This is a genomic window from Dyella sp. OK004, assembly GCF_900114495.1.
Taxonomy (GTDB): Bacteria; Pseudomonadota; Gammaproteobacteria; order Xanthomonadales; family Rhodanobacteraceae; genus Dyella_D.
Genome location: NZ_FOZI01000002.1, coordinates 795,039 through 1,025,724, shown reverse-complemented (window position 1 = coordinate 1,025,724; position 230,686 = coordinate 795,039). Strand labels below are relative to the sequence as shown.

Sequence of the window (230,686 nt, the reverse complement as noted above, 5' to 3'; positions counted from 1 at the left end):
GCCCAGGTTGTGTTCCATGCCGATCTCGGCGGCATTCTCCACCTGCAGCACATTGCCGCCGAGCGCGGCGGTGAGGCCGCCGGCAGCCATCGAACAGGCCACGCCTACTTCGCCCTGGCAGCCCACTTCGGCACCGGAGATCGAGGCGTTCTCCTTGTAGAGGATGCCGATGGCGGCGGCGGTGAGCAGGAATTCGATCACGCCGTCGTCGTTCGATTTGGGGCAGAAGCGGTGGTAGTAGTGCAGCACCGCCGGCACGATGCCTGCCGCGCCATTGGTCGGTGCGGTGACCACACGGCCGCCCGCGGCGTTTTCTTCATTCACCGCCAGCGCGTAGAGATTCACCCAGTCGAGGATGGTGAGCGGATCCTTCAACGCCGCCTCGGGTTGATCGCGCAGCTCGGCGGCCATCGCCGGCGCGCGACGCGTCACCTTGAGGCCGCCCGGCAGCACGCCGGGCGAACGCAGGCCGCGATTGACGCAATCTTGCATGGCCTTCCAGATGGTCAGCAGGCCGGCGCGGGTTTCCGCCTCGCTGCGCCAGACTTTCTCGTTCTCCATCATCAGCTGCGCGATGGTGAGCTTGTGCTGCGCGCAGAGCGCGAGCATTTCGTCGCCGGTGGAGAACGCATAGGGCTGCGCGGTGGTGTCGGCCACGATGCGGTCTTCCGCCGCCTCGTCCTGGTTCACTACAAAGCCGCCGCCCACCGAGTAGTAGTCGCGCGTGCCCAGCTCATTGCCGTCGGCGTCGTAGGCGGTGAAGCGCATGCCGTTGGTGTGGAACGGCAGCTTCTGGCGCTTGTTGAACACCAGGTCGCGTTTCTCGTCGAACTCGATGTCATGCTTGCCCAGCACGCGCAGGCGATGCGTACCGCGGATGCGCTCCAGCACTTCCGGAATGCGGTCGGGGTCGACCGTATCGGGATGCTCGCCTTCGAAGCCGAGCAGCACCGCCTTGTCGGTACCGTGGCCGCGACCGGTCATCGCCAGCGAGCCGTACAGTTCGGCGCGCAGGCGCGCCACGCGGTCAAGCACGCCTTTCTCTTCCAGCCAGCGCTCGGCGAAACGCGCGGCAGCGCGCATCGGGCCCACCGTATGCGAAGAGGAGGGACCAATACCGATCTTGAACAGGTCGAATACGCTGACGGCCATGGCGATGCTGCGGGCTAGGGAGGGAGCCCGCTATTCTACGCGTCCCTCTGGCGCCCCGCAGTCCGTACGCTTCCGTTTGTTATGGCCGACCTGATCCTCTACCAGCGCGACTACTGCCACCTGTGCGATCAGGCGCTTGCCGTGATGGCCGAGGCGCGTGCGCCGGATTTCGATAGCGTTTGGGTGGATGACGACGCGGGGCTGGAAGAACGCTACGGCACGCGGGTGCCCGTGTTGCGCGATGTGCGCGATGGACGGGAGCTGGATTGGCCGTTCGATGCGTCGGCGCTGCGTCAGTTTCTGACTGCAGACCTGTAGGAGCGCACCCTGTGCGCGACACCTACGAAGCGTTATCCCGGTCGCGCACAGGGTGCGCTCCTACAAAAGAGCGGCTTCAGCGCTTCAGCCGCTTGAGGATTTCCTCGCGCGCTTCACGCAGGATCGAATCGCGATCCAGGCTGGCGACAATCTCCGCCACCGCACGCTTGGCACCCAGCTCGCCCCAGGATTTGCCAGCCACCAGGTAACGCTCCGCCGCGCGGCCGATCAGCACGGTGGCGTACCACGCCAGCGCACCTTGTGCCGCCGCGGTGATGACGACCGAAAGACCAGCGCTGACACCCTTGAGCGTGGACGCCACCAGATGCACGCCCCAGATCGCACTCATCAACGCGATCAGTTGCGCGGAAATCACCGCCACCAGGCGCCCGGATTCCGCGCGCGTCAGTGGCAGTCCATACACGCGCGACAACTGCAACACCATCGCCGCATCGAGGCCGGCCGCCGCCAGCAGATCAGCCACGGGAATCGGATTGAGCGCTACCGCCACGCCTTTGGCGAGGCAGTACTGCCGGATCACCTTGGTGGCGAGCTGGCGCCGGCTTTCGGCAATACGCGTGCTGACCTGATCGGTCAGCCGGCTGGCATAAAGGCCGGCATTGAGCGCGGCGATGGTCTTGCCTTCGCGTTGTGCAATGCCGATCAGTCGCTCACGCAGTGCGGCCACTTCAGGCGGTGCTGATGTTTCGCGTGCATGGTCGCGGCCGTCGGCGCCGACCTCAATCACGCGCTGCGGCGAAGGGCGCGCGGCGACCGCCACCACATCCTCGGCGCGTACCAGGCCGTGTGTGCGTTCGCGCAGATGCGCGATCAATGAAGCGCGTTCGTCGGGGCTGTAGCGATCCGACTTGTTCAGTGCCAGCAGCACCGGGCGCTGCGTAGCGGCGAGCAGCTTCAGCGCATCCAGTTCGTCGCGCGTAAGGTCGCCATCCGCGACGAACACCACCAGGTCGCTGACTTCCGCTACTTCGAATGCGAGCCGTTCGCGTGCGTCGCCATCCAGTTCGTTGATGCCGGGCGTATCGATCAGCACCAGCCCATCCTGGATAGCTTCATCCAGCGTGGCCTGCTCGGCTTGCGTGGTGGTGCCGTGCAGAACGCCCACGGTAAACGCTTCGCGTCCCAGCAGTGCGTTGCCCAGCGCGGACTTGCCAGCGGACACACGACCGAACACCGCCACATGCAGCTCGCCGCGCTGCAGACGGTCGAGCATGGTCTCCACACGGCCGAAATCTTCGGCGAGTTCGCTGCGAATGCTTGCCGGAATGCCCGGGTCGTCGAGCAGATGGCGCAGGCTGTCCGCCATGCGCGTTCCGTCCGGCGCCGCCGCGGCAGTGCTTGTCTGCTCCGGCGTCAGCCAGCCGCGCAGACGCTGCCACAGCGTGCCTTCACTCATGCGGGTTTATTCCGACTCGTTTACTTCGCTGCGAGCACGACGTGCGCCGTTACCTTCACGTCGCCACCGATCACCGAGGTGTCGGCGTAGTCACCGCCGCCCACGCCAAAGTCGAGACGCTTGACCGTGCCGGCCACATCCAGCGTGGCACCCGTGCCCTGCGGCTTGAAGGTGACGTTGAGGCTCACCGGCTTGGTCACGCCGCGCAGGGTGAGGTTGCCGTCGGCAATCACCTGCGCGCCATTCTGGCGGAAGCCGGTGGTGACGAAATGTGCTTTGGGAAACTTGGCGACGTTGAAGAAATCCGAACCCGGCAGCGCGCCGTCGCGGTCCTTGTCACCGGTTTTCACGCTGGCGAGATCCACTTCTACATCGAACTTCGAACTGGCCAGCTTGGCCGCGTCGTAGCTGATCACCGCGGTCCACTTGCCAAAGCTGCCGTCGAAGCCGGCGCCCTGGAACGTACCGGAGAAACCGAGCTTGCTGCCCGTCTGCACGGTGTAGTCGGCGGCGCTTGCCAGACCGGGCAGAGCCAGTGCGAGCAGCAGGGGAGCCAAACGGGTGAGGGTTTTCATGAGCGATCTCCTTGGGAGCGGATGCCGTCGCGCAGGCGGCGGAAGGGGAGCATGCGGAGCAGGGTATTGTCGCGATCAACGAGGTGATGTTTCAGCGCGCCACCGATATGCGCTGCCAGCACCAGCAGCAGAAACCAGAACAGGTATTCGTGCACTTCGTGGGCCAGGTCGCTGATGTCGGGATTGGCGCCGGCGATCGCGGGCAGGTTGAGCTGCTTGAAGAACTGCAGCGGCTTGCCGGCGACCGAATTGAACCACCAGCCGCTGAGCGGCAAGGCCACGATCAACAGATACAGCGCGGCATGCGTGACGTGGGCGGCCACTTGCTGCCAGCGCGGCGCGGGTTCTTCGCGCGGACGCTTGTCGCCAAAGCGCCACAACAGACGCAGCAAGAACAGCGCCAGCACGGTGAGTCCGATCGACTTGTGCAAGGCCAGCCAGTTGATCTTCTGCATCGGATTGCTGGCCAGATCCATCAGCAGCCCGAAGATACCGTTGCCCAGGATGAGCAGTGCCATGGTCCAGTGAAAGAATTTGGCGACCGAACCCCACTGGCGGTCGTTGCTGCGCAGGCTCATGAAGACTCCTTGTTGGTCTGAGCGGTGTCGTCGAGGATAGCTTCCAATTCCAGCCACACCATGACCGAGCGGCCAATGGCTCCCGGGTTGGCGGTGATGCCGAAGTCGGTGCGGTCCAGCATGGCGGTGGCGGAGAAGCCGGCGACCGTATGCAGTCCGTAGATGGTCTTGGCGACCCGGTTCACGGTGAACGGCAGCTCGACCGGACGGGTGATGCCGCGCAGGCTGAGCTGCCCATGCAGCACGCCGTGCGTATCGTCCTTGCGTTCCACCGAGGTGCTGACGAAATGCGCGTAGCGCGCCTTGCCGCTATCGAGGAACGAAGGCTTGAGCACGGCCGCATTCCATTCCTTGTCGCCCATGTCGAGGCTGTCCAGGTCGATGTCCAGTTCGGTGGCCGAGCGGCTCCAGTCGTCGGGATCGAAACGCAGCCAGCCGCGTGCGATGTGCAGCCGTCCAAATGGCCGCGAGTAGCCGTTGTGGTCGATGCTGAAAAGGATCTGGCTGTGGGTGGTGTCGTAACGGTAGGTGCTTGATGCGGCGTGGGCGGTTGCGCAGGCCAGCAGGGCGCTCAGGGCGAGTGCGATGAGGTGGCTGGTGCGTGGTTTGGACATGCGGGGGAGTCTGGCGGATCGGGGGTGGGGGCGCCAGCGGGTTTGGGGGAACGGATTGTTTCCGTGAGCGCGTCCTTTGCTTTGCTCCCTCTCCCTCCGGGAGAGGGTTCGGCCCTTGCGACACTCACTCCTACTTCGTCCCTACTTCGTCATTCCGGCGCACGCCGGAATCCAGTGCCTTATCGCTCGGTTTTAGCGTCTGCGTGCCCGGGTTCGCCTGCCGCGGGCTTCCGAACCGCTGCCGCCGTCCGGGTCACTTTCTCTTTGCTGGCCCAAAGAGAAAGTAACCAAAGAGAAATGGCCTGAAGAGCTTGCGGCGGGCTCTGTAGCTCCGCCTTTTCCAGTGTCAGGCATCGGGATAGTTTTTTCCTTGGCCTGATCGTCCGTCCTTTATCGAAGCGCAACATCTCCCTCTCCCCTTCGGGGAGAGGGTTGGGGTGAGGGGTGGGTGCTCGAGACAGTGTTGCTATTGATGGATTGCAGTGCGCGCGATTTACGAACCACCCCTCACTCACTCTTCTCCCTCTCCCTTTCCCTCCACGCCTCCATCGTCAACGTCGCCAGCTCTTTCACTCGCGCACCGCCGCTATCAGCAAGCAAGGTCTTGAGTCGCGCCCCGGCATCTTGCTGGTCGAGGGTGTTTCGTTCGGCGAGGGAGGCGGCGAGGGCGCGGCCTAGGCTGTCGAAGATGAGGGCGTAGGCGAAGGCGTGGAGGACGCCGCCGCCGAGTGTGCCCAATCCGGGAAAGGCTTTGAGGGCGTTGCCGGCGATGGCGAGGACGATGGAGCTGCCGGTGCGCAGGGTGAGTTTGGCTTGTTGGATGAAGTCGTCGATCTGCACGTCGGTGACGCGTATGCCGTAGAGCTCGGCGAGTTCGCGGGTGAGGGCGGCGGCGAGGGCGCCCTGGATGATCAGGTCGCTACCGGGCGCTACCGCCGCGAGGGCGCCGACGATGGCGCGGCGCGCGTATTTGCGCACGATGCGTTCGGCTTCGGCGGCGCGGGTTTGTGTTTCCAGTGTGCCGATGCGTTCGTGCAGACCGGCGAGTACGGCTTGTTCGCGTTGCGGTTCCAGGCCTTCGGTGCCGGGCGCGATCACGCGCATCAGGGCCTTGAGCAGCGGCTCGACGGCGGGTTTGCGCTGGCGTTCGATCTGTTCGATGCCGCCATCGGCGAGGGTGCGCTGGTAACGTTCGCTGCCACCGGCGCTGATGGCGACTACCGTGGCGGCAATGTCGTGGCTTTGCTGGCGCAGGCGATGCAGCAGCAGATCGCGTTCGGCGTCGCTCCACTGGTCGGCTTTGTTGAGCACCAGCAGCAGCGGTTTGCCGAAGTCGCCGAGCCAGCGCACTTCCTGCGCCTGGCTGCGGGTGAGGTCACCGGCGCAGACATAGATCACCGCATGCGCGCGCAGGGCTTCCTGGCGGGCCAGGGTTTCGTGGGCTTCGCCGTTGGTCTCGCGGCTGCCCGGCACGTCGGCGAGTACCAGGGTACGGCCATCGGGCAGTTGTCCATCGACGTGGCTGACCTGCTGGGTGGTGCCGCCGCGCACATCGCTGATCGCGGCCGCATGCGGCGCGAGAGCGCGGATCAATGTGGACTTGCCGGTGGAGATCTCGCCGAACAGCGCCACGTAGACGCGCGCCGTCGCGCGGCGGCGGTCCAGCTCGCCTAATTCGGCGCCGAGCGCGCCGGTGTTGGCGCCGCGGTTTTGCAGTTGATCGATGCGTTGTTCCAGGCTGCCGCGGTCCGGCGCCGGTACGGGCCGCCGCTTGCGGCGCGGCCGGAACAGCCACCACAGCACGCCAAGGCCGAGCAGGGCGAACAGCGCCAGGGCCGAGCCCAGCGTCCATTGCAGCCAGGCCGGCAATTGCAGAAAGCGCTGGGCCAGGGCCAGCGCACGTTCGGCCGCAGCGAACAGCAGCCACACCAGGGCGGCGATGGCGAGTGCGGCCAGTAGCAGTCTTGGGCGTCGGGACATGACGGGCATTCTAGTCATGTCGCAGCACTGGACACTCGTTAAGCCCTGGGGGATTTGGCATGATCGTGTGCTTCGGAGGGGGAAGGCATGCTGTCTTCGTTGCTATTGAGCCTGGCGTTGCTGGCGTCGTCGCCGACGGTGGCCGAGACAGTGGCGCCACTATCGGCGCCATCGGGCGGCATGCTGCCCACGCCCCAGTTTCGCCGCTATGGCACCGTCAATGGTCTGCCAAGCAGCAGCGTGTACACAGTGGTGCAAGGGCCGGACGGCGCCATGTGGTTTGCCACCAAGGGCGGCATCGCGCGCTATGACGGCGTAGGCTTCAAAGTATTCCGCCATGTGGCGGACGATCCCGGCTCGCTGCGCGACAACGGTATTTCCACCCTGGCCTTCGACCGCTCGGGACATCTATGGGCTGGCGGCCTGGAAGCGGCACTGAACCGCTATGACCCGCAGACTGACAAGTTTCAGCATTGGGCGCACGATCCGGCTGATCCGCACAGCCTGAGTAGCGACAAGGTGTGGGTGATCAAGCTCGACTCGGACGGCGCGTTGCTGGTGGGCACGGCGCTGGGGTTGGATCGTATGCGCCCTGATGGCACGGGTTTCGAGCACATCCCGGCACCTAACCGCGACGTCGGCGGTTTTGGCGCAGTGGGCGCGCTCTATGTGGACGCAAAGCAACGTCTGTGGATCGGTGGCACCAACGGTGTCTTCCTTCGCGATACCAACGGCGTCATCCGCCCGGTGCCGTATGAGCATCCTTCTGAAATCGTGGACGCCTGGCGTATCGAAGGCGACGGCGACGAGGTGCGCATCGCCTCTGCGCGCGGTCTGCTGGTAGTGGACAAAGATGGCGTGATGCGCATGTTCTGCAAGGACATCGCCGACTTCAACGTGCTGAGCAGCACGCGCGATCGCGCCGGACGTCTGTGGATCGGCACGCAGCGCGGCATGTATCTGCAGACGGTGCCGGGCGGTCCGGTGCAGCCGCTGGTCAATCAGCCGCTGCTTTACGGCAACCTGCCGGGCACCTGGGTGTGGAAGATCCTACCGGATCGCGAAGGCGGTTTATGGATTGCCCTGTTCGACGGCGGCGTGGCCTATCTCGCGCCCAGCTGGAATAACGTAAGCCGCTTCACGCACATGCCCGAGGACAACGAGAGCCTGCGCGATTCCGTCGCCAACTCGGTGGCACGCGGCCGTGACGGGCGCATTTGGGTCGGCGCGCGCAACGGTCGCGTGGACAAACTCGATCCCACCACTGGCAAGGCCGAGCATGTGCTTTCCGATATGCGCGGCGATGTGGTGGGCATGACCCAGGACGCACAGGATCGCTTGTGGATCACGGTGCAGGGCGGCCTGTTTCGCTACGCCAATGGCAAGCTCGACCGCGTACCCAGTGCCGGACATGGCATGGCGCATCCGCTGGAAGTGGAACTGGGGCCGGATGGCAAGTTATACGCGCGCAGCTTCAGCGAAGGCCTGTTCCGCGTCGACCAGGAAACGCTGGCGGTCACACCGGTGGCGATCCTGCCGGCCGATGAAAAGGCGCGCTGGGGCAGCCAGCTGACTTTGAAGAACGGCGTGTTCTGGTACGCCAGCGACGGAGGCCTGCTGCGGCTCGATGCCACCCGCGATCATTTCGAACCGGTGCCGGGTGTGCGCAACGACCGCGCGGTGGATGCCTTCGACTTCACCCCTGATGGCATGTGGCTGGCCCGTCCCGATGGTCTGGAGTTTTATCACTACGAAGGCGATGGATTGGCGCTGGATCGCAAGATCGATGCGCACCACGGCTGGCCCTCGGTCAATGTCGTCGACGTCGCGGTGGACAAGCGCGGACGCGTATGGCTACTCGGCCGCGATGGCATGTGGCGCTTTGATCCCGACAGCGGCACGTTCCGCGCGTTTGGCTTGCAGGACGGCCTGAGCAACGGCGAATTTTTCCGCGGCTTCGCGCGCATGCCCGACGGCAACATTTACGCGCCGACCATGGGCGGCGTGATCGGTTTCAATCCCGACCAGAGCGATGGCGGCAGCGCGGTGCCGCCGCTGGCCATCACTGGCATCGGCGTGCGCACGCAAAGCGGGGTGCTTGCCCAGCCATTGCGTCAGGATGGGCTGGAGCTCGGCTGGCGCGATCGCGGTCTCAATGTCGATGCACGCGTGTTCTCCTACATCAACCCTGCGAACAATCGTTATCGCTTCCGTCTCGATGGCCTCGACAATGATTGGGTCGACACCGGTGCGCGCGGCGAGCGCGAATTCGCGGGCCTGGCCGCGGGCGATTACACCTTGAATGTGATGGGCGCGGGTGCGGATGGCGAATGGGGTTCGCTGTCCCAGCCGTTGCGTATCCATGTGCAGGCGCCACCGTGGGTGCGTTGGTGGGCGTGGTGCGCCTATATCCTGTTCGCCGCGCTGGTGGGCTTGATGGTACTGCTGGTATGGCGCCGCCGCCTGGCGCAGCGCCATCAGATTCAGCTGGCCGAACAGCGCAGCCGTCTTGCCGAGCAGGCGAGCGCCGCCAAGACGCAGTTCCTCGCCACCCTGAGCCACGAGATACGCACGCCGATGACCGGCGTGATGGGCATGGCGGAATTGTTGCTGAGCACGCCGCTCGGCCCGCAGCAGCATGACTACGCCGAAGCCATCCAGCGCTCCGGCAAGATGCTGCTCAAGCTGCTCAACGACGCGCTGGATCTGGCCCGCATCGAAGCCGGCCGCCTGTCACTCGATCTCGCGCCGTTCGATCCGCGCGCGCTGGTGCAGGAAGTGGCGCAGCTCGAACAGGGCCAGGCGCGCGCCAAGGGCCTGCATTTCCAGCTGGCGATGGCCGACGACCTGCCTGCGCGTGTCATGGGTGATGCGCTGCGCGTGCAGCAGATCCTGCTCAACCTTGCCAACAACGCGTTGAAGTTCACCGAGCACGGCAGCGTGACCCTGCGCGCCTTGCGTGATGCAAACGGTCTGCACTTCAGCGTGATCGACACTGGCCCCGGCATTCCCGAGGCGAGCCAGGCGCGCCTGTTTCAGCGTTTCGAACAGGCGACCGGTCCGCAGCGCAAAGTCGGCAGTGGACTCGGCCTTGCGATCTGCCGCGAACTGGTGGCGATGATGGGCGGCAGCATCGAACTCGAATCGAAGGTGGCACACGGCAGCAGCTTCCACGTGCACCTGCCACTGGAGATCGTGGAAGGCGAAATCATTACTGCTGCAGCGCCCGTCCGCGCCAGCGAAGCCGAAGGCCTGCGCATCCTGCTAGTGGAAGACGACGCGATCGTGGCAGCGGTGGTGCGTGGTCTGCTGGAACGGCAAGGCCATCGGGTGCGTTACGTCGGTCACGGTCTCGCAGCGATGACCGAGCTGAGCCAGAACACTTACGACGTCGTGTTGCTGGATCTGGACCTGCCCGGTGTAGACGGTTTCCAGATCGCTCGCCTGATCCGTATGCGTGAAGGCGATGGCGAACACCTGCCACTTATCGCCATTACCGCGCGTTCCGGCAGTGACGAGGAGGCCCGCTCGCGCGAAGCGGGCATGGATGGATTCCTGCGCAAGCCGGTGACGGGTGAGCAACTGGCGGAGGCGCTGGCAAACGCCGTGGCTGCAGAGCAGGCGCCTATCTAAGGCTGCCTGGTATAGATCCTTCTCCCTTCGGGAGAAGGTGCCGGTCCCACGGGGACTCTCTTTGGTCGCAACGGATGAGGGTTCGACAGAGGGGCTGCGATGAATGCTCGCACAAGCCCGGAACCCTCACCCCGACCCCTCTCCCGCAGGGAGAGGGGCTAAAGGTGGCGTCACATATCGTGCTTTGCGACTTCCACACCCAGCCGCCTGTACTCACCCCAGCGTGTACGCGAACCCTCGCGCTCGGCCGGGTCGGCGGCCACCACTTCCAGCACGCGTTCGTAGTGGCCGGTGGGGCAGGTCTCGCGCAGGTTGATCACCATCGGGCGATCCGTTGCGTCGATACCTGGTGGCACGATTAGCACCGCGGTATTCGCGTCGTCATCGTCGCCCGCCAGCTGATGCGGAATGAACGCATCGTCGTCGAATGCCCACAATAACTCGTCGATGGCCTCGGCCTGCTCGAAATCGCGGGTGAGGATCATGGTCGGCTGCTGTGCGGCATACGCGCGCTTCGCCAGCTCGCACACCAGCAGCAGCGGCTGTTCGCGGAAGCGCGGCTTGTCGATCAGGTAGAAGTCGGCGCGGGGCATGGCTATTGAGTCGATAGGGATAGGTGTTTTTTGCTCGTCATTCCGGCGAAGGCCGGAATCCAGTTAAGTAACCAGTGCGAAGCACTCAAATTCCGCTCTTCGCATCGGGCATTAACGCCACTGGATTATGGCCTGCGCCGGAATGACGATAGGTGGGGTTTCCTCAACCTGCAACGCGATCAATCAACCACTGCGCCAGCAACGGCACCGGCCTGCCGGTGGCGAGACCCTTGCGGCCCTCGTCCCACGCCGTGCCGGCGATATCCAGATGCGCCCAGCGCTGGCCTTCGGTGAAGCGCGCGAGGAAGCAGCCGGCAGTGATCGCGCCAGCATTCTTGCCGCCGATATTGGCGACGTCGGCGAAGCCGGAATCGAGCTGCGCCTGATAGTCGTCCCACAATGGCAAACGCCAGGCGCGGTCGAGTGTGGTTTCACCGGCGGCGAGCAACTCGGCGGCCAGGTCGTCGTGTTTGCTCATCAGGCCGCTGGCATGTTTGCCCAGCGCGATCACGCAGGCGCCGGTGAGCGTGGCGGCGTCGATCAGCACCTGCGGCTGGAATGTCTGCGCGGTGTAGGTCAGCGCGTCGCACAGAATCAGGCGGCCTTCCGCATCGGTGTTGAGTACTTCGATGGTGAGGCCGGACAGGCTGGTGAGCACGTCGCTCGGACGGTAGCTGTCGCCGTCCGGCATGTTCTCCACCGCGGGCACTACGCATACCAGATTGAGTGCGAGGCCCATCTTCACCGTGGCGACGAATGCGCCGAGCACGCCGGCCGCGCCGCCCATGTCGAACTTCATTTCCTCCATGCCCGGGCCGGGCTTGAGGCTGATGCCGCCGGTGTCGAAGGTGATGCCCTTGCCGACGAAGGCATACGGCTTGTCGCCTTCGTTGCCGCCTTTGTATTCCAGCACCACCAGCTTCGGCTTGTTGACCGAGCCGCGGCCCACGGCCAGCAGCGAGCCGAAGCCGAGCTTTTCCATCTCGACGTGGTCGAGCACGTTGCAGCTGACCTTGTCGTTGGCGTCGGCGAAAGCCTTGGCCTGGTCGGCGATGTAAGCGGGGTTGCAGATGTTCGGCGGCAGGTTGGCCAGCTCGCGCGCGAAACGCACGCCTTCAGCGATGGCCGCGGCCTGTTCCAGGCCGGCCTTGGCATCGTCGCCGCCGGCAAAGGCGAGCGCGCTCAGTTCGGGCTGCGTGCTCTTTTCGCGCGGCTTGAAGGTAGCGGTATAGCGATAGGCAGCGTAGTCGGCGGCAAGCGCCGCGGTGCGCACGCGCCAGGCAGCATCGCGGCCTGGCACCTCGACTTCGGTGAGGCAGCACACGGCGCCGTCGATCGGCAGGCGGCCGAGCGCACGTGCGGCTTCAATGCACACCTTCTGGTAGCGCGCGCCGTCGAACGATTTCTGCCCGCCCAGGCCCACCACCAGCACGCGCTTGGCCGTCACGCCCTCTGGCCCGAACAGCACGGTGGCGCTGCCAGCCTTGCCGCTGATGTCGCCGCTTTCCACCTGGCGCTTGATCGCGCCATTAGCGGCGGTATCCACGCGGGCGGCGGCACTGGTGAACACGCCGTTCTCGTAAACGCCGACCACCACGCACGGGGTTTCGACGGTTTCGGGGGCGACGGGGCCGAGACTGAACTGGAGCGTCATCGATAAGATCCTGCGAAGGTCCGGCCGAGCGGCGGACAGGCTAGACTTGCGGTTTGCCGGCCCGCTCGGGGCAAGGCACGGAGCCCTTCACTTTACCTCATGCTGAGCATCCTCGACCGATACTTCCTGCGCGAGCTGGCCCAGACCGTGGCCGCGGTGGCCGTGGTGCTGCTGGTGATCATGGCCGGTTCGGCGTTCGCGCGCGTGCTTCAGCAAGTGGCCAACGGCAGCTTTCCGGCCAGCGTGATGTTCCAGGTACTTGGCCTGAACATGCTCGACGGTCTGTCGAATCTGCTGCCGCTGGCGGGCTTCCTCGGTGTGTTCTGGTCGCTGGGCCGCATGTACCGCGAAAGCGAGATGCATGTGCTGGCTTCGTCGGGCATGGGACCGCTCGGTCTGCTGCGGCCGGTGGCGATGCTCGCTGTCTGCCTGGTGGCGCTGGTGGCCATCGTATCGCTGTGGCTGGGGCCATGGGCCACGCGCACGGCCGATGCGCTGGTGGCAGCGGCGAACCGTTCCGTGATCGCCGCCGGCCTCGATGCTGGCCGCTTCACCGAGCTGCCGGGCAAGGGCGGCATCATCTTTGTCGACTCGCTCAGCCGCGATGGCAGCGTGTTGGGTAACACCCTGATCGTTACCGAGCGCCCCGGCAAGAACAACGGCCCCGCTGTGGTGAAGCTGGTGACCGGCAAGAGCGGGCAGCTCTATCAGGACAGCAACGGCGATGGCCGCTATCTGTCGCTGCACAACGGCTGGCAGTACGAAATTCCGCTGGGCGCCGACAACTGGCGCAAGATGCAGTACGAGCGCAACGATGCATCGCTGTCCAATGTGCAGAACGACGATAGCGAGGAAGATCCCGCGCACACGCTGGACACCATTACGCTGTCGCGCGTTACCACGCCTGACGGACGCGCCGAATTCGCCTGGCGCATCACCGTGCCGATCATGGCGGTGGTGTTGATGATGCTGTCCCTGCCGTTGTCGCGGCAGACCCCGCGCGAACCGCGCTACGGGCGCATGCTGCTGGCGGTGCTGGCGTTCTTCCTTTACTTCAACCTACTCGCGCTATGCCGCAGCCAGATCGTCAAGGGCCATTGGCACAACGCCGGTCCGATGTGGCTGGTCAGCCTGTTGGTGTTCGCCGGCGCCGCGTGGATGTTCCGCAACCAGTACACGGCTACCCGGCCGCGCAAGGGCAACGCCTGATGGCCGCTCTCCGGGTCAAACGTGTCGATTGGCTGATCGGCACTAGCGTGCTCGGCTCGCTGCTGATGGTGTGGCTGCTGCTCACCGGTTTTGATGCAGTGATCCAGTTCCTGCGCCAGCTCGGCGCGGTGGGACGCAACGGCTACACGCTCAGCAATGCTGTGGTGTACATCCTGGTGACGTTCCCGCGCCGCATGTACGAGATGTTTGGCAATGCGGCGCTGATCGGCGGCCTGCTCGGTCTGGGTGGCCTCGCCGCCAGCGGCGAGCTGACCGCGTTGCGCGCTGCCGGTATGTCCAAGCTGCGCATCGGCGTGTCGGCAGTGGGCGTGGTGGCGGCACTGATTGTGGGCGTGGTGATCCTGGGCGAAACGGCGGCGCCATGGGGCGATCGCCAGGCGCAGGCGATGCAGTTGCGCATGAAGTCGCGCAACGTGGGCATGGCGACCAACACCGGTCTGTGGGCGCGCGATGGCGAGCGCATCATCAATGCGAAAGCCGCCATGGCCAAGCAAACCGGTACGCACAGCACGGTGCAACTGGCCGACGTGCGCGTCTTCACGCTGACCAAGGACGGCCAGGTATCGAGCTTCGACTGGGCCAAGACCGCCGAGCATGACGGCCGCCAGTGGGTGATGAGCGATGTGCGCAGTACCACCCTGGATGACCAGGGCACGCACAGCACCACGGCGACGACGCAACGCTGGGATTCCAGCCTGAACCCCCAGGTACTGGAGCAGTCGGTGATCCAGCCGCAATACCTGCCGATGCGCGACCTGCGCCGCAACATCAAATACCTCGAAGCCAATAACCAGAACCCGGGCGTCTATGCGGTGGCGTTCTGGACGCGCGCCTTGTATCCGCTCAACGTGCTGGTACTGGTGCTGTGCGCGATGCCGTTTGCGTTCGGCGCGTTGCGCTCGGGCGGCCTGGGCAAGCGCATGTTTATCGGCATGCTGCTGGCGATCGGCTGGTACTTCCTGCAGAAGGCCATGGTGAACTTCGGCACCGTGTACGGCGTGCCGCCGCTGATGGCCAACCTGTTGCCGGCGGTGATCCTGGCGCTGGCGGCGTGGCTGTACTTCCGCAAGCACGGCTAACCCGGTTCTATTTGCGGACACGCCCGCGCGAAGATCTTGTAGGAGCGCACTCTGTGCGCGACTACAGTGATGCGGTGGCGGGCTCTTCGCTGGCTTGCGCATCTGGGGCGAACTTGCCGTCTTCCGCCAGCCGCGCGAACAAACCGCCCTGGCGGATCAGCTCGTCGAATCGCCCTCGTTCCACCAGTCGCCCCTGATCCAGCACCAGGATCAGATCGGCATTGCGCACGGTCGACAAGCGGTGCGCGATCACGAAGGTGGTGCGGCCCTTGGTCAATGCATCCAGCGCGCGCTGGATGCGCGCCTCGGTAGCGTTGTCGAGCGCGCTGGTGGCTTCGTCGAGTACCAGGATCGGCGCGTTCTTCAGCATCGCGCGGGCAATCGCCAGACGCTGGCGTTCGCCGCCGGACAGCGAGCGGCCGCGCTCGGCCACCATGGTCTCGAAGCCTTCTGGTTTGCGCGCGATAAAGGCCGCCGCTTCGGCCGCGCCGACGGCGTTTTCGATCTGGGTGAGATCGGCATCCGGCTTGCCAACGCGAAGGTTTTCCAGGATGGAGCGATAGAACATGCCCGGGTCCTGGAACACCACGCCGACGTTCTGGCGCAACGAATCCAGCGTGACATGGCGGATGTCGTGGCCGTCGATGGTGATACGCCCACCGCTCGGATCATAGGCGCGATAGAGCAGGCTGAGCGCGGTGGTCTTGCCCGCGCCGGTCGGGCCGACCAAGGCAATGGTGCTGCCGGCCGCCGCATGGAAACTTAGACCGTGCAGCGCTGGTTGCACCGGGTCGTAGCCGAAGCTCACCTGCTCGAACACCACTTCGCCGCGCACCGCTGGCAACACTTCGGCATCCGGCGCATCGACGATGGCAGTGTGCTCATCCAGCACGCCGAAGAAATCGCGCAGCGATTGGGTCTGGAAGAACAGGCTGGAGATAAAGCCGGCGAACTGCTCCAGCCGTCCGATCAGCATCATCGAGAAGCCGACAAAGCTGACGATGCCACCCACTGTCACTTCACCCTTCGCGTGCAGTGCGCTACCTAGCGCGAAGATCGCCACAATGGTCAGCGTACTTGCCGCGCGGTTAAGCACGGACAAGATCGCCCAGCCCTTGAGCACGGGATACTGCGCGGCGAGTACGCGCGTCATCATGTCCTTCAGCGCCGCGGATTCGGCCGCCAGTCGCGTAAAGCTCTGCACCACCGTGACGTTGCCGAACACGTCGCCGGCACGCGTGGCGATCTCGTGATGCAGCTCCTCCACCTCGCCCTGCGCCTCATGCGTGCGGCGTACCGCGATGGCGTTGAAGGTGGCGAAGCTGAGCATCAGCGCGATCATCAGCAGGGCTAGCTTCCAATTCATCCACAAGGACAGCGGGATCATCACGAAGATCGACAGCAGGGTGGCGAGATGCTCGCGGAAGAAGCTCAGCCACAGACCGAACAGATTACCGACGCCGTTGTTCATGATGCGGGCGAGGCGGCCGGTGTGGTGGTCGCTGTGGAAAGCCATCGGCAGCGCCGCGGCGTGCTCGAAGAACAGCGCGATGGCGGCCAGCCGGCGCCGGTGCGCAAGGCGGTCCGCATGCAGCGACACCCACACGCTCGCCAGCACGCCGCCGAAACCGACCAGCGCCCATAGCGCGATCAGGCGCGGTGCTCCACTGGTATCGGGCGCAGCCAGTGCATCGACTACGCGGCCAAACAGCATCGGCTCCAGAAAGAACACGCCGGCCAGGGCGAGGTTGGCGAGCGCCAGGGTGATGGCCAGATTCCGCTCGGGCGCCAGCAGGCCGAGCACGCGCAGATAGAGACGCAGGAACGACAAGGCGACAGCTCCCCGTAAGTGTTGACGGTGAATAGCATCGCACGACCTTGTAGGAGTGCACCCTGTGCGCGAACGCTCACCGCGGCCCGATTCGTTCGGATTACAGCAATGATTTTCTCCTCCCCCTGCATGCAGAGGGAGGTTGGGAGGGGTGAGCTCTTGCAAGAGCCTCTCACCGAAACGCTTTCTCAAGTACTCACCCCTCCCCAACCCTCCCCTGCGAGCAGGGGAGGGAGTCATGACGATAAATCAGGCCATGGTGAGCGTTCGCGCGCAGGGTGTGCTCCTACCCGTTTGTTCATATCGGGATGGTCATCACGGACACGTCACACAGGCTATCTAATCTGCGGCCTTTCGCTGTCCTCTTTGGGCGGCATCTCTGGGGACGGACCCACGTCCGTCGCACTACAAGGAAAGGGGTAGACATGAAGGTCGGTCTTCGCGGGCGCTTGTTGCCGCTCGCCATCGCATCGCTATTGATCAGCAGTACCGTATTCGCACAGAACACCTCGTCATCGCTCAGCGGCCGCGTGCTCGACACCGCCGGCAAGCCGGTGGCCGGCGCCAAAGTGCAGATCGTGCACGTGCCCTCCGGCACCACCCAGGCGGTGACCACCGACGCGGATGGCCGCTACAAGGCGCAGGGTCTGCGCGTAGGCGGGCCGTTCGACATCACGGTGAGCAAGGACGGGCAGGCTTCCGGTGAGAAGGATGGTGTATACCTGCAGCTGGCGCAGGAGAGCAGCATCGATCTGAACCTCGGTGCCACCGCGTCGAACGCCACCAACCTGCAGGGCGTGCAGGTCAGCGCCAACAGCTCGGCCGTGGCGATGGCACAGATCTTCCAGCCGGATGCCAAGGGCATCAGCACCAACGTGTCGCAGCGCGAGCTGAAGGTGCTGCCGATTCCGAACCGCTCGATCCAGGACATTGCGCGCCTGGACCCGATGATCACGGTGACCAATAAGAGCAAGGGCGAGATCTCCGCGCTGGGCCAGAACAGCCGCTACAACAACATCAGCATCGACGCGGTGCCGACCAACGATTCCTTTGGCCTGGAAGACAACGGCCTGCCGGCGCTCAACCAGCCGGTCGCGCTGGACGCCATCGAGGAATACAACATCTCCACCGCCAACTACGACGTCGCCAACAAGCGTGCGGTGGGTGCGGCGATCAACATCGTCACCAAGAGCGGCACCAACGATTTTCACGGTTCGGCCTATTACGCCTACCGCAATGCCGACGGCATGGTGGGTGAGGACCGGGCCGGCAACCAGTTCACCGGCTTCAAGCGCCAGTGGACCGGTGGCGCCACCTTCGGTGGACCGATCATCAAGGACAAGCTGTTTTTCTTCGCCAACGTCGAAGAGTCCAAGACGATTGCGGCGGCGCCGAACTTTGGTCCGCAGGGTTCCGGCAAAGGCAACATCGTGCCGATCGCGCAGTCGGACATTGACCGCATTGCGCAGATCGCCGCCCAGCACGGTATGAAGCCGGGTGTGGTGAATGCCGCCGGTGCCAACCAGGACGAGAAGCGCGGCCTGTTCAAGCTGGACTGGAACATCGCCGACGGTCATCGCGTGAGCTTCCGCTTCGATCGTGTGAAGAGCACGCAGCCGAACCTCAATGGCTATAGCACCTCGTCGACCACACCGAGCTTGAGCCTTTCCAGCTACTGGTTCACCAAGAACCGAGAGAGCAAGCAGTACGTGCTCAATGCATATGACGCATGGACTGATAGCTTCTCCACCGAGGCGGCGGTGTCGTATTCCAGCTATGACGCCACGCCGATTCCGTATGCGCAGCAGCCGCAGGTGCGCGTGTTCACCAACGGCAACATCAGCGGCAGCACCATCACCGGGCCGAGTGTGTATCTTGGCGAAGAAGAGTTCCGCCACTACAACATCCTGAACATCAAGAGCCTCAATACCTTCTTCGCCGGCACCTGGGCTTTGGGCGATCACAGCATCAAGGTCGGTTTCGATTTCCAGCGCGACAAGTTCTACAACCTGTTCGGCCGTACCGAGTTCGGCGCGTATACCTTCCCGAGCATCGATGCCTTCGCCAATAACAACTGGTTCCAGTACACCGTGTTCCGCCCGACCAACGGTGACCTGCAGAGCATCGCGGCGCGCTGGACGCTCAACCAGTGGGGCCTGTTCGCGCAAGACACCTGGCAGGTCGGCAACCTGTCGCTGCAGTACGGCTTCCGTTATGACCTGCCCAAGGTGAGCCAGTCGCCGCTGGCCAATCCGGTGTTCAACACGGCCTTCCCGGGTGTGCCGAACAACGCCACCTTCGACGGCAACGGCCTGTTCGAGCCGCGTGTGTCGTTCAACTACAGCTTTGACGGCGAGCGTGCGATGCAGCTGCGAGGCGGCGTGGGCCTGTCGGAAGGTGCGCCTCCCGGCGTGTGGCTATCCAACCCGTACACCAACAACGGTGTGTCGCTCACCAGCTACTCGGCGTCGAACGGTTTTGGTTTCTCGGCCGATCCGAACAATCCGCTGATCCCGGCCGGCGCGCGCAAGGGCGGTTCGCCGGAAGTGGATGTGACCGACGCACGCTTCCGCATGCCTTCGGTGTGGAAGATGAGCCTGGGCTTCGACCGCCAGCTGCCGTGGTGGAACACGGTGTTCACCGCCGAGGTGGAGCATCTGTCCACGCGTGACGGCGTCTACTTCCAGGATCTCAACCTGGGCAAAGCCAATGGCGCCTTGCCGGATGGACGTCTGAGCTACTGGAACACCACCGACCCGAACGCGTTCCTGGTCACCGGCAAAAGCCCGAGTGGCCAGACCCTGTGCGCCACGCCCGACCGCAGCTGCGCATCGGCCCGCGCGAATCGCAACCCGCAGTTCGGCAACGTGATCTACCTGAGCAATACCAGGAACGGTTCCGCCGACTACGTCACGCTGAAGCTCAGCCGCCCGTTCACCGCCGACTCCGACTGGTCCGGCTCGCTGGGCGTGGTCTTTGGCCGCTCCACCGACGTCAGTTCCGGCAATGAGAAAGTGGCCGCCAGCACCTGGGCCAACGACGCGGTGTACAACCCCAACGCGGACAAGGCCAGCCACAGCAACTTCGAGATCGCGCGCCGCGTGATCGCGTCGCTGACCTGGCAGCACCACTTCTTCGGCGACTACGCCACCAGCATCAGTGCGTTCTACGACGGCCACACCGGCCAGCCGTACAGCTGGGTGTTTGGCAACGACGTCAGCGGTATCAAGCCCGGCGGCCTGTCTGCACCGCCGGGGCTGATGTACATCCCGCGCCCGGGCGACGTGCAGTTCCAGAAGGGCACGCCGCAGCAGGCCATCGACCAGTTCTACGCCTTCATCCAGCGCGAGAATTATTTGAAGGACCACCAGGGCCAGGTCGCCGGCCGCAACAGCGCACGCTCGCCGTGGGTGAACGAGCTGGATCTGGCCTTCCGCCAGGAAATCCCCGGCCTGTTCAAGGGCAACAAAGGCGAGCTACGCCTGGACGTATTCAACGTGCTGAACATGTTCAACAAGAAGTGGGGCCAGGTGCGCGATGTGGGCTACCCCTACATGCGCAGCCTCGCCAACTTCGCTGGTGTCGATCCGGCCACCGGCAAATACGTCCTCGCGCTGCCGACCGACAAGGCCGGCAACTTCAACAGCGGCGGCTATGTGCTGGAAGACGACCGCGCACAATCGCGCTGGTCGTTGCAGGCGACGGTGCGCTACACGTTCTGAACTCGGCCTTCGGGTCAAAAAGGGCGCCAGCTGACAACTGGTGCCCTTTTTTTGTGCCTGCTCCAGGACTTGTGTGACTTGCCTTGTGCCGGGTCAAGGTCCTAGCTTGACCCCTTCAGTCTGGCAAATAGGACGTAGTCGTGACCTGGGTAGATCTCCGCAGCGACACAGTAACCAAACCGACATCGGCCATGCGCGCCGCCATGGTGGCGGCAGATGTGGGCGATGACGTGTATGGAGAAGACCCGACGGTCAACGCGCTGCAGGCGCGGTTAGCAGCGGATCTCGGGTTCGAGGCGGGGCTGTTTGTGCCGACTGGCACGCAGTCGAACCTGCTGGCGCTGATGTCGCACTGCGAGCGCGGCGATGAGTATCTCGTTGGCGCGGATGCGCATACCTATAAGTTTGAAGGTGGCGGCGCGGCGGTATTGGGTTCGATCCAGCCGCAGCCGATTGCGCATGATGTCGATGGTACGTTGCCGTTGGAGAAGCTTACGGCGGCGATCAAGCCGATAGATCCTCACTTTGCGCGCACGCGATTACTAGCGCTGGAAAATACTTGGCATGGACGGGTGTTGCCGTTGAGCTATTTGCAAGCCGCGCGTGACTTTGCACGTGAGCGGGGTCTTGGTTTTCATCTGGATGGTGCGCGGCTGTTCAACGCCGCGGTCGCTAGCGGCGTGCCAGCGCGCAATATCGCGGGACTGTTCGACAGCGTGTCGATCTGCCTGTCCAAGGGGCTGGGCGCGCCGGTGGGTTCGGTGCTGGTGGGTTCTGCGGTGCTGATTGAGAAGGCGCGGCGCTGGCGCAAGGTGGCTGGCGGTGGCTGGCGACAGGCGGGCATGCTGGCGGCGGCGGGGCTATATGCGCTGGATCATCATGTGGCGCGGCTGGCGGAGGATCATGCGCGAGCTGCGTTGCTGGGCGCGCAGCTCGGTGAGATCCATGGGGTCAAGCTGCTGAGCCATCACACCAATATGGTGTTTGTGGATGTGCCGGCTGAGCGGCTTAGGGATTTGGACGTCCATCTGCGTGCGGCTGAGGTGCGCATCAGCATTGGCTATTTGCCGACGCTGCGGTTGGTGACGCATTTGGATGTGGATGATGCGGGCGTTGCGCGTACGGCGGAGGCGTTTCGTACGTTCTTTGCGCGCAGTTGAGGGCTTTCACTCTACGCCTTTGGCGTCATCCCGGCGCAGGCCGGGATCCAGTAGTGAAGCGTTGGATTATCGCGATGCCGCAAATAGCTCGCCCGTTAGCGACATCGCGACAACCCTACGATAACTCCACTGGATCCCGGCCTGCGCCGGGATGACGAGAGTGAAAGGGTGTCGCGAGTGCCGCTTGAGTATCAGCTCACGGCCTGATCAAACTTTCGGATGAAGTCGCGCACCTGCGGGTACACCACCTCGCGCCAGCGTCGGCCGCTGAAGATGCCGTAGTGGCCGGCGCCTTCGATCACTTTGTGTGCGCGACGGTCCGCAGGAATGCCGCTGCACAGGTCGTGTGCGGCTTCGGTCTGGCCGAGGCCCGAGATGTCGTCGAGCTCGCCTTCCACGGTGAGCAGGGCGCTGTGTTTGATCGCGCTAGGCTTCACGCGCTCACCTGCGACATCCCATAGGCCGCGCGGCAGCAGGAATTGCTGGAACACGGTGCTGATGGTGTCGAGGTAGTACTCGGCGGGCATGTCGAGCACGGCGTTGTATTCGTCGTAGAACTTGCGGTGTGCCTGCGCGTCGTCGAGGTCGCCGCGCAGCAGGTCGAGATAGAAATCCCAGTGCGAGTTGAGGTGGCGGTTGGGGTTCATCGCCACGAAGCCGGCGTGCTGCAGGAAGCCCGGATACACCTCGCGTCCGCGGCCGGGATAGTTCGACGGCACGGTGTGGATCAGGTTGCCGGTGAACCAGCTCAGCGGCTGCGTGGTGGCAAGGTTGTTGACGCCGGTGGGGTTGCTGCGTGGCTCGATCGGGCCACCCATCATGGTCATGCTGAGCGGGGTGTCTTCGCCGCGCGCGGCCATGAGCGACACGGCGGCGAGCACCGGCACGGTCGGCTGGCATACCGAAATCACATGCAGGTTGCGTGCACCGATGTGGCGGATGAATTCTTCGATGTAAGCCACGTAGTCATCGAGATGGAACGCGCCTTCGCTGGTCGGCACCATGCGCGCGTCGACCCAGTCGGTGATGTAGACCTTGTGGTCGCGCAGCAGGGTACGCACGGTGTCGCGCAGCAGGGTGGAGTGGTGACCGGAGAGCGGAGCCACTACGAGCACGACCGGATCGGTCTTGAGCTTTTCGATGGTGTCCTGGTCGTCGCTGAAGCGCTTGAAGCGCTTGAGCTGGCAGAACGGTTTTTCCAGCGCCACGCGTTCGACGATGGCGATTTCCTGGCCGTGTGCTACGACCTGGTGGATGTCGAAAGCGGGCTTCTCGTATTCCTTGCCCAGGCGGTGCAGCAGTTCATAGCCCGCCGCCAGGCGCTGTGCGCCGGGGACATAGTTGAAGGGGCTGGCCTGGTCGGTGAGCATCCGTGCGCTGGCGTCCGCGAAGTAGCTGAGCGGGCCGAGGATCGAGCGTTGCCATTCGTGGATCTGATAAAGCATGGCGGGGAACCACCGGGGGACGGAAAGGGCGCATCTTACCCCTTATGGCCATGCTCTGCTGCGATGCCGCAAGATCGTTGTATTAAATGAATCAGTCGCTTAGCGCTTGCGACAGACCAGCAGTACCTCGTCGACGCCCGCGGTATCGCCCATCCCCGCGCGCCATTGCAGCGGCTTCTGCAGGCGCAAACCCAGCGGCATGAACACGCGGTTGTACCACCACATAGCGCGCTCGCGCTGGTGGGTGAGGTAGTGCTGGCCCAGCTCCAGCAGGCGCGAGGATTTGGGCTGCATGCCGTAGATCGCGCTGCGTTCGATGTGGAAGCCGCAGCGATCGAGCAGGGCTACGATCTGCGCCGGTTCGTAGCGGCGGCAGTGGCCAACGAAATCGTCGAAGGCGGTCCATGCTTCTGGATGCAGTGGCACTGACATCAGCAAGGTGGCGCCGGGTGCGGCCACGCGAGCGAGTTCAGACAGCGCGGTTTCGTCGTCGGCCACGTGCTCGAGGATGTCGAAGGCACAGACCAGGTCGAACTGGGCGTCGGCGCAGGGCAGGGTGCCGATCATGCCGTGCACCGCTTCGGCGCCGCGCTCGCTCAGCTTGCGCAGCGCAGCGTGGCTGAGGTCAACGAAGCAGGTGCCTTCGAGCGGCAGGCGCGGACGCAGGCCGGGGGCCACTTCCAGTCGGCGCGGTGCGGCGGCGGCAAGTTCGCGTACCAGCGGCCAGGTATTGAAGCGCTCGGGCGAAACCAGGCGGGCGTCGGACCACAGCGATTCGTAGAAACCGCGGTTGGTGCGGATCAGGTCGGCGTCGCTGCGCGGCGACTGGGTCGGAGCGAGTGAGCTAGGCATGTCGATTAGTGTCGCTCGCCGGACGCTGAGGCAGGTGTGAATCGCGGGGGATTTTCTGTAGGAGCCCGCCCTGTGGGCGACGCTCTTGCCACATTCTTGCAAAGGCATCGCGCACAGGGTGCGCTCCTACGGGATATCAGGCGATGCGGCGGAGTTCAGTGCCGGCGGCGATGTCGTGAAGGGTGCGCTTGCGCGGATCGATCAGCGCGATGGCGAACCATACCGCCCACGCGATCACTACCGCCCACAGCGCGGTGCGCATGCCGAGCCATGGCGCTACTTCCAGCAACAGCAAAGGCGCGCCCGCCACGAGTACGCGGATCAGCGCCTGCGGCAGGCCGACTTTGCTGCCATCCGCGCGGGTCAGGCGCAGCCGCCACGGCCGCATGCCCAGTGTTTGTCCGCCGCGCAGCCACGACACGATGAAGTAGGCGGATACCACCAGGCCTTGCAGCGGCTGGTACCACCAGGCGATCTGCGCATGGCCGCCGGTGTGGATCAATTCGCCGCCGGTGATGCGCTGGCAGACGTAGCCCACCACCATCACGATGGCCAGCACCGCGAGCAGGTCGTAGACCAGCGCGATCAGGCGTCGCCACAACGGGCAGGGCAGGGCTTGGAGGCTTGTGCTCATCAGTTCGCTTGCGTCGGGCGCGCGCAATGGCCAGCATCTCGCGCATGTCAGAGAAGACCGCAAGTATCGCCGAAGCCGACCAGCGCAGCATCGCCGCCTTTATCGAGAGGGTGTGGTCGGAGGATGGTTTGTCCGACCGCACCCTGGAGGCGTATCGCCGCGATCTGGAGGGGTTGGCGCGCTGGCTGGCCGGGCGCGGGCTGGGTTTGCTTACGGCGCGGCGGCAGCACCTTTCCGAATACCACGGTGCGCAACCGGTGGCGGTGCGCTCGCTGGCGCGGCGGCAGTCGTCATTCCGCCGCTACTACGGCTTTGTGGCGCGCAACGAACCGGGTTTCGAGGATCCGACCTTGCTGATCGAGCGGCCCAAGATGCCGCGCAGCCTGCCCAAGGCGCTGGCGGAGCGTGAGATCGAAGGCTTGCTCAACGCGCCGGACGTGGAGACCACGCTGGGCCTGCGCGACCGCGCAATGCTGGAGCTGATGTACGCCTCCGGCCTACGCGTTTCCGAGCTGGTGGAGTTGCCGTTGGCGGCGTTGAATCCGCGCCAGGGCGTGCTGCGCGTGACCGGCAAGGGCGGCAAGGATCGCCTGGTGCCGGTGGGCGAGGTGGCGCTGGAGCGTATCGAGGCTTATCTCGCTGCCGCGCGCCCGGTGCTGGCCAAGGGCAGGCAGCCGCAGGCACTGTTCCTCAGCAAGCGCGGCGAGGGCATGACGCGGCAGATGTTCTGGACCCTGGTGAAGCGCTATGCGGTGCAGGTCGGCATAGTGCCCAAGCGCATTTCGCCGCATGTGCTGCGGCATTCCTTCGCGACCCATTTGCTGAATCACGGCGCCGATCTGCGTGCGTTGCAGATGTTGCTGGGGCATAGCGCGTTAAGCACCACGCAAATTTATACGCTGGTGGCGAAAGAAGGCCTCAAGCGGCTGCATGCGCAGCACCATCCGCGCGGCTGACTCCATCAATCTTTGAGAATCCCCTGGCAGAGTCATTCATGCTGCTGTGCGAGAATCAAGCACTTCCGCCGCCATTCCCGAGCGCGGAAATGGAAGCGAGTGAGGTTTGACATGTTGAAGAAGTGGTTGCTGGCCCTATGCGCCAGCGCGTTGGCCTTCCAGGCTTTTGCGGCCGATGTGGCGGCGCCGTCCAGCGCCGAGAACACCGTGCGCCAGGCCGTGCTGGGTCTCGCCAAGGTGAAGATCGAGTCGATCAAGCCCGCACCGCTGCCGGGTTTCTATCAGGTGATTGCTTCCGGCCAGCTGGTTTATGTCAGCGCGGATGGCAAATACATGATGACCGGCAACCTGATCGATCTCGCCAGCAAGAAAGACATCAGCGACTCCGGCTGGGCCGAGTTCCGCAAGGCCGAGCTGGCCAAGGTGCCGCAAGCCGACCGCATTGTGTTCGCGCCGGCCAAGCCGCTGCACACCGTTACCGTGTTCACCGACGTCAACTGCGGCTATTGCCGCGCGCTGCATGAGCACGTAGCCGACTTCAACAAGGCTGGCATCGCGCTGGAGTACATCGCCTGGCCGCGCGAGGGCGTGAACACCACGGCCGGCAATCCCACGCCGACCTACAGCGAGATGGTATCGGTCTGGTGCGCCGCTGACCGCAAGGCGGCGTTCACTGCGGCCAAGTCGGGCAAGAAGCCCAAGGAAACTACCTGCACCAACCCGGTGAAGGACGAGTTCGACCTGGGCGTGCGCCTGGGTGTCACCGGCACACCGACCATCGTGGCCGATGACGGCAGCGTGCTGGGTGGTTATATGACCCCGGAGCAGCTGCTGAAGGCGCTGGATAAGCGCAATAAGGTCGCCGGGCCCGATAAGGCGCCGTAATTGAACCCTTCTCCCTCCGGGAGAAGGTGCCGGTCCCACGGGGACTCCCTTCGGTCGCAACGGATGGGGGTTCGGCAGAGTGACTGCGATGAGGCTTGACACAAGCCCCGTACCCTCACCCCTCCCCCTCTCCCAGAGGGGGAGGGGCTCCAGAAGCGGCGCTGCTATGCGCTTCCGGAGCCCTCGCCGATGTTGTCCTGCAGCATAGGGTAGAATGCGCGTTTCCTCCGCATAGCTCCCGTTCCCCGCATGATCGCACTCGACGGGCAGAGCGCCCTTTCGCCGTTCCGCCTCGAACGCCTCAATGCCCGCCTGGATGCCCTGCATCGCGGCGCTCGTGTACAGGCTTCGTGGTTCGTTTACTTCATCGATGCCGATGTCGCCCCGGAGGGCGAGCAGCGCCAGCGCCTGCTGGAAGTGCTGGAGGCGAAGGACACCGCAACCGATAACGCCTCACTATGGGTGGTGCCGCGTCTGGGCACGATTTCGCCATGGTCGAGCAAGGCCACTGACATCCTGCATGGCGCCGGTTTCGCAGTGCGCCGAGTGGAGCGTGGTGTCGCTTACCAAGCGATTGGACTGCCGGAAGCGGGTGCCCCGGACCACGAGGCCGTGATGGCCGTGCTGTGCGATGCGATGACGCAGTCGGTGCTTCAACGCATCGACGACGCCAAGGGCCTGTTCCTGGCCGGCAAGCCGGGCGATCTGGTGCATATCGCGCCGGGCAGCGATGCCCGCGGTGCGCTGGCTAAGGCCAATGCCGAACTGGGCCTGGCCCTGGCCGAGGACGAGATCGATTACCTCGCCGAGCGTTACGCCGAGCTGGGTCGCGATCCGACCGACGCCGAACTCTTCATGTTCGCCCAGGCCAACTCCGAGCATTGCCGTCACAAGGTGTTCAACGCGAGTTGGACGCTGGATGGCGAGGCTCAGGAAAAGAGCCTGTTCGGCATGATCAAGAACACGCACCAGCATTCGCCGAACTACACGTTGTCCGCCTATAAGGACAACGCCGCGGTGGTTGAAGGTAACGAAGGCAAGCGCTTCTACACAGATGATGCAGGTGTGTGGCGCAAGCACGACGAGCGCATCGAATACGCGATCAAGGTGGAGACGCACAACCATCCCACCGCGATTGCCCCGTGGCCCGGCGCGGCGACCGGCGCGGGTGGCGAGATCCGCGATGAAGGCGCGACCGGTCGTGGCGCCAAGCCAAAGGCTGGCCTCACTGGTTTCTCCGTGTCCGACCTGCGCATTCCCGGCCATCCGCAGCCGTGGGAGATTGATCGCCCGCTGCCGCCGCGCATGGCGACCGCGTTCGAGATCATGCGCGATGGGCCGCTTGGCGCCGCTGCGTTCAACAACGAATTCGGCCGTCCGTGTTTGGGCGGCTACTTCCGCACTTACGAGCACGAGACGGGTGAAGCCGGCGTGCGCCGCGGTTACGACAAGCCGATCATGATCGCCGGCGGTCTGGCCAATATGCGCGCGGACCACGTGCAGAAGCGTGATGTGCAGCCGGGCAACAAGGTGATCGTGCTGGGCGGCCCGGCGATGCTGATCGGCCTGGGCGGTGGCGCTGCTTCGTCGGTGGCTTCCGGCACGTCGAGCGCGGAACTGGATTTCGCTTCCGTGCAGCGCGACAACGCCGAGATGGAACGCCGTTGCCAGCAGGTGATCGACAGCTGCTGGTCGCGTGGCGACAAGAACCCCATCGTCAGCGTTCACGATGTCGGTGCGGGCGGTCTTTCCAACGCCATCCCCGAATTGCTCAACGACGCCGGTGTCGGCGGCGTGATCGATCTCTCCAAGGTGCCGTGTGACGACCCGTCGCTGTCGCCGATGCAGGTGTGGAGCAACGAATCGCAGGAGCGTTATGTGCTGGCGATCGAGCCGGCCGACCTGGCCGAGTTCGAAGCCTATTGCGCACGCGAGCGTTGCCCGTATGCAGTGGTGGGTGACGCGACCGCCGAGCGTCGCCTGACGGTGCTTGATCCGCGCCGCGATCTCACCGTGATCGACCTGCCGATGGATGTGCTGTTCGGCAAGCCGCCGCGCATGCATCGCGATGCCAAGCGCATCAAGCCGCGCATCGATCTGGTGCCGGATCTCACCGGCATCGGTATGGACGAGGCGCTGCTGCGCGTGTTGCGCCTGCCTACCGTGGGCAGCAAGAGCTTCCTGATCACCATCGGCGACCGTACCGTTGGCGGCCTCAACCATCGCGATCCGATGGTGGGTCCGTGGCAGGTGCCGGTGGCCGATTGCGCGGTGACCATTGCCGACTTCGACGGTTATGCCGGTGAAGCGATGGCGATGGCCGAGCGCGCACCAGTGGCGCTACTCAGCAGTGCCGATGCCGCGCGCCTTGCCGTGGGCGAAGCGATCACCAATCTCGCCGCCGCACCCATCGCCTCGCTGAGCGAAGTGCGTTTGTCGGCGAACTGGATGGCCGCGGTGAATCACCCGGGCGAGGACGCCGCCTTGTTCGACGCCGTCAAGGCCGTCGGCATGGAGTTGTGCCCGGAGCTGGATATTTCGATTCCGGTGGGCAAGGACTCGCTGTCCATGCAGACCGTGTGGACGGACGGCGATCAGCCGCAGCGCACGGTGTCGCCGGTGTCGCTGGTGATCACTGGTTTCGCGCGCGTCACTGACGTGCGCCGTACGCTGACGCCACAGCTTCGCCTCGATCGCGGCGATTCCGATCTGTGGCTGATCGATCTTGGCGACGGCCGCGACCGCCTTGGCGGTTCGGCGCTGACGCAGGTATTCAACCGTGGTGGCGGTGTGCCGCCGGATCTCGATGATGCCAAGCGCCTGAAGGCGCTGTTCGAACTGGTGCAGGAAGCGAATGCCAGCGGCTTGCTGCTGGCGTACCACGACCGCTCCGACGGTGGCGCCATCGTCACCTTGCTGGAGATGGCTTTCGCCGGTCGCTGTGGTCTGGAGATCCAGCTGGAAGGCTGGGGCGAAGCGACGCTGCGCGCCCTGTTCAACGAAGAGCTCGGCGCGGTGATGCAGGTGGCTCAGGCCAACCGCGAAGCCTTCGAAGCGCTGCTGATCAAGCACGAACTGGCCGGCATGAGCTATCGCATCGGTCATCCCAAGGAAAAGCTTGGCATCAAGCTGTTCAACGGTGGCGAGAAGCAACACGCCTGGAAGTGGACCGAGTTGTTCGCCGCGTGGAATGAAACCAGCCAGGCGATGCAGCGCCTGCGCGACAACCCGCTCACCGCCGAGGCGGAATTGGAGTGGCGCCTGGACGACGCCGATCCGGGCATCAGTCCCAAGCTCACCTTCGATCCGGCCCAGGACATCGCCGCACCGTTCATTGCCAAGGGCGCGCGTCCGCGCGTGGCGATTCTGCGCGAGCAGGGTGTGAACGGTCAGGTGGAGATGGCGGCGGCGTTCGATCGCGCCGGCTTCGATGCGGTGGACGTGCATATGTCCGATCTCGCCAGCGGCCGCATCAAGCTTGCGGACTTCCGCGGTTTCGCGGCCTGCGGTGGCTTCTCGTATGGTGATGTGCTCGGTGCCGGTCGCGGCTGGGCCACATCGATCATGTACAACGAGATGCTGCGTGCGGAGTTCACCGCGTTCTTCGCCGACAGCAGCAAGTTCGCGCTGGGTGTGTGCAACGGCTGCCAGATGTTGTCGCAGTTGAAGGACATCATCCCCGGTGCGGCGCACTGGCCGAAGTTCTTGCGCAATACGTCCGAGCAGTACGAAGGCCGCTTCGCTACGCTGGAAGTGCTCGACTCGCCGAGCATCTTCTTCAAGGGCATGGCCGGTTCGCGCATTCCGGTGGCGGTGGCGCACGGCGAAGGCCGCGTGAGCTTCCCGCAGGTATGCAGCCCGTCCAAGTCCGCCGCCGCGGTGCGCTTTGTCGACAATCGCGGCAGGCCGACCGAGCACTATCCGCTGAACCCGAATGGTTCGCCGGGCGGTCTGGCTGGCTTCACCGCTGCAGACGGTCGCGTGACGATCATGATGCCGCACCCTGAGCGCGTGTTCCGCAGCGTGCAGATGAGCTGGCATCCGGAGCAGTGGGGTGAGGACTCGCCCTGGATGCGCATGTTCCGCAACGCACGGGTGTGGTGCGGCTGATCATGAAAGGGCACGCTTACGGCGTGCCCTTTTTTCTTGAGGGGCGGGCATGACCGTTTCCTTCGGCAACAAGTTGGCCCCGCTGCTGTTGCTGGCAGGCTGGATGGTTTTGCTTGCGCTGCTGCCGTGGTGGCTGGGTCTGATTCTGCTGCTGGGCACCGCCGCTGGCGCGGTCTGGTATGCGCGGCGTTCGGCCAGTCTTAGCGATGCCTGTCGGCTGGGCCTGAAGTGGGGGCTGCCTGGATGCCTGTTTGCGTTGCAGCGTGCGCTGGGCGGCGATCTGCTTGCGTGGGGCGCGGCCTTGCTCGGTGCGCTGGTCGGTTTCTCGCTGGTCGCCTTGCTGGAATCTTTGCTGTTCCATCGCGTGCGCCGTCAGGCCAAAGCGGGTGCGACGCCCGAATGGCGCGATATGGCGATGGCGCCGATCGGACCAGCGGCACACATCATCGAACTGCACGTCGTCGCATGGGACGAAGCCGGCGGTAAGTTTGCCGATCCGCGCGGCGGCGTGGTGCGTTATGAGTCGCAGGGGGCGGGCGCGGGTCGCTATGTTTTTGCGGATGGCTCGATCGTCGATCGGCTCAGTTCGCGGCATGCGTTCAGTCCTGCTGGTCGCTGGTTTGTGGCCAGCCTGCCGGAAGGGCGTGGCGATGTGTTGTGCGATCGCCATCGCGGCAAATGGCATCGTCTGCGTGGCTGGCAATTATGTGGCTGGGAAGACGGCGAGCAGCCCTGGCTGGCGCGACAGGCAGATGGTGTGCCGGTCGCGTTGCATGAGGTGTTGGGGCAGGGGGATGACACCGGTGTCTAGGTACCGTGAAGCTGAAAGGCTGCGGGCATGTTCCTTCGTTGTTCGGTTGCCTGAGTGTTTGGTATTGGGCGTCGCGTCTATCGCGCACAGGGTGCGCTCCTACATACTTGCACAGTGAATACTTCTGCTTTCCAAGCTCCCTTGCCTGTTGTCGTCAGTGTGATCGTGGTGGCCGCTGACAGCGGCCCGACCTTGCGCGATTGTGTACGGCACGTGATGGCGTGCGATGTGCCGCTGGAGTTGATCCTGGTCGACAACGGTTCCACCGACGGCGTGCCGCAGGCGATCGAGCGGGGACACCAGGACGAGTCGCGGCTGCGGCTGCTATACAACCGCGCCAATCTGGGTTTTGGTCCGGCGGTGAATCGCGGCGCGGCACGTGCGCGCGGCGAGGTGCTGCTGATCCTCAATCCGGACTGCATGCTGGACAACGACAGCCTGCACCGGCTGCTCGATCTGTTGAAAGCGCATCCGAAGGCGGGCGTGATTGGCGCCGTCGTGTGCGATGCGCAGGGTGTGCCGGATCCGGCGTCGTACCGTCGTGATCCCCTGATGCGCCGCGCGTTGCGCAGCATGTTGGGCGGCGCCGGCGAAGGCGTGAATATGGATGGCCAAATGCCGTCAGAGCCGGTGGAGGCGGAGAACGTCTCGGGCGCATTGATGCTGATGCCGCGCCGCGCCTTCGAATACCTGAAGGGTTTCGACGAAACCTATTTCCTGCATTGCGAGGATCTCGACCTGTGCCGCCGCTCACGCGACGCCGGCTATCAGGTGTGGCTGGCCGGCGATGTACGCGTGCTGCATGGCAAGGGCGGTTCCAGCCGGCACAGGCCGGTGTTTGTGAGCTGGCACAAGCATCGCGGTATGTGGCGCTGGTTCCGCAAGTTCGATCCGGCGGCACGCAAGCCGTGGTTCGCGCTGGTTGTCTGGTGTGGCATCTGGGTGCATTTCCTGCTGCAAGTGCCGGGACAATGGTGGCGCCTGCTCAAGCGTCGCGCGACTTCGGTCAACGCATGAGTGCGCAGGCATCGCGCCTGTCGACGCTCGCCACGCTGGGGCTGATTTCAGTCACCACGATCTGGGGCTCCACTTTTTTCCTGATCAAGGATCTGCTCGGCCGCATGCCGGTGGCCGATTTCCTGGCGGTGCGCTTTGCTATCGCGGCGCTGTCGATGCTGATTCTGTTCCATCGTCATCTGTGGCGACTGTCGAAGTCCGAATGGTGGCAAGGCTTATTGCTCGGCGTGGTGTATGGCGTTGGACAACTGCTGCAGACCGCAGGCCTGGAACACACCTCAGCCAGCATCAGCGGCTTCGCCACCGGCATGTACGTGGTGTTCACTCCGCTGCTCGGCACGGTGCTGTTGCGCCAGCGCCTGCCGACGGTGACGTGGGTGGCGGTACTGCTTGCAGTGGGTGGGCTCGCCTTGCTGGCGCTGCGCGGCATGAGCCTGGGCTATGGCGTGTGGATCACGCTGGTTTCGGCACTGCTCTACGGACTGCACATCGTGGGTCTTGGCTTGTGGTCGCGGCCCGGCAGCGCGTTTGCGTTATCGACCGTGCAGATGCTGGCCATCGCACTGATCTGCCTGCTCGCCACCTTGCCACGCGGTCCGACCTTGCCGCCCGATAGCGGTGCATGGCTGGCGGTGCTGTACATGGCGCTGGCGGCCGGCGCGGGCGCGATGCTGATGCAGACCTGGGCGCAGTCGCACCTCAGTGCCACCCGCGCGGCCATCGTGATGACTACCGAGCCGGTATTTGCCGCTGCGTTTGCGGTGGTGCTCGGTGGCGAGGCACTGACCTGGCGCATGCTCGCCGGTGGTGCGCTGGTGCTGGCGGCGATGTATCTGGTGGAGCTGGTGCCGCGACGGCAAGGCGATGCGTCGGCGCTGCATGCCGAGGCCGCGCATCACGACGTGTGAGTGGTCAGGTGTCTGAGGTGTGCTTGGGTGGCCGCGGTTGCATGGCGATGCGTACCAGATAGACCACGATGGCGACGTTCGCCACCAGCGCCGCCAGCTTCAGCCAGGTGAAGTGCGCCACCGACTCGTACAGTTCCAGCGGAATCAGCGAGCCCGTGGCGATCACCGTGAACCATTCCGCCCAATGCTTGCGCAGCCACAGTCCGATACCTTCGGTGGCGAAGATCGCCGCATAGCCCAGGGCCACGATGCCGACGGCGACAAACTTGCTCGGCCCCATCTGTTCCAGCAGATCCACCAGCTTCCAGCGCAGGCCATTACTGTCGGTCAACGGCAGATGCTCCAGCCAGTGCAGCAGGTGATGGAAGCGATCCGGCTGGATCAGGCGGAACGCGGCAACCGCCACCACGATCAGGCACACCGTCTTGATGGCCTTGTAAATCGCAATGATGCGCAGGCCAAGACTGTGCTGGGCCTCAATCTCGGAACTCGGCTGCGTGAGGTGGTGGTCGCTGTGGGTCATGGTCAGGGAGGCGGGATGGGAGGCAAAGTCTAGAGGCAGCAGAAACAGAAAGGCCATGTCCATATGGGGACATGGCCTCCTGTCGCCAAGCTGTAGGCGCAATCAGCAGCAGCGCCCGCCCGTCCCTTTATACCGGGCCACCTGCCGCTCGCGGAAGAATTCCGCGTAGGTCGGCACCTCCCGCTCGGGGTGGTGTTCGCGGAGGTGCTTCACGTACACGTCGTAGTCGGGCACGCCGCAGCAGAGGCGGGCAGTTTGCACCGCCCATTTCCGGATGGATTGCAGGTTCGGTTTCATGATCGCAGCCCTCATTGAGTGGGCACGCTTCCCAGTGCCACGTACGGTTCCTCGTGCGCGGTCGGGTGGTTGATGCGCCATGCCTTGAGGATCGCGTTGATGGCAAAGCCCGCCATAGTCACGATCAGCAGCATGAAGATCGCGGTGAGCGCGGCGTCGACATAGTTGTTGGTGACGATACGCTGCATTTCCGCGGCATTCTTCGCCGGCGCCAGCACCTTGCCGTCGGCGATGGCCTGGGCGTATTTCTGCGCGGCGGCGGTGAAGCTGATCGAGCCGCTGAGCTTGTACCAGCCCGCGGTGAGCGTGCACACCACCAGCCAGATCGCCGGAATGCCCGGCACCCACACGTAGCGCTCGCGCTTGAGCTTCACTGTCACCACCGTCGCCAGCATCAGCGCCACCGCGGCCAGCATCTGGTTGGCAATGCCGAACAGCGGCCACAAGGTGTTGATGCCGCCCAGCGGATCGACGGCACCCTGATAGAGGAAGTATCCCCACAGGCCCACGCAGATGGCGGTGGCGATCAGGTTGCCGGCCCACGATTCGGTGTGCTTCAGCGGCTCGTGGATGAGGCCGGCGATCTCCTGGATCATGAAGCGGCCCACACGCGTGCCGGCATCCACCGTGGTGAGGATGAACAGCGCTTCGAACAAGATGGCGTAGTGGTACCAGAACGCCATCATGCCCTCGCCAGGAATGATTCCGTGCAGCAGCTGGGCCATGCCCACCGCCAAGGTCGGTGCACCACCGGCGCGGCTGAGGATGCTGCCTTCGCCAATGTTCTTGGCAGTGTTGAGCAGCTCATCCGGCGTTACCACGAATCCCCACTGGCTGATCGCGGTAGCCGCGCTCTGCGCGGTGGTGCCGATCAGCGCCGCCGGCGAGTTCATCGCGAAGTACACGCCCGGATGCAACGAGGCAGCGGCGATCAGCGCCATGATCGCGACGAAGGCCTCCATCAGCATGCCGCCGTAGCCGACCATGCGTGCCTCGCCTTCGCTGCTGAGCAGTTTGGGCGTGGTGCCGGAGGCGATGATCGAATGCCAGCCGGAAACCGCGCCGCAGGCGATGGTGATGAACAGGAACGGGAACAGGTTGCCCTGGAACACCGGGCCGGTGCCGTCGATGAACTTGGTGACCGCAGGCATCTGCAAGGTCGGCGCGGCCAGGAAGATCGCCAGTGCCAGCAGCGCGATGGTGCCGATCTTGAGGAAGGTGCTGAGGTAATCGCGCGGCGCCAGCAGCAACCACACCGGCAGCACCGAGGCGCAGAAGCCATAGGCAATCAACAGCCAGGCCAGCGCCTTTGCATCGAAGTCGAACGCGGCAGCCCAGCTCGGCGAAGCGGCGACGTGCGCGCCGAACCAGATCGAGGCGAGCAGCAGCACCAGGCCGATGATCGACACTTCAAGAATCTTGCCCGGGCGGAACCAGCGCAGATACACACCCATCAACAGCGCGATCGGAATCGTGCAGGCCACCGTGAACGTACCCCACGGGCTATGCGTCAGTGCCTTCACCACCACCAGCGCCAGCACCGCCAGCACGATCATCATCAGCACCAGGACGCCAAACATCGCGACCACGCCGGCCACCGGGCCCAGTTCGTCGCGCAGCATGTTGCCGAGGGAGCGGCCATCGCGGCGGATCGACAGGCCGAGGATCATGAAGTCCTGCACCGCACCGGCAAACACCACACCGAACAGAATCCACAGCGTGCCGGGCAGATAACCCATCTGCGCAGCGAGCACAGGGCCTACCAGTGGGCCGGCACCGGCAATGGCGGCGAAGTGATGGCCGAACACCACCCATTTATCAGTGGGCACATAGTCCAGGCCATCGTTACGCAGTACGGCCGGCGTCGCGCGGCTGGCATCCATCTGCAGCACGTTGTTAGCGATGAACTTGCTATAGAAGCGGTAGCCGATCACGAACACGGCGATCGCCGCCGCTACCAGCCAGATGGCGTTGATCGGCTCGCCGCGGCGCAAGGCCACGACGCCTAGACACCACGCGCCCACGATGGCGATGGCGACCCACAGGATTTTGCCTGCCGGGCTGGGTTGGGTAACGGCGGTTTGCATGAACGGACTCCCTCTGAAAGTCATCCGCAAGGGTCGTCCCCGTCACTGCGGGGGTCAATGCCATTGTGCGCCCGCCGGCATTAGCCATTGGTCGAATAAAGGTGGTTCAGGCGTGTGGCAGCAGCGCCGCCAAGGCTTGCGCCAACTGTTCGCCCTGCAAAGGCTTGCGCAGGAAACCATCCATGCCCGCCTCTTTGGCCTGGGCTTCCTCGTCGCCGCCGGAGCGCGCGGTGATGGCGATCATCGGCAGACGCTGGCCGGATTCGCGCGAGCGCACCAGGCGCGCCCACTGGAAGCCGTCCAGCGCGGGCAGGTCGAGGTCGACCAGCGCGGCGTCGAAGCGCTCGCCTTCCAGCAGCTCCATCGCCTTCAGGCCGTTCAGCGCGTGCTCGACGACATGCCCCTGTACTTCCAGGAGTCCCACGATCACCGCGGCGACGGTCGGCTCGTCCTCCACCAATAGCAGGCGCCAGTAAGGGCCTTGGTCCGTACGGGATGCGCGCGTCGTTTCGCCGCCGTTGGCAACCGCCGGCAACGGCAGGACGACGCGGAATTCGCTGCCGCGCCCAGTGGCCGAATTCAGGGTGATGGTGCCGTGCATTAGCGTGGTCAGTTCGCGGCAGATGGCCAGACCGAGGCCGCTGCCCGAGCCGCGCTGCGGACTGTCGAGTTGCTGGTAGCGCTGGAACAGCTTCGCCTGATCCGCCGTGGCGATGCCCGGACCGGTGTCGCTGACGGTGAACTGCAACCCTTCCCCCTTCACCGTGAGCGCCAGGCACACTTCGCCACGCTCGGTGAACTTCAGCGCATTGCCGCTGAGGTTGAGCAGGATCTGCTTGATGCGAACGGCATCGCCCAGGACCCTGGCGGGCACGGCATCATCGATAGTGACGCGCAGTGCGAGTCCTTTGCCGACGGCCTTGCCGTGTTGCAGTTCGGCGACGTCGTGCAGCAGGGCACGCGGATCGAACGGTGCGGGCGCCAACTGCAGTCTGCCGGCTTCGATGCGCGCCAGATCGAGGGCGTCATTGACCAGGGTCAGCAAGACTTCGCCGGAGTTGCGGATGGTCTGTACATAACCGCGCTCGGTGGCCTCCAGCGGACGACTGAGCAGCAGTTCGGCCATGCCCAGCACGCCGGTCATCGGTGTGCGGATTTCATGGCCGAGCTCGGCGAGGAACTCGGTCTTGGCCAGGTTGGCGGACTGTGCCAGCTGGTGTTCCTGGGTAATCAGCTCCAGGCGATGGCGCTGCGCCTGCCGGCGGCGCATGGCGGCCAGCAGCGCGGCGAACAGCAACGCGAGCAGGGCGGCATAACCCAGCCAGGCCCACCAGCGCAGCCACGGTGGGCTATCCACATGAATACGCAGAGGCGCGGGCAGTTCGCCCCAAACACCATCGGGACCGGCAGCCTGCACATGCAGGCTGTAGTCGCCGCCAGGCAACTGGTTAAAGGTGCGATCGCCGCGAACGCCAGTATCGACCCAGCCGCTGTCCAGGCCGTCCAGGCGGAAGCGGTAGTGCGTGCGTTCCGGCGCCATGTAGGTCAGCGCACGGACCGTGATGGTGAGGTCGCGGTCGTTCCAGTCCAGCCGCCAGGGCTGCTCGGCGGAGGCGAGTCGCAGCATGGCGCCGTGGCGACGGACATTGCCGCCCTCCAGGCGGACGCGCGGTTCGCGGGCAAGCTCGCGGATGGTCTCTGGGACGAAAATCGCGATACCGCTATTGGTTGCCGCCAACACGCGACCGTCGGGTGTCTCGGTATTAGATACATTGGTGAACTGGCCTTCCGGCAGACCCTGTGCCAGTCCTTGTTCTTGCACGGTGCCGCTGGCGGGGTCGTAGCGCCACAGCCCGCTGCGCGAGAAGAACCAGACTCGGCCCAGCCCATCGGCGTGAATACTCAGAATGTCGCTGAGTGTGCGCTGCCGGTAGATCGGGAACGCGCTGGCCAGCACGGCCTGTTGGCTCTCCAGCCGGTAGTCGTAGAGGTTCTCGTCGTCGAGCAGCCATAAATGGCCGTCGCGCAGATCCAGCGCGCTATAGGCGATGGCTTTCACGCCACCGACAAAAGTCGCCCGAGCGTCGCCCGGCGCCCAGCGCATCACGCCAGCGTTGGTTGCAAACCAGAGCGCGTGACCCTGCAGGCGCATGTCGTTGATGGCGACATCCTTGGCGCGTTCATCGAAGGCGAGCGGACGAGCCTTGAAGGTGTCCGGGTCGTAGGCGAACACGCCGTCGTCGGCCTGCAGGTAAGCGGTGCCGTCGTCGCCGAACACGATGCGTTCGGCCATCGGCGCCTTGAGCTCGGTGACCTTGTCGCCGTCGAGCACGAAGCTTCCGCTCACCGAACTCAGCCACAAGCGACCGCGCGCATCCTCGGCCATGCTGTTGACGTTGCGTCCCTGCGGTATCTGGAACGGGGCATGGCGAGCCTTGCCGGTGAGCAGGTCCAGGCGATCGATAGCGCCGTTTTTGCCGGCGATCCAGACATGGTCGTCGCTGCGTGTAGCTACCGCACGATAGACACCGGGCAAGATGCTGTCCGGACTTTCCGGCGTATGGGTGATGAAGCGGAAGTCGGCCCAGCTTGGTGACAGATAGGCGAGGCCGTTCATGGTGCCGATCCACAGCCCTCCTTCGTGGTCGCTCAGCAGATTGGCGGCGTAGCCGTTCGGCAGGCCCTGGCGCAATAACGGTTGTGCCTCGAGGCGGTGATAGCGGCCGTCGGCGTCGCGCACGTACACGTCATCGTTGGTGCCGATCCACAGCCGGCCCTGGATATCGCCGGCCACCGAGAGCACGGCCTTGCGGGGCAGGATATCCGGGGCTACCAGCGTGGCTGCGGATGCTGCCGGGCTTAGTTGATACAGCCCGAAGTTGCTGCCGATGTAGAGCAGCTCGCCGATACGCGCCAGCCGATAGATGCGCAGTGGCTTGTCGTGGAAAGCGTCGTCGGGGCGGTCAAAAGCAACATGGCTGATCTTGCCGTCCGGCGTGCGCCGGTCGAGGCCATGGCCGGTACCGATCCAGAGCGTTCCATGGTCTTCGGCCAGCAGCGAATACACCGTGTCGGACGCCAGGCTCCCGGCATCGGCGGGATCGTGGCGGATATGGTCGAAGCCGCGCCCATCATCGCGAAGGCGGTCGATGCCGACATCGAAGTGCCCGACCCACAACGGCCCTTTGCCCGCACGCGCTAGCGCGGTGACGTCGTCGCTGCCCGGGGACGATGGATCGGCCGGGTGGTGGCTCCAGTGAAGGAAGTTCTCGTGGACCGAGTCGTAACGCACCAGCCCTTCGCGGCTGCCGCCCCACAGCTGTCCCTCCTGGTCCACCATCAGCGTCGCCAAGGGTTGCGCGGATAGGGAATGGGGGTCGCGCGGGTCGTGCCGCCACACTCTGAAACTGCTGCCGTCGTAGCGCGCAAGCCCGGATTCGGTAGAGATCCACAGATAGCCGTCGCGATCCTGCGCCAGCACGTCGATGCTGCTGCTGGGCAGCCCCTCGGCCATACCGTAGTTGCGGAAACTTGGATCGACCCATGCCGGTGGTGACGCACTGGCCGCGGCCAGCAGCGCTTGGAGCATCAATGCGGAAAGCAAGGTGCGGTCTCCTTGGCGGCGCGTGGCGTCTGAGCTGTCACGTGGGTTCGGGGCGGCATCGGCACTGGCTTTCGGGCGGGTGGGCCGGAAGCCGGCGGCGAGTGGCCGGCATGGACCACGGGCGATGATGCCCCATCGCACGGCGGGTTGTTGTTCTAGGAGTCACGACTCCGCATGGCCAACCTGCCTCCCGTTAAGCTGACGGCTTCGGCCGGCGGAGCACCCGGGGTACAGGGTGCGCTCCTACAAGGATCATCCGCCGTGGCTCTTGCTTTAACACGTAGCGGGCCACAATCAGTAGGGCAACGATGTCGCCAGCGAGGCTTCCATGATCCGCGAAATCCTGAAGATGGGTGACCCACGCTTGTTGCGCATTGCGCCGCCAGTGCCTGACGCCATGATCGGCACCGCCGAGCTGGATGCGCTGATTGCCGACATGTTCGACACCATGCACGACGCTGGCGGCGTGGGGCTGGCTGCGCCGCAGATCGGCGTGGACCTGCAATTGGTGATCTTCGGTTTCGACAGTTCGGAGCGTTACCCCGATGCACCGGCGGTGCCGCAGACCATTCTGCTCAATCCGGTGATCACGCCACTGTCGCAAGACATGGAGGAAGGCTGGGAGGGTTGTCTTTCTGTCCCGGGGCTGCGCGGCGCGGTCAGCCGCTACACCTTGATCCGCTATGAAGGCATTGGCCCCAAGGGCGAGCGCATCGACCGCACGGCGGAAGGTTTTCACGCGCGCGTGGTGCAGCACGAATGTGATCACCTGATCGGTCGGCTCTATCCGTCACGTATGACTGACTTCAGCAAGTTCGGTTACACCGAAGTGCTGTTTCCGGGCATGGACCCGGGCGCGGACGAGTAAGATGAAAACGTCCTGAGTGCGCGGTCTTCGAGCGCTGCACTCAGGATTTATCGACCAGCTGTTCCAGCAAGACCAGTAGCGCCTTGCGTTGATCGCGCGGCAAACGGCCGACCAGGCCGATCAAACGCGCCTGTTCACGATTTTCCACCCGATAGGGCACGGTGGCGTCCTGCACCATATGGAAACCCTTGGGGGCACCACGGCCCGTCGCCAGCCATTCGAAGCTCACGCCAAAGCGGCCAGCCATCTCTGTCATGCGTTCCATCTCCGGCATGGCGAGATCGTTGAGCCACTTGCGGGCGGTTTCGCGGGAGACGTCGAAGACAGCAGCGAGCTCGCTCGTACGGGATCGCCCTTTCTTCATGCCAGCCAAATCCATGGCGACATGTAGGCGCTGGGCAAACCCGTGCGGGGTCGATACCAAAGGAGACTCCGTCCTCGCTGCGCGGTGCGCGCCAGAGATAGGTCTGGCATCGCCCGCAGGCGCAAAAAGATGAGTCCGTATTGTTGTTTATCTATCCCTCGGTAATGCCAATCTATGGTTGCATAGGCTGGCTATTTATGATTGTATTTTTTTGCGGCAGGACGAGGCCGCGACGACGGCATCACACGCATGGATGGCAAGAAGATCGCTCCGAGGTTTCGCGGTTATGAGTTCACCGGCAGGCTCCCCGCCGCCGTCCGTGCGACGCATGCGAAATATCCGCTAAGCCCACTCGACCGCCTGTTGAACGATCTGCAGGGCAACGGACTGTTGATGATTCACGATGAGGGTCTTTCCCGTCTGTGCGGCGAACGTCTGCGTGAGATCCGCGCCAATGCGCTGGCGCAGGCCGCCGCCGCATGGGAAGCGGAGAGCGCCTTACGCTGCGTGATGAAGCTGAAGGTGGCTTCCAGCTGGCTGGAAATACCGATTGGCCGGACCGTCCGCGATCACGTGTTTCATCTGCATGAAGAATGCCTGCGCTGGCGGCATCTGGCCGAGCATGCAGCGCTTTATCTCACGCATCCGCGGCACGCGAGCATTTGCGCGCGTGGCTGGTCGGACGAGAGCCGTGCGAAAGGCGAGTTGCCGCTGTAGCTCCTCTTACCGGCGTGCGCCAGACACGCTGGCGGCGCAGGCAAAGATCAACGCCATCACGGCCACGCCATTCCAATCCGCCATGGCCCAGGCCGGCCCCGCCAAAGCAGAGCCGGCAGCGCCACCGACAAAGAACACGCCGGTATACAGGCCATTGACGCGGCCGCGCGCCTCGGGGCGCAGCAGATTGATCGCGCGCCGTCCCAACGCCTGATCGGCGATAGTGCCGGCATCGAGCAGAATCGCTGCTGCGCTCAACAGCGCCAGCGACAGCATGGGTGCGATATGCGTCATGGCCCATGGCGAACCGGCGAGCCAGGCCAGCAACAGCCCCGCGACAACGCAGATATGCGCCGCGCGAGTGGCGAGCCGCGCATGACCGCGATCACCCAGCCGGCCGGCGATAGGCGCGCTGACTGCGCCGCTGACACTCACCAGCGCGAACACCGCGATGCCAGTACTTCCAAGTGAGAACGGCGCGCGTGCCAGCAACAGCGCAACCGTGCTCCAGAACGCATTGAAGGCAGCAAAGCACAGTGCCGCGGTGATCGCGCGTCGGCGCAGTACCGGTTCTTCGCGCAGCAGATGCCACAGGGATGCGATCAGCTGAAAATAGTTGCGTCCACCAGCCGGCCGATGCACTGGCAGCGTGCGCATCAAGGCCGGCAGCAACAGCGCGACGGCGGCGGCAAGCAAGGCATACACGGCATGCCAGCCGAAGCGTCCTGCCACCAGACTGGCCAACGGACGCGACAGCATCACCCCCAGCAACAGTCCGCTCATGATGTTGCCGATCACCTGACCGCGCTGCGCTTCCAGCGTCATCGCCGCCGCCATGGGGATCAGCATCTGGATCGCGCAGGCGCTCATGCCCACGAGCAGGCTGGCAAGCAGGAAGGCGGACGGCGCAGCGATGCAGCTTGCGGCGATCAGCGCGACGACGTGCACGCTCAGCGTTGTCAGCACCAATGCGCGGTTCTCCACCACGTCGCATAACGGCACCAGCAGGAACAGGCCGAGCGCGTAGCCGCCGAGAGTCAGCGTGGCGATCAGTCCGGCGGCGGCAGGAGAAAGCCCGAGCGACGGACCGATCATCCCCACCAGCGGCTGCGCCAGATAGAGACTAAGCACGATCACCGCAGTGGCGAGTGCGAACAGGCGCACCGGCGGCACGTGCTGTCCGCGCGCTTCGCTTGCCATCACGCTCACGACAGGATGTCCCGATACGCCTCGAGCAGCGCAGGATCGTCGAACGAACCGTGGTGATGGAACTGGCGCCAGGCACCGTCGACGCGGCCATAGAAACGGGTGGTGCGGATCGCCAGTTCGAGCCGGGCGTTGCCGTGTTCCAGCATGCCGCGCTCACGGCCCACGACGAGAAAATAGTCGTCAGCCTGATGCAGCGTGTAGTCGTGGAAAACTACCTGCACGTGCGCCGTGCCGCTAAGGATGCGCTCGTACACCGCGCGGATCGCCGGCCAACCTCGGCGGATGCCGCCCAGCGGATTGCTCATCGATACGGTTTCATCGTCCGCCCAGTTGCGCGCCATCGCGTCGAGATCGCGCTGGTTGAAAGCACGATAGAAAGCGGTCAGCGCGGCGATGGGGTGATCGGGTGCGAAGCGTGTGTCGATGCCATCGATGGTCTGTGGAAGTACGAAGCTCATGCGCTGCTCCGGAATGAGATGGGAGCAGCGAGTATTGGACTGGTTGGGCGAAGAGAGAATCGACGATTCAAAGTAGGTACTATCACGTATCTAGTGAGAATGACGTATGGCCAGCATCGACGATTACCGTGTCTTCATTGCTGTGGTGGAGCAGGGCAACCTGAGCGCCGCCGCGCGGCATCTGCATTGTTCCCTGCAGACGGTGAGCCGTGTGCTCGCCGCGCTGGAGCGCGAGCTGGGCGTGGAGCTGATCCATCGCACTACACGCCGCGCGCAACCGAGCGCGGCGGGGCTGGCCTTCCATGCGCGCATCAAGACGGCCCTGGCGGATATCGACCTGGCGCGCTCCTCACTCGCCGAACACGGCGCGAGAATCGAGGGCAGCCTGCGCATCGGCGGCTCGACTCAATACGCGCCGGTGTATGTGATGCCGTTGATGGCGGCCTTCATGGAGCGCTACCCCGATGTCGACATTGAACTGGTGGTGGACGACGGTCATGCCGACCTGCTGCGCGACGGCCTGGATGCCGCCGTGCGCCTTGGCGAGTTGCCGGACAGCCGCTTGCAGGCGCGCCTGTTGGGTCGCCTGCACCAGATCGCTTTCGCTTCGCCGGGTTATCTCGCGGCACACGGGCGACCGCGCAAGCCGGCGGAACTCGCCAAACATCAATGCGTCCTGCGCCGTTCCGCCAGAGATGCGCAGACCTGGACTTTCCGTCGCCACGGCAAGCCGCTGCCGGTGGAAGTCAGCGGCCGTTTCAGCGCCAACAATGCCGCCGCGTGCAATGCCGCGGTCGCCGGTGGTCTGGGTATCGGTCTCGCACCGCTATGGCAGGTGCGCGGGCTGATCGACCAGGGCCTGGTGGAGCAGGTGCTGGCGCCCTACGGTTTGCCCAGCATGCCAGTGCATATCGTGTGGCCGGCCAGTAAACAGCTGCCCGCCCGCACGCGCGCCTTCATCGACTTTGTCGCCTCGCGCTGGGTGGCGGAAGCATAGGAAAATGCACGGCTCTGCTGCACCGCGCTTTGCTCGGAGGCAAAAGTGTGGCAAACCTAGGAAGGTTTTGAACAACAACGGTCGGGGAGATCCACCATGACGGGTAAGCATTCGTGAGCGCCAATCTCGCGACGGGCGCGGATGTGCGCAAGGAGCTGACGCTGCGCGGCGTCATTTTGGGTGTGATCATCACCCTCGTATTCACTGCGGCCAATGTGTTCTTCGGCCTCAAGGCGGGTCTCACCTTCGCCACCTCGATCCCCGCGGCGGTGATCTCGATGGCGATCCTACGCAGCTTCAAGGACTCGACCATCCAGGAAAACAACGTGGTGCAGACCATCGCTTCGGCGGCGGGCACCTTGTCGTCGATCATCTTTGTGCTGCCCGGCATGATCATGATCGGGTGGTGGACCGGCTTTCCGTTCTGGACCTCATTCGCCGTCTGCGCGCTCGGCGGCGTGCTCGGCGTGATGTATTCGATCCCGCTGCGCCGCGCGCTGGTGACCAACTCCGACCTGCCGTACCCGGAAGGCATCGCCTGCGCCGAGGTGCTGAAGGTCGGCAGCAGCGACGACGAACACGCTGGCAGTGTGGAAGAGGGCAAGGCCGGCCTGATGGCGGTGCTGTGGGGCTCGATCACCTCGGCCGTGTTCGCGGTGGTGGTGGCGACCCAGGTGTTCGCCGCCGACGTGGTCAGCTACTTCCGCGTGGGCGACAAAGGCGCGGTCAGCGGCTTCGACTTCAATCTTTCGTTTGCGCTGTTCGCGATTGGCCACCTGGTGGGCCTGTCGGTCGGCATCGCGATGCTGGTCGGCGCGCTGATCGGCTGGGGTTGGGGCGTGCCGCACTTTTCGGCGCTGGCGGGAGATGCCGCCGGTGCGGTGGCCGACCTGGCCCTGGGCACCTGGAGCCATAAGGTGCGTTTCGTCGGTGCTGGTTCCATCGGTGTCTCGGCGATCTGGACCCTGGCCAAGCTGGTGAAACCGGTGATCAGCGGCCTGACTTCGGCCATAGCCGCTTCGCGTGTGCGCAAGGCCGGCAAGGCGGACACGCTGCCGCGCACTGAGCAGGACATCCCGATTGGCATCGTCGGCCTGATCACCCTGGTCTGCTTTGTGCCGATCGCCTGGCTGCTCGGTTACTTCGCCAACACCAGCGGCCTGGGCGACCACATGGCCGTGCTGGCGGTGGGCGGTGTGGCTTACGTGGTGCTGATGGGTTTCTTTGTGTCGACCGTGTGCGGCTACATGGCCGGCCTGATCGGTTCGTCCAATAGCCCGCTGTCGGGCGTGGGCATCCTGGTGGTGATCGGCGCGGCGCTGCTGCTGGTGGCGGGCGTGAAACCTTACGTGCCGGCCGAGGCTGGCAAGGCGCTGGTGGCGTTCGCGTTGTTCACCACGGCGGTGGTCTTCACCGTGGCGGCCATCGCCAACAACAACCTGCAGGATCTGAAGACCGGCCAGCTGGTGGACGCCACGCCATGGCGGCAGCAGGTGGCCCTGGTGATCGGCGTGATCGCCGGCGCAGCGGTGATTCCGCCGGTGCTGGACCTGCTCAACCATGCCTATGGCTTCGCCGGCGTGCCCGGCGCTGGTCCCAAGGCGCTGCCTGCGCCGCAGGCTGGCCTGATCTCGGCGCTGGCACAGGGTGTGATCACCAACAATATCGACTGGGGCTTGATCATCACCGGCATCTGGATCGGTGTGGCAATCATCGTGGTGGACGAAGTGCTGGCGCGCACCACCAAGCACGTGCGCATTCCGCCGCTGGCCGTGGGTCTGGGCATCTATCTGCCCACCGCGAGCACGCTGATGGTGGTGGTCGGCTCGGTGGTCGGCTGGTTCTTCGACAAGCGCGCCGAGCGCGGTCCCAAGCCCGAGGCGACCAAGCAGTTGGGTGTGCTGCTGGCCTCCGGCCTGCTCGTGGGCGAGAGCGTGATCGGCGTAGTGATCGCCGCTGTCGTGGCTTTCTCCGGCAAGGGCGCACCGCTGGCGCTGGTGGGCGAGAGCTTCGCCGCGACCGCTGAGTGGGTCGGCGGTGCCGCCTTCGCCGCTCTGGTGGTCGTGCTGTATCGCTGGGTGGCGCGCCAGGGGCGCAGCGGCGCCTGATAACGCGTACTCCCTCTCCTGCGTGAAGCAGGGGAGGGCTGCCCCTGCCCGCTGACATTCCGGTGTCACCTCCCGTGAAAGGGCTGGCCGTACACTGCGGCGCGTCCGGCCCACGCCGGCAAGGGGGCGAACTTGCGTCGTTATGAACGGATGCGGGTTCGACAGGCTATTCTTTACCGTTGCAGCAATCCGCTGTCCGTCCGTCTTGCTTAATGCGCCCTTCGGCGCAGGGCGGGACCGGTAGGGTCACGGCTGATCGTGCCGATGGTGTCCGGCATGCGCCGCATGCCTTGAATCGTGTTGTGGAGGCCTTGGTCGAGTGGTGGAGCAGAAAGGGGCGGACGCCCCGGATCCGGGAGATGCCCTGGCACGCCCTGGCCTGAGCGCCGTATGGCTGCGCCGGCTCGCCGGCCCGCTGTTGTCGGTGGGCATGCTGTGCCTGGCGCTATGGGCGTTGCACTCGCTCGCCAGCCAGGTGAGCTATCGCGAAGTCACGCGGTACGTCCACGGACTCGAAAACCACCGCATCGTGCTCGCCGTGCTGTTCACTGCGGCCAGCTATGGCGTGATGACCCTGTACGACTGGTTCGGCCTGGCTTCCATCGGTCGCAAGTTGCCGCGCGCGCAAGTAACGCTGATCTCCTTCATCAGCTACGCCTTCAGCAATGCACTGGGCATGGCGCTGCTGATCTCCGGTTCGATCCGCTATCGCTTCTATATCCAGGCCGGCCTGTCCACGATTGAGGTGGCCAAGGTGGTGCTGTATTGCACCGCCAGTTTCTGGCTGGGCCTGCTCGCGCTGACCGGCATCACCTTGATGCTGGTGCCGGTGCCGACTTACGTGCCGATGGCTGGGCTGCGGCTGCCGGTGGCGATCGTGCTGACCTTGATCCCGTTGCTATGGCTGACCGGCAACAAGTTGTTGCGTCGTCCGCTGCATGTGTGGCGCTGGCGGCTGAGCATGCCGTCGACCGCTACCGCGGCGCGGCAGATCCTTACCGGCGCGGTGGACTGGGGCCTGGCGGCGTGGGTGCTGTACCTGCTGATGCCGAACGAGGTCGACACCGGCTTCGGCCACTTCATGGCGATCTTTGTGCTGGCGCAGATCGCCGGCCTGATCAGCCATGTGCCCGGCGGCCTGGGTGTGTTCGAGGCGGTGATGCTGGCCGGCTTCGGCGCCACCGGCAACCAGGGTCTTGAAGCGCCGATCCTTGGCGCGCTCGCCGCGTATCGCCTGATCTACTACTTCCTGCCGCTGTGCGCCGCCACCGTCGTGGTGCTGGGGCGCGAAGCGCGCGGCCTTGCCGGCAAGGTGCCGCTTGCGCCGTGGTTCACCGGTTTGCTGCCGCCGTTCTTCGCCGGGCTGACCCTGGTCTCCGGCGCGGTGCTGTTGTTCTCGGGTGCCACGTCGGCCCTGCCGGGACGCATGGAGATCCTGCGTCACGTGCTGCCGTTGCCGGTGCTGGAGTTCTCGCACTTCCTTGCCAGCATGGTCGGCATGCTGCTGTTGATCCTTGCGCGCGGTTTGCAGCGCCGGCTCGATGCGGCCTATGTGTTGACTCTCGTTTTGCTGCTGCTGGGCGCGGTGCTGTCGCTGCTCAAGGGCATCGACTACGAGGAAGCGACCCTGCTGTCGCTGCTGGCATTGGGGTTGGCGCCGGCGCACCGGTTGTTCTACCGCCGCGCTTCACTGTTCAGCGCCACTTTCTCGGTGGGCTGGATCATCGCCATCCTTGCCGTGTTGGGCTGCGCCGGCTGGCTGGTGTCTTTCAGCTACAAGCACGTCGAATACAGCACCAACTTGTGGTGGGAATTCAGTTTTTATCACGGCGGCGCGCCGCGCGCTTTGCGCGCGCTGGTGGGTGCGACGGCGGTGGGCATGCTGTTTGCGCTGGCCAATCTGATCCGCCCGGTGCGTCCCGATTTGCGTCTGCCAGATGAAGACGATCTGGCCAAGGCGTTGCCGCTGATCAAGCACTATTCCTCGGCGCAGGCGCACCTGGCTTTGATGGGCGACAAGACCTTGCTGTTCGATACCGAGGGCAAGGCTTTCATCATGTACGACGTGGAAGGCCGCAGCTGGGTCGCCATGGGCGATCCGGTGGGCGAGGACGACGAAGCGCGCCGCGAGCTGGTGTGGACCTTCCGCGAACAATGCGAGCGCGCCGGAGGCTGGCCGCTGTTCTATCAGGTGCGCCCCGAAGACCTCGATCTTTACCTCGAAGTGGGCATGAACCTGCTCAAGATCGGCGAGGAGGCGCGCGTGCGCCTGGACACCTTCAACCTCGACGGCAAGTCGAAGAAGGTCTTGCGCAACACCGTCAACAAACTCACCCGCGACGGCCTGCGCATGGAGATCGTGCCGGCCGAAGCCGTGCCGGCGCTGCTGCCACGGCTCAAGCTGATCTCTGATGCGTGGATGCGCGACAAGGGCGTGCGCGAGAAGGGCTTCTCGCTGGGCAGCTTCGATCCGTATTACCTCGCGCGCACGCCGATGGCGGTGGTGTGGCAGGGCGAGCAGATGGTGGCCTTCGCCAATCTGTTCCTCACCGATAGCAAGGAAGAGGCATCGCTCGATCTGATGCGCCACTTGCCGGACGGCCCCGCGGGCATCATGGATTTCCTGTTTATCGAACTCATGCAGTGGTCGAAGCAGCAGGGCTATCGCTGGTTCAACCTGGGCATGGCACCGTTCTCTGGTATGCAGAACCGGCGCAGCGCACCGCTATGGAGCCGGCTGGGTGCGTTGCTGTTCGGTCGCGGCGAGCGCTTCTACAACTTCCGCGGTTTGCACAAGTACAAAGACAAATTCGATCCCGAATGGGAACCACGTTATCTCGCCGTACCCGGGGGCATCGCCCTGCCGCTGGTGCTGGCCAATGTCGCCAGCCTCATCTCCGGCGGACTCTCGGGTATGGTGCGTCGATGAAGCGAATCGTAAAGATCCTTGCTGTGCTGATCCTGATTGCCGCTGTGGTAGGCCTGTTCGTATGGCGGCCGTGGCATCACGCGACGATGGAAGAATCATTGATCGTGCTGCCGGCCAAGGCGGGCGTGAAACCGCTGGCTGGTCGTGACGATGTGGTCGCGATTTTCTATTCCGGTGACGGCGGTTGGCGCGATCTCGACAAGCAGCTCGGCGCCATCCTGGCCGATCATGGCATTCCCGTGCTGGGCGTCAGCTTGCTGCAGTACTACTGGCGCGAGCGCTCACCGGAAGCTTCCGCCGCTGAACTTGACGCGATAATCACCAAGTACGGTGCGCAGCTTGGCAAGAAGCGTGTGTGGCTGATCGGCTTCTCCTTCGGCGCCGATGTAGTGCCGTCCGTCGTCGATCGGCTCTCACCGGAAAACCGTGCGCGCGTAGCGCAGGTGGTGCTGTTGTCGCCGAGCAAGGACGTCAACTTCGAGATTGAAATGGAAGGCTATATGCGGGAGGGCTGGTGGAAGACCTACACGCAGGACTTCTTCCAGTGGCTCAATCCGGTGAAGCACTACGACGCCCATCCGCCGCTACTCGCCCTGCAGGGCAAGCCGCCAGTGGTGTGCTACTACGGCAAGGATGACGAAGACGACACCATCTGCGCCGAGCAGGGTCTGCCGGCCTGGATAAAGGTGTACCAGAAGCCGGGCGATCATCACTTCGACTACAACTACGAAGGACTGGCGCGGCAGATGATCATGGATTTGCCAGCGGCCCCATGACCTCCGGCCGATAGGCGGCGCGTCGCTGAGTGCTAGGGTTCCGCTCCGGAGCCCGGCGTCGAAGCCGGACACGCAAGCCCATCCAGCGGAGGCACTAATGGATCGTCGCGATTTTCTCCGGTCATCGTTGAGTGTGGGCGCGGCTACCGCGCTGTGGTCTGGCGCGATGCCGGCGGCATTCGCGGCCGGTTCGCCCAAGAGTCCGCAAGACCCGCAGAGCATTAACCGGGCCGTGATCCTGCAGGGCGACAACGTGCCCCATTACGGGCGCGATGTGCTGGCGCGGCTGGATACGATTTTGCAGAAGCGCGACAAGGCCAGCGATTTCTATCTTCGCGGCGGGGCGGTGGAAGAGCTTGAGCAGCGTTTCGCGAAGTTGCTAGGCAAGGAGGACGCCGCCTTCCTGTCCACCGGTACCCTGGCCAACCAGGTGGCGCTGCGTTTGCTGTGTGGGGAGAAGCGGCGTGCGCTGGTGCAACAGGAAAGCCATGTGTACTGCGACGAGAGCGATGCGGTCACCACGCTGAGTGCGATCAATCTGGTGCCGCTGGCGCCGGGCCGCGCCGCGCCGACGCTGGCCGAAGTGGACGCAGCGATCACGGTTTCCGAGAAAGCGGCCTATCCACTGCCGATCGGCGCGATTTCACTGGAGAGTCCGGTGCGCCGCGCCGACGGCGCGATGGTGCCGTTCGAGACGGTGCAGGCGATCGCCGAGCGCGCGCGTGTCAAAGGCATCGGCATGCATCTGGACGGCGCGCGCCTGTTGCTCAACAGTGGCGCCGATGGCTTCAGCGCGGCGAAGTACGCGGCGCCGTTCGATACGGTCTATGTGTCGCTCTACAAGTATCTGGATGCGCCGTTCGGTGCGATCCTGGCGGGCAACAAAGCGACCATGGCCAAGGCGCGCGATACGCGGCATATCTTTGGCGGCACCATCTTCCACGGCTGGCAGTCCGCATTGCTCGCGATGGATAGTCTCGACGGTTTCGAGCAGCGCTTCGCCAAGGTGCGCGCAGCGGGCGACCGCGTGCTGGCCGGACTGGCGACTCTGGACGGCTATACAGTGCAGCGGGTGGAGCAGGGCACCAACATCCATTTCCTGCAGGTGGCCGAAGGGCGCCGGCAAGGTCTGGCGGAGCGCCTGCGCAAGGCGGACGTCATGATTGGCGATCTACACGAGGGGCGCGTGGCGCTGACCTTCAACGAAACCCTGCTGCGCAAATCGCCCGATGCCATCGTCAAAGCTTTTGCGGCCTGAACCCGCTGGGCGCAATCCCGGCATCGATCTGCTGCGCGGCATCGCCATTCTGCTGGTGGTGCTGCATCACCTCGGCCTGCGCATACCGCTGAAGAAAACGGCGTTGGCCGATGTGTTTCCGACGCGTTTGTTGAGTGCACTCAACTTCAACGGTTACGAAGCAGTGTTCGTGTTCTTCGTAATTTCAGGCTTCCTGATCGCGGGTAACGCCCTGCGACGGTGGGGCAGTCTGGATCAGATCGACATGAAAGCGTTCTATGCGCGTCGCTTCGCGCGCATCGTGCCGTGCCTGCTGGCACTGATTGGTGTGCTGAGCGTGCTTCATCTGTTGGGCGTGCAGGACTACACCATCAAAGGCGAAGGGCAGTCGCTGCCACGCGCCATCCTTGCTGCGCTGGGCTTGCACTTGAACTGGTACGAAGGGCAGACAGGTTATCTGCCAGGCAACTGGGACGTGTTGTGGTCGCTATCGATCGAAGAGATGTTCTATCTCGGTTTTCCGCTGGCATGCCTGCTGCTGCGGCGTAGCTGGCTGCTGATGCCGGTGCTGCTGCTTTTTGCCATGAGCCTGCCGTGGACACTGGCCGCGATCGAGGGCAATGAGATCTGGAAGGAGAAGGCCTATCTGCCCGGCATGGCGGCCATCGCCATGGGCGTGCTCGGCGCGGTGCTGGTCGCGCATTGGCGTGCGCCGCGCTGGGCCGTGCATGTCCTGCAATGGGTGGGAACATGTGGACTGGTGGGGATTTTTATCGGCATGCCCTGGTTCTGGCCGCTTTTACAGGACGGTGTGATGTTGCTGCTCACTTTTTCAGCCGTCTGTGTGTTGATCGCCTGCCAGTTGCGGGTGCGCGAGGGGATATCGCATCCCTTGCCGGGCTTCGGCTGGCTACGCCGCTGGGGACGGCTGAGTTACGAGATCTACCTCACCCATATGTTCGTGGTGTACGCGGTGGTGCGGTTGTTTCACGCGCTTGGCGGCGATATGCGCATGGGCTGGCTGTGGTACTTGCCGGCGGTGCCATTGTGCTGGCTGCTCGGCGTGGCGGTAGAGCGCTTTGTGTCTGTGCCGTGCGAGCGATGGCTGCGCGCGCGTTGGGCGGTGTCGGGAAGAAGTGAGGCAGCCCCCATCGGGGTATTGATGGATTGAGGTGCGATAGGGGCGTCAGATTTCCAGCAAGTCGTGGCCCACGATCAGGCGTCCCTTGAAATGCGGGGCAACGGCATCGCGCCATACCTCGTCCGTTATGGGCGGATAACCGCCCGGCACGAAATGCGAGAGCACGAGGGTTTTCACACCGGCTTCGGTCGCGATGCGGCCCACCTGTTCGGTCGTGGTGTGACTGGCCAGCAGGTGTTCGCGCAGGCGGGCGGCATTCGGCTCGGTGGCGATCAGCTTCTCCAGCGCGGGCAGATACATCACTTCATGCACCAGCACATCGGCACCATGAGCGAGCTTGATCAGGTGTTCTGAAGGGCGTGTATCGCCGGAGATCACGATAGAGCGGTCCGGGCAGTCGAAGCGATAGGCGAAGGCCGGTGTGACGGGCGGGTGTTCGACCAGCGCGGCCGTCACCTTGACCCGCTCGTCCTGCATCACCACACCGCCTTGTGTGATGTCGTGCGGCACGATCAATGGCGCGAGCGGCGGTCGACCTTCATCGGAGATGCGAGTGCGGATGTCGTAGTCGTTCATCGCCAGGAACTGACGCGTCATCTCGCTCAGCGGCGGCGGCCCCCACGTATCCACACGCGTATGCAGCTTCGCGGCCCAGGCCAGCCACAACAGATTGCCGTAGTCGGCGTTGTGGTCGGAATGCTGATGGGTGATGAAGACCTGGCGGATTGCGCCGAGGTCCAGTCCGGCCTTTACCATCTGGCGCGCGACGCCATTGCCGCAATCGATCACGTAGATCACGCCATCGATCACAATAGCCTGCGCAGGTGCGGAACGATCGGGTTTCGGTGTCGGCCCACCGGCGGTGCCGAGCAGGATCAGGCGCGAGCGGGAAGCCGGGGCGGCGCGCAGCGTTGTCGGCAGGACGCCGCAGGCAATGGCGCCCAATGAAAAGCCCGCTGTCTGCAACAGGCGCCGGCGGCGAAGATCGATGCGGCTTTCGTCGGCTTCTTGCATGAGCACACCATCCGGATGCGAGCCACGACTATGCCGCGTGTGTGGCTGCCCGGAAAGTACCGCTCAGCGATAGCGGTTGATGGTGTCGCGCAGTTCCAGCGTGGCCTTGCGCGCGGCCTGGGCGAAGTCTTCGCCGTTGCCCGCGTACAGAATGGCGCGCGAGGAGCTGATCATCAGGCCAGTGCCGCTGGCCGTGCGGCCGTTGCGTACCACGGCTCCCACGTCGCCGCCCTGGGCGCCGATGCCTGGCACCAGCAGCGGCACATCGCCAACCAGCGCGCGCACTTCGGCCAGCTGCTCCGGCCAGGTGGCGCCGGTGACCAGGGCGCAGTTGCCGTGGGTGTTCCAGTCGCGCGCGACGATCTGCGCAACGTGCTGGTAGAGCGGTTTGCCGCCGACGTCCAGATCCTGCAGGTCAGCGGCGCCGGGGTTGGAGGTATGGCAAAGCAGGATCACGCCTTTGTCGGCGCGATCAAGGAATGGCTGCACGGAGTCGCGGCCGAGGTACGGATTGAGCGTCACCGCATCGGCGCCGAAACGATCGAAGGCTTCCGTGATGTAATGCTGCGCCGTACTGCCGATATCGCCGCGTTTCGCGTCGAGGATCACCGGCACGTTCGGATGCTTGGTGTGGATATGCGTGATCAGGCGCTCGAGCGCATCTTCCGCACGCAGCGCGGCGAAGTGCGCGATCTGCGGCTTGTAGGTACAGACCAGGTCGGCAGTGGCGTCGACGATGGCGCTGCAAAATTCGAAAACAGCGTCCGGGCGCCCTTGCAGGTGCGCCGGGAATTTCGCGGGTTCTGGATCGAGACCGACGCAGACCAGTGAGTTGTTGCGGATCCATGCCTGTTGCAGTGATTGCATGAAGTGCATCGTGGTCTCCGGTGATCTTTGCGTTCGTCATTCCGGCTTGCGCCGGAATGACGTTGTCTCAATGGTGTTACGCCAGCTTCTTGTACTTCACGCGATGCGGCCTGGCGGCCTCGTCGCCCAGGCGGCGCTTCTTGTCCGCTTCGTACTCGTTGTAGTTGCCGGGGAAGAACTCGACGTGCGAGTCGCCTTCGAACGCGATGATGTGCGTGGCGATGCGGTCGAGGAACCAGCGGTCATGCGAGATCACCATCGCACAGCCGGGGAATTCCAGCATGGCGTCTTCCAGCGCGCGCAGCGTTTCGACGTCCAGATCGTTGGACGGCTCGTCAAGCAGCAGCACGTTGCCGCCCTGCATCAGGGTCTTGGCCAGATGCAGTCGACCACGCTCACCGCCCGACAGGCTGCCAACCATCTTCTGCTGGTCGGTGCCCTTGAAGTTGAAGCGGCCGATATACGCGCGCGACTGCAGCTCGTACTTGCCGATGGTGATGATGTCGGCGCCGTCCGAGATTTCCTGCCACACGTTCTTGTTCGGATCGAGGCTGTCGCGCGACTGGTCCACATAGGCCAGCTGCACGGTGTGGCCGAGCTTGACCTCGCCCGAGTCGGCCTTTTCCTGGCCGGTGATCAGCTTGAACAGGGTGGACTTGCCGGCGCCGTTCGGGCCGATCACGCCGACGATGGCGCCCGGCGGCACCTTGAACGAGACGTCGTCGATCAGCAGGCGATCACCGAACTGCTTGGACACGTTCTTGAACTCGATCACTTCCTGGCCCAGGCGCTCGCCCGGCGGAATGTAGAGTTCGTTGGTTTCGTTGCGCTTCTGGTACTCGACCGAGTTCAGTTCCTCGAAGCGGTTGATACGCGCCTTGCCCTTGGACTGACGCCCCTTGGCAGCCGAACGTACCCACTCCAGCTCGCGTGCGAGGGCTTTCTGGCGACCCTTCTCGGCGGCTTCTTCACGGGCCAGGCGCTCGCTCTTCTGCTCCAGCCAATCGGTGTAGTTGCCCTTCCACGGAATGCCGCGGCCGCGATCGAGTTCGAGGATCCACTCGGCAGCGTGCTCAAGGAAGTAGCGGTCATGGGTCACCGCCACCACGGTGCCAGGGTAGTTCTGCAGGAACTGCTCCAGCCAATCCACCGACTCCGCGTCCAAGTGGTTGGTGGGCTCGTCGAGCAGCAGCATGTCCGGCTTGGACAGCAGCAGGCGGCACAGCGCCACGCGGCGCTTCTCACCACCCGACAGCGGCCCGATCTTGGCGTCCCACGGCGGCAGGCGCAGCGCGTCGGCGGCCACTTCCAGCTGACGCTCCAGTGCATGGGCGTCGTTCACGGCGAGGATGCTTTCCAGCTGCTCCTGCTCCTTGGCCAGCTTGTCGAAGTCCGCGCCTTCTTCGGCATAGGCGGCATAGACCTCTTCCAGGCGCTTCTGCGCATCGAGAATGACGGAGACGCCTTCCTCGACTGCTTCGCGCACGGTCTTTTCCGGATCCAGCTGCGGCTCCTGCGCCAGATAGCCGACCTTGATGCCCGGCTGCGGGCGGGCCTCACCCTGAAAATCGGTATCCACGCCGGCCATGATCTTCAGCACCGTGGACTTACCCGCGCCGTTCAGGCCCAGCAGGCCGATCTTGGCGCCGGGGAAGAAGCTGAGCGAGATGTCCTTGATGATCTGGCGCTTCGGGGGAACGATCTTGCTGACCCCGTTCATGGTGTAGATGTACTGCGAGCTCATGGAGCCTCCGGAGGCGTGCGCGGCGCTGGCCCGGAAGGCGGGCAATGCGCTGGGCGTGGGTATCAAACCGCGCATTATAGCGGGTTGGCGGATCGTCTCGGTGACAGGCCGGGACTATCTTGCGGCGTCGTGCCCGGTTTTTTTCGGCTGCCGCCCTCTTGTCGCCCTATTCCGTTGCTGGTGCGCCATGCCCGCCCCCCATGCTTGCGGTTCCTGTGATGGACGGAGCGCGTGGCATGGAGCGACTGGGGACGGATGGGCCATTGATACGCGGAGTGGCGCGGCTGGACGCACGGGCGGCGGGGCTGGCGGCGCGGCGCGGCCGTTGGGCCGTGGCGCTTCACGAATTTGTCTGCTTCGGGGTGAAGCAAGCTTCCGCCTGCCTTTTCGGCGGCTGCATGGTGGCCCTGCTGGTTGTGACCTGGGCTTTCTACCCGGGGGATGCGTGGCTGGCCCGCTACGACTTTCTGACGCTGGCCGCGTTGGGGATCCAGGTGGTGCTGCTGGCGCTCCGGTTGGAGAGCTGTGAGGAGGCCTGGCTCATCCTGTTGTTCCATCTGGTTGGCACAGCGATGGAGGTGTTCAAGACAGCGGTGGGTTCATGGACGTATCCCGAGGCGTCGGTGCTGCGCGTCGGCGGCGTGCCGTTGTTCACCGGCTTTATGTACGCTTCGGTCGGTAGTTACATCGCGAGGGCTTGGCGCCTGTTCGGGTTCCGCTTCGTACGCCACCCGTCGTTCGGCGCGACGGTGTGGCTGGCGCTGGCGATCTATCTCAATTTCTTTGCACACCACTACCTGCCGGATGCCCGCTTTTTGCTGTTTGCCGCGGTGGTGGTCCTGTTCGGCCGGACCTGGATCTTCTTCCGGGTGCGCGACACGTATCGCCGGATGCCGTTGTTGCTCGGCTTCGTGCTGGTGGCGGGTTTCATCTGGCTGGCGGAGAACATCGGTACGTTCACCTCCGCCTGGCGCTATCCCGCGCAGCGGCACGGCTGGAGCATGGTGCCGGTGGGCAAGCTGGGGGCGTGGTTGCTGCTGATGATCATCAGCTATGTGATGGTGTCGGCAGTGGCGAGGCGGCGAGGCGGCACAGGTGGCTGATGCCATCTGCCTTTAGCGCTCGCTGTCCAGCGATGCCATGCCCTGTGCGCTATAGCGATCGCCGGCTGCCGCGCCGGATGGGATGGCGCGTTCAATGGTGGCGAGATCTTCCATACCGAGGGTGATGTCGAGTGCGCCCAGGGCTTCAGTCAGGCGTGAGCGTGTGCGTGCACCGACCAGGGGCACGATGTCTTCTCCACGCGCCAACACCCAGGCGATGGCCAGCTGCGCCACGCTGACACCACGCGCCTCGGCCAGTTCGCGCAGGAGATCGACCAAGGCCAGGTTGTGATTGAGGTTGTTGCCCTGGAAGCGGGGGCTGTGGGTGCGGAAATCGCGGGCATCGGTGCTGCGGTCTTTTGACCAGTGACCGCTGATGAGGCCGCGTGAGAGGACGCCGTAGGCGGTGATGCCGGTGCCGAGTTCGCGGCAGGCGGGAAGGATGGCTTGTTCGATGCTGCGCGAGATCAGCGAGTATTCGATCTGCAGGTCGACGACGGGTAGCACGCTGGAGGCGCGGCGGATGGTGTCGACGCCCATTTCAGACAGGCCGAGGTGGCGCACGTAGCCGGCTTTGACCAGGTCGGCGATGGCACCGACGGTGTCTTCGATGGGCACGTTGGGGTCGAGTCGCGCGGGGCGGTAGATGTCGACGTAGTCGGTGCGCAGGCGCTTGAGGGAGTAGGCGAGGGCGGCTTTGACGGCGGCGGGGCGGGCGTCGTAGCCGAGCCATTCGCCGCCGGGGCCGCGTTGCGCGCCGAATTTCACGCTGAGCAGATAGCTGTCGCGTGAGCGCCCAGCCAGCGCTTCACCCAACAGCATTTCGTTATGGCCCATACCGTAGAAGTCGCCGGTATCGAGCAGGTTGATGCCAGCGTCGAGTGCGGCGTGGATCGTAGCGATGCTTTCGCTGCGGTCGGTGGCGCCATACATGTCGGACATGCCCATGCAGCCAAGGCCGAGCGCGGAGACATGCAGGTTGTGCCTGCCGAGGGTGCGGAACTTCATGGGAAGCGCTCCACCGAAAGGGAATGCGCATGGTGCGCTTCCGGCATGGCGGAAGCCAACTGCCTCAGTCGCGATCGGGCTTCGGACGCGCCGCATCGAACAGAGTGCCAGCGGTGCGCGTATGCAGCGAGGCGGCGTCGTAACCGGGCGGCAACAGACCCGCGATTTCCAGCATCACGGCGCCGTGCAGGGCGGCCCAGATCTGATGGCCGAGGATGGGCGCCTCGGCCTCGACCACGCCTTCGGCAACCATCACATCGACATGCGCGGCGATGGTCTGCCACATCCGTTCGTGCGCCTCGCGATACGCGGGGTTGGCGCGGTTCTGTTCGGGGAATTCGAACATCAGCCGGTAGGTGGCGGTGTTGGCGCGGGCGAAAGCGATATAGGCATCGCGCACCGCGCGGCTACGTGCACGGCCGTCGCCCGGCGATGCGAGCGCCCGTTCCAGTGCGGCGGAAAACTCATGCAGGCCACGTGTACGCACGGCGGTGATGATGTCGTCTTTGTTACCGAAGTAGCGGTACGGCGTCATCGTGCCGCAGCCCAGTTCGCTGGCGATGCGGCGCATGGTGACCGCGGCCGGGCCTTCCTCCACGTAGAGGCGCGCGGCGGCTTCGCAGATGCGCGCGCGGAAAGCTTCGGTTTCGTCTTCGCGAAGGGCTTTGGGCACGTGGGGTTTCCTTAGTGGCCGGGCAGCTTGAGCGTCTTGCGGAAGAAGGCCAGGGCATCGGCGTTGATCTGCGCGTGAACTTTGGCGCGGTCCACGCCTGCCGGATCGGTGCAGATAGTGGGGGCTTCTTTCGCGAGTGCCGTTGAGCAAGGTGCGATGAAAACCCAGTGGTCCGCTTTCGGCACTTCTTTCACGGCCATCAGGTTCTTGAGCAAAGGCCGGATGTGTTTCGCGTTATCCGCTGGCGGCAGCACGTGATCGTTCTGGCCGTAGTACAGGAACATCGGTGCGTGTATCGGGGCGAGACCTGCTTCATCGAACACCAGGCTGAGCGGCGCCATGACGAAGGCGGCTTTCACGCGCGGATCAGCGGTGTCGCCCCAGTGGCCCATGTCGTTCTGCACGTCGGCGAGGTAATCCCTGATGGTCCGGCCTTGTTTGGCCATCTCGGCTTCCAGTTTGGCGCGCGTACCGCAGACGTCCTTGACCTCCGGATGCTGATCGCAAAAGTCGATGAAGCGTTCGAACTTCGGGCGCGCGCCGAGCAGCATCAAGCTCGTATACCCGCCCGCCGAGAAACCGGCGACGCCGATACGCTCCGGGTCGATCAGGTTCTTCCAGTGCGGATCGGCGAGCAGGGTGGTGATGGTGGATTTGACCTGCAGCGGTCGGCCGGCGAGTACTTCGGCATGCCCCACGCCGCTGGTGTCCTGGAAATCGTCCTTGGGGTGATTGAGCGTTGCCACGATGAAGCCGTGGCTGGCCAGGTAGGTTGCGAGGTCGTGATGGCCGAGGCGGCTGCCGCCGTTGCCATGGGAGATCACCACCAGCGGCCTGGTGCCGGGGAGCGCCGGAGCATCCGGTACGGCGGCGACTTCGTAGGGCCCGATCGCAGTGGCACCGTGGACCGGTTGCGAAGACGGATAGAACACATAGCCATCGGTTTGCCCGCCACTCACCGGATCGGGAATGCGGATGGACACCATGCCCACGCCGGTCGCGGATTGGGCTGAAAGCGCCAGCGGCAGCAGCCACAGCAGCGCGGCGAGCCATCGCGAGTGCGCGGCGAGGCGCTTTTCAGCGCGTGGAAAACGAATCCCCATGAGCTATGTCCCCTTCGCGGCCAGGTTGCGTGCAATGTACGGTACATTGTACGCAATGTGCGGACAAGAGCCCCGCCGGTGGCCGGCCATAGCCCATGACCGTTACACTCCGGAGTCTTTCCCCCGCTTGCCACGACGAGGCCCGAATGTTCCCGAAGAACGAGACGATCGCCGGTTACGACGCTGAACTGGCCCAGGCCATGGCCGATGAAGCGCGCCGTCAGGAAGACCACGTCGAACTCATTGCTTCGGAGAACTACGCCAGCCCGCGCGTGATGGAAGCGCAGGGCAGCGTGCTCACCAACAAGTACGCCGAGGGTTATCCGGGCAAGCGCTACTACGGCGGCTGCGAATACGTGGACGTGGCCGAGAAGCTCGCCATCGACCGCCTCAAGCAGCTGTTCGGCGCCACCTACGCCAATGTGCAGCCGCATTCCGGCTCGCAGGCCAATCAAGCGGTGTACTTCGCGCTGCTGACTCCGGGCGACACCATCCTCGGCATGAGCCTGGCGCACGGCGGCCACCTGACCCACGGCGCCAAGGTCAACATCTCCGGCAAGCTGTTCAACGCGATCCAGTACGGCGTGAACGACCAGGGCCTGGTCGACTACGACGAAGTCGAGCGCCTTGCGCTGGAGCACAAGCCGAAGATGATCGTGGCGGGTTTCAGCGCCTACTCGCAAGTGATGGACTGGGCGCGCTTCCGCGCCATCGCCGACAAGGTTGGTGCCTATCTGTTCGTGGATATGGCGCACGTCGCCGGCCTGATCGCCGCGGGTGTGTATCCGAATCCGGTGCCGCACGCACATGTCGTCACCTCGACCACGCACAAGACCCTGCGCGGCCCGCGCGGCGGGATCATCGTCGCCAAGGATGCCGGCGAAGAGATTGAGAAGAAGCTGCAGTCGATCGTGTTCCCCGGTATCCAGGGCGGCCCGCTGATGCACGTGATCGCGGCCAAGGCCGTGGCGTTCAAGGAAGCGCTGGAGCCGTCGTTCAAGGAGTACCAGACACAAGTGGTGAAGAACGCCAAGGCGATGGCCAAGACCTTCATCGAACGCGGCTACAAGATCGTCTCCGGCGGCACCGAGAATCACCTGATGCTGGTCGATATGATCGGCCGCGACGTGACCGGCAAGGACGCGGAAGAGGCGCTGGGTAAGGCGCACATCACCGTCAACAAGAACGCCGTGCCGAACGACCCGCGCAAGCCCTTCGTCACCTCCGGCCTGCGCGTCGGTACCCCGGCCATCACCACTCGCGGCTATAAAGAGGCCGACACGGTGGAACTGACCCAGTGGATCTGCGACGTACTCGATGCGCCGGCCGATGAGTCGGTACTCGCCAAGGTGCGCGAGAAGGTCACGGTGCAGTGCAAGAAATTCCCGGTCTACGGCTGACAGGCTTCTAGTCGCCCACCATGCATTGCCCCTTCTGCCAGCATGAAGACACGCGCGTGATCGATTCACGCCTTGCCGAGGACGGCGCCACCGTGCGCCGTCGTCGCGAGTGTCCGCAATGCGGCGAGCGCTTCAATACCTTCGAGACGGCAGAGTTAAAGCTGCCGGCGATCGTAAAGAGCGGTGAACGGCGCGAGAGTTTTGACGAGCGCAAGCTGCGCGTGAGTTTCGAGCGCGCCTTGCAGAAGCGGCCGGTAGCGAGCGATGCGGTGGATGTCTCCGTGCGCACCATCATCAACGACCTGCGCAAGAGCGGCGATCGCGAAGTGCCGTCGCGCCAGATCGGCGAATTGGTGATGCGCGAACTGAAGAAGCTCGACCAGGTCGCTTATGTGCGCTTCGCCTCGGTCTACCGCAAGTTCGAGGACGTGCAGGCGTTCCGCGAGGAAATCGAGAAGCTCGAGCGCGATCTGCCGGGCCTCGAGAACCTGCAGCTGTCGCTGCTCGGCGAAGGCGGCATCAAGCGCAGTAAGAAAGGCTGACGTTTTTCCGCGGGCCACGCGTTCTGCGAGAATGCCCGCATGACGATCTCCCATTTCAGCGTTCTCGATCATCAGCACATGGCGCAGGCCTTGCGCCTGGCCGAACGCGGCCTGTTCACCACCCAACCAAATCCGCGTGTCGGTTGCGTTATCGCGCATGGCGAAGAAGCGGTGGGTGAGGGCTGGCACCAGCGCGCCGGTGAGCCGCATGCGGAAGTGTTCGCATTGCGCGCGGCGGGCGAACGTGCGCGCGGTGCGACGGCCTATGTGACGCTGGAACCCTGCGCGCATCACGGACGCACGCCGCCGTGCGCGGATGCGCTGATCGCCGCGGGTGTGTCCCGTGTGGTGATCGCGACCGAAGATCCTTTTCCGCAAGTGGCGGGACGCGGTATCGGCAAACTCCGCGACGCCGGCATTACCGTTGACTCGGGCCTGATGCGCGAGGCCGGGCGCGAACTCAATATCGGTTTCTTCAGCCGCATCGAGCGCGGCCGTCCGTGGCTGCGCGTGAAGCTGGCGATGAGTCTGGATGGGCGCACCGCATTGGCGGACGGCACCTCGAAGTGGATCACCGGTGAGGCCGCGCGTGCGGACGTGCAGCGCTGGCGTGCGCGCTGTTCCGCGATCCTTACAGGCAGTGGCACGGTGTTGGCGGATAACCCGCATCTGACCGTGCGTCTACCGAACGACGAGGCATTCGCTCCGCCGCTGCGCGTGGTGCTGGATCGCCAGCTACGCACGCCTGTGGTGAGCCACGTTTTCGACGGCGACGCGCCCACCCTGGTGCTGCACGCTGAAGGCGCGAAGGCGCTGACGCAGGCCGACAACGTCCAGTACACGGCGGTGGCAGAAAAGAACGGCCAACTGGATCTAGCGGCGGTACTCCGCCTGCTTGCCGAACGCGGCTGCAACGAGGTGCACGTGGAAGCCGGCGCGACGCTTTGCGGTGCGTTGGTGGCGGCCGGTCTCGCGGACGAGCTGCTGATCTATGTGGCACCTCTGCTGCTGGGCGACCAAGGGCGTCCGTTGCTGCAGCTGCCCGCACTGAGTGACATGAGCGAACGCTGGAATCTGCAGCTGCTCGACCAGCGTATGCTGGGATCGGATATCCGGCTGCGGCTGCGTCCCGCGCCGATGGCCCGCGACAACAAAGTTTAGACAACCAGGCATAGGGGACCGACATGCTTGCCAAGACGGAGCTGGAGCAGTTCCGGACCCAGGGTTATGTGATCCGCCAGGTATTGGATGCCGGCGATATCGCGCGATATGTGGACGCCGTCGAGACGGCACGCCGCGAGCGCGGCGAACACGGCAAGATGATGAATCTGCAATTCCTGCAGCCGGGCAAAGATGTCCGCGCGGTGCAGGACATCATCTGCCAGCCGGCCATCCGGGACATGGCTGCCGATCTGCTCGGCGACGGCATCATCATCGACGGTGCCTCACTGTTCTACGCGGATGCCGGTGTCGACTATCGCCAGGGGTGGCACCGCGACCTGATGCAGGTGCCGGACGAGCAAATCGACCCGCACTGGTTCAGTGCCGACTACCACTACAACTACGTGCAGGCGAACATCTCGCTGACGCTCGATCCCTGTCTGTGGATCGTGCCGGGCAGTCATCGGCGCCCGCTCAACGAGGCCGAGCAGCACATCTTTGGCAATGATCTACGTATCGCACCGGTGGATGCGCAGCCGGAGCTGGATGAAGGTCGCCAGCTGCTGCTGCAGCCGGGACAGGCGGTGTTCTACAACAACTACGCGGTGCATCGCGGCTACGCCGGTGTCCTCGCGGAACGGCGCATCACCATCCATCTCGGTTTCCACTCCAGCCAGTACGAGCCAACCTGCCACTTTGGCGTGCTCGATCACCGTGAGTACACACCGGAATATCTCGGCGGTCTGGCGCCGGATGTGCGCGCTGCGCTAGAGGCGCATATCGCCGAGCGCGAGCGTCATCCGCAAGTCGACCAGTACCATGCCTGGCACCAGCAGTTCATCAGCAAGGAATTCGTCATCAAATGAGCAACGCGAAAACCATTCGCTGGGGCATCATCGGCTGCGGCAACGTTACCGAGCTGAAGAGCGGCCCGGGCTTCCAGAAGGCACCGCATTCCGCGCTGGTGGCGGTGATGCGCCGCGATGGCGACAAGGCGCGCGATTACGCGCAGCGCCACGGCGTACCGAAGTGGTATGACGATGCTGCCTTGCTGATCGCCGATCCGGATGTGGACGCCGTCTACGTTGCGACACCGCCTTCCACCCACAAGCAGTACGCGCTGATGAGCATCGCCGCGGGCAAGCCGGTGTATGTGGAAAAGCCGATGGCGATGGACCACGCCGAATGCGAGGCGATCATCCGCGCCGGACGCGAGGCGAAGGTGCCAGTGTTCGTAGCGTATTACCGCCGCATGCTGCCGCGCTTCCACAAGGTGCGCGAGCTGCTGTTCGAGTCGAAGGTGATCGGCACGCCACGTATCGTCAACACCGTGCTGTATGAGCCGCACCATCCGCGTTATCACGACAGGAACAATTTGCCGTGGCACGTCGTTCCCGAGATTTCCGGCGGTGGCGTGTTCATGGATATCGGCTGCCACACGCTGGATATCCTCGACTGGCTGTTCGGACCGATCGTGTCGGTGACCGGTCATGCGAGCAATCAGCTCAAGGCGTATCCGCCGGAGGATACCGTGGCTATGTCGTTTGCTTTCGGCAACGGCGTGCTCGGCACGGGTCTGTGGAATTTCGATAGCTTCAAGCATCACGACTGCATCGAAGTGGTGGGCGATCGGGGGCGGATCAGTTTCGCCACGTTCGGCGACGGTGCGATCCGCGTGGAGAACGCGGACGGCAGCAGGGAGTTCCATGTCGAGAACCCACGGCATATCCAGCAGCCGCTGATCGAGACCATCGTCGCCGAACTTACTGGCCAGGCCGGTGCCTGTCCGTCCACCGCCGAAACGGGTGCGCGTACCAGTTGGGTGATGGATCAAGTGCTGCGGGAATACCGGTCGCGAGCTACTGCTTAAAGCGCTGAGCGAGGCTCAGCGCGCCAGCGCCCAGTCGATCGCTGCATCGAACAACTTGTAGCCTTCGGGCGTGAGGTTGTCGAAGGTCTCGTTGTCGAGAAAGAACATCACCCGCCGCGCGGGCGCCAGCGTTTCGTAGTCCATCGTGGCGCCTTTCTCGTAGCCGAAGATGGCAACTTTCTCGGGTTCGCCGGCCAGCGTGGCGATGATGCTGGCGCCCAGTCCGGGCTTGCCCCAGTTCATCGGGGCATTCTTCACGTACACGTTGACGATGCCGGCCGGCAAACCGGCCGCCAGTGGGTGTGGGGCATTGACTAGCCATAGGGCGTGTTGCTTGTCGGTCTTGCCGAAGTCGGTGTCGGGATGTTTGCCGCTCATGCCCATGTCGTCGAGCAGATCGCTTTCCCAGGTCACCAACGGCACCGGCGTATCGCGGTACGCACCGAGCAGGTCGCGCGAACGCACTGTGGAGGAGAGCACCACCAGATCGAAATCCTTGGCCTTGGCGGCCGGCTGATACTGGTCATACAGCGTGACGGTGAAGCCGCGTGCCGCCAGATGCTGTTCGATCTTCTGATCGTAGGCGAGGCTCTTGCCGTCCTTGCGCACCACTAGCAACACGTTCTTGCCGTGGCTGGCGGCCACAGCTTGTGCCGATACGACACACAAGCAGAGCAGGGCGAGGGCAGCAATGCTGCGCAGGAAAGAAGCGGTCATGGTCCAAGTCCTCACAGGTCGATCTTCACAGTCAGCTTGGCCGTGCGCGGCAACCCCATGGCGAGCCGGTTATTGCCGGTAGCCGCCCAGTAGCGCTTGTCCGTAGCGTTTTCGACGTTGAGCTGCCACAGCACTCGCTTGCCGAGCATCTGCGTGGCGTAGCGCGCGCCCAGGCCAACTAGCGTGTAATTGTCGATGTAGCCCTGGTTGGCGTTGTTCAGCGGTCGGCGTCCGGTGAAGTAGAGGCCGCCGTTGAGCGCAAGGCCAGGCACAACCGGCACGGCGTATTCGGCGAACAGGCTGGCAGTGACGGCGGGCGTGTTTTCCGGTGTCTTGTCTTCCAGCGCGGTGCTGATGTCGCGGAAGCGCGCCTGCAGATACTGCGTGGAGAACTGCAGCGACCAGTCATGCGATAGCTGGCCTTGCGCATTCAGTTCGATGCCACGGTAGCGCAGGCGGCCGCTCTGCACGAACAGGCCGCTGTCATTGACGTAGCTGGCTGCGCGATCGATATCGAACACGGCACTGGAAAGCAGCAGCCGATCGCTGGGCTGCCAGCGCAGGCCGACTTCCTTCTGCTTGCTGATCGACGGGGGCAGGGCCTCGTTGACGTTGATCGCGGTATTCGGCGCGCGGTCGCCCTGTTCGATGCCAGTGGCATACGAGGCGTAAGCCATCAGGCGCGGGTTGAACTTGTAGATCAGCGCGGCGAGCGGCGTGGTCTTGCTCGCCTTGTAGTGATTGCTGCCCTGGTCGCTGGTGTAGCGGGTATAGCGCGCGCCGAGAATGGTCTGCCAATGCTCGGAGAAGCTCATGCGGTCGGTGACGTACAGACCGCGGTCCACCGCGTTCAAGGCGGGCGTGACGGTGGTCTTGGTGACCGGCAGCCACGGTACCGTGATCGGATCGTAGAGATTCTGCGCGCCGGTGAACTGGCCGGTTACGGTCTGGTCCTGGTTCGACTTGGTCTGCGCCGCGCCAATGGTCAGTTCATGCCCCACCGCGCCGGTGGCGAAGCTGCCGAACAGTTCGGCGCGCAGATTCTGGTTGTTCCAGCTGGCGGCGCTCTGGCGATTGCCGGCGAGCGTGCCCCGGCCGGTGAGCGGGTTGTAGTTCCTGATCTCCGTAAAGGCACGTCGATCGCGAGTGAGATCAGCGCGGCCGGCTTCGAGCGTTGCCAGCCATTGCGCGCTCACTGCGTAGTCGGCATGCAGCAGCACGTTGCCGCCATGCGCGACAAAGTCGGCCCAGTCGGGCGACAGGCGCTTGCTGGGATCAGGCATGCGCGGTAGCTCGATGCTGCCGTTTTTCGCGGCGGGCTGGGTGATCACGCTCTGCTCGCCGAGCTTCTTACGGAAATACTCCAGGTCAGCGCGCAGGTTCAGCCGGTCGTTGACGCGCCAGTCGAGCGCCGCGCTGGCCATGCGTTTGTCACCGTCGATGCCGTCCACCGGCGATTGCAGGCTGCCGCCGGCCAGGTTGAAACGCGCGCCGTATTGCTGGTGGTCACCGAAGCGGCGGCCGACGTCGAGCTGGCCGATGGTGCCGCCGTTGTTGTCGATACTGAGGCCGAGCGTGGTCACCGGCTGGTTGCCGGCGCGCTTAGTCACCATGTTCACCACGCCGCCGGGTGCGGTGTAGCCGTAGTAGAGCGCGGACACGCCCTTGAGCACTTCCACGCGTTCTTTGTCTTCCAGCGGCAGCTCGGTGAGGTTGAGTAAGGGCAGCGATCCGTTGAGCCGGTAGTTGCTGCGGTTGTCGAGGGTGACGCCGCGCATAGACAGGTTGTCGAACACCTCGCCGCTGAGCTGCTGCCTGGTGACGCCAGCGGTGTTGCGCAGCACGTCGTAGAGACTCACGTCGGCCTGCGCATCGAGCAGGTCGCGGGTAGCGACGTTGATGGTGGCGGGCACGTCCATGATGGATTGATCGCGGAACGCGCCGACACCGACGCGTTGACCCACCAGCCCCTTGTCCGTATGCCCCTGCACGTCGATCGACTGCAGTGTGGAAACGGTGGGCTCGACTTGGCCGGCTTGGGCGTGCGCGCACGCCGCGACCAGACCCAGGGCCGACAGGCCAACGGGGTAGCGCATGGATTTTCCTTGGTGGGGTTCCGGCGCCCTGGGTTGGCCTGGTGTGGCGTGCCTGTCGCGCGGTCGATCAAACGAGAATGATTCGCAATAGTATGCGGATCGCGTGCGAAGGACAATGCCCGGTAGGCGGGTCGCGCCACATGCATGACGCCGTTTTCGGAGGGCCGCCGGGAACGCAGCGTTCGGTGCGTGAGCCTAGTGATGCCGGCGGAAGCCGCAGGACGGAGTGCTAGAATCCGCGGGCCGGCTATGCCGGCAACTATCCATAGCGTCTTCAGGGCGGGGTGAAATTCCCCACCGGCGGTAGGTTGAAGGGCAACCCATGTTTGGGATGTGCCGGCAACGAGCCCGCGAGCGCCTTCGCCGATCTCGGTCGCGAAGGGTCAGCAGATCCGGTCGAATGCCGGAGCCGACGGTTGGAAGCTGGCAGCAGCTTCCTCACAGTCCGGATGAAAGAAGACGGCATGGCGAACGGCTTCGCGGCCGTGCGTCTGCCTCATGCCTTGGGGCGTTCTCTCTATTGGCTCCACGCGGAGAACGTTTCATGCCTGCTATCAAGAAGATCTTTTTTATCCACCTCCAGCGGGAGGTGCGCTGATGTTCACCGGCATCATCCAGACCGTGGGCCGTATCGCGCGGCTCGAACCGCGCGGCGGCGATGTGCGCCTGTATGTCGATACAGGCGATCTTGATCTCGCCGACGTGCAACTGGGCGACAGCATCGCCGTCTCCGGCGTGTGCCTTACGGCTGTGACACTGGAACCGCGCGGTTTCAGCGCCGACGTTTCCAACGAAACGCTCTCGCTTACCACACTGGGCAAGCACAAGGCGGGCGACCCGGTGAACCTTGAGAAAGCGCTGCGCCTTGCCGATCGTTTGGGCGGCCATTTGGTGTCCGGCCATGTCGATGGTGTGGGCAAGGTGGTGTCGATCACGCCGGACGGACGCTCGTTGCGCTGGGTGTTCGAAGTGCCGGCGTCGCTGGCGCGCTACATCGCCGCCAAGGGCTCCATCTGCATCGACGGCACCAGCCTTACCGTCAACGAAGTCACCGGCAGCCGCTTCGGCGTCAACCTGATTCCGCATACCGTCGAGCACACCGCATTCCATGCGCGTCGCGCGGGCGATGCGGTGAATATCGAGGTGGATGTGGTGGCGCGCTATATCGAGCGGCTGATTGGTAGCGGTGAGGCGCCGCGTATTGATGAGGCGTTTCTCAAGCAGCACGGCTTCGCCTAAGAACTCCCTCTCCTGCGTGCAGCAGGGGAGGGCTGGGGTGGGGTCAAGCCCCGCACTAAATAGTGAAGCTCGGCTCAAGGGCTTACCCCCTCACAGCCTCCCCCTGCGTGCAGGGGGAGGGGCAAAAACAGAACATCACACCGGGACACCGTTATGGCTTTCAACACCATCCCCGAAATCCTCGAAGACATCCGTGCCGGCCGCATGGTGGTGATCCTCGATGACGAAGATCGCGAGAACGAAGGCGATCTGATCATGGCTGCGCAAATGGTGCGGCCGGAGGACATCAACTTCATGGTGCGCGAAGCGCGCGGCCTGGTCTGCCTGACCTTGACCGAGCAGCGCACGCGCCAGCTCGGCCTGCGTCCGATGGTCAGCGACAACACGTCGCCGTACCACACCAACTTCACCGTTTCGATCGAAGCGGCGGAAGGTGTCACCACCGGCATCTCGGCGCACGACCGCGCGCGCACCATCCAGGTCGCGGTGAAGTCGGATGCGAAGCCGCATGATCTGTCGCAGCCTGGCCATATCTTCCCGCTGACCGCGCAACCGGGCGGTGTGCTGACGCGCGCTGGCCACACCGAAGCCGGCTGCGATCTGGCTGCGCTTGCGGGCCTGGAGCCCTCTGCCGTGCTGATCGAAATCCTGCACGAAGATGGTTCGATGGCGCGGCGCCCCGAGCTGGAAATTTTCGCGCAGAAGCACGGCCTGAAGATCGGCAGCATCGCGGATCTGATCCGTTACCGCCTGGAAACCGAGAAGACCGTGCAGCGCGTGCACGAGGAGCAGGTGGAGACCGAGTTTGGCCCGTTCCGCCTGGTGGCCTACCGCGACGCGATTCACCACGGTCTGCATTTCGCGCTGGTACGCGGCAAGGTGAATGACGGTGCGCCGGTGCTGTCGCGCGTGCATGTGCGCAACACGCTTTCCGATGTGCTTCATCTGCAGCGCGACGATCTTGGCCTCACGGTGACTTCTGCGCTTCGCCGCATTGCGGATGAAGATCGCGGCGTGCTGTTGGTGCTATCCGGCGAGGACACGCCCGATGCGCTGCTGCGCCGCCTGAGCCGTCAGCCGACCACGCAGGCGCCGGAAGAAGTGCAGCAGCAGGAGTGGCGCCAGCTTGGTCTGGGCGCGCAGATGCTGGCCGACCTCGGCGTGCATCGCCTGCGTGTTTTGGGCACGCCGCGCAAATTGGTCGGACTGGCTGGCTTCGGTCTGGAGGTAGTCGAGCACGTGTGAGGCCATGGCTTCGCCACGACCTCGCCATGTCGTAGCCGGCATACTGCCGGCTACCTTCAACGACGACACGCCATGATCGCTACCACCATCCGCCTGATCGCTCCTTCCGGTTACCCGCATGACCGTCCCGCCGTGACGCGGGGCGTGGCGCGGTTGCGTTCGGCAGGTTGTGCGGTAGATGGTCTGGAAGTGCTGGATCGCGCCGAGCTGCGCTATGCCGGCGCCGACCCGGAGCGCGTGGCCGATATCAATGCACTGGCGACGGCCGAGGTACTGCCGGATATCGCGCTGGCGATCCGTGGCGGTTATGGCGCCACCCGTTTGCTGGAACAGCTTCACTACGACGCGCTGCGCGAACGGCTCGCGGGTTCGTCCACGCTGCTGGTCGGCCATAGCGATTTCACTGCACTCCAGCTGGCGCTGTACAAGCGCGCCGGCCTCACCACCTTCGGCGGCCCGATGCTGGGGCCGGATTTTGGCGCGGCCGAACCCAGCGCCTTCACCTGGCAGCACTTCTGGCAGACGCTGACCTCGTCCCAGGCGAGCGGGAGCTGGAAAACGCCGGGCGACGCCGAGCTGGATGTGGAAGGCCCGCTGTGGGGCGGCAACCTTGCCGTGCTGTGCAGCCTGATCGGTACGCCGTATTTCCCGGCCATCGAAGGCGGCATCCTCTACGTGGAAGACATTGGCGAGCCGCCGTTCCGCATCGAACGCCTGCTGTACCAACTGCACTTGTCGGGCGTATTGGATCGCCAGCGCGCCCTCGTGCTTGGCGATTTCAGCCAGTGCCGGCCCAGCGCCTACGACAACGGTTATGACCTGGACTCGGGTTTTGCCCAGATCAGTCGGTTGACCCGGGTGCCGGTGGTGCATGGCATGCCCTTCGGGCACGAGCCGGACAAGCTGACCCTGCCATTCGGCGTGCCGGCGCGGCTACGCGTGGCGGCGGGGCAGGCGACGCTGTCGTTCAGTGGCTACCCTCACCTGTCCGGAGGCGCCCCCCGGCCCGATCCGGGCAGGATTCCCGAAATCTCGTAAAATACCCGGCCGCTACGGGCCCGCGGTCCACCCAGGAACACATTGACCATGAAGATCATCGAAGGCGATTTCGCCGCGCCCAAGGGCCGTTTTGCCATCGTCGCCGGCCGTTTCAACGGCTTTGTCGTGGAGCCGCTGGTGGCCGGTGCGCGTGACGCACTGGTGCGCCATGGCGTGAAAGACGACAACATCGAGCTGATCCGTGTGCCCGGTGCCTGGGAAATCGCCCTGGCCGCGCACAAGCTGGCCAACTCTGGCAAGTACGCCGCGGTGATCGCGCTGGGCGCGGTGATCCGCGGATCCACCCCGCACTTCGATTACGTGGCCGGCGAATGCGCCAAGGGTCTGGCCCAGGCCGCCTACGCATCCGGCGTGCCGGTGGCTTTCGGTGTGTTGACCACCGACAACATCGAGCAGGCCATCGAGCGCTCCGGTACCAAGGCCGGCAACAAGGGTGCCGATGCTGCCATCGCTGCACTCGAGATGGTCAACCTGTACGGAAAGCTGTGATGAGCCAGCGTCCCGAGGGCATCGATCTCGCCGCGCGCTCACGCGCCCGCCGCCGCGCGCTGCAGGCGCTGTATGCGTGGCAGCTCAGCGGCAGCCACATGAACGCGGTGATCGACCAGTTCCGGCATGAGCAGGACATGGAAGTGGCCGACCTCGAGTACTTCGAGGATCTGCTGCACGGTGTCGAGAAGCACATCGACGAACTCGACGACTCGCTCAAGCCGTACGTCGATCGCGAAGTCGGCCAGATCGACCCGATCGAGCGCGCCGCGCTACGCCTCGCCGCCTATGAGCTGAAGTACCGCCCGGATGTGCCGTACCGCGTGGTGATCAACGAGGCTATCGAGGTCACCAAGCGCTTCGGTGCCGACCACGGCCACAGCTACGTCAACGGCGTGCTGGACAAGCTGGCTGCGCAGCTGCGCGCGGCGGAGAAGAAAGGTTGATGTCGGCGCGGACGGTCGGCGCACTGGCTTCCGCGCCCGTGCTTGAAACCGATCGTCTGCGCATGCGCGCGCATCGGGCCGACGATTACGCCACCTGTCTGGCGATCTGGTCGGATCCGGCCGTCATTCGCTTCATTGGCGGTGTGCCGTTCAATGGCGAGCAGGTATGGGATCGCATCCTGCGCTATGCCGGCCTATGGAGTCTGCTCGGCTACGGCTACTGGGCGGTCGAGGAAAAGGACGGCGGCCGTTATATCGGCGACATCGGTTATGCCGACCTGAAGCGCGATATGGTTCCTTCACTCGAAGGCATGCTGGAATTCGGTTGGGTGCTCGCACCCCATGCGCACGGCAAGGGTTATGCGAGCGAGGCCGTTGCCGCTGTCACTGCCTGGAGCGAGGAGCATCTCAGCCATTTGCGTGCCGTATGCATCATCTCGCCCGAGAACGCGCTGTCGATCCGCGTGGCGGAGAAGGCGGGCTTTCGCGAGTGGCAGCGCACCACCTACCACGGCAGCCCGACCATCGTTTTCAGCCGCTGAGTTTTCGCGGCCCGGCGCTTATTTCGCCGGACAATCCTTGCGCTGCGTATCGGCGATGCCAGCCACCAGCCAGCGGCCGTCGCGCTTGACCAGATGCGCGATGTCGGTGCCGCAGTGGTCCACCTTGCCGTCGATAAAGAACTGATACTCCGTCCAGATCACGGCGATGTCGTCGTCGATCTTCACCAGCGGGTTGTAGATGCGCTCCTGCAACTGCTGTGTGCCGGTCACCGGGATGTGATCGATAAACGCATCGAAATGCAGCTGAGTGATCTTGTCGCCGCGCTTGAGCGTGACCATGCCACCAGGCAGCAGGTTGTCGCGCATCAGGTTGCGGTCGCGCTTGGCGATGGCGTCGAGAATGGACTGGAACGGAGCGAGTACGGCCTGTTCTTCCGGGCTGGCGGCGTGAACCGGCGCGGCTGACATCAGGGCGATCAGGGCGGCGCCGAGCGGCGCGGCGGTGTGGCGAAACATGGACGACAGGCGAACCATGGCAAAACCTCCGGACCGTTCGGGATCGAGCGATTCTATCGAGGTGGTTTAGCCGTGACTGCATGACGATGGACCTAGACGAACTTGCGCCGCGCGGCGCCAGATGGTCTGCTTGCCCCTGTTTTGCCGATGCCTGAAGCCTATGGAATTTCGTCTGATCGACCGCATCCGCGAGCGCACCGCGCAAGGCCGCGATGATGTACGGCTTGGCATTGGCGACGACGCCGCTCTGCTGGCCGTGCCTGAAGGGCAGGAATTGGCGGTGACAATCGACACTTTGGTCGAAGGCGTGCACTTCCCGCGCGACACGGCGCCCGCTGATATCGGCTGGAAGTCGCTGGCGGTGAATCTTTCCGATCTGGCAGCGATGGGCGCCACACCAGCCTGGGCGCTGCTGGCGCTGACTTTGCCCAAGGCCGATGTCCAGGCCACGCAGAGCTTTATCGACGGCTTCGCCGAAGGCTTCGCGCAGCTGGCGCAGCCGCATCGGCTTGCCCTGGTCGGCGGCGACACCACCAGCGGGCCGCTCACCATCAGTGTGGCCGTGCATGGCTTCGTGCCGCCGGGCAAAGCGTTGACTCGCGCGGGGGCCAAGGTCGGCGATGTGGTGCTGGTCACCGGCACGCTGGGTGATGCAGCGGCTGGCTTGTACTTGCTGCAACACGCATCGCGTGTCGAAGCGGGCGATGCGCGGCGTGATTACCTGGTCGAGCGTCTGAACCGTCCGATGCCGCGTCTGGCGGTGGGCGTGGCTCTGCGCGAGCGCGCGAATGCGTGTCAGGACATCTCCGATGGTTTGCTCGCCGATCTTGGCCATATCTGCGCGCAAAGCGGCGTCGGTGCGGAGATCGACAGCGCATGGTTGCCTCGCTCACCGGCCTTGCTCGGTCTGTTCGACGAAACCAGTGCGCGCGATTTCGCACTGAGCGGCGGCGACGATTACGAACTGTGTTTCACCGTGCCCGCCGCGCGCGTTGCCGACGTGCAGGCTGATCTGGCTCGTCTTGGCTGCGGCGCCGCGCGCATCGGCCGCATCGTCGAAGGCGAGGGTGTGCGTGTGCGCGAGCCGGATGGCTCATGGCTGGAACCGGCGCGGCGTGGCTGGGATCATTTCGCCGTATGAACGATAAGAAGACCCTCACCGATACCCAGCGCCGCGCGCTGACTTCATCCGCTGCAGGATGGATCGCCTGTGGCTTCGGCTCCGGCCTGGCGCCAGTGGCGCAAGGCACCTTCGGCTCGCTCGCCGCCTTGCTGCCGTGGCTGCTGCTGCGGCAACTGAGCCTACCGCTGTATGTGCTGGTGATCGTGCTTGGTTTTGCGTTGGGTGTGTGGGCGTGCAACGTCGCCGGTCGTGCGCTGGGCGTGGACGATCATCGCAGTATTGTGTGGGACGAATTTATCGGCCAGTGGATTGCGCTGATTCCCGCATTGGTGGCGCCGTGGTGGGCTGTCGTTGCCGGTTTCGCGCTGTTCCGCCTGTTCGACGTATGGAAGCCGTGGCCGATCGGCTGGCTCGACCGACGCATGAAAGGCGGGTTGGGCGTGATGGTGGATGATGTCGTGGCAGGTGTGTTCGCGGCCGTCGTGCTGGGCCTCGCGCTGGCGTGGTTATGACAGCGCGCGCTTAGTCCTTCTGCGCTAGTAAATCCGTGGCGTGTGGCATCACAGGTCTGTTGCGATGTTCGACGGCACCACGCCACCACGGCTGCACCGTTTCCACCAGCGCGGGTTCGACCGCTTCGCCCAGCCGCGGCATCAGCAAACCTTCGGGTGCATTTGCCAGCAGCACTTCCGCCGGCTCTTCCCAGGGATGCATGGCGAGATTGAAGGTGCCCCAGTGCACCGGCAGCAAGCGGCCGCTGCCCAGCTGCGACCAGGCTTGCAAGGCGTTCTCCGGTCCCAGATGCACGTTGCCCCATGAAGGATGGAAGGCGCCGACTTCGATCATCACCAGATCGAACGGCCCGAGCTTGCGGCCGATCTCCTCGAACGCGGGCGATAGCCCAGTGTCGCCACTGAAGAACACCGAGTGTTGTTCGCCGCGCAAGACGAAGGAAGACCACAACGTCGTGTTGCGATCACGCAGGCCGCGCCCGGAGAAATGATGCGACGGCGCTGCGGTGATGGTCAGCCCGCGCGGCAAGGTAACGTGCTCCCACCAGTCGAGTTCGATGATGCGATCGGCCGGCACACCCCACGCCTCCAGGTGCATGCCGACACCGAGCGAGGTGATGAACGGCACGCGCAGCGCGGCGAGCGCGCGGATGCTCGAATAGTCCAGATGGTCGTAGTGGTCGTGCGAAATCAGGATCGCGTCGAGCGGGGGCAGGGCGTTGATGTCGACTGGCACCGGCTGGAATCGCTTCGGACCCATGAACGAAAACGGCGAAGCACGCTCACCCCACACTGGGTCGGTCAGCACGCGCACGCCGTCGATTTCCAGCAGCACGGTGGAATGGCCGAGCCAGGTCGTGCGTAGGCCGGTCGTAACCGGTCGCGTCCAGACCGCGCGTGGATCGAGCGCAGGCAACGGCTGCGCCGGCTCACGACCTTCGGTGCGGAAAAAGAAATCGCGCAGCGTCGGCCGCTCCCCGGTAGCGGGTGGCGCGCTGCTGCGATAGGTGTTTACGAAATGGCCGTCGGCGTACTGCGTGGAAGCGCGCATGCGCTCGAGCCGGAGCCCCGTGGCTTCCCGGGAAAACATCGCCATGACCTGCCTCGCTGGACGTGGTGCGCTTGAGCGCATGCGGGCAGAGCTGGGGGCGAACGGTGGCGACTCAATGGCAGTAGTGGCGCGGCCGTCCGATGGCTCAGCCGGTGGTTTGCTCCGCCAGGCGCTTCAGGGCCCTCAATACATCGGGGAAGTCGGCGGTCACCATGGGCCCGAAATCCTCTGCCGCCGGCCCAGTGATTCGGGTGTTGTAGCTGACTTTGGCGCGGTCAGGCGCCAGCGGCAGGATGCGATGCGTTACCACCACGCGAGTGCCATCGATGATGGTTTCATCGGTGAATACTTCCTGCGCGACGACCTCAATCAGCGTGCTGGTGAAGGCGTCTTCGCCCGGCGGCTTCATGGTGAACGTGGTGCCCACGGCGAAAGGGCCATGCATGCGGATATCTTCGATCCCGGCATTCCAGTGCTTCCATCCGGGTACATCGGAGAACAGCGCCCAGATGCGCGCAGGCGATGCGTTGATGTCGGTGCTGTGTTCGTAAGTCCACACGATGACGTATCTCCCGGCGAGCTGGCGAGCGCGTATCGTGGGTAGCTGGCGATACGGCGGTCAAGCGAACCGATCGCACCGCTGGTTTGGATGCAGGCATGGACGCTGATGCCGCGCTCTTGGCATGCTGACCCATTCCCCGGACTGGAGCCTTCCCTATGCAATACCGTCGTCTTGGCAAGAGTGGCTTGCAGCTTTCCGCGCTGTCGTTCGGCGCCTGGGTCACCTTCGGGCAGCAGGTGGGGCGTTCGCTGGCGCGCGATCTGCTCGCGCTGGCGCATGACCGCGGCGTCAATTTCTTCGACAACGCCGAGGTCTATAACCATGGTGTCGCCGAGACGCTGATGGGCGACGTGCTGGCCGATCTGCGCTTTCCGCGCGACAGCTACTGCGTATCCAGCAAGGTGTTCTTCGGTGCGCGCAACAATCCGCTGCCCACGCAGCGCGGCCTGTCGCGCAAGCATGTGATCGAAGCCTGCCATCAGGCCCTGCAGCGTCTGCGTGTGGAGCACCTGGATCTGTACTTCTGCCATCGCCCCGATCCGGATACGCCGATCGAGGAAACCGTAGCGGCGATGGATACGCTCGTGCGCCAGGGCAAGGTGTTGTATTGGGGCACCAGCGAATGGTCGGCGGACGAGATCCGCGAAGCGCACAAGGTCGCGCGCGAGAACCATATGTACGCACCGACCATGGAGCAGCCGGAATACAACCTGCTGCATCGTCAGCGCGTGGAAGTGGAGTACGCCTCGCTCTACAGCGACTTCGGTATGGGCACCACCATTTGGTCGCCCCTCGCCTCGGGCCTGCTCACCGGTAAATACAACGATGGCGTACCGGACGACGCGCGACTGGGGCAGCCCGGTTACGAATGGCTGCGCAGGGCGTTGCTGGAGCAGGGCGGTGACCGCATCGCCAAGGTGCGCCGTCTGCAACCCATCGCTGAGGAACTCGGCGCAACGCAGGCGCAGCTGGCGATCGCCTGGTGCCTGGCGAACCCGCATGTGTCCACGGTGATGCTGGGCGCAAGCCGGCTGGAGCAACTGGAACACAACCTGGATGCGCTGGAGCTTTTGCCGAAGCTGGATAAGGCGGTGCTGGCGAAGATCGAGCAGGCTGTGGCGTAGCTCTGCTCCTCCCTCTGCTCGCAGAGGGGGAGGCCCTTGAGACAACCTCCCCCGCAGCGCCTCCTCAAGTACCCACCCCTCCCCAGCCCTCCCCAGTGAACAGGGGAGGGAGAAGTGAGGTATCGATCAGTTGACTCTCAGATGAGAATGATTATCATCAACTCCGCCCATTGACCAATCGCGGAGCCCGCTCATGCCGATGTCTACCCTTTCCCTGTCGCAGCCAGTCGACCTGCTCGCCCGGCCGCTCAGCCTTCTGCGCCTGAAACCCGTGGCACCTGCCGCTACCACCCGCCGCATCTCCAGCCAGCTCTTGCTGGAAGGCGAGCGCGAGCTGGTCATCACCCATCAGGGCAGCGAGTACCACTTGCGCCTGACCCGCAACGACAAGCTCATCCTCACCAAGTAAGTCCGGGCCGGCATGCCCCGCGGGCGATGAAGCCCGCTCTTCAATTACAAAGGCCTATCGCCAGCGTCGTTCCCATTACGCCAGCCAGGTCTCCTTAGCCCAAGGAGCGCTCATGTTCGGCTGGCTGACCCACGCCCTCGCGACCGTCTGTCCCCACTTCCACCCACCGGCCGGCCAGCCGCGCTGGCTGCGGATCGCGCCCGATGCGCTGGTCTCCCGCCTGCCTCTGCTCGGCAGCGTGCTCTACCTCCCCATGCACGCTGGCGACGCCTCGGCCGAACACGGTGCGCGCGGCTGGCTGGCCGACCGGGTGGAGCTGATGCCTCTGCTGCATACGCGCTGGCTGCTCGCGACCTGCGTGATCGGTTCCGACGGGCCGCGCGAATGGATCGAATGTATCGACGCCAATGGCTGTCTGCGTGCCCGCCTGCATCTGTTGCCGGACACCGACTATCTTGCCTGGGACGTATTGCTGTCCGCCGGCGAGCCGATGGCCGCGCCGCCGTTCGGTCGTGTGCAGCGGCCGTTCCGCGCCGCCTGCGCGCGTCTGTTCGGCTTCCGTCACAAACGCATGGGTGGCTTTGAGGTGTTGAGCTGCACGGAGGCTGTGCGCTTGTCGGCCCTGGGGCAGGGCATCGCGCGCGAAGTCGCCAGAGCGGAAGCTCTGGAACTATGAGCAGGCTTTAGGCCGGACAGACTGACCGGACACTTGTCCGCCTGTCCGTGCGGTTGTCCGCGGACAACGCATGCGGTGCGAAAATCATCGCCAAGTTGTTGAATTGAAAGCTTCGCGATGCTTGGCACGCAGCTTGCTGAAACAGGTTCGGGGCCACACGGTTTGTGGCCAGGGACCGCTCCATGATTCGCGATACCTCTGCTCAAGACCGCCTGGTCGAGGTCAAACCCAACCGCAAGCGCCGCCTGATGTTGATCGGGGCCGGCGTGGCTGCGGTGGCTGTACTGGCCTTCGTGTTGCCGCAAGCCAGCCGACTGTTCTCGGCCGATGCTTCGGTCAGCGCCTCCCGCCTCGCCTTCGCCGTGGTGGAACGCGGCCTCTTCGTGCGCGACATCGCCGCCGAAGGCAAGGTCGTCGCCGCCGTCAGCCCCACGCTCTACGCCACTTCCGGCGGCGCGGTCACCTTGAAGGTGCACGCCGGCGATGCGGTGAAGAAGGGCCAGGCGCTAGCCACCATCGTCAGCCCCGAGCTCACCAACAAGCTCGCGCAGGAACAGAGCGCCGCCGACGCGATGGAAGTGGACTACCTGCGAGCGCAGATCGACGCTCGCAAGAAGCGCGGCGAACTGCAAAAGGCCTTCGACAACGCGCAGATCGACCAGCAGGGCGCCGAGCGCGACCTGGCGCGTTACCAGAAGGCCTTCGCCCAAGGCGCCGTACCCAGCATGAATGTGGACAAGGCGAAGGATGAGTTGCAGAAGTCCAAGATCACCACGCTGCACGCGAAAGCCGACCTCGGCACTGACAGCGACAGCCTCAACTTCGACATCAAGTCGAAGAAGCTCGCGCATGATCGCCAGGTGCTGCTGGTGGAAGATCTGAAGCGCCAGGTCGACGACCTCAATGTGAAGTCGCCGGTGGATGGCCAGGTAGGCCAGCTGTTCATCGCCGAGCGCGCCACCGTGGCCAAGGACGCGCAGCTGCTCAGCGTCATCGACCTCTCCGCGCTCGAAGTGGAAATGAAGGTGCCGGAAAGCTTCGCCCGCGACCTGGGCATTGGCATGGGTGGCGAGATCACCGGCAACGGCAACACCTGGAAGGGCCTGGTCAGCGCCATCTCGCCGGAAGTGGTGAATGGCGAAGTAGCCGCACGCCTGCGCTTTGAAGGCGACACGCCCAAGCAGCTGCGCCAGAACCAGCGCCTGTCCGTGCGCATCCTGCTCGACAAGCGCGACAACGTACTCACCGTGCAGCGCGGCTCCTTCGTCGACGAATCCGGCGGCGCCTATGCCTACCTGGTGCGCGACGGCATCGCCGAGAAGCACCCGATCCGCGTCGGCGCCAGCAGCATCGACAAGGTCGAGATCCTCGACGGTCTGAAAGAAGGCGACCGCATTGTGATCTCCGGTACCGACAGTTTCAAAAATGCGGCGCGCGTCGCCATCAGTCGCTGATTCACCACCACGCTCATCACCGAAGGACGCATAACCATGCTCAAGATGACTCACCTGTCCAAGGTCTACCGCACCGAAGTGGTGGAGACCTACGCGCTGCGCGATTTCAACATTGACGTGAAAGAAGGCGAGTTCGTCGCCGTCACCGGTCCGTCTGGTTCCGGCAAAACCACCTTCCTCACCATCGCCGGCCTGCTGGAAACCTTCACTGGCGGCGAATACCACCTGGACGGCGTGGAGGTGAGCAACCTCAACGACAACGCGCGCTCCAAGATCCGCAACGAGAAAATCGGTTTCATCTTCCAGGCGTTCAACCTGATTCCCGACCTCAACGTGTTCGACAACGTCGAAGTGCCGCTGCGCTATCGCGGCATGAAGGCCGCCGAGCGCAAGCAGCGCATCATGGATGCGCTGGAGCGCGTGGGTCTGGCTTCGCGCGCCAAGCACTATCCGGCCGAACTCTCTGGCGGTCAGCAGCAGCGCGTCGCCATCGCCCGTGCATTGGCCGGCTCGCCGCGCCTGCTGCTCGCCGACGAACCGACCGGCAACCTGGACACGCAGATGGCTCGTGGCGTGATGGAGCTGCTGGAAGAGATCCATCGCGAAGGCGCCACCATCGTGATGGTGACGCATGATCCGGAACTCGCCGCACGCGCCCAGCGCAACGTGCACATCATCGACGGTCAGGTGGTCGATCTCGCTGAAGATCCGCGCTTCCACCACGCGCAGCACACCGCACACACGGGTACGCCGGCGTAACTGCAGCTAGCTCTGGATTCCTCCCGCTGTGGCGGGAGGTCCCTCCCTTCGACGGACGCCCTCGATGTTCGCCTATTACTTCCAGCTCGGCTTGCGCAGTCTCCGCAAGAATCCATTGCTCACCGCCTTGATGGTGATGGCGATCGGCTTCGGCGTGGCGGCATCGATGACCACCTATTCGGTGTTCCGCGCGACGTCCAATAACCCGATCCCGCAGAAGTCCTCACAGTTGTTTGTGCCGCAGATCGACAACTGGGGTCCGGAGGATGCCCAGCGCAACAACGGCGAGCCGCCGCAGGCGATCACCTACACCGACGCTATCGGGCTGATGCGCGACCATCGTGCCAAGCGACAGACCGCGCTGTACCCCGCCGGCCTGTCGATCGTGCCGGCCGATGCCAATCAGCTACCGTTCCACGAGAACACGTATGCCGTTTATGCCGACGCCTTCGCCATGTTCGACATCCCTTTCCGCTATGGCGGTGGCTGGACGGCAGCCGAGGATGATTCGCGCGCAGCGGTCGCGGTGATCGGCAAGACCCTCAACGACAAGCTGTTCCACGGTGAGAACAGCGTCGGCCGCGAGATCAATCTGGACGGCCGCAGCTACCGCATCACCGGTGTGATGGACCACTGGGATCCGCAGCCGCTGTTCTTCGACGCGGTCAACACCGGCGGCTTCGACGACCCGACGCAGTTGTTCGTGCCGTTTACCCGCATGATCGAGTTGAAGGTGCCCACCAATGGCAACAACAACTGCAACAAGGATCCCGGCCAGGGTTGGGACAACTGGTTGCATTCCGAATGCATCTGGCTGGGTTTCTGGGCCGAGCTGCCCAGCAAGGCTGAGGCCGATGCCTATCGCAGCTATCTCAGTGGTTACGCCGCCGAACAGCAGCGGGCCGGTCGCTTCCGCTGGGCACCGAACGTGCGCCTGCGCAACGTCGTGGAGTGGCTGGACTTCGAGAAAGTAGTGCCGGCGGAAGCCAAGATCTCGCTGCTGGTGGCGCTGGGCTTCCTGATCATCTGCCTGGTCAACACCATCGGTCTATTGCTGGCCAAATTCATGCGCCGCTCGTCGGAGATCGGTGTACGTCGTGCGCTGGGCGCGGCACGTAGTGAGATCTACATGCAGTTCCTGATCGAAGCCGCCGCGGTCGGGCTGGCAGGTGGCTTGCTCGGCCTGTTGCTGACCGGCGTGGGCGTGTACGGCATCTCGCTGATCTTCGACCCGCAGGTCGCGCGCCTGGCCACGCTGGATGTGCCGCTGGTGTTGCTGACCCTGCTGGTGGCGATCCTGGCCACGGTGATCGCGGCCTTCTATCCCACCTGGCGCGCTGCACAGGTGCAGCCGGCCTGGCAGCTGAAATCCAACTGAGGCGACGACTATGCTGCAGATCAAACCCATTCTCGCCGCTCTCAAGCGCCACAAGGCTGGCACCATCCTCATTGCACTGCAGATCGCGCTGACCTTGGCGATCGTGTGCAACGCACTGTTCATCATCCAGCAGCGCGTACAACGCCTGTCGCGCCCCAGCGGCATGAATGAAAGCAACGTACTGGCGATCACCAATCGCTGGGTGGCGGTGAACGACAAAGACACCGCCTCGCTGACCAAGACCGACGTGCAGGCGCTGCGCCAGCTGCCCGGGGTGGAGGACGCGATGAACACCAACTCCTTCCCGCTGCGCGGCGGCGGCTGGTCCACGGGCGTGAATCTTGTGCCCAAGGAGAACGGAAAGCCGGCGGGGCAGACCACGCTCTACTTTGTGGATGAGCACGCGCTCGCCGTCTACGGCGCCCAGTTGATCGCCGGCCGCAATTTCACCGCCGACGAGGTGATCGTCGCCGATCCCAAGGACATCAAGTCGACGCCGCAGGTGATTGTGACCAAAGCGCTTGCCGACAAGCTGTTCCCGAAGGGCGACGCCTTGGGCAAGCAGATGTACCTCTCAGGCAAGGACGTGCCACCCAGCACCATCATCGGCATCGTCAAGCAATTGCAGGTGCCGTGGTCGGGCATCTGGGCCAACGACTTCGTGGAGAACGCCACGCTGCTGCCAGTGCAGCTCACCGGCTCCTACGGGATCTACCTGATCCGTGCCAAGCCCGGTCAGCTCGCCGCGGTGACCAAGAGCGCACCGGAAGCGCTGCTCAAGACCAACCGCATGCGTGTGATCTCCGGCGAGCGCGCGATCCGCACCTACGAGAAGGTGCGCGAAGACGCCTACAAAAACGACCGCGGCATGGCGATCCTGATGGGCGTGATCTGCGTGATCCTGCTCGCCATCACGGCGGCCGGCATCGTGGGTCTCACCAGCTTCTGGGTCGGCCAGCGCCGCAAGCAGATCGGCGTGCGCCGTGCGCTGGGCGCCACCAAGCACGACATTCTCAGCTACTTCCTCACCGAGAACCTGATGATCGGCATCGCCGGCGTGGTGATCGGTGCGGGACTGGCGGTGGGTTTGAACCTGTGGATGGTCACGCAGTTCGAGATGGCGCGGCTGTCGGCGGTGTACGTGTTTGCCGGCGTGATCGCATTGCTGCTGCTCGGTCAGGCGGCGGTATTGGCGCCGGCCATGCGCGCGGCGAAGGTGCCGCCGGTTGAGGCAACACGGTCGGTGTAATGCCGCACGGCTGCCAGACGACATAAGGACGAAGGATCTTTTGCCGATGTTTTCTTACTACCTCCAACTTGGTTTGCGCAGTCTGCGTCGCAACCCTTTGTTGACTGCCCTGATGGTCATGGCGATCGGCTTTGGCGTGGCCGCGTCGATGATCACCTACTCGGTGTTCCGGGCGGTTTCGGGCAATCCTATTCCGGAAAAGTCGGAGCAGCTGTTCATTCCACAGGTCGACAGTTGGGGGCCGAAGTACAACCTGACGGGTAATGAGCCGCCCTACGCGCTGAACTATGTGGATGCCATGGCGCTGATGCGTGAGCACAAGGCCAAGCGGCAAACCATGCTGTATCCGATCGGGATGTCGGCATTGCCGCTGGGCGGCCAGTCCATACCATTCACCGTGCAGGGCTTTACGGCGCAAAGTGATTTCTTTGCAATGTTCGACGTGCCTTTCCTCTACGGCAGTGCCTGGGGTACCGCTGAGGATGAGCAACGCGCGGCCGTGGTGGTGATCAGCCGAAAGCTCAACGACAAGCTGTTTGGCGGCGCCAACAGCCTGGGTCGCGAGATCACGCTGAGCGGGCATAACTACCGCGTGGTGGGTGTCACCGAGAACTGGAATCCCAAGCCGCGTTTCTTCGCGGTCTGGGGCGGCTCCAGCTTCGGCGAGCCCTCGGACATCTATATTCCCATCAGCCGTGCGCTCGATCTGAAGATCGATACCGCGGGCAACAACAGTTGCCGTGGCCGTATTGATTACGGCGACTGGGATGGATGGCTGCAAAGCAACTGCGTATGGGTGACTCCCTGGGTTCAGCTGGACAGCGCGGCAGAGGTTGCGCAGTACCGCCAGTTCCTCGAAGGCTATGCCTCCGACCAGCAGCGCGCCGGGCGTTACGGCTGGGCGCCCAATGTGCGTCTGCGCAATGTCATGCAGTGGCTGGATTACATGCAGGTAGTGCCGCAGGAAAGCAGCGTTTCACTGCTGGTAGCGCTGGGCTTCTTCGCGATCTGCCTGATCAATACCATCGGCCTGTTGCTGGCCAAGTTCCTGCGTCGTGCCAGCGAGATCGGCGTGCGCCGTGCGCTAGGGGCGTCGCGTAGGGAAATCTACATGCAGTACCTGATCGAGGCCGGCTCGGTGGGCCTGGCCGGCGGCTTCCTTGGCCTGCTGCTGACGGCCCTGGGCATCTCCGGCGTCGGGTTGTTGTTCCAGCCGCAGATTGCGCGCCTGGCGCACCTCGACGTCGCGCTGGTGGGGCTGACTCTGCTGGTTTCCGTCTTTGCCACCGTCGTAGCCGCGCTGTATCCCACCTGGCGCGCAGCCCAGGTGCAGCCGGCGTGGCAGCTCAAATCCAATTGAGGTCGCAATGATGCTGCAGATCAAGCCCATCCTTTCCGCATTGCGTCGTCACAAGGCTGGCGCTGTGCTGATTGCGTTGCAGACCGCGCTGACCCTGGCGATCGTCTGCAATGCGTTATTCATCATCCAGCAGCGGGTCGCCCACCTTTCCGCACCCAGCGGCATTGATGAGGCGAACCTGCTGGTGATCGAAAACAGCTGGGCGGACAAGTTGAGCAAGGAGGACGCCGACGCTCAGCAGCGCGCGGATCTGATGGTGTTGCGTCGGCTACCCGGCGTGCAAGACGCCGTCGCCAGTAATTCCTATCCCATGCGCGGTGGCGGCTGGGACCAGTTCATCACCTTGACGCCGGATCAGACCACGGCGGTCGGTGATGCAGCGGTCTATCTCGGCGACGAGCACTTCATGGACACGCTCGGAGTAAAGCTGATCGCGGGGCGCAACTTCCGCCCGGATGAGATCCGCCCGATCGCCAATCGCGAAAATGTCATGCCGCCGGTGACCATTGTTACGAAGACGCTGGCGGACAAGTTGTTTCCCGACGGTTCGGCACTGGGCAAGCCGATCTACGCGATGAGCAACACACCCACGACCATTATCGGCATCGTGGATGTGTTGCAGACACAGAGTCTGGCCGACTGGCAGATGCGCAATGCCTACCAATCGCTGATCTGGCCGATGCGCCTGGTGGGAAATGCCTACTACATCCTGCGGGCCAAGCCCGGTCAACTCGCCATGCTTCGGAAAGAAGCGGTCAAAGCGCTCTATGCGCAGAATCGCATGCGCGTGATCAACGACGACGGAGTGATGGGCTACGCGGAAGTACGCCAGAAAGCCTACGACAGCGATTACGGCATGGCGGTGCTGATGGGCGTCATCTGCGTGGTGCTGCTGGCCATCACTGCCGCCGGCATCGTCGGTCTCACCAGTTTCTGGGTGGGCCAGCGCCGCAAACAAATTGGCGTGCGCCGCGCACTGGGCGCGACGCGGGGCGACATCCTCGGCTACTTCATGACTGAGAACTTGTTGATCAGCGTCGGTGGTGCCGTGGTCGGCGTGCTGCTGGCGATCGCCATGAACCTATGGATGGTCACCCGGTTCGAGATGCATCGGTTGTCGCTGTTTTATGTATTGGCAGGCGTGTTGCTGTTGCTGTTGCTGGGGCAGGGGGCGGTGCTGGCACCGGCCATCCGTGCCTCGAGGGTATCGCCGGTTGAGGCTACGCGCTCGGTGTGATCCGGGCACCAGAACGATAAGGGGGAGGTCGCATGTTTTCGTACTACCTGGATCTGGCACTACGCAGCCTCAAACGCAACAAGGTGCTCACCGCGCTGATGGTGATTGCCATCGCACTGGGCATTGGCGCCTGTATGACCACATTCACCGTGTTGCATGTGCTTTCCGGCGATCCGTTGCCGGGCAAGAGCGCGCGGTTGTTCTATCCGCAGATCGACCCGGAGGACATGGATGGTTACGAGCCGAACAAGGAGCCGGCGCGGCAGGTGACCTGGATCGACGGCATGAACCTGCTCAAGGCCAAGCGCGGCGAGCGCCAGGCGCTGATGACCGGCGGTGCCGTGCCGGTGCAGCCGGCGCAGTCGGGCATGGATCCCTTCTTCAGCGATGCGCGCTTCACCACCGCCGATTTCTTCCCGATGTTCGAGACGCCGTTTCTCTTCGGCCGCGGCTGGAGCGAAGCGGAAGACAACGGCAAAGCCCGGGTGGCGGTGATTACCCGCTCGCTCAACGACAAGCTGTACGGCGGCAACGACAGCACCGGCAAGATTCTGCGCATGAAAGACACGGCGTTCCGTGTGATCGGCGTGCTCGACACTTGGCGGCCGAACCCGCACTTCTACGATCTCAATATGGGTAACTACTCCGCCACGGAGGATGTCTTCGTGCCGCTGACCACGGCGCGCGACCTGCGTTTCGAACGCAACGGCAGTATGAACTGCTGGGGCAGGGGCGGTGGCGACAACGAGCATATCGAGACCGCCACCTGCGTCTGGCTGCAGTTCTGGGTGCAGCTGGAAAGCGCGGACAAGGCTGCTGACTACCGCACTTTCCTGGACAACTACTCGAAAGAGCAGAAAGCGCTGGGACGTTTCCAGCGGCCGTCCAATGTGCGTCTGTCGAACGTGATGGAGTGGATGGACGTCAACAAGGTGGTGCCCAGCGACGTGCGTCTGCAGAGCTGGCTGGCCCTGGGCTTCCTGCTGGTGTGTCTGGTCAATACGGTGGGGCTGATGCTGGCGAAGTTTCTGCGCCGCGCCGGTGAGCTCGGTGTCCGCCGGGCCCTGGGCGCTTCCAAGCGCGAGGTGTTCGTGCAGCTGCTGGTGGAGGCTGGCGTGATCGGCCTGGCGGGTGGCGTAGGTGGCTTGGTGCTGGCCTTCCTTGGTCTCTGGTTGGTGCGATTGCAACCGGCGGACTATGCCTCGCTGGCCCATCTCGATATTTCGATGTTGCTGGTGACCTTCATGCTAGCGCTTATCTCCAGTCTGCTTGCGGGTCTGTTGCCGGCCTGGCGTGCCTGCCAGATCACCCCAGCGCTGCAACTGAAGAGCCAGTGAGGAACGCCATGGACATCCTTCCGATCCTATCTACCTTACGCCGGCACAAGATCACCGCCTTGCTGGTAATTCTTGAGATCGCCCTGACCTGCGCCATTGTTTGCAACGCAGTGTTCCTGATCAGTCAGCGCATCGATCGCATCCATATGCCCAGTGGCATCGCCGAACACGAGCTGTTGCATATCGAGCTGGCCAATATCGGCGCGAAGGCGGATGAGAAAGCGCGCACCGCGGCGGACATGGCCGCCATCCGGCAGATCCCCGGAGTGACGGCGGTGGCGGCGGTAGAGCAGGTGCCGTTCGGCAACTCCTCGAATAACAGCGGCATCAAGATCGATCCGAAGCAAAACAAGTCGACCTTGAACGCCACCAATTATTTCGGCGAGAACGTCGCAGAGACCCTTGGCGTGCAGCTCGTTGCTGGCCGTTTTCTGCAGTCGGATGAGTACGTGGACCTTGAAGACGCGATCAAGGCCTTTGCCGCCGGTGAAAGCAATAGCAAGGCGCTACCCCATTCGGTGGTGATTACCCAGGCGATGGCCGAACGTCTCTGGCCGGGGCAGCAGGCCCTGGGTAAGCAGTTGTATATGGGAAGCGAACTGCCTTTGACCGTGGTCGGCCTGATGAAGACTCTGGTGCGGCCTTCCATTTGGGATGACAGCGCGGCGCAATACAGCATGGTCATTCCCATCCGCGTCAATAGCGGTCAGTACGTGATTCGCACGGCGCCGCAGGATCGCGACCGCGTGCTCAAAACGGCGCTGGAGAAACTCAAGCTGATCAATCCGAACCGCGTGGTGTTGAAGAAGCGCACGTGGGACGAAGTCCGCGAAAAATTCTTCCAGAACGATCGCGCCATGACCGGCCTGCTGGTGGGTGTATGTATTGCGCTGCTGGTGGTTACTGCACTGGGCATCGTCGGTCTCGGCAGCTTCTGGGTGGCGCAGCGTCGCCGGCAGATCGGTGTGCGGCGCGCGCTTGGCGCGACCCGTCGTCACATTCTTCATTACTTCCAGACCGAGAACTTCCTGCTCGCCACCATTGGCATTGCGATCGGCATGGTGCTCGCCTATGGCATCAATCTGTTCCTGATGACGCATTACGAGCTGCCGCGTTTGCCCGCCATCTATTTCCCGGTCGGGGCGGTGTTGCTGTGGTTGATTGGGCAGGCCGCAGTGCTTGGGCCGGCCATGCGTGCGGCCGCCGTGCCGCCGGTAGTGGCGACTCGCTCGGTGTGATATGCGTTTCGTGATTCGGTAGGAGCGCACCCTGTGCACGATGCTCTTTGTCGCACGCAGAGCGGTCGCGCACAGGGTGCGCTCCTACCGGTGAGTCATTCTGTCGATGGAGTGAGACATGTTTGGTTACTACCTCGACCTTGCCTTGCGCAGTCTCAAGCGCAACAAGGTACTCACGGCGCTGATGGTGCTGGCTATCGCCGTAGGTATCGGTGCGAGCATGACCACGCTGACGGTGATGCATTTGCTATCGGGTGATCCGCTGCCGGGGCGAAGCGGGTCGCTGTTCTATCCGCAGGTCGACTCGAATCCCACACCAGGTAACTACAAGGAGCCGCTGGACAAGCTCGACTATCCGACGGCTATGGACATATTGAACGCACATCTGGCCGATCGGCAGACGGTGGTGGTCGATAGTCCGGTGAAGTTGCGCGCGCCGGATACGCAACTGCCGCCACTGATTCCCTCGATGCTATCTACCACGTCCGATTTCTTCGCCATGTTCGATGTGCCGTTCCGGTACGGCGGCGCGTGGCATGCCGAGGATGACGATAAGCACGCGCGTGTGGCGGTGATTTCATCGGACCTCAATGCCAAGCTTTTCAATGGCGCCAATAGTGTGGGTCGTACTTTGCGCCTGCGTGATACGGACGTGCGTATCGTCGGCGTATTGGCGCCATGGCGCCCCGCGCCGCAGTTCTACACCGTTGCCGGCGGCCGCTTCGCGGCGGGCAAGACGGCCGATTTCTACAGCAAGACGCAGGATGTATTCACTCCGTTCACCAGCGGTCTCGAAATTAACGACGGCAATTTCTATCAGTACACCTGTTGGCATCCCGCGCCGACGCCGGGGCACTTGCAGAACGCGCCGTGTGCGTGGCTCGGCGTATGGGTGCAGCTCAACAATCCGACGAAAGTAGCGGCGTTCAAACGCTTTCTCGATGGCTATGCAGCGCAACAGCATGCGCTGGGGCGTGTGGTGAGGCCGCAGAACACCCGGCTGCGCAGCTTGATGGAATGGCTGGATTTCAATGGGGTAGTGCCGAGCGATGTGCGCTTGCAGACCTGGCTCGCCTTTGCCTTCCTTGCGATCTGCCTGTTCAACACCATTGGTCTTCTGCTCGCGAAATTCCTGCGGCGTTCGGGTGAGATTGGCGTGCGCCGGGCGCTGGGTGCCAGCCGCGGCGCCATCTTCGCGCAATGCCTGGTCGAGGCAGGCATAGTGGGATTGCTGGGTGGCCTCGGTGGCCTGTTGCTGACCTTGGCCGGACTATGGGTGGTGCGCAGCCAGCCAGTGGCCTTCGCCGATCTGGCCCATCTGGACGGCAGCATGTTCCTGCTCACTTTCGCGCTCGCCATTGCCACCAGTCTTGTCGCCGGCTTGCTGCCTGCGGCACGGGCAAGCCGCGTAGCACCAGGCCTGCAGTTGAAGACGCTCTGAGGATCTTATGCAGATACAACCCATACTCGCGGCCCTTCGCCGTCACCGGCTCGCCTCGCTATTGATCGGCCTGGAGATCGCGCTGGCCTGCGCGGTGTTATGCAACGCGTGTTTCCTGATCGCCAATCGCGTCCAGGACATACATGTTCAAAGCGGTATCGACGAGACCTCGCTCGCGTCATTGAAGATCAGCGGCTACGAAGACAGCCAGTCTGTAGATATCAATGCGAGGGTGACAGCAGGCCTTCGCGCTATCCCGGGCGTGCAGTCGGTCAGCGTGCTCAACTCCATTCCGTTTGGTGAGCGGCGCGGCACGTCGGGCATCACCACAGATGCCGAGGGCCAGCATTTGGGCGGAGTGATCGAGTTTTATCTCGGTGGCCCGGGCAGTGCGGAGGCATTGGGATTGCATGTGGTCGCTGGCCGCGCCTTGCAGGCGGATGACTATCAACCGTTCACCGGTGTTTTCCCGAGTTCCGCGCCTGTGCTGATGACACGCGAGCTGGCTGAGCATTTGTGGCCCGGCGCCGACCCGCTGGGTAAGCCATTTTGGCTGGACAAATGGCGTTATCAGGTAGTCGGTATCATCGATCATCTGGTAACACCTGATCCGGGCATGCGCGGCGCCGGCACCTCGGGTTGGTCCGTCTTCGTCCCCGGGCAGCCGGGGCCGATGCTTTCGGGCAACTATCTGATCAAGGCAGCACCGGCTGATATCCAGCGCGTGCTACGCGATGCTCGCGAGGCCATCGCTATAGTGGCGCCGGATGTTGTGCTCGATCAGCAGGGTACGCAGACCATCAGCGATCTACGCGAAAAATTCTTTCAGCAGGATCGTGTCATGACCGGCATGCTAGTCGGCGTAATCGTCGCGTTGCTGATGGTGACAGCGCTCGGTATCGTCGGCCTGGCCAGCTTCTGGGTGCAGCAGCGCCGCAAGCAGATCGGCATCCGCCGCGCTATTGGCGCGACGCGGCATGACATTCTCAGCTATTTCCAGACCGAGAACTTCCTGATCGTCACTGGTGGCATTGCACTGGGCATGGTGATGGCATTCGCACTCAATTTGCTGCTGATGAAGTTCTACGAACTGCCACGCCTGCCGTTGTTCTACTTGCCGGTTGGCGCAGTGGTGCTGTGGGCTTTGGGGCAGCTGGCGGTGTTGGGGCCGGCACTGAAGGCGGCGGCGGTTCCGCCGGTAGTGGCGACGCGATCGGTGTGATTTACGTGCGCTCTGGCACGTGATGGACGGCTCCGATGCGGTCACAATAGGTTTTTGCATTCCGCATTGGAGATCCGCCCATGAAGTTGGTGTCGTTGATGATCTGCGCGAGCTTGATGGGCTCGGTCACCCTGGCGTTGGCTGAGCCGGTGGCGAAGCCTGCCCAGGCTGACGTGGCAACCCGGGTGAAGGCCCTCAATGCGCTGCTCGCCGAGCAATGGCAGCACTCGCTGCAGAACGCGCCGGAGTTCGCCACCATCCTTGGCGACCTGCGCTACAACGATCGCTGGAGCGATGCGTCGCTGGCGCATGTGGCGGCGGAGCGCAAGGTCACCGAGGGTTTCCTCAAGCGTTTCGAGGCCATCGACACCACCGGCTTCCCGGAAGAGGACAAGCTCAACCAGCAACTGATGGTGCGCCAGCTCAAGGACAACCTGCGCGGCGTCGACCTCAAGCTATATGAGATGCCGCTGGAGCAGATGAGCGGCGTGCATCTGCAGTTGCCGGGTTTTGTCAGCTCGATTCCCTTCGACACCACCAAGCAGTACGAGGATTACCTGGCGCGCCTGCGCGCGATTCCGCAGGTGCTGGAGCAGGCCACCGCGGTGGCGCGGCAGGGTATGAAGGACGGCATGATGCCGCCGCGCTATCTGCTGGAAAAAGTGGTGACGCAGATCGACAGCATCGCCAAGCCGGCGGGTGAGGAGAATGCGTTCGCCGAACCGCTGAAGCATTTCCCTGACGCGGTGCCGCAGGCGGACCGCAAGCGTCTGCACGATGCGATCGTCGCCGCCATCGACAACCAGGTGCGTCCGGCGTATCGCAAGCTCGGCGAGTTCGTGGCCAAGGATTACGCGCCACATGGCCGTACCCAGCCCGGTATCTGGCAGTTGCCGAACGGCGACGCCATCTATCGCTACGACGTCGAGCAGATGACCACGACCAAGGAGAGCCCGGAGCACATCCACGAGCTCGGCCTGGCCGAGGTGACGCGCATCGAGGTGGAGATGACCGCCATCGCCAAGGCGCAGGGTTACAAGGACCTGGTCAGCTTCCGCGATGCGCTGAAGACCGACCCGAAGGTGCATCCGACGTCGCGCGAAGACATCCTCAACCGCTATCGCGGCTTTATCGCGCAGATGCAGCCGGAGCTGCCGAAGCTGTTCGGCCTGCTGCCGAAGACCAAGGTGGAAGTGTTGCCGGTCGAGGCGTACCGCGAGAAGGAAGCGCCCGGTGCCGAATACCACCAGGGCACGCCGGACGGTTCGCGGCCGGGGCAGGTGTACGTCAACACCGGCGACTTCGCCAATCGCACCACGCCGACGATTGAATCGACCGCGTATCACGAGGCGATTCCCGGCCATCACATGCAGATCTCGATCGCGCAGACCTTGCCGGCGCTACCGCCGTTCCGCCAGCAGGCAGGCTATACCGCCTACATCGAGGGCTGGGCGCTGTATGCGGAGCGCCTGGGCAAGGATATCGGCTTCTACAAGGACCCGATCTCCGACTACGGCCGCCTGTCCGACGAGCTGCTGCGTGCGAACCGCCTGGTGCTCGACACCGGTGTGCACTACAAGCACTGGACGCGCCAGCAGATGGTGGATTTCTTCCACGCACACTCCAGCCAGGACGAGCCGGATTTGCAGGCCGAGACCGATCGCTACGTCACCTGGCCGGGCCAGGCGCTGGCTTACAAGATGGGGCAGCTGAAGATTCTCGAGCTGCGTGAGCGGGCGAAGAAGACGCTGGGCGACAAGTTCGATATCCGCGCTTTCCACGACGAAATCCTCGGCGGTGGCGCACTGCCGCTGGACGTGCTGGAAGCCCGCACCGATGCCTGGATCGCCGCGGTGCAGGCTGGCAAGGCGTCGGCCCACCCAGTGGCGGCGCCATGAGCCTGACTAGGCCGATGGTCATTACAACCTTTTGCCGGCAGGATGCATCCATGTCTGCATGCGTAAGAGCCCGATGCGAACTGTCCTGATCATTGACGACAACCCGGCCGTGGGGGAGGCGCTGTCGCTGGCGCTGTCCCTGCACGAAATCCGTCCACTGACCGCGCTGACGCCGGAACAGGGCCTCGAGATGCTCGAACGCGAGCGCATCGACGTGGTGATTCAGGATATGAATTTCACCGCGGACACCACCTCGGGCGAGGAGGGCGTGGCACTGTTCCGCGCCATCCGGCAGCGCCATACCGATCTGCCGGTGATCCTGCTGACCGCCTGGACGCATCTGGAAACCGCGGTGGAACTGGTTAAGGCGGGCGCCGCCGACTATCTGGCCAAGCCCTGGGATGACGCCAAGTTGCTGGCGACGGTGGAGAACCTCTTGGAGCTGTCCGAATCGACCCGCGAAGTGGCGCGCGCACGCAACGAGCGTCGCAAGCGCCGCGAGGATCTGCAGCGCCGCTACGACCTCGATAGCCTGGTCTTCGCTTCCGAGGGGATGGCCCGCACGCTGGAGTTGGCTTGCCAGGTCGCACGCTCGGATGTGCCGGTGCTGATCACCGGCCCCAACGGCGCTGGCAAGGAACGCATCGCGGCTATCGTGCATGCCAACTCGGCGGTCAAGCGCGGTTCCTTCATCGCGGTGAACTGTGGTGCGTTGCCCGGTGAGCTGATCGAGGCCGAATTGTTTGGTGCCGAGGCCGGTGCGTATACCGGCGCCAATAAGGCGCGCGAAGGCCGCTTCGAGCTGGCCGATGGCGGCACGCTGTTCCTCGACGAGATTGGCAACCTGTCGCTGTCGGGTCAGGTGAAGTTGTTGCGCGTGCTGGAGACGGGGCAGTTCGAACGCCTGGGTTCCGGCCGCACGCGGCAAGTGAAGGTGCGTGTGCTGAGCGCAACCAATGCGGACCTGAAGGCAATGATCCGTGCGGGTACGTTCCGCGAAGACTTGTATTACCGCCTCAACGTGATCGAGGTGAATCTGCCGCCGCTGGCCGACCGCAGCGACGACATCCTGCCGCTGGCGGAACACTTCCTCGGCGGTCGCGCCGAGTTGGGTGAGGCGGCGCGCGAGTCGCTGCTGTCGTACGCCTGGCCGGGCAATGTGCGCGAGTTGAAGAATGCGATCGAACGTGCGGCCTTGCTGGCTGGCGATGGCCGCGTCACGCCGGAGCAACTCAACCTGCCGCAGTCGCCGCTGAATGCGACGCGCAATCTGGATGAGCCGAGTCGTGAGGCGGTGGAGGTTGCGTTGAACAAGGCGGATGGGGTGGTGAGTCGGGCGGCGCAGGCGTTGGGGTTGTCGAGGCAGGCGTTGTATCGGCGGATGGAGAGGTATGGGTTGGCGGCGCAGAGTTGATAGCGCGGCGCAGCTGGTCAGTGTTTTGCACTAGCTCCCCCTCCCCTTCGGGGAGTGGGTTGGGGTGAGGGGCGGGTGCTTGCGATGTTCCCTCCTACTTCGTCATTCCGGCGCAGGCCGGAGGCGCTTTTCAACAGCGAAGCTGGTCATCCAGTGCCTTATCGCTCGGTTGTCGCGTCTGCGTGCCCTGGCTCGCCTGCCGCGGGCTTCCGAACCGCTGCCGCGGTCCGGGTCACTTTCTCTTTGCTGGCCCACGCACCCGCAGGAGCGGGTGCGAACAGTGCAGCTGGCCCGAAGGGCGGAGGGCATGGATGCCCGGAGTAAAGAGAAAGTAACCAAAGAGAAATGGCCTGAAGAGCAGGCGGCGGGCTTTGTAGCGGCGCCTTTTCCAGTGTCAGGCGTCGGGATAGTTCTCTTTTGCTCTGATCGTCTATTTCCCCATCGAAGCGCCACACCTCCCTCTCCCCTCCGGGGAGAGTGTTGGGGTGAGGGGTGGGTGCTCGATACGACGTCGCTACTTCACAAGCTTCACTCACGCATGCCGAAAGATGGTTGCCGTCGTTGATGGGGCATATCAAGATGCCGGGCATTGCTGGTGGTCAGGGAATCTGTCATGCGTTCGATGGTGGTGACGGGCATGGTTTGTGCCTTGTTGTTCGCGGCGGCGGCGCAGGGGCAGTCGGCGGTGCCGGCGGGGAGTGATAGCTGGCCGGCGCCGGCGCGTGCGGGAAGTGTGAGCTATGGCAGTAGTGCCAGTGTGCCGCGCGAGCAGGCGGGGAGTTTCCGGTTCAAGGATGACGACAAGGCATACAAGTCGCGCATTCAGATGCAGTCGCCTAAGCGCACGTATGGGCGGCCGGAGCGTACCTGCGAGTTGAATCCGTCGGCGTCGTCCTGCCTGATTCCGAGTACCAAACCGGCATCGGTCCGCTAGCGTGTGGCGTCGCCTGAATACGCTGAAGGTGCGGCTGGCGCTGCTGTTATGCCTGGCTTATGCGTCGGGTGCGTTGATTTATGTAGGCGTGACGCAGTGGCCGTTACCGCAATTGCTGCAATGGATGAAGCACGATCTCGGCGTGACGGTGCGGGCACCGGCGCATATGGGGGTCTGGAGCGGACTGTTGGTCAGCGCGGTGCTGGCTTTGCCGTTGTCGATCTGGCTGGCGGGGCGGGTGATGCATCCGCTGAGCCGGTTGTTGCGCGCGCTGGAGGGTGCGGTCGCTAGTTATCGCGATGGCGATTTCAGTTTCTCGATCGCGGCGACGCGTGGGGATGAATTGGGTGAGTTGATCCGCATGCATAACGCGCTGGGGCAGACCTTGCGCGAGCAGCGGCAGCATCTGGCGCAGCGTGAGTTGCTGCTGGATACGGTGGTGCAGAACACGCCGGTGGCGCTGGTACTGACCGATGCGACCGGTCGCGTGACCTACGCCAATATCGCGGCGCGTCATCTCTTCAATGAAGGGCGCAGCCTGCATGGGCTGGATTTCATGGAGTTGATCGAGGGTTCGCCGGAGGCGCTGCGCCGTGCGGTGAAGAGCGGCGAAGATGCGTTGCTGACAGTGGAGATGGATGGCAGCGAGGAGACGTTCCATTTGTCGCAGCGCAGCTTCCGTCTGCAAGGGCGGCCGCATCGGCTGCAATTGTTCCGGCGCATGACGCGCGAGCTGTCGCGGCAGGAAGTGGCGACGTGGAAGCGGGTGATCCGCGTGATCAGCCATGAGCTCAATAACTCGCTGGCGCCGATTTCCTCGCTAGCGCATTCCGGTGCGGAGCTGGCGCGGCGTGGCGATACCGCGCGCTTGCCCGGTGTGTTCGCCACTATCGGTGAGCGTGCACGACATCTGCACGGTTTCATCGCCGGCTATGCGAGCTTCGCCAAGCTGCCGGCACCGCAGCCGGTGGCGATCGACTGGAAAAGCTTTCTGGACGGGCTGGCGTTGCATTGCGTGTTCAAGCTGGGTGGCAGCGTGCCGGAGCTGTCGGGCTGGTTCGATGCCGCGCAGGTCGAACAGGTGCTGATCAACCTGATCAAGAACGCGCATGAATCGGGCAGCGCGGACGATGAGGTGTCGCTGTCGCTGACAGTGATCGGGCGCGATCTGCGCATCGAGGTGGCCGACCGCGGTCCGGGTATGAGTGAGACCGTGCTGGCGCAGGCGCTGCTGCCGTTCTATTCCACCAAGCGCTCCGGCACCGGCCTGGGGCTGGCGCTGGCGCGCGAGATCGTGGAAGCGCATGGCGGGCGCATTACGCTGGCCAACCGGGAGCAGGGTGGCCTTCGCGTTAGCCTGCTGCTGCCGCTCAACGTTACGTAATCACGTAACCGGCGCGCGTCGCGCACTCGCCTATACTCATGGCCTGATCAAGGACAGGAGGTAGCCATGGGACAGCTGTTTGCACTCGTCGTTGTTGTCGTTGCGATCATCGTGATCGCCAAACTGGTTCGCATCGTGCCGCAGGGTTACGAATGGACAGTGGAGCGTTTCGGCAAGTACACGCGCACGCTGACGCCCGGCCTGCATTTTCTGATTCCGTTCATCTATAGCATCGGTCGCAAGATAAACATGATGGAGCAGGTGCTCGACGTACCTTCGCAAGACGTCATCACCAAGGACAACGCCGTGGTGCGTGTGGACGGTGTGGTGTTCTATCAGGTGCTGGACGCCGCCAAGGCGGCGTACGAAGTGTCCAACCTGGAACAGGCCGCGCTTGCCTTGGTGATGACCAATATCCGTACGGTGCTGGGTTCGATGGATCTGGACGAATCGCTGAGCCAGCGCGACGCGATCAATGCGAAGCTGTTGCGCGTCGTGGATGAGGCGACCCATCCCTGGGGCGTCAAGGTCAACCGCATCGAGATCAAGGACATTGCGCCGCCGCGCGACTTGATCGATTCGATGGCGCGACAGATGAAAGCGGAGCGCGAGAAGCGCGCGAACATCCTTGAGGCCGAAGGTTTCCGTCAGGCAGCCATCCTCAAGGCCGAAGGTGAGAAGCAGTCGGTAATCCTGGCCGCTGAAGGTGAGAAGGAGGCGGCGTTCCGCGCCGCGGAGGCGCGCGAGCGTTCGGCTGAAGCCGAGGCCAAGGCCACGTCCATGGTTTCCGACGCGATCGCCAACGGCAATGTCAATGCGCTCAATTATTTCGTCGCCAACAAATACGTCGAAGCACTGAAGGAAATGGCGCACTCGCCCAACCAGAAGATGCTCATGTTGCCGATGGAGGCGACCGGCATATTAGGTTCACTCGCTGGTATCGCCGAGCTGGCCAAGGAGTCGTTGGGACAGCAGCAAGAGAAGGCAGCAGCCCGCCGTACCTGACGGGCTCATTGTAGGAGCGCACCCTGTGCGCGAACGGTCCCCAAGGACCGCGCTTTGTGTAACCGCTACGCAGGGCTTTCACTCGGGCCATCCACGGCCCTCGCCCTGCGGGCGGCTTCGCCGTGCAAACCGGCTTCCTGCCGGTTTGTCGCGCACAGGGTGCGCTCCTACGGCACTATCTTTGGCGTCTCTTTTGGGGGTGTTCCATGGTCGCAAGTGTTGCAACGCATTATCTGTGGTGGATTCTCGCCCTGGTGCTGATCGCGCTGGAGGTGATGCTGCCCGGCTATTTCATGTTGTGGATCGGTATCGCCGCCGCGGTCACTGGCGTGTTGATGCTGGTGCTTCCTGACCTGTCTCTGCAGTCGCAGGCCGTCGCTTTTGTGGTGCTGGCGTTCTTGTCCTGCGCTGCCTATTGGTATCTCCTGCGGCCTCGCCTGCAGCGTGATGAGCCCGGCGATGCACGCTTGAACCGGCGTGGCGAGCAGAAGATCGGCGAGCGCTATGAGCTGGCCGAAGCCATCGTCAATGGACGCGGCAAGGCGCGCGTGGGCGATGGCCTGTGGCTGGTCAGCGGGCCGGACCTGCCGGCGGGCAGCACGGTCGAGGTGGTCGCGGTTGAAGGCAATACGCTCAAGGTCAGGCCGGTTGCGTGAGGGCTATCCGGCCGACGCTCCGAATTAGACGGCCATACGTATTCAAGTCGCTGTCTTCCGGGTAAGAATGCAGCATGACTTTGTCGCCTGCCTCCTTTCCCGCTTCGCCGCCCGTCGTGGCGGCCAGCCAGTTCGCCACCACCGCACTGAATACGCGCATCGCCTTTCTGGTGGAGCTGGCGCGCCGGCTGCATCAATACGGCACCTCGGCGCCGCGCCTGGAGATGGCGATCTCGGGTTCCGCGCAGCGGCTGGGGCTGGTGGCGGATGTGTGGTCCAGCCCCACGGCGATCATCATTTCCTTTGCCGATCTGGCCCAAGGTGAGGACGGCCTGGCGCAAGTCACCCAGGTGATGCGCCTGCCGCCCGGCGACGTGAACCTGGCGCGACTGTGCCAGGCGGATCTGATCGCGGATCAGGTGATTGCCGGCGAGCTCGACATGCGCCAGGGTTTTCGCCTGCTGCGCGAGCTGGGCAAGCCGGATACGCGGCGCGCGCAGGCCGGCCTGATCGCCAGCTACGGCCTGGCGGCGGCCAGTGTGGTGGCGCTGCTGCTGCATAGCTCGTGGGCGGATCTGCTGACGACGGCGCTGATCGGTCTGATCATCGGCAGCATCACCGTGCTGTCGGCCACCCGTCCGCGCCTGGCGGTGGCGAGCGAGGCGATCAGCGCGCTGGTGGGTGCGGTCGTGGCGATCGTGGTGAGTGCTTTTGTGGTGCCGCTGGCAATCAAGTCGGTGGTGCTGGCGGGTCTGATCATGCTGATGCCGGGCATGGCTTTGACTACGGCTGTTCGAGAGCTGTCGAGCCAGCATCTGGTGGCAGGCATGGCACGAATCGGCGGGGCGATATCCACCTTGTTGAAGCTGACTTTCGGCACCGTAGCGGGCACGCAGCTGTGCGCGGCCGTAGGTATTTACCCGCATGACTATGCGTTGCCGCCGCTACCGGGCTGGACGGATTATCTGGCGCTGCCGCTGGCGGCCTTCGCTTTCGCCATTACGTTTCGCGCGGCGCGAAAGGATTGGCTGGTGGTGATGGCCGCGGTGGTTTTGGGTTATCTCGCCACGCGCTGGGGCGGCCTGGTTTCCGGCACCTTGCCGGCGGCGCCTTTTGGCGTATTTCTTGGCGGTTTCCTGCTCAGCGCATTGGCCAATGTTTATGCGCGTTATGCGCATCGTCCGGGTGCGGTGATCCGCGAGCCGGGCATCATTCTGCTGGTGCCCGGTAGTGTGGGATTCCGCAGTGTGTCGTATCTGTTGGAGCGCGATACCACGCTTGGACTGGATACCGGTTTATTGCTGATAACTCTATTGATTTCGCTGGTGGCGGGCCTGTTGTTCGGCGACCTGTTGGTGGCGCCGCGTCGCTCGCTTTGACCAAGCGAATAAGTCCATAAAAAACGCCGGCTTGTAACCGGCGTTTTTTATGTGCGAATCGGACAGAGCGCTGAGTAAAATCAGATCGCCAAGTCCTTTTCTTTCTTACCCGCTTTCAGCGCGTCGTTGAACCAGCGCGGACGCTTGCCGCGGCCGGACCAGGTCTGCTCCGGATCGGCGGGGTTGCGGTACTTCGGCGGAACCGTGCCGCCCGACTTGCGGACCTTGCCGCGGCCGTGGCCGAAGATGTCTTCGAAGGCATAACCTTCGGCCTTGATCAGCGCGTGGATCTTTTCGCGCAGCTTGCCGACCTTTTCCTTGCGCAGTTCGTTCTGGCGAACCTGTGCCTTGCTGATCAGGTCATTAAGCTGGTTGTGATTGAGATTCTTGATATCGACGGCCATATTTGCTCCCGGGATGACAATGAGCCATTAGCAGGCATTTGTTGTTTTAGGTGAAACCAAACACGTTGGGTTGCCTGTTTGATTCTGTACGATCCTTTCACCAATTGCAAAGCGCGGGTTCATTGGGATTATCAGGCGGCTAATGTCGGCCGGCTTGCGAGGCGCTTTCGCAAGAGTTTATTGACCGGGATTATTTCGGAAAATTCAATGCCAATGCTAAAGGCGCCGAATATGAAAACGGCCGCGACATGCGGCCGTTTTCAATGGCGGTTTTCAGCCGGCTCAGCCGAGCAGGGCAAATAGCTCGTCGGTGCCGATGGCACGGCTTTCCGCTTCATGGCGCGCGCGATATTCCAGAGTGCCGGCGGCCAAGCCGCGCTCGCTCACCACCACGCGATGCGGAATGCCGATCAGCTCCATATCGGCGAACATTGCGCCCGGCCGCAGGCCGCGATCGTCCAGCACGGCCTCGATGCCGCGTTCGCTGAGCTGCTGGTACAGCGAGTCGGCCGCCTGCGTGACCTCCGGCGCGTTCTTCGGGTTGATCACGCACACGGCGATGCGCCACGGCGCCATCGGCTCCGGCCAGATCACACCGGCCTCGTCGTGCCGCTGCTCGATGGCGGCGGCAACAATGCGGCTGACGCCGATGCCGTAGCAGCCCATCTGCATCACCTGCTTCTTGCCCTGCTCGTCGAGCACGGTGGCATCGAGCGCTTCGGCATATTTGTTACCCAGCTGGAACACGTGGCCCACTTCGATGCCGCGCGCGATTTGCAGGGTGCCCTTGCCATCCGGCGAGCGATCGCCAGCGACGACCTTGCGGATGTCTTCGACGCGGGTGACGCGTGCGTCGCGCTCCCAATTGGCGCCGGCGTAGTGGGTACCGTCCTGGTTGCCGCCGCAGACAAAGTCGGACAGCACGGCCGCGTCGCGGTCCACGATCACCGGGATCTCTGCCGGCAGGCCGGCCGGGCCGATAAAACCGGGGCGGGTGCCGGTGACGGCGAGGATCTCGGCCTCGCTGGCGAGCGCGGACGCACCCGGCAGCTCGGCCAGCTTGCCGGCCTTCACCTCGTTGACCTCATGGTCGCCGCGCACGCATAGCGCCACCAGGCCCTTGCTGCCCTGGACCAGGATGGTCTTCACGCACTGCTGCGGCGACACTTTAAGGAAGGCGGCCACCTCTTCGATGGTCTTCTGCGTGGGCGTGTCGATGCGCTTGAGTTCTGCCGCGGGAGCCGGACGGCTGGCGGTCGGCGCCAGCGCCTCGGCTTTTTCGATATTGGCCGCGTAGTCGGAGCCGTCAGAAAAGATGAGAGCGTCTTCGCCCGAGTCGGCCAGTACCTGGAACTCGTGGCTGGCGTTGCCGCCGATGGCGCCGGTGTCGGCCTGCACCGCGCGGAACTTCAGGCCCAGGCGGGTGAAGATGCGCGAGTACGCCTGGTACATCGCGTCGTAGGTTTCCTGCAGCGATTCCTGGCTGAGGTGGAAGGAGTAGGCGTCCTTCATCAGGAATTCGCGCGCGCGCATCACGCCGAAACGCGGGCGGATTTCGTCGCGGAACTTGGTCTGGATCTGATAGAAGTTGACCGGCAGCTGCTTGTAGCTCTTCAGCTCATTGCGCGCGAAGTCGGTGACCACTTCCTCGGCGGTGGGCGCGTAGCAGAACTCCTGCTCCTTGCGATCCTTGATCTTCAGCAACTGCGGGCCGAACTTGGCCCAGCGGCCGCTTTCCTCCCACAGCTCCTTGGGCTGGATGGTCGGCATCAGCATTTCGACGGCGCCGGCGCGGTCCATTTCCTCGCGCACCACTTTTTCCACTTTGCGCAGTACGCGCAGGCCCAGCGGTGACCAGGTGTACAGGCCGGAGGCGAGCTTGCGGATCATGCCGGCGCGCAGCATCAGGCGATGGCTGGCGATCTCGGCGTCGGCGGGCACTTCCTTGACGGTGGCCAAGTGGAACTGGCTGAGGCGCATGCGGGGGCATTCCGGCGTGATAAAGAAGCCGATTATAGCGGGGCTTCGCGCCGTCTCTGCCCTAAAACTGCAGGAGCCCACCCTGTGGGCGACGCAGCGTGAGCCGGTCGCGCATAGGGTGCGGTCCTACAAGGGTGCTTACTGGTTCGGGCAGAACTGCTTGTACTGGCCTTCGGCGGTGGCTTGCTGCTGTTTGCGCTGGGTGTCGTCCAGCAGCTTCTGCTGGCCACCATCCTGGGTCACCACCGGCTGCTTGCTACGCAGCAGATCCAGGTTGCTCCTCAGGGTGGTGCAGAGCTTGGTGCGGTTTTCCGGGGTGTCGGCGACCGGCTTCGGGGGCGGCTCCAACGATGCATGTTCAGAGGCGGGTTTCTCCGACGGGGTGACGGGCGATTCGACCGTGCCGGTGGTGGTGACGCGCTTGAACTGGGTGCCCTTCGGCGGCGGGCTGTCGGCGTAGTGCACGGTGCCGCTCGCATCGGTCCACTTGTAGGCCTGGGCCATGGCCAAAGGGGCAAGCAGCAGCAGGGCGACGGCGGTCAGCGGACGACGCATGGGTTTCTCCGGAGGGTCGATTTACAGGTGGCGCCCTTGTTAGCACCCCGCCGGACCGGACTCAAGCGATGGTTTACACTGCGCGCATTCCGTCACGGATTGATCCATGAGCGAGAGCACACCAGCCCGTACGCCGAGGCATCGGGGCATTTACCTGCTGCCTAATCTGTTCACCACCGGCGCCATGTTCGCTGGCTTCTACGCCATTATCGCGAGCATTGGCGGCAGCTACAGCGACGCGGCCATCGCGGTGTTCGTGGCGGGCCTGCTGGACGGTATGGACGGCCGCGTGGCGCGCGCCACCGGTACGCAGAGCGAATTCGGCGTGCAGTACGACTCGTTGTCCGACCTGGTCAGTTTCGGCCTGGCGCCATCGCTTGTGATGTACACCTGGTCGCTGTCGGCGTTGAAAAACTATGGTCCGCTGTGGGGCAAGATCGGCTGGGCCGCCGCCTTTATCTATGCCGCCTGCGCTGCGCTGCGCCTGGCGCGCTTCAATACCCAGGTCGGTGTGATCGACAAGCGCTACTTCCAGGGCTTGGCCAGTCCTGCTGCGGCGGCGGTGTGCATGTCGTTCGTGTGGAGCATGGACAAGTTCGGCGTGGTCGGCGAAGAGGTGTGCTTCTTCACCCCGTTCCTGGCGGTGATCGTGGGCCTGCTGATGGTCAGCCGCTTCCGCTACTTCAGCTTCAAGTCGCTGCCGATGGGTGACCGCGACCGCGTGCCGTTTCTGTGGATCATCGTGGGTCTGCTGATCCTGATTCCGTTCTTCGTGGATCCGCCGCGCGTGTTGTTCGTGGTGTTCACGCTGTATCTGTTGTCCGGTCCCGCCATGACGCTGTGGGGCCGCGCCACCCATCGCCGCCGCCGCGGAGCGGCATGAGCGCAGTGGCTCACCTGTCTGCCAGCCCATCACATCGCACGCGGGTGCTGCGCGCCCTCGGCGTGATGCCATGGGTGCAGCGCGCCGCCGCTTCGTCGCGTACCAATGACACGCTTGCGGTGACGGCGCCGATGCCCGAGGCGCAGGTGGGCGATTGCGTCGTATTGCTGCCCGCAGGTTGCGACACCAAGGCACTCGATCTGCTGGGGCGAGCTTTGCATGCCTTCGGCCCCGCGCTGGCGCGTGCCGCGCGCATCGAAGTGCGCGACGGTCAGTTGTCCGCGGCGCCAGTGGCACGTGCTTATCTGGTCTTCGGCGAAGCACAGGCGCATGCCTTGGGCCGCGAGCTGCCGGCGGCCACGCTCAACCAGGCGCATATCGTGCTGGCCGACGAGCCGGCCGGCGTGCATGCCTCCGCCGCGGGCAAGCGGCGCCTGTGGCAAGCCTTGCGCAACCTGCGCCGCGCGCTGGCGCAATCCGGGGCCTGAGCCGATGGTCGCCGTCGCCCGGCCCCATGCGGAAGTCCGCGCGATGCGGCGGGACGATCTACCCGGAGTCGCCGCGCTGGAGGGTGCTTCTTACGACTTTCCGTGGAGCGAAGGCATCTTCAGCGATTGCCTGAAGGCGGGGCATCCGTGCTGGGTGTTATGGGTCGAGGGCGAGATGGCCGGTTACGGTGTGTTGTCCGTCGCGGCCGGTGAAGCGCATGTGCTCAACCTTTGCATCGGGCAGGCTTATCGCGGGCTGGGCCTGGGGCGGCATCTGCTGAAGCGTTTGCTGGATGTGGCGCGCTGGAATGGTGCGCAGCGGGTGTTTCTGGAGGTGCGGCCTTCTAATCCGGTGGCGCAGACGCTTTATCAGTCGGCGGGGTTTGCGGAGATTGGTCGGCGGCCTAATTACTATCCGGCGAGGCAGGGTAGGGAGGATGCGATTGTGATGGCGTTGGATTTGGTGGCGTCTTAGCGTGTTGCTCCTTTTCGCTTTGGTGATCCGAAGGTTGTCCCTGTAGGAGAGGTAGTCGGGGTGAGGGTTCGGCCCTTGCGACACCGTCTCCACTTCGTCATTCCGGCGCAGGCCGGAATCCAGTGGCGTTATCGCTCGGTTTTAGCCTCTGCGTGCGCTGGCTCGCCTGCCGCGGGCTTTCGAACCGCTGCCGCGGTCCGAGTCACTTTCTCTTTGCTGTTCCAAAGAGAAAGTAACCAAAGAGAAATGGCCTGAGAGCAGGCGGTGTGCTTTGTAGCTGCGCCTTTTCCAGTGTCAGGCTTCGGGATGGTTTTCTTCCGAACCCTTTTGTCCAGACCTCACTGCTGCAAAGAGCAGTCATGAGTTCGCCCCCGCATCGCCTGGCACAGCACTTCTCCCTCCCCTGCTTGCAGGGGAGGGTTGGGGAGGGGTGATGGGTGCTCGGGATCGTGTTGCTATTGGCGGGTTGAGCTGCTCGCGCACCTCAACCCGCCATCAACTCAGCCGAGCTTCTGCGTCTGCTCGCGCAACGCGTTGAGCTGCACGCCCCAGTCGGTGATGCGCTGACGTTCCTGTGCCACGACTTCAGCGGGTGCGTTGGCGACGAAGTTGGCGTTGCCGAGTTTGCCTTCGCATTTCTTGATCTCGCTTTCGATGCGGCCGATTTCCTTGGCGAGGCGTGTCTTTTCGGCGCTGAGGTCGATGAGGCCGGCGAGTGGAATCAGTACGCGCATGGAGCCGACGATGGCTGCGGCTGCGGCAGGTTCATCGGCGCCGGAGGTGATCCACTGCGGTACTTCCACGCGGGCGAGGAAGCTGATTTGTGCAGCGAATTTGGCGGAGCGTGAGCGATCGGTGGCGTCGCCGTCGGCGAGTAGCAGGGGGATGGTTTTGCCGGGGGGAATGTTCATTTCGGCGCGGATGCGGCGGATGCCGCTGAGCACGTTCTTGAACCATTCGATTTCGGCAGTGGCGGCTTCGTCGGTGGGGATGTCGCTCGCCTTCGGCCACGGGCGCTGCAAGACGCCTTCGGCCTTGATGCCGAGTTTGGGTGCAACCGACTGCCAGATTTCTTCGGTGATGAAGGGCACGATGGGATGCAGTGCGCGCAGCACCGTTTCGAGTACCACCAGCAAGGTGTGGCGGGTCGATGCGGCGGCCGTTGCATCGTCGCCATTCAACGCGGGCTTCGACAGTTCGAGGAACCAGTCGCAGAACTCGTTCCAGGTGAATTCGTACAGCGCCTGTGCGAGCAGGTCGAAGCGGTAAGTGACGAAGTGCTGTTCCACCTCGACCAGGGTCTGCTTGAGGTGGGTGAGGATCCAGCGTTCCGCTTCGGTCGCCGGTGCGGCGGGCGCGGGCGGCAGCTCGCCTTCGGGCAGATTCATCAGCACGAAGCGTGCGGCGTTCCATAGCTTGTTGCAGAACGCCTTGTAACCTTCGGCGCGCTTGATGTCGAAGTTGATGGTGCGGCTGTAGCTGGCCAGCGCGGCGAAGGTGAAGCGCAGCGCGTCGGTGCCGATGGCGGGAATGCCGGTCGGGTAATCCTTGCGGATGCGCTTTTCGACTTTCTCGCGCACCTGTGGAATCAGCAGCGACTTGGTGGACTTCTCCACCAGCGGCTCCAGCTCGATACCGTCGATCAGGTCCAGCGGGTCCAGGGTATTGCCCTTGGACTTGGACATTTTCTGGCCTTCAGCATCGCGCACGATGGCGTTGATGTAGACCTCGCGGAACGGCACTTTACCGGTGAAGTATTTGGTCGCCATCACCATGCGCGCGACCCAGAAGAAGATGATGTCGAAGCCAGTCACCAGCACGGCGCTGGGCAGGAAGATTTTGTCGGTCTCCCAGTTGGCGACGATCTCGCCGCGCTCGTTCTTCACTGGACCGTTGGCCGGCCAGCCGAGCGTGGAGAACGGCCACAGCGCCGAGCTGAACCAGGTGTCCAGCACGTCATCATCCTGCTTGAGCGCGCCGACCGGCATGACGGTGGCGTGCTTGCGCGCATCAGCCTCGTCTTCGCCGACGAAGATGTTGCCCGCTTCGTCGTACCACGCCGGGATGCGATGGCCCCACCACAGCTGGCGGCTGATGCACCAGTCCTGGATGTTGTCGAGCCATTGCGTGTAGGTGGTGCTCCAGTTTTCCGGCACGAACTTGACCTCACCCGAGCGCACGGCATCGAGCGCGGGTTCGGTGATCGCTTTGCGGCCACCGGGGCGGCCATCCTTCTGGACGTCCGAAGTGAGATCGACGAACCACTGATCGGTCAGCATCGGCTCGATCACCGCGTCGGAACGCTGGCTCACCGGCACCTGCAGCTTGTGCGGCTTGGTTTCGACCAGCAGGCCCTGGGCCTCAAGATCGGCAAGCACGACCTTGCGCGCTTCGTAGCGATCCATGCCCTGATACTTGGCCGGTGCGTTGCCATTGACCTTGGCTTCGAGCGTGAAAATCTCGATCGGCGTCAGGCCATGGCGCTGGCCGATGGCGTAGTCGTTGAAGTCGTGCGCGGGTGTGATCTTCACGCAGCCGGTGCCGAAGTCTTTGTCGACATAGTCGTCGGCGATCACTGGAATCTGGCGGCCGCTCAACGGCAAGGTAAGCATCTTGCCGATCAGGTGCTGGTAGCGCTCGTCATCCGGATGCACGGCGACGGCGACGTCGCCCAGCATGGTTTCCGGACGCGTGGTGGCGACCACGACACTCTCGTCACTGCCCGTCACCGGATAGCGGATCGACCACATATGGCCATCGCGCTCGACGTTGTTCACTTCGAGATCCGACACGGCCGTACCCAGCACCGGGTCCCAGTTCACCAGGCGGTTGCCGCGATAGATCAGGCCGGCGCGATACCACTCCACAAACACCTTGCGCACCGCGAGCGAGAGACCCTCGTCCATGGTGAAGCGCTCGCGCGACCAGTCGGCGGCGACGCCGAGGCGGCGCATTTGGTTGGTGATGGTGGAGCCGGATTCTTCCTTCCACTGCCACACACGCTCGACGAACGGCTCGCGGCCCAGGTCGTGGCGCGTTTTGCCTTCGGCGGCGAGCTGGTTCTCCACGATCTTCTGCGTGGCGATGCCGGCGTGATCGGTGCCCACCTGCCACAGCGTGTTCATGCCGCGCATGCGCTGGTAGCGGATCAGCATGTCCATCACCGTCTGCTGGAAGGCGTGACCCATATGCAAGGTGCCGGTGACGTTCGGCGGTGGCAGCAGGATGCAGTACGGCTCGCCATGCCCCGACGGCTGAAAGTCGCCGCTGGCCTCCCAGCGTGCGTACCACTTCGACTCGATCTGTTGGGGCTCGAAACTCTTGTCCATCGGGGGCTCGTCATTGCGCGCCAGGAAGGGGCGCGGGTGGGCATTCAAAGGAGACGATTGTACGGGGCGGGGCCGGGGCTGCCAAAACGCGGCCGGCCGCGCCCATCAGCGTAGATGGGGGTGCGGCACGCCGATTGCACCCCGGAAAGCCGGGCGGAGCCCCGCCCGGCGCGAGCGCTCAGGCCGTCGCGGCGAGGCCCGGCGCCTCGGCGGGGTCGGGCTGCGAGGCCTGCATGTCGGCGATGCGGATCAGGATGTGGGCGAACAGCAGGTTCAACGGCAGGCTGACCAGATCCGACGCGATGCTCAAGGTGTTGACGGTGAGCAGTTCGTCGACCTTCTCGGCATGCAGGCTCAGCCGCAGCATGGCGTTGCCGATGAAGCAGGTGGCGAGCCACAGGCCCCACCACAGGGGCAGTTCGCGCGGCGCCGTCGTGCGGTCCCAGTCATAGGGGTCGGCGCTGGCGCGCCAGATTTCGCTCATGGCCTGATAGGGCTTGACCAGGTTCGCGAAGGGAATGAAGTGCCAGCCCACCGCCCAGCCTGGAGTGAAGGACAGTCCGCTCGCGCCCAGCGCGCGCGTATTGGCGGCGGCGCGGTGGATCCACATGCCGGCCAGCACATAGACCACCAGAAGCAGGCCCACCGGTGGGATTGCGATCAGCCGGGTCCAGAAGTCGCTGCTGGCCGCCTGAGCCTGGATGGCCTCGGCATTGTCGGCCGTCATATAGGCCACCCGGCGCAGCACCGTGCGCTGATAGTGATTGCCGAACAGCGAGACGACGTCCATGGCGGCTAGCATGTAAAGCAGTCGGCACAGCCACGTCGTCCGCGAGTCCAGGCTGCGGTACGTGTATTCCATGATGTGACTCCCCAAGCCCCCTGTCGGGCAGGAGGATCATCCGGCACTCAGTCCGGTGTTGTCGAATCCGTGTCCTGGGCAGATGCCACCCACTCGCCGCCCCAGCTTGCTGGATCGACATCGTCGATGCTTTCGGAAAAGGTCCAGACATGCCCGCCGGGGTCGACGGCCGAATACTGGCGTTCGCCGTAGGGATGACTCACGGGTGGTCCGAGGACTTTGGCGCCCGCAGCCTGGGCTTGTGCGAAATGTGCATCAGCGTTGGTGACGCGGACCATGACCGAATACGTCGCCTGCGTGGAGCGCTCGGGGCCGGCGTCGGTGATCACGATGGCGCCGTCGCCGTAGAGCAGCTGGATACGGTGGTCGGCGATGCGTAGCCGTTCGCGGAAGCCGAAGGCTTTGCACAACCATTCGGCTGCCTGTGTAACGTCGGCATAGCCAAGTACCGGAATGATGGTGCTTGCGGGTATGGAGCGGTTGCGGCGCATGGTCATACCTCGATCGTCGTGGCTAAGGCAGTAGTTCGATATCGAGGCGCGCTACCCGCTTTCAGTTTTTGCGCAACGTGCGCCCGTAGGCGTGCACCTCGTCCACCAACACCTTCACGTGTTCCGGATCGACTTCCGGCGTGATGCCGTGGCCGAGGTTGAATACGTGGCCGGGATGGTTGCCGTAGCTGTCCAGCACGGCACGCGCTTCGCGGCGAATGGTGTCGGGATTCGAGCGCAGCACTGCGGGGTCGAGATTACCCTGCAAGGCAACGCGGCCCGCGACCGCCTGGCGGGCGTCGTCGAGGTCGATGGTCCAGTCCACACCGAGGGCAGCACAGCCGGTGTCGGCCATGGTGGCAAGGTGCCGGCCGGCACCTTTGGAGAACAGGATCACTGGCAGTTCGCGCGCCTGCGGGTCGGCCTTCAGTGCTTCGACCACCCTGGCCATATAGCGCAGCGAGAACTCGCGGAATGCGGCCAGGCCGAGCAGACCGCCCCAGGTGTCGAACACCATCAGCGCCTGCGCACCGGCGGCGGCCTGGGCGATGAGGTAAGCGGCGACGGATTGCGCCAGCGTGTCGAGCAGCTGGTGGGCGAGCTTGGGCTCGTTCCAGCACATGGCTTTCAGCGTGGCGAAGTCACGCGAGCCCTGGCCTTCCACCATGTAGCAGGCCAGCGTCCACGGACTGCCGGAGAAACCGATCAGCGGCACGCGGCCGTGCAACTCGCGACGGATCAGGCGCACGGCATCCATCACATAGCGCAGCTCGCCTTCCATATCAGGCACGCCGAGCTTGTCGATGTCGGCCTTGTTGCGCACCGGATGGGCGAACTGCGGGCCCTCGCCGTGGGCAAAGCTGAGGCCCAGACCCATGGCGTCAGGAATGGTGAGGATGTCGGAGAACAGGATCGCCGCGTCCAGCTCGAAGCGTTCCAGCGGCTGCAAGGTGACTTCGCAGGCCAGCTCGGGGTTCTGCGCCAGCGCCATGAAGCTGCCAGCGCGCGCGCGGGTGGCGCGGTATTCCGGCAGATAGCGGCCGGCCTGGCGCATGACCCAGATCGGGGTGGTGTCGGTCGGCTCCCGGCGCAGTGCGCGCAGGAAGCGGTCGTTTTTCAAAACATCGGTCATTTCAACGTCCGTACGGGCCTTCCTGGCCCTGGCTGAACATCACGCGGAAGCCGCGCTTGATCTGGGCATCGCGCGCTTTCTCGAAAGCGGCGATGGCATCGTCGCGCTCCAGGAATTGCTCGCGCTTGAGCGTGGCCTTGCCACCCTGCACGCCGGATTCGCGATATAGCGTCCAGCCGCCGAGCAGGTCCTGCTCCAGCACGATCTGGACATAACGTGGCGCTTCGCTGTTAGCGGGCGCGGTTTGCAGGTAGAGGCGCATGGAAGGCAGTGTGATGGGCGCGGCACGGCGTGCCGCAGGCCACGTATTCTAGGAGGCCGGGCTGTTTGTAGCGAGTGCGGGGGTGACGCAGGCGTATCCGGGCGTGATCAGGCCCCGGTGGCGTTCTTAAGCGTGGCCAGTACCGGTGCTTCGTTCACGCCACCAACGATTTCCGCCTTGCCGATGCCGTGCCACAGAATCAGCCGCAGCGTTCCCGCGGTGTTCTTCTTGTCCAGTCGCATCAGGGCCAGCAGCTGCTCCGGGTCCATGCCCTGCGGAATCGCCGTGGGCAGATTCAGCCTGGCAAGCAGCCGGTGCAGACGTGCCGTGTCGGCTGCCTGGCTCATGCCCAGGCGCTCGGACAATTGCGCTGCCAGTACCATGCCGACCGCCACACCTTCGCCATGCAGCAGGGTGGTGTACTTGCCGGCGGTTTCCAGCGCATGGCCGAACGTGTGGCCGAGGTTGAGCAGGGCACGCTCGCCTTGCTCGGTTTCGTCACGCGCGACTACGCCGGCTTTGTAGCGCACCTTGCGCGCGATGGCTTCGATCAACGGGCCTTTCTCGCGCGCGGCGAGGGCATCGGCGTGCTGCTCCAGCCATTCGAAGAAAGGCAGGTCGCCAATCGCCGCACCCTTCACCACCTCGGCCAGGCCAGCGCGGTATTCGCGATCAGGCAGGCTGGCAAGGGTGTCGATGTCGGCCACTACCGCGCGCGGCTGATGGAAAGCACCGACCAGGTTCTTGCCCGCCGGCAAGTTCACGCCGGTCTTGCCGCCGACGGAAGAATCGACCATCGCCAACAGCGTGGTCGGCATCTGGATGAAATCGATGCCGCGCATCCAGCACGCCGCGCTGAAGCCCGCGAGGTCGCCTACGACGCCGCCGCCCAGCGCAATCACGCAGGCATCGCGCGTGGCGCCGAGCAAGGCAAGGGCATCGAGCGCGAGGCCGACGTTGGCGAAGGTCTTGTGCGCTTCGCCGTCATCGAGCAGGAACGATGACCAGCGCAGGCCATCCAGGCCTTTCGCCACACGGTCCAGATACAGCGGTGCCACGGTGGTGTTGCTGATTACCAGCACATGCTTGCCGCGCAGGGCACTGCGCCAGCGCGCATGGTCATCGAGCAGCCCCTGGCCGATCCAGACGGGGTAGCTTCGTTCGCCGAGGGCGACGTCGATATGGCGAGGGTTCGGAGTGTCAGTCATGGTCATGCGGCATGTTGGCGCTGCCAGTGCGCATCGATCAGCGCGATGCTGTGTTCACTGGCTTCGTGGATGAGTTCGTATTCGCCGGGAATGATCAGGTCGGCGATCTCTTGGTAGATCGATGTGCGTGCGAGCGCCATGGCTTCCAGCTTGGCGCGGCGGTCCTCGCCGGCCAGCAATGGACGGCTGCGATCCCGGGCGAGGCGATCGAGCTGCTGCTCTACCGTAGCCTGCAGCCACAGCACATAGCCGCGCTCCATCAACAGGCGCCGGTTGGCCGGGTCGAGCACCGCGCCGGCGCCGGTGGCAAGGACCACACCCTGGCGCACACTGCATTCTTCCAGCAGCGTACTCTCGCGGCGGCGGAACCCGGCCTCGCCTTCCAGCTCAAACACCGTGCTCACGCTAGCCCCGCAATGCCGCTCGATTTCCTGGTCGAGATCGACAAAAGGCAGCCCATAATGCGCGGCCAGGCGTCGACCGATCGACGTCTTGCCGGCGCCGGTCGGGCCGACGATGAACAGGTTGCACGAAGGATTCATATGCCGACTTTAACAGCAGGTCCGACATGACCGAACGGGTTCTGTTGGCCGGATGCGGTGATCTGGGCCAGCGTGTGGCGCAGCGTTTGCTGGCGCGTGGCGATGAAGTATGGGCACTGCGGCGGCGCCCACCAGCGAGTGATGGCAGCGGTATCCGCTGGCTCGCCGGCGATCTGACCCGGGCAGCTTCGCTGATTGATTTGCCGCTCGGGATTACCCAGCTGGTGTATTCGCCAACACCCGATGCGCGCGACGAAGCCGCCTATCGCGCGGTGTTCGGTGATGGCTTGCAGCATCTTCTGAGTGCTGTCCACCGTGATGCATTGAAGCGAGTGCTGTTCGTCTCATCCAGCGCCGTCTACGGCGAACACGGCGATGCCTGGGTCGACGAAAACACACCCACAGATCCACCGGGTTTCAACGGTCAGGTATTGCTCGCCGCGGAACGCTGGCTCGCCGCGCAAACGCTACCCTCGACATCGCTGCGCCTGGCCGGCCTCTACGGCCCCGGCCGTCTCCAACTAATCGACCGCCTGCGCGCCAATCAGGCACACGTCCCACGCAGCACACCGCACTGGTCCAACCGCATCCACATCGACGATGCCGCGTCGGCCATCGCCCACCTGCTCATGCAGACAAACCTGCAATCGCTATACCTCGGCGTCGACGACACACCGCTGCCGATGGATGTCCTCTACGACCATCTCGCCACGCTCATCGGCGCACCACCACCCACCGAAGGCCCCGCTCCCGCAGGCATCGGCAGCAAACGCCTGAGCAACGCGCGCCTGCACGCCAGCGGTTTCCAATTCCGCTGGCCGGATGCGCGTGATGGCTACCGGGCCTTGTTGTAGGCTGCGGACCAGCTACCCACATCAGGACGATACGGCATGGATCGCACAGCAATGCGGCAACGTTTCGAGCAGATGAGCGATGAGGAGTTGTTGCGCCGCTATCACTCGGGCGATATGACCGAGGACGCCATGACCATTGCCGCCGACGAATTGCGTGCGCGACAGTTGTACGAAGCGCCAGTATCTGACGATGGTCAGGATGAAGTTTGGGAGGACGGCGAGCCCGAGTCATTCCTTGACCCAGCCGATTTGGTCAGCCTCGAATCCCTGCTCGATACCGACGACGCCCGCGCTGTGTTTTACCAGCTCGCAGCGGAAGGTATTGCAGCAACCACTTATGCCACCGTTCCCGCTCAAGCCAATCCACGCATTTCAGGTGGCTTCGGCGGCGTGCGTTTCCTGGTTGCCGAAAAGGATCTGCCGCGAGCCACCGAAGTCCTGCATGCCTATCGCCGCGGCGACTATGCCTTGAGTGAAGATGAAGACCCCAGTGAGGGCTGAACGATAAGGCTGAGAAGAGCGCGCTCCCGACGCCTGACACTGGAAAAGGCGTAGCTACAGAGCACACCGCCCGCTCTTCAGGCCATTTCTCTTTGGTTACTTTCTCTTTGGGCCAGCAAAGAGAAAGTGACCCGGACCGCGGCAGCGGTTCGGAAGCCCGCGGCAGGCGAGCCAGGGCACGCTGACCCGACAATCGAAGCGCACCACTACTGGATGATTCGCTCCGCTCACCCCTTCGGGGCCGCCCACTAGGGCGTTCTTCGCGCTGCGCGCTCGTCCTGCCTACGCAGGGATGACGAAGTAGAGACGGTAAGCCGAGCACCCACCCCTCACCCCAACCCTCTCCCCGGAAGGGAGAGGGAGCAGAGCGCGCCAGGACCAGCGATAGATGCCGCCACCTCCCCGCCATGGGACGATCCCACTACCACCCAACCCAAGGCCTCCAACCATGCCCACCCCCATCCAACCCGCCTTCGTCAGCACCACCAACGAAATCCCCGGCTACCGCATCATCCGCCCGTTGGGCATCGTGCGCGGCATCACCGTGCGTTCGCGCAGCGTGATCGGCAACCTCGGCGCGGCGCTGCAGACACTGGTAGGTGGCAACATCTCGATCTACACCGAGCTGTGCGAGAAAGCGCGCGAGGAAGCCTTCGAACTGATGCTGCAGCACGCCGCTGAGCATGGAGCCAACGCAGTGATCGCCATGCGCTATGACGCCAACGACGTGGCCGAAGGTGTGACCGAAGTGCTTGCCTATGGCACCGCGGTGCTGGTGGAGCCGGCTGGCTGAATTTCTTGACGCCGCCTTGACGTTGCCGCGCTGCGGCTTGCCGTCAGGCCCTACGCATGGACAGACTGGCCGTTCGGGGGAGCGTCGCCGCGCCGCCTGCGCGGCTTGCCGGAGGTCATGCCATGTCGGTAGCCAAGATCATCGAGATCAGTTCCTCGTCCACCAAAGGTCTGGAGGACGCCGTGAAGGAAGGATTGAAGAAGACGGCCAAGACGGTGAAGCACATCAAGGGAGCATGGGTGAACGACATCAAAGTGCTCACCGACGACAAAGGCGCCGTGACCGAATGGCGCGTCAATATGCGCGTCAATTTCGTCATCGAATAACGGCAGCGGCAAGGCGGTGTCGTGCCGGCGACCCGCCGGCCGGCACGGTGCGCGTTCGCCGATATCAGAAGTGGCTGAGCCCGGTCACATGCCGCTGCGTGTCGTATTCCACGCAACTGTCGGCGAGCGCGGGCAAGGTGGCGAGGGCGTGGCGGCTGAGGCGCTCGTAATGGGCGAGGAAACGCGCCATGGCCTCGGCATCCATCGCCAGTGGCGCGTGCCGTGCCAGCAGTTCTTCTTCCTGCTGGCTGCGCCATTCGCGGATCACATCCCAGTTGGGCGCTTGCAGCACGATCAAGGCATCGAGCTTGCGCCATAGCGGCTGGTAGGCGCGCAGTTGTTTGTTGACCCAATGGCGCCAGACGCCGTCGGGATCTTCGTTGCGCTCCAGCTCGTTGACCGGATCTTCCAGGGCGGCTTGCAGCTGCGGACGGACGCCCAGCGCCCAGCCTTCCAGGATGACCAACCTCGGCGGCCGCGCGACCTTGGGCCAGCGCGACGGCGGCACACGCGTATCGCGGCCTTTGTCGAAACGCGGATAAGGCACCGGCAGTTTTTCGGATGCCTGGGGCAGGGCGGCCAGCACCGACATCAGCAGTTCGATTTCATGGGTGCCGGGTACACCGCGGGTACGCAGCAGCGGGTGGATCTGGTGGGCCAGCACGTCGCGCTCGCTGCGGCTGTAATAGAAATCGTCCAGCGACAGCACCTCGGTCGGCCAGCCGCGCGCCTCGGCCTGGGCCTTCATTTCCCGCGCCAGCGTGCTCTTGCCGCTGCCTTGCAGGCCGGACAGGCCAAGCAGGTAGGGGCGTTTGGAGCGGGCGATGCGCCCTGCGTACTGGTCGAGCAAGTGGCCCGCCAGGGTCGAATTCTGCGTGCTAGCATCGTTAACCATCCGCGCATGATGGCGCGCGGCGGCCACGATTCAAGACCCATGCTGAAACCTGAGATCCTCGACACCTTCCTGCAACTGCTGGACGACGCCCGTGCGGGCAGCGATCCGGAACCCACCGCCATGAGCCTCTCCACCGTCGATAGCGCCGGCCGGGTGAGCTCACGCATCGTGCTATTGAAGGGGGCCGACGAGCGCGGCTTCCGCTTCTACACCAACTATCAGAGCGACAAAGCCACGCAAGTGGAGGCGCATGCCCAGGTGGCGCTGTGCTTCCACTGGAAGATCCTGCGTGAAGGCGTGCAGGTGCGTGTGGAAGGTGTAGCTCGCAAACTGCGGGACGAGGAGTCCGACGCCTACTTCGCCAGTCGCCCGCGGCTGAGCCAGATCGGCGCCTGGGCCTCACTGCAATCGCAGACCTTGCCGGACCGCGAGACCTTCGAGCAGCGCGTGGCGCGCTATGAACACGAGTTTGAAGGCCGCGACGTCACGCGCCCGCCACACTGGGGCGGTTATGTGGTGGAGCCGGACATGGTGGAGTTCTGGTACGGCGCCGAGTTCCGCCTGCACGAGCGGGTACGCTGGAGCCGCCATGGCCAGACCTGGACCAGCCGCATGCTCTATCCCTGAGGACGCTGTCATGAGCCGAGCCACGCCCGCCCAGCACGTCGCGCAAACCGGCTTCACCGTGCATACGCGCGGCCGCGGCTTCAGCGAGATCAGCGACAAGGTGGGCGAGATCGTTTCGGCCAGCAGCGTGCAGACCGGCATCGCTCATGTGTTCACCGCGCACACCAGTTGCTCGCTGCTGATCAGCGAGAACGCCGACCCCGCAGTGCGCGCGGACTTGGAGCGCTGGCTCACCCGCGCCGTGCCGGACGGCGACAGCATCTTCCAGCACGACGCCGAAGGGCCGGACGACATGCCGGCTCACGTGCGCTCCATCCTTACCGGCGTCAGCCTTACCGTGCCGGTGCACGGCGGCAAATTGCAGCTCGGCACCTGGCAGGGGCTCTATCTGTGGGAGCACCGTGTCGACCCTCACCAGCGCAAGGTCACCGTGACGGTGCTGGGGCACTGAAGGTAAGTGAGGAGAGGTAGGGCGTGAGAAAAGAGTAGTTAGTCGCCATACTCATTTCTTACTTCGTCTTCGCGTTTCTCCCCATGCCCGATCACTTTCCCAGCCGCATCGTCTGTCTTACCGAAGAACCCACCGAAGTGCTGTATGCGCTCGGGGAAGAGCACCGCATCGTCGGCATCTCCGGTTTCACCGTGCGGCCGGCACGGGCACGCAAGGAGAAGCCGAAGGTCTCGGCCTTCACCAGCGCCAAGATCGGCGATATTCTGAAACTGGAACCCGATCTGGTTATCGGCTTCTCGGACATCCAGGCCGACATTGCGCGCGAGCTGATCAAGGCCGGCGTGGAGGTGTGGATCAGCAACCATCGCAGCGTGGACGGCATCCTCGCCTATATCCGACGGCTTGGTGCCATGGTCGGTGCGACGGAGAAGGCCGAGGCGTATGCGCGCAAGGCCGAGCAGCACATCGAAGCGATCCGCGCGGCGGCGGAGGCGTTGCCGCAGCGGCCGAAGGTGTATTTCGAGGAATGGGACGATCCGCTGATCACCGGCATCCGCTGGGTGGCAGAGCTGGTACGCATCGCCGGTGGCGATGACGTGTTTCCGCATCAGGCCGGCGAGTCATTGGCCAAGCACCGCATTCTTGAAGACGTTGGGGAAGTGGTGCGGCAGGCGCCCGACATCATCTTCGGCTCCTGGTGCGGCAAGCGCTTCCGCCCGGAGCGGGTCGCGACACGGCCGGGTTGGGAAGCGATTCCCGCTGTGCGCAACGGTGACCTCTACGAGATCAAATCGCCGATCATCCTGCAGCCCGGCCCGGCCGCGCTGTTCGACGGCCTCGACGCCATCCACGGACACATCGCCGCATGGGCCGGACGGCAAGCGTAGGAGAGTCCTCAGCGGCGAGGCAGGCAGGGCGCGGTAATACGCTCGATCTGCGCGCTTTCCGAAGCGGAAGGGCTGAAGCTCGCATTCAACGGCTGGCCACCGGGTTTCGGATTGTCCTGAGTCCATTGAAGGGTCGCGCCGCTCTTGCCCAGGGCGCGCGCGGCACTTGCCGCTGTTCCGGTCTGGCGAGCAAGCCTGGAAAGACCGAATACGAAGGACATTGGGGCGTCGGCGGGTTCGCTGGTGTACCAGCCGCCGACTTTCGCGGCGGGAAGCTGTTGGTCTCCGATGCGCAAATGCGCTGAAGCGCGTTGTGCAGCTGGCGCACCGGGGCCTTCATAGGCATCGAGATCGAAGTCGGCCAAGCGCTCGCCGGGCAGCCATAGCTGCAACGTGAGTGCGCCGCCGTTGCCTTGCGTGCAGACAAGCGTGAGCCGCGCCGGACGGTCGCCTTGCGCTGTTTGGATGTGGCCCCGCACGGTGACCCGCGGCGGATCGACGGGCGCGGCGATCAGAATGACCGGGAAGGCGAGCAGGGCGAGCAGTGGTCGAATGCGCATCACCATGTCCCTTCCTTTCGACTCAGCCGCCCAAGGCCATGGTGCTGCCCAGATTGGCGAGCGGCGCCACCAGCAGGATGCGTGCAAGCACCAGCGCGATCATCACCACCCATGGCGAAAAATCCAGCATGCCCACCACCAGCTTGCCGCGCAGCGGACGCAGCAGGGGATTCACCAGGCTGCTGATCAGGCGCAGTACCGGATGCTGGCGATCGGCCTGGATCAGGCTCGTCAGCGACCAGACAAAGATCAGCACCAGATAGAAGATCAATACAAAGTCGATCAGATCGGCCAGCGAAAGCAGCAGCAAGCCACCGATGCCGGGCGCGATGCCAAGCAAGGCAAACTGCAGCGCCCGCTTGATCAGCATCAGCAGCCATGCCACCAGCAGCGCGGCCAGATTGATTCGCCGCCAGTTGGGCAACAGCTTCCGGATCGGTGCCAGCACCGGATTGGTATAGCGGTAGACGAACTGGCTGAGCGGATTGTTGAAGTCGACGCGGCAGGCTTCGGCCAGCAGGCGCAGCACGAACAGCGTCGCTACGGCGCCGAAGAGCAGGTCGATCAGAAACGAAAAAGCATTGAGCAGGTAAGTCACGAGGCGTTATCCAGAGCGGCGGCCATATCGACGCCGCGTTGAGTGGCCGCGGCAACGGCGCGGGAGACAATACGCGGCAGGCCGTCGCTGGCAAAGCTCTCCAGTGCGGCCTGCGTGGTGCCGTTGGGCGAAGTGACGCGCCGACGCAGCTCGCCGGGATCCTCGCTACTTTCCGCCAGCATGCGGCCCGCGCCGAGACAGGTTTGTGCGGCCAGCGCGCGCGCCGTCTCGCGCGGCATGCCCTGCGCCACGGCGGCATCTTCCAGCGCCTCCACCAGCGCGAAGAAATACGCTGGCCCCGAACCGGAAATGGCCGTCACCGTATCCATCAACGCTTCGTCGTGGATCCACTGCGTTAGCCCCACCGCATCCAGAATGTGCTGCGCCTGCGCCCGCTGCGGCGGACTCACCCGTGCATTGGCATACAGACCCGTCGCACCGGCGCCGATCAGGGCAGGGGTGTTGGGCATGCAGCGCACGATAGGAAGCAACGCACCGAACCAGCGCTCCAGCTGATCCACACGCACACCCGCGGCAATCGAAATCAACATCGGGCGATTGCGCTGCAAGGTATCGCGCAACTCTCCCTGCAGCGCCGGCATGATCTGGGGCTTCACCGCCAACACCAGCACCTGCGCTTCCGCTGCCGCCAGCCGGCTCTCCGCGAAACAAGCCACCCCGAAATCCCGCCCCAGCTCCTGCCGCGCATCCGCCCGCGGCTCCGCCACCGTCATGGCCGACGCCGGGATACCGGTCTTCAACAAGCCGCCGATCAAACTGCGCGCCATATTGCCGCCGCCGATAAAAGCGATACGTGTCATGCGGGTTCCTCACCAAATCAGATCCATACCTTACCGGAGAGGAGGGTGAAGGCGGAGCAGAGGGAAGGTTGTCGCAAGAGCGTTACCCCTCCCCAACCCTCCCCTGTCCCACGGGACTAGCTGCGCGTCGCAAGCAGGGGAGGGAGCTAGCTCTGCGCGGCGGTGAAGGCTAGACGATCAGGTCGAGAAGAAAACATTCCCGACGTCTGACACTGGAAAAGGCGTCGCTACAGAGCGCGCCGCAAGCCCTTCAGGCCATTTCTCTTTGGTCACTTTCTCTTTGGGCCAGCAAAGAGAAAGTGACCCGGACCGCGGCAGCGGTTCGGAAGCGCGCGGCAGGCGAGCCCGGGCACGCAAACGCGACAGCCGAGCTGCAAGGCACTGGATGACCAGCTTCGCTGTTGTGAAGCGCCTCCGGCCTTCGCCGGAATGACGAGTAGGGGCGTATCTCAAGAGCGCCCCTCACCCCAGCCCTCTCCCCAAAGGGGAGAGGGAGTAAAAAGCGCGCACCCCCACACTTCTGCAACCCCGTCATCACTTTCAGCGATACCCCAGACGAAAGACTGGTCCCGCCGCCCTTGCCACGAGTAGTATCGGCGCGCTGCAAGGGGAATCGGGGTTTTCACAGTTCGGGTTGCATCCGGGCGCTGCACAGCGCCGCCTGCGCCCACCCCCACCGAAGCGGCGACCGCACCGTGCCACCTGATGATCGGTTGAAGGGGAACCTGATGGATATCGCCGAACTGCTTGCCTTCTCGGTGAAGAACAAGGCTTCGGACTTGCATTTGTCCGCCGGCCTGCCGCCGATGATCCGCGTGGATGGCGATGTACGCCGCATCAACATTCCCGCGCTGGAGCACAAGCAGGTCCACTCGCTGATCTACGACATCATGTCGGACAAGCAGCGTCGCGACTACGAAGAATTCCTCGAGGTCGACTTCTCGTTCGAGATTCCCGGCCTGGCCCGATTCCGCGTCAACGCGTTCAACCAGAACCGCGGTGCCGGTGCGGTGTTCCGTACCATTCCGTCCGAAGTGCTGACCCTGGAAGACCTGGGCGCGCCGCGCATCTTCCGCGAGCTGATCGAGCAGCCACAAGGCTTGATCCTGGTCACCGGGCCCACCGGTTCGGGCAAGTCGACCACGCTGGCGGCGATGGTCGATCACATCAACAAGAACGAATACGGCCACCTCCTGACCATCGAGGATCCGATCGAATTCGTGCATACCTCGCAGAAGTGCCTGGTCAACCAACGCGAGGTGCATCGCGACACGCACGGCTTCAACGAGGCGCTGCGCTCCGCGCTGCGTGAAGATCCGGACTTCATCCTGGTGGGTGAGTTGCGCGACCTGGAAACCATCCGCCTGGCGTTGACCGCCGCGGAAACCGGTCACTTGGTGTTCGGCACCCTGCATACCAGTTCGGCAGCCAAGACTATCGACCGCATCATCGACGTGTTCCCCTCGGGCGAAAAACCGATGGTGCGCTCGATGCTGTCCGAGTCGCTGCGCGCGGTGATTTCGCAGTCGCTGCTGAAGAAGGTAGGCGGTGGCCGTATGGCGGCGCACGAAATCATGGTTGGCATTCCGGCGATCCGTAACCTGATCCGTGAGGACAAGGTGGCGCAGATGTATTCGTCGATCCAGACCGGTCAGCAGTACGGTATGCAAACGCTCGATCAGAACCTGCAGGATCTGGTGAAGCGTGGCCTGGTGACCCGCCAGCAGGCGGCGAGCTATGCCAAGAACAAGGATGTCTTCAAATAAGCGGTGGTTGGTCGTGTTGAATCCAGAGGGTCCGTGCCATGAGTGATTTCGATTTCACCTCGTTCCTGAAGCTGATGGTGCACAAAAAGGCATCGGACCTGTTCATCACAGCCGGTGTCGCGCCTTCGATGAAGGTGCAGGGACGCATCGTGCCGATCACGCAGAGCCCGCTCTCCGCGCAGCAGTCGCGCGACATGGTGCTCAACGTGATGACGCCCTCGCAGCGCGAGGAGTTCGAGAAAACCCACGAGTGCCAGTTCGCCATCTCGGCGCAGGGCGTGGGCCGCTTCCGTGTGTCCTGCTTCTACCAGCGCAATTGCGTGGGCATGGTGTTGCGTCGGATCGAGTCGAAGATCCCGACCATCGAAGAGTTGAGCCTGCCGCCGGTGATCAAGCAGCTGGCGATGACCAAGCGCGGCATCATCATCTTCGTGGGCGGCACCGGTACCGGTAAGTCGACCTCGCTGGCGTCGATGATCGGCTACCGCAACGCGAACTCGACTGGCCACATCATCACTATCGAAGACCCGATCGAATACGTGCACAAGCACGAGGGATGCATCATCACCCAGCGTGAGCTGGGCATCGATACCGACAGTTGGGAAAACGCGCTGAAGAACACCCTGCGTCAGGCACCCGATGTGATCATGATCGGTGAGGTGCGTACGCGCGAGACGATGGAACACGCGATCAACTTCTCCGAAACCGGTCACCTGTGCTTGTGCACGCTGCATGCGAACAACGCCAACCAGGCAATGGACCGCATCCTGCACTTCTTCCCGGAAGATCGCCGCCAACAGTTGTTCATGGACTTGTCGCTGAACCTCAAGGGCGTGGTCGCGCAGCAGCTGATTCCCACGCCGGACGGCAAGGCGCGTCGCGTGGCCGTCGAGGTGCTGCTGGGTACACCGCTGGTGCAGGACTACATCCGCCAGGGCGAGATCCACAAGCTCAAGGAAGTGATGAAGGAATCCACCAACCTTGGTATGAAGACCTTCGACCAGAGTCTGGTCGAGCTCTATCACGCCGGCGAGATCTCCTACGAAGACGCGCTTCGGCACGCCGACAGCTCCAACGAGGTGCGCCTGCGCATCAAGCTGGCGCAGGGTGGCGATGCGCATACGCTGTCGCAGGGCCTGGACGGCGTGGAGCTGGAAGAAACCCGCGACTCGCAGAACTTCGGCGGCGGCCTATTGCAGCGCTGATCGGGGTCGGAAATTTTTCACGAAAGAAAAGAAAGGAGCCCAATGGGCTCCTTTCTTTTTGGGTGAAGCGATGGGTGCGTTTACTTCACAGCATCGCTGACGGTGAGGCCGCCGGTATCGACGCTCTTCACGCCTTTCACTGCCTTGGCGACTTGCTCGATCTTGACCTTCTCCATCGCGCTGTTGGCGGTGCCGGTGATGCTCACCATGCCGTCCGTGGTGGTGACCGACAGGTCGCTGCTCTTGATGCCCTTGGTGGTGGCCAGCTCGGATTTCACTTTGGTCGTGATCCAGGCATCGGCCGCCTTGCCGGGCACGGTCTGTTGTTCCGCGGCGGATTTCTGCATGGCGCCGGCGTCCTGCGCGGTGAGCTGGGCGAACGGCATGGCGGCGAGGCACACGGCCAGGCCGGCGGCGAGGGTCTTGCGGGTGAGGGTGGTGATTCGCATGGCACTCTCCTGAAGTGTGGGGACGCTGTCCGGAGAGACAGTCGGGCGCGGCGGCCACGCCGCATCCGGGATGCATACCAACACTTCGCCGATGAATCCCGCTTGGCCGGAGGGTGATGCTGTTCAGTGCGCGATCGCGATTGCGCAGAGGGCGTCACGGCGAAGTAATCAGGATGTTTCGCAAAAGCTTACGTCAAACTTGCGCCGACCAACTAGGCCTTTTCGTACATGGGCTTAGGTGATTTTGCGCTGCACAATCAAGCCATTACCTGTGACATGGTTAGGAAATTTCGGTTACGAATTCGTTGTGCTTCGTAGTTTGTTGCGCTATACAGCCCGCTGCTCTTTGGGCTGGACGGTGACAGAAGGGGGGCTCGTTGCAGGCCCGCGTACGTGGTTTTCCGTCCAGAAGCGAAGTTGATCTTCTCTGAGCAGGGTCCCCCCAGGACTCGCAAAACCCACATCCCCGGTCCGTAAATGCTTGCGGATCATGTGTTGCAAACAAGTTGATGGGAGTACAACTCGTGAGTTATTTCGCTGCTTTTACGAAGCGGCCTAAGGGACGTTCGTCCCTGGCCCTGGCCGTTGCCCTTGCCCTGGCAAGCACCGGCGCCCTTGCTCAGTCCAACATCACCGGCTCGATCTTCGGTCAGGTTGCCGCCCAGGCTGGCAACACCGTTGAGATCAAGAACGTCGACACCGGCCTGACCCGCTCGACCGCGATCGACGACTCTGGCCGCTACCGCTTCAGCTCGCTGCCGACCGGTCGCTACCAGGTCACCCTGAAGAACAACGGCTCCAATGTCAGCACCCGCGACAACGTGGAGCTGAGCATCGCTGGCGGTACGGAGGTCTCGTTCGGTGGCGCTACCGCTGCTGCTGACGCCGCGAAGAACCTGGATGGCGTTTCGGTGGTGGCCTCGGCCCTGCCGGCGATCGACGTGTCCTCGGTCGACACCCGCACCGTGCTGACCTCCGAGCAGTTGGCCAAGTTGCCGATCGCGCGTGACATCGGCGCTGCTGCGCTGCTGGCACCGAGCGTGGTCGCCAACTCGAGCTATGGCGTGCCGAGCTTCGGTGGTGCGGCCTCGTCCGAGAACGCCTACTTCATCAACGGCTATGCCGTGACCAACCCGCTGACCTCGATCGGCTTCACCCAGCTGCCGTTCGATGCGATCGACCAGCAGCAGGTGCTGACCGGCGGCTATGGCGCCGAGTTCGGTCGCTCCACCGGCGGCGTGATCAACATCGTCACCAAGCGCGGCAGCAACCAGACCAAGGGTGGCATCTACTCCATCTGGGAACCGGAAGCGCTGCGCGCCAGCCCGCGCAACAACTACTTCCCCAAGACCGGCGCGGTAACCAACGCGGGCACCGACGGTACGCTGTACCAGTACCGCAACAAGACCCAGTACTGGAAGTCGACCGTAGGTGCCTACCTCAGCGGCGCGCTGATCAAGGATCGCCTGTTCTACTACGTCGACGCAGAAGTGAATCGTCAGGAAGGCCGCAGCGTGCTGTCTTTCTCGAACTCCGCTGCAGCTGCCTCACGCATCGGCAATAACGACTACACCTACAAGATCCCGCGCTGGACCGCGAAGATCGACTGGAACATCACCGACAACCACATCCTCGAATTCACGGGTGTGTCGGACAAGACTCAGTACACCTCGAGCCGTTCCAGCTTTGACTACAACACGTTGACCCATGGCAACACCAAGACCGGCGGCGTCTACACCAAGGAAGGCGGCGATCTGTACATCGGCAAGTACACCGGTTACATCACCGATGACCTGACGGTGTCGGCGCTGTATGGCACGCAGAAGATCAATCACGTCCAGATCAACGACGGTTACGATCCGAACTGCCCGTTTATCTCGGTACCTTCGGGTACCAGCGCTCCTGGCCAGGTCTACAACACCTGTCAGACCGCTGTGACCTCGACCATTCCGCTCGATGGCGCCAACGACAAGACCAAGGGCTGGCGCCTGGACGTCGAGTATCGCCTCGGTAGCCACGACATCCGTTTCGGTTACGACGCGCAGAACGCCAAGTCATTCACCGGCAAGAAGTACGCTGGCGACTACGCCTGGATCTACGGCAAGCAGACCAACCCGAACGCCCCGCTGGATGCCAGCCTCGGCGTGATCGGTACGCCGGCTGCGGCGGGCGGCCTGGGTAAGCAGGGCTACTACGTCAACAAGGCCTATAACACCCAGAGTGCAGGTGTCGAGACCGATCAGGCGGCTCAGTTCATCGAAGACCGCTGGCAGATCAACGACCGCTGGTTGCTGTCGGTGGGCCTGCGCAACGAGCAGTTCACCAACTACAACAAGAATGGCGAGGCTTACATCAAGCAGCGTCACCAGTTGGCTCCGCGTATCGGTGCGTCGTGGGATGTGTTCGGCGACTCCAGCCTGAAGGTGTTCGCCAACGCGGGTCGTTACCATCTGGCCATTCCGAACAATGCTGCCGTGCGCAGCGTGTCGGGCTCGTTGATCACCAACCAGTACTTCACCTACACCGGCGTCGATCCAAATACGGGTGTCCCTCAGGGGCTGAGCCCGATCACGGTCGATCCGACCAGCAAGTACATCTGCGCCAACACCGGTGGCGTTTCCTCCAACCTCGAGTGTGGCCAGGCGCCGGACCCGCGTACGGTGGCAGCGAAGAACATCCGTTCGCATTACCAGGATGAGTACATCCTCGGCATGGAGCAGCAGATCAGCCCCGCCTTCAACTGGGGCGCCAAGTTGACCTACCGCAAGCTGATGAGTGCGATCGACGACACTTGCGTTCCGGCGCTGGGCGGCCGTTGCCTCACCTTCAATCCGGGTACGGGCAACACCTTCGACTTCCTGCAGCCGGACGGCAGCATCGTCACCAAGCACTTCAGCAAGGAAGAGCTTGGCCTGCCGGATCTGAAGCGCAAGTACTACGCCGTCGATCTGTTCGTCGAGCATCCGTTCGCCGACAAGTGGTACGGCAAGCTCGAGTACACCTTCTCGCGCAACTACGGCAACACCGAAGGCCAGCTGGCTTCCGACCTGGATACCGGCGCGGGCGGCCAGACCGACGTGTCGCGTACGCAGGACTGGGATCTGGTGCAGCTGATGGTGGGCTCCAATGGCGTGCTGCCGAACCACCGTGCGCATCAGCTCAAGGCGTTCGGCTACTACCAGTTCACGTCTGAGTGGCGCGCTGGTGCCACGCTGATCGCGGCCTCGGGTCGTCCGAAGAACTGCACCAGCTACTACCCGACTGCCGACAAGGGCCTGTACAACAGTTCTACGTACTGGTTCTGCGGTCTGCCGGGCCAGGCTGGCTACGGGATCTCGCCGCGCGGCTCGCACGGCACCACTCCGTGGACCTATCAGCTGAACCTCAACGTGGCTTACACGCCGGGTTGGATGGATAACAAGCTGACCCTGCAGCTCGACGCGATCAACGTACTGAACCGCCAGACGGCGACGATGTACAACTACCGTTACGCGACGAACCGCACCACGGTGAATCCGCTGTACGGTCGTGAGCTGAACTACACGGATCCGCGTTACTTCCGTATCACCGCCCGCTACGACTTCTAAGCGGGACGAGGAGCCGGCGCCTGGCGACGGCTCCTCTCAGTGAAGTCAAGAAACCACCGGCTTTCGCCGGTGGTTTTTTTTCGGCCGCCGTCGGCCCGCGCGCCGACCTCAGAACGCCACGTTCACCGTCAGCCGCGCCGACTGGTCGCGCGCATCGCTGGCGAACTGGCCGTGGTAGCCGAAGTCCACCGTCACCCTATGGCTGAGCGGGAAGCGCAGACCGAGGTCGAATACGGCGGCGTTGTCCGCCACCGGCACGCCGTATACGGTGAAGTTGTCCGCGCCCGCGACGAAGCGTTGCTGGCGCTCCGGCACGCGATCGCCCCAGGCGTGTTGGTAGCCCACGCCGGCGTAGGCGTGCAGCCCGCCCGGTGCGAGTTCCATCGTTCCGCGCACGCCGGCGATGGCGGCGGTGAGGTTGGACGAGCTCTTGTCGACGGCGAGCGCGGCGGGTGTCCCGTGTTCGGTGAACGCGTCCGTGCGCACGTGCACCTGGCTGAGGTTGAGGTAGGGCTCGAGGGTGCCGCGGCCGAACTCGAAAACATAACTGCCATCGACATAGGCCTGTGCGGTGTTGGCGTCGTAGCTGGCCTGCGCCACGCCGGAGAACGGACCAAAAGCCATGCGGCGCGTGGTGTCGATCTTCTGCCACGCATAAGCGGCGCCGCCGCGCAGGCGTACGCTGCCCAGGTTCCAGCTCGCATACAGGCCGGCGTAGTTGGCCTTGGCATGCGCGGAGGAGCCGACCTCGTTCACGCGCAGGCTGTTCTGGCCATGGCCGACCACGCCGCCCACACGCAGCGCGTCGAATGCCGTATCTGCGCCCACCAGCAGGCCGCTGCCGTTCGCGCGCATGTCGTGCGCGTTGCCGTCGCTGTCGTGGTCGCCCCAGTGGCCCCACAGCGAGCTCCATACCATGGTGCCGCTGGCCGTCGCGCCCTCGGCGTTCTGGCCGCCATAGTTGGCACCGAGCAGGTGGTTGTTGATCGCGTCGCGCACATAATGGCTGTCGTCGAACAGCGCGGTAGTAGTGCTCGCGTGCATCTCGCCGGAGAGCTGGTCGAAAGCGTGACGCGCGGTCGGTGCATCGAGACCGAGCAGGGCGTCGTACACCGGCGAACTTGGATCGAGATGGTCGAGTGCGCCGGCTGTGTTCTTCTGGTTCTTGGTTTCCGCGACGCTTTCGAAGCTGATGTTGTTGCGCTGGAGCGATAGGTTGACTGCATTGGTTGTGTAGCTGAGCACTGGCGTCAGGAACAGCAGATTGGCGCTCACCGCGCCGAACTGGCCGGTCACGCCCTGTGCGGCGGTAAGAATGGTGTAGTCAGTACGCGGTGCGTAGTTGCCCGCCTGCGCCAGCACCAGCACGCTGCCGCCGAGAATGGACGCGTTGCCGCCGATGGCGATGCGGCTGCTCTGGCCGGCCGGCGTCGCACCTACCTGATAGCTGGAGCCGTTGCGGAACACCGCATTGCCCGTCACCGAAAGCGTGCCCGTCGTGTTGCCAGGCACGACCGCGCCAGAAAGATCGAGCGCGCCGATGGTACCGATGCCGCCCAGAATGGCGCCGCTGTTCACCGTTACCGCGCCGGCAAGCGTGGCGTTCGGATGGCTGTTATCGCCAATGATTAGCGTGCCCGCCGAGACGGTCGCCGCGCCTATAAAGGGATTGGCGCCGTTGAAGGTGAGGCTGCCTGTGCCGGACTTGAGCAGTGAGCCGTTGCCCGAGAGTGAGCCGTTGAATACGCCATTGCTGTTCTGGCTGAAAATCAGCGATGCGTTGTTGGCGATGTTGCCCTGCAGGCTGGTCGTATCGCCTTGCAGTGTGCCGGCGCTGATCGTGGTGCCACTGCTGTAACTATTCGCGCCGCTGAGCGTGAGCGTGCCAGTGCCGAGTTTGGTCAAGGAACCCGTGCCCGAGATAACGCCACCGAAGCTGCCATTCGCACTCTGGTTGAAGATCAGCGAAGCGTTATCAGTGATGTTGCCTTGCAGGCTGGTGGTATCGCCTTGCAGGGCGCCCGCGCTGACAGTAGTGCCGCCGCTGTAGCTGTTCGCGCGGCTGAGTGTGAGCGTGCCAGCGCCGAGCTTGGTGAGCGAGCCAGTCCCGGAGACGATGCCGTTGAAAGATCCGTCCGTGCCCTGATTGAAGATCAGCGAAGCGTTGTCGGTGATGTTGCCTTGCAGGCTCGTCGTATCGCCTTGCAAGGCACCGGCGCTGATCGTGGTGCCACCGCTATAGCTGTTCGCGCCGCTCAGCGTGAGCGTGCCGGCGCCGAGTTTGGTGAGTGAGCCAGTACCGGAGATGGCGCCGCCGAAGCCGCCATTCGCACCCTGGTTGAAGATCAGCGAAGCGTTGTCAGTGATGTTGCCTTGCAGACTGGTGCTGTCACCTTGCAGTGCGCCCGCGCTGATGGTGGTGCCGCCGCTGTAGCTGTTGGCGCCGCTGAGCGTGAGCGTGCCGGTGCCGAGCTTGGTCAGCGAACCGGTGCCCGAGACGGCGCCGCTGAAGGTTCCACTTGCGCCCTGGTTGAAGATCAGCGAGGCGTTGTCGGTGATGTTGCCCTGCAGGCTCGTCGTATCGCCTTGCAAGGCACCGGCGCTGATGGTGGTGCCGCCGCTGTAGCTGTTGGCGCCGCTCAGCGTGAGCGTGCCGGCGCCGAGTTTGGTGAGTGAGCCAGTACCGGAGATGGCGCCGCCGAAGCCGCCATTCGCGCCCTGGTTGAAGATCAGCGAAGCGTTGTCAGTGATGTTGCCTTGCAGGCTGGTGGTGTCGCCTTGCAGTGCACCCGCGCTGATGGTGGTGCCTCCGCTGTAGCTGTTGGTACCCGCCAGCACCAGCGTGCCGGCGCCGAGCTTGGTCAGGCCGCCGGTGCCGCCCAACGATGGGTTGACCGTGAACACGTTGGCGGCGTCCGCGATATCGAAGCCCGCGCCGGCCGCACCCATGGTGATCGCGCGACTGGTGGATTGAAACGCCGTCCCCGTTACGCGCAGCGTGCCGCCTTCGAAATCCAGGCCGGCACTCGCCGCGCCGAGATTGGCGTCGGCGCTCACGGACAGAGTGCCTGCGCTGAGCATGGTGCCTTGCGTATAGGCATTGCTGCCGTTCAACACCAGCGTGCCGGCGCCAGTCTTGTTGATGCCCAGCCCGGTCAGCGTGTTGTCGATGGTGGCAGTCCAGCCGGCGCTGGCCGCGCTGCCGTCGCCCACGCGGATCTCGCTGAGCGCGCCGGGCGATGGTGCGACCAGGGCGATCGTGCCGCCGTTCAACAGATAGCCATCGCTGGCGAATTGCATGCCCAGCGCGGTGACGGGCTGCGAGCCGCCCGGGCCATCATCGACCGTCACTGTGCCGGGCGCACCGCCGAAGATCGCGAAGGCGTCGGCGGGCTGGCGCGTGGAAGTGATCGACCCCACCGCGTCGGTCCAGTTGGTCTGCGGCACCGCCCAGGTCCCGCTGCCACCGCCCATGGTGGCATTGGTGGCCAGGCCATTGGCGTTCCAGAAATTCAGTGTCAGGCCGTTGGTGTTGATCAGGTTGATCTGCTTGCTCGCGGTGAGGTTCTGGATAGTGAAACCTGACGGCGGCGCGATGCCTCCATTGGTTTCGGTAAGCGTCCCGCCGTAAGTAAACAGGTTGTACAAGCCGGGTCCGAAACCGCCGGCATCGATCGGATTCACCGCGGCGCCGTTGATGGTGAGATTGCCGCCCACGGCGACGTTGTGGCCGACGCCTGGCGTGCTGAAGTTCGGCCCGGGTGCGCCGAATGAGAAGTCGAGCAGGCTGCCCTGGGCCAGCGTGAGACCGCCGCTCACCGTGAGCGTGCCAGTGGGATTGCCGGGTGCGAGGTGGCCGCCGGCCAACACCGAGGCGCTACCGCCGATGATGCCGAAGCCACCCAGTGACGCGCCGCTTGCCACGGTGACGTCGCCGCCTACGGTTGCGCTTGCGTGCGCTGCATCGCCGCCCACCATCAGACTGCCGGCCTGCACCTGCGTTGTGCCGGTGTAGGTATTGGTGCCGTTGAGCACGAGTGCGTTGGCGGTATTGGTCAGGCCCCCTGTGCCATCGATCGCACCGCCAAAGCTGCCGCCGCCGCTGCCGCTCACGCTCAAGGTATTGGCGCCCAGGTGGATCGCACCGCCACCGCCTGTAAGCACGCCAATGGCCTGGTTGCCAGCGGCAGTAATGTCGAAGGTGCCTGCCGGCGCGAGCGTCAGCGAACTGCCCGCGGCAAGGCTGCCGCCTGCGCCGAGCGCCAATGTGCCGGATTGGATGCTAGTGCCGCCGGCGTAGGCGTTGGCGCCGGTCAGCGTCTGCGTGCCGGTGCCGTTGATCACCACGCCGCCGCTGCCGGCGATGGCGCCACCGAAAGTGCCGCTACCGGCGGGTGCGAGCGTCAGCGTGTTCGCACCGATGTTGACCGTGCCGCCGGTACCCGCGAGCGAGCCGATGGTCTGCGCACCCGCAGCCGAGAGATCAAAGATGCCGCCCGTGGCGAGCGTGACCGGTCCACTCGCAGAGAGTGAGCCGCCAATACCGAGCGCCAGCGTGCCAGCGTTGATCGTGGTGCCGCCGGTATACGTATTGGCGCCGCTCAGCGTGAGCATGCCGCTGCTTTGCTTGACGATGCCTCCGGTGCCGCCGATGGTGCCCGCAAAGGTCGAACTGGTGATGTCGCCGAGGGTGAGCGTGTGGGTGCCCAGCGCGACCTGACTGCCGGCGACGCCCGACAGCGCGCCGATGGTCGGGTTGGCGGCGGCGCTGCTGATGTCAAAGATGCTGGCCGCGCCGTTCAGCGCGACCGTGCCCGCGGACGCGAGGCTGCCGCCCGGGCCGATCGCCAACGTGCCGGCATCAATGGCGGTACCGCCGGTATAGGTATTGGCGCCCGCCAAAGTGAATACGCCGGTGCCTTGCTTGACGATGCCGCCCGTGCCGGCGATTCCACCCAAGAAAGTCGTGTTGATGTTGTCCCCCAGCGTGAGCGTGCGCGCGCCGAGCGCGATCTGGCTGCCGGCGGCGCCGACCAGCGTGCCGATGGTCTGGTTGGCGCTGGCGCCGGAGATGTCGAATACGGCGTTAGCGCCCAGCAGATTGAGCATGCCGGTGGCCGCCAGTGAGCCGCTTGTTCCGAGCGCGACGGTGCTGTTGCTCCCGATGATGGTGCCGCCGGTGTAAGTATTGGCCGCGGCCAGGGTTAATGTGCCGGTACCGATGGCAGTGCGGTTCGTGGTCAGGGCACCGCTGCCGGACAGCACGCCAGACAGTGTGAAGTTGTTGTCGACCTGGGCGGTGAGGCCGCCGGCATTCAGCGTAATCGCCTTGCTCAGCGTCGAACCGTTTGTGCTCGCGCCGATCGCACCGCCGTTGGCGGTGATCGGGGCGCTGCCGAAATTGGCGTCGCTGTCGAAGTTGGCCAGGCCGCCGTTGAGCGTGGCGTCGCCACTGACCAGTGCGCCCTGCAGGTTCCAAGTGCCGCTGTTTACCGTCAGGTGCTGGAAGTTGATGTAAGTGCCGGCGGAGGCGCCGGTCACGGGACCGCCGGTGCCCGAACCGGGGCCGACCACGACGTTCTGCAACACCAGCGTGTTGTTGCCGCCCGCGCCACCGTCGATCTGGCCGGTCGGCGCGAACGTGAGATTGATGCCGAGCACGCCGAGCAGATTCAGCCCAAGGCTGCCGCCGCTGTTGACGTTGGAGCCCGACACTGCGGTGAAGGTGTTCGTGCTGTTGGTGCCCATCGACACGCTGCCGCTGATCGTGCCTGCGTTGATGAAACGGTTACCGGCGGCGGAAGATTCCAGCGCGGTGCGGCCGACGACCGTACCGGTATTAGTGAAGTTGACCTGGGCGCCGCCATAAGCGGCGATCACAGGTGCGTCCGCTGGAAACAGGGAGACGCCGAGCAGGGCGGACGAACCGATGGTGCCGGCGTTGCTGATCGTGGTCGTGCCGCCGCCGCCATTGCGCACCGATAGCGCCATGCCGGTGAGGTCGGAGAGATTCAGGCCCAGCAGGCCGGTGGTGCCTTTCATGGTGCCCTGGTTGTCGACGACCACCGTGCTGCCAGGGATCGCGCTGCCAAGATTCGGATTGCCAATCACCGTGCCAGAGGAGAGCAGGCTGAGCAGTCCAAGCAGGGAGGGATCGATGGTGCCGCTGTTGTTGAGCGTCGTGCCGTTGCCGGTGAGCGACATGGCGGTGCCGCCGAGGCCGAGCAGCACGCCGGCGGAGGCGCCGGGTTGCACGTTGACAGTGAGGTTGTCGGCACTCGCGGCGTAGGAAGGAGCAAGCAGGTTCGCGGCTCCCGTGCAGGTCACGGTGGCGCCGTTGGCCGGATTGGCGGGCGTGCAGCTGGCCATCGCCGACTCCATCGGGATGGCGCATACGGCCAGGCAGGCCAGCGCGAGCAGCCGGCGCGCCAACCGCGGCTGCATAGCCTTTGCCGGAGTCGAGATCCCGCCGTGCGCGCGAGTCAGTTCGGAAGCGACCTGAAGCACGCGCAGCGCGCGGTTCCAGACGAGCCGGTAAATGCGATTCATGTTGTACCCCCTGATGTGAAGACCGGTGCCGGGCGGCTTCGCTGCGTGTATCGCGGCTCTCCTATGAGCCGCGGCGGTGCAGGTTGCGTATGCGCGTGTCCAAGCCGGATTGGCCGGCGTCGACGCGGATGCGCAGAAAAGGGAGGGCGGAGTCAGCCCGCCGTATCGCTACGGCGACTCAGCTATCGAACGCCGCGGCGCGCGGCGATACGGCGCGGGCGCGATCCTTCGGGCGATGACCATCTGACACCTCCTGTGCAATGGATAAGGAAATGCGCTTGGCGTATGCGCATAGGGTCCGGACGCGGACGGTTCGCGATCGGCCGGGTGCGGCGACAGCGGAAACCTGCGGACTTGCTTGAGCTGCGAACAACGACGGACTTCGGCAGTCATCACACCCCCCGTGTGGACAGCGATGTCGAGTTCTGAACGGACGGTGGCGCTAGGCTCCCGTCGCCCTTCGGCTTGGCACGTTTGCGTTTCTGTAATTAGTAAGTCGTGAAGAAACGAGATGCGCAGCGGATTCTAGGTGGGCAAGCCGTCAATGGGCGGTGAAAAGGACACACCCAAAAAAACGGGGCGCCACTGGGCGCCCCGTCTGTTATTGCCTGCTTTCGCTGAGGATCACTTCAGCTCGGTCTGGCTGGTGAACACCATGCCGGCGTTTTCCACGTGCATTTCGCCGTCGATGGTTTTGATGCGCTCGGCCTGCTGGCGCATCGTTTCGAACTGCGCCTTGGAGCGCTCGGCGGCAGCCTTGCGCGTGGCAACGGCCTGGGCGTCGCTGTCGTCGCTGCCTTCCTCGTGACCCACTGAATTGGTGAGTTCGGCGATGCGTTCGGACTTCTGTTCCATGGCCTTAATCCAGGCCAGGTACATATCGCCGCTGAGGCGCAGGCGGGTCATGCGGCCAGCGTCGCCAGCGGGTGCTTTCAGCAGGTCGCCGAGCTTGGCGTCTTCACCCTGGCCGATGGCAAGAGCAAGTGCCTTGTCGCTCATCGCGACCGACACAGGCTGACCCAGTGTGGCGGTCATTTCCTGCGGCAGGGCCACCGGCTTGCTGTCCGGCGCCAGCTTGATCTGGGCGAGCGCGGGCGCAGCCATGCGGCCCATGGCGAGCAGGGCGGCGGGATTGCTGCTGCCGATCACCACACGGCCGGTGAACTTGGGCGTGCTGCCCTCGCTGCCGGCATCGAAGCTGTCCAGCGCCACGCGCAGGCCTAGCAGGTCGCCGAACGGCGGCATCGCTGCTTGCTGCGACACCTGGCCCAGCTTGGCGAAGGTGTCGTTGAGATCGAGCATCGCCGGGCAGCTGAAGGGCTTGGCGGCAACGGCGTCGGCCTGGGCACCCCAGAAGGTGCGCAGCTGCGCCACCGGCAACGCCAGGCTGAGATCGAACGGGGCATCGCCCGCGGCACCCAGGCCAGGCAGTTCCACCTTCACGCCAGTGAATGCCTTGGTGATGTCGTCGGCCAGCGCCACGTCCCAGCGCAGGTCCTGATGCTTGGCGTCGAGCTTGGTGTAGCCGAAGCTGACCGACGGCACGCGCGATGCGATGCGTGTGGCATCGGTTTCGCAGCTCGGCGGAATCTGCAGGCGGTTGGCCACCGGCTCGCCGGTCTTGGCGGACTCGGCTTCGGCGTGTGCCTTGAACACCGCGCTGAAGAACGGATCCTTGCCACTCGCGGCAAGCGGCAGCGCGCGAGTCAGGTCGAGCTGGCCGATGGCCCACGGCTGGTAGCCCTTGTCCTTGGCCAGTTTCTCCAGGCGATCGTCGTCCTGGATGCTCTTGGCCGGACGGTCCATGCCCAGCGCCTGGCGCAGCATCGGCTGCGGTGCGTCGGCGGGGAGTACGGCGGCCACCGCCTGTTTGCCGACCACGGCGATGACCACTTGGGTGCCGGCTTCGGTGACGACATGCTTGCGGTAATTCTGGCCGTCCACGGTGGCAGTTTCGAATTTCTTGCCGTAGGCGGTTTCGAGGCGGCCGATGAAGGCATCGAAAGCCTTCGGGTCGCTCAGCTCGAAGCGCAGCACCGGGGCCAGGCCCAGGCCGTAGAAAGCGGAGCGGCCTTTGACGTTGAGGCCGGCGTTCTGCGCGAAGGTCTCGATGCTCTTGCCGTCCAGCTCGGCGATGATCGCCTTAAGCAGGTTGGCCGTATCGGCGTCCTTCGCGCTCATTTCCTGGGCGGTCGACTTCAGCTGCGCCAGCTGCGCAGGCAGCTGTGCGTCGGCCTGTGCGAGCATGGCCTTGCGGGTGTCGTCATCCAGTACGTCCAGATTGGCTACGACGTACGGCGTGTCCGCCGGTACGAAAGCCAGGGGGGCATCCTTGTCCTTGTGGCCGCAGGCCGCCAGCAGCACGCCGGCGACGGCCAGCGCGAGGTAGCGCTTTGTCGATCGCATGTTGATTCCCTGAAGTGGTGTGGTGTTGCGGGGGGAATTATGCCTGTTTCGGTGTTGCGCTGCGGCGCGAGAGGGTGTTTCTGCGACACCGCTTCTACTTCGTCATTCCGGCGAAGGCCGGAGGAGCTTTTCAACAGCGAAGCTGGTCATCCAGTGGCGTTGTGGCTCGGTTGTCGCGTTATCGCGACCGGGCTCGCCTGTCGCGGGCTTCCGAACCGCTGCCGCGGTCCGAGTCACTTTCTCTTTGCTGGCCCACGCACCCGCAGGAGCGGGTGCGAACAGCGCAGCTGGCCCGAAGGGTGGAGGGCATGGATGCCCGGAGTAAAGAGAAAGTAACCAAAGAGAAATGGCCTGAAAGCAGGCGGTGTGCTTTGTAGCTGCGCCCTTTCCAGTGTCAGGCGTCGGGATGGTTTTCTTCGGGGGGCCTGATCGTCCGGTCATCTCCGCTCCACAGGAGACCCTTTATGGGCTCGCCTTGCGTCGCTTGGTGCAAGCACTGCTCCCTCCCCTGCAAGCAGGGGAGGGTTGGGGAGGGGTAATGGGTGCTCGGGAGGTTGCTGCTACGGAGCGTTGTTGCTTTGTGGTGGGAGCTGCGTGCCAGCCTTAGCGAGCCAGCACTTCCCCCAGAACGGCCATCCGTACAAACACCCCGTTACCCACCTGCTCAAGAATTCGCGACTGCGCGCCGTCGGCGACGTCGGAGGCGATTTCGATGCCGCGGTTGATGGGGCCGGGGTGCATGACTAGGCAGCCTTTAGCGGCAAGGGCGAGGCGGCGTTTGTCGAGGCCGAAGCGTTGGAAGTAGGCGGCTTCGTCGGGGAGGTCGGTGGCGGCCATGCGTTCTTTTTGCAGGCGAAGCATGATGATGGCGTCGGCGCCTTCGATGGCCTGGTCAAAGTCGGTGAAGCGCTGGCATTGCGGCAGTTCGGTGTCGGCGGGCATCAGTGCGGCTGGGCCGCACAGGCGGATGTTTTTGGTGCCGAGGGCGGACAGTGCATGCACGTCGGAGCGTGCGACGCGGGAGTGCTTTACGTCGCCGCAGATGGTGACGGTGAGGTTTTCGAAATCGGGGCGGTGCTGGCGGATGGTCAGCGCGTCGAGCAGGCCCTGGGTGGGGTGTGCGCGGTTGCCGTCGCCGGCGTTGATCACCGACACGCCGCTCATCGCGTGGCGCACCAGTTCGTCGGGGGTGCCGGAGGTTTTGTGGCGCACCACGATAGCGTCGAGGTGCATCGCTTCCAGCGTGTGCAGGGTGTCGTACAGCTCTTCGCCCTTGCTGGTGGAAGAGAAGCCGATGTCGAAGTTGATCACGTCGGCGCCGAGGCGGCGCGCGGCCAGTTCAAACGAGGTGCGCGTGCGCGTGGAGGGTTCGAAGAACAGATTCAGGATGGTGCGCCCGGTCAGCAGGTCCAGCTTGCGCGTGCCATGGGCGCAGGCGTCGCGCATGGATCCGGCGCGGTCGAGCAGGCGTTCGATGGTGGCGCGCGGCAGGTTTTCGAGCGTGGTCAGGTGGCGCAGGCGTGGGGTCATGGCAGCAGATGTCGGCTCAGGGTGAGGTGGCGTCGTGGGCGACGGGCGCAGTGGGTTGGGCCAGCCAGCGTTCGAGGATCACGGCGGCGGCTTCGGCATCGATGGCGGCGGCGTCACTGCGTTTCTTCAGGCCGGCGGCGCGCGCCTGGGCGAAACGCTGGGCGGCTTCCTGCGAGCTATGGCGTTCGTCGATCAGGGCGACCGGCAGGCGATAGCGTTCGTGCAGGCGTTCGGCGAGGCGGCGGGCGCCGCGGCTGGCGGCTTGTTCTTCGCCATCGAGCGTGAGTGGCAGGCCGATCACCAAGGTGTCGGGCAGCCATTCCTGGCGCAGCGCATCGAGCTTGGGCCAGTCAGGTTCGCCGTTGCGTACGGGAACGGCGGCAAGGGCGCGGGCGAGGCCAGTGAACCGGTTGCCGACCGCGACGCCGAGCAGTCGGCTGCCGTAGTCGAAACCGAGCACACAGCTCATGCGTGACCTGCGTAGCCGGGCAGTTGCAGCGGATCCACGCCAACCAGGCCGGCCGCCGCGCTCCAGCGTTCTTCCAGCGGGGTATGGAACACCACGCGCTCGTTTGCTTCAACGGTGAGCCAGGTGTTGTCTTTCAGCTCCTGCTCGAGCTGGCCGGCGCTCCAGCCGGCATAACCCAGCGCCATCATGGCCTGGCGCGGACCTTCGCCTGCAGCCATGGCGACCAGGATGTCGCGCGAGGTGGTCACCGACCAGTCGCTGTTGATGCGATAACTCGATTCCCAGTGACCCGGTTCGCGATGCAGTATAAAGCCGCGCTCCTGCTGCACCGGGCCGCCGATCAATACCGGCAGGTCAGCCACTTCGGGGTCTTCGCACTCCAGCTTCATCTGTGCCAGCACATCGCCCAGGCGATATTCGGACAGCTGATTCACCAGCAGGCCGACCGCGCCGTCTTCATCGTGCTGACAGATAAAGGCCACGCCGCGCGAAAACGGCGGCTCGGCCAAGCTGGGCATGGCGATCAGGAAATGGCCGGCGAAGGACGGGGGAGGTGTAACGGTCATGCACACATTGTATGCGCAGGGGGCGATAGATGCGTGTGAGGGCGTTCAGGCGATGTGATGCACGTAGGAGCGCACCCTGTGCGCGACAAACCGGCAGGACTGCCGGTTTGCACGCCGTAAGCCGCCCGCAGGGTGAGGGCCATGGATGGTTCGAATGAAAGCCCTGCACGACAAGAGCGAGACTCTAGAAGATCACGGCGCTTGCGAGCCGGTTCGCCCACAGGGTGGGCTCCTACCATGATGGTCCGCGCTTTAGCGCGTATGCAGCACGTTGTTCGGCTGGAACTGCCAGGTACGTGTGATGTGCAATTCATCCACGCGCTCACCGCCCGTGGGCAACGGCGGGAACGGCGCGGCCAGACGCACGATGCGTTCGGCGGCTTTGTCGAGCAGTTGGTGACCTGAGCTGTTGATCACTTCGATGCTCAGCACTTTGCCATCGCGGCCAACGGTGACAGTGAGCAGCACGTCGCCGTGCAGCTGCTGCCGGCGCGCGGCGTCGGGGTAGTTCAGGTTGCCGACGCGCTCGATCCGGTCCACCCAGCCGCGCATATAGGCGGCGTAGGCGTATTCGCGGGTGGATGAAGAGATGAACTTCTTCTTCGGGCGCTTGGCGTAAGACTCCTGCAGCTGGCGCCGCTCGGCGGCCAGCTGGGCGGCTTCCAGGCGCATGCGGTCGGCGTCGGAGGTGGGCAGGTCGCTATCGGTCTTCTGCGGATGCGCGCTGTCGGAGTTCACGCTGAAGCGGCTGTTGCCAGTGGTAGTCAGCAGCTTGGCGTTGGTGGCGTCCTGTGGCTTGGTCGTCGTCGCTTGCTGGGCCTGCTCGGCGACGCCGGGCTCGGGCTTGGGCATCGGGCCGGAAAACGGTTGCGAGGGGCGGGCGGCCTTGTCGCTTTCGCCGCCGCCACGGTTATTGGCCTGGGCCAGGAAGTCGGCCTTGTCCGGCGCCTCGCGGTTGGCCACGTCGACCAGGGTCACGTCCAGCGTGGGCAGGCTCGGCTTGGGCTTCACGTAGCCGAAGGTGATGCCCAGCACCAGCACGCCGTGCAGCAACAGCGAAAACAGCAGGGTGGCGCCGATCAGGTCGGCGCCGGTGGTGCGAGGGGCGGGGGAACTCACGCGGCGCGGTTTCCGAGGGTGATGTGCTCGATAACGTCGAACAACTGGCCGGCAATATTAAGCCCGAATTGTTTGTCCAATTCGCGCGCACACGTCGGCGATGTGACGTTGATCTCGGTGAGGTAGTCGCCGATCACGTCCAGTCCCACGAACAGCAGGCCCCGTTGCCGCAGTTCCGGCGCCACCTGGGACACGATCCAGCGGTCGCGATCCGATAGCGGCACGCCTTCGCCACGCCCGCCGGCGGCCAGGTTGCCGCGGAACTCGTCGCCCTGCGGGATGCGCGCCAATGCGTACGGCACAGGTTCGCCGTCCACGATCAGGATGCGTTTGTCGCCCGCGCTGATCTGCGGAATGAATTTTTGCGCCATCACGAACTCGGCCTGGTGGCTGTGCAGGCCTCCGCTCAGCAGGGTTTCCAGCATTGAATTCAGATTGCTGTCGCCTGCGCGCACCCGGAAGATGCCGCGTCCACCCATGCCGTCCAGTGGCTTGAGCACGGCCTCGCCGTGCTCAGCGACGAAGCGGCGCAAATCGCCCTTGTCGCGCGACAACAAGGTAGGCGCCATGCACTGGGCGAAGTCGAGGGCGTACATTTTCTCGTTGCAGTCGCGCAGCGCCTGCGGATCGTTCACGACGGTCACGCCTGCCCGCTGGGCCAGCGACAGCACCATGGTGTCGTAAATGAATTGGGAATCCACGGGCGGATCCTTGCGCATCAGCACCACGTCCATCCCGGCCAGCTCCTGCCAGCGCGCCTCGCCCAGGCTGAACCAGCCGGACGGGTCCTCCTTCACCTGCAGCGGTGCCAGCCGCGCCCAGGCTTTGCCGTCGCGCACGGCCAGGTCGCCCTGCTCCATGTAGAACAGCGCATGTCCGCGGCGCTGGGCCTCCAGCAGCATGGCAAAGGTGGTGTCCTTGGCGATCTTGATGGCGCTGATGGGGTCCATCAGCACGGCGACCGAGAGGGCCATCGTCATTCTCCGGTAGTGGGAGCCCCTTAGGTTGATGCGGCTGGAGAGCACGCAAGGGCAATGCGCGATGTTCGCCGACACGGTCGTCGGGCAGCAAGGCGGACATGCCACGTCACGTCGCAAATAGGTGACGTAGAGCGTTACTTATGCGCATTTAACTTGACGTCACGACAGTCAGGCGGTAAACAGCAACGGACAAGCGCCCGCCAAACGAGCGGTCGCTAAGGGTGGGCACTTTTTTTGCAAGAATCTTTTTCGTCCACATGAAGCCGATGGCCACCGCGCTGTCGGTTTTGTGTCTTACCTGAGCCTGGGGCGGGTCGCAGGGGGGTGTGTGAACTTGAACATAAGTGGAAATGGCCTGGCCGGTCTGAAGGTCATGGTTATCGATGACTCAAAAACCATTCGCCGTACGGCAGAAACCTTGCTTAAGAAAGAAGGTTGCGACGTGCTTACGGCCGTCGACGGTTTCGAGGCACTGGCCAAGATCTCTGACCAAAAGCCCGCCATCATCTTCGTCGACATCATGATGCCGCGCCTGGATGGTTATCAGACCTGCGCGCTCATCAAGAACAACCCTCAATTCCGAGGCACGCCGGTGATCATGCTCAGCTCGAAAGACGGGCTGTTCGACAAGGCGCGCGGCCGTATCGTGGGTGCCGAACAATATCTGACCAAGCCGTTCACCCGAGACGAGCTGCTTGGTGCCATCCATAGACATGTCAGCACGGTGTAAGACCGGCGACTACAGGGTCTGAGGGGGACCTGTGGCCAATATTCTCATTATCGACGACTCGCCGACCGACGTGCGCGTGTTCACCACGCTGCTCGAACGTGCAGGGCATACGGTCGGCTCCGTCGGCAACGCCGAGGAGGGCATCGAGCGCGTGCGCGCCGAATTGCCCGCCCTGGTCATCATGGACGTGATCATGCCCGGCATGAACGGTTTCCAGGCCACGCGCACCCTTACGCGCGACCCGGTGACCAAGGATGTGCCGATCGTGATGATCACCACCAAATCCATGGAGACCGACCGCGTATGGGGTCTCCGCCAAGGGGCACGCGCCTTCATCACCAAACCGGTGAACGAGAAGGAATTGCTGGCCTGTATCAACGACCTGCTGCCAAGCGCGGCCTGAGGCAACGAATGAGCCAAGCGCTTACCCCGTTCGAGATCCTCGCCCGCTACGAACGCCTCTCGCTGGTACACGCCTCCGATACGCCGGAAAAGCTGGAGGCCCCGGGCCTGTGGCGCGGCATCGGTTATCGCGTGGGCAGCCGCCTGTTCGTCAGCGGCATCGACGAGATCAGCGAATTGCTGGCCGTGCCGGTGCTCACGCCGGTGCCCGGCACCCAGTCGTGGCTGCTTGGCGTGGCCAACGTGCGCGGCAACCTGGTACCGGTAATCGACCTCGGCCGCTTCCTGTTCGGCGAACGCACCTTGCATTCCGAGCGCAGCCGCCTGCTGGTGGTGCGCCAGGGCACGGGCAGCGTCGCTTTGCTGGTCGACGAAGTGTTCGGCCAGCGCACGGTAGATGCAGAACAGCGCGTTGCGGCGGAGCGTGAAGACGACCCGCGCCTGACGCGGTTCGTCGACGATCGTGTGGGAGAGCCCCGGCTGGCGGTATTCAGCATGGGCAGGCTGGTGCGTGCACCGGACTTCCGTCAGGCCGCGGCCTGACGCGTTAGCCCGATTGATTCAAGTAGGACCGGTGCCGGGACGCGGCCGGGAATAGCGGTTTTCGGGGGCAAAGTCCCTGCCATCGCCGGTATCGCCGGTGAGGTCGTAGACGGGTGAGGTAACGAACATGAGCACTACAGGGGGCGTCGGCAAGGAACGGGGCTATACCGGCCTCATCGTCTTGCTGCTGGTCGCGATCGGTTTTGCGGCGCTGGATTTCTTCATGCTCAACGCGAAGAACAGCGAAGACCGCCAAGCTATCGCGCTGACCACACAGATCCAGGTGCTGTCGCAGCAGACGGCGAAATATGCCCTGGAGGCGTCCGACGGTAATGTGGATTCCTTCAAGGAGCTGGAGACCAACCGCAACGCCATCGACTCGGCGGTGCAGCGCCTGAACAAGGGCGACCCCAAGAGCGGCATGCAGGCCTATGCCGACAACAGCGCCTCCCCGGCCGGCCGCGCGGTGACCGCGCTGAGCAACGCCTGGAAGCAGCTGGATGCCGACATCGGCAAGATCCTCTCCAACAAGGCACTGGTGCTCGATTCGGCCCAGCGTGCCAGCACCCTGGCGCGCGAACTGCCCTTGCTCAACTCGAGCATGGAGCAGGTGGTGAACATCCTGCAGCAGCGCGGCGGCAGCGCCGAGCAGACTTACACCTCAGCCCGCCAGATGCTTCTGGCCGACCGCATGATCCGCCGAGTGCAGGAAGTGCTGCAGGGCGGCGATGCGTCGCAGCCCGCTGCCGACGGTCTATCCCGCGACGGCCAGCTCTACGGCAGCGTGCTCAAGGGCTTGCTCGAAGGTAACGCGGAAGTCGGCGTGCGCTCCATGGGCGACACCAACGCACGCAAGATCCTCACTGAGATGCAGTCGAAGTGGGGTGACGTGCAGGACCCGGTCGCCAAGCTGGTCAGCGCCGCAGGCAACCTCACCGACGTGAAGCGCGCCGGCAACCAGGCCTCGCTGGATTCGCAGAACGTGCTGCTGCGCGCGAATGAATTGGCCGACCAGATCGGCAAGCTACCGCTGCGTCGCCTGTTCCCGAACGTGTGGTGGGGTGTACTCGGTGCGGTGGGCGCGGTGGCCTTCTCGCTGCTGCTCGTCGTGACCCTCGTGCGCGACCAGCGCCGCCGCTTCCAGGATTCGGCCGAACTCAACCAGCGTAACCAGGAGGCCATCATGCGCCTGCTGGACGAAATGGGTTCGCTCGCCGAAGGTGACCTGACGGTCAAGACCACGGTGACCGAAGACATCACCGGCGCCATCGCCGACTCGGTGAACTACGCCATCGACGAGCTGCGCACCCTGGTGACCACCATCAACGAGACCTCCGAGCAGGTGTCGTCCTCGGCCCAGGAAACGCAGACCACCGCGCGCCATCTGGCCGACGCGGCGCAGAGCCAGGCGGCACGCATCAGCACGGCGACCTCGGCGATCAACCAGATCGCCAGCTCGATGGATAGCGTGTCGAAGGACTCCGCTGAATCGGCCGACGTGGCCGAACGCTCAGTGAAAATCGCCTCGCACGGCGCCGAAGTGGTGCGCGAGACGATCTCGGGCATGGACTCCATCCGCGACCAGATCCAGGAAACCTCAAAGCGCATCAAGCGCCTGGGTGAGTCCTCGCAAGAAATCGGCTCGATCGTGGAACTGATTAACGACATTGCCGAGCAGACCAACATCCTCGCCTTGAACGCAGCCATCCAGGCGGCCTCGGCCGGTGAGGCGGGCCGCGGTTTCGCGGTGGTGGCGGACGAAGTGCAGCGCCTCGCCGAACGCTCGGCGAGCGCGACCAAGCGAATCGAAACGCTGGTGCAGGCGATTCAGTCCGATACCAACGAAGCAGTGAACTCGATGGAGCAGACCACCGCGGAAGTGGTGGCCGGTGCCCGCAAGGCGGAAGACGCCGGTAGCGCACTGGGCGATATCGAGCGCGTGTCGCATGACTTGTCCGCGCTGATTCAAAACATCTCCACCGCTGCGCGTCAGCAGTCGGTGGCGGCGACGGACATCTCGCAATCGATGAACGCGATTCAGGAAATTACTTCGCAGACCTCGCAGGGCGCGAGCCAGACGGCCGATTCGATCGGTTACCTGGCGCAGCTGGCCAGCGATCTGCGGCGTTCGGTGGCGCACTTCAAGCTGCCTGGTTAAGGCAGCTTGTTGAGACAACGGTGTGAACCTGCCTTACACGTTGAGGCAGGTTCAATGACAGGGGGGCAACCTCGACGGTTGCGTAACGCATGTTGCGTGGCCGCTGAGAGAGGCGCATGAGACTTCAAGACCACATCGATTTCACCACCCTGCAGTGGGTCAAGCCCGAGCTCGACGAGACTCTGGCGATAGCCCGCGAGGCGTTGGAGTCCTACGTCGACAACCCGGGCAACCGCGATGTCATGCGCGCCTGCGCCGATCACCTGCACCAGGTGCAGGGCACCTTGCGCATGGTCGAGCTGTATGGGGCCGCGCTGGTTGCCGAGGAGATGGAAACGCTTGCCATCTCCCTGATGGAAGACCACGTAGCCCAGCGCGAGGAAGCCTATGCCGCGATGATGCGCGGCCTGATGCAGCTGCCCGATTATCTGGAGCGGTTGTCCGGCGGTCATCGCGACGTGCCGGTGGTGTTGCTGCCGCTGTTGAACGATCTGCGTGCCAGCCGCGGCCAGCAGGCACTGCACGAATCCGCGCTGTTCTCGCCCAATCTCGAAGCCGTGCTGCCGGACCACGCGCCGGCTGCCATGAATCAGGACGAAGCCGAGCGCGCGCACGGCCAGATCGCCGAGTTGCGTCTGCGTTTCCAGCAACAGCTGCTGGCCTGGTTCCGCGGCCAGTCGCCGGAACATCAGCTGGCGGCGATGGTGCAGACGCTCGACGGTATCGCCGCGCGTTGCTACAGCATTCCCGGTCGCCGTCTGTGGTGGATCGCCGCCGGTGTGCTGGAAGGTTTGCAGCAGGGCACGCTGAAGAGTCAGGCCGGCGAAGTGCGCCAGCTGATCGGCAAAGTCGATCGCAGCATCCGCCAGCTGATCGAGCAGGGCGAATCCAGCATGCGCGGCAGCGACGCCGACGAGCTGGCGCGCAAGCTGCTCTATGTGGTGGCACAGTCCAAGCAGCGCAGCCCGCGCATGGACCAGCTCGCCCAGGCCTACAGTCTGGATGCTTTGCTGCCCGACGCCAGCGAGCTGGAGCATGCCCGCGGCTCCATGTCCGGTCACAACCGTGCCTTGCTCGATTCCGTGGCGAAGGCGCTGAAAGACGACCTGCTGCGCGTGAAGGAAGCGCTGGATCTGTTCCTGCGCCAGACCGACGCCGATCCGGCCCAGCTGACCCAGCAAACCGAAATACTCGAGCGCGTCGGCGACACCCTGGGCATGCTCGCCCTGGGCGTGCCGCGCCGCGTGGTCAACGAACAGCGCCGCGTGCTGGAAGACATCGCCAGCCGCATGCGCGCACCTGACGAAGAACTGCTGCTCGACGTCGCCGGTGCGTTGCTCTACGTCGAAGCCTCGCTGGACGACCACATCGAAAGCCTGGGCGCCGACGAGGAAACGATCGGCGAAGCGCCGGTCAACATGCTGCCGCGCAGCGAAGCGCGCCACATCCTCGCCACGCTGATGCAGGAAGCCACCGCCAACACCGGCAAAGTGAAGGAGGCCATCGTCGCCTTCGTCGAATCCGGCTGGCATCACCAGCAACTCACCGACGTTCCCGGCCTGATGGACGAAGTGGCAGGCGCCATGCGCATGCTCACCGCGCCGCGTCCGGCCGAACTGGCCGATGGCATCGGCCGTTTCGTCGGCAATGAATTGCTCAGCGACCGCCGCGTGCCCACCAGCGCGCAGATGGATCACCTCGCCGACGCGCTCGCTGCGCTCGAGTACTACCTCGAAGCCGCGCGTGAACACCGCGGTGGTCTGGAACATATTCTCGACGTCGCCGAGCACAGCCTCAGCACGCTCGGCTACTGGCCGCCACCGCCCGCGCGCACGGTGCTGGCGGATGTCGCAGAAGTCGCATCGGCTCCGGCGCCCGCGCTCCATGTCATGCACGATTTCTCCGGCGAGCCGGCGCTTTCGGAATCCGTCAGCCTGGCCCATGGCGCCGATCTCGGCAGCCTGGTGATCGGCGAGGCGGCGACACCGACGCCGTCCGCGCACGAGCTGGCCGGTCTGAAGCTGGTCGATACGGAGCACACCATCGCGCAAACGGGTGGCAGCGACGAGAGCGACTGGATCGAGATCGAAGAAGAGATCGTCGAGCAGGTGCCGGTGGCCGGTGCCGTCGGCTCCGATGCGGGCTTCCATCTCGGTGCGGAAGGTATCGACGACGACATCCGCGAGATCTTCCTGGAGGAAATGCAGGAAGAGATCGACAACCTGCGCAGCGCCCAGCAGACCTGGCTGGCCGACCCGCAGCAGATCGAAGCGCTCATTCCGATCCGTCGCTCCTTCCACACGCTCAAGGGTTCCGGCCGCCTGGTTGGCGCCTCGGTGCTGGGCGAGTACGCATGGAAGGTCGAGAACATGCTCAACCGCGTGCTCGATCATTCCATCCAGCCGACCGAGAACGTGCAGGCGCTGGTGCGTCACGCCATCGAGGCGCTGCCGCCGCTGCGTGCCGCGTTGATGGGCGAGAACATGTCCGGCACTGTGCCGCTCGCCGCCATCATGGATACGGCCGAGCGCCTCGGCGCCGGCCAGGAAAACGCCAGCATCGCCGACCACGCACCGGCCGCCACCGAAACGGTGCGCCGCGTGGTGAAGCGCCGCGTGCCACGCGTGGGTGCCGCTGCCGATGCGATTCCCGCCGCTAGCCTGGCCTCCATCGAGACCTCGCCGGCACCGGCCATCGAGCCACGCCACGACGTTATCGCCGCACCGGTGATGCCGCCGGTGGACCCGGTGTTGCTGGAAATCCTGCGCAGCGAAGTCGCCCAGTACCTGCAGACCATCCGCCACGCGATCAACCGCGTGGACGGCGAACTGCGCGTGGACGACGGCCTGCTGCGTGCCGTGCATACCCTGCACGGCGCCATCGCAATGGTCGACATTCCGGTGCTGACCCAGCTGCTGTCGCCGCTGGAAAGCCTGCTCAAGCGCCTGCGCGCCGCAGGCCAGCCGCTGTCGACGGAAGGCGTGAACCTGCTCGGCAAGAGTGCCGACGCGGTCGACCACATCATGACCCAGTTCGATGTCGAGCATCCGCAGTTGCCGGATCTCGACGCGCTGATCCACCGCATCACCGAACTACGTGACGGCCAGCCCGAACCGCAAGTAGCGCACGTGGTGTTTGAGCCGCACCTCGACGATCTGTCCGCCGATACCGCGGAAGACGAAGGTGCCCTGGCTGCTGCGCTTGATGCCGCCATGCCGGTGCATCCGACCGCCCACGAAGCCGTCGGGCCGGCCGCTGGCGAAACACCGGCGATGCATGCCGAGCCGGCGACGGACGACTTCACCGCGGAGCTGATGGCTGCACTGGGCGAATTCGACGCCGAAGCCGGCGTGCCGGACACCAGCGCTCTCGACGAAGAAGCTCTGCACGACAGCGTGGCCGCCACGCCAGCCGCGCCGCAGGATGACGAGGACGATTTCGCCGCGCTCTACGGTGACTTGATCGACGAACCGCTGGAGCCGGTGACCGAACTTGAAGTGCCGGAAGATGAAACGCCGGCGCATCACGAAGAACCCGTGCACCACGTTGCCGCGCCTGTGGTGGAAGACGACGCTGTCGAAGCGCCGCACGCGCTGCTCGATGCCGAATCCGCGGCCGAATCCGCACACGTTGCCGAGGTTCCGGCGGAAACGCATGCGCCGGTGGAAGAACCAGCCCATCCGGTCATCGAGCCGGTGGCCGAGGTCGTTCACGAGGCACCGATCGAAGAAACCGTCGCACACGTCGCGCCGGTCGAAGCTGAAACCGAATCCGCCGTCAGCGAATACGCCGCCACCTGGACCAACAGCCAGATCGATCCCGATCTGCTGGAAATCTTCATCGAGGAAGCGCGCGAGATTCTCGATCACTCCGACAGTGCGCTGGCGCAGTGGCGTGCCGAGCCGAGCGAGATGGAGCACATGGCCAGCGTGCAGCGCGATCTGCATACGCTGAAGGGCGGTGCGCGCATCGCCGGCATGGTGCCGGTGGGCGACCTCACGCACGCGATCGAAACTCTGCTGGAAAGTCCGGTCGGCCACGACCCGTCGCGTGTCGGCGATCTGATCGGCGCGCTGGAGTCCGGCTTCGACCAGTTGCACGTGCTGGTGCAGCGCGTGTCGCAGGGCCGTGGCATTGAATACCCGCAGGCCATGATCGACCACTTCCTTGGCATGGCCGGCGAAACCGCCAGCCTCGCCGAAGAGCACGTGGTCGCCATGCCGCCGGCGCCGCAGGTCGATCTGCCGGAATTGCTGCCGGAAGAAGGCCAGCAAGACGACGGGCGCGCGCCGCAGGAACAGATCCGCGTCCGCGCCGAACTGCTCGACACCCTCGTCAATCATGCCGGCGAGGTGGCGATCTATCGCTCGCGCCTCGAACAGCAGGTGGCCGGCTACCGCTTCAACCTGGTCGAGCTCGACCAGACCGTGCAGCGTCTGCGCAGCCAGCTGCGCATGATGGAAATCGAAACGGAAGCGCAGATCATCGCGCGCTTCCAGCGCGAGCATCGCGAAGCCGGTCTGTCGGTGTTCGATCCGCTCGAGCTGGACCGTTACTCGCAGCTGCAGCAGTACTCGCGTGCACTGGCCGAATCGGTATCCGACCTTGTGCAGATTCAGAGCATGCTCGACGAGCTGACGCGTCAGGCGGAAACCCTGCTGCTGCAACAGTCGCGCGTGAGCTCCGAACTGCAGGATGGTTTGCTGCGTACCCGCATGCTGCCGTTCGACACCATGGTGCCGAATCTGCGCCGCACGCTGCGTCAGGCCGCGCAAGAGCAGGGCAAGGGTGCCCAGCTGTTCGTGGAAGGCGCCCACGGCGAAATGGATCGCAACCTGCTCGACCGCATCAAGGCGCCGTTCGAACACATGCTGCGTAACGCGGTGGCTCATGGCATCGAGTCGCCGGAAGAACGCCAGAAGGCGGGCAAGCCGACCGAGGGTTCGGTACGCATCCGCGTGGCACGCGAAGCCACCGAGGTGGTGGTGCGCGTGACCGACGACGGCCGCGGTCTCGACCGCGAGGCCGTGCGCAAGCGCGGTATCGAACGCGGCATGCTACGCGCCGATACCAAGCCCAGTGACGACCAGTTGCTCGCCCTGATCACCCAGCCTGGCTTCTCTACCGCCAGCAGCGTGACCCAGCTCGCCGGCCGCGGCGTGGGCATGGACGTGGTGGCCAACGAGATCAAGCAGCTCGGCGGTTCGCTTTCTATCGAATCGCAGCAGGGACAGGGCACCACCTTTGTGCTGCGCCTGCCGTTTACCCTCGCGGTAACCCAGGCCATCCTGGTGCGCATCGGCGAGGGCACCTTCGCCATCCCGATGACTTCGGTGCAGGGCGTGGCGCGTATCAGCCCGAGCGAACTGGCCGAGCGCCTGGCCGAGCCGGAGCCGTCGTTCCAGTACGGCGGCGAGCAGTACGGCATTCACGATCTGGCCGAACTGCTCGGCATCCAGCCGGGTCATCCGGGCGACGAACAAGTGCCGTTGCTGCTGACGCGTGCGGGTGACCTGCGCGCCGCGATTCGCATCGACGCCGTGATCGGCTCGCGCGAAATCGTGGTGAAGTCGGTCGGCCCGCAGATCAGTTCGGTGCCGGGCATTCTCGGCGCGACCATCATGGGTGATGGCTCGGTGCTGATCATTCTCGACCTCGCTCCGCTGGTGCGTCACGGTATCGTGCGCCGCCAGGAGCGCCTTGCCGAAGGTCTCAGCGCCGTGCAGGCGCCGGTGGTGGAAGAGGTGCGCGTGCGTCCGCTGGTCATGGTGGTCGACGACTCCATCACCATGCGCAAAGTCACCGGCCGCGTGCTGGAACGCCACGAGTACGAAGTCAGCACGGCGAAGGACGGCGTGGACGCCGTGGAGAAACTCCACGAGCGCGTGCCGGACCTGATGCTGCTCGATATCGAGATGCCGCGCATGGACGGCTTCGAACTCGCCACCCACATGAAGGCGGACCCGCGCCTGCGCGGCGTGCCGATCATCATGATCACTTCGCGTACCGGCGATAAGCATCGCCAGCGCGCGTTCGACATCGGCGTGGATCGTTACCTCGGCAAGCCGTACCAGGAAGCCGAACTGCTGATGCAGATCAGCGAAGTGCTGGAACAGCGCGCCTTGCAAGATCAGGCCACGGAGTCGGCTAATGGCTGAAACGGCACCAGCAGTCGCACTGCTGTTCGATGATGCGGAGCTGGGTGCCCATTTGCGCGAAGCCCTGCGCGAACGCGGAGCGCGGATCGTCCACGAAGGCACGCTTGCCACGCTGAGCCGCGACACGCTGCTCAGCGCCGGCGCGCAAGTTGTCGTGGTCAATCTGGACGATGACGCCGCCGACGCACTGGATCATCTCTACGACGTGATCGATGGCGATCACCCACGCGTGGTGTTCAACGACGCACAGGTCAGCCGCAAACTGGATGGCTGGGACCGCGCCCGCTGGGCACGCCACCTCGCCGTGAAAGTGCTTGCCGAAGGCGACATCGACCCGCCACGCCCGCTCGACGCCCCCGCCTTCGAGCCCCCCGTCCACGAGCCTGTGCCTGTGCACGAATACGCCCCTGTAGGAGCGCACCCTGTGCGCGAAACCCCTACGGAGCAGGACCCCGCAGCGCCCGATCGCCCACAAGGTGGGCTCCTACAGGAATCGCATCCTGAGGAACCACACGCCGCACTGGCCGCCATCGAACCCGAACCCACCGCCGAAGTACTCCTGTCACCCGTCCACGGCGACGCTGCCGAAGCATCGGAAACCCTCGCCGCCGAGCTGGAAGCCCTGCTCGCCGCCGACGAGAGCGTGCCGGCAGAAGACGACTTCGGCAGCGGTCTCAACTACACCATCGGCGAGCATCAAGAGCTGCACGACGGCCACTTCGGTGCGGACACCCTGATGACCCAGGGCCCGGCACCGCTGCCACCGCCACCGCAAGCCACGGTCGATTCGGCATCGCGCCCTGCTTTCCAGCTTGACCACGTGGCGCTGACGCCGGTGGATGACGACTTCCTGCCGTTGGATACACCCATCACCGTCGAAAAGGTGCCCGCCGCACAGGCACTGCATACCGGCTGGTCATTGGTTGACGACGATGCCGCGCCCGCCACTAAGGCGAGTGCGGCACCTAAAGACTTTGGCGTCGAAAAGGTGAGCGCCGCGGATTACCTGGCGCCAGAAGGTGGCAGCGAGGCCGAGTCGAACATTCATCCCGGCATGACCCTGGAGCTGGTCTCCATCGAAGAAGCCATCGCCCCGCAGAACATGGACTACAGCCATGAAATGCAGCTCGGCGAACTGGATACCGCCTTGGGTCGCCTGCTGCTGCTGGGTGCCACCATGGACAGCACCGATTCGGTGTGCGCCTTCCTCGCCGCTTTGCCCGCCAGTCTGCGCATGACCGTGTTGCACACCCAGCATCAGGGTGGCATCTCCGCCGAGGATCTGGCGGAGCGTTTGTCGAAACATTCCGTGTTGCCAGTGCGCGTCGCCAGCCATGGCATGCGCGCGCGCCATGGTGAAGTGTTGATCGTGCCGGCCAGTCGCCATGTGCGCCTGCTGCGCGACGGCCGCGTCGAATGCGAAGCGGTGGAAATCTCGTCGTTCCAGAACCCGTCCATCGATGCCAGCTTCACCACCGCAGCCAGTGTGTTTGGCCGCGACGCGATAGCCATCGTCTTCGCCGGCCACGCCACCGACGCGGTAGCGGGTGCGCAGGCCGTGCACGACCGCGGCGGCAAAGTGTGGGTGGAACAAACCATGGGCGACCACTACGGCGACATGGTGCACGGAGTCGAGGCCGAGCGCCTCGCAGGTTTTTCAGGCACGCCATTTGAACTGGCGGCACGTTTGGTCGAGGAGTTTTCGGTGGAGGCACAGCGATGAGCGAGCAACCGTTACCGCGCGAAATTCGCTGCGTACTAGTCCCAGTAGGCAACCTGCGCCTGCTGCTACCCAACGCCACCGTCGCTGAAGTCATCACTTTGCCCACACCCGAGCCAGTGGAAAGCGCGCCGGATTGGTTGCTGGGCCGCATCGCATGGCGTGGCTGGCGAGTACCGCTCGTTTCCTTCACCAAACTCGCTGGTGCGGAAGAGGGCGATGCTGGGCTCAGTGTCCGCGTTGCCGTGCTGAAAGCGTTAGGCGGTCACGCCAAGCTACCGTTCGTTGCGGTGGTCACGCAGGGCTTCCCGCGTCTAACTACTCTCAATGCCGAGTTGATCATTCCCACACATGACGGCACGCCGTTGGCACCCGGCGTCAAAGCCGAAGTGCTGGTGCGCGATGACGTGGCGGTGATTCCGGATCTGGAAGGGATTGAAGAGCAGCTTGTGGAGATGCTTGATTTGGCGAGTTGACCGATACAGCATCATTGCCGTGTTTGAAAAGGCGAGGTTCTTTGATGAGCCACGCCTTTTTTATGGGCCAAGGATGTGAGGATAAGAGGAACCCGACAAGAAATGCCATGCATGTTGTAGGTGGACGCTTATTTACGGGCTGCGGCTAGCTTGCTAGCGTTTGCGGTCGAGGCGAAAGTGGATGCCGGTCCGGGCTTTTCTAAGCTTGGAATAAAAGCTTTATTAAGCAAGGTCGGGGTGCTTAAGCCGCACCGAGCTTGATAGCTGAGTGCTCCACAGGTAGTGATGTGTAAAGTACAAGATTGACGCTGCGCTCTTGTTGTCGCTACGTCTGATGTGGAAGGGGTTTCTGTTGCCAGGGAAGGGCGTGCTCCGCTCCCTGGTTTGGTTTGCAGAGTAAAGGTCACAGGGAAAGTGCATGAGATTCCAAATTTTGTTGAATTCGCTGACGAAGAAATCACTTCTTTTTTCGCTGCTCACCTTTCTAACCATTCTTCTTTCGGGCTTAGCTCATGCTGGGCACGCTCCCATCGTTTTCTATAATGTACCCAATTGGTACAGCGGTGGATGGAATCAGATTAGATATCAAACGCCTTATGATGCGTTCGCTGTTGAGTGGAACGCGCGGGCTGATCGCTGTGCTAACGGAAATTTGGCCTATCGGCTAACTGGCGTGCAAGGAGTGCATGCGGATGGATATGAAGATGGCACTCTTTATCAGGCCAACATGGATTTTTATAACTACGATTCATGTGCTCTTTGGGGGCCTACTACATACCCGGCAGGGGCTCGGCGGTTTGCTAACTGTGGTGATCCCAATCGCAGTGCTTACTCCCCTGATGAATTCCCTAACAGCCGCTGCCCCGATCAGGCTATCGACCCGAATAAGAGTCGAGGATTCCCCAGCTGCCCCTGCCAACTGAGGGGCGACCCAGTCGATCCATCGACCGGCAATAAATTCGAGGTCACCTCTGTTTATAAGGGGCAGGGCAGCTTCCCGGTAGCCCTTGAACTCTCCTACAACAATGCATACGCCAACTCCCCGGTACTGGCACCCAATGAACTTATCTTTGGTGCTCGCCGTAATCACAATTACCAAACAAAAATCACGCTGGCGAGCAATAGCGTTCTCACCTCTGCCTATGTGCTGCGCCCGGACGGGAAGCTCTATGGCTTTGATCGACAGAGCGACGCCTGGGTGGGCGATCCGGACGTGTCAGACCGGCTCGCGGCAGCCTACGACACGACGGGCGCGATCACGAGTTGGGTCTACACCACATCGGATGGGCAAAAAGAGCACTACGACAGTGCGGGACATCTTATGTCGCTTGAGCGCCGCGATGGCCAGACACAGAGCCTCACCTACGATGTGGTCGGTCGGCTCACTTCGGTGGCCGATCCGCAAGGACGGGCCGTTCTTTTCTCCTATGACGCCAAAGGACGAGTCCAGAGTCTGCAAGATCCTAGCGGAGGGGTTTATCAGTTTGCTTATGACGCCAACAACAATCTGACGGATATCGCTTTCCCCGATACCTATGTCAGGCATTTCATTTACGGTGAGAACAACGGCACTACCAATCTCGCGGGTCCGAACGATCAAACTGGCGTAGTAGATGAAGCCGGTACACGCATTGATACGACGCGTTACACCACTTGGTGGGGTGCCGTTGCGGCCACATCCGGACCCGACGGTATCGACGCCACCGGCTTCAGTTACTCAGTTAACGGTGTGCCCGGCGACACTTACTCGATCACCGATGCGCTGGGAGCGGTCGAGACGACGTCGCTCATCTACATGTATGGCATCAGTAAGCCATCGGTGGTGTCCAGGACATGTGCCGGCTGCCAAACGCAAGCCACGTCATACACCTACGATGCCAATGGCCGGCTTTCATCCACGATTGATGCGAATGGCCACATAACGGCTACGACCTATGATGCCAATGGCTTACTGACCCATAAGGTTGAGGCGCAGGGTGCGACGGAGCAGCGCACGATTGACACCGTCTGGGATGTCACCCTGCGAGTTCCTTTGCAGCGAGACACCAAGAACGCGCAGAGTGTAGTCGTCAATCGATCTGGCTGGATTTACAACGCCAAAGGGCAGCCGCTTGCACGGTGTGATATCGACCCAGTTCAGGCAGGGAGTTACACCTGCGTCGCGGCGGGTAACCCACCTGTGGGTGTTCGCCGTAGCACCTATAGCTATTGCGACGCCGTCGATAGCACGCAGTGCCCACTGGTTGGCTTGTTGTTGAGCACCACCGGCCCGCGTACCGATCTCACCAGCACCACGCATTACAGCTACTACCTCACTACCGACGAATCCGGTTGCGGTACGGCCGGTGATGTATGCCATCGTGCTGGTGACCTCTATCAGGTCACCGATGCGCTGGGTCATGCCACCACTTATGCTGCTTACGACAAGAACGGCCGCGTGACACGCCAGAGCGATGCCAACGGCATCCTCTATGACTTCACTTATCACCCGCGCGGCTGGCTGCTTACCCGCACCGTGCGCGCCAACGCCGATGGTTCTGCCTCAGCCAGTGACGCGGTGACACAAATCGCCTACGACCCCACCGGCAACGTCAGCAAAGTCACCGACCCCGATGGTGTATTCGTCAGCTACACCTATGATGCGGCCCACCGCCTCACCGACATCACCGACGCCCTGGGCAACCGCATCCACTACACCCTCGATGCGGCCGGCAACAAAACCAAGGAAGAAACCTTCGACACCGGCGGCACGCTGCGCCGCTCGCTGGCCCGCACCTACAACACCCTGGGCCAGCTCACCGGCATCAAGGATGGTCTGAGCCGCACGGTGTTCGATGCCAGCTTCACCGACAGCTACGACGCCAACGGCAACCTGGTGCGCAGCGCCGATGCGCTGGGCATCCAGCGCAAGCAGGGCTACGACGGCCTCAACCGCCTGGTCAGCACGCTGGATAACTACAACGGCACCGATACCGCCACCCAGAACACCCAGAGCGTGTTCGCCTACGACGCGCGCGACCAGCTGCTGGGCGTGGGCGATCCGGATGGCCTCAACACTACCTACGACTACGACGGCCTGGGCAACGCCACCGCCGTGCACAGCCCGGACACCGGCACCACGCAGGTGGTCTATGACGCCGCCGGCAACCGCACCCAGACCACCGACGCCAAGGGCACCGTCAGCACCAGCACCTACGACGCCCTCAACCGCCTCACCGCGGTGAGCTACGCCGACACCACGCTCAACGTGGCCTACCACTACGACGAGTCCGACACCGTCACCGGCTGCGTCGGCTCCACGCCGGTGGGCCGCCTCACCCGCGTGATCGAGACCGCTGTCAGCACCGTCTACTGCTACGACGCGCGTGGCAATGTCACCCTGAAGCGCCAAGGGCAGTCCACGCAGATCGATGTGACTCAGTACAGCTACACCTTGGCTGATCGTCTCAGCAGCGTCATCAATCCGAGCACGACCACGACGCGGTACACGCGGGATGGCGCAGGACGGGTCACCACCGTAACAGTCACTCCGCCGGGCACTTCGGCCGGCAATGTCGTCAGCAACATCACGTATTTGCCGTTCGGTCCGATCACCAGCTACACCCTAGGTAATGGTCAGACGGTTACGCGCAGTTACGACGCCAATTACGCCCTCACCGACGTCGTAAGCCCTGCGCTCAATCTGCACTTCGCCCGCGGCGCGATGGGCAACCCCACGGCGTTGGGCAATGCATCAGGTGCCAACCCAGCGATCGAGACCTACAGCTACGACGCGCTTTATCGGCTCACCGGTGTCACCGGCCCCAACAATGAGAGCTACACCTACAGTAAGACCGGGGATCGATTGAGCAAGACGGCGAGTGGATTGGCGACGGGTAGCTACGGCTACCAGAGTGGCATGCATTGGCTGACCAGCATTGGTAGCGACGCGCGGACCTATGACGCCAATGGCAACACCACGGGTAATGCAACGGGAGGCGAAACTTTCGGCTACGGTTACAACGGTCATAACCGCATGACAGTGGTGCAGCGGAATGGTCAGACCGTCGCCATTTACAGCTACAACGCGATAGGGCAGCGCATCACCAAGAACGTGACGTTCCCGCAGGCCATCAGTCAGCGATTTGCCTATGACGAGAATAGTCAGTTGATCGGCGAATACGGCACGACCAATCGCGACTACATCTGGCTAGGAACCCTGCCCATTGCCGTGGTGGATATCAACAGCACCACGAGCACTGTGAACTACATCCATGCGGATGAGTTCGGCACACCGCGTGCGATTACGGACAGTACGGGAGCTAGCCTCTGGCAGTGGAGCTATCAGGGCAATCCGTTTGGGGAGCAGCAGCCGACGTCGAGTGGTGGCTACGTGTTCAATCTGCGGCTCCCAGGCCAGTACTACGATGCCGAGTCAAAATTGGCAAATTGGGGCTTCAGGAGCTACGACGCGGCAACCGGCCGATCACCACAGAGCGATCCAACAGGGCTCGGCGGTGGGCTAAGCACTTATGCATACGTTGCAAATACGCCCCTGACTGGCATAGATCCGCTTGGACTCGCTTGCAACGTTAGAGGATGCTGGAACACTCCACAGGAAGTAGCGTTTGCGGCGGCTGGCGACTATCGCTCCTACTACCGAGCGGCATGTGCCGGTGGTGACCCATATGCGTGTCGAGCCGGTGAAGTTGCTGCAAATGCGAATGTGCCAGGCATTAGAGGTCCGTTGACTCACATCACAAATTACAAGCTTGAGCGCTCGATTCGTTCGCATCTACCCCCTATGCCATGCAATCTTTCCCAAGCCATTGTTGACGAAGCGATGGATGGGATTCGACAGGATCTTGCAAAAGAACGTGTTGCTGGTCTTGTAGAGGCATCTGAGAACCATCCGCTGATGGTGGACAAAGGGGATATCAGCCGCTTTCACCATCGTGTTTTTGCAAGGCACGGCGCTTCAGAAGACGTCTTCGGGGGAGATACATGGGACAAATGGCGCGGGGCAGCGATCTCCGAGTTTTTCGGCGACCGGTACGAATGGTGTGACGCGCCTGCGTGCAAACAATAAGGAGCCTTAAGATGAAGAAATTATTTGTATGCTACGCCTTGCTAATAGCAACGGCTTGTTCCGCAACCGAAAACCACTATCTGGAAGGTGCATCAAGCAATTTTTGCGTGCCTGCTGGAAGTACCATTGCCGACATACCGTGGGTACCTGAGAACAAGCCAGGCACCCCAGAAGGATTCGCATTTGCGGGGTGTTGGAGAGCTTCTGGCCACGCCGAGGTTGGCTGTGAAATGCCTAAATCGGTCCTTGATGGAAGCGTCCAACCAAGATCGACGTTTAGATCAAAAAAATGGCGTGATATAGATAAGGGGACGCTCTATAAAATGGTCGCTTTGTCTCCTCATGCGGAGATCAAGGCTGCCGCCAACGGCACCGTGGTCGTTGTTCAAGATCAGAAGCTATGGCGCGACTGGTTTATTTGGGTCAAAGCAAAACCTCTGACGGACGAAAGTGCCCCACGCCTGGAAGATGACGATGTTGTCTTGGCGGCGTGTCATAGCGAGAGTGTTGCCACGACTAGCGCTGCAGATAAGCGAGAGACCGTGATGTGCGAACGATCAGTACTGGCCGCGGATTACGCGTTGGAGTACTCGTTTGAATCTGACAAGCGAATACCGTTGGACGTGAAGACCATTGATGCGGCGGTCATGTCCACGCTTGATCATTGGCGTTGCAAGAGATCTCACTAACTACATAAGCGAATCGGCCGCCGTTGTGCCGTTGCCAAAACAGGGGGAGATTGGACTTTCAATGCGAAAACACGGGTCGAAAACACGGGTCAGGTTGAACTTTCGAAGCCAATCAGCCAACACGCAAGAGAGGCTTTTGACAGAGGTGCACTCCGCCCTCAAAACAGGGGTGGTTCAAAACAGGGGTCAGGTTGGACTTTCAAGGCTGGTCTGACTTTCTGGGCCTGCCGATCTTCGCGGGTCCTGCGCGTCGCTCCAGCAGCGCTTCGATCTTCATTCGGAACCGGTCGGATCCGAGTGCGTGTTGGCGTTGAAGGTGCTGGCGAATGCCGTCGAGTTCCTCCGGGGCGATGGTCTGCATGACCAGGGCCCGATAGGCTTCACATCGCTCGTGCGGATGGGTGCCGAGCGAGAGGTAAGACGCATGTGGTCGAATTAGCCGATTGGCCGAGCCGAACGCGTTGCTGGCGTAACTCGACCACGGATAATCGCTTGCGTCTGCAACCATTCGCGCGCGGACTGGGTTCAACTCGATGTAGCGATAGCAGCGCAGAAGATGGATTTCGCTGTCCACCAAGCAGGCCTTGTAGCGCCCCTCCCACAGAGTGCCAGTCCGGCGATAGCGATCATTGACGTAGCGCACGTGGCGTCGCCCCAACGCTTGCATGACACGCGCTACCCATCCAATGGAGGACGGTGTCATCAGAAGGTGCACATGATTAGTCATCAGTACATAGGCATGCACAGAGCAGCCTTCGCGCAAACTGATCTCGCGCAGGTCGCTGAGATAGCGAAGATAGTCGGCCTCAGTGAAGAAACATGGTTGCCGATCATTGCCACGCTGAATGACGTGTTGCGGAACATTGGCAAGATCGAGACGAGGCTGGCGTGGCATGGTGCGTGGGTTCGCGAAACAGAAGGCAAGCGTGCCGCTACGATGATTGGGCGTCTGTCGGCAAGCGCCGCCACCGCATGACGGAACTGCACTCTGACCCTGGTTTTCCTGGTTTTCTTTCTTTCGTGTTGGATGCGGCGTTTGTTACCAGCCCACTCCCAAGCCCGCTGTTCAGCAGGTTTTTCCAGGACACAGCTCACCGTCACGCAGGACATGTGCATCAGGAAAGGTCTAGGTCGGTTGGGCTGAACTCTGGCCTGCTGGTGTGACCAGCATGGCTCCCGGGCATTTACGAAACCCGATTGATTCAGGGCGCTACGTGGACGTTATGCTGAACAGACATCCGCCTTTGTATGTGTTGCGAGGCGACCACGCGCCGTTCTTGAGCGCAATGTTCCGGATGCCGAAGGCGCGCATGACATTGAGCGAGTAGGACCATCCTTTGCATCCTTCCGCCTGCGACTTGTATTTGGCTTGTTGACCATGGACGGTCAGCGCTTGATCGACTTTGATTCGGTTGAAGAACAGTGTTTCGCGAACGAGCTGATTGTTCAGGTACTGAATGACACCGACCAACTGATCTGGTTTGAACTTGAGCAACTGCTCTGCGAACTCTAGCGATGGTTTTTCCGTGGCGCCGCCGTGCCAGCCCACGATGTTGCGGAGGCCGAGGATCTTGGTATTTCCCGATGGAAAGATGTAGTTGGCGCAAGACGAGAAGCAGAGGCCGAGAACCTCGACATCCAGTTTGTATTGCTGGATCCAGTCACCCAAGTCCATGCCGAGACGGACATCGCCGCCCTCACTGTCGATCTTGAGTGTAGTGATGGATGGTGTGAGCAAGGCATAGGCCTGTTCATTGGCCTCTTCGGTCAGCGCCCCGATGTACACGATGCTCACGCCATCCACATGTACGCTGGTCTGATCCTGAGCGGTACTGGTGATGGGAAGCAGGCCTGCCGCCATACCAAGGCCGACCAGCATGGTTCGGACCCATCCGGAGGTCGTGATGAGCGAAAGGAGGCAAGAAAAGATGGGGCGTGTCTTGTGGTCGGAGGCGACATATTTCATCCGTTTCATATGCATTCTCCTTGGGCTTGAGCGTTGAGGCTTGAGCGGCTGGGCTTCCAGGCTTGCGACTCGCGTGCCTCATCCGCCGGGCAAGGGCTGGCTGCCCGTGGCCAGTGTCATCAGCAATCCCGTGCTGGACATGCCTACGGAGAGGTAGGCATAGCCCTTTACCCATGGGCCGGCCGTGCTGCGTTTTCTCACCACGAGGAAAAGCCAGGTGGCGAGCAAGGCCCATAGGCCACTTAAAAGGTGAGCGAGCAGCACAGGGGGCAGCATGGGTAGTGGTGGAATTAGGCTGAAGAGATGGAGGCCGAGTCCAGACAGGCATGCCACTGCCGACAGGATGAGTGCTGTCACGTAGTGCGCGCGGGAGACGGTATGTCGATGCTCGAAGAAAAGCAGCGTCGTCCCTAGCGCGTAGACGGTCAGTCCCTCGACATAAGGCTTCGTGCCGGCCCACAACAGCTGGTTGAGCATGGCGGCCATCAGCAACGAACTGCACGCGATCATCCAGAGCAGAACAAGCAGCATGCGATTGACGTTCATAGGTGAGTGATCCTTCATCGTTGGACGCTGCGCTTTGTCACCACATGCTTTGGAGAAAGTAGCCGCGGGGGCATGCAGGCGGGCGTTCATTTGCACGCTGCGTGTGCAACCGCGAGTTTGTGGATGTGCCTACTGTGCGAGATGCGTGTTGCTGGCAGTCCCGATGCGTGCGCTTGCTTAGTCGTCGGCCGGTGTGGCTATGATCGTTGGCAGGTATTTGCGCGTGGGGGTGGCGACGCTGGAGCGAGGCTGGTCAGCCTCGGTTTGTACGGTGAAGCTTGAGCGTTGGCTGGTGCTCAGGATGGCTCTGGCCTGGGGCGGGCGCGGAACGTGATGAGCATGAGTTCTGGTTGTTGCATGCCTCATGCGTTTGTTGCTGGTGTGAATGGGGATGGCACTGTCCGAGTGTGGGTTGTCGCGAGCGCTCGCTGCTGCAAGGACCTGGACCTGAGTGCCCGTTCCGGCCAACGTGGCTAGCGGAAAGATGGCGAGGAACAAGGGATGGGCTAGATAAATCATGAGGTGTATCTCCGTCATGTTTGGCAGGAAGCTGCTAGTGATCACGTTGCGATGAATGGAAGGCATCGGCCAGAAGGCGTACGCCCGTAGCACGTGCCCACCCCTACATGGGCGCACTTGTGTAAATGCGACCCGATGCCACCTGCTGGACTGCGGCGACCCACGCGCAGCACGGTGCGGTCTTGTGGACGAAGCCAAGAACGCCGATGGAAAGCAGTGCGACGGGAAAGGCGTTGGGCAGCATGCCTGTGGCCACGACGATAGGCAGTGCCGGAAAATGACGGCGGATGCTGATGAGCATGTCTAGGCCGCCTCTGAATTTTTTGCTCGGCATTTCGTAATCGGTCAGCAGAACGTCGCACTTGTGCTCCGATAGCGTGCGCTCCAGATCGTCCGCGTTGTCGGATTGTCCGACGACGGTTATGCCTGCCCTTTCCATCACGATGCGTGCGCCGAGCAGTACGGCGCGATGATCGTCTGCAATGACAATTCGAAGATTCATGTTGCGCTTCTCCTTCATCCCGCGACGTGTCGTGGTCATCGGTGCCTGCTCTGTTTGGGCGGCGCATACCGATTCGCTGCGACACGAGCGTGATGCCGTTGTGGTTGATCGCCGGAAGCGGTGATGTCCATTGCCCGCTGATGGCAAGTGCATTGGAGCACTGGCTATCGATAGTCAGCTATCGATGACTTCTTAATTTCGATTCGCCCCATGTTGAATTGACCCAGGTCGAATCGCGCGCGGAGATAACAACGCCATCAACGAAGGCATACGTATTCCCACCCTCCCGATGATTCGATCGGGAGGGTGGGAGTGTGCGCGGGGTATTGCTCGGCTCAGTGAGTGGCTAGCAGATTCAGTAGCCCGCTATCCGCGGCATATCGGAAGAGATCGGCATCGTTGGTCAGTCCCAACTTCAGCAACGCATTGGCTTTTTGCGTGCCGATGGTAGAAAGCGACCGGCCAAGGCGTGTGGCGATATCTCCCACAGAAACACCTTGCAGGAGTAGCGAGATCACTTGCCGTTCGCGTGGGCTAAGTGCGGTGTGGGTGGATAAGGGGAGGTAAGCAGCCATGGCGGCGGCGATCGTTGGGGAGAGGTATCGCTGCGTTTCATGGGCCGCATGCACCGCCGATCGCACATGCTTGAGGTCATCAGCCTTGCTCACGATGCACTGAATGCCGAGACCGAGAATGGCACCGATGATGGGTCGCCTGTCGAGTGCGGTGAGTATGACGACGGCTGTTTCAGGATGTCGTTCCACCAACAGGCGGAGGAGAGTCACACCGTCACCATGATGTCCGCCTGGCATGGCGTAGTCGCAAACCACGACGTGACAGACTTCGTTCGAAAGGCGCCGGAGAAGATCGGATGAGTCTTTGGCCGTCCCGATCATGTCGATCGAAGTATCAGTCTGAAGGGCCAGTCTTACGCCCTCATGGACAAAGGGATGATCGTCGGCGACGAGAACGCGTATTCGATCACGGCTCATAAGCAGCTCGCCCGCATTGCTTTACGATGCTTGCATACATGGCCATGAAGGCGCCGCGTTGTGCTTCGTTCGACAGCATGGCGTATGTGGCGTGTCGACAAGGAAGGTGGCGTTTGACGATTCGGGTGGTGGTCGCGGATGACCATGTAGTGATCAGGACAGCGTTGGCCCAATATCTGGAGTCCACGCCGGACTTCGAGGTGGTTGGCACAGCGGCGAGTCCGGGTGATCTGATAGCGCTGCTTGATAGCGTGCCTTGTGATGTCGCGGTCATTGATTACTCCATGCCAGACGATCGATACAGCGATGGTCTACTCCTTCTTGGTCTTTTAGATCGACGGTATGACTCGTTGAAGACCGTGTTGCTGACGGGAGTGGAGAACGGGCACACGTTTGAGCGTATCCGAAAGGCGGGTCACGCCAACCTGGTGGCCAAATCCGACCCTCCTGACCATATCGGTTCCGCCATCCGTGAGGCGATGCAGGAAAGATCCTATTTTTCGCCGAAGGTGAGGGCGATGCTTATCGCGCGGGATCTTGAGGGAAATAGTTCGACGAGCCTTGGATGTCTTACCAAGCGCGAGGCCGAAATTGTGCGTCTGTTTGCGGAGGGTTTTTCGTCCTCCCAGATCGCGGAACGTATCGGTCGGAGTCATAAGACGACGAATGCGCAAAAGATATCGGCCATGAAGAAGCTAGGCCTGCGAGGGGATGCCGACCTCTATCGATTTGCCATGGCTCACGGTTTGATCTTGGCGTCGCAAGCCGCCAGGGAAGGCCATCTTGCCGTGCAGGAGGCCGTTATTTCAGTCAGCGACGACCCGGGCACGGATCAAGCTGACGGAGTGAATCTTTCGCGATAAGTGCGCAGCAGTTCGTCTATACCTAGTTGCAAGTCCTGCCAATCCTGGTCGAGGCCATCAAGGCCGCGACTTCCGATGCTTTCTTCCAGGCGCTGGCAAGTGGCGGCGAAGGTGGGTTCGTTGGCCATGGCAAAAACTCCCTTAAGCGTATGCAGTCGCTGTAGCGCGACGCTTTGCTGGCTGGATGCCGCGGCCTGGAGGAGCTGGGCAAAGTCTTCATCGATCGAGCTGACGAAGAGCTCCATCAGTTTCGTGGAGGCCGCATTCTCGTGCTTGAAATCCAGCAGCCTTGGCTCGGGCTCAAGGTGTGAACGGAGCAGGCGATCGAGTTGCTCCAGCGTTATGGGTTTGAGGATCAGCTCGGTGATGCCGACATCCACGCTACGCTTCCAGTCCTTGGCCTGGGCTCCCGCGGTTAGGGCGATGATGGGGATCTCGGCGCCTTCCTTCCTCACTTTCTCGGCTAGCTCGTATCCGTCCATGCCTGGCATATGGATGTCGGTCAGCAGCGCCGCGTAGGCATGCTGTTTCCACATGACGATGGCTTCCGCGCCGCCATTGGCGGTGTCCGCCATACAACCCAGCACCTCCAGCTGTTGGCGAAGCAATTCGCGGCCATAGGCGTTGTCATCCACGACAAGAATCCTTCGGTTGGACAACGGGGCGTACGGTGCGTCTGCCGTGTGCATGGCGGAGGACAACATGCCTTGCTGATGTTTTCCCTCCAGCACCTCCATCAATGCTTCACTGGCGTAATACGAGACGCACCATGCACCGTGCTCCTGCCTAGGAAGCAGCGGACCTTCCCGGGAAACCGAGATCACCTGCGCTCCTTCGGCGATCCACAGCCTGGCGCTGGCATGATCCGTGGCGTGTGGTTCTTCAAAGAAGATAAGCGCCTGTGGGCTATCCCCGCACCAGGGGGATCGATCCTGCGCGGAGAAATAGATCACTTCTGCGCCTTGAGCCGAAAGGAGTGACGAAAATTCGTCACTCCAGCGCGGCTCGGATACAGACAGGGCGATGCGTTTTCCAGCCAGTCGCGACTTTCCGCATGGATGCGATTCGCCAGCTTCAACGAGAGGAATGGTGAAGGTGAAGGTGGCCCCTTCGCCCAGAGTGCTCTTCACCGTCAAATGCCCACCCATCAATATGGTCAGCCGTTTACAGAGGGCCAGGCCCAGACCCGTGCCGCCAAACCGGCCCGATATGCTGGCATTCGCCTGATGAAATGGCTCGAATAGGCTGTTGATCTGATTCATGGCGATGCCTATCCCGGAATCGATCACCTCGAACACTACGCGTGTCGGTGCTTCTGTTACGTCACTGACTATCGCTTGGCTAGTCACTCTCAGCATGACTTCGCCATGTTCAGTGAATTTGAGGGCATTGCTGAGCAGGTTGTTCAGTACCTGTCCGATGCGCACGGCGTCGCCGACGTAATGCGAGTCGATGGTGCGATCGATCCGGTAGAAGAGCTTGATGTCCTTCTGCTTGGCCATGGGCGCATAAAGCAGGGCACACTCCTCGATCAGTGCGCGCAGCGAAAAGTGCGAAGGAAGGAGGTCAAGCTGATCGGCCTCGATTTTTGAGAAGTCAAGAACGTCTCCAATAATTTTCAGCAATATGTCCGCGGAAGCGCGGATGCGGCTGATTTGTTCATGCTGCGCCGTATCGAGCGAGGTGCCTGCAAGAAGTTCAAGATGGCCAAGGATGCCGCTCAGCGGTGTACGTATCTCGTGGCTGATCGTTGCGACGAAGGTGGATTTTGCTTTGTTGGCAGATTCGGCGTGGTATTTCGCCTGCTCCGCGGCCTGCTTGGCCTCACGCAGGGAGGCTTCGAGTTCGGCGGTTGCGGTGACGTCGCGGACAGCGCATAGCAATGCGTGCTTCCCTCGGAAGATCGTAGGTCTGGCGGCGATCAGCAGTGTCCTTGAGGTGTCCCCGTTGATATCGAGTTCCGTTCGGAATTCACAGAACACTCGCGTGCTATAGCAATCGTTGTACTCAGCGCGCAGGTATTGCGCGAGAAGCCGTGCATAGAAGTGCTTGCCATCTTTCTTGGCTTCGGCGGCGAATTCCTTGACGACATCGTTGTGAAGGATAGGTTGCGCGGACTGCCGGTCAATCAGACACAGGCCGATCGGAGACATCTCCACGATGGTGCGGCTCAGTGCCTCACTCTCATAGACCCGCATGGCATCGTGCAGCGCGGGTCTGAAAGCGCGCCGCTCGATACGTCGCAGAAGGATCCAGAGCACGTAGAGGCATAGAAGGGCGGAGAGGGCGATAAAGCCTAGCTTTGCTCCCGTCGCGGCCACGATATCGTGCACATCGAAGGTATGGACGATGGTCCAGTCGACGCCACGCAATGGCATGGCCATGAGAAATGTACCGCCGGATCGTTTGACCACCGGCGTGTCTGACCACGAGGGCTCGGGACGATCCGCTTTCAGCAAACCCAGCGCATCGTGCAGGGTCGCATCGTCGATCATGTGGCGAAGAACCAGCTCTCCGTCCTGACTGACAATCATGAAGGAGCCGCCTTGGAACTCCTTCAGGGCCTGCCCGATCCGCCACAGCGGTTCAAAAGTGACTAGGCGATAGTAGGTTTCTTCTTGATCCATCAGGTTCATGACGCCGACGATGGACGGTTCGCGGGTAAGTGGATTTTCGCCGTAGAACGAGACGATGCGCCCGGTGCGCGCGGACTCAAAGGAGTTCGGACCTGTTGCGTTGGGGTGGAGCCGCTGGGGGGAAAGCATCAGGCGCGAAAACGCCTCTTCCCGGCTGGATGTGCCCAGCGTCGAGAGCAACTGCTGCTCGTTCTTGATCCGGGTGAAAGTGAACAGCGATCCACTTGGCTCGTAACCATAAGTGGTCGTCGATCCCGGTGATTCCGTTTCGGTGACCGTGGCTCCCCCATGCGACGAGGCTTCGTAGATCAATCCGAGATAGGCGCTCAGATCGCTGCGAGGAAGATCCATCGTGGAATGTCCCAGTGCCAGGATGGGAATCGAGGAGGCATTGGCTTTGATCAGCACCTCCTCCCTGGCGGCCTCGAAGACTGGCTTGATTGGGCGTCCGAGATCGGTCAGATACTTATGGCGCTCTCGCCACAACATGTTCAGAACGTTGAGGCTCCGGGAAAGCCCCCGGTCGCGTTGAGCCAGGTAGGTATCGACAGCGATCTTTCCGTCACTGAACGTTTTCTGTTGCTGTGCGAGATAGTCCTGAAGCTGCAGATAGATACTTCCCGCCGCGGTGGCAATGATCAAAACGGAGAGAAGCAGGCCGCCACCGAGAAGAAGACGGCAATGATGTTTTCGTAATGAAGCCAACCGGCTGTGACTGGCCGATCGCAAAGAGTCCATGGATCTGTCGTCCGCAGCCGTGTCGGTCATGTCTAACGTCCTGTTGGATGGCCGCCGGTTCCGTCAACGCCGGCGTTGATCGACGCTATGGTTGCTATGGGCAGGTACTGGCCGCCGATCGGTTCCCGCTTCCGGGGCATCGTTCTATGCCGGACCGTCATGGACAATCGAAGAAATCTTAGAAATCGTGACGATGGCCGGGGGCGAGCGCCGCAGTCGCTCCGCCCATCGCGCATCCGCAGGCAAGTGGTGGCTGCGACGTTCCGGCTTCGCTGCATAGGCCTGCAAAAAAGCCGGCACTCGCGAATGCCGGCTCTTTCTTCGTCGAGGTGATGATGGTGTTACCAGCCAGTGCCGATCGCGTTATCGGCGGCCACTGTCACCGCAGATCGGATAGCGCCGCGCGGCAGCTACCTTCGGGTCCTGTGGCGAAGATGCTGCTAAAGCTTTAGGCGGAGCATCGTCCTGTCATGCGATGGCGGCACTTTCTGACAGACGTCCAATCGTTGGGGTAGCACGCTTGGCTTCCGTTCCTTTAGGGCACTTCGAAAGGCCTCTCCAGTTCGTCATTCCAGCTTTCGCCGGGATGACGAGCTTGATGGCGTCCTATCTCTCAGCGGCTATTTGCATGAGCGCTGCGTGGCGCGGTGTCATCTTGAATCTGGACAAGGAAGTGTTATGCAGCGATTCGCTCAATGGGCCCGCATCTTCTGCGCACTCTTGATACAAATCGGGCTGCTCGCCAGTCCGATCTGTAGAGCTGCCAGCAACGCGGCGCCGGTGATGCTGGCGAATGTCTATCACGCCGGCGTTGACCTCGATGCGTATTGGGTCAGCGAGAAATATGACGGTGTGCGTGGTTACTGGGACGGTGAGAGGCTTTTTGCACGCAGTGGCGCAATCATTCACGCGCCTGCGTGGTTTACCGCGCATTGGCCGAGGACGCCGATGGATGGCGAGCTATGGGCGGGGCGAGGGAAGTTCGATGTCGCATCGGCCACCATTCGCCAGGAGCCCGCGAACGACGCAGCGTGGCGGCGTATTCGCTTTATGGTCTTCGATCTGCCGGGGCACCCCGGGGTATTCGACGAGCGTATTCCAGCGCTCAATCAGCTGGTGGCTCGGTTGGAGGTTCCGTGGGTGCAGGCAGTGCGGCAATACAAGGTTGCCGACGAGGCCGCGCTCAAAGTGGCACTGCGCCGAGTGATTAAAGATGGCGGCGAAGGCTTAGTGCTGCATCGCGGGGAGTCGCTGTACCGCGCGATCCGCAGCGATGATTTGCTGAAATTAAAGCCGTATGAAGACGCCGAGGCTCGCGTTGTTGCGCAGTTACAGGGCAAAGGGAAGTACACCGGGATGATGGGTTCGCTGTTGGTGGAGATGCCTGATGGAACGCAATTTCGTCTTGGCACGGGATTTACGGATGAGCAGCGTCGGCATCCGCCATCGGTCGGCAGCCAGGTGACCTATCGATATCGTGGCATGACGCCGGTCGGCAAACCGCGCTTTGCGAGTTTCTTGCGGGTCCGGGAATAACGGTTAGACGTCGCCATGCAGCGCTTGCAGAGCGGCTAGCGCAGCAAGGCCTGCCGTTTCCGTACGCAGGATGCGCGGGCCCAGACGCAGACCTTGGAAGCCGGCGGCGTTGAGCGATGAAATGTCCCGCTCGCCCAGGCCGCCCTCGGGGCCGACCACCAGGATGCCGCCGGCAGCGTCAAAACGCAGGCTGCGTGCCTGCGTGGTGCCTTCAGGCAACAGGGCCAGTCGTAGCGCGCCGTTGTCATCCAGTGCGCGCAACCAGGATTCCAGCGGCTGCGCGGGTGTCACCTCGGGCGCGCGTGCGCGTCCGCATTGTTCACAGGCGCTGGCAGCCACAGCGCGCCAATGGGCGAGGCGTTTTTCGGCCCGGTTTGCGTCGAGCTTTACCTCGGAGCGTTCGGTGAGCAGCGGCACGATACGGGCGACGCCCAGCTCGGTGGCCTTCTGCACGATCAGGTCCATCTTTTCGCCACGGGCGACGCCTTGGGCGAGAGTGATCGGCAGCGGCGATTCGTTGTCGACTCGCTGGGCCGATTGCACGCGTACATTCACCTCGCGCTTGCCCACGGCGGCGATGGTGGCGAGGTAATCGCTGCCGTCGCCGTTGAACATAGTGAGCTCATCGCCCGCTACCATGCGCAGTACGCGCGCCACGTGTTCGCCGGCCTGGCTGGGCAGGATCAATTCCTGACCGGAGGCGAGGGGCTGGTCGACGTAGATACGGATGGTGCGCATGCGGGTTCAGGCATTCAGGAAAGGCTGGCAGGATAGCCGAGGCAGCGGCGGAAGCTGAATTCCCCTGCGCCGGCCGTTGCAGGGAAGGCCTGAGCGGGCGCAGCATGTTGAGTGCCCGCCCCCACGGCATTCCACGAGGTTCGACGTCATGTTGAAACCAGCCACTATTGCCACCTCCCTGTTGCTGGCGCTGAGTAGCGCTGCAGTCTTCGCACAGAGCACCCAGAACGCCCAGAACGCCCAGAACCCGACCACCGATGCGCGCACGCATCGCATCGAGGGTCTGGAAACCAGTCCTTACAAGGCCGATCCGGCCAAAACCGCCGCGAGCGATGCCGACAGCAAGGCTGCTGCCAAGACGGATACGCGCAACTGCCTTCGCGAGACCGGCAGTTTGATCAAGGCGAAAAAAGGCCATTGCCTGCCGATCGCGGGGCGGGTTTACACCAAGGACGATCTGGATCGCACCGGTGAGCGGGATCTAGCGCCTGCGCTGCAGAAGCTGGATCCGAGTATTACGACGCGCGGGCATTGAGAGGTCTGCGTTATCGCAAGGGCCTGATTAGCGTGGACTCTCAGCTACGCGCGCTTTTCTCCTCCCCCCTGCTCGCAGGGGGAGGTTGGGAGGGGGTGAGCTCTTGCGAAAACCTCTCCTGGAAACGCTTTCTCAAGCACTTACCCCTCCCCAGCCCTCCCCTGCGAGCAGGGGAGGGAGCCAAAATTCGCACAGCTGAGAGTCGACGCTAATCGGGCTCGCAGGGGAGGGTTGGGAAAGTGGGCTCTTGCGATCCCCCTTCCTCAGCTTCAGCTTGAACCAGCCACTGCGCGCTCGATACCTGCAATAGCTACATCCACCAGCAAGTCAATCTCCTGCTCGCTGACCACATAAGGCGGCATGAAGTAAACGACATTGCCCAGCGGCCGCAGCAGCGCGCCATGTTCAAGACCATGCAGATACACACGCAAGCCGCGACGCTCATCCGCGGCATAAGGGCGACGCGTCAGCTTGTCCTGCACCAGTTCCACCGCGGCGATCATGCCGGTCTGTCGTACATCAGCGACGTTCGGATGGTCACGCAGCGGCGCGAGGCGCGAGGCCAGGTGCGCGGCAAGTACGCGGTTGCGTTCCAGCACCGGCTCATCGCGGAAGATCGCCAGCGTGGCGAGCGCAGCGCGGCAGGCGAGGGGGTTGCCGGTGTAGCTATGCGAGTGAAGGAAGGCTTTGCCGGCGCTGTATTCAGCGTAGAAGGCTTCGTACACCGGCGTCGTGGTGAGCACAGCAGACAGCGGCAGGAAGCCGCCGGTGAGGCCCTTCGACAGGCACATGAAGTCAGGTGCAACACCGGCTTGTTCGCAGGCGAACAGCGTGCCGGTACGGCCAAAGCCCACGGCGATTTCGTCGGCGATGAAATGCACCTTGAACTCGTCGCAGAGCGCGCGCAGTCCGGTGAGATACGCCGGGTGATACATGCGCATGCCACCGGCACATTGCACCAGCGGCTCCACGATCACCGCGCAGGTTTCGTGGGCGTGGCGTTCCAGCAGGACGCGTAGCTCGCCGAGCCGGCGCTGCGCGCAGGCTTCGGGGCTTTCGCCGGGTTCGGCTTCGTAGGCGTCGGGCGAGGGTGCGAGAAAAGGTGTGAGCAGCAGTGGCGCATAGGTCTTGCGATACAGCGCTACGTCGCTCACCGAGAGCGCGCCCAGGGTTTCGCCGTGATAGCTGCCGGTGAGTGCGATGAAGCGCGTCTTCTCGCGGTGTCCCTGGTTGAGCCAGTAGTGGAAGCTCATCTTCAGCGCTACTTCGATCGCGGCCGAGCCGTTGTCGGCCAGAAATACGCGGTCCAGACCGGCCGGCGTGATCCGCACCAGTTCTTCGGCCAGTTCGATCGCGGGCTCATGCGTGAAGCCGGCGAAGATCACGTGTTCCAGCGTGTCGAGCTGCTGCTTCAATGCGGCGCCGATGCGCGGATTGGCGTGGCCAAACAAGTTGGTCCACCACGAGCTGATGCCATCCAGATAGCGCTTGCCATCCGCATCGATCAGCCAGGGGCCTTCACCGCGCACGATGGGCAGCATCGGCACCGCGCCGGCGTGGTCGTGCATCTGGGTGCAGGGGTGCCACAGGTGGCGTAGGTCGCGCGCGGCGAGGGCGCGGTTGCGGCTTTCGTTCGGATTCATCCGGTTATGATCGTTGTTCGGCGTAGGGGCGCCAAGCCCGCCGTCAGCGCTCGTCATTCCGGCGCAGGCCGGAATCCAGTCAGGTAGCCCGTGCGAAGCACTCATATGCGGTTTTGTGTGCTGCGCACGCATGTTTCACTGGATTCCGGCCTGCGCCGGAATGACGAGCGCTGGAGACATCCGTTAATTGGGAGATTCGTTTGAACCGGTCACGCACCGTATTGGCCCTGTTTGTGCTGTTGCTGCTCGCGGCGGCACTGGTCGCTTTTCTGCCGGCCAGCTGGGTGCGGCCGCAACTGGAGGCGCGCCTGCATGGCGCGCGCCTGGAGGGGCTGAGCGGCACCGTTTGGGAAGGGCATGCGGACAAGGTGCTCGCGGTGGATGGCAGTGACCTGGGCCGGCTCGACTGGCAGCTTTCCCGTCGTGCGCTGATGGGCGACACGCAGCTGGGCGTCGATCTGCATGGCCACTGGGGGCATTTCCGCGGCCAGATGCACAAGCTCGATGCGCAGCGGGAGGAATGGAGCGGGCTGCATATCGAAAGCGATCTGGTGGCATTGTCGGAGCGTTTCCTGCCGGTCGGCAGCCGTTTGCGCGGCTTGTTGGAAATCGACGCGGCGCGGCTGGTGCTGCAGGGTCGCTGGCCGCTAGACCTTGACGCCAGGGCACATTGGGACGAAGCCAGCCTACTGGGTCAGGACCATATTCTCGGCTTCGGCAACCTGCAGCTGCAGGCGCAAGGCGCGGGTGGGGTGGTTCAGGCCACGCTGCAGGATGACGGCAACGGGCCGCTGCAGCTGGCTGGCCAGTTCGACCTGAGTCCGCTTGGCTGGCGCTACGACATCAAGGCCAAACCGCGCCAGCCCGATCCAGCGTTGAGCCAATGGCTTGCCGGTTTCGGCCAGCTGGGGGCGGATGGCACCATGCATATTCAACGCAGCGGCGGTATCGCGGCTGCTTCCAAGGGGAAGAAATGAACTCGTTGAATCTGTCCACGGCCCTGCATGCGGCGCGCGAGGCGGCGGAAGCCGCCGGTGAAGTGATCCGCCATTACTGGCGCCGCGGCGTGGCAGTCGAGCTGAAAAGCGATGCCACACCGGTCACCGTCGCCGACCGTGAGGCTGAGCTGGCGATCCGCAAGGTATTGCACGAGGCGTTGCCCGAGGCGGCCATCTATGGCGAGGAGTTCGGCCACGACGGCGGCACGCAGGAGCTGCTGTGGCTGGTCGATCCGCTCGATGGCACCAAGAGCTTCGTGCGCCGCACGCCGTTCTTCTCCACCCAGATCGCGCTGATGCAGCGGGGCGAGCTGGTGCTGGGCGTATCGAGCGCGCCGATCTATGGTGAAACAATGTGGGCGAGCGTGGGCGGCGGTACCTGGTACGAAGGTGAGCGTGTCCGCGTAGCAGCGACCGAGGCGATGGCGCAGGCGTCGATCTCCACCGGCAATATCAAATCGTTGACCCGCGACGCGCGCTGGGACGAACTGGGTGCCCTGATCCGCGATAGCAATCGCATCCGTGGCTATGGCGACTTCTGCCATTACCACCTGCTGGCGCGGGGCGGGCTGGATCTGGTGATCGAGTCGGACGTCAATATTCTCGACGTGGCGGCACTGGCGGTGATCGTGCGTGAGGCCGGTGGTGTCTTTACCGATCTGGACGGACAGGCGCTGACGCTGGATTCCACCAGTGTGCTGGCCGGCACCCCCGCCATACATGCCCAGGCCTTGACCCGCTTGCGCGCTAGAATGCCGTGATGCGCAAGCCACCGATCATCCATGCCACCCGTGATGTGCACGACAGCCATTTCCTGCATGTCGAGCAGATCGATCTGGAGTTCTCCAACGGCGAACGCCGCACCTACGAGCGCCTGAAGGGCGGCGGCCTGGGCGCAGTGATCATCGTGCCGATGCTGGACGCCGAAACCGTGCTGCTGGTGCGCGAATACGGGGCCGGTGTGGGGCGCTACGAACTCAGTCTGCCCAAGGGGCGGCTGGATCAGGACGAGACCGCCGAGCAAGGCGCCGACCGTGAGTTGAAGGAAGAGATAGGCTACGGCGCGCGCCAGCTGAAGATCCTGCACAACCTGTCGCTGTCGCCCTCGTACATGACGCATATGGCGCATGTGGTGCTGGCACAGGATCTGTATCCCGAGCGGCTCGAAGGCGATGAGCCGGAAGAGCTGGACGTGGTGCCGTGGAAGCTGGTCGATCTGCATGAACTGATCGCTCGCGACGACGTGACCGAAGGACGCTCCATCGCCGCGCTGTTCATGGCCCGCGAGTATCTCGCCGGCCGGTTTAAACCAGCATGAGTAAGCCGGCATGAAACCGCCTGTTTCTCCGTTGTTGTTGCAGATTGGCGACATCGCGCGAGCCGCTGCCGCTGCCATCCTCGAGGTCTATAGCCAGGACTTCGAAGTGCAGCACAAGTCCGACCGCTCACCGGTCACCGCCGCTGATCTCGCTGCGCAGCGCGTGATTGCCGCCGGGCTGGCGCAGCTCGACGAGGTGCTGCCGGTACTTTCTGAAGAAGCACGCATCGCGTCATGGACGCAACGGCAGACATGGACGCGCTACTGGCTGGTCGACCCACTCGACGGCACGCGCGAATTCGTGAAGCGCAACGGTGAGTTCACCGTCAACATCGCCTTGATCGATCAGCACGCGCCGGTGCTCGGTGTGGTGCTGGCGCCGGTGACCGGCGACCTGTACGCCGCCGAGCGCGGCGGCCATGCATGGCGACAGGCCGATGCCTCAGCTCCGTGGGAGCGCATCACCACGCGATCGCTGACCAGTCCGCCGGTGGTTGCGGGCAGCCGCTCGCATGGCAGCCATGGCGCTGTCTTGCTGCAAGAGCTGCTGGGCGATGACTACCTCGAATCGCCGATGGGTTCTTCGCTCAAATTCTGCCTGTTGGCACGCGGCGATGCGGACGTCTATTTGCGGCGCGGCGCTACCAGCGAATGGGATACCGCCGCCGCCCAATGTGTGCTCGAAGCCGCTGGCGGCGCCGTGCTGGACCTTGCTGGGCGCCCATTGCGCTACAACCGCGGCGATTCGCTGATCAATCCCGAATTCCTCGCCGTGGGCGACACGGCCATAGACTGGGCGGCGCGCTTGCTTGCGGCCGACATGGAAGACAATGACTGACACCACCAAGCACAGCCTCGACGATCTGCTCGCCATCATGGCGCGCCTGCGCGATCCGCAGCGAGGCTGCCCTTGGGATGTGCAGCAGGATTTCGCCACCATCGCGCCCTACACCATCGAAGAAGCGTACGAGGTGGCCGACGCGATCGATCGCAAGGATTGGCACGATTTGCGCGACGAGCTGGGCGACCTGTTATTGCAGGTAGTGTTCCACGCGCAGATGGCCAAAGAGGCCGGCTTGTTCGACTTTGCCGATGTCGCCCATGCCATCAGCGACAAAATGATCCGCCGCCATCCGCACGTGTTCGGCGATGTCAGCTACGACAACGTCGAGGCGCAGAAGGAAGCCTGGGAAGCGATCAAGGCGGAAGAGCGCGCAGCCAAGGGCGAGCAGCACGACGACAGCGCGCTGGCCGGTGTTTCGCGCGGCCTTCCGGAATGGAAGCGCGCACTGAAGTTGCAACAGCGTGCGGCCACAGTGGGCTTTGATTGGCCCGATGCGCACCCGGTGTTGGACAAGTTGGTTGAGGAAGTGGAAGAAGTTCGCGCCGAGTTTGCGGCCGGTGCCGACAAGGCACGCCTGCAGGACGAGATCGGCGATGTGCTGTTTGTGGTGGTGAACCTGGCGCGACATGCCGATGTGGACTTCTCGCAGGCCTTGCGCCATGCGAATGCGAAGTTCGAGCGGCGCTTCCGTCAGATGGAAGCGATGGCTGCCGATGAAGGGAAGCCTTTGGTCGAGCGCAGCCTGGATGATCAGGAAGCGCTATGGCAGCAGGCCAAGCGCAGCGAGAAAGTCGCCGGCTGACCGTTTCGCCGCTCCTACCGTTCCACCCAAGACAAAGAAGGCGCGAGGTCTGGGGTCCTCGCGCCTTAAGTTCCATCCGACTGTGCGGGCACACAGCGATGTCTGTGTTTCCTTTCTCGTTATTTGAACTGGGGCATGGCTTATTGCGCCGGAGGCTGCGGTGTCTTGTCGGCGCGGTGCTGTTCCCACGCGGCGCGCATCTTGTCCATGTCTTCGCGGCGCTTGGCTTCGTTGGCCAGGTTTTCATCCAGGCTCTTGCGTAGCGTGGCGATGGCCTGATCCGCATTGGCCGGCACCATCTGCGTGCGGGCCAGCTGGTGGTAGACGTAGGTGCGTACACGCGGGTCCTGCGATTTGGCGAGCACGGCGTTATAGAGCGCGGGCAATTCCTTGATGCGGCCCTGGGTCATGTAGAGACGTTCCAGGGCATGCAGATCTGAGATCACCGGTGATTCGGGACCGAAACCGCGATCACCGAAGCCGGGGCCGCCGTTGTCCGGACCACGCTCGTGGCGCTCGATGCGCAACATCCTGGCGGGCTTGGCACCGGCCGGCGGCGCTGGCTTGGCGGCGGCTTGCGGGGTGGCGGGCGTCGCTGGCGCGGCATCCTGCGCGGTCACGAGGGCGGAGGTGCCGACCAGCAGCAAGGCCAGGGTGGAAGCGAGCAGGGTCTTGCGCGACATCGTGCAACTCCATGATGGACGTTCCAGGTTTGAACGCCCCTGCCGAATGGCGGTTGACCCGGCTGGCGCGGCTTGCAACCTTTTCGGCACGGCCAGCATCTCAGGCTTGACCGTTCATCCAGGAGTGCTTCCATGCGTCATCTATTGCTCGCCACCTTGCTGTTGGCCCCGCTCGTCGTGCAGGCCCGCGACGATTGCAAATTCCAGGCACCGCGCAACCTTCAGCTCGATCTGGCCGGAGTGAAGTCGCTGCAGGTCGACCTGCACAGCCACGACCTGCATCTCAACGGCGATGCCGCTGCGCGGACGGGTGAACTGACGGGTCGCGCCTGCGCCTCCGATCAACAGCTGCTGGACAACCTGGTGGTCACCCAGCGTCGCGAGGGCGACGTACTGATCGTGGAGGCCGGTGGCAAGAACCGCGTCATGTTCAACCTGATGGGGCGCTCGTATGCCGATCTCGAACTCAACCTCAAGGTGCCCGCTTCGTTGCCGGTAACGCTCAATGTCGGCTCCGGCGAGGCGTGGGTTGCCAGCCTGCAGCGGCTGGATGCACATGTCGGTTCCGGTGAGCTGCATGTCAACAAGATCACAGGGCCGCTCTCGGCGAGCGTAGGTTCCGGCGATGTCGAGGCCAGCGATATCGGCAGTCTCGATCTGGGTGCGGTCGGTTCCGGCGATTTCAAAGTCGATGGCATTAAGGGCAATGCGCGCGTCGGCAGCATCGGCTCGGGCGACGTCACGCTATCGCGCGTCAGCGGCAGCGTGCGCGCCGATACGCTGGGCTCGGGTGATCTCACTGTGCGCGAGGTCGACGGCGACCTCAGCCTGGGTGCCAAGGGCAGTGGTGATGTGAACCACTCGGGCATACGCGGCAAGGTGAACGTTCCGCGCGACAACGATTGATCGCGTCGCTCTATCCCAGCCAGCGCCACATGAGATAGACCAGCGGCGCGCACACCAGCAGGAAGGGGATCGAGACCAGGTGAAACAGCCGCAGACCCTGCGGCTGTTTTGCCAAGCGCAGGGCGATCAGGTTCGCCAGTGAGCCGATCGCCAAGCCGAAGCCACCCACGTTGACCGCCACCGCCAGGGCGATGGCATCCGGCGTGCGTTCCATCAACAGCACGGTGGCCGGTACGTTGCTGATCAGCTGTGAGGCAAGGATGCCGCTCGCGTAAAGGCGCAGTGGTTGATTGAAATCGATCGACGCCAGCCCCTGTTTCACCAGCGGCAGCTCGGCGAAGTGGCCCAGGCCCAGGAAGATCGCCGCGAAGGTGGCGAGCAGCAACCAGTCCACGCGTGCCAGCAGGCGCCAGTCGAGCAGGGCGAACGGCAGCAGCAATAAGGCAGCGCCCAGCACCGCATGGCCGTGCTCCATCATCAGCACCATCATCAGCAGGGCGACGATGGAAAGCGCTGCTTGCGACACGGAGACGGCATGCCCGTCGATCTGCTCCGCGTGCAGCGTGACACGCCCCTTAGGCAGCCAGAACCACGCCAGCAATGCGACCAGTGCGAACATGGTGGCCGCCACCGGTAACATGGCCATGACGAACTGCACGAACGGCAATCGCAGGTATTGCCACAGCAACAGGTTCTGCGGATTGCCAATGGGGCTCAGGGTGGAACCCGCGTTCACCGCCAGCGCTTCCAGAATCACCATGCGCAGCACCGGCAGATTGGAGATGGCGCCGATAGCCAGCGTGAGCGGCACGATCAGGAACAGGCTGACATCGTTGGTCAGCACCATCGACAGCAAGGCGGTGATGGTCACCAGCAGCAGACCGATCACACGCTGCGAATGCGCGCGCGCCACCAGGGCGCCGGCCAGATGCTGCACCAGTCCACTGTCGCGAATGCCCTGGATGGCGATCAGCAGGCCGAGCAAGCCGGCCAGCGTCGGCAGTTGCAACCAGCGCTGATGGTCGGCGAGCGGATGCGGATCGATCAACGCAAGCAACAGCGCCAGCAGGGCGAAGGCGAGCAGCAGCCATTCGTCCTTGAGGCGCTGCCGCCAGTGGATCGGTTTGCTCACCACTCGGTGAGGCCTTCGAGTTCGTACAGCTTCTTCCAGCTTGGGCGCGCACGGACCAGGTCGGCCAGGTTCTTCAGCGCCGGCCATTCGGTGACCGGGCGCGGCATGTTGCGCGACCAGCGCATCAGCATGGTCAGCAGCAGATCCGCGCCGGAGAACTGGGCACCCAGTAGATAAGGACCGTTGGCGGCGAGATGGGTGTCGAGGTGATCCCACACGCTTTCGATCTTGCGTTGCAGGGCCGCGCGTATGGCCGGCGGATGTTCTTCGCTGCCGAGTTCGGCGGGGTAGAACCACAGCCGGTAGGCGGACATCAGCGTGTTGCTCAGATACCCCACCCACTGCTGCCACAGCTCGCGCTCGGGCGTGCCCGTAGGAGGAATCAAGCCGGCTTCCGGGTGGCGTTCGGCCAGCATCGTCAGCAAGGCGGCGGACTCGATGCGCGGTCGGCCGTCGATCACCAGGGTTGGCACCAGGCCGTTGGGGTTGAGCTTGAGGTAGATGGGGTCGCGCTGGGCCTGCTTGTCGAAGTCCACCAACGCGAGCTGATACGGCGCGCCGATTTCTAGCAGTGCGAGGTGGACGACCATGCTGGCGGTGCCGGGGGAGTAGTAGAGGGTGTACATGGGCGTCTGCGCGGTGTCTGGGTGGTTGGTGATCTTAGTGCGTGGCGCGCTTGTACTGCCTCTCCCTTTGGGTAGAGGGTTCGGTTCTTGCGCCACTCCTTCCTACTTCGTCATCCCTGCGTAGGCAGGGATCCAGTGGCGTTGTCGCTCGGTTTTAGCGTCTGCGTGCGCTGGCTCGCCTGCCGCGGGCTTCCGAACCGCTGCCGCGGTCCGGGTCACTTTCTCTTTGCTGGCCCAAAGAGAAAGTAACCAAAGAGAAATGGCCTGAAGAGCGGGCGGTGTGCTCTGTAGCTGCGCCTTTTCCAGGGTCAGGCGTCTGGACGGCGGTTGTTTTGTCCTCAGCCTCAGCCTAAAGGGCGGCTTTTTTTATCCTTCTCTCAGTAATCGCATCGGCGATGTTCTGGTGACCTTTCGCGTGCCTGCCAGTCCCAGCAACATCACGACAACTGCAGCACCAAGCGCAGCGAGCACCAGCGGCCATAGCGGCGGCACGAAGCCTTCGATATGAAACACCGCGCGTCCCAGCCACCAGCCGGTACCCGCGGCACCGAGCGCTGCGGTCAGGCCGGCGACGAGGCCGAGCAAGGCGAACTCGCATGCGGCGGCGGCGCGTAGTTGCGCGCGGCGTGCACCCAGCGTACGCAGCAGGGCGGCCTCATGTCTTCGCTCTGCGGCGCTGGCTGCCAGCGCCGCAGCCAGTACGAGCGCACCGGCCAGCAAGCTGAAGCCCAGCACCCAGCGCACGGCGTGGCTGACCCGGTCGACGATTTCGCGCACGCGGTCGAGCAGGGCATCCACATCGATCAGGCTGAGGTTGCTGTAGTCGCGCGAGAGTTTCGCCAGCGACTCGGCATGTCCTCGTGGCACGTAGAAGCTGGCGATCCAGGTATGTGGCAGGTCGCTGGCGTGCGCTGGATCCAGCAGCAGGAAGAAGTTGACGCGGAACGAACTCCAGTCCACTTGCCGGATGCTCGTCACCTTGGCGTCGATGCTGCCTTCGCCAATGCTGAAGCTCATGATGTCGCCCACCTTCAGCGCAAACATGTCGCGCCACATGGTGTCGATGGAGATCTCGGGCTGTGCAGGTTGCGGCCCGGACCAGGCACCGGCGATCACCTGATTGGAAGGCGGCAGCTTGCCGGCCCACGACAGACGCAGCTGGCGGTCGGCCCATTCCTTGGCGCGCTCGTCCTTGAAGCTGAGCTGGTCGATGGGATGACCGTTGATGCCGGTCAGCTTGCCCACGGCCAGCGGCAACATGTTGAGCTGCTGGCCGCCGATGCCGGACAGCGCTTGCTCAAAAGCGGGTCGCTGGTCGTCCTGCAGGTTCAGCACGAACCAGTTCGGTGTGTCGGCGGGCAACTCGCGCCGCCAGCCTTCCAGCAGCGCGGGGGCCACGATGGCCAGCAGCAAGAGCGCGACCAGGCCGAGGCTGAGTGCGGTGGCCTGCAGAAGACTCATGCCGCGTCTGCGCGCCAGCGCTGCCAGGCCGAGCCGCAAGGCCGGATGTGCGCCCGGTGCCACGCGTCGTGCCACCCATAGCAGCAAGGCCGCCAGCAGCGCGGCGATGGCCGCGACGCCGAGCAGGCTGACGGCGAGGATGCCTGCCATGCGCGCCGAGCCGCTCTGACTCCAGATCAGCACCAGGGCAACCGCTACCGGGATGACATACAGCGCATCGAAACGTCGCACCTTGCGCGCCATGCTTTCGCGGAACACAGCGACGGGCGGCACCTCAGCCAGGCGTGCCAGCGGCGGCAGCGCGAAGCCGGCCAGTACAGCCACGCCCATTGCCGCGGCGGCGAACGCGGGCGCGAGCGGTAGCGCCACGGGGACACTGGTGAACAGCGTGCTGGCGAAGACCCACGCGCCTTGCGCAATACCCAGCGCAAGCACGATACCCAGCAGTGAAGCAGGTAAAGCCAGCGCACCCAGCGTGCCCAGCAGCAAGCCAAGCACGCGCCGACGCGGTGTACCGAGTGCGCGCAGCAACGCAACTTCATTGGTCTTGCGCCGTGCATAGCGCTGCGCGGCAAGTGCGATTGCCACACCAGCCAGCAGTGCGGAGAGCAGAGCGGTGAGTCGCAGGAAAGCACTGGCGCGATCGAAGGCCGTGCGCATGCGCTCCTGGGTTTGCTCGGGTGTAATCAGTTCCGCGCCTTGCGGCAGGCTTTGTGTCTGCGCCCAAGTGCGCCAGCGCGCCACCGCGGCCGGATCGCCGGCGATCAACAAACGATGACGGGCACGGCTACCGGTGCCGAGCAGGCCGACCTGTTCGGCATCGCCGAGATTCATGATCGCGCGCGGTGCGAGAGCGAACAGTTCGCCGCCATCGGGCTGGCGCACCAGCTCAGCGGCGATGCGCAGATCGCGGCCGCCGAGCTGCACGTGGTCGCCAGCTTTCAGATTGAGTGCTACCAGTGCGCGATGATCGAGATATACGTCACCCGGCGCGGGGCCGTGGCCAACGTAGTCGCCTTGCGCGGCGTTGCGTAGTTCCAGCTTGCCGCGCAACGGATAGTCATGGTCGCTGGCCTGTACATCGAGCAGCTGGCTTTGTTCGTGCGCAAACGCCACGCTGGGGAACCCTGCGCCACGTGTGGTGGCGAGACCGTACTGACGCGCCTGCGCGGCATAGTTGTCGGGCAGGTTTTGCGGCGAACTGATGCCGAGGTCGCCGCCGATCAGCTCGGCAGCATTCGCCAGCATGCCGCGCTCGATGCGCGTAGCGAGCGTGGCGACCACGCCTAATGCAACGACAGCTAGAGTCAGCGAAGCGGCCAGCGTTCGCAGCTCAGGCAGATGCCACTCGCGGCGCAAGCTGCGCAGAGCGAGCCACAGCAGCCTCATGCGGTCAGCTCCGCCGGGCCGCGGGTGATCACCCGGCCTTCGTGCAATTCCACCCGGCGCGCGCAGCGTTCGGCGAGCAGGGGATCGTGGGTGACCAGTACCAAGGTGGTGCGGTGATCATGGTTGAGTGCAAACAGCAGATCGCTCACATGGTGGCCCGTGCGCTGGTCGAGATTACCGGTGGGCTCGTCGGCGAACAGTAGGCGCGGGCTGTGCACGAACGCCCGGGCGATCGCCACGCGCTGCTGCTCGCCACCGGAAAGCTGCGCGGGGTAATGGCGGCGGCGCGGACTCAGGCCCACGGCATCCAGTGCGGCGCGCGCGCGGCTTCTGGCGTCGTCGCTGCCTTCCAGCTCCAGCGGCAGCATCACGTTTTCTTCCGCCGTCAGTGCCGGCAGCAGATGAAAGGACTGGAACACGAACCCCACCAGGCGGCGGCGCAGGTCGGCACGGGCTTCTTCATCCAGTTGCTGGAGCGCGTGACCATCCAGCGCGATATGCCCGCTGCTCGGCGTATCCAGCCCGGCCAGCAGGCCGAGCAGGGTGGTCTTGCCGGATCCGGAAGCGCCGACGATGGCGAAGCTCTCGCCCGTGTGCACCTGCAGAGTTACGCCGCGCAGGATGTCCAGCTGCCCCTCGGGCCCGCGTACCGACTTGCTAACATCGCGGGCATCGAGAAGAACCTCGCTTACCAGATCGGCGCTACCAAGCGCGGGAGAAGAACCACTCATGCGTCGTATCCTTTGGCTTCTGCTGTTGCTGTGTTGCGCTGGCGCCGTGCGGGCTGCGCCTTCGAAGGCCGTGCTGGTACTGGGCGACTCCCTTTCCGCCGCGCACAACATTGCGACCGAACAGGGCTGGGTGCATCTGCTGGAAGTACGTCTGGGACAGATGGAGCCGGGTTGGACAGCGATCAATGCCAGCATCAGCGGAGAAACCTCGCTGAGCGGCCGCAACCGGCTACCGGCGCTGCTGGCCAAGTACAAGCCGGCGGTGGTGGTGATCGAGCTGGGTGCCAACGATGGCCTGCGCGGCCTGCCGCTGGTGGCGCTGCGCGACAACCTGGCCAGCATGATCGATGCGGCCCAGCATGCCGGAACCAGGGTCTTGCTGCTGGGTATCGAGCTGCCGGTGAACTATGGACCGCAGTATCGGGACGGTCTGCGTACGGTTTACGCGGACCTCGCCGGGCAGAAGCGCACCGCTCTGGTGCCATTCCTGCTCGATGGGGTCGCCCTCGATCCCAAACTGATGCAGGACGACGGCCTGCATCCGACGGCGGCGGGTGAGCCCAGGGTGCTGGACAACGTGTGGGGTGGTTTGCGGCCGCTGCTGCGGTGAAAGGATGTGGATCGGCTGGCCCCGTAGCCGAGAACCCGTCATTCCGGCGAAGGCCGGAATCCAGTCCAGTAATTCGTGCAAAGCACTCAACACCGCTTTTGTGTGCTTCGCACGCATACCTCACTGGATGACCAGCTTCGCTGTTGTGGAGCTCCTCCGGCCTTCGCCGGAATGACGGGTTCGCCAGGCATTTCACCCGGGCCGATCTTTGTTGTGAAAGCGTCTTCACATATTGCTCACCCGGCGCGAAGGTAGCCTTCACCTATGTGAAGACCGATCGCGGAGGCAGGGATGAGTTCTCGTGACGAACAAGCCGGGCTGATCCTTCTGGTGGAGGACAACCGCCAGATTGCCGAGATGGTCGGCGAATTCCTGGAACGCCGGGGCTACTCGGTGGATTACGCCGCTGATGGTGTCAGCGGCCTGCACTTGGCTGTCTCCAACAGTTATGACGTAGTGGTGCTCGACTTGATGCTGCCGGGCATGGATGGCCTGGAGGTTTGCCGCAAGCTGCGCAAGGAGGCCAAGAAGTCCACCCCGGTGCTGATGCTCACCGCGCGCGACACGCTGGAAGACAAGCTGGTCGGCCTTGAAGCCGGAGCTGACGACTATCTGGTGAAGCCGTTCGAGGTGCGCGAACTGGAAGCGCGCCTGCGTGCGTTGATCCGCCGCGATCGCCGCCAGGTGTCGACCGAAGTGCTGACCGTGGGCGACATGACGCTCGACACCGCTACGCTGCGTCTGGTGCGTGGTGGACAGGAGCTCACCGTGTCGCCGATCGGGCTTAAGCTGTTGGCGATCCTGATGCGCGAATCGCCGCGCGTAGTGAGCCGGCGCGATATTGAGCGCGAGATCTGGGGCGATACCTTGCCCGACTCGGACACCCTGCGCTCGCATCTCTATAACCTGCGCCGCGTGATCGACAAGCCCTTCGATCGCCCGCTGCTGCATACCATCCACTCCGCGGGCTATCGCTTGGCCGATCTCGAATCGGAAGCGGCCACGGCCACGTGACCGCTTCGCGCGCCGTCATGAAGTAACGATGACTCCCCGAGCTTTTCCGACAGGGGGGAACGCGTTCCGCCGCGACGCGTTCCATCGCCGCTTGGCATGGATTTTCGGGCTGCAGATGGTGGCTGTGGTCGCGGTCTGCCTGCTCGGCATGTATGGATTGGCCCCCATTCCGCTAGCGGTTCTGCTGCTGGTGGCGATCTGTGTGCTTACGTGGCTGGTGACGCGGCGCCAGTGGAAAGAAGTGCGCTGGCTGGCGCGCGCGGTCAAGACCTGGGATGAGCACAAGCCGGACCTCGGCCAATGGCAGCCGGGGCAGCTACCGCGTCAGGCCGACGCCGACGTCGCGGTGCTCGCACAAGGCCTTTACACCTTTGCCAGCCGCATCGCCGGCTACAACCAGCGCGAACGCAACTTCACCCGCGATGCCAGCCACGAACTGCGTAGCCCGCTCACCGTGATCAAGATGTCCGCCGATATGCTTGCTGATGAGCCTGCCCTGGGCGAGTTCGGGCAGCGGTCGGTGCAGCGGATCAAGCGCGCCACGCGCGAGATGGAAGCGCTGGTCGAGGCCTTGCTGATCCTTGCGCGCGAATCCGACAACGGACTCACCGAAGAAGATTTCGTGGTCAACGATGTGCTGGAGCGCGAATTGATCGACGCGCGCGAATTGCTGGAAGGGCAGCCGGTAACCCTGCGTCTGGACGAGCCGGCGCGGTTCGCACTGCATGGGTCTCCGCGAGTCTTTGCGGTGCTGTGCTGGCAACTGATTCGCAATGCCTGTCAGCAGGCCGAGCAGGGTGTGGTGGTCATTACCGTGTTGCCTGGTGCGGTGACCGTTACCAACCGCATTGACGTGGACACCTACAAAGCGGATCGCCACGGTTTCGAGCTGGCGATTGCACAGCGCATCAGTGAACGTTTCGCCTGGCCGCTGGAGTTGCAAACGCGCGACGGCAAACACCACATCGCACGCATCCGTTTTCCCAAGCCATTACCGGCGAACGTGTAGGAGCGCACCCTGTGCGCGAAACGGCCCGAAAGGGCCGTGTTCTCGCCGTGCCAACCGGCAATCCTTGCCGGTTGGTCGCGAACAGGGTGCGCTCCCACCGTGTTTCTCAGGCAGCCTGCAGTTTCGGTGACACGGTGAAAGCGCAGCCGGTCTTCGTCTTCACTTCATCCACCGTCACGCCTTCCTGCAGTTCGATCAGAGTCAGGCCCTTACCCTTGGCCACTTCGAACACGCACAGGTCGGTGATGATCAGATCGACCACCTGTTTGCCGGTGAGCGGCAGGTCGCATTCGTCCTTGATCTTGGGCGAGCCATCCTTCGCGGTGTGCTCCATCAGCACCACCACGCGCTTCACGCCGCTGACCAGATCCATCGCACCACCCGGGCCTTTCACCATCTTGCCCGGCACCATCCAGTTGGCGAGATCGCCGTTACACGACACTTCCAGGCCGCCGAGGATCGACAGGTCGATATGGCCGCCGCGGATCATCGCGAACGATTCGGCGCTGGAGAAGAAGCTGGAGCCGGGCAGGGTGGTGATGGTCTGCTTGCCGGCGTTGATCAGATCGGGATCGACGTGTGCATCGTCCGGGAACGGGCCGATGCCGAGCAGGCCGTTCTCCGACTGCAAGGTCACGTCGATGCCTTCTGGAATGTAGTTGGCCACCAGGGTCGGAATGCCGATGCCGAGGTTGACGTAGAAGCCATCCTGCAATTCTTTCGCGGCGCGTTGTGCCATGGCCGTGCGGATCGGGCTTTCTTTACCGGTGTTGGCGCCGGCAACTGTGCGGAACTCGATGCGCTTTTCGTACGAAGGCCCCTGGATGATGCGGTCGACGTAGATGCCGGGTACGTGAACCTCGTCCGGCGCCAGTGCGCCCACTTCGACGAGCTCTTCGACCTCAGCCACGCAGACCTTGCCGCAGGTGGCGATCATCGGGTTGAAGTTGCGTGCGGTCTTGCGGAACACGAGGTTGCCGAGACGATCGCCCTTCCATGCCTTCACGATCGACACGTCGGCGTGGATGGCTTCTTCCAGCACGTATTCCTTGCCATCGAAAACCTTGGTTTCCTTGCCTTCGGCCAGCTTGGTGCCGAACGCGGTGCGCGTATAGAAACCCGGGATGCCGGCACCGCCGGCGCGCAGCTTCTCGGCCAGCGTGCCTTGCGGCACCAGATGCAGCTCCAGTTCGCCGGCCAGCACTTGGCGCTCGAATTCCTTGTTCTCGCCCACGTAAGAGGCGTAGACGCGCTTCACCTGCCGCGTCTTCAGCAGCGGACCCATGCCGAAATCGTCCACGCCGGCGTTGTTGCCGACGATGGTCAGCCCCTTGGTGCCGGCCGCCAGCAGTGCGGCGATCAGATTTTCGGGAATGCCGCAGAGGCCGAAGCCGCCCGCGGCGAGGGTCATGTCGTCGAACAGCAGACCGTCCAGAGCCTGCGCCGCGCTTGCATAAACCTTGTCCATTGCGATGCCTTCTTGCAGGGAGAGCCAGCTACCTAGGATACGACGGATCGGTGACCGCTCATGCTGTACCAAGGTCGCAGCCATCCAGACAAGAGCTTAGAACCACGATCTGCAAGCAGTATCGAGGACACTTGACGGTTTCGTTTACGCGTGTAAATGTAGATGTCACTTACACGTGTAAACGGTGCGCCATGTCGATCAGTGAAGCCGAATCCGTGGTGATGGAAGTGCTGTGGCGGCAGGCGCCGCGCAGCGCCGAGGAAATTCTCGCCGAAGTCGGGCCACAGCAAGGTTGGCAGGAGGGCACGGTGAAGTCCCTGCTCAATCGCTTGCTGAAAAAGAAAGCGGTAAAAGCGGAACGTGAAGGTCGTCGCTACCTCTACATACCGCGGCTGACCCGCGAACAGTACGTATCGCAGGAAAGCAAAGGGCTGCTTGACCGCCTGTTCGACGGCCGGATTGCGCCGTTGGTGGCGCATTTCTCCGAGCAGCACAAATTGAGCCGCAAGGATGTCGCCGATCTGAAGAAGCTGCTTGAGGAGCTGGACGATGACCAGCTCTGAATGGATGTCGCGGCTGTGGCTGCTGCAGCTCGCCTTTACGTTGGCCGTGATGGCCGTGCTGTTGTTGCGACGGCCATGCCGCCGATGGTTGGGCGCTGAACGCAGTTTCCAGCTTTGGATGTTGCCGCCGCTGGCGATGCTGATGAGCCAGCTGCCACATTCGACGGCACACGCGGCTGCATCACCGACATTCGTGCTTACCATCGCGACGGCTGGCGGTGCGTTTCCTGTGGTGCCACAAGCGACAGTGTCTTTCGATTGGCGCACTGCCGTGGTAGCCGTATGGCTGATCGGAATGTTGGCAGTAGGTGTGTTGGGATGGTTTGTTCAATCGCGCTATCGTCGTCGACTGCGGAGCGCCACCCTAGAGCCTGGGTTATCCCACTGGCCAATCTTGGTTGCCGTAGAGCCAGGGCTTGGTCCCGCGCTGGTCGGCGCCTGGCGTCCTCACATCGTCTTGCCCGCAGATTTCGCGACACGTTATGACCAACGGGAGCGAGCACTGATCCTGGCCCACGAAGAGGCGCATGCCCGTCGGCGCGATGGCTTGTGGTCGTTGTGTGCGATTGCCGTGGTCGCTGTGTGCTGGCCACATACTCTGGCATGGCTGGGGTGGCGCCTGTTTCGACAGGATCAGGAACTGGCCTGCGATGCGGCAGTCATGCGCGATCACCATGGCTATCGCCGCCAGTACGCCCAGGCAATGTTGAAAACCCTGTCCGAAGCCAGCGCGCTGCCGGTGGGCTGCGCGTGGTCTCCACGTCATCCACTCACGGAGCGTATTGCCATGCTGAAGGAAAAACCGAGTCTGACCCGTCATCGCTTGGGCGGGTTTGTTGTAGCTCTCTGCGTCAGCACGCTGGCGGGCATGGTGTATGCGGCCACGCCGGTAGCGTCGGAAGGAAACAATTCGCCATCGAGCCACTACAGCCTGAAGATGGATGTGGCCTATAACGGCGAAGCGCCGGAAACGCACTTCACTCAATGCCTCAAACCCGGGGAGTACGCCACGATCAATGGAAGCGCCACTGGCATACCGGCTTGGAGCGGACGTTTCATGGTGGTTCCCGCAGAAGGTGGGCAGCTGGAAATACAGGGCGACCTGAGCGGTGGCACTTTGAAGGAAGCGGTACACCCCAAGGTACGCAACCCGTCTGGCCAGACTGCCACCATTGAGGTGGGTGAAGTGCATCAAGGTGACGCGAAATCCGGTCGCTCAATCAGGATAGATGTCACAGCTCGCCTGGGTTGTTGAGACATTCGGCTGAGTACGGCGGCGCAGCTGGCTATACTCGCCCCGACCATCCGGGGAGAGTGATCCGTGAAGTTGCGCCGCCTGTTTATTGCCATTGCCGCCCTTGGAGTTGTCGCCATGAGCCATGCCGCTACACCGGTGCTGGTGATCCACGGTGGCGCCGGTGTGATCAAGCGCGAAATGAATCCGGTCCGCGAGAAGGCGGTGCGTGCGGCGCTGACCCAGGCGCTGCAGAACGGCTATGCCCAGCTCAAGGCCGGCAAGCCGGCGCTCGATGCGGTGGCGGCGGCGATTACCGTGCTGGAGAATGACCCCAACTTCAACGCCGGCAAGGGCGCGGTATTCACTCATGACGGCAAGAACGAGCTGGATGCGGCCATCATGGACGGCTACACGCTGAAGGCTGGTGCGATCGCCGGCGTGCATCGCGTGAAGAACCCGATCCTGCTGGCGCGCGCGGTGATGGACAAGAGCAAGCATGTAATGCTGGTTGGCGAGGGCGCCGAGGCGTTTGCGAAGGATGCGGGTGTTGAATTGGTCGATCCCTCGTACTTCCGCACCGACGAGCGTTGGCAGCAATTGCAGAAGGCGCTGAAGGAAGATGCGGCACGCAAGCCGCATGCGGACGTGGAGACGGCCAAGCATTTCGGCACAGTGGGCGCGGTAGCTCTGGATGCGCAGGGACATCTGGCGGCGGGTACGTCCACCGGTGGCATGACCGACAAGCGCTGGGGTCGCGTGGGCGATTCGCCGCTCATCGGTGCTGGCACTTATGCCAACAGTGGTTGCGCTGTGTCGGGTACGGGCTGGGGCGAGTACTACATCCGCACCGTGGCGGCGCACGAAATCTGCATGCGTGTGACGCAGATGCGCGTGCCGCTGAAGCGCGCCGCGGCGGAAGTGATCAATCAGGAAATCCCGTCGATGGGTGGCAATGGCGGAGCTATTGCGCTGGATGGCGACGGCAATTTCGCCATGCCATTCAATACCGATGGCATGTATCGCGGCTGGATCGGCGCGGATGGTGTACCGCATGTCGCGATCTTTGGCGACGAGGACGACGGCACCGGTGATCCGCTGCCCGCCACTGAGTCGAGCAGCGGATCGTAATTTCACTGTGTAGGAGCGCACCCTGTGCGCGAAACGGCCCGACAGGGCCGTGTTTTCATCCCGCTTCGGCAAAAGCGCGGCCCTGTCGGGCCGTTTCGCGCACAGGGTGCGCTCCTACGGGATCGACTTCAGCTTGGCGGGGGTGAGTTCGCCGCTAATGCCGAGCCGCGTGCCATCCGCACGGATCACCAGTGTGCGGGGCGTTTCGCCACCCCAGTTCGGATCGATCAGGTAGTTGATGCGCTCAGGCGTGGCATCCGTGTAGGCGCGTGCCGGCCATGCATCCATGGCGGCGCTGTGCAGGCGTGCCGCGATCATGTCGCTTTGATCGATGCTGTCGGTGGCGATGGTGATCAGTTCGATCGTGTCGGGTTGTGCGCGTTGCAATCGTCCCAGTGCTTGCAGGTTCGATTCGCAGTAGGCGCAGTCCAGCGCCCAGATCGCCAGCACGCGTATACCGTGCGAGGGCGGCTTGAGCAGAGTGGCGACATCCTCCGCACGCAGCGCGGTGGGCGATGCAGCTTGCGCAACTATCGGTAAAGCCAAGGCGAGCAGACATAGAAGCCGGTGGATCATAGGGCCTCCGTGGGCACCAGACGGAACTCCGCCGCAGTATTCCAGGCGACGAAAGCGCGGCCTTGCCACAACAACAGCTGCGGTGAGGCGCTCGCGCCCGGGGTATTGGCGATCTGCCGCGCTTCATCGAAATGCTCGCCGCCATCGCGTGAGGTGCGCAGCATGAGCTCGTAGCCATGCGCGTTCACCTGGTTCCACACGACCCATACCTCACGGCCGTTAACGGCGATATCTGCATGGCTCGCGCCGGCACCCGCGATGGCCAGGGCATGCTTGGGCGCATGGCCGGGATCGAGTTGGCCATACCAGACGGTGGGCTGGTTCTTTGCCTCGTACCACACCGCGTGGCGCACGCCGTCGCCGCCGATGGCGAGGCCGGGACCATGATGCGGGCAGCCGGCAATCTGCCACTCGCTGAAGGTGGCGCGCTGGGCTTCGCTGGGACGGCCATCGCCGTGCAGCACGGCATAGGCGTGGTCACGGATGTTGTCGCCATAAATGCCGCGGAAGAATGCGCCGATCTCGCCCTGCGGCGTACGTGCCATCGCGATGCGGCAACATTCGCAGCTCTGGTCGGTCAGCTTCTGCTCCGTTGCGAAGCTGAGGCCGCCGTCGCTGGAGACGCTGGTATAGATTGCCGCGCCGAGATAGGGCTTGCCCTTGGCCGTGGCCGCTTCGAGATCGCGTTTGTCGATCCACGCCATCACGATGCGGCCCTGGCCATCCACCGCCATGGCGTCGAAGCGATGCGTGATCTCGGCGCGGTCGTGATGCACGGTGATCGGCGCAGAGAAATGCGCGCCGCCATCGGTGGAGCGGGCGAAGCGTACGAAGCCGGTCCATGGCTTGGCGCGCGGTTGCGACCAGCTCACATACAACGCGTTCTGTTTGCCGAGCGCGATCTTCGGCCGGTTCTCGCCTTCGGCGTAGATCGGCTCGGCGGTGGCATTGACCAGCACCGGCGGACTCAGCGTGCGACCGAAATCGTCCGAGTGACGCAACCTGACGTGGCCATCCGCGGCGTCCACCAGCCACAAGCGGCCATTGCCGTCGATGGTGGCGCTGGCGCCCAACTCCGGCCCCTTGGGCATGGTCATGCCCTGGTGACCTTCATGCGCCATCAGCACCGGAGCGATCAGGCAGAACAGGGGGGCGATGAATTTGCGCATGGATGGCCTTTGGTTTTGCGGCTGGCGCGAATGTGTCAGTAATCCCAGCGCGCTTCCGCGAACCAGGTGCGGCCGGCATAAGGATGGTAGACCCAGTAGTGCTCATTGGTGAGGTTGTCCACACCCATGGATACCGTCCACTGCGGCGCAAAATTCCAGCGCAGCTTGGCATCGGCCACAGTGAAGCGACTGACCGCGCCGTAGGTGTTCACGAAATCGCTGTTGTCCAACGTGCCGTACTGGCGGCCCGAGTGACGGATGGCGAGCGACGCATCCCATCCTGGAGCGAAGCGGTAGTCAGCCACGATGGTGGCGCGTACTTTGGGAATGCGTGGAAACCACTTGCCGTTCGCCAGCGGGTACTGGCGGTCGTCGAGCGTCTTGGCGTTGTTGAAGGCGACGCTGGCTTGCAGGTCGAGGCCGGGTGTCCAGACATCGGTCAGGGCGATCTCGCCCTCGATACCGCGCATGCGCACCTTGTCCACGTTCTGGATGTTGGTGACTGTCGGCGTGACGGTGATGTCGGTTTGCGAGTACAGCGAGTCGGCAATGCGATCCTGGAACACCGAGACACGCCAATGACCGTGGTCGAGATGGCGCAGCAAAGTGAGGTCGGTCGACCAGTCGCGCTCGGGGCGCAGATTGGGATTGTTGTTGACGATGGCATTGGCCGAGATGCTGCCCTGGAACAGTTCGTTGACGGTGGGATAGCGCACCGCCTTGCCGCTGGCCAGGCGCAGCTGCCAGTCGTCAGCGAAATCCCAGCTCAGCGCGGCCTTGGGCGAGAAGTCGGTGCGCTGGCGATCGGCATAGCGCACGCTGGTATTGGCGTTGGCGCGCAGGCCATCGTAGGCGCGCCATTGTTCCCAGCGTCCACCGAGGGTGAGGGCCCAGGCCGGGGCGAAGCTCCATACGTCCTGCAAATACGCGGCGTAGGTGCGTGTGCGACCGCCGAAGGCGCTTTGTTGCGGTCCGTCCGCGTTGCCGCGCCAATCGTTGGCGTTGTTCACGCGCGAATCCAGTATGTAGCGATCGCCATGCAGGCCGGCGTAGAGCATGTGCTGCTCGCCGAGCGGGCCGGAGCTGCGCAGATCCCAGGTCTCCCAGCCCGAGCCGCCCATATCGGCCACGGTGCCAGGACCGCCGACAGCGCCGATAGGTGGAGTAAGACTGGCCGTGCGCTGCTGCGAACGCAGGAAGTCGTACTTGCTGCCGACCGCGGTCCAACGCCAACCGTTGTCGAAACGGCCGTTGAGTTCCACGCCGTACAACGCATGCGTCTCGTGCGTGGCGGAGGGCGCCAGGCCGCTGGCCGGCAAGGTCCACGTCTGGCCGAGGGCGCTGACCACGCCGGTATAAATCGGGCGGCCACTGGCATCGCGGATCAGGCTGCGCGTGCGGTCCTCGGCATGGTTGTGCCACCAGCCCAGGGTGAACAGCGCGGCGATATGATCGGTGATATCCACCCCTACCTTGAGCTTGGCCTGCGTCTGCTCGGTGTGCTCGATGGTGTTGGCGCCGTAGACCAGGCGCGGCGTGCCGTTGGGGTTGCGGTCCAGCGTGGCGCCTTGCACCGGCACGGCAAGCTTCGCGTTGCCGCCGGCTTTGGCGGTGGCGTACTGCATCGGCTGGCCGTTGTTGTCCAGCTTGTTCACCGCGAGCATCCAGCTCCAGCGGCCCTGTTTGTTGCCGAGCGTGGCGGCGATGCTACGGCCGTTGTAGCGGCCGCTGCTGCCGTAGCTGTCGCTGAAATCCTGGCTCATGAATTGCGCGCTGGCGCTGGCGACGAACTTTTCCGGCAGACGAGTGTGGATCAGTACCGTGGTGCCCATCGAGTTGCCGGGATACAGCGCGGAGTAGGGGCCGTACAGCACGTCGACGGCGCCGATTTCTTCCGGTGCCACCATCCCCCAGCGCGGTGCGCCGTCCCAGCCATTGGTCATCAGGTTGGAGAGCAGCAGACCGTCGGCGTAGACCAGGCTGCGCGCACTCTGCAGCGTGCCGGCGTTGCGGCCGCTGATCACCGCGTTGGGATCGCCGATGTAGCGTTTACGCACCTGGATATTGGGTGCGTATTTCAGCGCGTCCGAGCTGTCGGTGACGTTGTGCTTCAGCAGCTGGTCGCGGGTGACGTGTACCTGCACCGCCGGTGTTTCCGTCACATGCGTGTCGCTGGCATGGACGCGTACCGCTTCCAGCGTGGTCGATTGCTGGGGATCGGCGGCAAAGGCCGGGCCGGCGAAACTGCCGGCGATGGCGAGCGCCAGCGTGCACAGACGGTGCGGAGAGGTGTTCAACGGCATACCCTGGACCATGGTCAAGGGTTGGCAGCATAGCCCTACGCTGATAACGGAAAAGGTGGCGCGATGTCGCAGCGGTGCCGCGATGGCGTGGGGTAATCAGCTTTCGCCGTCGGGCCGCTCGCGCACCGGGTGCTTGCTGAGTTTGCGCTGCAGGGTACGGCGATGCATGCCGAGGCGGCGGGCGGTCTCGGAGATATTGCCGTCGCATTCGGTGAGCACGCGCTGGATGTGCTCCCATTCCAGGCGGCGCAGGGCCAGTGGGGCTTCCGGCGCGTCCAGCACTTCATCGTCTCCGGTGGCGCTGTCGCCATCGAGCAGGGCGCGCACCACGGCGTCGGCATCGACGGGCTTCGCCAGATAATCGTGTGCGCCGCGCTTGATCGCTTCGACCGCTGTGGCGATGGAGGCGTAACCAGTGAGCAGCAGCACGCGCATCTCGGGCACCAGCGACTGCAACTCGGGAATCAGCCGCAGGCCGTTCTCTTCACCCAGCTTCAGGTCGAGCACGCAATAGCGCGGATGATGGCGCCGGGTCAGCGCGCGCGCCTCGTCGGCATTGCTCGCGGTGATCACCTCGAAGCCGCGCGAACTCAGGGCCCGCGCCAGGACGCGCGCGAAGGTGGCGTCGTCGTCGACGATAAGCAGGGGCTGGGCGGGCTGATCGCTCATGGGGCCTCCGGAACAGTGCGGACTATTGTCGCGCATCGTTGACGCAGGGAGGGGGAGGCGCGACGAAGTGTCCTTCGTCCTTTGAGCGGACCGCTACTCCTCGGTGCGGGCCGCGATCACGGCCAGGGGCAGGCGCAGGTGCATCTCCGCGCCATCCAGGGTGTTGTTGGCGGTGAGTTCGCCATTCAGGCGCTCGGCGGTGGCCTCGGCCAGGGCCAGCCCGAGGCCCAGGCCGGTCTGTTTATGCGATTCGCCGATCACTGCCAGTTCGCCGGTGGCCGCAAAGCCGGGTCCGTGATCACCGACGACCAGCTCCAGCCAGCCGCCCTCGCGATGCGCACTGAGCGATACCGCCTGCGATTGGTTGAGTGCCGACGCGTCGACCGCGTTGTTCAACAGATTGAGCAGGGCATGGCGCAGACCCGGCGGTGTGCGCAGCACGGTGCGTGCGGCATCGCCATCCAGCTGCACGGTCAGCTCTGCTTCGGGCCGCAGCAGCTGGAAGCGTTCCAGGCAGCTATGGATAAAGGCGGCGAGACTGAGCTGCTCGGGTTCCTGTGATAGCTGTGCTTTGCCGAACGCCACCATCTCGCGAAGGATGGTGCGGCAGCGCTCGACCTGGTCTTCGAGCAACTGAAGGTCTTCACCCAGTGCGGTATCGCCTGCGTGTTCGCGGCGCAGTTCTGGCAGCAGGGTGCGCATGGTGGAGAGCGGTGTGTTGAGTTCGTGCGCGGCGCCGGCCGCCTGGGTGGCGATGGCGAGAATGCCTTCATCGCGCAGTGCACGCTCGCGTGCGCGCTGTACTTCGAGCTGTTGCAGGCGCACGGCGCGCGCCAAGCGGTTGATGAAGAAGCCGAGCAGCAAGGCGGTGATGACGAAATTCACGCCCATGCCAGCAACGTGCAGGGAGAACCCGGCGGTAGCGTGGTGCTGTATCGGCACCGGCAGCGGCACGTACCAAAGCAGTAGCACCACGTAGGCGACGCCGGCGAGCGCGGCCACTTCCAGGATGGCCGGCACCGATAGCGCCGCCGCACTCAAGGCGATCGGCACCAGCAGCAAAGTGACGAAGGGATTGCTGGCGCCGCCAGTGAAGTACAGCAAGTACCCCAGCACCAAGGTATCGGCGGCGACATGCAGCACGGTTTCCCATTCGCGCACCGGCCAGGGCTGGCTGAGGCGCCACGCGGCGAATACGGCAAAGACCGCGAGCATGCCGATGCCGACCAGCAAAGGCAGCAGTGGAATCGCCAGCTGCATCCACAAGGCGCAGACCAGTACCGCCACACTTTGTCCCGCGATGGCGCAAATGCGCAGCCAGGCCAGGGTGCGGGTTAGGGCGCGGGGCCCGATGCGTTGCTTCAAGCGGCGCTGGTTCATGGGGCGGGATTCTACGGTGTCCGCCAGGCCTCCATGGCAAGAGACCCGATGTCTGCGACGTCGGGTCTCCGGGGTTCACTCTTCGCTATGCACGGCAGGCAATGCCGTACGCGATTCGGCGTGACTGGCCGAGAGCTTGTTCATCAGCGGCAGCATGACCACGGCGACCACGGTGCAGGCAATGCCGACGAAGCCGAGCTTGTTGAACAGGCTGATGTAGATCGGCAGCGATTCGACCGGATTGCTGATGTGCTCCGGAATACTGGCCAGGTTGGCCACCACGCTGCCCAGATACTGCGAGATGCCGACGGCGACGTAATACGCGCCCATCATGAAACCGCCCATGCGCGCGGGCACGTAGCGGGCGATCATGGCCAGACCCAGGCCGCTCACCAGCAGTTCGCCCAGCGAGTAGAGGCCGTAGCCCCAGATCATGGTCCAGGAAGACACCTGGCCATCGACCGCGCTCATGGCGCCGAGACCGTACATGAAGAAGCCCACGGCCACAGCGGCGAAGCCGAGCGCGAACTTGAACGCCACCGAGGGATCCTTGCCCGCCCGCCCGAGGCCGTTATAGATGAAGACCAGCACGGGACTGAGGATCACGATCCAGATCGCGTTGAGGTTCTGATACTGCTCGGGAATCCAGGTGAACAGATGTGCGCCGAACATCTCGAACGACAGGTTCACGTTGTTCTGCGCAAACAGATTCAGCGAGGTTGCCATCTGCGCGTAGAAGATGAAGAAGAAGATCGTCTGCACCGTCAGCACCAGAGCGGCGATCAGGCCGGCGCGCTCGCTCTTCTGGCTGATCCAGATCAGATAGGCAAAGATGCCCAGGATCACCACGCCGGCAAGGATTACCGCGCCCTTGGCGATCGACAGGCTCTGCAGGATGGCGGCCGCGATAAACACCATCGCCACCGAAGCCACCAGCACGGCCGCCACGCGCGCCAGGCTCAAGGGCTTCTCGTCGGCCGGTGAACCGATGTGCGCCAGGGTGCGGTGCATCAGCACATAGTTGCCGAGGCCCAGTACCAGGCCGACCGCGCACGAACCGAAGGCGGTGTGCCAGCCCAGTGCGTCGCCGTAGTGTTCGCCCACGTAGTTGCGGATCCACGGGGTAGCCGTCATCGACACCATCGAACCGATGTTCACCGCCATGTAGTAGATGGTGAAAGCGCTGTCGATGCGGGTGTCGTCACCCTCGTAGATTTTGCGCACCAAGTTGCCGGCGTTGGGCTTGAAGAAGCCGTTGCCGACCACGATCACACCGAGCGCGCAGTACAGCAGGGTGGGATTGTTCGAAGGAATCCACAGCATCGCGTAGCCCAGCGCCAGCACAATGGCACCGACGATCATGGTGCGGCGCGTGCCAATCAGCTTGTCGCCGACCCAGCCGCCGATGGCGGGAGTGGCATAAATCAGCGCCGCCGCGGCGCCCCAGACGAGGTTGGCCTTGCTGTCGACGAAGCCCAGCTTCTTCATCATGTAGGTGACCATCAACACCTGCATGCCGTAGAAGCCGAAGCGCTCCCACATTTCGATGAGGAAAACGGTGCTGAAGGAGCGCGTCTGCGAGACGGGCGGATTCTGGATTGCCATACGAACGATTCCGAACGCGGTCTTGAACTACGACCGCGTTGCGGCCGACCCTGTCGTGGGCCTTACGAAAACCACAACCGGTCAAGCGTAACGCATCTGTCACGGGGTGCGGTTGCACCGCCGTACGCGAAATCCTGCGATGGAGCAAAGGCTTGCGAGTGTCTACGACCGAGATCCTTGCCCTGGCGGGCCCTGTGGCATCATTACAGGCTTATTGCCAGCACTTTTCGGACGTTTCGGAAAGCTTGGCTGGCTCGGTTTATTGCCGCAGCGCACGCGGCCTATTGATCACGGACAACCTCATGGCTGCCAGCGGTATTCGCGGACCCAAGCAAATCTGGAGCGCCTTCAAGTGGTCGATGAAGGGCCTGCGTGCCGGCTGGCAGCACGAGGCCTCGTTCCGGCTGGAAGCCTGCCTGGCGGTGGTGCTGGTTCCGCTGGGGTTGTGGCTGGGGCAGGGGCCGCTGGAAAAAATCGCGCTGGTGTTGCCTGCCGTACTGGTGCTTTCGGCCGAGCTGTTGAACTCCGCGGTCGAGGCCGTCGTGGACAAAGTGAGCCCGGAATTCCACGAACTGGCCGGTCGCGCCAAGGACATGGGTTCCGCGGCGGTGTTCCTGCTGCTGGTGATGGTGATGCTCAGCTGGGGGCTGATCCTGGGCCCGCGCTTCCTTTGAAATAGCGGTTTCCCTGTAGGAGCCCACCCTATGGGCGACCACCGCGGGAATCACGCTTCGCAGGTCTTTTACGCACAGGGTGCGTGCCAACATGTTCAGATTGCGCCCGTCGGGGAGGAATGCTGCAATGGCGCCTTCCACCGGATCGGAGCACACCCATGAAATTCCTTCGCGCAGTCGCGCTGCTGTTGGTCGTCGCCGGTCTTTCCGGTTGTGGTTACAACGCCATGCAGCGCCAGGACGAAGCCGTCAAGGCCGCCTGGTCGGAAGTGATCAACCAGTATCAGCGCCGCGCTGACCTCGTGCCCAACCTGGTCAACACGGTAAAGGGTTATGCGCAGCACGAAGAGAAGGTGCTGACGGAAGTCACCAATGCGCGCTCCAAGGTCGGCACCATGCAGATGTCGCCGGATGCGTTGAACGATCCGCAAAAACTGCAACAGTTCCAGCAGGCCCAGGGCCAACTGTCCAGCGCACTGTCGCGCCTGATGGTGGTCAGTGAGAACTACCCGCAGCTGAAGGCCGACGGCCTGTTCCAGAACCTGCAGGCACAGCTGGAAGGCACCGAGAATCGCATCACCGTGGCGCGCAACCGCTACGTGCAGTCGGTGCAGGAATACAACTCGATGATCCGTACCTTCCCGAATAACCTCACCGCCAAGATCTTCGGCTATCAGGTCAAGCCGAACTTTACGGTAGAGAACGAGAAGGCCATTTCCACTGCGCCGACGGTCGACTTCGGCGGCAATGCGAGCCCGGCGCCGGCTGCGACGCACTGAGATGACCCGGCGCCTGCTGCGGCTGCCGTACCTTCTGATAACCCTGCTGCTTCTCGCAGCAGGGTTATCCCTGGCGTATGCGGACACCGCGCCGCCCAAGCTCACCCGTCATGTCACGGATCTGACCGGTACGCTCACTGCGCAGCAGGTCGATCAGCTGGATGCGCAGCTAGTCGCGCTGGAGAAGCGCAAGGGCGCGCAGCTGGTGGTGCTGATGGTGGGCACCACACAGCCGCAGGATTTGGAGAGTTATTCGCTCGCGGTGGCCGAGTCCAACAAAGTAGGGCGCAAGGGCACGGACGACGGTCTGCTGCTGCTGATCGCCAAGGACGACCGGCGTGTGCGTATCGAGGTGGGTTACGGTCTTGAGGGTGCCATTCCTGATGCCGCTACCGCACGCATCACACGCGAATACATCGCGCCCAAGTTTCGCGCCAACGACTACTACGGCGGTATCACTGACGCCGTGGGCGCCCTGACCCAGCTGATCGATGGCGAGGCCTTGCCACCGCCGGTGGAAGGGCCGCATCGCGAACGCAGCGGGCTGGGCTTTCAGGACGTGCTGTTGATCGGTGTGTTCGTAGCGTTTTTCCTGCGAGGCATATTCGGCCGCGCCACCGTGTGGTTGCGTACGCCGCTGGGTGCGGTGATCACTGGTGGCCTGCTGTGGCTGTTGGCGGCGACTGCCGGGGCTGCGGTGCTGGGCGTGGTGATCGGCGGCGTGCTCATGCTGTTGCCGGCCGGTGCAGGGCGTTCCATCGGCGGTGGCGGCTGGGGTGGTTTCGGCGGTTGGGGCGGAGGTGGAGGCGGTTTTGGCGGGGGCGGCTTCGGCGGCGGAGGCGGTGGCTTCAGCGGAGGCGGCGGCAGTTTTGGCGGCGGCGGTTCGTCGGGGAGCTGGTGACATGGGACGTGCCCAACGCTTCTTCACCAATACGTTCAGTGGCTGGTTCCAGCTGCGCCGCTGTTTTCCGAAAACCTTGCTCGACGAGATGACGCGCGCCATCGCCGAAGGCGAGCGTCTGCATAAAGGCGAAGTGTGCTTTGCCATCGAGTCGCGGCTGGCACCGCTGGCTGTGCTGGAGGGCCTGGACGCACGCCACCGCGCTGAGCAGGTGTTCACTCAGCTCCGGGTGTGGGACACCGAGCACAACAGCGGTGTGTTGTTCTACGTGCTGCTGGCGGAGCATCGCATCGAGATAGTGGCGGATCGCGGCATTGTTCGCGAAGTCACCACGGCGGAATGGGATGCGATCTGCACGCAGATGCGCGAGCGCTTCGCGCGCAACGCATGGCGCGAAGGTTGTCTGGAGGGAATTGCCGCTGCGCATGCTTTGCTGACGCGGCATTTTCCGGGGAATGACAAGGATCAGCCTGATGAGCTGCCTGATCGGCCGGTTCTGCTGTAGGAGCGCACAGGGTGTGCTCCTACAGCGTAGTTCCAGCTTGTTGCGGGACAAAAAAACGGCGGGCCATAGGCCCGCCGTTTTCGTCTTGCCTGTAACGATCGATCAGAACTTCTGGTTGTAACGCACGTACCAGAAGCGGCCGATGTCGTACGCCGGGTTACCCACGAAGCTGCTATTGCCGCTCGTGTTGCTCGATGCGGTGTAGAAGATCGGGGATTTGCGGTCGAACACGTTGTTGGCGCCGACCGAGAACGTGCCGTTCCACGGAGCAGTCCAACGCACCGACAGGTCGTTGAAGGCAATGCCGCCGATCTGACGCTTCGGCGTGATGCCCTGGCCCGGCGAAACGTAGTTCGGCAGAGAGCACTCCGGACCGCCAGCAATATCGAACGAGCAGTCTTCCTTCAGGCCCGAGTAGTAGCGGACACCCCAGGTGGCACCGAAGTCGCCGTAACTCCAATCCAGATTGGCGTTGCTGCGGATGCGCCAGTTGGAGTACTGGCCGGCGCTATAGGAGATCACGCCGTTGCTGAGCGTCTGGTTGTACTTGCTGACGTAGTTGGTATCCACGTTGACCCGGAACTGGCCAAACGAGAACTTCGGCAGGCGGTAGGTCAGGCTCAGATCGTAGCCTTCGGTTTCCAGCTTGCCGCGGTTGCTCAGCGTGTGCACCAGGCCGACCACCTGGCCCTTGGGGTCACGCGAGAACAGGCCGCAGGCAGACTGGATGCCACGCAGGTAGCAGTCATCCAGCACGTCGTTGGAGGTGACGCTGGTGATGACGTTGGTGATGCGGATGTTGTACCAGTCCAACGACACGTTCAGGCCATCGACGTAGCTCGGGCTGTAGACAAAGCCCAGGGTCTTGCTGAGCGAGGTCTCGGGCTTGAGCTTTTCGTTGGAGCCGGAAAGGAACGGCGTGGTCGACTGCGAGTCGGCCGCGCTGACCGGCTTGCCAGCGGAGTCAGTCTGCACGAAGCCTGGCGCCAGGCCGGCTGCGCGGCAGGCCGCGATGGCGTTGGCATTGCCGCTGGCCACCGCGCCGAAGCGCGAATCGCACGGATCGGTGTAGCTATCGAACGTCTGCGACTGGCCGCCGTACAGGTCGTTGATGGTCGGCGAACGGAAACCTTCCGAGATGCTGCCACGGAACATCAGGTCGTCGATCGGCTTCCACTGGATGCCAAACTTGCTGTTGGTGGTGCTGCCGAAGGTGCTGTACTTCGAGTAACGGCTGGCTAGGTCGACCGACAGCAGCTTGGCACCCGGGAGGTCAGCCAGCACGGGGATGTTCAACTCCGCGTAGGCTTCCTTGGTGTTGTACTTGCCTGACGAGGAGTCGGACGCCAGGTCGGTGGAGTTGCCGGTCTGCGAGAACCCGTCCGGACGGTTGTAGCCGGCTTCGCGACGGTATTCCAGGCCAGCGGCGAACTGCACCATGCCGGCCGGCAGCTGCACCACGTCACCACCGATGTTGGCGGCAAGACCGGTGGTCTGGGTGCCGTAGGTGCCGTTGGTGTTGACGCCGACGTAGTTGAGCATGTCGGGGGTCATGCCGCCCCAGCCCGACAGGACGTTCACCGGCGTGCAGCCGGCGATCACCGCGCCCGGACGGCCGCACCTGACCACGCCATTGTCCATGAAGGACGGGCCGAGGCCCTGGGCGAGGTTGATCAGGTTGTAATTGCCGGTGCCGAAGACGTCGCCCTTGTTCTTGTTGAAGAACCCGCTGACGTCCCAGTTGAAGTTGCGTTCGCCGATCTGGAACACGCCGTCCAGACCCGCGCCGATGCGATAGGTCTTCAGGGTGTTCTTGGTCAGGCGCGGCGATTCAACACCACGGCGCAAGAACTCGACGTCCTGCGGGGTGGTGTAACCCTGCTGGCTGCCCAGCGGGTTGTAGTAGCTGTCCTTGTCAACCATCAAGCCGGTGGTGCCGGTGCCGAGCGGATAGCCGGCGATCTGGATGTTCGCGGTGCGCTCGGTGTAGGTCGCATCAGCGTGGGCGCTGATGTTGTCGGTGATGGCGTAGGTGGCCTTGCCGAACAGCGACTTACGCTTCGCACCATTGATCAGCATCATCTGCTGGTTGGCGTTGAAGTTGTCGATGCTGGGGTCGTAGGTGTGATAGTCGCCGAGCTTAGTCGGATCGCCACCCGGGTTGAGCTTGAGCCCATTGCCCGAAGGATCATTGAGGATCAGGCCGCCCGGACCGAAGCCGGACAGGCCGGAGTTCGAATGACGCGGACCCAGCGGGGAACGCGAGAAGTCGCGGTCCTTCGCCCAGACCGGATCGTCCTTGGCATACGAGCCGCTGAACACGTAGGACAGCTTGCCGATCTTGTTGCCATAGGTGAAGTCGTACTGCTGCTTGGCGCCGTCACCCTTGCCGAACTGGCCGTAGTAGACGTTGGCGTCGCCGCCCTTGATGTCGGTGCGGGTGATGATGTTGATCACACCGGCGATGGCGTCGGAACCGTAGATGGCCGAGGCGCCGTCCTTCAGTACATCGATGCGCTCGATGATCGAGGAGGGGATCGTGTCCAGGTCAGTGAAGCCGTCGGCATTGGTGCCCCAGCGGCGACCGTCGACCAGCACCAGGGTGCGGGCGGCGCCCAGGCCGCGCAGTTCGACGGTGGCGCTACCGGCGTAGGTGTTCGAAGTCAGCGAGGCGGAGCGGCTATAGCCGGCCGAACCGGAAGCGGTGATGTGCGACAGGATGTCGCCGACGCTCACATAGCCCTGCTTCTGGATTTCCTGACGGCTCATGGTGAAGACCGGCTGGGCGGTCTCGACGTCCACGCTACGGATGCGCGAACCGGTGACGGTCACGGTATCCAGGCTCTTGGCCTTGGATGTGTCGGCGGCGGGGGCGGGGGTAGCGTCCTGTGCAGCCACCGCGAAGGTGTGCAGCATGAGCGCTGCGGCGATGGCGGTGGCCAGCAGTGTCTTTTGCTTCATTGTTTTGAAAACTCCGAACAAAAAATAGCCAGCTGCCAGCGTTGACGCTGGTCATCTGGATATCTGGGATGGCACGCCTCGCTGGGGAAGCTCGCGTGCCCCGGCATCGCCGAAGCTTGGGGGAAACGGTCGATGTGAGCCCGAAGTTAAAACAAGGTGACAGTTTGGTGCAAGTTAAGTTTCGAAGATTCTTGTAACCGCAAGTATTTGCGCGGATTGGTTTTGATCCGCAAAAAAGGGCGCCGAGGCGCCCTTCTGATGCCATTCTCGCCGGTTTTGCGACGGCTAGTTGCTGGCCGTATTCGGGCTGTTTCCGATGTATTTGTCGAGGAAGGCCTGCAAGGTCTTGTAGAACTCGACGGTGTTCTTTTCGTCGTAGAAGCCGTGGCCTTCGCCGGGTTTGGACAGCCATTCATATGGCTTGTGGGCGGCATCCATCGCGGCGCGCATCGCCTTGGCCTGAGCGAACGGGGCACGTACGTCGGCCTCGCCGTGCACGAACAGGACGGGGACTGGGATCTTGTCGGCCAGTTTGTCGGGCGAGTTAGCGGCGAGATCGGCGTCGTCCTTGCCGATGACGGCGTGCAGATAGCTGCGGCCGGTCTTTTCTTCGCGCACGTCGCCCTTCTTGTACATCATCGCCAGGTCGTAGACGCCGGCGTAGCCGACCGCGCACTTGAACATATCCGGCGCGCGGATCGTGGTCATCATCGCCGAGTAGCCGCCGAAACTCGCGCCATACACGCAGACGCGCTTCGGATCGGCGTAGTTCTCCGCAACTGCCCACTTCACCCCGTCGATCAAATCCTGCTGGATGCGGGTGCCCCACTTGAGATAGCCGTCTTCAGTGAAGTTCCGGCCGCGCCCATCAGAGCCACGGTAATTGACCTGCAGCACCAGATAGCCGCGGCTGGCGAGGAATTGCGCGTCGCGGTCGTAAAACCAATCGTCATTGATCCCGTGCGGACCGCCGTGCGGCAGCAGCACCATCGGCAAGTTGGCTTCGCCGCGACCCGGCGGGATGGTCAGGATCGCCTCCAGTTCCATGCCGTCGCTGGCCTTGAAGCGTAATGGCCGCCGTTCGGCCATGCGCGTGGGGTCGATCCAGGGATGCCCGGTGAAAAGTTTGTTGACCTTGTTGGTCTTGGTGTCGATCAGATAGAAGGTGCCGGGGTCGCGGTCGCTGGATACGGAGAACAGCAGTTGGCCGCCGTCCTCGCTGTAATTGATGAAGCGCACGTAGCCGCGGAAAGCCTTGCTCAACGCCATGTGCAGCTTGGCTGCAGGCAGGCTGGGGTCGATGTAGTTGGCCGTGGGGATACCGGTGTCGAGAATGGTTGCGAACGGTTGGCGCGGCATCGGCGTCCATTCGACCGAACGGATATTGCTGAAGCTGTCCTTGGCCAGCACTTTGCGATTGCCGCCGTCCTCGTCCTGCTCCACCAGTGAGGTTGGGCCACCCTCCCTGGAGTAAAACGCATAGATGCGTTTTTGATCCGGTGTATTGGCGAGCGGTATGAAGCTGCGGTAATCCTTGGTGGTGTCCAGTGGCGCCCATGCGCCGTTCTGCCGGCGATAGGCCACGAAATCGAAATTGTCGTTGGAGCCGTAGGCGTAATGCACTTCGCCGTCGTTGCCGACCATGAAGCTCATGCCGCTCACGCTGATGTCGCCGATCAGACGGCGGGCATTCTTCACCGCGTCGACGTCATACAGCGCGTAGTGTCCCTTGTTGTCCCAGGACTCGGTTTCCATGTAGACGTGCCCATTGGAGGGCCGGGGCCGCCCGACGACATAGCCCCAGCCCTTGTCGCCTGCGCGGGTGGTGGCGCGGGTGCCGAGGTTGTCGTAGCCGTAGATGTAATCCACGTGCTTGCCATCGAGGTCGGTGGCAAGCACTTCGCCGTAAAAGGCGGGCTTGTCGAGCGAACCGGTTTCCTTGCCTTTCTGCACCACCAGGCGGGTAGGGCTGACCCAGATGATGTCGAGCGGAATCTCGAACTTGGGCATGCGCAGCATGCTGATCGGGTTCTTCATGTCGGTGACGTTGTAGACCATCACCGCATGATTGTGATTGTCGTAGTCGTCCATGCGCACCGCGATGTGCTGGCCATCGGGCGACAGGGTGGGATCGGAAATCTGCGGCCGGCGCGCGAAGTCCTCGACCGGAATCAGGTCGGCCGCGCAGGCGGCGGCGGGCAATAACAGAAAGGCTGCGGACAGCGCGGTCCGCATCAGACGGTGTGACATGCATTTTCCCCCTGGACACGCCCCTGTTTGCGCTACCGGCCGGTGGGGCATCGCGGCCCGGTGGACGGTTGCGTGATCAGCCGGCTCTTCGCCATGCCCCGCAAGCCGCCGTTACTCCCCAGTAACCGGTGGCTGCCATCCGGCGGCGAGTGTAGCCACGGCATGAAGGGGACGGGAAGGGGGCTGCCCGCGATGGCAGCCGGGGCGGCTACACTGTGTCTTTACCGCCACGCACGTTGCCCATGTCGCTGCCCTACACCGTAGACATCCAGCCGATCGCCTTCAGCCTCGGTCCGATTCATGTCCATTGGTATGGGCTGATGTATCTGGCCGGTTTCCTGGGAGCCTGGCTGATGGCGGAGTATCGCCGCGGCCTGGGCCGCCTGCCGGTGTCGCGGGATGCGGTGGGCGACTTGGCCTTCTACGTGATGATGGGTGTGATCATCGGTGGCCGTATCGGCTACATGCTGTTCTATACCGACATCCATTGGATCTGGACCGACCCGCTGGCGCTGTTCCGGGTGTGGGACGGCGGCATGAGTTTCCACGGCGGTCTGCTCGGCGTACTCGCCGCGGTGCTGTGGTGGTCGCGCCGGCACCAGCTGCATTTCTTCGACACGGTGGATTTCATCGCGCCGATGGTGCCGATCGGCCTGGGCCTGGGGCGGCTGGGCAATTTCATCAATGGTGAGCTGTGGGGCAAGCCGAGCGACGTGGCCTGGGCCATGATCTTCCCCAATGCACCAGACCGCCTGCCGCGTCATCCGTCGCAGTTGTACGAGATGCTGCTGGAGGGTGTGGTGATGTTTACCGTGCTGTGGGTGGTGTCGATGAAGCCGCGCCCGCGCTATCTGATCTCGGGCCTGTTCGCGCTGCTATACGGCTGCTTCCGTTTCGCCGTGGAGTTTGTGCGCCTGCCGGACCCGCAGCTGGGCTACCTGGCGTTCGGCTGGCTGACCATGGGGCAGATCTTGTCGCTGCCGCTGGTGCTGGTCGGCCTGGTGCTGCTGGCGATGTCACGCAAGGCGCCGACCCTGCGCCCGTATATCGTCGTGATGCCGGCGAAGGAGTAAGCGATGCGTGCCTATCTTGATCTGCTGCGTCATGTGCTGGAGCACGGCACCGTCAAGGCTGACCGCACCGGCACCGGCACGCGCAGCGTGTTCGGCTGGCAACTGCGCTTCGATCTGGCCCAGGGTTTTCCGCTGGTCACCACCAAGAAGGTGCATCTGAAATCGATCATCCACGAGCTGATCTGGTTCCTGCGCGGCGACACCAATATCGCCTACCTCAAGGAACATGGCGTCAGCATCTGGGATGAGTGGGCGGATGCGAATGGCGATCTTGGCCCGGTCTATGGCAAGCAATGGCGCGCGTGGCCGACGGCCGATGGCCATGTGGTCGACCAGATCCGCTGGGTAGTGGAAGAGATCCGGCGTAATCCGGATTCGCGCCGCCTGATCGTCAGCGCGTGGAACGTGGGCGAGCTGCCGAAGATGGCACTGATGCCTTGCCATACGATGTTTCAGTTCTACGTGGCCGACGGCAAGCTGAGCTGTCAGCTGTACCAGCGCTCGGGCGACATCTTTCTCGGTGTGCCCTTCAACATCGCCAGCTATGCGTTGCTGACGCATATGGTGGCCCAGGTCTGCGGCCTGGGCGTGGGCGATTTCGTGCACACGCTGGGCGATGCACACCTGTACAGCAATCACCTTGAACAGGCGCGACTGCAGCTCACCCGCGAGCCCCGGCCGCTGCCGAAGCTGCAGCTCAATCCCGACGTGCGGACGCTCGAAGATTTCCGCTACGAAGACATCGCGATCGTGGACTACGCGCCGCACCCCGCCATCAAGGCGCCGGTGGCGGTGTAACCGGCGCCGAGAGGTGTCAGTAGCAAGTTCATGCGTTGCCTGGTGGCGGTTTCAGGCGCCGACTAGAAATGGCCCATGGGCACACCACCGGGTGATGGCAAGCAGGGCCAAAGTCATCGTCAAGGCAGCGATCCTCGCTAGAATGTCCCGTTAGCGTGGCGGCCAGGGGGCTGGGTCGCCATGCGCCGATTGTCACTTTGCATGACGTTTATTTCGGAGATTCCATGGCTATTTCGCTGATTGCCGCGCTTGACGAGAACTTTGCCATTGGCCGCAAGGGCCAGCTGCCCTGGCATCTGCCAGACGACCTGCGCTGGTTCAAGCAGCTCACGCTCGGCAAGTACGTGTTGATGGGTTACAACACTGCGGTATCGGTGGGACGTGCCTTGCCGGATCGCACGAACCTGGTGCTGACCCGCAAGCACGAGGCGCCGTTTCCGGGACAGATCACCGTACGTTCGGTTGAGGATGGTCTCGCTCGTGCCGGTGGCACCGGCCTGATGGTGATCGGCGGTGGTGAGGTGTATGCCATGGCGCTGCCTAAGGCAAATCGTCTCTACCTCACCTGGGTCAACGCGGCGGTGGATGGCGCGGACACCTTCTTCCCGGGTGTGCATTTCAGTGACTGGACCGAGGTCTCCCGCGTCCATCACAAGAAGGACGGCGACCACGCCTACGACTTCGATATGGTCGAGTACATTCGCGGCTTCTGAGTTGTGCCGCAGGATTTCCCTGTGATCCATGTGGTAGCCGGCGTCATGATGGACGCCGCTGGCCGCGTGTTGCTGGCGCAGCGGCCGCCGGGCAAGCACTTGGCTGGTCTGTGGGAATTCCCTGGTGGCAAGCTGGAGCCCGGCGAGCAGCCGGGGTCGGGCTTGATCCGAGAGTTGCAGGAAGAGCTTGGGGTGACGGTCGAGGTCGCCGAGCCATTGATCCGGGTGCCGTGGCAGTACGACGGCCGGTATCTCTTGCTCGATGCCTGGATGGTTCGGCGCTGGGAAGGTGAGGTGGCGTCGCTTGAGGGGCAGGCCTTGCAGTGGCTCGCGCCTTCCGCAGTGGATCCGACGATGCTGGCTCCTGCCGATCGGCCAATCCTGCAAGCGCTGCTCCTGCCTTCCCGTTATCCCATTACGCCTGCCGATCTGGTGCCGGATGCCTTCGCGACGTGCGTGGAGATGCTGCGGGATGCGCTTGTACATGGCGAGCGGCTGATTCAATTGCGCCTGCCGTTGTGGCCGGTGCTGCTGGTTCGGAAGCTCGCCGCTGAGCTGGTGCCCTTGGCGCGGCAACTTGGCGCCACACTCGTGCTGAATTCAGATGTAGAGGGCGCATGCGAGCTTGGCCAGGGCGTTGGCGTGCAGCTCAGGGCGTCGCAGCTGATGGTCTTGAAGGCGCGCCCCTTGTCGCTGAGCCAGCTGGTGGGCGCGAGCTGTCACGATGTCGCTGAGCTGGCCTGCGCGGCTTCATTGGGCGCCGACTTCGCCACCCTGTCGCCGGTGGCGGCGACGACGTCGCATCCGGATGCCGCGCCGATGGGCTGGGAGGCATTCCAACGTCTGGTGGAGGCGGCGTCGCTGCCTGTGTATGCCCTGGGAGGCATGCAAGCTGCCGATACGGTTCAAGCCAGCGCGTTGGGAGGGCAGGGCGTTGCCGGTATTCGTGGTTTTTGGGGTGCCGGTTTTCGGCGCCGGAGCCGATTGCCGTAAGGCGGAAAGTGAGCCTCGTAAGTCAGGCGGCTGCAGCAAAGGCCAAGTAGCGCGCATGCAGCTCGGCTACCGCTGCATCGAGCGCGGCTTCGTCGCCGCCGTTTTCGATCACGTCATCGGCCAGCGCGAGGCGCTGGCTGCGGCTGGCCTGTCGCTCGATCATGCGTTGAGCCAATGCGGCGTCGATGCCATCGCGTTTCATCAACCGCTCCAGCTGGACGGCTTCCGGCGCATCCACGACCAGGATGCGTTGGACCCAGCGGTAGTGCTCGATGTTCTCGGCGAGCAGAGGAATGGCGAGCAGGCAGTAGGGACCGCGATCAGCCTCAGCATGCTCGCGTAGCCAAGTGCGTACGCGGGGGTGCGTGATGGCCTCCAGTGCGCGGCGTGCTTTCTCGTCCGCGAAGACGCGGCGGCGCATGCTGGCGCGGTCCAGCTGACCGTCGGCGTCCAACACGTCGGTGCCGAAGCTATCGACAACGGCCTGCAAGCCCTCGCTGCCGGGTTTCACCACTTCCCGGGCGGCGACATCGGCGTCATAGACAGCGATCCCCTGCGCTTCGAAACGCCGGGTCACCGCGCTTTTGCCGGCGGCGATGCCACCGGTGAGCGCGACAACATAGGGGATATGGCGCACTGTCATCGCAGCCCGGTGATCTGCATGTAGCTTTGCAGCAGCCAGTCGCCGGCAACAAACCAGACCCAGCCCGCCACGGCGATAAACGGACCGAATGGCATCGGTACCTCACGCTGGTGTTTACGCAGCAAGATCAATCCACCACCCAGTAGCGCGCCGACCAAGGACGAAAGCAGGATGACCGGCAACAGCGCGCTCGGCCCCATCCAGGCACCCAGGGCCGCCAGCAACTTGAAGTCGCCATAGCCCATGCCCTCCTTGCCCGTAAGCAGCTTGAACAGCCAGTACACGCTCCACAAGCTCAGGTAGCCCATGGCCGCGCCCAGAATCGCCGACGGGGGCAGCACGAACATGGGCAGCAGACTGAGCAGCAGGCCGATCCACAGCAACGGATAGGTGAGTTGGTCGGGCAAGTACTGCGTGCGGAAATCGATGCCGGAAAGCGCGATCAGCATCCAGGTAAACACCAGGCCCGCAAGCGCCGGCCAGGTTGGTCCGAACTTCCACACGATCACCGCGCTAAGCACCCCGCTCAGCAGTTCCACTAGCGGGTACTGGATGGAGATGGGCGCCTTGCAGTAACGGCAACGCCCGCGCAGCAGAAGCCAGCCGAACAGCGGGATATTGTCCATTGCCGACAGCGGATGTTTGCAATGCGGGCAATGCGACGGTTCGCGCACGATGCCAGGGGGTAGGGGGGCTTGCTCTGCATCAAGTTCAAGTACGTCGCGTGCTTCCTGGCGCCACATCGCCGTCATCCGCTCGGGCAAGCGCAGGATCACCACATTTAGGAAGCTGCCAACCAGCAAGCCGAGTACGGCAGCTGCGGCGATCCAGGCCCAGAGGGGAAGTTCAGCCATGCCGTGTCTCGATAGCTATAAAAAAAGCCCCCCTCCCGGCGGGAGAGGGGCCTGGGAAACCAAAGATTACACCGTGCCCGCGAGCTTGAAGATCGGCAGATACAGCGATATCACCATGCCGCCCACCAGCACACCGAGGATCACCATGATCAGCGGTTCGAGCAGGGTGGAGAGGGTGTCGACGGCATTGTTGACCTCTTCCTCGTAGAACTCGGCCACCTTGAACAGCATGTTGTCCAGGGCGCCGGATTCCTCGCCGATGGCGGTCATCTGCACCACCATGTTCGGGAATAGGCCGGTCTGGCGCATGGCGAGCTGGAGCTGGTGACCTACCGAGACGTCGTCGCGCATCTGAAGAACTGCTTCGCTATACACGATGCTGCCGGTGGCTCCGGCTACCGCTTCCAGAGCTTCTACCAGTGGAACGCCAGCTCGGAAGGTGACACCGAGGGTGCGGGCGAAACGGGCGATAGCGGATTGGCGGAGGATGTTGCCAATGATAGGTAGCCGCAGCATAAGTCGATCAAGGAAGTGCGCAACCTTGGCCGAGCGCTTTTTGGCGGCAATGAGCGCAACGATGCTGCCGACAATCACACCGATCACAAGCCACCAATAGTGCTGCATGAACTGCGAGGCGCTGATCACGATCTGAGTCGGGGCGGGCAGTTCGGCGCCCGCATCCTTGAAGGTCTGCTCGAACACCGGCACTACGAACAGCAGCAGGATCATGCTGACCAGCAACGCCACCACCAACACCATGACCGGATAGAACAGGGCCTTCTTGATCTTGCTCTTGATGCCCTCCATCCGCTCCTTATAGGTCGCCACCGTATCAAGCACGGTATCGAGCACGCCGGCCGATTCGCCCGCGTGCACCAAGTTGCGGTAGAGCTCGTCGAACTGTACTGGGTACTTGGCCAGCGCTTCGTGCAATGCAGAACCGCCCTCGATACCCTGCTTAACGTCGACGAGTATGTTCTTGAAGCGGACGTTTTTCTGTCCGTCGGCGATGATCTCGAAGGACTGCACCATCGGCACACCGGAAGCCATCATGGTGGCGATCTGGCGGCTGAAGATCGCCACGTCGCGCGGTTTGACCGTGCTTCCGCTGGCGCCGAACAGGGGCTTGGAACGTTCACGCACCGTCTGCGGATTCATGCCCTGGCGGCGCAACTCGGCCTTGACCAGAGAAGCATTCTTCGCCGGCATTTCCCCCTTCATGCGCTTGCCGCGCTTGTCCAGAGCCACCCAGTCGTACGTGGTCATCTGACTGATGGTGGCGCGCGCGGCACCTCGGGTGCGCGCGTCTTTGGCGATTGCCGTTACTGTGGCCATGCGGAATTTCCCCCTTCCAAGGCTGTCCGGCTGCGACAGGCGCCGGGCGGCTAATTTCAGCAGTTTAGGTCATCTGCTTCAGCTAAATCCGTGCGGGGGGACGCAACTCCAATGCCACCTGCATCCCGGTCCGGACAACGAGACCTCTTCTTAGTCCTTCGTCACACGGTCGATCTCGGCCAGGCTGGTCACCCCGTTCTTGACCTTCATCAGTGCGGATGCGCGCAAGTCGTTGATCCCGGCTTTGCGCGCCACTTCCGCAATCTGCAAGGCGTTGCCACCCTGCAGCACAATCTTCTGAATGTCCTCAAGCATAGGCATGACCTGATAAATGCCCAAGCGCCCCTTGTAACCCTCGTTGCAGTTATCGCACCCGACTGCTTCGTAGAGGGTCAGGCCGGCATCGATTTCTTCCTGAGTAAAGCCGGCGGCCAGAAGGGTCTGAGGCGGCAGGTCCATTGGCTTCTTGCAGTCGTGCAGGCGCCGAGCCAGGCGCTGGGCGATCACCAGGGTCACCGACGAGGTGATGTTGTAGGGCGCAATGCCCATGTTCATCAGTCGCGAGATGGTCTGTGGCGCGTCATTGGTGTGCAGTGTGGAAAGCACCATATGGCCGGTCTGCGCGGCCTTGATGGCGATCTCGGCGGTTTCCAGGTCGCGGATTTCGCCCACCATGATCACGTCCGGATCCTGGCGCAGGAACGAGCGCAGGGCTGCGGCGAAGGTCATGCCGCGCTTTACGTTCTGCTGCACCTGGTTGATGCCCTCGACGCGTATTTCCACCGGGTCTTCCACGGTGGAGATATTGCGTTCCGCGGTATTGAGGATGTTCAGCGCGGTGTACAGCGAAACCGTTTTACCCGAGCCGGTAGGGCCGGTGACCAGCACCATGCCGTAGGGTTTGTGGATAGCATCCATATAGAGCTGCTTCTGGATCTCCTCGTAACCGAGCTTGTCGATACCCAGTTTGGCCGACGAGCCATCCAGGATACGCAGCACAATCTTCTCGCCGAACAGCGTCGGCAGTGTGCTGACGCGGAAGTCCACCGCGCGGCTCTTGGACAGGTTGAGCTTGATGCGGCCGTCCTGCGGCACGCGGCGTTCGGCGATATCCAGACCCGACATCACCTTGAGGCGCGAGGAAATGCGGGCGGACAATTTCATGGGCGGACTGGCGACCGCGCGCAACATGCCGTCCATGCGCAGGCGAACTCGGTACTGGGTTTCGAACGGCTCGAAATGGATGTCCGAGGCGCCGCGGCGGATGGCATCCACCAGGATCTTGTTGACGAACTTCACCACTGGGGCATCGTCGTTCGCGTTGGCGTCGATGCCGGTGGATTCGGCCTCGTCGTCGCCAGCCTCCAGGGCCAGATCATCCAGGTCGCCGCCACCCATATCGGGCACCGCGGCGTTCATGGAAGTAAGGGTGTTCTCGATCACCCGATAGAGCTGGCCACGCTCGACCAGGATTGGCTCCACCATACAGTTCGAGTGGAACTTGATTTCGTCCAGCGCATGCGACTGCATGGGGTCGGCAATACCGACGAACAGCCGCTTGCCGCGTCTGAAGAGTGGCAGTGCGTGATGCTTGTTGATCAGCGCTTCGCTGATCAGGTTCAGTGGCATGCTGGAAGGCTGGAGCGACGACACATCCATGGCCGGCATGCCGAACTCCGCCGAGGCGACCTGGGTCAGACGGGCGCTTTCGACCAAGCTGTTGTCCAGCAGCCAAGCGGCCAGCGTGGTCTTGTGCTGGGCGGAATCCACCACCGCCTTGCGTACGTCCGCCTCGGGGAGAACCCCGTCGGATACCAGCCGGCGGGCCATGCCCGACAGGCCTGCCAATGACGGTTGCATCTGCGTCGACATGTTCAGAATTTCACCCAGCCCCCTGATTGGAAGGGAATTTACTCCAGATAAGGTGGCAGGTCACCCGCTGTTTGAGGTTCCTGCTTGCCAGTGGTGACGGTACGCACAATTCCACTGATAGAACGGAGCACGGGCCGCTGACAGGCTCATTCGTTTCGTCAAATCCACCACAACCGGGGGCAGGAGGGCCGCGCTATCATCAGCGCTCACTCTCGGGGGAGTTGCTTTGAATCGCCTCAGTATCGTTTTGCCTGCCAAGAATGAGGCAGGCGCGCTCGGCACCTTACTGCCACGCCTGCGGGCCGCCCAGCCGGACGCTGAGATCATCGTGGTTGACGATGGTTCCACCGACAACACGCCAGAAATATGCGCATCGGTAGGTGTGCAACACCTTGCTTCACCCTATTCAATGGGCAATGGTGCCGCGATCAAGCGTGGGGCTCGTGCAGCGACTGGCGACCTTCTGGTCTTCATGGATGGCGATGGGCAGCACGATCCGGCTGACGTTGCCCGCTTGCTTGAGCGACTTAATGAAGGTTATGACATGGTGGTCGGTGCACGTGACTGGAGCAGCCAGGCCGGCGTTGGTCGAGGAGTGGCCAACACTATTTACAATTGGCTCGCCACTCGGATGACTGGACATGAAGTGGCTGATCTCACGTCGGGGTTCCGCGTGGTGCGCGCGGACAAGTTCCGCGAGTTTCTTCACCTGCTGCCCAATGGCTTTTCTTATCCGACGACCAGCACTATGGCGTTCTTTCGCAGCGCCTACGCGGTGGCGTATCTGCCCATCAAGGCAGCGCAGCGAGTAGGAAAGAGTCACATCAAACCATTGAAGGATGGCATCCGCTTCCTGCTGATCATTTTCAAGATTGCGACGTTGTATTCGCCGCTGAAGTTGTTTGCGCCAGCAAGTGCGGTGTTCTTTCTATTGGGACTTGCGAACTATGCGTGGACATTTAGTCATGGTGGGCGGCTGACCAATATGAGCACTTTGATGTGGAGTGCGGGCGTGATTGTATTCCTGATTGGGTTGGTGTCTGAGCAAATTACAGCACTGACTTATCGTCGAGATGCGTGACCCAAATGCATAGGTGTCTGGTTTTTGTTATTGGCACGCGTGCTCAATTGATCAAGGTTGCACCGGTCGTTGTTGCATGCGAAAGGCTCGGGTTGTCAGTAACCCTGCTTATGACAGGTCAACATCAAGAAACGATGCAGGATCTGATCGATGAGTTTTCGATCAGGTCGCCGCAGGTGTCGGCAATGCCGGCTTCAGAGCGTTCTACAGTTAGGTCCTTGCTGTACTGGCTTCCCGTCGCCTATCGCGGAGTGGTCAAGCAACTAAAGCTGTTGGCAAAACCAGGTGTGCCGCTAGACGTGCTTGTTCATGGCGACACACTTTCTACGTTGGTTGGGGCTGTGGCTGGTAGACGTTGTGGTGCGCGGATTGTTCATTTGGAGAGTGGTCTGAGTTCCGGAAGGATCTTTGACCCCTTTCCTGAAGAACTCTGCCGCCGGCTGGTGTTTCGGATGACTGATGTCGCCATGTGCCCGAATGCGCAAGCAGCCGACTATATGCGCCTTCATCATGACGCTCTGGTCATTGACACGAAAGGCAACACCATCATTGATGCGGTCATTCTGGCCGGTGCAGTTTCTGTAGGTCGAGAGACCAATCATCCGTACCTAGTTGTATCGCTGCATCGCTTTCAGAACATATATGTTGCTCAGCGATTGTCTGACTTGGTGGCTCTGGTCGAGCGTCTTGCCGAAAGCTACCCGATTCATTTTGTCTTGCACCCGGCCACCAGGCGGCGTTTGGAAGCGGGCGGTTTCATGGCGCGACTTTCCAATATGCCCAATCTGAATCTCATACCGCGTATGGGCTATCGCGACTTTCTCAGGCTTGCCGCTGGTGCCGCTTGCGTACTCACGGATGGGGGATCCAATCAGGAGGAGCTGGCGGCTCTCGGTGTTCCTACGCTGGTAATGCGAGAGCGAACGGAGCGCCCGGATGGGCTTGGAGCCAATGCAATTATGGAGGCCGGCATTGCTGAAGGTGTCGTCCAATTCATCCACGAAGGGCGTTTTGTTCAATTGCGTCATTCGATCATGGATATTCATCGAGATGGGCCGTCGCACCGTATAGCCGAGTTTCTTGCCGACGAAGGCTCGCAATACCTTCAGGCCAATTCATGAACGTGTTGTTCGTGGGGAAGCGTTTTTATACAAATCGTGATGCTCTAAGAGAGCAGTTTGGTCGGATCTATCAGCTGCCAGTGCATTGGGCGCGCAGTGGTGTGCGCACGAAGCTGTGGCTCCTGGATTATCACACGCGCGAAATTCATAGACTGCGTGACGGCGATCTTGAGATTGTCTCCACTCCGCTACTCGGTTGGGCTGGTCTACGACAGTGGGGTATCGAAGCTCTTGCCAGTCAAAAGCCGCAAGTGGTGGTGGCCAGTGGTGACTGCTATATCGGTCTGATGGCCTACCGGTTGGCGAGACGTTTAAGAGCGCGCTTCGTATTCGACGTGTATGACAAATACGACGAGTTCGCCGGATATCAGCGCTTGCCGGGTTTTGATCTGTTCGACTATCTCTTGCGTCGTTCTGATAACCGATTGTTTGCGAGTCAGTCGTTGATGGAGCGCGTTGGGTATCAGGTAGGACGTGATCTCATCGTGCCTAATGGTGTCGACCTTAGAAGGTTTTGCCCTCTGGATATGCAAGAGAGCCGGAGGATGCACGGCTTTCCCGAAGAGGCGATCTATATCGGTTATTTCGGCAGCATGGAGCAGGATCGGGGCGTTGATGATCTGGTAGCCGCTGTACGAGGATTGCGCAGCGAGGGCGTGGATATTGAGCTGCTACTCGGCGGTAAGCCTCGACCCGACATGGATCTTCAGCAGCCGGGTATCCGTTACGTCGGTAACGTGCCATTTGAGCAGGTGCCGACGATGCTGGCTTGTTGCAACTTACTCTCGGTGCCTTATCGCCGTTCCGCCATCATGGATGCAGGGGCCTCCAACAAAATAGCCGAGGCGATCGCATGTGGTCGGCCGCTTGTGGCGACGCGTACCCCTAATTTCATGGATAACTTTCCGTTACAGGCCGCGCAGCTTGGCCCACTTCTAGCGGAGCCGGGCGACATAGTCGACTTGCAGCGAGTCATTCGCGAGCAGGTGGCGAGACGAATTACGGTGGGCCTTCCCGAAGGCATGGACTGGCCTGCTATTGCAACGACCCTGGCGGTCGATTTATCACTTGGGCAAAGCCGGCTCAGTGGTGAGGGAGTAAGGCAGTGAGTCAGCTGCGTAGCGTAGTGTGCGTCATAGGGACTCGCCCAGAGGCCATCAAGATGGCCCCGGTAGTGGCAGCATTGCGGGCAACGGATTGGGCACGATGCGTTGTGGTGGCAACTGCCCAGCATAGGAATTTGCTTGACCAGATGCTTCGGCGATTGGAGGTTCCTGTCGATCATGATTTGGATCTCATGACGGCGGGACAGGCTCCGACAGACCTGATTGCCCGCATGTTGCCCGCGCTTGACCGCGTATTAGTAAAGGAGCACGCCAGCATTGTTCTGGCGCAAGGCGATACCTCCACAGTTTTGGCCGCTGCGCTCGCTGCCTTCCATCGGCAAGTTCCGTTTGGCCATGTTGAAGCCGGCCTCCGTACTCAGGATCTTGATCAGCCTTTTCCCGAGGAAGGGTATCGACAGATGGTAGCGCGCATTGCGCGCTGGCATTTTGCTCCCACTTCGGGGGCGGCTGAACACTTGCGTGCGGAAGGCATCTCTGCTGCGGGCATCCACGTCACGGGCAACACAGGCATCGACACATTGATGCACACCGTACACAAGCTGGGGCCTGCACCGATCCGACAGGGCCGCACAATTCTGCTTACCGCTCATCGGCGCGAAAACTTCGGGTTACCGTTGCGGAACATCTTGTCGGCGGTGCGTGAGTTGGCCGATCGTTATACCGATATCGAAGTCCTCTACCCGGTGCACCCCAATCCTAATGTGCAGGAGTCCGCTCGGAGTGTTTTGGCGAACCATCCCCGAATCAAGCTCTTGCCGCCGCAGGACTACTTCGATTTCGTCGATCTAATGCGCCAGTCCACACTGATCCTCACCGATAGTGGCGGTGTACAGGAGGAAGCGCCTGCACTTGCCAAGCCGGTGCTGGTACTAAGAGAGCAAACGGAGCGGCCAGAGGCAGTGCAGGCGGGTGTGGCGAAATTGGTCGGCACAGATACGAAGCGAATCGTGATGGCTGCTGTGCATCTGCTTGATGATGCATCTGCTCATGCGCGTATGGCTAAAGGGGGATCGCCATATGGTGACGGGAGGGCAGCGGCGAGAATTATTAGCGAACTGGCCTGACGGTATGGGTGCCCGGTGTTGATGCAGAGAAGTATTCAGCTACGGGATTCATCTTGAAGATATAGCGCGTATCTGGTGTCTTGCCGCGCATAGGAATCCGCAGTCGTTCTATTAGAAATTTGTGATTGGGCTCGACGATTTGTTGTGCGCGTAGATTCAGGTTTAGGCATCGCAGTTTGTCGAACTTAAGCAATAATTTTGTTTACGCTCTTTTCTATCCTCCCTCAGACTATAGCCGAGCATGTCAGAGTCCACGCTATCCCAAATAACAACGGTCATACCAACTTACCGACGTCCGCGTTTGCTACGGAGGGCTATCGTCAGTGCCTTGCAGCAGGAGCCGGTAAGCGTTCGGGTTCGAGTGTGTGACAACGCATCAGGGGATGACACGGGGAAGATAGTGGCTGCTTTGACCCAGTTGCACCCTCAAATCGAATATCACTGTCACTCACAGAATATCGGGAGTGGCGCAAATTTCGAGTTCGGAGTACGCAATATCGAGACTCCATTCTTCTCACTGCTATCGGATGACGACTACTTGCTTCCCGGCTTTTATCAACGCGCGCTAACTGCGCTGAATGCACATCCGCAGGCGATGTTCTGGGTCGGAATTACCCTCAATGTCGATCCGGAGGGGGTGATCTGGGATGCCCGCGTCGAGCGGTGGTTGCGGGATGGGGTATTTTTTCCGCCAGAAGGGGCGCTTGCAATGACCGCCGGCCTGGCGCCAGCTTGGACTGGAATCGTGTTTCGTCGTGAAGTACTGGAACAGGTTGGGTTTTTAGATCCGGAAGCCCTAAGTCCCGGAGATCTCGATTACACCCTACGCCTAGCTGCGAGATACTCTTACGTGGTCGAAAAGTACCCATCCGCGGTGTTTACGCTCAACACTCAATCGGCCAGCGCAACGCAACCTCTCTCGTCCTTTTGGCCAGGGTGGCAGAAGATGTTTCGGAATATTGAGGCGCTTGACATGCTCAGTGTTTCGGATCGTGATCGTCTGCTTGCGGCGTTACACGCGGATGCTCGGCGCATGCTTTTTAGGCGTGGGGGAAATGCGCTGGCCTCCGGCCGTTACGAATTCGCGCGCGATGCGGCCCTTGCTTTGGATCGGGACTATTCAAAGACTTCGCGGGCAAATGTACTTCGAGCGTTGGCCGTTGTATGTGAGAGAGTTCCTGTTGCACAACGTGTTTTGACCTTAATTTACCGGGCCATCGAGCGACGAATGGTGCGGTCACGTCAAGGCTTGCGAGCGCGTTACGGTCATCTGCTTCAGCCTTAGTAATCAATATTAGTGCTTAGCGTTTTGCGGATAGGCGCCAGACATAGCTTAGTAACAGTTGTCTGACTCCGCGAGAAGACGCCGTCGCCGCTATAAGCGTAAGCAAGCCTACCGTAGCGAGCCAAACTACTCCGGCCAGATTGCGGCCCACATCTGGCCGCAGCCATTTTGCAGATAAGACGACGAAGGCTGCTGCTGTGATGGGGGGCAAGATGTCGTGCATGTACCAACTCCGTAGCTGGCCACGCAGTAGACGTCGATGCATTAGTGGAAGGCCAAGGAAGAGTCCACCAAGATTGATCATCAACCATGTCGATGCAGCACCAACCATGCCGTACCATTTGGTCGCAAATATATATATCGGGATAGCTATCAACACGGATGCTAGATTGCTTAGCATCGCCAACGTGGTCCATCCATGAGCCAGTTGTAGCGCATAGGGAATGTTCATGATTCCGTTCACTGCGGCGCCGGCAAACAGTAACGTCAAAGGCAGTGCGAGCTCGGACGACAAAGCTGCATTCCCGGTCCACAATTGCAGCACGGCTCCCGAGTAAACACAGATTAGCCCCGCTATGGTGGCAACTAATACCGCCAAGATCTGGCTGGCTAGGTGATAGAGCTTGGTTAGTTCCTGGCTTTCATTGCCAGCGGCGAACCGGCTTAGCCTAGGGTAGATCGCGTTGAACATCGGCTGGACGAGTCTACCCAATCCGCCGCTGATGGTAAGGGCGACGGCGTAGCAACCAAATTCCCGAAGTGGACGTAGCGCAGACATGGATAGTCGATCGAGCTGGCTTAATAGCAGACCCAGCGCGGTGACTGCGAAAACACCGAGTGCGAAATGACGTGCTGCCAACACTTCTTTCAGATCGAAACGCGGTGGTTGCGCAGTAGGGGGGAGGTTCCGCCACAATAGCCATCCGGTACAGGCGGTTTGTGCCGCGGCGACGACAGCATGCCAGCAGAGAAAGCCCCTAAGGCCGGTGTTAGTAAAGTACAAGACTGGTATCACGCCTGCATAACGCAAAGTCGCGAATATCATGACCAACATATTGAGACGTGGCTGTTGTTCGAGGCCGGACAATGTTGCTGCATAGAAACTTGTGGGCCATAGCAATGCCACCACTAGGCCAATGAATTTCACAGCAGTGGATGCGTCGGCGCGTGCCAATTGTTGGGGGTTGAGCCAGTAAGTGGATATTGCATCACTTGCAAAGAGGATCGATGTTGCGATGATGATGGCCATGGGCCAGATCAGCCACTCGAAGCTACGTATGAGCTGCCGAATGCTGTCGCGCCGCGCGGAGTCATGGGCGCGCTGAGCTAGTTCGCGATTTAGAAAAACTCCCGCACCTAGATCCAGCAGAAGTGACATGGCCTGCAAGCTCAGCATGAATGCAATTAAGCCGAACTGTTCGGTACCTAAACTTCGCAGGTACATGGGCACGAAGGCAAATCCCATGAAGGCGACCCATATCTGACCGACGTAGTTAGCCAAGACGTTATTGCGCAGACGTGGCATCGCTCAACGAGAACCCATGGTTAGGCTGATAGCGCAGGTGAGCGCTGCGCAATCAAAGTGACGGAGTCGAATTGCTCGTTATCGAATTTGTCGGTCGTCAGTAGAGTTTTGCTAAATCCAAGGCGGTTCAGTGTGCGAAGCACCATTGGTAAGTTATAAACATGCAACTGCATGGGCGGTTCGCGAAGGGGGCGTCCACGCATTAGATTGCGGGCCGTATTCAATAGCGGCAATTTGTAGCGAAGCTTCACCAGTGATCGAATCAACGGTGAGGCATTGCATGAATAGAGGATTTGAATAGCAATAAAACCATCTGGGCTAATCCTGTCGGCCAAAGCCTCGATGATGGCTTGACCCCGACGAGGGTCGATATGTGCAAACACGATATGTGAATGGATCAGGTCGTATTCGCCCCGGACTTGGCTTAAATGATCGTCAGAGCGAAGTAGTTTGACGTTGTTGATAGCATGGATCTCACAGTTTCGATGTGCCTCAGTCAGCATCGCGGTGGAAACATCAACGCCCGAAGCGTGTTGGCTGCGGCGTGCCAGCGGAATCAACAATCTGCCCACCCCACATCCAAAATCTAGGGATCTGTCGGGTGTGAATTGAGGTTTGAAGTGCGCCCGAATCGTATCGAGTAGAGATTCGATATGTCTCTCGCCTGACAGGAAGAAGGCGTCGCGGCTCTCATTCGAAATGTTTTCAGCACGAAAGCTCTCGTGGCTTAGTACGCCGAAGTATGGGTCATTTCGTCCCCAGTTTTCCCAGTCGTGGTCAGTTCCCATATCTATGCCCCATCTGTCTATTAGCGCACTCGCCGAAGATAACCACCCGGCGCTACTGTGATTAGAAGCTTTGCTTCGATATCCGCATCTACCTCAAATTCTGGGTGATTCGCAAGGAAGGCGGTCGTCGCGGTCCTGGGATTGTTTCCCTTTCCCCATGATCTGTTGTCGAACATTTCAGCCGGCATATCTTCGATGAGGGTGTCAAAAACGACGCAATAGCTCTCCTTACCGACCAGTGGAGCATAAGCCTGCAATTCCGCGAGAACGTGTTCGTAGGTGTGATTGGAGTCAAGTAACACCAGCACGCGGTTGTAATTCCCGGCTATCTGGTGGACCTTGGCGATGACGTCAGGAGCGACGGATGACCCTTCGATCATGTCGATTCGATGTGCCATCGGATGCGATTCGATGGCAGCGCGGTTGTGCGGTCGGATATCAATATCTATGCCGAGTACGCGGCGACGTGGGGCCCGAGGGTCTATGACGGTGCCCGCAGTAGTCGCGTCACAATAATCGAGCATCGCAAGCAGCGATGCGCTCATGATCAGCGATCCGCCATGGGCGATGCCGGTTTCGATGATTAAATCCGGCTTAATGCGCCAAACTAGCTCTTGAATTGCTGCCATGTCCTGTGGAAACTGGATCAATGGGCGTCCCAGCCAAGTGAAATTGTACGCATATTTGTGGCGTGTGATCTCCCTAAGCCAGATGCGGGATAGTGCTTGCACATCCGTGTCCTGCTTTAGACCGGCAATGTTTCCGGCTACTTCAGCCTGAAACTTTTCAATCTCATTTGTCACTTAGGAAATCCTTCCAATAGATGGATCTTGGGCGTATGTAGTCGATCCCAGTAGGACCAACATTGGCGACTAGGTCGAGTGCCGAAACATATGGTGTGAATTCCCCGTGGAGCTGCGGATATGGGATCTTCGCGTAATTCATATATTCGACGCGCACGTGGGCTTGCTCAAATAGTTCGTGGTCCAGGTAGTGACTGGCGCCGTGGCCGGTGAGGTAGGTGCCGCCAGCGAGTGACTGTACGATATCGAGGACTCGCTGACTGCTGGAGCCACCGATGCCCATGGTCTCAGAGCTTTTGAATTCGCGCTGATGGTCGAGGCCAAAGTAGCGGCATAAAGCCATCTGAGACGAGGCGCTCAGGCTGCCTATATTCTCGTGATCGTGCCCATACACGGACTTTACGAGGTCCAACATGTCATCCCGGTAGCGGGCGGCGGTATATGCCTCAGCAAGCAATTGCAGGTGATCCTGACGCCAGTGGCGCTGATAGTCGATGCCGACCTCGTTGATGCGCTGCCCCAAGTGCAAGTTGGCCAGGGGAACGGTCAACCAGCGAACTCCCTGTGCTGTCTTGATTTGAACCCGATTGACAAAGCTTCCTTTGGAGAATTGCACATCTGGGTAACACACGAACACATCGGTCGCCCGGATTTGTTCGAGCATTCCGACCCAAGGAAATAACATCGGCTGTGAAATGACGACGATCATTCGCTCAAGAATCGTTCCATGACCAATACGTCGTGGTACTGACCGTTGAAGTGGAAATGCTGCTCCAGTCTTCCGACTTCGCGATAACCACTTTTCCTATAGAAGCTAACGGCTCGTTCATTGGACGCAAGTACCTGCAGAGTCAGCTTGCGCAGCCCTAGTACCTGGCGAAGATAGGGCTCGAGTAGCTGGCAAGCCTCCCGCGCCAGGCCGTTTCCTTGCGCGCCGTGGGCAAGACAGATGCCGAGTTCGCCGACCTCGTTGTATCGGTCGATGTTCGCGATCTGCAGATAGCCAAGCACTGCGTCGTCGACTCGTGCTGCGGCAACGAAGAAAGACATCTCCTCGCGGGAGGTTCGCTCGGAAAGCCAGTGGCGTACCCTTTCTATGGAATTGGGTTTGGCTCGAGCCATAAGCAGTGCCTGCAACTCGACATCGTTGCGAAGGAGGGCAAGATCCTGGAGGTCGGATTCGCGCCACTCCCGCAGTACTAGTCTCTCCCCTTGGAGCATGGTATTCCTCACAGATAGAAGTAATTCAAGTTGCGCTGGGTGAGCGATGGAATATCGGCCATGATCGCCTTTGCATGAGCAGGATTGATGCCGACGAGGATAGTGTCGATGTCCATGGGCAGCGCGTTGGGCGAGAGTATGGGGCGTGCATTGAATTCCCTACCCTGGAGGTAGGGATTTTGGTCGAGATGGCAGTCGACGCGCTCCGGATAAGCGAGATTTGCTGAGATGAACGCGCCATAGAATCCTGCGCCGTAGATGGCAATCTTGTGCTTGCCGGCCAGTGTGGCCTCATATGCACGCACCTTGCTAGCTGCTCCCTGCCAGTAATCGGCCAAACGCTGTAGCCCGGTATGCGTTTGCTCAATGCCCTGAATGGATATGGTCGATGTTGAAACGACTGTCGTAGAGGACCTTCTGGCCACGATCACCAGGGCGCCGCGATGTGCTCGCTCATCGATCTCCAGCAACTCTAGGCCCGCATCAGCCAGCAGGCGTTTGATCGAGAGGGCAGTAAAGTGGTTGCAATGGTCGACCACGATGAAGTCGGCAATATTTCCGAATACATCAGGAACGACGCCATAGAACTTTCCCCCTGGTTTGAGCAGGCCCGCGATCGTGCGCATAGTCGCGGCTACCGCTGGGATATGCTCGAGGGAGAAGAATGAGGTCACGATGTCAAAGTGGGAGTGCCATTCCGGCTTGATATCGTTCACCGCCCAATGATCGGGGTGTACGAACTTCTCCCAAAATGGAACGTAGCGGGCACTGACATCGAACAGATGTGGCTTGACGAGGGAGGAGGTGGCGCAAAGCGCACGAATGGTCGAGCTCTTGGCGCAGCCATAGTCGAGCAGGTTCACGTCTCGCTTGAGTCCGAGTTTTTCGAGCAAGACCTTGACCTGATGCTGCGTCCGGTAAAACGGCTTGCCGTCACGAACCTCGTAGATCTGATCCTCTTCTTCGCTATCGATCAGGATGTCGTACTGTGCGTCGTAATACGCGTCGACGTCGGAAAGCGCCTGTGTCTGCAGATGGCCACAGACGCCGCAGGCATATACGGAAGTCGCCACCGGATGGATCCGGCATAGCGACGTCAGCGACCTATCGCTTTGAGATTTGTAGAGAGGGGCGTCGAGCCGGCTATTGCATACCGCGCAGTGAATGATTTCCATGAATGCCCCTAGTCGGCACACAGTTCTGGGTGGATCTGCCTGAAGTCCACGCCGGCGGCAAATGATCCTTTCCAGCCATGGGCCATGCCTACAGGATCGGTGAAGTTGAAGTAGCGGAACTGCATCGACCAGCGCGACCTGTTGCTGCGGTTGTAACCGGACGCATGCAACGTGAGGAAGTCCACCACGATCAAGTCACCGGGCGACGGTAGTGGGGAAATTATGGGGTATCGCGATAGCAGGCTTTCCTCATCTTTCAGATGAAGAGCGTAGGCGCCGCTTCTCCCGCTTCCGTCGCTGCCTTTTGTCAGCACCGGCGCCGGGCCATCGGTATGCGAGCCTGGGCAGAATTGAACTGGCCCCAGTTCTGGCGTGATCCGAATCAGAGGGCTCCAGAAGACCAAGCCGTCCAAGCTTCGCAGTTGCGCTGGGTATTCCTGATGCCATTGGGCCCGGTAGCGGTCTTCGCTAGGATTGTCGATGCGAATGCCATAGCCGCCCGCGGCGACGGCGGGAATCGAGCCGGGTCTGAGTGACTGAAACAGGTCTTCATGCCTGGGATCGGCAAGCAAGCGGATGAACGCCGGAATCTGCTTGACTGCGTCATAGACTTCGCCCCCGTAGGAGCGGTCGCGTGCGATCAGGGGTTGAAACCCGACATCGAAATGTTCGGGCGTGAAAGCCGGCCGAGTGTCTGGGATACCGTGCCGCTTCATTACCTGACCGATCACAGCGTAGATCGCTTGCTGGATAGGCAACAGCTCCAAGGGGAGATCGTAAAAGCCCGGTATGACCAGCACACCGTTGCGTCTGAACTCGTCCATCTGCTCATTGGATAGTGGCTTGCACGAGGTCACGCGGTCACTCCCTTGACGTGGCCAGCTACCACGCGTGCGACACGGGCGATGTCCTCGTTCGATAAGTCGTGGTAGCTCGGCAGGTTCAGTGCACGCCGCGTCAGCGAATGGCTGACGGTGTTCCCTGGACGTGCGTCGAATGAGGGAAGCGTAGAAAGTGGCCAGAAAAATACTCTTCCATCGATATTGTCTGCCTTGAACGCAGCAAGCAAAGCCTCTCGATTGAACGGCACCTCGTCATCGATAACGATGGTTGGCATCCAATATCCATTGCGAGTGCCGGCTGGCTCGGGATTCATGGACAAGGGGAGATCCTGCAATATCTGGTGGTACTGTTCGAAGACACGCCGCTTGGCCGCCACCAATTCTTCGATGCGTTCGATCTGGGCACAACCCAAAGCGGCTTGCAGATTCGATATCTTGTATTTGAAGCCGACACGCGCCGCCCAGAATTGGCGCCTTTCGCCGCGAACGCGACCGTGATTGGAAAGAGTTAGCACACGCTCGTACAGACTTTCGTTGTCGGTGACAAAGATGCCGCCTTCGCCGGTAGTGATGGTCTTGGTGCCATGGAACGAGAATGCGCCAAATATGCCCATCGAGCCGGCCCGCCGGCCATGCCAGGAGGAGCCGATGGCTTCGGCTGCATCCTCGATCAGATGCAGGTCGTGACGCTGTGCGATATCGGCCAGCGCATCCATGTCGCAAAGATTGCCGTACAGGTGCACCGCCAGGATCGCTTTGGTGCGTGGCGTGATCGCTGCCTCTACAGCAGCCGGGTCGAGACACCAACTGTCCGGCAGCACATCGACCAGTACCGGCGTGGCCCCAAGATGGACGATCGGAGCAGCTGAGGCGATCCAGTTGATATCGCCAAGGATGACCTCGTCGCCCGGCCCGATGTCTAGCCCGGCCATGCCCATATGCAACGCGCCGGTGCCGCTGGATGTGGCAATGGCATAGCGACTTCCCAGGTGTTCGCGGAACAGAGCCTCGAATCGATAGATGTAGTCGTAGCAGCGCTCCCCCCAGCCATTGGCGGCCGCATCAGCCGCATACGCGGTCTCGCGTTCGGTGATCGAAGGCTTGGTGTAGTGGATGCGCGAGGGCAGCTTGTCGCTCATGAAATCACCATATGCGGGACGGCGGTCGCGAAACGCCCGCCCCATTCGCGAATATAGGCCAACTGTGAGGTGATCTCCTCACGCAGATTCCAGGGCAGGATCAGCACGATATTCGGCCGATCGGTGCGCAACTGCTGCTCGGCCACGACCGGAATACGGGAGCCGGGCAGGTATCGCCCCTGCTTGTGCGGCGACGCGTCGACCACATAGGGCAGCAGATCCGGTCGCACGCCGGCATAGTTGAGCAGCGTATTACCCTTGGCCGCGGCACCGTAACCTATGACTTTGCATCCCAGGCGACGCTGTTCCAGCAGGAACAAAAGCAAGCCATCCTTTACTTCGTCCGCTTGGGTCTGGAATCCTCGGTAATAATCCAGCTCGAGCATGCCGGCGGCGCGCTCTTCGGCCAAGACCGCTGTGACTGCGTTGGTATTCTGGTGATGGCTAGTGTCGTGTGACGCCCATATGCGCAGTGAGCCGCCATGGGTTGGAAGCTGTTCCACGTCCCATATTCGCAATCCGTGCGTGGCGAATACGGTGCGTACGGTGTGTAGTGAGAAGTACGAGAAGTGTTCGTGGTAGACCGTGTCGAATTGGCGTTGCGCAACCAGTTGCTGCAAATGAGGGAACTCGATCGTAACCGTGCCCTGTGGTGCCAGAGCAGTGGCCAGGCCTGAGACAAAGTCATTGAGGTCGGGAACGTGTGCCAGCACATTGTTGGCGACGATCAAGTCGGCTTTGCGGCGCGATGCGACAAAGTCCTGTGCGAAGCGCTGCCCGAAGAATTCACTGATGGTTTCGATGCCTCGTTCGCGCGCAGCTTGGGCGGTGCTGGCAGTCGGTTCGATACCGATGCAAGGAATGCCGCACCCAGAGACATACTGGAGCAAGTAGCCATCATTGGAGGCAATTTCGACTACAAGGCTGTCTGTGCTTAGGCCGAGTCGTCTTACTACGGTGTTCACATAGTGTTCGGCATGTGCCAGCCACGACCGCGAGTACGACGAGAAGTACACATAGTCCGGCGAAAAGATGGCAGCGTGCGATTGCACCTCATCTACTTGCACCAATAAACAGGTCGGGCAGGTATATAGCTTGAGTGGAAACCATGTCTCTGGCGCAGCAAGCTCTTCACGGGTAAGGAACGCATTCGACGGAGGCGCTGTGCCGAGGTCGAGGAATATCTGACTTTCTTTGCCACGCGCAGCAGTATCGCCGTCGACATGGGTGTCATCGAGTCGGGTTCCGCAGAAGCGGCACTTCATAGCTGAATTCCTGTAAAGCTATCGTTGAGCACCGGTGCGGAGCGATCGCGCTCGGAGACCTGCGCAATGGGCAGTGGCCAGCTGATAGCCAATCGAGGGTCATTCGGGCGCAACCCGCCCTCATGGTCTCGACTCCAGGACGCCGTATGCATATACAGCAGCTCTACGTTGTCGCTCATCGCCTGGAAGCCATGAGCAAAACCTTCCGGGATGAATACCTGCGTTTGGTTGTCCTCGGTCAGCTCAACCCCGTGCCACTGTAGGAATGTCGGTGAGCTCGAACGCAAGTCGACCGCAACATCGAATACACGACCGCGGACGCAGCGAATCAGCTTCGCCTCTGCCGCAGGCGGCCACTGAAAGTGCATGCCGCGCACGCTGCCGCGTTGGAAGGTGGTCGACAAGTTGACCTGGGGGAAATGCAGGTCTGGACGTATCGGTGCAAGTTCGGTCTCGCAGAACAGTCGTAAAAAGCGACCACGCTCATCCTGGATCGGCGTGGTTTCGATCAGCATTAGGCCCGACAGTGGTGTGGCTCGGAACTTCATACAGTCCAGTCCAGCCGGGCGGCGCGGGCTGCATGGGTGTAGCTATGAAGATTTGCGGTACTTAGTAGTTCGTTGCGCTCGTAGTAGGCGCGATACCACTCGATAGTGTGCCCAAGTGTATCTTCCGCATTCCATATGGCCCGCCAACCTAGTTCCCGCTGGGCCTTCGAACAGTCGAGCTGAAGAGTTTTCGCTTCGTACGGATGGTCACCAGGTTGTGGCTCAACCTGCAGCCCAGCCCATTGGGCTTGCATTTGCGCAGCCAATGTCCCGACAGACATGGTCGCGTCGGGTGTCGGACCGAAATTCCACGGACCCTCGACCTGCTTGCCAGCGAGCAGGAGCTGCCCGAGACGAAGGTATCCCGAAAGTGGCTCGAGGACATGCTGCCAAGGGCGTACGGCATCCGGGTTGCGGATCCGTAGAATCTGCTTGCTGGATGCAGCCCGCACGATGTCGGGCACGAGCCTATCTTCGGACCAGTCGCCGCCACCGATGACGTTGCCGGCGCGGGCCGTCGACAGCAACGGCCCTGTTTCCGCGAAGAAACTCTTGCGATAGCAATCTGAAAGAAGCTCTGCGCAAGCTTTCGATGTGCTGTAAGGATCGTGCCCTCCAAGAGGATGATCTTCCCGGTAGCCGCCGTCGGTTACCTGTTCTAGATAAACCTTGTCAGTCGTAGCATTGACTACCGCTTGCACGGAGCGTGTGCTACGAACCGCTTCCAATAAGTGCATCAGACCCATGACATTGGTATCAAATGTGAGCAGGGGCTCCCGATAACTACGCCTTACCAGAGGTTGGGCAGCCAAATGAAAAACAATCTCGGGTTGGATCTGTGCTAACGCTCGGTGGACGGAGGGGCCGTCTCGCAGATCAACGCGTAGATCATTTACCTCATTGAGATCGAGCAATGACCAGTGTGCGGGGGCGGTATCAGGCTCAAGTGCCAGGCCAGTAACCTTCGCGCCTAGCGTGACCAGCCAAAGGCAAAGCCACGATCCCTTAAAGCCGGTATGCCCGGTGACCAGAACTCTGCGTCCAGCGTAGGCGCCGCCAAACATAGTATTCAAGGCCAGATCTTCCACGGGGCGTGACCACTTTGCCAAAGCTCTTCAAGCTTGATCTTGTCTCGCAATGTATCCATCGGCTGCCAGAAGCCGTCATGGGTATATGCGGACAGCTGCCCATTGCGGGCCAGCTCTTCGAGCGGCTCACGCTCCCAGATGGTGCTGTCGCCCTCGATATAGTCCATGACGCCAGGCTCCAAAACGAAGAAGCCGCCATTGATCCATGAGCCGTCACCCTGCGGCTTCTCTTCGAAGCGCGTAATGCGATGGTCTTGGATGTCCAATGCGCCAAAGCGCCCAGGCGGCTGCACGGCACATACTGTCGCAAGTGTTTTCTTTGATGCGTGAAATTTGAGCAGGGCTGATATATCTACATCAGCCAAGCCATCGCCGTAGGTAAAGCAAAATGACTTCCCATCCAGATATCGTGCGACGCGTTTGAGTCGCCCGCCTGTCTGCGTTTGGTCGCCGGTATCAACCAGGGTGACTCGCCAGGGTTCCGCGTGCCGATGGTGCACCTCCATGTGGTTGCTCGCCAGATCGAAGGTGACGTCGGAGGTGTGCAGAAAATAGTTAGCGAAATATTCCTTCACCATATAGCCCTTGTAGCCAAGGCAAATGATGAAATCGTTGATTCCATGCTGCGAGTAGATCTTAAGAATGTGCCAAAGCACGGGGTTCCCACCGATGTCGATCATCGGTTTGGGCCGAATGATAGTTTCTTCGCTGATCCTGGTTCCCAGGCCACCGGCGAGGATGACTGCTTTCATAATGGTCTAGTCCACAGGCGATCAGGTGGGGTGCTCAGCGGCTGGATACATAAAGAATAATCGGTTATTGCCCGGATATCGCAAGCCTGAAGCGGCAGTTGCCTTGGCATGGCACG

Annotated in this window: 194 protein-coding genes and 1 riboswitch (1 of these 195 running past the window's edge); of the genes, 104 read left to right on the top strand and 90 right to left on the bottom strand. The window is 63.0% G+C overall.

Features of this window, described 5'->3' with window-relative positions:
- Positions 1-1,152 carry the 5' portion of an L-serine ammonia-lyase gene (locus BM338_RS11225; protein ID WP_090450951.1) on the bottom strand. The gene continues 231 nt to the left of window position 1, outside the view, so only the first 1,152 of its 1,383 coding nucleotides appear in the window; the start codon lies at positions 1,150-1,152; the stop codon falls past the left edge of the window.
- An 81-nt stretch (positions 1,153-1,233) separates the two neighbouring features.
- Here BM338_RS11225 and BM338_RS11220 point away from each other — a divergent pair, with 81 nt between their 5' ends.
- Positions 1,234-1,470: a glutaredoxin family protein gene (locus tag BM338_RS11220; protein ID WP_090450950.1), complete on the top strand. Its 237-nt coding sequence runs from the start codon at positions 1,234-1,236 to the stop codon at positions 1,468-1,470.
- Between the two features lie 76 nt (positions 1,471-1,546).
- On the opposite strand, the gene BM338_RS11215 is transcribed toward BM338_RS11220, so the two are convergent.
- From BM338_RS11215 to BM338_RS11195, 5 genes are all read right to left on the bottom strand, one after another.
- On the bottom strand, positions 1,547-2,887 hold the full coding sequence (locus BM338_RS11215) for a GTP-binding protein (protein WP_090450949.1): 1,341 nt from the start codon (positions 2,885-2,887) through the stop codon (positions 1,547-1,549).
- Between the two features lie 20 nt (positions 2,888-2,907).
- Complete coding sequence (locus BM338_RS11210; protein ID WP_090450948.1) at positions 2,908-3,462, bottom strand: YceI family protein; 555 nt, start codon at positions 3,460-3,462, stop codon at positions 2,908-2,910.
- Positions 3,459-4,040: a cytochrome b gene (locus BM338_RS11205; protein ID WP_090450947.1), complete on the bottom strand. Its 582-nt coding sequence runs from the start codon at positions 4,038-4,040 to the stop codon at positions 3,459-3,461. Before BM338_RS11205 ends, BM338_RS11210 begins: the two co-directional genes overlap by 4 nt.
- Positions 4,037-4,654 carry a YceI family protein gene (locus tag BM338_RS11200; RefSeq protein WP_090450946.1) on the bottom strand — a complete coding sequence of 206 codons (618 nt, stop codon included), beginning with the start codon at positions 4,652-4,654 and terminating at the stop codon, positions 4,037-4,039. Before BM338_RS11200 ends, BM338_RS11205 begins: the two co-directional genes overlap by 4 nt.
- 507 nt (positions 4,655-5,161) lie before the next feature.
- Entirely contained in the window at positions 5,162-6,634 is a 1,473-nt protein-coding gene (locus BM338_RS11195) for a GTPase (RefSeq protein WP_090450945.1), read from the bottom strand.
- Positions 6,635-6,721: 87 nt separating this feature from the next.
- On the opposite strand from BM338_RS11195, the gene BM338_RS11190 reads away from it, so the two are divergent.
- Complete coding sequence (locus tag BM338_RS11190) at positions 6,722-10,267, top strand: hybrid sensor histidine kinase/response regulator (RefSeq protein WP_090450944.1); 3,546 nt, start codon at positions 6,722-6,724, stop codon at positions 10,265-10,267.
- Positions 10,268-10,437: 170 nt separating this feature from the next.
- Here the strand turns inward: BM338_RS11190 and BM338_RS11185 are convergent, their stop codons facing one another.
- The gene (locus tag BM338_RS11185) at positions 10,438-10,860 is read right to left on the bottom strand and encodes a DNA polymerase III subunit chi (protein ID WP_090450943.1); all 423 of its coding nucleotides are present in this window, start codon (positions 10,858-10,860) and stop codon (positions 10,438-10,440) included.
- A 163-nt stretch (positions 10,861-11,023) separates the two neighbouring features.
- Positions 11,024-12,514, bottom strand: coding sequence for a leucyl aminopeptidase (locus BM338_RS11180; protein WP_090450942.1), 1,491 nt, complete (start codon positions 12,512-12,514; stop codon positions 11,024-11,026).
- Between the two features lie 99 nt (positions 12,515-12,613).
- Here BM338_RS11180 and lptF point away from each other — a divergent pair, with 99 nt between their 5' ends.
- Together lptF and lptG are read left to right on the top strand one after the other, a co-directional pair.
- Positions 12,614-13,723, top strand: coding sequence for an LPS export ABC transporter permease LptF (gene lptF, locus BM338_RS11175; RefSeq protein WP_090450941.1), 1,110 nt, complete (start codon positions 12,614-12,616; stop codon positions 13,721-13,723).
- Positions 13,723-14,823 carry an LPS export ABC transporter permease LptG gene (gene lptG / locus BM338_RS11170; RefSeq protein ID WP_090450940.1) on the top strand — a complete coding sequence of 367 codons (1,101 nt, stop codon included), beginning with the start codon at positions 13,723-13,725 and terminating at the stop codon, positions 14,821-14,823. The genes lptF and lptG overlap by 1 nt, the downstream gene beginning before the upstream one ends.
- Positions 14,824-14,884: 61 nt before the next feature.
- On the opposite strand, the gene BM338_RS11165 is transcribed toward lptG, so the two are convergent.
- Complete coding sequence (locus BM338_RS11165; protein ID WP_090450939.1) at positions 14,885-16,654, bottom strand: glucan ABC transporter ATP-binding protein/ permease; 1,770 nt, start codon at positions 16,652-16,654, stop codon at positions 14,885-14,887.
- Positions 16,655-17,079: 425 nt separating this feature from the next.
- Between BM338_RS11165 and BM338_RS11160 the strand changes: the two genes are divergently transcribed.
- A complete protein-coding gene (locus tag BM338_RS11160; protein ID WP_090450938.1) occupies positions 17,080-20,376 on the top strand; it encodes a TonB-dependent receptor in 3,297 nt (1,098 codons plus the stop codon).
- A gap of 140 nt (positions 20,377-20,516) precedes the next feature.
- The gene (gene ltaE, locus BM338_RS11155) at positions 20,517-21,536 is read left to right on the top strand and encodes a low-specificity L-threonine aldolase (RefSeq protein ID WP_090450937.1); all 1,020 of its coding nucleotides are present in this window, start codon (positions 20,517-20,519) and stop codon (positions 21,534-21,536) included.
- 191 nt (positions 21,537-21,727) lie between these two features.
- Here ltaE and phaZ read toward each other — a convergent pair whose 3' ends face one another.
- The 3 genes from phaZ to BM338_RS11140 form a co-directional block, all read right to left on the bottom strand.
- Entirely contained in the window at positions 21,728-22,981 is a 1,254-nt protein-coding gene (gene phaZ, locus BM338_RS11150) for a polyhydroxyalkanoate depolymerase (RefSeq protein WP_090450936.1), read from the bottom strand.
- A 99-nt stretch (positions 22,982-23,080) separates the two neighbouring features.
- The gene (locus BM338_RS11145; RefSeq protein ID WP_090450935.1) at positions 23,081-23,833 is read right to left on the bottom strand and encodes a methyltransferase domain-containing protein; all 753 of its coding nucleotides are present in this window, start codon (positions 23,831-23,833) and stop codon (positions 23,081-23,083) included.
- Positions 23,834-23,969: 136 nt separating this feature from the next.
- Entirely contained in the window at positions 23,970-24,467 is a 498-nt protein-coding gene (locus BM338_RS11140; protein ID WP_090451261.1) for an RDD family protein, read from the bottom strand.
- A gap of 44 nt (positions 24,468-24,511) precedes the next feature.
- Here BM338_RS11140 and xerD point away from each other — a divergent pair, with 44 nt between their 5' ends.
- The 6 genes from xerD to BM338_RS11110 all read left to right on the top strand — a co-directional run bounded on the left by xerD (position 24,512) and on the right by BM338_RS11110 (position 33,154).
- The gene (gene xerD / locus BM338_RS11135; protein WP_255367270.1) at positions 24,512-25,423 is read left to right on the top strand and encodes a site-specific tyrosine recombinase XerD; all 912 of its coding nucleotides are present in this window, start codon (positions 24,512-24,514) and stop codon (positions 25,421-25,423) included.
- 111 nt (positions 25,424-25,534) lie between these two features.
- On the top strand, positions 25,535-26,308 hold the full coding sequence (locus tag BM338_RS11130) for a DsbC family protein (protein WP_090450933.1): 774 nt from the start codon (positions 25,535-25,537) through the stop codon (positions 26,306-26,308).
- Positions 26,309-26,557: 249 nt separating this feature from the next.
- On the top strand, positions 26,558-30,418 hold the full coding sequence (purL, locus tag BM338_RS11125; protein WP_090450932.1) for a phosphoribosylformylglycinamidine synthase: 3,861 nt from the start codon (positions 26,558-26,560) through the stop codon (positions 30,416-30,418).
- A 49-nt stretch (positions 30,419-30,467) separates the two neighbouring features.
- Entirely contained in the window at positions 30,468-31,229 is a 762-nt protein-coding gene (locus BM338_RS11120; protein WP_090450931.1) for a hypothetical protein, read from the top strand.
- Between the two features lie 141 nt (positions 31,230-31,370).
- Entirely contained in the window at positions 31,371-32,246 is an 876-nt protein-coding gene (locus BM338_RS11115; RefSeq protein ID WP_255367269.1) for a glycosyltransferase family 2 protein, read from the top strand.
- Positions 32,243-33,154 (top strand): DMT family transporter, encoded by a 912-nt coding sequence (locus BM338_RS11110; RefSeq protein ID WP_090450930.1) that lies wholly within the window; start codon positions 32,243-32,245, stop codon positions 33,152-33,154. The genes BM338_RS11115 and BM338_RS11110 overlap by 4 nt, the downstream gene beginning before the upstream one ends.
- Before the next feature lie 4 nt (positions 33,155-33,158).
- Here the strand turns inward: BM338_RS11110 and BM338_RS11105 are convergent, their stop codons facing one another.
- From BM338_RS11105 to BM338_RS11090, 4 genes are all read right to left on the bottom strand, one after another.
- On the bottom strand, positions 33,159-33,734 hold the full coding sequence (locus BM338_RS11105; protein WP_255367294.1) for a DUF2127 domain-containing protein: 576 nt from the start codon (positions 33,732-33,734) through the stop codon (positions 33,159-33,161).
- A 45-nt stretch (positions 33,735-33,779) separates the two neighbouring features.
- Positions 33,780-33,974 (bottom strand): YbdD/YjiX family protein, encoded by a 195-nt coding sequence (locus tag BM338_RS11100; protein ID WP_090451258.1) that lies wholly within the window; start codon positions 33,972-33,974, stop codon positions 33,780-33,782.
- Between the two features lie 11 nt (positions 33,975-33,985).
- A complete protein-coding gene (locus BM338_RS11095; RefSeq protein ID WP_090450929.1) occupies positions 33,986-36,061 on the bottom strand; it encodes a carbon starvation CstA family protein in 2,076 nt (691 codons plus the stop codon).
- Between the two features lie 106 nt (positions 36,062-36,167).
- Complete coding sequence (locus tag BM338_RS11090) at positions 36,168-39,665, bottom strand: hybrid sensor histidine kinase/response regulator (protein WP_143109287.1); 3,498 nt, start codon at positions 39,663-39,665, stop codon at positions 36,168-36,170.
- 328 nt (positions 39,666-39,993) lie between these two features.
- Here BM338_RS11090 and def point away from each other — a divergent pair, with 328 nt between their 5' ends.
- Complete coding sequence (gene def / locus BM338_RS11085; protein ID WP_090450927.1) at positions 39,994-40,533, top strand: peptide deformylase; 540 nt, start codon at positions 39,994-39,996, stop codon at positions 40,531-40,533.
- A 40-nt stretch (positions 40,534-40,573) separates the two neighbouring features.
- On the opposite strand, the gene BM338_RS11080 is transcribed toward def, so the two are convergent.
- Positions 40,574-40,897, bottom strand: coding sequence for a helix-turn-helix domain-containing protein (locus BM338_RS11080; RefSeq protein WP_177229302.1), 324 nt, complete (start codon positions 40,895-40,897; stop codon positions 40,574-40,576).
- A gap of 249 nt (positions 40,898-41,146) precedes the next feature.
- On the opposite strand from BM338_RS11080, the gene BM338_RS21695 reads away from it, so the two are divergent.
- Positions 41,147-41,614 carry a hypothetical protein gene (locus tag BM338_RS21695; RefSeq protein ID WP_218156331.1) on the top strand — a complete coding sequence of 156 codons (468 nt, stop codon included), beginning with the start codon at positions 41,147-41,149 and terminating at the stop codon, positions 41,612-41,614.
- Between the two features lie 6 nt (positions 41,615-41,620).
- On the opposite strand, the gene BM338_RS11075 is transcribed toward BM338_RS21695, so the two are convergent.
- Positions 41,621-42,814, bottom strand: coding sequence for an MFS transporter (locus tag BM338_RS11075; RefSeq protein ID WP_255367293.1), 1,194 nt, complete (start codon positions 42,812-42,814; stop codon positions 41,621-41,623).
- A gap of 5 nt (positions 42,815-42,819) precedes the next feature.
- Positions 42,820-43,281: a YybH family protein gene (locus tag BM338_RS11070; RefSeq protein ID WP_090450925.1), complete on the bottom strand. Its 462-nt coding sequence runs from the start codon at positions 43,279-43,281 to the stop codon at positions 42,820-42,822.
- A 106-nt stretch (positions 43,282-43,387) separates the two neighbouring features.
- Here BM338_RS11070 and BM338_RS11065 point away from each other — a divergent pair, with 106 nt between their 5' ends.
- The 6 genes from BM338_RS11065 to BM338_RS11040 all read left to right on the top strand — a co-directional run bounded on the left by BM338_RS11065 (position 43,388) and on the right by BM338_RS11040 (position 52,499).
- A complete protein-coding gene (locus BM338_RS11065) occupies positions 43,388-44,278 on the top strand; it encodes a LysR family transcriptional regulator (protein ID WP_090450924.1) in 891 nt (296 codons plus the stop codon).
- A gap of 113 nt (positions 44,279-44,391) precedes the next feature.
- Entirely contained in the window at positions 44,392-46,386 is a 1,995-nt protein-coding gene (locus tag BM338_RS11060; protein WP_090450923.1) for an OPT family oligopeptide transporter, read from the top strand.
- Between the two features lie 319 nt (positions 46,387-46,705).
- Positions 46,706-49,315 (top strand): bifunctional lysylphosphatidylglycerol flippase/synthetase MprF, encoded by a 2,610-nt coding sequence (mprF, locus tag BM338_RS11055; RefSeq protein ID WP_255367268.1) that lies wholly within the window; start codon positions 46,706-46,708, stop codon positions 49,313-49,315.
- Positions 49,312-50,091, top strand: a complete 780-nt coding sequence (locus BM338_RS11050; protein WP_090450922.1) for a virulence factor family protein — start codon at positions 49,312-49,314, stop codon at positions 50,089-50,091. The genes mprF and BM338_RS11050 overlap by 4 nt, the downstream gene beginning before the upstream one ends.
- A gap of 97 nt (positions 50,092-50,188) precedes the next feature.
- The gene (locus tag BM338_RS11045; RefSeq protein WP_090450921.1) at positions 50,189-51,349 is read left to right on the top strand and encodes a threonine aldolase family protein; all 1,161 of its coding nucleotides are present in this window, start codon (positions 50,189-50,191) and stop codon (positions 51,347-51,349) included.
- The gene (locus tag BM338_RS11040) at positions 51,339-52,499 is read left to right on the top strand and encodes an acyltransferase family protein (RefSeq protein ID WP_255367267.1); all 1,161 of its coding nucleotides are present in this window, start codon (positions 51,339-51,341) and stop codon (positions 52,497-52,499) included. Before BM338_RS11045 ends, BM338_RS11040 begins: the two co-directional genes overlap by 11 nt.
- Positions 52,500-52,514: 15 nt before the next feature.
- Here BM338_RS11040 and BM338_RS11035 read toward each other — a convergent pair whose 3' ends face one another.
- The 3 genes from BM338_RS11035 to ettA all read right to left on the bottom strand — a co-directional run bounded on the left by BM338_RS11035 (position 52,515) and on the right by ettA (position 56,094).
- The gene (locus BM338_RS11035) at positions 52,515-53,483 is read right to left on the bottom strand and encodes an MBL fold metallo-hydrolase (RefSeq protein ID WP_090450919.1); all 969 of its coding nucleotides are present in this window, start codon (positions 53,481-53,483) and stop codon (positions 52,515-52,517) included.
- A 63-nt stretch (positions 53,484-53,546) separates the two neighbouring features.
- Positions 53,547-54,359 (bottom strand): orotidine-5'-phosphate decarboxylase, encoded by an 813-nt coding sequence (pyrF, locus tag BM338_RS11030; RefSeq protein WP_090450918.1) that lies wholly within the window; start codon positions 54,357-54,359, stop codon positions 53,547-53,549.
- Between the two features lie 67 nt (positions 54,360-54,426).
- Positions 54,427-56,094, bottom strand: a complete 1,668-nt coding sequence (gene ettA, locus BM338_RS11025; protein ID WP_090450917.1) for an energy-dependent translational throttle protein EttA — start codon at positions 56,092-56,094, stop codon at positions 54,427-54,429.
- A gap of 236 nt (positions 56,095-56,330) precedes the next feature.
- Between ettA and BM338_RS11020 the strand changes: the two genes are divergently transcribed.
- Positions 56,331-57,197 carry a DUF817 domain-containing protein gene (locus tag BM338_RS11020; RefSeq protein ID WP_090450916.1) on the top strand — a complete coding sequence of 289 codons (867 nt, stop codon included), beginning with the start codon at positions 56,331-56,333 and terminating at the stop codon, positions 57,195-57,197.
- 12 nt (positions 57,198-57,209) lie between these two features.
- Here the strand turns inward: BM338_RS11020 and BM338_RS11015 are convergent, their stop codons facing one another.
- The 3 genes from BM338_RS11015 to BM338_RS21370 form a co-directional block, all read right to left on the bottom strand.
- Positions 57,210-58,205 (bottom strand): aldo/keto reductase, encoded by a 996-nt coding sequence (locus BM338_RS11015; protein WP_090450915.1) that lies wholly within the window; start codon positions 58,203-58,205, stop codon positions 57,210-57,212.
- Positions 58,206-58,269: 64 nt separating this feature from the next.
- A complete protein-coding gene (locus BM338_RS11010; RefSeq protein WP_177229301.1) occupies positions 58,270-58,878 on the bottom strand; it encodes a TetR/AcrR family transcriptional regulator in 609 nt (202 codons plus the stop codon).
- A gap of 11 nt (positions 58,879-58,889) precedes the next feature.
- Positions 58,890-59,981, bottom strand: coding sequence for an alpha/beta hydrolase family protein (locus BM338_RS21370; RefSeq protein WP_143109285.1), 1,092 nt, complete (start codon positions 59,979-59,981; stop codon positions 58,890-58,892).
- A 146-nt stretch (positions 59,982-60,127) separates the two neighbouring features.
- Between BM338_RS21370 and glyA the strand changes: the two genes are divergently transcribed.
- The 5 genes from glyA to BM338_RS10985 are packed head-to-tail and all read left to right on the top strand — an operon-like array spanning position 60,128 to position 64,954.
- Entirely contained in the window at positions 60,128-61,381 is a 1,254-nt protein-coding gene (glyA, locus tag BM338_RS11005; protein WP_090450913.1) for a serine hydroxymethyltransferase, read from the top strand.
- Positions 61,382-61,401: 20 nt separating this feature from the next.
- Positions 61,402-61,923, top strand: coding sequence for a transcriptional regulator NrdR (gene nrdR, locus BM338_RS11000; protein ID WP_090450912.1), 522 nt, complete (start codon positions 61,402-61,404; stop codon positions 61,921-61,923).
- Positions 61,924-61,962: 39 nt separating this feature from the next.
- On the top strand, positions 61,963-63,084 hold the full coding sequence (gene ribD, locus BM338_RS10995; RefSeq protein WP_255367266.1) for a bifunctional diaminohydroxyphosphoribosylaminopyrimidine deaminase/5-amino-6-(5-phosphoribosylamino)uracil reductase RibD: 1,122 nt from the start codon (positions 61,963-61,965) through the stop codon (positions 63,082-63,084).
- 23 nt (positions 63,085-63,107) lie between these two features.
- Positions 63,108-63,950, top strand: coding sequence for a phytanoyl-CoA dioxygenase family protein (locus BM338_RS10990; protein WP_090450911.1), 843 nt, complete (start codon positions 63,108-63,110; stop codon positions 63,948-63,950).
- The gene (locus tag BM338_RS10985; RefSeq protein WP_090450910.1) at positions 63,947-64,954 is read left to right on the top strand and encodes a Gfo/Idh/MocA family protein; all 1,008 of its coding nucleotides are present in this window, start codon (positions 63,947-63,949) and stop codon (positions 64,952-64,954) included. Before BM338_RS10990 ends, BM338_RS10985 begins: the two co-directional genes overlap by 4 nt.
- A gap of 15 nt (positions 64,955-64,969) precedes the next feature.
- Here BM338_RS10985 and BM338_RS10980 read toward each other — a convergent pair whose 3' ends face one another.
- Together BM338_RS10980 and BM338_RS10975 are read right to left on the bottom strand one after the other, a co-directional pair.
- Positions 64,970-65,671, bottom strand: coding sequence for a hypothetical protein (locus tag BM338_RS10980; protein ID WP_090450909.1), 702 nt, complete (start codon positions 65,669-65,671; stop codon positions 64,970-64,972).
- Between the two features lie 11 nt (positions 65,672-65,682).
- Complete coding sequence (locus BM338_RS10975; protein ID WP_090450908.1) at positions 65,683-67,767, bottom strand: TonB-dependent siderophore receptor; 2,085 nt, start codon at positions 67,765-67,767, stop codon at positions 65,683-65,685.
- Positions 67,768-68,033: 266 nt separating this feature from the next.
- Positions 68,034-68,232: riboswitch (FMN riboswitch) on the top strand.
- 132 nt (positions 68,233-68,364) lie between these two features.
- On the opposite strand from BM338_RS10975, the gene BM338_RS10970 reads away from it, so the two are divergent.
- From BM338_RS10970 to BM338_RS10945, 6 genes are all read left to right on the top strand, one after another.
- Positions 68,365-69,006: a riboflavin synthase gene (locus BM338_RS10970; RefSeq protein ID WP_090450907.1), complete on the top strand. Its 642-nt coding sequence runs from the start codon at positions 68,365-68,367 to the stop codon at positions 69,004-69,006.
- Between the two features lie 153 nt (positions 69,007-69,159).
- On the top strand, positions 69,160-70,251 hold the full coding sequence (gene ribBA / locus BM338_RS10965; RefSeq protein WP_090450906.1) for a bifunctional 3,4-dihydroxy-2-butanone-4-phosphate synthase/GTP cyclohydrolase II: 1,092 nt from the start codon (positions 69,160-69,162) through the stop codon (positions 70,249-70,251).
- Positions 70,252-70,323: 72 nt separating this feature from the next.
- Positions 70,324-71,289 carry a muramoyltetrapeptide carboxypeptidase gene (ldcA, locus tag BM338_RS10960; RefSeq protein ID WP_090450905.1) on the top strand — a complete coding sequence of 322 codons (966 nt, stop codon included), beginning with the start codon at positions 70,324-70,326 and terminating at the stop codon, positions 71,287-71,289.
- A 42-nt stretch (positions 71,290-71,331) separates the two neighbouring features.
- The gene (ribE, locus tag BM338_RS10955) at positions 71,332-71,799 is read left to right on the top strand and encodes a 6,7-dimethyl-8-ribityllumazine synthase (RefSeq protein WP_218156329.1); all 468 of its coding nucleotides are present in this window, start codon (positions 71,332-71,334) and stop codon (positions 71,797-71,799) included.
- A complete protein-coding gene (gene nusB, locus BM338_RS10950) occupies positions 71,799-72,245 on the top strand; it encodes a transcription antitermination factor NusB (protein WP_090450903.1) in 447 nt (148 codons plus the stop codon). Before ribE ends, nusB begins: the two co-directional genes overlap by 1 nt.
- Positions 72,245-72,787: a GNAT family N-acetyltransferase gene (locus tag BM338_RS10945; RefSeq protein WP_090450902.1), complete on the top strand. Its 543-nt coding sequence runs from the start codon at positions 72,245-72,247 to the stop codon at positions 72,785-72,787. Before nusB ends, BM338_RS10945 begins: the two co-directional genes overlap by 1 nt.
- A gap of 18 nt (positions 72,788-72,805) precedes the next feature.
- On the opposite strand, the gene BM338_RS10940 is transcribed toward BM338_RS10945, so the two are convergent.
- Positions 72,806-73,282, bottom strand: coding sequence for a nuclear transport factor 2 family protein (locus tag BM338_RS10940; RefSeq protein ID WP_218156328.1), 477 nt, complete (start codon positions 73,280-73,282; stop codon positions 72,806-72,808).
- A gap of 142 nt (positions 73,283-73,424) precedes the next feature.
- On the opposite strand from BM338_RS10940, the gene thiL reads away from it, so the two are divergent.
- A complete protein-coding gene (thiL, locus tag BM338_RS10935) occupies positions 73,425-74,405 on the top strand; it encodes a thiamine-phosphate kinase (RefSeq protein ID WP_090450901.1) in 981 nt (326 codons plus the stop codon).
- Positions 74,402-74,899, top strand: coding sequence for a phosphatidylglycerophosphatase A family protein (locus BM338_RS10930; protein WP_090450900.1), 498 nt, complete (start codon positions 74,402-74,404; stop codon positions 74,897-74,899). The genes thiL and BM338_RS10930 overlap by 4 nt, the downstream gene beginning before the upstream one ends.
- Before the next feature lie 10 nt (positions 74,900-74,909).
- Here BM338_RS10930 and BM338_RS10925 read toward each other — a convergent pair whose 3' ends face one another.
- Entirely contained in the window at positions 74,910-75,950 is a 1,041-nt protein-coding gene (locus tag BM338_RS10925) for an MBL fold metallo-hydrolase (protein ID WP_218156327.1), read from the bottom strand.
- 145 nt (positions 75,951-76,095) lie between these two features.
- A complete protein-coding gene (locus BM338_RS10920) occupies positions 76,096-76,509 on the bottom strand; it encodes an SRPBCC family protein (RefSeq protein WP_090450898.1) in 414 nt (137 codons plus the stop codon).
- A 158-nt stretch (positions 76,510-76,667) separates the two neighbouring features.
- On the opposite strand from BM338_RS10920, the gene BM338_RS10915 reads away from it, so the two are divergent.
- From BM338_RS10915 to BM338_RS10820, 20 genes are all read left to right on the top strand, one after another.
- Complete coding sequence (locus BM338_RS10915) at positions 76,668-77,636, top strand: potassium channel beta subunit family protein (protein ID WP_090450897.1); 969 nt, start codon at positions 76,668-76,670, stop codon at positions 77,634-77,636.
- A gap of 193 nt (positions 77,637-77,829) precedes the next feature.
- A complete protein-coding gene (locus tag BM338_RS10910; RefSeq protein ID WP_177229300.1) occupies positions 77,830-78,045 on the top strand; it encodes a hemin uptake protein HemP in 216 nt (71 codons plus the stop codon).
- Between the two features lie 112 nt (positions 78,046-78,157).
- Positions 78,158-78,721 carry a hypothetical protein gene (locus BM338_RS10905; RefSeq protein ID WP_090450896.1) on the top strand — a complete coding sequence of 188 codons (564 nt, stop codon included), beginning with the start codon at positions 78,158-78,160 and terminating at the stop codon, positions 78,719-78,721.
- A gap of 182 nt (positions 78,722-78,903) precedes the next feature.
- Complete coding sequence (locus BM338_RS10900; RefSeq protein WP_090450895.1) at positions 78,904-80,175, top strand: efflux RND transporter periplasmic adaptor subunit; 1,272 nt, start codon at positions 78,904-78,906, stop codon at positions 80,173-80,175.
- A gap of 36 nt (positions 80,176-80,211) precedes the next feature.
- Entirely contained in the window at positions 80,212-80,934 is a 723-nt protein-coding gene (locus tag BM338_RS10895) for an ABC transporter ATP-binding protein (RefSeq protein ID WP_090450894.1), read from the top strand.
- 64 nt (positions 80,935-80,998) lie between these two features.
- Positions 80,999-82,312, top strand: coding sequence for an ABC transporter permease (locus BM338_RS10890; protein ID WP_090450893.1), 1,314 nt, complete (start codon positions 80,999-81,001; stop codon positions 82,310-82,312).
- Between the two features lie 10 nt (positions 82,313-82,322).
- Entirely contained in the window at positions 82,323-83,561 is a 1,239-nt protein-coding gene (locus tag BM338_RS10885; RefSeq protein ID WP_090450892.1) for an ABC transporter permease, read from the top strand.
- 46 nt (positions 83,562-83,607) lie between these two features.
- Positions 83,608-84,921: an ABC transporter permease gene (locus tag BM338_RS10880; protein ID WP_090450891.1), complete on the top strand. Its 1,314-nt coding sequence runs from the start codon at positions 83,608-83,610 to the stop codon at positions 84,919-84,921.
- Between the two features lie 7 nt (positions 84,922-84,928).
- Entirely contained in the window at positions 84,929-86,158 is a 1,230-nt protein-coding gene (locus BM338_RS10875; RefSeq protein ID WP_090450890.1) for an ABC transporter permease, read from the top strand.
- Positions 86,159-86,190: 32 nt separating this feature from the next.
- Positions 86,191-87,495 (top strand): ABC transporter permease, encoded by a 1,305-nt coding sequence (locus BM338_RS10870; RefSeq protein ID WP_090450889.1) that lies wholly within the window; start codon positions 86,191-86,193, stop codon positions 87,493-87,495.
- Positions 87,496-87,503: 8 nt separating this feature from the next.
- Positions 87,504-88,733 carry an ABC transporter permease gene (locus BM338_RS10865; protein WP_090450888.1) on the top strand — a complete coding sequence of 410 codons (1,230 nt, stop codon included), beginning with the start codon at positions 87,504-87,506 and terminating at the stop codon, positions 88,731-88,733.
- Positions 88,734-88,851: 118 nt separating this feature from the next.
- Positions 88,852-90,174, top strand: a complete 1,323-nt coding sequence (locus BM338_RS10860) for an ABC transporter permease (protein WP_090450887.1) — start codon at positions 88,852-88,854, stop codon at positions 90,172-90,174.
- Positions 90,175-90,181: 7 nt separating this feature from the next.
- Positions 90,182-91,396 carry an ABC transporter permease gene (locus BM338_RS10855; protein WP_090450886.1) on the top strand — a complete coding sequence of 405 codons (1,215 nt, stop codon included), beginning with the start codon at positions 90,182-90,184 and terminating at the stop codon, positions 91,394-91,396.
- Positions 91,397-91,476: 80 nt separating this feature from the next.
- Entirely contained in the window at positions 91,477-93,294 is a 1,818-nt protein-coding gene (locus tag BM338_RS10850; protein WP_090450885.1) for a DUF885 domain-containing protein, read from the top strand.
- A 73-nt stretch (positions 93,295-93,367) separates the two neighbouring features.
- Positions 93,368-94,708 carry a sigma-54-dependent transcriptional regulator gene (locus BM338_RS10845; protein ID WP_090450884.1) on the top strand — a complete coding sequence of 447 codons (1,341 nt, stop codon included), beginning with the start codon at positions 93,368-93,370 and terminating at the stop codon, positions 94,706-94,708.
- Between the two features lie 613 nt (positions 94,709-95,321).
- A complete protein-coding gene (locus tag BM338_RS10840; RefSeq protein WP_090450883.1) occupies positions 95,322-95,642 on the top strand; it encodes a hypothetical protein in 321 nt (106 codons plus the stop codon).
- 1 nt (position 95,643) lies between these two features.
- The gene (locus tag BM338_RS10835) at positions 95,644-97,026 is read left to right on the top strand and encodes a sensor histidine kinase (RefSeq protein WP_090450882.1); all 1,383 of its coding nucleotides are present in this window, start codon (positions 95,644-95,646) and stop codon (positions 97,024-97,026) included.
- Positions 97,027-97,092: 66 nt separating this feature from the next.
- Entirely contained in the window at positions 97,093-98,031 is a 939-nt protein-coding gene (locus BM338_RS10830) for an SPFH domain-containing protein (RefSeq protein ID WP_090450881.1), read from the top strand.
- 206 nt (positions 98,032-98,237) lie between these two features.
- Complete coding sequence (locus BM338_RS10825) at positions 98,238-98,687, top strand: NfeD family protein (RefSeq protein ID WP_090450880.1); 450 nt, start codon at positions 98,238-98,240, stop codon at positions 98,685-98,687.
- Between the two features lie 74 nt (positions 98,688-98,761).
- A complete protein-coding gene (locus BM338_RS10820) occupies positions 98,762-100,066 on the top strand; it encodes a threonine/serine exporter family protein (protein ID WP_090450879.1) in 1,305 nt (434 codons plus the stop codon).
- Positions 100,067-100,146: 80 nt separating this feature from the next.
- On the opposite strand, the gene BM338_RS10815 is transcribed toward BM338_RS10820, so the two are convergent.
- The 3 genes from BM338_RS10815 to BM338_RS10805 all read right to left on the bottom strand — a co-directional run bounded on the left by BM338_RS10815 (position 100,147) and on the right by BM338_RS10805 (position 103,005).
- Positions 100,147-100,470: an H-NS histone family protein gene (locus BM338_RS10815; RefSeq protein WP_090450878.1), complete on the bottom strand. Its 324-nt coding sequence runs from the start codon at positions 100,468-100,470 to the stop codon at positions 100,147-100,149.
- A 282-nt stretch (positions 100,471-100,752) separates the two neighbouring features.
- The gene (locus BM338_RS10810; protein ID WP_090450877.1) at positions 100,753-102,450 is read right to left on the bottom strand and encodes a proline--tRNA ligase; all 1,698 of its coding nucleotides are present in this window, start codon (positions 102,448-102,450) and stop codon (positions 100,753-100,755) included.
- A gap of 138 nt (positions 102,451-102,588) precedes the next feature.
- Positions 102,589-103,005, bottom strand: coding sequence for a DUF4124 domain-containing protein (locus tag BM338_RS10805; protein WP_090450876.1), 417 nt, complete (start codon positions 103,003-103,005; stop codon positions 102,589-102,591).
- Between the two features lie 106 nt (positions 103,006-103,111).
- Here BM338_RS10805 and BM338_RS10800 point away from each other — a divergent pair, with 106 nt between their 5' ends.
- The 3 genes from BM338_RS10800 to rimI are packed head-to-tail and all read left to right on the top strand — an operon-like array spanning position 103,112 to position 104,851.
- A complete protein-coding gene (locus tag BM338_RS10800) occupies positions 103,112-103,888 on the top strand; it encodes a CDP-alcohol phosphatidyltransferase family protein (RefSeq protein WP_090450875.1) in 777 nt (258 codons plus the stop codon).
- The gene (locus BM338_RS10795; protein ID WP_090450874.1) at positions 103,885-104,376 is read left to right on the top strand and encodes a hypothetical protein; all 492 of its coding nucleotides are present in this window, start codon (positions 103,885-103,887) and stop codon (positions 104,374-104,376) included. Before BM338_RS10800 ends, BM338_RS10795 begins: the two co-directional genes overlap by 4 nt.
- A gap of 4 nt (positions 104,377-104,380) precedes the next feature.
- On the top strand, positions 104,381-104,851 hold the full coding sequence (gene rimI / locus BM338_RS10790; RefSeq protein WP_090450873.1) for a ribosomal protein S18-alanine N-acetyltransferase: 471 nt from the start codon (positions 104,381-104,383) through the stop codon (positions 104,849-104,851).
- 500 nt (positions 104,852-105,351) lie between these two features.
- Here rimI and BM338_RS10785 read toward each other — a convergent pair whose 3' ends face one another.
- The 7 genes from BM338_RS10785 to BM338_RS10755 form a co-directional block, all read right to left on the bottom strand.
- Complete coding sequence (locus BM338_RS10785) at positions 105,352-108,180, bottom strand: valine--tRNA ligase (protein WP_090450872.1); 2,829 nt, start codon at positions 108,178-108,180, stop codon at positions 105,352-105,354.
- Positions 108,181-108,358: 178 nt separating this feature from the next.
- The gene (locus BM338_RS10780; RefSeq protein WP_090450871.1) at positions 108,359-109,042 is read right to left on the bottom strand and encodes a DUF4328 domain-containing protein; all 684 of its coding nucleotides are present in this window, start codon (positions 109,040-109,042) and stop codon (positions 108,359-108,361) included.
- 47 nt (positions 109,043-109,089) lie between these two features.
- Positions 109,090-109,539 (bottom strand): VOC family protein, encoded by a 450-nt coding sequence (locus BM338_RS10775; protein ID WP_255367265.1) that lies wholly within the window; start codon positions 109,537-109,539, stop codon positions 109,090-109,092.
- 55 nt (positions 109,540-109,594) lie between these two features.
- Entirely contained in the window at positions 109,595-110,665 is a 1,071-nt protein-coding gene (hemE, locus tag BM338_RS10770; protein WP_090450870.1) for a uroporphyrinogen decarboxylase, read from the bottom strand.
- Between the two features lies 1 nt (position 110,666).
- Complete coding sequence (locus BM338_RS10765; RefSeq protein WP_090450869.1) at positions 110,667-110,927, bottom strand: WGR domain-containing protein; 261 nt, start codon at positions 110,925-110,927, stop codon at positions 110,667-110,669.
- A gap of 107 nt (positions 110,928-111,034) precedes the next feature.
- The gene (aroB, locus tag BM338_RS10760) at positions 111,035-112,135 is read right to left on the bottom strand and encodes a 3-dehydroquinate synthase (protein WP_090450868.1); all 1,101 of its coding nucleotides are present in this window, start codon (positions 112,133-112,135) and stop codon (positions 111,035-111,037) included.
- A gap of 2 nt (positions 112,136-112,137) precedes the next feature.
- Positions 112,138-112,677, bottom strand: a complete 540-nt coding sequence (locus BM338_RS10755) for a shikimate kinase (RefSeq protein ID WP_090450867.1) — start codon at positions 112,675-112,677, stop codon at positions 112,138-112,140.
- 26 nt (positions 112,678-112,703) lie between these two features.
- On the opposite strand from BM338_RS10755, the gene BM338_RS10750 reads away from it, so the two are divergent.
- The 4 genes from BM338_RS10750 to BM338_RS10735 all read left to right on the top strand — a co-directional run bounded on the left by BM338_RS10750 (position 112,704) and on the right by BM338_RS10735 (position 115,151).
- The gene (locus BM338_RS10750; protein WP_090450866.1) at positions 112,704-113,531 is read left to right on the top strand and encodes an SDR family oxidoreductase; all 828 of its coding nucleotides are present in this window, start codon (positions 112,704-112,706) and stop codon (positions 113,529-113,531) included.
- A gap of 36 nt (positions 113,532-113,567) precedes the next feature.
- Positions 113,568-114,032, top strand: a complete 465-nt coding sequence (locus BM338_RS10745; protein ID WP_143109284.1) for a hypothetical protein — start codon at positions 113,568-113,570, stop codon at positions 114,030-114,032.
- 448 nt (positions 114,033-114,480) lie between these two features.
- On the top strand, positions 114,481-114,825 hold the full coding sequence (locus tag BM338_RS10740) for a YbjQ family protein (RefSeq protein ID WP_090450864.1): 345 nt from the start codon (positions 114,481-114,483) through the stop codon (positions 114,823-114,825).
- Positions 114,826-114,947: 122 nt separating this feature from the next.
- Positions 114,948-115,151 (top strand): dodecin family protein, encoded by a 204-nt coding sequence (locus BM338_RS10735; RefSeq protein WP_090450863.1) that lies wholly within the window; start codon positions 114,948-114,950, stop codon positions 115,149-115,151.
- 64 nt (positions 115,152-115,215) lie between these two features.
- Here BM338_RS10735 and BM338_RS10730 read toward each other — a convergent pair whose 3' ends face one another.
- A complete protein-coding gene (locus BM338_RS10730) occupies positions 115,216-116,046 on the bottom strand; it encodes a kinase (RefSeq protein WP_090451252.1) in 831 nt (276 codons plus the stop codon).
- A gap of 39 nt (positions 116,047-116,085) precedes the next feature.
- Between BM338_RS10730 and pdxH the strand changes: the two genes are divergently transcribed.
- The 3 genes from pdxH (at position 116,086) to BM338_RS10715 (ending at position 118,011) form a co-directional block, all read left to right on the top strand.
- Positions 116,086-116,673, top strand: coding sequence for a pyridoxamine 5'-phosphate oxidase (pdxH, locus tag BM338_RS10725; RefSeq protein ID WP_090450862.1), 588 nt, complete (start codon positions 116,086-116,088; stop codon positions 116,671-116,673).
- 10 nt (positions 116,674-116,683) lie between these two features.
- Positions 116,684-117,124 carry a secondary thiamine-phosphate synthase enzyme YjbQ gene (locus BM338_RS10720; protein WP_090450861.1) on the top strand — a complete coding sequence of 147 codons (441 nt, stop codon included), beginning with the start codon at positions 116,684-116,686 and terminating at the stop codon, positions 117,122-117,124.
- A gap of 83 nt (positions 117,125-117,207) precedes the next feature.
- Entirely contained in the window at positions 117,208-118,011 is an 804-nt protein-coding gene (locus BM338_RS10715) for a cobalamin-binding protein (RefSeq protein ID WP_090450860.1), read from the top strand.
- A gap of 8 nt (positions 118,012-118,019) precedes the next feature.
- Here the strand turns inward: BM338_RS10715 and BM338_RS10710 are convergent, their stop codons facing one another.
- From BM338_RS10710 to proC, 3 genes are read right to left on the bottom strand one after another with little or no spacing between them, the layout of a single operon-like run.
- Complete coding sequence (locus BM338_RS10710) at positions 118,020-118,577, bottom strand: hypothetical protein (RefSeq protein WP_090450859.1); 558 nt, start codon at positions 118,575-118,577, stop codon at positions 118,020-118,022.
- A 16-nt stretch (positions 118,578-118,593) separates the two neighbouring features.
- On the bottom strand, positions 118,594-119,169 hold the full coding sequence (locus BM338_RS10705; protein WP_090450858.1) for a YggT family protein: 576 nt from the start codon (positions 119,167-119,169) through the stop codon (positions 118,594-118,596).
- On the bottom strand, positions 119,166-119,990 hold the full coding sequence (proC, locus tag BM338_RS10700; RefSeq protein WP_090450857.1) for a pyrroline-5-carboxylate reductase: 825 nt from the start codon (positions 119,988-119,990) through the stop codon (positions 119,166-119,168). The genes BM338_RS10705 and proC overlap by 4 nt, the downstream gene beginning before the upstream one ends.
- Before the next feature lie 728 nt (positions 119,991-120,718).
- On the opposite strand from proC, the gene BM338_RS10695 reads away from it, so the two are divergent.
- Together BM338_RS10695 and BM338_RS10690 are read left to right on the top strand one after the other, a co-directional pair.
- Positions 120,719-121,756 carry a type IV pilus twitching motility protein PilT gene (locus BM338_RS10695; protein ID WP_090450856.1) on the top strand — a complete coding sequence of 346 codons (1,038 nt, stop codon included), beginning with the start codon at positions 120,719-120,721 and terminating at the stop codon, positions 121,754-121,756.
- Positions 121,757-121,794: 38 nt separating this feature from the next.
- Positions 121,795-122,961, top strand: a complete 1,167-nt coding sequence (locus BM338_RS10690; RefSeq protein ID WP_090450855.1) for a PilT/PilU family type 4a pilus ATPase — start codon at positions 121,795-121,797, stop codon at positions 122,959-122,961.
- Between the two features lie 80 nt (positions 122,962-123,041).
- Here BM338_RS10690 and BM338_RS10685 read toward each other — a convergent pair whose 3' ends face one another.
- On the bottom strand, positions 123,042-123,410 hold the full coding sequence (locus BM338_RS10685; RefSeq protein WP_090450854.1) for a BON domain-containing protein: 369 nt from the start codon (positions 123,408-123,410) through the stop codon (positions 123,042-123,044).
- Positions 123,411-123,934: 524 nt separating this feature from the next.
- Between BM338_RS10685 and BM338_RS10680 the strand changes: the two genes are divergently transcribed.
- The gene (locus BM338_RS10680; RefSeq protein WP_255367264.1) at positions 123,935-126,997 is read left to right on the top strand and encodes a TonB-dependent receptor; all 3,063 of its coding nucleotides are present in this window, start codon (positions 123,935-123,937) and stop codon (positions 126,995-126,997) included.
- 108 nt (positions 126,998-127,105) lie between these two features.
- On the opposite strand, the gene BM338_RS10675 is transcribed toward BM338_RS10680, so the two are convergent.
- The 7 genes from BM338_RS10675 to gshB form a co-directional block, all read right to left on the bottom strand.
- Complete coding sequence (locus tag BM338_RS10675) at positions 127,106-133,546, bottom strand: autotransporter-associated beta strand repeat-containing protein (protein ID WP_090450852.1); 6,441 nt, start codon at positions 133,544-133,546, stop codon at positions 127,106-127,108.
- A gap of 624 nt (positions 133,547-134,170) precedes the next feature.
- A complete protein-coding gene (locus tag BM338_RS10670; protein ID WP_090450851.1) occupies positions 134,171-135,952 on the bottom strand; it encodes a hypothetical protein in 1,782 nt (593 codons plus the stop codon).
- Positions 135,953-136,555: 603 nt separating this feature from the next.
- The gene (locus tag BM338_RS10665) at positions 136,556-137,482 is read right to left on the bottom strand and encodes an aspartate carbamoyltransferase catalytic subunit (RefSeq protein WP_090450850.1); all 927 of its coding nucleotides are present in this window, start codon (positions 137,480-137,482) and stop codon (positions 136,556-136,558) included.
- A gap of 16 nt (positions 137,483-137,498) precedes the next feature.
- Positions 137,499-137,951: a Holliday junction resolvase RuvX gene (gene ruvX / locus BM338_RS10660; protein ID WP_090450849.1), complete on the bottom strand. Its 453-nt coding sequence runs from the start codon at positions 137,949-137,951 to the stop codon at positions 137,499-137,501.
- On the bottom strand, positions 137,948-138,517 hold the full coding sequence (locus tag BM338_RS10655; protein ID WP_090450848.1) for a YqgE/AlgH family protein: 570 nt from the start codon (positions 138,515-138,517) through the stop codon (positions 137,948-137,950). The genes ruvX and BM338_RS10655 overlap by 4 nt, the downstream gene beginning before the upstream one ends.
- Before the next feature lie 252 nt (positions 138,518-138,769).
- Positions 138,770-139,636, bottom strand: a complete 867-nt coding sequence (locus tag BM338_RS10650; RefSeq protein WP_090450847.1) for an energy transducer TonB — start codon at positions 139,634-139,636, stop codon at positions 138,770-138,772.
- Positions 139,633-140,610: a glutathione synthase gene (gene gshB, locus BM338_RS10645; protein ID WP_090450846.1), complete on the bottom strand. Its 978-nt coding sequence runs from the start codon at positions 140,608-140,610 to the stop codon at positions 139,633-139,635. The genes BM338_RS10650 and gshB overlap by 4 nt, the downstream gene beginning before the upstream one ends.
- Before the next feature lie 334 nt (positions 140,611-140,944).
- Between gshB and BM338_RS10640 the strand changes: the two genes are divergently transcribed.
- The 9 genes from BM338_RS10640 to BM338_RS21365 all read left to right on the top strand — a co-directional run bounded on the left by BM338_RS10640 (position 140,945) and on the right by BM338_RS21365 (position 158,560).
- Positions 140,945-141,346 (top strand): response regulator, encoded by a 402-nt coding sequence (locus BM338_RS10640; RefSeq protein WP_304529040.1) that lies wholly within the window; start codon positions 140,945-140,947, stop codon positions 141,344-141,346.
- Between the two features lie 31 nt (positions 141,347-141,377).
- Positions 141,378-141,749, top strand: a complete 372-nt coding sequence (locus tag BM338_RS10635) for a response regulator (protein ID WP_090450845.1) — start codon at positions 141,378-141,380, stop codon at positions 141,747-141,749.
- 8 nt (positions 141,750-141,757) lie between these two features.
- Positions 141,758-142,291, top strand: a complete 534-nt coding sequence (locus tag BM338_RS10630) for a chemotaxis protein CheW (protein ID WP_090450844.1) — start codon at positions 141,758-141,760, stop codon at positions 142,289-142,291.
- 127 nt (positions 142,292-142,418) lie between these two features.
- Positions 142,419-144,449, top strand: a complete 2,031-nt coding sequence (locus tag BM338_RS10625; RefSeq protein ID WP_090450843.1) for a methyl-accepting chemotaxis protein — start codon at positions 142,419-142,421, stop codon at positions 144,447-144,449.
- 116 nt (positions 144,450-144,565) lie between these two features.
- Positions 144,566-150,607 carry an Hpt domain-containing protein gene (locus BM338_RS10620; RefSeq protein ID WP_090450842.1) on the top strand — a complete coding sequence of 2,014 codons (6,042 nt, stop codon included), beginning with the start codon at positions 144,566-144,568 and terminating at the stop codon, positions 150,605-150,607.
- On the top strand, positions 150,600-152,330 hold the full coding sequence (locus tag BM338_RS10615; RefSeq protein ID WP_090450841.1) for a chemotaxis protein CheB: 1,731 nt from the start codon (positions 150,600-150,602) through the stop codon (positions 152,328-152,330). Before BM338_RS10620 ends, BM338_RS10615 begins: the two co-directional genes overlap by 8 nt.
- The gene (locus tag BM338_RS10610) at positions 152,327-152,803 is read left to right on the top strand and encodes a chemotaxis protein CheW (protein WP_090450840.1); all 477 of its coding nucleotides are present in this window, start codon (positions 152,327-152,329) and stop codon (positions 152,801-152,803) included. Before BM338_RS10615 ends, BM338_RS10610 begins: the two co-directional genes overlap by 4 nt.
- 1,213 nt (positions 152,804-154,016) lie before the next feature.
- On the top strand, positions 154,017-157,871 hold the full coding sequence (locus BM338_RS10605; protein ID WP_177229299.1) for an RHS repeat-associated core domain-containing protein: 3,855 nt from the start codon (positions 154,017-154,019) through the stop codon (positions 157,869-157,871).
- Between the two features lie 11 nt (positions 157,872-157,882).
- On the top strand, positions 157,883-158,560 hold the full coding sequence (locus BM338_RS21365; RefSeq protein WP_143109283.1) for a hypothetical protein: 678 nt from the start codon (positions 157,883-157,885) through the stop codon (positions 158,558-158,560).
- A gap of 199 nt (positions 158,561-158,759) precedes the next feature.
- On the opposite strand, the gene BM338_RS10595 is transcribed toward BM338_RS21365, so the two are convergent.
- The 5 genes from BM338_RS10595 to BM338_RS10570 form a co-directional block, all read right to left on the bottom strand.
- On the bottom strand, positions 158,760-159,455 hold the full coding sequence (locus BM338_RS10595) for a transposase (protein ID WP_090450837.1): 696 nt from the start codon (positions 159,453-159,455) through the stop codon (positions 158,760-158,762).
- A 315-nt stretch (positions 159,456-159,770) separates the two neighbouring features.
- Positions 159,771-160,535: a hypothetical protein gene (locus BM338_RS10590; protein WP_143109282.1), complete on the bottom strand. Its 765-nt coding sequence runs from the start codon at positions 160,533-160,535 to the stop codon at positions 159,771-159,773.
- Between the two features lie 69 nt (positions 160,536-160,604).
- The gene (locus BM338_RS10585) at positions 160,605-161,072 is read right to left on the bottom strand and encodes a hypothetical protein (protein ID WP_090450835.1); all 468 of its coding nucleotides are present in this window, start codon (positions 161,070-161,072) and stop codon (positions 160,605-160,607) included.
- A 622-nt stretch (positions 161,073-161,694) separates the two neighbouring features.
- Complete coding sequence (locus BM338_RS10575) at positions 161,695-162,132, bottom strand: response regulator (RefSeq protein ID WP_177229298.1); 438 nt, start codon at positions 162,130-162,132, stop codon at positions 161,695-161,697.
- A 296-nt stretch (positions 162,133-162,428) separates the two neighbouring features.
- The gene (locus BM338_RS10570) at positions 162,429-163,085 is read right to left on the bottom strand and encodes a response regulator (protein WP_090450832.1); all 657 of its coding nucleotides are present in this window, start codon (positions 163,083-163,085) and stop codon (positions 162,429-162,431) included.
- 113 nt (positions 163,086-163,198) lie between these two features.
- On the opposite strand from BM338_RS10570, the gene BM338_RS10565 reads away from it, so the two are divergent.
- Entirely contained in the window at positions 163,199-163,948 is a 750-nt protein-coding gene (locus BM338_RS10565; protein WP_177229297.1) for a response regulator transcription factor, read from the top strand.
- Here the strand turns inward: BM338_RS10565 and BM338_RS10560 are convergent.
- Positions 163,918-167,352 carry a hybrid sensor histidine kinase/response regulator gene (locus BM338_RS10560; RefSeq protein WP_090450830.1) on the bottom strand — a complete coding sequence of 1,145 codons (3,435 nt, stop codon included), beginning with the start codon at positions 167,350-167,352 and terminating at the stop codon, positions 163,918-163,920. The genes BM338_RS10565 and BM338_RS10560 overlap by 31 nt on opposite strands.
- 648 nt (positions 167,353-168,000) lie before the next feature.
- Between BM338_RS10560 and BM338_RS10555 the strand changes: the two genes are divergently transcribed.
- The gene (locus tag BM338_RS10555) at positions 168,001-168,858 is read left to right on the top strand and encodes a DNA ligase (RefSeq protein ID WP_090450829.1); all 858 of its coding nucleotides are present in this window, start codon (positions 168,001-168,003) and stop codon (positions 168,856-168,858) included.
- A gap of 3 nt (positions 168,859-168,861) precedes the next feature.
- On the opposite strand, the gene BM338_RS10550 is transcribed toward BM338_RS10555, so the two are convergent.
- Positions 168,862-169,596 carry a 16S rRNA (uracil(1498)-N(3))-methyltransferase gene (locus BM338_RS10550; protein WP_090450828.1) on the bottom strand — a complete coding sequence of 245 codons (735 nt, stop codon included), beginning with the start codon at positions 169,594-169,596 and terminating at the stop codon, positions 168,862-168,864.
- A gap of 148 nt (positions 169,597-169,744) precedes the next feature.
- Between BM338_RS10550 and BM338_RS10545 the strand changes: the two genes are divergently transcribed.
- Positions 169,745-170,131 (top strand): hypothetical protein, encoded by a 387-nt coding sequence (locus BM338_RS10545; RefSeq protein WP_090450827.1) that lies wholly within the window; start codon positions 169,745-169,747, stop codon positions 170,129-170,131.
- A gap of 269 nt (positions 170,132-170,400) precedes the next feature.
- Here the strand turns inward: BM338_RS10545 and BM338_RS10540 are convergent, their stop codons facing one another.
- Positions 170,401-171,774, bottom strand: coding sequence for an adenosylmethionine--8-amino-7-oxononanoate transaminase (locus BM338_RS10540; RefSeq protein ID WP_090450826.1), 1,374 nt, complete (start codon positions 171,772-171,774; stop codon positions 170,401-170,403).
- A 200-nt stretch (positions 171,775-171,974) separates the two neighbouring features.
- Between BM338_RS10540 and gspN the strand changes: the two genes are divergently transcribed.
- From gspN to mazG, 5 genes are read left to right on the top strand one after another with little or no spacing between them, the layout of a single operon-like run.
- Positions 171,975-172,751, top strand: coding sequence for a type II secretion system protein N (gene gspN / locus BM338_RS10535; RefSeq protein ID WP_177229296.1), 777 nt, complete (start codon positions 171,975-171,977; stop codon positions 172,749-172,751).
- Positions 172,748-173,533, top strand: coding sequence for an inositol monophosphatase family protein (locus BM338_RS10530; RefSeq protein ID WP_090450824.1), 786 nt, complete (start codon positions 172,748-172,750; stop codon positions 173,531-173,533). Before gspN ends, BM338_RS10530 begins: the two co-directional genes overlap by 4 nt.
- Positions 173,533-174,090, top strand: a complete 558-nt coding sequence (gene nudE / locus BM338_RS10525) for an ADP compounds hydrolase NudE (protein ID WP_090450823.1) — start codon at positions 173,533-173,535, stop codon at positions 174,088-174,090. Before BM338_RS10530 ends, nudE begins: the two co-directional genes overlap by 1 nt.
- 10 nt (positions 174,091-174,100) lie before the next feature.
- Positions 174,101-174,928: a 3'(2'),5'-bisphosphate nucleotidase CysQ gene (gene cysQ / locus BM338_RS10520; RefSeq protein ID WP_090450822.1), complete on the top strand. Its 828-nt coding sequence runs from the start codon at positions 174,101-174,103 to the stop codon at positions 174,926-174,928.
- Positions 174,921-175,736, top strand: coding sequence for a nucleoside triphosphate pyrophosphohydrolase (gene mazG, locus BM338_RS10515; protein ID WP_090450821.1), 816 nt, complete (start codon positions 174,921-174,923; stop codon positions 175,734-175,736). The genes cysQ and mazG overlap by 8 nt, the downstream gene beginning before the upstream one ends.
- A gap of 140 nt (positions 175,737-175,876) precedes the next feature.
- Here the strand turns inward: mazG and BM338_RS10510 are convergent, their stop codons facing one another.
- Positions 175,877-176,419, bottom strand: coding sequence for a hypothetical protein (locus BM338_RS10510; protein WP_090450820.1), 543 nt, complete (start codon positions 176,417-176,419; stop codon positions 175,877-175,879).
- Positions 176,420-176,551: 132 nt separating this feature from the next.
- Between BM338_RS10510 and BM338_RS10505 the strand changes: the two genes are divergently transcribed.
- Positions 176,552-177,325 carry a DUF4097 family beta strand repeat-containing protein gene (locus tag BM338_RS10505; protein WP_090450819.1) on the top strand — a complete coding sequence of 258 codons (774 nt, stop codon included), beginning with the start codon at positions 176,552-176,554 and terminating at the stop codon, positions 177,323-177,325.
- Positions 177,326-177,335: 10 nt separating this feature from the next.
- On the opposite strand, the gene BM338_RS10500 is transcribed toward BM338_RS10505, so the two are convergent.
- From BM338_RS10500 to BM338_RS10485, 4 genes are all read right to left on the bottom strand, one after another.
- A complete protein-coding gene (locus BM338_RS10500) occupies positions 177,336-178,457 on the bottom strand; it encodes an SLC13 family permease (RefSeq protein WP_255367263.1) in 1,122 nt (373 codons plus the stop codon).
- Positions 178,454-179,083 (bottom strand): glutathione S-transferase family protein, encoded by a 630-nt coding sequence (locus BM338_RS10495; protein ID WP_090450817.1) that lies wholly within the window; start codon positions 179,081-179,083, stop codon positions 178,454-178,456. The genes BM338_RS10500 and BM338_RS10495 overlap by 4 nt, the downstream gene beginning before the upstream one ends.
- A gap of 366 nt (positions 179,084-179,449) precedes the next feature.
- A complete protein-coding gene (locus tag BM338_RS10490) occupies positions 179,450-181,933 on the bottom strand; it encodes an ABC transporter permease (RefSeq protein WP_090450816.1) in 2,484 nt (827 codons plus the stop codon).
- Positions 181,930-182,664, bottom strand: a complete 735-nt coding sequence (locus BM338_RS10485; protein ID WP_090450815.1) for an ABC transporter ATP-binding protein — start codon at positions 182,662-182,664, stop codon at positions 181,930-181,932. Before BM338_RS10485 ends, BM338_RS10490 begins: the two co-directional genes overlap by 4 nt.
- Here BM338_RS10485 and BM338_RS10480 point away from each other — a divergent pair.
- From BM338_RS10480 to BM338_RS10470, 3 genes are all read left to right on the top strand, one after another.
- Positions 182,663-183,274 (top strand): arylesterase, encoded by a 612-nt coding sequence (locus BM338_RS10480; RefSeq protein WP_090450814.1) that lies wholly within the window; start codon positions 182,663-182,665, stop codon positions 183,272-183,274. The genes BM338_RS10485 and BM338_RS10480 overlap by 2 nt on opposite strands.
- 291 nt (positions 183,275-183,565) lie before the next feature.
- Positions 183,566-184,288 carry a response regulator transcription factor gene (locus BM338_RS10475; RefSeq protein WP_090450813.1) on the top strand — a complete coding sequence of 241 codons (723 nt, stop codon included), beginning with the start codon at positions 183,566-183,568 and terminating at the stop codon, positions 184,286-184,288.
- Positions 184,289-184,316: 28 nt separating this feature from the next.
- On the top strand, positions 184,317-185,297 hold the full coding sequence (locus BM338_RS10470; protein ID WP_090450812.1) for a sensor histidine kinase: 981 nt from the start codon (positions 184,317-184,319) through the stop codon (positions 185,295-185,297).
- A gap of 106 nt (positions 185,298-185,403) precedes the next feature.
- Here BM338_RS10470 and BM338_RS21860 read toward each other — a convergent pair whose 3' ends face one another.
- Entirely contained in the window at positions 185,404-186,765 is a 1,362-nt protein-coding gene (locus BM338_RS21860; RefSeq protein ID WP_090450811.1) for a 3-oxoacid CoA-transferase, read from the bottom strand.
- A 191-nt stretch (positions 186,766-186,956) separates the two neighbouring features.
- Between BM338_RS21860 and BM338_RS10460 the strand changes: the two genes are divergently transcribed.
- The 3 genes from BM338_RS10460 (at position 186,957) to BM338_RS10450 (ending at position 189,693) form a co-directional block, all read left to right on the top strand.
- Positions 186,957-187,328 (top strand): BlaI/MecI/CopY family transcriptional regulator, encoded by a 372-nt coding sequence (locus BM338_RS10460; protein WP_090450810.1) that lies wholly within the window; start codon positions 186,957-186,959, stop codon positions 187,326-187,328.
- Positions 187,315-188,583, top strand: coding sequence for a M56 family metallopeptidase (locus BM338_RS10455; RefSeq protein WP_090450809.1), 1,269 nt, complete (start codon positions 187,315-187,317; stop codon positions 188,581-188,583). Before BM338_RS10460 ends, BM338_RS10455 begins: the two co-directional genes overlap by 14 nt.
- Before the next feature lie 66 nt (positions 188,584-188,649).
- Positions 188,650-189,693, top strand: a complete 1,044-nt coding sequence (locus tag BM338_RS10450) for an isoaspartyl peptidase/L-asparaginase family protein (RefSeq protein ID WP_255367262.1) — start codon at positions 188,650-188,652, stop codon at positions 189,691-189,693.
- 114 nt (positions 189,694-189,807) lie between these two features.
- On the opposite strand, the gene BM338_RS10445 is transcribed toward BM338_RS10450, so the two are convergent.
- The 6 genes from BM338_RS10445 to BM338_RS10420 all read right to left on the bottom strand — a co-directional run bounded on the left by BM338_RS10445 (position 189,808) and on the right by BM338_RS10420 (position 197,395).
- On the bottom strand, positions 189,808-190,269 hold the full coding sequence (locus tag BM338_RS10445; RefSeq protein ID WP_255367261.1) for a thioredoxin domain-containing protein: 462 nt from the start codon (positions 190,267-190,269) through the stop codon (positions 189,808-189,810).
- Positions 190,266-191,438, bottom strand: coding sequence for a sialidase family protein (locus BM338_RS10440; RefSeq protein WP_090450807.1), 1,173 nt, complete (start codon positions 191,436-191,438; stop codon positions 190,266-190,268). The genes BM338_RS10445 and BM338_RS10440 overlap by 4 nt, the downstream gene beginning before the upstream one ends.
- Before the next feature lie 35 nt (positions 191,439-191,473).
- Positions 191,474-193,735, bottom strand: a complete 2,262-nt coding sequence (locus tag BM338_RS10435; RefSeq protein WP_255367260.1) for a TonB-dependent receptor — start codon at positions 193,733-193,735, stop codon at positions 191,474-191,476.
- A gap of 102 nt (positions 193,736-193,837) precedes the next feature.
- Positions 193,838-194,410, bottom strand: coding sequence for a response regulator transcription factor (locus BM338_RS10430; protein ID WP_090450805.1), 573 nt, complete (start codon positions 194,408-194,410; stop codon positions 193,838-193,840).
- A 93-nt stretch (positions 194,411-194,503) separates the two neighbouring features.
- A complete protein-coding gene (locus tag BM338_RS10425; protein ID WP_090450804.1) occupies positions 194,504-195,790 on the bottom strand; it encodes an ATP-binding protein in 1,287 nt (428 codons plus the stop codon).
- A gap of 75 nt (positions 195,791-195,865) precedes the next feature.
- Positions 195,866-197,395, bottom strand: coding sequence for a peptide MFS transporter (locus BM338_RS10420; RefSeq protein WP_090450803.1), 1,530 nt, complete (start codon positions 197,393-197,395; stop codon positions 195,866-195,868).
- Between the two features lie 302 nt (positions 197,396-197,697).
- On the opposite strand from BM338_RS10420, the gene BM338_RS10415 reads away from it, so the two are divergent.
- From BM338_RS10415 to BM338_RS10400, 4 genes are all read left to right on the top strand, one after another.
- Entirely contained in the window at positions 197,698-198,069 is a 372-nt protein-coding gene (locus BM338_RS10415) for a diacylglycerol kinase (protein ID WP_090450802.1), read from the top strand.
- 158 nt (positions 198,070-198,227) lie between these two features.
- On the top strand, positions 198,228-198,848 hold the full coding sequence (locus BM338_RS10410; RefSeq protein WP_090450801.1) for a LemA family protein: 621 nt from the start codon (positions 198,228-198,230) through the stop codon (positions 198,846-198,848).
- 1 nt (position 198,849) lies between these two features.
- Positions 198,850-199,749, top strand: coding sequence for a TPM domain-containing protein (locus BM338_RS10405; RefSeq protein ID WP_090450800.1), 900 nt, complete (start codon positions 198,850-198,852; stop codon positions 199,747-199,749).
- 1 nt (position 199,750) lies between these two features.
- Positions 199,751-200,254 carry a TPM domain-containing protein gene (locus tag BM338_RS10400; RefSeq protein ID WP_090450799.1) on the top strand — a complete coding sequence of 168 codons (504 nt, stop codon included), beginning with the start codon at positions 199,751-199,753 and terminating at the stop codon, positions 200,252-200,254.
- A gap of 102 nt (positions 200,255-200,356) precedes the next feature.
- Here the strand turns inward: BM338_RS10400 and BM338_RS10395 are convergent, their stop codons facing one another.
- Complete coding sequence (locus tag BM338_RS10395; RefSeq protein ID WP_090450798.1) at positions 200,357-203,215, bottom strand: TonB-dependent receptor plug domain-containing protein; 2,859 nt, start codon at positions 203,213-203,215, stop codon at positions 200,357-200,359.
- Positions 203,216-203,500: 285 nt separating this feature from the next.
- Positions 203,501-205,465 (bottom strand): alpha/beta hydrolase family protein, encoded by a 1,965-nt coding sequence (locus BM338_RS10390; RefSeq protein ID WP_255367259.1) that lies wholly within the window; start codon positions 205,463-205,465, stop codon positions 203,501-203,503.
- A 242-nt stretch (positions 205,466-205,707) separates the two neighbouring features.
- Here BM338_RS10390 and lgt point away from each other — a divergent pair, with 242 nt between their 5' ends.
- The 4 genes from lgt to BM338_RS10370 all read left to right on the top strand — a co-directional run bounded on the left by lgt (position 205,708) and on the right by BM338_RS10370 (position 209,042).
- Positions 205,708-206,538, top strand: coding sequence for a prolipoprotein diacylglyceryl transferase (gene lgt / locus BM338_RS10385; RefSeq protein WP_090450797.1), 831 nt, complete (start codon positions 205,708-205,710; stop codon positions 206,536-206,538).
- Positions 206,539-206,541: 3 nt separating this feature from the next.
- Positions 206,542-207,336: a thymidylate synthase gene (locus BM338_RS10380; protein WP_090450796.1), complete on the top strand. Its 795-nt coding sequence runs from the start codon at positions 206,542-206,544 to the stop codon at positions 207,334-207,336.
- Between the two features lie 224 nt (positions 207,337-207,560).
- The gene (locus BM338_RS10375) at positions 207,561-208,049 is read left to right on the top strand and encodes a dihydrofolate reductase (protein ID WP_090450795.1); all 489 of its coding nucleotides are present in this window, start codon (positions 207,561-207,563) and stop codon (positions 208,047-208,049) included.
- A gap of 21 nt (positions 208,050-208,070) precedes the next feature.
- The gene (locus tag BM338_RS10370) at positions 208,071-209,042 is read left to right on the top strand and encodes a Nudix family hydrolase (protein ID WP_255367258.1); all 972 of its coding nucleotides are present in this window, start codon (positions 208,071-208,073) and stop codon (positions 209,040-209,042) included.
- Positions 209,043-209,064: 22 nt separating this feature from the next.
- Here the strand turns inward: BM338_RS10370 and coaE are convergent, their stop codons facing one another.
- From coaE to pilB, 4 genes are all read right to left on the bottom strand, one after another.
- On the bottom strand, positions 209,065-209,685 hold the full coding sequence (coaE, locus tag BM338_RS10365) for a dephospho-CoA kinase (protein ID WP_090450794.1): 621 nt from the start codon (positions 209,683-209,685) through the stop codon (positions 209,065-209,067).
- Positions 209,682-210,539 (bottom strand): prepilin peptidase, encoded by an 858-nt coding sequence (locus tag BM338_RS10360; protein ID WP_090450793.1) that lies wholly within the window; start codon positions 210,537-210,539, stop codon positions 209,682-209,684. The genes coaE and BM338_RS10360 overlap by 4 nt, the downstream gene beginning before the upstream one ends.
- 66 nt (positions 210,540-210,605) lie before the next feature.
- Entirely contained in the window at positions 210,606-211,874 is a 1,269-nt protein-coding gene (locus BM338_RS10355) for a type II secretion system F family protein (RefSeq protein ID WP_090450792.1), read from the bottom strand.
- A gap of 150 nt (positions 211,875-212,024) precedes the next feature.
- Positions 212,025-213,746, bottom strand: a complete 1,722-nt coding sequence (pilB, locus tag BM338_RS10350; protein ID WP_090450791.1) for a type IV-A pilus assembly ATPase PilB — start codon at positions 213,744-213,746, stop codon at positions 212,025-212,027.
- Between the two features lie 226 nt (positions 213,747-213,972).
- Between pilB and BM338_RS10345 the strand changes: the two genes are divergently transcribed.
- The 5 genes from BM338_RS10345 to BM338_RS10325 all read left to right on the top strand — a co-directional run bounded on the left by BM338_RS10345 (position 213,973) and on the right by BM338_RS10325 (position 219,424).
- On the top strand, positions 213,973-214,827 hold the full coding sequence (locus tag BM338_RS10345) for a glycosyltransferase family 2 protein (protein WP_090450790.1): 855 nt from the start codon (positions 213,973-213,975) through the stop codon (positions 214,825-214,827).
- A 47-nt stretch (positions 214,828-214,874) separates the two neighbouring features.
- Complete coding sequence (locus BM338_RS10340) at positions 214,875-215,948, top strand: UDP-N-acetylglucosamine 2-epimerase (RefSeq protein WP_177229295.1); 1,074 nt, start codon at positions 214,875-214,877, stop codon at positions 215,946-215,948.
- Positions 215,945-217,057: a glycosyltransferase family 4 protein gene (locus BM338_RS10335; protein ID WP_090450788.1), complete on the top strand. Its 1,113-nt coding sequence runs from the start codon at positions 215,945-215,947 to the stop codon at positions 217,055-217,057. The genes BM338_RS10340 and BM338_RS10335 overlap by 4 nt, the downstream gene beginning before the upstream one ends.
- Entirely contained in the window at positions 217,054-218,139 is a 1,086-nt protein-coding gene (wecB, locus tag BM338_RS10330; RefSeq protein ID WP_343124155.1) for a non-hydrolyzing UDP-N-acetylglucosamine 2-epimerase, read from the top strand. The genes BM338_RS10335 and wecB overlap by 4 nt, the downstream gene beginning before the upstream one ends.
- A 241-nt stretch (positions 218,140-218,380) precedes the next feature.
- On the top strand, positions 218,381-219,424 hold the full coding sequence (locus tag BM338_RS10325; protein ID WP_090450787.1) for a glycosyltransferase family 2 protein: 1,044 nt from the start codon (positions 218,381-218,383) through the stop codon (positions 219,422-219,424).
- Positions 219,425-219,440: 16 nt separating this feature from the next.
- Here the strand turns inward: BM338_RS10325 and BM338_RS10320 are convergent, their stop codons facing one another.
- The 12 genes from BM338_RS10320 to rfbF are packed head-to-tail and all read right to left on the bottom strand — an operon-like array spanning position 219,441 to position 230,570.
- Positions 219,441-220,949, bottom strand: coding sequence for a lipopolysaccharide biosynthesis protein (locus BM338_RS10320; RefSeq protein WP_090450786.1), 1,509 nt, complete (start codon positions 220,947-220,949; stop codon positions 219,441-219,443).
- Positions 220,950-220,969: 20 nt separating this feature from the next.
- Positions 220,970-221,737, bottom strand: coding sequence for a class I SAM-dependent methyltransferase (locus BM338_RS10315; protein WP_090450785.1), 768 nt, complete (start codon positions 221,735-221,737; stop codon positions 220,970-220,972).
- A gap of 20 nt (positions 221,738-221,757) precedes the next feature.
- Positions 221,758-222,540: a cephalosporin hydroxylase family protein gene (locus BM338_RS10310; RefSeq protein ID WP_255367257.1), complete on the bottom strand. Its 783-nt coding sequence runs from the start codon at positions 222,538-222,540 to the stop codon at positions 221,758-221,760.
- Complete coding sequence (locus tag BM338_RS10305) at positions 222,530-223,249, bottom strand: WbqC family protein (RefSeq protein ID WP_090450784.1); 720 nt, start codon at positions 223,247-223,249, stop codon at positions 222,530-222,532. The genes BM338_RS10310 and BM338_RS10305 overlap by 11 nt, the downstream gene beginning before the upstream one ends.
- Positions 223,246-223,761: a GNAT family N-acetyltransferase gene (locus tag BM338_RS10300; RefSeq protein ID WP_090450783.1), complete on the bottom strand. Its 516-nt coding sequence runs from the start codon at positions 223,759-223,761 to the stop codon at positions 223,246-223,248. The genes BM338_RS10305 and BM338_RS10300 overlap by 4 nt, the downstream gene beginning before the upstream one ends.
- Positions 223,762-223,769: 8 nt before the next feature.
- A complete protein-coding gene (locus BM338_RS10295; protein WP_090450782.1) occupies positions 223,770-224,936 on the bottom strand; it encodes a class I SAM-dependent methyltransferase in 1,167 nt (388 codons plus the stop codon).
- Positions 224,937-224,944: 8 nt separating this feature from the next.
- Positions 224,945-225,793, bottom strand: coding sequence for a phytanoyl-CoA dioxygenase family protein (locus BM338_RS10290; protein WP_218156326.1), 849 nt, complete (start codon positions 225,791-225,793; stop codon positions 224,945-224,947).
- The gene (locus tag BM338_RS10285; RefSeq protein ID WP_090450780.1) at positions 225,790-226,917 is read right to left on the bottom strand and encodes a DegT/DnrJ/EryC1/StrS family aminotransferase; all 1,128 of its coding nucleotides are present in this window, start codon (positions 226,915-226,917) and stop codon (positions 225,790-225,792) included. Before BM338_RS10285 ends, BM338_RS10290 begins: the two co-directional genes overlap by 4 nt.
- A complete protein-coding gene (locus BM338_RS10280; RefSeq protein WP_090450779.1) occupies positions 226,914-228,182 on the bottom strand; it encodes a class I SAM-dependent methyltransferase in 1,269 nt (422 codons plus the stop codon). The genes BM338_RS10285 and BM338_RS10280 overlap by 4 nt, the downstream gene beginning before the upstream one ends.
- Positions 228,179-228,730 carry a dTDP-4-dehydrorhamnose 3,5-epimerase gene (gene rfbC / locus BM338_RS10275; RefSeq protein WP_090450778.1) on the bottom strand — a complete coding sequence of 184 codons (552 nt, stop codon included), beginning with the start codon at positions 228,728-228,730 and terminating at the stop codon, positions 228,179-228,181. Before rfbC ends, BM338_RS10280 begins: the two co-directional genes overlap by 4 nt.
- Positions 228,727-229,818, bottom strand: coding sequence for a CDP-glucose 4,6-dehydratase (gene rfbG / locus BM338_RS10270; RefSeq protein WP_255367256.1), 1,092 nt, complete (start codon positions 229,816-229,818; stop codon positions 228,727-228,729). The genes rfbC and rfbG overlap by 4 nt, the downstream gene beginning before the upstream one ends.
- Positions 229,800-230,570: a glucose-1-phosphate cytidylyltransferase gene (gene rfbF, locus BM338_RS10265; protein WP_090450777.1), complete on the bottom strand. Its 771-nt coding sequence runs from the start codon at positions 230,568-230,570 to the stop codon at positions 229,800-229,802. Before rfbF ends, rfbG begins: the two co-directional genes overlap by 19 nt.
- Positions 230,571-230,686 lie beyond the last annotated feature (116 nt).

What these genes read in the sequence shown, in the direction of transcription:
- BM338_RS11220 (WP_090450950.1), top strand. Translation starts at nt 1,234, where the DNA reads ATGGCCGACCTGATCCTCTACCAGCGCGACTACTGCCACCTGTGCGAT.
- BM338_RS11215 (WP_090450949.1), bottom strand. Translation starts at nt 2,887, where the DNA reads ATGAGTGAAGGCACGCTGTGGCAGCGTCTGCGCGGCTGGCTGACGCCG.
- BM338_RS11210 (WP_090450948.1), bottom strand. Translation starts at nt 3,462, where the DNA reads ATGAAAACCCTCACCCGTTTGGCTCCCCTGCTGCTCGCACTGGCTCTG.
- BM338_RS11205 (WP_090450947.1), bottom strand. Translation starts at nt 4,040, where the DNA reads ATGAGCCTGCGCAGCAACGACCGCCAGTGGGGTTCGGTCGCCAAATTC.
- BM338_RS11200 (WP_090450946.1), bottom strand. Translation starts at nt 4,654, where the DNA reads ATGTCCAAACCACGCACCAGCCACCTCATCGCACTCGCCCTGAGCGCC.
- BM338_RS11195 (WP_090450945.1), bottom strand. Translation starts at nt 6,634, where the DNA reads ATGTCCCGACGCCCAAGACTGCTACTGGCCGCACTCGCCATCGCCGCC.
- BM338_RS11190 (WP_090450944.1), top strand. Translation starts at nt 6,722, where the DNA reads ATGCTGTCTTCGTTGCTATTGAGCCTGGCGTTGCTGGCGTCGTCGCCG.
- BM338_RS11185 (WP_090450943.1), bottom strand. Translation starts at nt 10,860, where the DNA reads ATGCCCCGCGCCGACTTCTACCTGATCGACAAGCCGCGCTTCCGCGAA.
- BM338_RS11180 (WP_090450942.1), bottom strand. Translation starts at nt 12,514, where the DNA reads ATGACGCTCCAGTTCAGTCTCGGCCCCGTCGCCCCCGAAACCGTCGAA.
- lptF (WP_090450941.1), top strand. Translation starts at nt 12,614, where the DNA reads ATGCTGAGCATCCTCGACCGATACTTCCTGCGCGAGCTGGCCCAGACC.
- lptG (WP_090450940.1), top strand. Translation starts at nt 13,723, where the DNA reads ATGGCCGCTCTCCGGGTCAAACGTGTCGATTGGCTGATCGGCACTAGC.
- BM338_RS11160 (WP_090450938.1), top strand. Translation starts at nt 17,080, where the DNA reads ATGAAGGTCGGTCTTCGCGGGCGCTTGTTGCCGCTCGCCATCGCATCG.
- phaZ (WP_090450936.1), bottom strand. Translation starts at nt 22,981, where the DNA reads ATGCTTTATCAGATCCACGAATGGCAACGCTCGATCCTCGGCCCGCTC.
- BM338_RS11145 (WP_090450935.1), bottom strand. Translation starts at nt 23,833, where the DNA reads ATGCCTAGCTCACTCGCTCCGACCCAGTCGCCGCGCAGCGACGCCGAC.
- BM338_RS11140 (WP_090451261.1), bottom strand. Translation starts at nt 24,467, where the DNA reads ATGAGCACAAGCCTCCAAGCCCTGCCCTGCCCGTTGTGGCGACGCCTG.
- xerD (WP_255367270.1), top strand. Translation starts at nt 24,512, where the DNA reads ATGTCAGAGAAGACCGCAAGTATCGCCGAAGCCGACCAGCGCAGCATC.
- BM338_RS11130 (WP_090450933.1), top strand. Translation starts at nt 25,535, where the DNA reads ATGTTGAAGAAGTGGTTGCTGGCCCTATGCGCCAGCGCGTTGGCCTTC.
- purL (WP_090450932.1), top strand. Translation starts at nt 26,558, where the DNA reads ATGATCGCACTCGACGGGCAGAGCGCCCTTTCGCCGTTCCGCCTCGAA.
- BM338_RS11120 (WP_090450931.1), top strand. Translation starts at nt 30,468, where the DNA reads ATGACCGTTTCCTTCGGCAACAAGTTGGCCCCGCTGCTGTTGCTGGCA.
- BM338_RS11110 (WP_090450930.1), top strand. Translation starts at nt 32,243, where the DNA reads ATGAGTGCGCAGGCATCGCGCCTGTCGACGCTCGCCACGCTGGGGCTG.
- BM338_RS11105 (WP_255367294.1), bottom strand. Translation starts at nt 33,734, where the DNA reads ATGGCCTTTCTGTTTCTGCTGCCTCTAGACTTTGCCTCCCATCCCGCC.
- BM338_RS11100 (WP_090451258.1), bottom strand. Translation starts at nt 33,974, where the DNA reads ATGAAACCGAACCTGCAATCCATCCGGAAATGGGCGGTGCAAACTGCC.
- BM338_RS11095 (WP_090450929.1), bottom strand. Translation starts at nt 36,061, where the DNA reads ATGCAAACCGCCGTTACCCAACCCAGCCCGGCAGGCAAAATCCTGTGG.
- def (WP_090450927.1), top strand. Translation starts at nt 39,994, where the DNA reads ATGATCCGCGAAATCCTGAAGATGGGTGACCCACGCTTGTTGCGCATT.
- BM338_RS11080 (WP_177229302.1), bottom strand. Translation starts at nt 40,897, where the DNA reads ATGAAGAAAGGGCGATCCCGTACGAGCGAGCTCGCTGCTGTCTTCGAC.
- BM338_RS21695 (WP_218156331.1), top strand. Translation starts at nt 41,147, where the DNA reads ATGGATGGCAAGAAGATCGCTCCGAGGTTTCGCGGTTATGAGTTCACC.
- BM338_RS11075 (WP_255367293.1), bottom strand. Translation starts at nt 42,814, where the DNA reads ATGGCAAGCGAAGCGCGCGGACAGCACGTGCCGCCGGTGCGCCTGTTC.
- BM338_RS11070 (WP_090450925.1), bottom strand. Translation starts at nt 43,281, where the DNA reads ATGAGCTTCGTACTTCCACAGACCATCGATGGCATCGACACACGCTTC.
- BM338_RS11065 (WP_090450924.1), top strand. Translation starts at nt 43,388, where the DNA reads ATGGCCAGCATCGACGATTACCGTGTCTTCATTGCTGTGGTGGAGCAG.
- BM338_RS11050 (WP_090450922.1), top strand. Translation starts at nt 49,312, where the DNA reads ATGAAGCGAATCGTAAAGATCCTTGCTGTGCTGATCCTGATTGCCGCT.
- BM338_RS11045 (WP_090450921.1), top strand. Translation starts at nt 50,189, where the DNA reads ATGGATCGTCGCGATTTTCTCCGGTCATCGTTGAGTGTGGGCGCGGCT.
- BM338_RS11035 (WP_090450919.1), bottom strand. Translation starts at nt 53,483, where the DNA reads ATGCAAGAAGCCGACGAAAGCCGCATCGATCTTCGCCGCCGGCGCCTG.
- pyrF (WP_090450918.1), bottom strand. Translation starts at nt 54,359, where the DNA reads ATGCACTTCATGCAATCACTGCAACAGGCATGGATCCGCAACAACTCA.
- ettA (WP_090450917.1), bottom strand. Translation starts at nt 56,094, where the DNA reads ATGAGCTCGCAGTACATCTACACCATGAACGGGGTCAGCAAGATCGTT.
- BM338_RS11020 (WP_090450916.1), top strand. Translation starts at nt 56,331, where the DNA reads ATGGAGCGACTGGGGACGGATGGGCCATTGATACGCGGAGTGGCGCGG.
- BM338_RS11015 (WP_090450915.1), bottom strand. Translation starts at nt 58,205, where the DNA reads ATGAAGTTCCGCACCCTCGGCAGGCACAACCTGCATGTCTCCGCGCTC.
- BM338_RS21370 (WP_143109285.1), bottom strand. Translation starts at nt 59,981, where the DNA reads ATGGGGATTCGTTTTCCACGCGCTGAAAAGCGCCTCGCCGCGCACTCG.
- glyA (WP_090450913.1), top strand. Translation starts at nt 60,128, where the DNA reads ATGTTCCCGAAGAACGAGACGATCGCCGGTTACGACGCTGAACTGGCC.
- nrdR (WP_090450912.1), top strand. Translation starts at nt 61,402, where the DNA reads ATGCATTGCCCCTTCTGCCAGCATGAAGACACGCGCGTGATCGATTCA.
- ribD (WP_255367266.1), top strand. Translation starts at nt 61,963, where the DNA reads ATGACGATCTCCCATTTCAGCGTTCTCGATCATCAGCACATGGCGCAG.
- BM338_RS10990 (WP_090450911.1), top strand. Translation starts at nt 63,108, where the DNA reads ATGCTTGCCAAGACGGAGCTGGAGCAGTTCCGGACCCAGGGTTATGTG.
- BM338_RS10985 (WP_090450910.1), top strand. Translation starts at nt 63,947, where the DNA reads ATGAGCAACGCGAAAACCATTCGCTGGGGCATCATCGGCTGCGGCAAC.
- BM338_RS10980 (WP_090450909.1), bottom strand. Translation starts at nt 65,671, where the DNA reads ATGACCGCTTCTTTCCTGCGCAGCATTGCTGCCCTCGCCCTGCTCTGC.
- BM338_RS10975 (WP_090450908.1), bottom strand. Translation starts at nt 67,767, where the DNA reads ATGCGCTACCCCGTTGGCCTGTCGGCCCTGGGTCTGGTCGCGGCGTGC.
- BM338_RS10970 (WP_090450907.1), top strand. Translation starts at nt 68,365, where the DNA reads ATGTTCACCGGCATCATCCAGACCGTGGGCCGTATCGCGCGGCTCGAA.
- ribBA (WP_090450906.1), top strand. Translation starts at nt 69,160, where the DNA reads ATGGCTTTCAACACCATCCCCGAAATCCTCGAAGACATCCGTGCCGGC.
- ldcA (WP_090450905.1), top strand. Translation starts at nt 70,324, where the DNA reads ATGATCGCTACCACCATCCGCCTGATCGCTCCTTCCGGTTACCCGCAT.
- nusB (WP_090450903.1), top strand. Translation starts at nt 71,799, where the DNA reads ATGAGCCAGCGTCCCGAGGGCATCGATCTCGCCGCGCGCTCACGCGCC.
- BM338_RS10945 (WP_090450902.1), top strand. Translation starts at nt 72,245, where the DNA reads ATGTCGGCGCGGACGGTCGGCGCACTGGCTTCCGCGCCCGTGCTTGAA.
- BM338_RS10940 (WP_218156328.1), bottom strand. Translation starts at nt 73,282, where the DNA reads ATGGTTCGCCTGTCGTCCATGTTTCGCCACACCGCCGCGCCGCTCGGC.
- thiL (WP_090450901.1), top strand. Translation starts at nt 73,425, where the DNA reads ATGGAATTTCGTCTGATCGACCGCATCCGCGAGCGCACCGCGCAAGGC.
- BM338_RS10930 (WP_090450900.1), top strand. Translation starts at nt 74,402, where the DNA reads ATGAACGATAAGAAGACCCTCACCGATACCCAGCGCCGCGCGCTGACT.
- BM338_RS10925 (WP_218156327.1), bottom strand. Translation starts at nt 75,950, where the DNA reads ATGCGCGCTTCCACGCAGTACGCCGACGGCCATTTCGTAAACACCTAT.
- BM338_RS10915 (WP_090450897.1), top strand. Translation starts at nt 76,668, where the DNA reads ATGCAATACCGTCGTCTTGGCAAGAGTGGCTTGCAGCTTTCCGCGCTG.
- BM338_RS10910 (WP_177229300.1), top strand. Translation starts at nt 77,830, where the DNA reads ATGCCGATGTCTACCCTTTCCCTGTCGCAGCCAGTCGACCTGCTCGCC.
- BM338_RS10905 (WP_090450896.1), top strand. Translation starts at nt 78,158, where the DNA reads ATGTTCGGCTGGCTGACCCACGCCCTCGCGACCGTCTGTCCCCACTTC.
- BM338_RS10900 (WP_090450895.1), top strand. Translation starts at nt 78,904, where the DNA reads ATGATTCGCGATACCTCTGCTCAAGACCGCCTGGTCGAGGTCAAACCC.
- BM338_RS10895 (WP_090450894.1), top strand. Translation starts at nt 80,212, where the DNA reads ATGCTCAAGATGACTCACCTGTCCAAGGTCTACCGCACCGAAGTGGTG.
- BM338_RS10890 (WP_090450893.1), top strand. Translation starts at nt 80,999, where the DNA reads ATGTTCGCCTATTACTTCCAGCTCGGCTTGCGCAGTCTCCGCAAGAAT.
- BM338_RS10885 (WP_090450892.1), top strand. Translation starts at nt 82,323, where the DNA reads ATGCTGCAGATCAAACCCATTCTCGCCGCTCTCAAGCGCCACAAGGCT.
- BM338_RS10880 (WP_090450891.1), top strand. Translation starts at nt 83,608, where the DNA reads ATGTTTTCTTACTACCTCCAACTTGGTTTGCGCAGTCTGCGTCGCAAC.
- BM338_RS10875 (WP_090450890.1), top strand. Translation starts at nt 84,929, where the DNA reads ATGATGCTGCAGATCAAGCCCATCCTTTCCGCATTGCGTCGTCACAAG.
- BM338_RS10870 (WP_090450889.1), top strand. Translation starts at nt 86,191, where the DNA reads ATGTTTTCGTACTACCTGGATCTGGCACTACGCAGCCTCAAACGCAAC.
- BM338_RS10865 (WP_090450888.1), top strand. Translation starts at nt 87,504, where the DNA reads ATGGACATCCTTCCGATCCTATCTACCTTACGCCGGCACAAGATCACC.
- BM338_RS10860 (WP_090450887.1), top strand. Translation starts at nt 88,852, where the DNA reads ATGTTTGGTTACTACCTCGACCTTGCCTTGCGCAGTCTCAAGCGCAAC.
- BM338_RS10855 (WP_090450886.1), top strand. Translation starts at nt 90,182, where the DNA reads ATGCAGATACAACCCATACTCGCGGCCCTTCGCCGTCACCGGCTCGCC.
- BM338_RS10850 (WP_090450885.1), top strand. Translation starts at nt 91,477, where the DNA reads ATGAAGTTGGTGTCGTTGATGATCTGCGCGAGCTTGATGGGCTCGGTC.
- BM338_RS10845 (WP_090450884.1), top strand. Translation starts at nt 93,368, where the DNA reads ATGCGAACTGTCCTGATCATTGACGACAACCCGGCCGTGGGGGAGGCG.
- BM338_RS10840 (WP_090450883.1), top strand. Translation starts at nt 95,322, where the DNA reads ATGCGTTCGATGGTGGTGACGGGCATGGTTTGTGCCTTGTTGTTCGCG.
- BM338_RS10830 (WP_090450881.1), top strand. Translation starts at nt 97,093, where the DNA reads ATGGGACAGCTGTTTGCACTCGTCGTTGTTGTCGTTGCGATCATCGTG.
- BM338_RS10825 (WP_090450880.1), top strand. Translation starts at nt 98,238, where the DNA reads ATGGTCGCAAGTGTTGCAACGCATTATCTGTGGTGGATTCTCGCCCTG.
- BM338_RS10820 (WP_090450879.1), top strand. Translation starts at nt 98,762, where the DNA reads ATGACTTTGTCGCCTGCCTCCTTTCCCGCTTCGCCGCCCGTCGTGGCG.
- BM338_RS10815 (WP_090450878.1), bottom strand. Translation starts at nt 100,470, where the DNA reads ATGGCCGTCGATATCAAGAATCTCAATCACAACCAGCTTAATGACCTG.
- BM338_RS10810 (WP_090450877.1), bottom strand. Translation starts at nt 102,450, where the DNA reads ATGCGCCTCAGCCAGTTCCACTTGGCCACCGTCAAGGAAGTGCCCGCC.
- BM338_RS10805 (WP_090450876.1), bottom strand. Translation starts at nt 103,005, where the DNA reads ATGCGTCGTCCGCTGACCGCCGTCGCCCTGCTGCTGCTTGCCCCTTTG.
- BM338_RS10800 (WP_090450875.1), top strand. Translation starts at nt 103,112, where the DNA reads ATGAGCGAGAGCACACCAGCCCGTACGCCGAGGCATCGGGGCATTTAC.
- BM338_RS10795 (WP_090450874.1), top strand. Translation starts at nt 103,885, where the DNA reads ATGAGCGCAGTGGCTCACCTGTCTGCCAGCCCATCACATCGCACGCGG.
- rimI (WP_090450873.1), top strand. Translation starts at nt 104,381, where the DNA reads ATGGTCGCCGTCGCCCGGCCCCATGCGGAAGTCCGCGCGATGCGGCGG.
- BM338_RS10785 (WP_090450872.1), bottom strand. Translation starts at nt 108,180, where the DNA reads ATGGACAAGAGTTTCGAGCCCCAACAGATCGAGTCGAAGTGGTACGCA.
- BM338_RS10780 (WP_090450871.1), bottom strand. Translation starts at nt 109,042, where the DNA reads ATGGAATACACGTACCGCAGCCTGGACTCGCGGACGACGTGGCTGTGC.
- BM338_RS10775 (WP_255367265.1), bottom strand. Translation starts at nt 109,539, where the DNA reads ATGACCATGCGCCGCAACCGCTCCATACCCGCAAGCACCATCATTCCG.
- hemE (WP_090450870.1), bottom strand. Translation starts at nt 110,665, where the DNA reads ATGACCGATGTTTTGAAAAACGACCGCTTCCTGCGCGCACTGCGCCGG.
- BM338_RS10765 (WP_090450869.1), bottom strand. Translation starts at nt 110,927, where the DNA reads ATGCGCCTCTACCTGCAAACCGCGCCCGCTAACAGCGAAGCGCCACGT.
- aroB (WP_090450868.1), bottom strand. Translation starts at nt 112,135, where the DNA reads ATGACTGACACTCCGAACCCTCGCCATATCGACGTCGCCCTCGGCGAA.
- BM338_RS10755 (WP_090450867.1), bottom strand. Translation starts at nt 112,677, where the DNA reads ATGAATCCTTCGTGCAACCTGTTCATCGTCGGCCCGACCGGCGCCGGC.
- BM338_RS10750 (WP_090450866.1), top strand. Translation starts at nt 112,704, where the DNA reads ATGACCGAACGGGTTCTGTTGGCCGGATGCGGTGATCTGGGCCAGCGT.
- BM338_RS10745 (WP_143109284.1), top strand. Translation starts at nt 113,568, where the DNA reads ATGGATCGCACAGCAATGCGGCAACGTTTCGAGCAGATGAGCGATGAG.
- BM338_RS10740 (WP_090450864.1), top strand. Translation starts at nt 114,481, where the DNA reads ATGCCCACCCCCATCCAACCCGCCTTCGTCAGCACCACCAACGAAATC.
- BM338_RS10735 (WP_090450863.1), top strand. Translation starts at nt 114,948, where the DNA reads ATGTCGGTAGCCAAGATCATCGAGATCAGTTCCTCGTCCACCAAAGGT.
- BM338_RS10730 (WP_090451252.1), bottom strand. Translation starts at nt 116,046, where the DNA reads ATGGTTAACGATGCTAGCACGCAGAATTCGACCCTGGCGGGCCACTTG.
- pdxH (WP_090450862.1), top strand. Translation starts at nt 116,086, where the DNA reads ATGCTGAAACCTGAGATCCTCGACACCTTCCTGCAACTGCTGGACGAC.
- BM338_RS10720 (WP_090450861.1), top strand. Translation starts at nt 116,684, where the DNA reads ATGAGCCGAGCCACGCCCGCCCAGCACGTCGCGCAAACCGGCTTCACC.
- BM338_RS10715 (WP_090450860.1), top strand. Translation starts at nt 117,208, where the DNA reads ATGCCCGATCACTTTCCCAGCCGCATCGTCTGTCTTACCGAAGAACCC.
- BM338_RS10710 (WP_090450859.1), bottom strand. Translation starts at nt 118,577, where the DNA reads ATGGTGATGCGCATTCGACCACTGCTCGCCCTGCTCGCCTTCCCGGTC.
- proC (WP_090450857.1), bottom strand. Translation starts at nt 119,990, where the DNA reads ATGACACGTATCGCTTTTATCGGCGGCGGCAATATGGCGCGCAGTTTG.
- BM338_RS10695 (WP_090450856.1), top strand. Translation starts at nt 120,719, where the DNA reads ATGGATATCGCCGAACTGCTTGCCTTCTCGGTGAAGAACAAGGCTTCG.
- BM338_RS10690 (WP_090450855.1), top strand. Translation starts at nt 121,795, where the DNA reads ATGAGTGATTTCGATTTCACCTCGTTCCTGAAGCTGATGGTGCACAAA.
- BM338_RS10685 (WP_090450854.1), bottom strand. Translation starts at nt 123,410, where the DNA reads ATGCGAATCACCACCCTCACCCGCAAGACCCTCGCCGCCGGCCTGGCC.
- BM338_RS10675 (WP_090450852.1), bottom strand. Translation starts at nt 133,546, where the DNA reads ATGAATCGCATTTACCGGCTCGTCTGGAACCGCGCGCTGCGCGTGCTT.
- BM338_RS10670 (WP_090450851.1), bottom strand. Translation starts at nt 135,952, where the DNA reads ATGCGATCGACAAAGCGCTACCTCGCGCTGGCCGTCGCCGGCGTGCTG.
- BM338_RS10665 (WP_090450850.1), bottom strand. Translation starts at nt 137,482, where the DNA reads ATGACCCCACGCCTGCGCCACCTGACCACGCTCGAAAACCTGCCGCGC.
- ruvX (WP_090450849.1), bottom strand. Translation starts at nt 137,951, where the DNA reads ATGAGCTGTGTGCTCGGTTTCGACTACGGCAGCCGACTGCTCGGCGTC.
- BM338_RS10655 (WP_090450848.1), bottom strand. Translation starts at nt 138,517, where the DNA reads ATGACCGTTACACCTCCCCCGTCCTTCGCCGGCCATTTCCTGATCGCC.
- gshB (WP_090450846.1), bottom strand. Translation starts at nt 140,610, where the DNA reads ATGGCCCTCTCGGTCGCCGTGCTGATGGACCCCATCAGCGCCATCAAG.
- BM338_RS10630 (WP_090450844.1), top strand. Translation starts at nt 141,758, where the DNA reads ATGAGCCAAGCGCTTACCCCGTTCGAGATCCTCGCCCGCTACGAACGC.
- BM338_RS10625 (WP_090450843.1), top strand. Translation starts at nt 142,419, where the DNA reads ATGAGCACTACAGGGGGCGTCGGCAAGGAACGGGGCTATACCGGCCTC.
- BM338_RS10620 (WP_090450842.1), top strand. Translation starts at nt 144,566, where the DNA reads ATGAGACTTCAAGACCACATCGATTTCACCACCCTGCAGTGGGTCAAG.
- BM338_RS10615 (WP_090450841.1), top strand. Translation starts at nt 150,600, where the DNA reads ATGGCTGAAACGGCACCAGCAGTCGCACTGCTGTTCGATGATGCGGAG.
- BM338_RS10610 (WP_090450840.1), top strand. Translation starts at nt 152,327, where the DNA reads ATGAGCGAGCAACCGTTACCGCGCGAAATTCGCTGCGTACTAGTCCCA.
- BM338_RS21365 (WP_143109283.1), top strand. Translation starts at nt 157,883, where the DNA reads ATGAAGAAATTATTTGTATGCTACGCCTTGCTAATAGCAACGGCTTGT.
- BM338_RS10595 (WP_090450837.1), bottom strand. Translation starts at nt 159,455, where the DNA reads ATGCCACGCCAGCCTCGTCTCGATCTTGCCAATGTTCCGCAACACGTC.
- BM338_RS10590 (WP_143109282.1), bottom strand. Translation starts at nt 160,535, where the DNA reads ATGAAACGGATGAAATATGTCGCCTCCGACCACAAGACACGCCCCATC.
- BM338_RS10585 (WP_090450835.1), bottom strand. Translation starts at nt 161,072, where the DNA reads ATGAACGTCAATCGCATGCTGCTTGTTCTGCTCTGGATGATCGCGTGC.
- BM338_RS10575 (WP_177229298.1), bottom strand. Translation starts at nt 162,132, where the DNA reads ATGACCACGACACGTCGCGGGATGAAGGAGAAGCGCAACATGAATCTT.
- BM338_RS10570 (WP_090450832.1), bottom strand. Translation starts at nt 163,085, where the DNA reads ATGAGCCGTGATCGAATACGCGTTCTCGTCGCCGACGATCATCCCTTT.
- BM338_RS10560 (WP_090450830.1), bottom strand. Translation starts at nt 167,352, where the DNA reads ATGACCGACACGGCTGCGGACGACAGATCCATGGACTCTTTGCGATCG.
- BM338_RS10555 (WP_090450829.1), top strand. Translation starts at nt 168,001, where the DNA reads ATGCAGCGATTCGCTCAATGGGCCCGCATCTTCTGCGCACTCTTGATA.
- BM338_RS10550 (WP_090450828.1), bottom strand. Translation starts at nt 169,596, where the DNA reads ATGCGCACCATCCGTATCTACGTCGACCAGCCCCTCGCCTCCGGTCAG.
- BM338_RS10545 (WP_090450827.1), top strand. Translation starts at nt 169,745, where the DNA reads ATGTTGAAACCAGCCACTATTGCCACCTCCCTGTTGCTGGCGCTGAGT.
- BM338_RS10540 (WP_090450826.1), bottom strand. Translation starts at nt 171,774, where the DNA reads ATGAATCCGAACGAAAGCCGCAACCGCGCCCTCGCCGCGCGCGACCTA.
- BM338_RS10530 (WP_090450824.1), top strand. Translation starts at nt 172,748, where the DNA reads ATGAACTCGTTGAATCTGTCCACGGCCCTGCATGCGGCGCGCGAGGCG.
- nudE (WP_090450823.1), top strand. Translation starts at nt 173,533, where the DNA reads ATGCGCAAGCCACCGATCATCCATGCCACCCGTGATGTGCACGACAGC.
- cysQ (WP_090450822.1), top strand. Translation starts at nt 174,101, where the DNA reads ATGAAACCGCCTGTTTCTCCGTTGTTGTTGCAGATTGGCGACATCGCG.
- mazG (WP_090450821.1), top strand. Translation starts at nt 174,921, where the DNA reads ATGACTGACACCACCAAGCACAGCCTCGACGATCTGCTCGCCATCATG.
- BM338_RS10510 (WP_090450820.1), bottom strand. Translation starts at nt 176,419, where the DNA reads ATGTCGCGCAAGACCCTGCTCGCTTCCACCCTGGCCTTGCTGCTGGTC.
- BM338_RS10505 (WP_090450819.1), top strand. Translation starts at nt 176,552, where the DNA reads ATGCGTCATCTATTGCTCGCCACCTTGCTGTTGGCCCCGCTCGTCGTG.
- BM338_RS10495 (WP_090450817.1), bottom strand. Translation starts at nt 179,083, where the DNA reads ATGTACACCCTCTACTACTCCCCCGGCACCGCCAGCATGGTCGTCCAC.
- BM338_RS10490 (WP_090450816.1), bottom strand. Translation starts at nt 181,933, where the DNA reads ATGAGGCTGCTGTGGCTCGCTCTGCGCAGCTTGCGCCGCGAGTGGCAT.
- BM338_RS10480 (WP_090450814.1), top strand. Translation starts at nt 182,663, where the DNA reads ATGCGTCGTATCCTTTGGCTTCTGCTGTTGCTGTGTTGCGCTGGCGCC.
- BM338_RS10485 (WP_090450815.1), bottom strand. Translation starts at nt 182,664, where the DNA reads ATGAGTGGTTCTTCTCCCGCGCTTGGTAGCGCCGATCTGGTAAGCGAG.
- BM338_RS10475 (WP_090450813.1), top strand. Translation starts at nt 183,566, where the DNA reads ATGAGTTCTCGTGACGAACAAGCCGGGCTGATCCTTCTGGTGGAGGAC.
- BM338_RS10470 (WP_090450812.1), top strand. Translation starts at nt 184,317, where the DNA reads ATGACTCCCCGAGCTTTTCCGACAGGGGGGAACGCGTTCCGCCGCGAC.
- BM338_RS21860 (WP_090450811.1), bottom strand. Translation starts at nt 186,765, where the DNA reads ATGGACAAGGTTTATGCAAGCGCGGCGCAGGCTCTGGACGGTCTGCTG.
- BM338_RS10460 (WP_090450810.1), top strand. Translation starts at nt 186,957, where the DNA reads ATGTCGATCAGTGAAGCCGAATCCGTGGTGATGGAAGTGCTGTGGCGG.
- BM338_RS10455 (WP_090450809.1), top strand. Translation starts at nt 187,315, where the DNA reads ATGACCAGCTCTGAATGGATGTCGCGGCTGTGGCTGCTGCAGCTCGCC.
- BM338_RS10445 (WP_255367261.1), bottom strand. Translation starts at nt 190,269, where the DNA reads ATGATCCACCGGCTTCTATGTCTGCTCGCCTTGGCTTTACCGATAGTT.
- BM338_RS10440 (WP_090450807.1), bottom strand. Translation starts at nt 191,438, where the DNA reads ATGCGCAAATTCATCGCCCCCCTGTTCTGCCTGATCGCTCCGGTGCTG.
- BM338_RS10430 (WP_090450805.1), bottom strand. Translation starts at nt 194,410, where the DNA reads ATGAGCGATCAGCCCGCCCAGCCCCTGCTTATCGTCGACGACGACGCC.
- BM338_RS10425 (WP_090450804.1), bottom strand. Translation starts at nt 195,790, where the DNA reads ATGAACCAGCGCCGCTTGAAGCAACGCATCGGGCCCCGCGCCCTAACC.
- BM338_RS10420 (WP_090450803.1), bottom strand. Translation starts at nt 197,395, where the DNA reads ATGGCAATCCAGAATCCGCCCGTCTCGCAGACGCGCTCCTTCAGCACC.
- BM338_RS10415 (WP_090450802.1), top strand. Translation starts at nt 197,698, where the DNA reads ATGGCTGCCAGCGGTATTCGCGGACCCAAGCAAATCTGGAGCGCCTTC.
- BM338_RS10410 (WP_090450801.1), top strand. Translation starts at nt 198,228, where the DNA reads ATGAAATTCCTTCGCGCAGTCGCGCTGCTGTTGGTCGTCGCCGGTCTT.
- BM338_RS10405 (WP_090450800.1), top strand. Translation starts at nt 198,850, where the DNA reads ATGACCCGGCGCCTGCTGCGGCTGCCGTACCTTCTGATAACCCTGCTG.
- BM338_RS10400 (WP_090450799.1), top strand. Translation starts at nt 199,751, where the DNA reads ATGGGACGTGCCCAACGCTTCTTCACCAATACGTTCAGTGGCTGGTTC.
- BM338_RS10395 (WP_090450798.1), bottom strand. Translation starts at nt 203,215, where the DNA reads ATGAAGCAAAAGACACTGCTGGCCACCGCCATCGCCGCAGCGCTCATG.
- BM338_RS10390 (WP_255367259.1), bottom strand. Translation starts at nt 205,465, where the DNA reads ATGTCACACCGTCTGATGCGGACCGCGCTGTCCGCAGCCTTTCTGTTA.
- lgt (WP_090450797.1), top strand. Translation starts at nt 205,708, where the DNA reads ATGTCGCTGCCCTACACCGTAGACATCCAGCCGATCGCCTTCAGCCTC.
- BM338_RS10380 (WP_090450796.1), top strand. Translation starts at nt 206,542, where the DNA reads ATGCGTGCCTATCTTGATCTGCTGCGTCATGTGCTGGAGCACGGCACC.
- BM338_RS10375 (WP_090450795.1), top strand. Translation starts at nt 207,561, where the DNA reads ATGGCTATTTCGCTGATTGCCGCGCTTGACGAGAACTTTGCCATTGGC.
- coaE (WP_090450794.1), bottom strand. Translation starts at nt 209,685, where the DNA reads ATGACAGTGCGCCATATCCCCTATGTTGTCGCGCTCACCGGTGGCATC.
- BM338_RS10360 (WP_090450793.1), bottom strand. Translation starts at nt 210,539, where the DNA reads ATGGCTGAACTTCCCCTCTGGGCCTGGATCGCCGCAGCTGCCGTACTC.
- BM338_RS10355 (WP_090450792.1), bottom strand. Translation starts at nt 211,874, where the DNA reads ATGGCCACAGTAACGGCAATCGCCAAAGACGCGCGCACCCGAGGTGCC.
- pilB (WP_090450791.1), bottom strand. Translation starts at nt 213,746, where the DNA reads ATGTCGACGCAGATGCAACCGTCATTGGCAGGCCTGTCGGGCATGGCC.
- BM338_RS10335 (WP_090450788.1), top strand. Translation starts at nt 215,945, where the DNA reads ATGAACGTGTTGTTCGTGGGGAAGCGTTTTTATACAAATCGTGATGCT.
- BM338_RS10325 (WP_090450787.1), top strand. Translation starts at nt 218,381, where the DNA reads ATGTCAGAGTCCACGCTATCCCAAATAACAACGGTCATACCAACTTAC.
- BM338_RS10320 (WP_090450786.1), bottom strand. Translation starts at nt 220,949, where the DNA reads ATGCCACGTCTGCGCAATAACGTCTTGGCTAACTACGTCGGTCAGATA.
- BM338_RS10315 (WP_090450785.1), bottom strand. Translation starts at nt 221,737, where the DNA reads ATGGGAACTGACCACGACTGGGAAAACTGGGGACGAAATGACCCATAC.
- BM338_RS10305 (WP_090450784.1), bottom strand. Translation starts at nt 223,249, where the DNA reads ATGATCGTCGTCATTTCACAGCCGATGTTATTTCCTTGGGTCGGAATG.
- BM338_RS10300 (WP_090450783.1), bottom strand. Translation starts at nt 223,761, where the DNA reads ATGCTCCAAGGGGAGAGACTAGTACTGCGGGAGTGGCGCGAATCCGAC.
- BM338_RS10295 (WP_090450782.1), bottom strand. Translation starts at nt 224,936, where the DNA reads ATGGAAATCATTCACTGCGCGGTATGCAATAGCCGGCTCGACGCCCCT.
- BM338_RS10285 (WP_090450780.1), bottom strand. Translation starts at nt 226,917, where the DNA reads ATGAGCGACAAGCTGCCCTCGCGCATCCACTACACCAAGCCTTCGATC.
- BM338_RS10280 (WP_090450779.1), bottom strand. Translation starts at nt 228,182, where the DNA reads ATGAAGTGCCGCTTCTGCGGAACCCGACTCGATGACACCCATGTCGAC.
- rfbC (WP_090450778.1), bottom strand. Translation starts at nt 228,730, where the DNA reads ATGAAGTTCCGAGCCACACCACTGTCGGGCCTAATGCTGATCGAAACC.
- rfbF (WP_090450777.1), bottom strand. Translation starts at nt 230,570, where the DNA reads ATGAAAGCAGTCATCCTCGCCGGTGGCCTGGGAACCAGGATCAGCGAA.